Below are 162,888 nucleotides of genomic sequence, written 5' to 3' on the forward strand. Positions count from 1 at the left end.
TGGCGAGGTGCATCACGAAGTGGATAGCGCAATTCAGTGCTATCAAAAGATTCATGCACTTCTGTCATCCACTCTAGGCGCTCAGTAGAATCAAGCAGAGGGCAATTTGCTAATACATGCACCTCACCGTATTTGGTTTGCATTTTCATTTTGTCCTCAAATTTCAGGCATTAAAAAACCGCCTATTTGGCGGTGAAAATTAAATATTGAAAAATATCGCCAAGCTATTTAGCTTTTTGTCTCTAGCTCTCTAAGAAGTTCACAAACTCGTTCTTTTTCTTTCTTGATCATCGTTATTTGTCCTTCCGAGAATTCATCATCCAGATAATAGTCAGCATGAACTCTTATTCTGTGTAGCGTCTTAAGCTTTAAAGCTAACATGCCAAACTTCTTATCCGAGCAATCAATACAGAGCTGTTCCATGCAAAATTGTAACTTTTCATGGCTGCTGCCGCCCATATTTTTAATTACTTCAGGATGGTTTTTGGTCAGCCAGTCCTTAACAGTATGATAGATAAAATAGTAATGCCTGCCTGAGCTGGTTCTTCGGCGACATTCTATTTCTTCGTATCCAGACTTAGATATATGATCTGCAATCTCATCAAATAATTTACAATCCATTGATTAACTCTTTTTAATTCTTGAATCAGCTAAAAAATAGATAGAAATATTTCTGAAGCTTTTTAAAAGTGTTTCCGCATTTTCCTGCAATGAATAATGCATCATTAAATCGACAAATTTTTCCTGTAATGATTCATTCATTGCATAAATTACAGAATCTTTTTCCGCACTCATATTTCCAAATAATTCAGGTGAAATGTATACAACTTCATCAAACTTTACATCATCACAATCCACATTGTAGTTTGATACATATGAGGAATTTATAGAGAACTTTGAGAAAAACTCTTGATTAGCTAAGACCTTCATAGTTCTTAATACGCTTAGGTCGATATCTGTAGATTTAATGAAGTCCATAACATCAAGAGTATCTTCCAATTCTTCAGCAGCAACCCTACAAAGAGAAGAATTATTTCGACCTTCGCCTTTAAGACGATCTATTTCATCAAAATAAAAGAACATAGATAAAACCTTAAGCGTAGTGCTGACAACCATTGGTTCATTTGGAAAGTCATTTAACGCGTTTAATAAAGTGTCAACACACTTATCCAAGTCCCCCTCAAGTAGCATACAGGTAGCAATATTTATTCTTGGGGATCGGGATGTTGGGTCCAGCCTTTGAGCAGCGTAAAAATACTGTAGAGCAAGATTGTATTTATTCTCATAAGCACTAAGCACGCCTAAGCCTGTATAGGCCTCATATGGATCAGACGACATAAGTTCATTCATACTTTTTCTATACTTGCTTATAAGTCTAGATCCCTCACCAAACGGCTTGAGATCAAACTTGATTGATTCATTAGCAAAAATATTTGCTATCTCTTCAAGCTTTGATTTGGGTTGAATGGAACTCATAGAATAAACATCGGTAATTTTTTATACATTCTATGCTGCTTGAATGGTGAAAAACCAGATATTTCATTTATTGATCTACAAAACCAGCAATAATAGTTTATAAATCCAGATTTTGGCCCCTATAAAACTTCTTAAATGCTTCTTTACCTTCATCGCCAAAAATATACTCACCAAGAGAATCACGATCATCAACTATGATAAATTTGGGCTTTTTAGCCTGCTCCGCCTTTTTAAAGCAAAACCCAAGAGCGATACCCACACCAAAAGCAATTAATGTTTTCATTTTAAATTCCTGAAATTGATAAAAAGAAAACCCACCGAAGTGGGCTCATGCAAATCCTAATTCTCTGCGATTCTGCTTAAAGAACTTCACAAAGGCTTTCTTGCCATCTGGGCTATACAAGTAATCACCAAGTTTTTCACGCTCATCCACAATCACAAAGTTCGGGTTTAGGTTGACGTTTGGTTGTTGTACCGCTGTTGGCTGCCCTAAATATTTCGGTGTTGCTGCCATTCTAGGGCTTTCCAACTTGGGAGCATCAAGCACCAAACCACCATCTGCAAAGCCATTTTTAATAGACTGACGTAAAGCATAAAAGCCAGCTGGACCACCCAAAGCAGCAATCTCCTCTTGAGTTAAAACACCTTCACCACGGTGAACGATACCCGCTGGATCATACTTACCACCATGCCCTGTATAACCGCCAGATGCATATCCTACTGGGCTTAATGCAGATACTGCAGCCTGAAGTAACCCCGTCTCCATGGTAGCAATACCAACTGCAGGCAAATTATATGGAAATGGTGCAGATGCCCAAGCAGCTGAAATAGCGGCATAGCTATTCATCGCAGTTGAAAATAGCGCTGCACCTTTTTGAATACCGCCAAGAAGAGCATAAGCTGTGCTTGAAGAATCTACTAAGCCCATCATCATGCCCGCAAAATCAGCACCATACTGAGCACCATAAGCCATTTGCATTCCTAAGCGCTGCTGCTGATATTCTTCTTCAGTAATCAACATCTGTTTACGAGCTTCGGCAAGTAAATCTATGTCTTGCTGATACGGAGACTTTTCAAGCCCCATCATGGACTGATAATCACTCCAAACCTGTTCACGCTTGGAGTTTTCTTCTACCCCCTGCTGAATATTCGCCTGCTTTACTAGCGCATTTTTCATCTCAGGTGAGTATTCTGCTGTGTTGAGAATTTCTTCACGAACCAATGCATAATATTCACGGGCATAGTCTTCAGCAGACATATATGCCTTTTTGGTTTCAAGAAGCTGCTTTTGCTCTTTGAGCTGGGCTTCCTTCTTCTCCAAAGCATATTGTTGATTAAGCGAAGCTATTTTCAATTTTCTTTGATCATCACTAAGCTTCTTGTCTGCAATAATTTCTTGACGCTTGATTTTAAAAGTATTTTCAAGCTTCTGTTGATCCGTTAAATTATGCTGAACAAGGTCATAATCATTCTGCATGGAAATGAGCTTTTTCTCTTGCTCATAGCGGGTTTTAGCTGCAGTAAAATATTCCTGACTTACACCCGCCTTAGTTAGCCTCTGAACCTCTTTTTGATAATCGAGCAGACGCTGATCATCACTAGAAGCGTAGTCATATTTAATCCGCTCACGCTCTTCTAGAACCTTGTTATATTCACGTTCAGCTTTTGATAACGCTGATGTTGCTTTAGAACTTTTTTCTTTAGCTTTAGCATTATCTTCAGCCTGTTTAGTATTTACTTTCAAGCCTGCACTATTTTGCTGAGATGTTGCTGTGGTTTTCAAAATCGCTTGCGTCAGTTTATTTTGCGCACTTGCAGTTCCAGCAAAAGCATCTATCGCCTTTTTTCCGCTGTCTAAAGCAGTATCTGCAATAGCTGACCATGACTGCTTTACAACACCCGCACCATTTTTAAGAGCATCAACTGCCCCACTAAATGAACCTGCTGTCACTACACCATATAGTGTTGAACCAACATTAATCAGTTGGACCATAGACTCGCGAGAAATCACAAACAATGTTTTTAATACACCCGCAGCAGTAACTACAACTCCAGCAAATGCATTCATGCCAATGCTTACAATAGATACCCCACTATCCAAGCCAACCGCTGAATTTGTGGTATCAACAAACAATCCCATTAAGTTAGATACTGCTGGCATCACAGCACTTACAAGTTGATTTTTCATACCTTGGAATTGAATATCAAGAACTTGCGTTTGTGCTGCTAACAGTCGGGATTGCTCAATACTTTCTTTTGTTTTAAGTACGCCAGCCTCTTCAAGTGCTCTTCCGTACTCTTCTAATAATTGCCCATTTTCGGCAAACAAAGGAGCCAGGTTTCCCAAATCAGACGCCAAACTTTCAAAAACAAATCGACGTTCTTGGCTGGTTACACCTAATTCATCCATTTTATTATTTAAAAGCTGGATAGCTTCAACACCATCTTTGCCTTGTAATGTTTTTGCAAATGATCTGATTTGATCCTCAGTCATCTTGGTATTATTTTTCAATGCATCAAAAAAGTCCGCAGCACCACCACCCTCAGTTGCACTAAACTCACCCAATTTTTCTTGAACGTCCGCAAGAATAGAGCCAAGCTGATCTTGTGAAACACCAAAACCTAAAGATGCTTGTTCTAAAACTTGAAAGTTTTGCACACTGGTGTTAGCACGGTCTGCCAGCATTTGTAACTGTGCATCTGCTTTGGCTGTCTCTATCGACATCTGTATCAATGCACCAGCACCAATTAAAGCACCACCAACAGCCATGCCAGCCAATGCACCACTTGCAGCAACAACCCCACCACGCAAGCCATTTACTTTACCCAATACACCATCAAGAGCAGAACCAAATTGAGAACCACCTAATGATTGATTCATCTGGTCTTTAAAATTGGAGAAAGCCTTACCCATTTTATCTGTCGATTCTTTGGCTTTGCGTTCCGCTCTGTTCATCGGCTCGACAAACTGACCGATCTGCGCCACTAAATCTAAGGTTAAACGACCTAATGAAGCTGTTGCCATACTTTTCTCCAGACATAAAAAAACCCTGCATTTGCAGGGTCATGTACTTCTCATGTATTTTCGACTGAGATTAATTTGGTTTATTAAAGTTTCTCAAAACCTTAAAAGTAATACTTTGATTATTAGCATCAATAATATCTAATAAAGCACCCTTATATCCAATTTGACGCGATTCATTCAAATCATATTCAACATCATTATTAAACGCTGGACGCGCCATATTGCTTGAAAATTCACGATATCCAATATTTATCTTATTTCCAACTTTTCCACTATATATAAGTGTTTGTTGAAATGAGTTGTCCATTGCAACACCAATAGAAGTATGTGATGCAGAATGCTGATCAGTACAATTTTTCGCATTAAATACTGTAATCACACATAACTTACCATCCAAACCTAACATTACAGCCTTAAATGGATCAGCAATTGCCATCTTTTGAACATTGCCACCATTAGAAATATTATTGACCGGATTATAGTAACTACCTTTCTTATCCTGCCCAACTTTTTGGTAGTAACCAGCAGATAAGGAATATGCGAAATTTATTTTTGTATTAGCAGGAATACTCAAAACATCTCGGTCTACCAATACACCTTGTTCTAACATTTTATCGCCAACATAAGCAGTATTAACTGAACCAATAGGTGGTTTGCTTACATGTTTAGGTGTTGCTTGATAATTGTATACAGGAGTAGCACAACCAATTAATCCAAAGCTTAAGACCCCTGTAATGAATATTTTTACCATATGAATTCCCCTTTAAAATTATTCACATGAATCTAACAAACAGAACATAAAAAAGCCACCTTATGATGGCTTCTTCATTTTAAAATAGCTATTCACCACTATACTGCTGCATTGCCTCTTCAAAACTAATTTCAGGCGCATCATGGTGCGGTAAAAAGTCATATTCATCTTCAACCTGAAAGCCTTCTGCCTTGGCATACATAAATTTCAATCCTGCCAAGACTTCTTCAAACCTCAGTCCAAAGTTTAAGCTTCCTCTGCGCTTTCTGTATTGCCACCAGTAGATATATTCTCTGTGGCTAAGGTTTCGCTTGGCTTCGGCAATGGTTCTGCCTCCAATGCCGTTGAGGACAAGCTCTGCCCAGAATTCTTCTCCTTCAAACTCTGCTTCGCTGTAACCTTTCCCAAAAAGTTCTTCTTCAAAATTTCTGCCCAAACTGCATCAATCAACGGCTTGCTAAAGTGCTTACGAATTTCAGCTTCGGTAAATTCAGGTTCACCTTTTTCATCTACAATACAATCCGCTAGAATACTGGCCAATGCTTCCTTATTTTCCTGATTGGCTTGCATCTGTGCGATGGCAGTTGAATAGTCCATAATTTTAATATGGGTTTCAAATTCGCAAGGCTCACCGCTCACCATAATTTCTACGGTTATCTTTTCGGGTGTATCTATTAAAATGCCTGCTTTAATATCGGCTAAGCTCAATTTTTTTTTCATGGTTTAATCCAAAAAATTAGCCCCTTTCGGGGCTAGGGTTTAAGCAGTTTCACGAATCCATTCAACTTTGGTGCTACGCTGAATAGTGACTGTAGTTTTCACTACGGTATTGGCATCAATATCCATCGGGAAAGAATCGATATAACCCGTGAATTTATTCCAACTACGACCATCAGGTAAGGTCACTGCACCTGTTGCAGCTTCCACTGTTGGTACAATACTTTTTGCCTCACCTTTATTTTTACCGGCCCATCCCACAATAAAAGTACGCTCCTTGCCTGAAACTTCTAAATCGTATAAACGACCATGTGAAGCCTCTTTTGGATCTGCATTCAGTTCAAATGTTGCTTGACCAGTATCTTTTAAGCCACCACCCTCCATATATTTCTTACTTTCTTCTTCATCCAAAGGTGTAACTTCAATACGTTCCTTTGAATCAGTACCAGGCTTAAAATTCAAAGCCCCTACAACTTTTACCAGTTCAAATTCGCCTGGTGTCGTTATCGATTCATCTACCAACCAAATGTCGGTGCCTTGTGTACGTCGTGCCATACTTTTCTCCATGCAAAAAAAAACCACCTATTCAGGTGGCTGCTTTTATTAAATAATCTCACATAAGAACTTCTATACAAGCCAAATAATATTTGGCTGCAAACTCATTCCGCTGGTCAATTTTCATCTTTTCACTATAATAAGTCGGTTGCTTATAAGCATCCACAATCATACCGCGCACGATAGTTTCCATTGCTGCATTTTTTTGTTTTTTATTAGTCTGATCATTCATCTCCAAAGCTCTGGACAATGGAATTCCACTATTCTTGCCATCCATGATTATTTCAGCAATATTCAAATATATACGACAACTTTGATCTACATCTTTATCATTAGATGCAGACCACACAGGCATGCTAATTAAACATGCCATTATAAAAATCATATTTTTCATAATCCCCCCTAATCTCAGCTCGAATATATGTCTTAACAAATAGTAAAATCAAGGTTTTCAGATCGGTCTTTTTAAAAAGGTTCTTCTAACCATCGGCTTTCAATCCGAATACGGTACAAATTGACTTCTGGCTCCAACTCGCAGCCAGTAAAATCCTCAATAGAACAATTTTCTTCAATAACTTTGCGCACTAACTTGGCAATTTTCCGTGTAGTACCTTTATCTTTGGCATAAATATCAATTTGCACATATAGCGCATCCATATCTGACACTCCAGATAAATACTGCTCTGGATCTGCACTGATAATTTGCCAACATACATAAGGCGCATCATTCATGTTGATGGCATCAAACTCACCAACTTTTAAGCCAACACCATCAGAAAGCAATGTTGCCAATTCCGTATCGACTGCACATAAATCATATAGCGGGATAATAAGCATTATTTAATATCCCTCATCAAATCAGCTTGTAACTTTTCAGCAAAGGCATCTGTCGCATTTTGAATATTAGATTCCAATGCTGGGCGCATATAGGGCTGTGCTCTGGTTTTCGATGTCCCAACCTCCACTAGCCAAAAATGTTTGGTGTCATTTTCCACAGGGGTGTAATGCGGATTTGGCTGTCGTGGCTTGCCTTTACGTTGCACATTTTTATTACTTCGCCAAAACTGACCACCTCCTTTAACACCAATACGGACTTTTGACGAATTTTTATCACTGGTTTTACCTGCACGTATAACCAAATTTTTGGAAATATCAGCACTGGTTTTAGGATCATCAATTTTTTTAGCATTGTCCTTGGCAGATTGTAAAACGGGCTTTGCAGCTGCTCGAAGTGCTTTTTTTACATGTTTTTTGGCTACATTTTTGGTCATTTCATCCATTTTTTTAAGGGCATCTTCTAAACCCTCAATTACAAATCCTGCCATGTATATGCCCCTAATTCACATACCAAAGTAATATATTCACGCCCAGTTTTATTATCACGTAATAGTGCAATAATGCGGTAATACAATCCATCACAAAGCAAACGACACTTAGTCCAGTCTGTATTTGGCTCAATATCATCCTGACGTAACACAATGCGAGTTGCTATAACCTTTTGTTCTTTACGTGCAGAAATAAAATCGCGAACTGAAGCATCTGCAATACGGCCATAAATAGGAAAGATAGTGGTCCATAATGTTTCACGGTCACTACTACCATCGGTTTTTAAAACTGGTCGTTTACTTTGGACTTCAATGTATTGGTTTAAGCTTCCTGATTGCATAAATCACCTATGGCTTTTTTGGTGGACTGAATTCCGACTTAGGTCTTTCACGACATGGTGCATAACCCCACCCTGCACGAACTAAAGCGCAGGACCTACACTTGCATACAGGGGATGACTGAAACCATTCTTTTAACTTACCCAACATCACACACCCATTTTTCGGTATGGCAGCATGTACATCTCTACTGCTTGATTGACGTACAAATTGACTTCAGTTTGAGCTGCTCGGTTCTCGTACATATCAGTGATGATCAACAAAGCAGCAATGGTCAAATCTTCATGTAATTCACCATTAACCGTCACCTCTTCAAGTGGTCGATCTAAGAAATTTTGAATATGTTTTAAAGCTGCTTTGGTGAGTAATCCAATGTAATCATCGTCACGATTATGCAAGACACGTAGCTGCTTTTTGACAATGGTGGAGTTAATTAAATTACTCATAAAAATAGCCTTTTTGCGACATAAAAGTAGGTATAAAAAAAGCCCCTAAACAGGGGCTCTCTTTTAAAGTTTTATTATGCTGGACCGACCACATCTACAGCTTCAGAAACCGCTGCGCCTAGTACTGCAATGACCTTCGCTTCCTCAGCTGCGGCCAATGGATTTGGTTCGATACTCCAAGCACCAGTGGCATCAGCAACCGTTGATGCTTTTGCTATGCTGCCAACACGTACAATAATGACGCTATTTGGTTCAGCGGTACCGCTGAGTTCTGCAACAGTATTCACAACAATCACAGGCGCATCAATTTCTTCAATTGCTGGCAGATCTCCAGCAACGCAAGCATCAGGAATTGAAACACCTGAAGCTGCACGCATTTCTGCACGTACCGTACACAAGTTTTTACGGAAGTTATCACCATCTTCAGTGGATAGCTCAACTGCGACTTCTTCACGAATGTATGCTGAAACACCTAAGGTAATATTACCAGTCCAGTAACCACCCACTGGCATTGCAGCAGTCAAAATCACAGGCAAATTCCAAAGCACTGGCTGAACTGCTGCACCTGGTGCACCAAATACATAGTGACCGTCAGTGCCTTTAATACGTTCAATTGCACCCCATGATTCAGGATTCAATAAAATGTATTCCGGCAGAATCCCGGCTGCACCCGCTTTATATTTACTGCGGTTTAGTACATCAATTGCCGTGTCCGTATCCTTTACAGCAACAGTTAAATGCGTACCATCTTCGATCAGACCAATGAATGAACGAGCACCGGACACACGACCATCACCGCGAACAATTTTCGCTTCAAGTTTAAGGCGTACACCGTAAGCCATACGGCCTTCAATATATGCTGCAAGCGCTGGCATATCAGAAATAAGCTGAATCGATACTTTGATCCAGTGTGCAATCGTACCTGTTTTAAGGTCAACTACACCAAATTCCAAATTTGATTCTGGCTTTTCTGCGGCTTCATCAACCTCATCAGCCATGATGTCAAATGCCGATTCACGGAATAGCGGCACAAGCTCATTTTGAACTGGAGTAAACGCAATCAGATCCAATAAAGTCAGAGCACGCTCTGGTGTCGGAATGGAGCTCTGTGCAAATTGTGCTGTATCACCTAGCCCCGCCAAAGTTACAATATTTCGTGCATGCAGATCATCAAACTGGAATTTGCCTTTGGCGCGGGTAATTGCTTGAGCTTGGTCTACAATATTCTTATTGCGAATTAGAATACCCGCAACAGAATCTGGATTTGCACCACGCTGTTGCACACCATCTACCAATTTTTGTTGTAGATCTTCAATTTCACCAGATAACTTCTTAATGTCATTAGAGCGTGCTTCTAAGTCATTTTTAATATTGTCAGGTAAATCATCTAATTTTTTGATGCCATCCTGATAACGAGTAATCAAATCATCAAGCTGTTTTTTTCGCACAGCCAGATCAGCACAAGCTTGTTCAAAGTCATTGGCAGTTTTGGTATCACGTGGATTTAACCCCAAAAATGGCGATTGAGGTTGAGACTGTTGAGCAGCGATTGCAGCCATAGCCAATGCCACTGTTTGTTTTGAAAGTGCTTTCATACTATTTTTCCATGCATAGAAAATGAAAAACCCGCCTTTCAAAGCGGGTTATTGTTTAAACAATTTTTATTAAGAATCTAACCAAGCCAAAGGGTCTTTTTTAGATTCAGGTGGTGCCGGAGTTTCCTCTGGTTTCTGCATTCCAGAAATTCGAGCCATTAACTTTTTGGCATAATCACCAACAAGACCAACTGATCGAAGTAACTCTTCTGCATCTTCTTCAGATTCAATTGCTTCAATCGCTTCATCACTGATAATCCGTGCAGCATTGTCAGCCGGTTCATCAACGACACTGATTTCATAAATGTCAGCACGTTTGATTTCTACATGTGTGCCTTTATCTTCCATATCCAATGAATTTGGTGGATAAAACGCAATTGAGAAGCCATCAATCGTGCCATGTACAACCATAGCAGCGACATCCTGAGCAATCGAAAGCCCTGGCGTAAATTCAATTTCAACATAAAGGCCCGTTTCATCTTCTTTAAGAAGCGTAATTTTCCCCACTCGCATCGGAAGACGGGAATCAACGTACCACTGTCTCCACCCGTGGTTGTAATAACAGTGAACTTTTTTTGTCCCTGCAGCAAAAGCAGCACAAACCTCAGCAAAGGCACCACGAATGAATTTTTCACCGTAATAGTTGATCGAGTCCCACTTCACTGCATAACCGCTAATTTTTACAATCCCAGTCTTTTCATCTTTGTTGATAAATCGACAGTTATCCACGGCAATTGGCATACGCCGACATTGAACTTTCGGCAAATTTGGTAGTGCTTTATTACGCACTAGCAGGTTTTGATTCATCAGCTTTCGCTCCATAAGTGCCTTTTTTCATACGTTCGGCTGTTGTCATGTTCACTGGGGCCAGTAAGAAGTCTGCATTTTCGATAGGTGCATCACCTTCTTCAATACGAATCTCATTCATAGTCGCCTGACCACTTAAAATACGCTCCTTATTTGACTTCACTCGCTCAAGATAAGAAGCCCGCAACAAGTCTTTGGTCTTGAATTCAAACTCGTAATCATTCCATTCATGCGCTTGCAATAGATGAATACGTGCACTTTCTTCAATTCTTTCCAAATATGGACGTAAGCCAAATTTATGGAAGCCATCGACCAGTTGTTCAATACCACTACCCCATGTTGTGCTGGAGTCAGTACTAAAAATCAAAATTGGATTTACACCAAAATAACGACAGGCTTCTTCAACAGAAAGTTTACGAATTTCAATTAACTCAAGGTCTGCGGGTGTAAGGCTGATTTGCTCAAATTGCATATTGCCTTCAAGCACTGCCATATCACCATCATCACCGTTAATTAAAATATCTAACTCACCACGTAAGGCATCACGTTGTTCTTTTTTCAGATATTTGTCAGTTTTCAATGCACCTGTCGGTTTTGCACCGTTAGACATTAAACGTGATGTTTTATCTACACCCGCCAAACCAATGCCAATGGACTGCGCACCATAAGCAATTGGTGACATACCGACAAAGCCTGTGCCAAACAATTTAATGTGCCAGATTTCCTTATCTGTATATTCGACTGTCTTATTGCCCAGTCTGCATTTATATTTCGGAGTGCCATTGTCACCAATGCTCGGATCTACCGAACCTGAGTTGATCACTTGCAAACTAACCAGCTTTTTTCCGATGAAATCTTTTTTGACGTATGCATTACCTGCTACAAGATTCAGCATCAACTGCTCAAAAAACTCTACTCGGGTTTGGTAGCGGTTTGGCCTGTTATACAACAAACGAATCACATCATGATCTTTCACCTGCACCCGATAACCATCGGAATTTAACTTGAACATTTGCAGCGGAAGTGTTGCAACTGACTCTGTTAAAATTTTTACGCATGCAAATACAGCACTGAGGGTCATTGCACTGTCAAATGACACAGGTTTTGCAGTTTTAAAACCAGAACGGGGACGATCAATAATGGTCGCCCCCGTTTTTTCTTGCAGCGGCCCAGTTCCCCGTGCCTTCAGCTTATCGCGATTGGTTTTATCACGAATTTTTGCTTTATCGCGCTTTTTACTCATCGCTTCGCCACCTTAATCATGTCATTTAACCAGTCATCAATATTTCCATCATTTTCACCAGCCACCAATTCAAAAACATCTTCATTGTCATAATGCATGGCACGTGAAGCCGCAATAATTATCCCGACTGCAGCATCAATTTTTTTACCTGCAGAATTTTTTCTTGGTAAAATTTGATTGTTTACGTCTGGGCGTACCATCACATTACACATACACCACTTTAAAACTGGATCACCATCGTGGTGTAAGCGCTCCTCCATGAGCAGCTGCTCTATCCAACGCATCGGCTCAGATAAAAATTTCGAGATTTGAGGAACCTCAACCACTTCAATACCTTCATCTAGCAACCGAGCTGTCAATTGCCCTGCATGATATGGATCGTGTCCAAGCTCATAGAACGGGTTGTTTGTGTGAAAATCTTCAATATCGCGCTGAATACGATCAAAATCAGTCGTCTTGCCCTCAGTAACAATCAAATGCCCTTGATCACGCCAAACAGGATACTCATCTGGACGTTTTTCACCGTTAATTGATTCTTTGGTGTCAACCACGTGTTCACTGATGTAATTATTACTGAATGCATACCAGTGAACCTTCCCATTTTCCAATCTTGGTCGTAAACGCCCCCAAGATGCCAAGTCTAAGCGACTTGCAAGGTCATACCCGCCAAAGCAGACTTGTCCTTCAAACTCACTTTCATTGACTTCAGCCTCTGCACGCTCCCAAATCATCGGTGCAATCCAACCATCTGCGGCCCCGACCCACTCATTCAAGTGTTTTTGACGGGTAATGCTTTCTTGCTTTGGACTGACTTTGACTTTTTCAAATACAGAATGCAGATATTTTTCAGTCACAGACACCCCGTAATTCGGGTTTGCCTTTGGCCATACCTTTGGATCAAGCCAATCGTCACCACGATCTAAACAGAACACCATGCCAAAATACTGCTCATGGACCGCTTTGCTCTTGAGAATATCAACAACAACTTGCCTTTCCTGATAACACTTGGTTGTTGTGTCATCGCCAGCTGTCGTAATGGCCAAAATTAGAGGCTCTTCACGTGCAGCAATACCGTTAGCCACAATGTCATACATATCTGCAGTTTTATGCGCATGTAGTTCATCAATAATGGCCGCATGGACGTTCAGACCGTCTTTTGTCCCGCCCCGATCTTGTGATAACGCTTTAAGCACGCTGTTTGTTTCGGTCTGAAACACTGTATATTGTGAAAATTCAATTCCGAAGTGCGCACGCATTCGTGGTGAGTACTCAACCATTTTCTTTGCATCGTTAAATACAATTTTGGCTTGTTCTGCCGATGTTGCAGCGGTGTAAACTTCCGCACCCATCTCACCATCAATAAAACCCAAATACAGTGCGATTGCAGCAAGCCATGTCGACTTGCCGTTCTTTTTTGCGACTTCGACATAGACATATAAAAACCGCCTTTTTCCTTCGTGGTCTACCCAGCCAAAAATATTGAATGTCGCAAAAACCTGCCAAGGCTCCAAAATCAAAGGCTGACGTGTGCCGTCAGGTCTAATTTTTGCTAACTTGCCTTTTACGTGTGGACAGGTCTCAATAAAAAAGAGCGCATGATGCGCTCTTTCTGGATTCAACTCATACTCAAAATCTATATCAGGCTTTGGCTTGAATCGTAATTTTGAAAGTAATTCCTGTGTTTCCTCATCTAACGATTCAACATTGAAATTTGAACGGCTTAAATCTGTCAAAAATCTTTTTACAGCAAGCTTTTCGAGCTGCCCTGCCGTTCGCACTCCAGAACGGACATCAAGGCAGTACTGGAGCGTAATTTTCAAATAATCACGCATATAAACTCACTTAACTTTGGCGAATGTTATATTCCGCATACGGGTCATCTTCAGTAGAAGTTGCTGCCCCCAACAAGTTCAATTGCTCTGGTTTATTCACCCGAACATTTGACCGTGCAGCTGGAGTCAAACCAAACTCTCGCGCAGTTTTGATAATTTGTTCCTGCAATTTATTGCGGATCTGCAGCCATGCTGCCTGAACTTCAAAACCATTTGGGGTTTTGGCCACCCACTTTGACGCATCTTCTAGCCGACTCATCGCTTCAGCGTATGCCGCCATGTTGTCGCAGTGCAGACCGAACACATCGCCATCGACTACAGACAGCAATCCCGCCTGCACCAAGATTGGCCCTAATTTATCCCAATGCTTTTTTGCATTTTTATTCAGCCAAGCTGGACAAGCTGGCATTCCTAAATCCACCGCGGCATTTGCCACTTGTGCATCTTCATCTCGGTCAACACGAATTCGAGAACCAGATAGAATTTTTTCTTGCAATGATTTAGGAGGACGACCAGTTCTAGACATAGAGACCTCCAAAAAAAATATTTGTTAAATATCTGGAGGTATACCCCCCTATGGACTTTTGACCACGTGAAAATTTGACGGGGGGGCGGTCTTTTCTAGGAGGTCGCTTTTGACTTTTGACCCCATATCCCCCATTAAAAAAATTTTGATAATTGGAAACCAATCCCAATCCCTATACAAATTCCAAAGACCCAGGCGAACCAGTCACATGAGATCAAATCCTCATTTGAGTCTTCAATGATTTCTATTCTTGGTGGCTCAATATATGGCGGCACTGGACGGCTGACAGGTTGATAACCATTGCCATTCTGTCCATTAAATTTGTTTTGCGCCTTACAGATTTCGCATTGTCTTAAGTCAGTCATCAATCAAATCTCTAATTACTCGACTGTGCACATCAACTTCATCAAGCCTTGCAAGGCGTAAGCGATCATACTGTTCTGTCTTTGATTCGCTTTCATCATTCCAAAGTACTTGAAGTGATGAACCTGTAGACTTGGTAACAACACCAACCGAGTCAAACCCTTTGATGTCATCACGATAGACAACAGGATCACCAAGTAAGATAACTTCACTCATCATGGCACCACCTTGAAATGTGAGTGATGCAGCCTGCCACCGTTGCCTTCATCATCTTGAACAAAGACTGTCTTGCCATGTACTTCAATGACTGTGAACACTGTCTTGTCATCACACATCAGTGATTCCTGTGCATACTCGGTTGCAGCAAGCAGACAATCACCAACTTTAAAATTGTTTACGCTGTCCCGATTGGCCTTGACCTGTCTTGCCACTGGAGACCAACCGCCCCGATCTTCTGTTGCAGTCTTGATGTTGTGGTGGGTTTCACACAACGACTGCCAATTTGTTTTATCCCAGAACAGAACCTTGTCTCCCTTATGCGGAATGATATGGTCGACCACTGTTGCAGGGTTGATGTAATTTTTCTTGCGACACTCAACACAAAGCGGATGTTCAGCAAGGAACTGTTCACGTGCTTTGCTCCAGCGCGCATCATAACCACGTTGATGTGCTGTACCACGCTCACGATCTTTAGTTCTGATCTTGTCTTGATGCTTATCGCAGTACCCTTGATTTGTTGCAAAGTCTTTGCAGCTGCTCACAATACATGGGCGTTTAGCTTTCTGAGGCGCTCTTTTCATGTTTGACTTGAACCACTTTGACTGACCGTTTGATTAATAATTTCCGTAATTGATCTGTGATCTTTAGCTGCACAATTGAATCTACTGCGTGTAGTGCTGCGAGCAATACCATTCGACGTTTAGGCATCTGCACTGAGATGCGAGCGATCATCTGATTATTTGCCATGCGGTCATCCTTAAAAAAAAGACTGTATGCCCTGCCCCACGCATGACATACAGCTATAAAAAAAGAGCCGTTTTAAGGCTCTTTGAGGGGAAACTACAGCTCTGAATACAATTATTCATTGTGGTAAAAACTAACTTAAATTTGTTTCATTGTCAAATACTGATTTTAATTAGTCTTGCGAAGCTGAAAAATCAGCTTGTCAGAAGCTGTAGAAAATTCTTCCTGCAAATCATTCAGCACGTCATTAATCGAATCATTCAGATAACGATGCACCATCAAGTAATGCACGCCACCAAGTACAGCGCGGTTACGAACCGTCGGTTTGTAATCTGCTGGAGTTAAGCAGAACTCAGCCAAAGCAATCAGCGTGACTGCCTCAAAATGTTCAGCAGAAATATTTCTACACGCAAATAAATCACAATACCGATTCACCAGATATTTACTAAATAACTCTAAGTTACTGGCTGTATTTGCCCCAAAGCACTTTAGGCGAATCAAATTGTCTTGTAGGGGAGTCAATTTAGCATAACTCAATGCCACACAAACATCTTGTGCAGTAATTGCGCCATGACTACCGCCGCCGATTGAATCAAAATTTGTTGTCTTTGGATTTAATAAACGCAAATATTTTTCCATTTTTATAAAACCTGTTTATTTAATAACCATTGTTACGGGTACACCCCTATTTGTTACGGGGTTGTTACGGGTAGACACTAAAAAAAGTTATTTAAAATCAATTGTTGTTACGGATGTTACGGGTGTTACGGGGGATTCTCCTCGCGCGGGAAAATATTTAGGGGTTATAGAGTTTAATAAAATGATGCGAAGTGAGTTTTTTCCCGCGTGCGCGCGCGTGCAAAAGCCCGTAACAGCCGTAACAGGGGGTCTGAAAGTCTTGTGTGGTAAGGCGTAGACACTGTTACGGGGTTGAGAAAAAGCCCGTAACAGACCCGTAACACCCGTAACAATTGAAGTTATTTTTTTATAATACAGGTGGTACATCGTGATCTCCTTTTAACTTATCACGGAATTGCTTTACTTGTGAAGATAGCCAATCGGCTTGTTTTATATTTGGTGGCGGGGCACAGGTAAAAATCATGCGTCGTTGCACTTCTTTTCGCTTTTCCTGATAAGTTCCACCAGCAACAATATCTTCATAGATCCGACCATGCCCTTTGGCCACAACACGCTCCGATGCAATCAAGCTAAGAAACTTGTTGGCAGGAATGGTTTTCTCTCCATTTTTGTGACACCACTGGCGATATGCAACATACAAATCATCTGACAAACAGCACACAAACGGGTTATCTAAAACACCTGCACGCCAGTCATCTAAAAATAACTTCCAGCCAGGCAAACCAAATTGAATAATTTTGTGCTTGGCTTTAGTCATGGGTGGCTCTGTGTACGGAGTAAAGTCTTTCAAATCTATGGACAGCAAGTAAGTGTAAAATGCACTGATTGCGCTACTGTTTGGTTCTAAACAGGTTTCAATAAGCTTCTTTAAGTCATCTGCCAATTTTTGATTCGGTTCAAGCACCAAGAATCTTCGATCACGCTCTTCAATTGCCAGCGGCTGCACTTCATTGGATAGAAACACGCAGTTGATATGGTTATTTTGTGAATAACCAGACATAAACTTTTTTTCAATACGGATTTTTTCACCCGTGATCATGTGTTTGATCAAACCCATCATGCCGAACTTGGATTTATTGTTAAAAATTTCTTCAAAAAGGCAGTAAAGTTTACGTTCTGCCCAGTCTGTATAAATGGATTCAAGACCATTTTGGCCAAGCGTAACCGAGTATTTTTCACCGTAAATACGGGTCATGATCTTTTCAAAAAATAATGATTTACCCGAACCTTGCACAGCACTACACATGAGCACTGAAGTATTCATTTTTGCACCTGGGTGTTGTAGCGGATATGCCAGCCACTTTATGAGCCATTCATAGGCTTCGGTTTCTTTGCCACATAAAAATTTCAGCAAATTGATGATGGGGATACACATTTCAAAAGCATCGCCTTGAGCAACAATTTGGTTGTGCTCATCCAAAATCGGGGAAATCTCCATGCCGTCGTAAGTATTGATCTGACCTTCACGAATATGCATAGATGGCACAAATACCAAGTCTTCATGCCAAATCATGCGTTTATCTCGCGATTTGGCCCACATATCGTATGCACCTGCCCAGTTATCCTTCATCACATCTGTACTGACCATTTCACGACGAAATGTATCCCAACATGATTTTTTTCCTTCGAGCATAATAAAACGGTCAATCATTTCTTTTGCCTTAGCATGGTTTTCACCAGTAGCACGGCCATTTGCATCATCTGCAGAAATTGTTTTGCGTTTTGGGTGTGAATTCCATGCATCAAAACCTTTTTTGCCACCGAGCATGGTTTGAAATGCAGTTTTTTTCCAAATCTTTTTGCCGTAGTCATCCCAAACGTTTGTTTCACCTTCAATCAGGCAGAATCGTGCAAGCCATTTTTCCATTTGGTCATCAGGTGAAGGTGCAGGTGATGCAGTATTTTCCTGTGAAATACCCGCCCCCCCGCTTGGCTCAACAACAAGATTTTGATCAAAATACGGGTCTTTCCCCCAAAAATTGTTGATTGCGTTTTTAGGGGGTTCGGGGGAAAACTTCAAGGTAGATATGGCCAGGCTAATCTGCCTACTGACCTCCTTTAACCCACAAGCAACATGCAAATCGTTGAAGTCCGTATAGACCTTAGAATTCATGCAATAGACTCCTTCGTTTGCGTAAAATTGGGCAACACTACAATGCCGCCCGTAATGCCTTGTGCTTCAGTTGCATACTTTAGACCCGTGCTTTGTTTTGCAGAGTCATCATCTGCACAGTAAACAAAACTGGCATTTGGATATTTTTTTCTGAGTGCAGCACCCACTTTTGGTAAATTATTGGCCACAAATGAAAGTGCAACTGGATAGCCTGTTGCCATGTGAATAGACATGCCTGTGGCGTAACCTTCGGCAATACAAATGATGTGTGTATCGTATAGATCGGGCTGTACTTCACCAATCACGAAAAAACAGCCGCCTGTACGCCCGCCACCGCTCTCATATTCTCCAACTTCGTTTACATCGCCAGTGATAAAATACTTATGGCCATCTGGCTCAATGGTTTGTAAATTCCACATTTTTCCGTTTTCATCGTATGCTGGAATAAGTAAATTTCCATCGTGAGTGATTTTGATATTTGGGTCTTTATCTACCTGTTTATCTTTTAGATATTGACTAAATTCACCCAAATACGCCCCACGCCACAAGCCTTCAGCCTTGCGTGAAATTTGTTCTTGACGTTTTAATTCAAGCTCTCGACGCTCTTTGTCACGCAATTCTTTTTCTTTGCGCCAACGTGCGCGATCTGCATCGGTAATTTGTGATGTAGCATCTAGCCCAACAATTGAAGCGACTTCAGATAATGCTTCAGGGAATGTTAAGCCTGTGACTTTTTGAATCAGGCTAATTCCGTCTCCAGCTCCGCATTGCTGACAGAAATAATCACCATTGCCATTTTTATCGTCATAACGAAAACGGTCAGTGCCACCACATGCTGGACATGCTGTTTTCTTTTTGAAAATAACGTCAATACCAAAGCGCGGGAAAATTGTATCTGCCCAAATACCTTGAGCTTTGGCTTTGACATCATCGGTTTGAAATTTTGGCTTACTCATCAATCACCATCCATTAAACTTTTATGGTTTTCCACCATTGCAAGCAAAGTCAGCGCAACACGTATGAGATCCATTACATCTTTATGAATCACATCATATTCATCTTGGTTGACTCGGTTGTCTGAAATAGCCGTAGCAATAGACTGCGATAGCTCCCCTTGCTCTTTTGCTAATTTTCCGATTTTGTTGATGTAGTCGACTCCAACTAGCCTTTTGACATCTGGCAACTCAAACCATGCAGCATTGCCATGAATTGCACACAAGCTATCCATAATCCCTGCATCGCGGGTTTCTGCGAGTACCGCTTCCAAATGGTAAATATTCGCCTTATGTGTATGCGTACTTGGGTTTAATGAGCTTCTAAAAGTATTAATGTTAAATGCATTTTTCTCAGCAATTTGAGACATAAGCGAATCATCATTAGGGCGATATACAGCAGCTTTTAATGCCATTTCTAATGACATGACCGTTCTTGATCGACGTTCTGAAAGTGTTAAGCGCATGTTTAAAATCTCTCAATTCATTCATTTTTTTAATTATTCGCATGTACTACATTTTGCTTAGATTGCTGCAAGCCAGAAGGAGTGCGACCCGCTGCAAGCTCTCGTATCTGATACTCACGCAGAGGTGGTATCTGATCTTTGTTCCATTTTGCAACGGCCGCAGTAGTGATATTCAGACGTGATGCCATCTCAGACAAATTGCAATTCAACAATTGAAGGGCTTCATTTCGAGTCATATTAAATCCACAAAACTAACTAAACTTAGTAATATTTAATATGAGTTTAATCGAGCGGTCAACAGCTAACATAAATTAGTTTTCTAGAATATAGGTTTATCAATGAATACCGTCGGAAATCGAATCAAGAAATTGCGTAAAGAAAAAAAATTAACGCAAAAAGATCTTGGGAAGATTGCCCAAGTTTCTGATGCCGCAGTAGTTCTATGGGAAAAGGATGTAAACAAACCCAAATTAGAGAGCCTGCAATACTTGGCACCAGCACTAGAAACAACAATTGAATACATTATGTATGGCATTACAGATGAAGTTAAAAATGTCGAAGACTTCAGACCTGTGGCACGTATGCTACCAGTATTATCAGACGTTCAAGCTGGTAATTGGACAAATGTTCAATCCGTCAGTAAATCAGATATAGAACAGTGGCTTCCAGCCCCACCAAATGCAGGGAAAAACAGTTTTTATATGATAGTTCGTGGAATTAGCAACTTCCCCCACTTCAGAGATGGTGATTTCATTTGTATTGATCCTGATATTTCGATAGAGCATGTACAAACGGGTGAAATGATTGTTGCGCAATGCGATGGTGAAGCAACATTCAAGGCCTTGGTTAAGGATTATCAGCGCATGTATTTGCAGGCGCTAAATCCAAATTTCCAGCCAAATATCTTGGAGCTAAAGGAAAATTGCGAATACAAAGGTAAATATGTAGGGAAGTTTGAACCATCTAAAAAATTTATCTAAATTAAATAAAACTAAGTAAAGTTAATTTAATTATTGACACAATATGCTAAGTAAAGTTAGTTTATATACATCAACTTTACTTGGTATCTTTTTATGAAAAAAACCACACCCTCAAATGATCAGTTCGATCAAATCGTTCGTGGTCGTATCCACGCCGATGACTTTGGCCAACCACAAGTCGCAGACTTAGATTACTACAAGCGCATCGCATCTTCACAAATTAGCGGTGCAATCAAAGCGATCTTGAATGCAACAAATCAGTACGAATTCACTACTGCTATTGTTCAAGCGAACTCATTCATCACTGCCGCATCTGACTACGACTTCATCGACTCTGCAGAGAAAGCAAACTGGCTAAACCAAGTTGCGAACGCCATGCGTGCACAACGCATTGAGGAGTCAGCATGAGCAATCAAATTCCCGCACTAAAGCAAAAAATCAATGCTGCAGTTAAAGCATTGATGAAAGACGCATTTGATGCACATAGCAATGACTTTCATGTCTTTATTGATTTTTCAGGGCATGTAGATCTTTTTGAGATTCGCGTTTATCTAGATGGCTGTAGTGAGGATAGCAAATCTATATATATATGCTGCACTTATACGCAACCGCTACCATACGAGCGAAGAAAAATTGAAGCTTGGAAAAAATCTCTGTCTGAATTGATTGAGGCGCGAAAAAAACTAAAGCAGCTCAAAGAAGAGCAATCAAAAAAATTGTGGAGTGATCATGCCTAAACATCCGTGTGCAGAGCAATGTCCAAATTTCACTGATGAACAGTGCTGCCATTGCCTAATTGCTGAAGCTGAGCAGCCTGAACCTGAAGGCTGTGAACATCACCCATTAAAATGCTGCGAATGCATGCTTAAAGAAATTGATGAAGAGTATTTGAGCTATTTGTCTGATGAAGAGAAACACTTACTTGCAGCACTGGAAGCGGAGAAATATGTGACATGAACGAGTTTATGCCTTTTTACATTATTGCTTTTATGTTCGTTTTCTCTGTTTTTATTGTCTTAAAAGCGTATGAACATCAACTCAAGCTCAAGCGAAAACAAGCTGCATTAAAGCAGCAGCTGGAGAGCGACGATGCTGCAATTCACTGACTTAAACGACATTCTGCATGTGGTTCATATTCGCAATGTAACCCATGTGCAATTCCGTGAAACACAAAATAACTTCGTTGTTTCATTTCATTTTATTGGTGGCCAGTATGTTGTACCTGCAACTGTTAATGCAGAAACGGCCAGCTTTATTGCTGAAAAATTAGGGGAGCTATCATGATGAATACTCCAGTTGTAATGGACCATGCGATTTTTTCTAAAAAAATTGAATCTAAGGCGCTCGAAATGCAGGTGCGTGAATGGCTGCAAGCGCAAGGAAAACGCGAACCTGAGCAAGTGCCATTTGGTTACTCGGAATTAGCATCCAAAAGGCATGAATACAATCGCACAGCACAAACTACAATGCGCGAAATTATGTTTAATGCAGTAAGCGAAAGCAAAGCAACAAAGCAAAAACCGCGTGTCATTGATAAACCTGTCGAGCCGACATATTCACCCGATCTAAGCGATAACCGTATTTTATTTAATCGTAATGCACGTGAAGATGCCTGGATAAATGGAAAAAAAGAATTCATTGGTCGCTGTAAAAAACATGGCCAACAAACATTTGTGATTAGAAAGCAAGGTAAAGACCACCTGTGCTGTGTCTGCAAAAAAGCATTCACTAAAGCGCAAAATGACAAAATAGCGAAATTAAAAAAAGGAATTTCATTATGAAAAAATTAATGGTTGATTGTGAAACGCTGGGCATTGGCGAGCGCCCTGTTTTACTCAGTATTGGTGCTGTTGTATTTGACGATGCTGAAATTCATAAATTTTTTCATGTGCAGATTGATATTGAAAGCGCTAAAGCACATGGTTTTTCTGTTGATCAATCCACATTGGATTGGTGGGATCTGCAAGACCCGATTGCTAAGAAAGATGCGTTTAGTGGCGAGCGTGATATTCAAGATGCGCTTGCAGCTCTTGTGCGATTCTACAAAGTGAATGAATGTACACAAATCTGGTCCAAAGGCTCTATTGCAGATATTCGTTGGATTAATAATGCATTGAATTATTTTGACATGCGCCAGCCATGGAAGTTCTGGCAAGAAATGTGTTTTCGCACGTTTCTTGAGATGTCACCACGTGTGAGTGTTGCATTTGAGGGCGTGCCACACAATGCACTTGATGATGCAGCTCACCAGGCACGGCAGTTTATTGCGGTAAAACATAAACAAACTGAACGTGACTTGGCTATTTTCGAACTATCTAACGTTGTTGCTGAGCGCGATTTTAAAGAATTGCGGGAGGTTGTGTGATGTCCCATATTGATATGCTAAAAGACCCTGCTTTTAAACGTAGCCTGGAAAACAAGATTGTGGCACACATCAATACTGAATACATGAAAGCAGGTATGAGTCCCCCACTCCCAAAATTTAGAAATGATGTGGCCACTTATGATGAAGCAAATGTCACAAAGTTGGCCAAACGCATTCGAGTCGGGATTGTGTTACTTGCACAGACGTTGGATGAAGCTCGCAAAGACAAAGGAGGAGAAAATGCCTGAATTCGTTGTGACGATTGATGCAGATTCGGCTCCGCAGATTGTGCTTGGTCAAAAATTACTTGGTGGTACTGTGACAGCACTTAAGCTTGAAAAGCGTAAATTAGTATCTGTTGCTGAGTTGGTCGCTAAGTATGGCTTTTCTGATGAAACCATTCGCAACAAGCTTGCAGCAATCAACCAAGGAACTAATGGTAAACACATGTATGATCCAGACGCTGCTGATGAGCTACTACGAAAACAACCACGCAGACGTGGACCAAAACGCATCAACTGATCAATGCCCGCTTAATCAAGCGGGCTTATTTTTCTCTATAGACTTAAATGCCTCAACCAAATCTTTAGCATCTGGGTTGTAGTATGTATTTACCAAAACCTCAATTTTTTTGTGGCCAGTGATTTTAGCTAGGACTTCAACGGGCAACTTTCTAATGCGTACCATGCGAGTGATCGCTTCATGCCGTGTATCGTGAAAATGCAGATTATTTAATCCTGCCTCTGCCTTGCGTTTCTCCCACATCAAACGAAAAGCATTTTCTGACTGAGGAATAATGCGACGGCCGTCGTGTTGGATTAATTTAAGCAGCTCAAGTGCTTCAGCGGATAACGGGACATTCCGCGAATCACCGTTTTTGGTTTTCGGCAAGTGAACGTATTCATCATAAATATCTTTTTTTTCCATGCCTAAAATTTCCCCACGTCGCATTGCGGTCTCCAGGGCAAATAAAAACCCCCAAGCGACATAGTGCTGTGGCAGTACTGGGACCATCCCTATTTCATAATTGAGTGCGTTAAGCATGATCTCAATTTCTGATGGATGAATTCGACGTGCACGTGCTTTTGGTTTTTTAGGCTTGGTGATTTGCATCCAAGGATTTTCATCTAAAAGAAAAAGCTCTTTTTGCGCATAAGTGAACATGGCACTGTAATGTGATATTTCTTTTAGAACCGTATTTTCACCAACCTGATTGAGTCGATTGTTGCGCCAAATTGTTAAATCTTTGGGTTTGATGTCGTAAATTGATTTCTGAGCCAGCGAACCGAATCTTATCTCAAAGTTTTTATACTGACCTTTGATCCAAGCCAAGGATGATTTAGATTTATTCCATTGACCGACATCTTGAAAATATTTATCGTTTAAATCGCGAAACGTGTATTTTGGCTTAAGCTCGCCTGCCTCAATTTTTTCTTGTGTTTTTAGCTCAAGTAACTTAAGTGCAGCCCAGTGCTCACACTCAGCTGCAGTGTCACGGGTGCAATAATATCTTTTATTTTGATGCGAGATTGTAATTGTGTACGTCTCGCCCCTTTTTCTAGGTTTTGGTAATTTCATCTTGTCGCAGACTTGTCGCAGATTTGTCGTAAATACTGCCATTTTTTGCCAATTTTGCCAAGTTCGCCAAAATTAAACAGCGACAAAACCCCATAAAAAAAGACCTATAAGCAGTTGATTTGCTTATAAGTCTTTGTTTTGTATATGGTAGGCATATCCAGACTCGAACTGGAGACCTCTACGATGTCAACGTAGCGCTCTAACCAACTGAGCTATACGCCTAAAGTGCTTCGCATCATATTCAGTTTTGATTTTTAAGACAAGTCCTTTCTGTGTTTTTTCAACACATCCGAGCAAGTTTTAAGCAAATCAAAAAACACCTGCTCTGAAACACGGTCATGTTCAGGCGCATAAGAATATTGTTGATAGCACACGCCTAAACGCTTAAATGCCTCTTGTTCATTTGCATCTACCTGCGCTGCTAAACGCTGCATCCACACACTCACTGTTTCTGCATCCTGTTTTTGCAACTGAGCGGGCAATCTTTTAGAAAATTTGTCTAAGGCACGATTTATGCGAGAACCTTGCTGACGTTTTTTCCAAAAAATCCAGCCAAAATACCCTGCTAAGATCATGAGAATACTTGAAACCAACACCGCTGCCAAAGCATAGTTTGAGTGCAGCCCTAAGCGTCCAAACCAGTGACGCTGTGACTCGGCATCATAACCCACGACCTTGCTTTGCCATTGATAACTTGCATAATCACTCCACACCCGTAAAGAACGAATAAAATTAGAATGTTGGTATTGCCACATTTGTGTGTCAGCACCCAAAACGGCCCGATCATCTGCCATTAGGTTTTGCATACCATCATCTATACGTTGAGGTGCAATGATGGCTGTCGGGTCTATGCGTACCCATTGTTGATTGAGCAACACTTCTGTCCAAGCATGTGCATCTTGCTGTCGTACTTCCCAGCTTTGTCCATCGGGTGCAAGTTCCCCACCCTGATAGCCCACGACTACACGCGCTGGAATCCCGACATAACGCATCAATAAGGCAAAACTTGAGGCATAATGTTCACAAAAACCTTGCTTACTCTGAAACAAGAATTCATCGACTCGGTTTTGTCCGAGCATTCCAGGTTTTAAGGTATAACTAAAGCCATTATTGCGATACCACTGCAATACATTCTGCACGTAGCGTTCAGGTTGTTGCTGACTTTGAGCAAACATCTGCAGGGCAAATTGCTGAGCTTTTGGGTCAGATTGCGTCTGTACCTGAACATTTAAACGCTGGCTAAAGCGTCGATAACGCTCGTTCTGTGCATCATCCCCTTGAATACGTGCGGATTCCCCAACCCACTGCAAAGCAATCGGTTGAATCCGACCATTTTGACGCTGTGGCACCATACTCCAATCACGGCGTAATACATAACCGTGTTGATTCGGTACAGATTTTTCCAGCGCCATAATCCACTGTGCACGTGGGTCTGCTGCAATATATTGATACTGAAAATCGACTTGCTCTGGCTGTAATTGTGCTGCCTGAACGGGTTGTTGATTGCTAAAATTGCTTGTCCATGTGCGACCATCATATTGATCAAGTACCATCGCCCGCCAATATAGTTTTGAACGTGGCGGCAGTTGCTGCATATTCCCCACAATACGAAATGCCAAAGCAGAAGATTGTGATAATTCGGCAATATCGCCCGGTGACATCGTGTCACTAATACCTGTCACGCCTTTGGCATCAGGAATAGGTACATGCCACAATGGCGGTAAACGTGGAAAGAATAAAAACAATAATAAAAAGAATGGCAAAGCGTATGCGATAAACTTGGCGACATTTTTAAGGTCATGCTTTGCATCTTGCCTGCTCGAATGACGCGACGCATAATCTGAAAATGCACTTTTTTGAATCCGATATAACCCAATTAAACAACTGATTAAACATAGAATGACCAACACGGTCATCCACATGCTCTGGCTGTATAAAAATGAACTGGCGCTCACAAAAAGCGCAAAATTAAATAAAATAATCAGGTCGCGCTGAGTATGACTTTCTAAAGCTTTGGCAAACAAAAAGGTGCTTAATAAGGCAACCCCTGCCTCTACACCAATCAGGCTTTTATAACTCAAATAAATGCTGGCTAAGGCACAACAGGTCAATCCATAAGTCCAAACTTTAGAAATACGCGCTGTCTTGTTTTTATAGTGAAGATACAACAGCAACAACATGAGTCCGAAAATGACACTCAATGCCACAGGGCTAAACAGCATGTGAGCAGCCAAAATTACGATCAGGCTAAGCAGAATAGATTGCTGAATCGAATTGTGCATGATCATCAAGCCTGTGCCAAAAGAATTTTTGCCTGTTTCAACTGCCGCTCGCCTACGCCTTTTTCAAGGGTCGCATGCGGCAAAAACATCGCATAATTCAACTGTTGTTGTTCACATTGTTCAACTAAGCCCATCATCAAACTTAGTATTTCTTCGTGGGTCGGTGCAGGCATGTGTTCATAGTGAATGTCGATACTCTGTTGATCCTGATATTGTTCAAAAACTTTGACATATAAGCCTTGCCCTCGTGCCGCTTGCTTCCACGACACAGCTTGCAAAGAATCGCCCAATTGAAAATCACGCAGCTCACGAAACTCGTCTAAATCAGGTTGAAAGCTGTGTTGATGCTGTTTATTCTCTGCGCTATACATGGCGGCTTTGGGCGCAACCCACGCGGTACGTGTCAAATTCAAATAAGTCCACGCACGTACCAAGCCAAAAGGATAAACCGAATAAATGTGTAAATGAGGGAAATTAAACTGCCCACGTTGCTCCGCAAAAAATGTCAATACATACTGCTGCTGGGTGTCTTGAATAAGAACCTTTTCTAATTGATGATTGGCTTTAATCCATAAATAACGTGCCTGCGCGACCTCTTGTTTGAAATGCAATTGTAATTGCAATACTTCGCCCACTTGCCCAACTTCAGTAGTCACAATTTCTATCTCTAATTCATGCAACTGCTTAAAGGTCAAATAAAAGCTGATACATAAAATGGCGCTGATCAAAAAGCAAAAGCCTAAAATCAGGTTATTGCCATAATTCACACCTGCAATAAACGTGATTAAAATCAGCACTAAATACAGATAACCCTGTTGGTAAATAAAAACCAAAATATCTTTTTGTTTTAAGGTTTTGTGTCGATCAAACTTAAAACGTGTCTTGATCCAGTTTTGCCATGCCTGCTTAAACATGCGTGTACTAACTCACTTTAACCTGTTGCATCACATGCAAAGTTTCTGCCTCACTCAATCCAATACGATGTGCGGCAACTGCCACAAATACCGCTTGAATATCATCGGCAGTGACAAAACTGCGTTGCTCAATTAAGGCATGTGCTTGCGCTGCTTTTTTAAGTGCCAAAACACCACGGGTAGATAATCCGTGACGCGCTTTACGGGTTTCTGCGGCTAAGTCGAGTAAGTAGTCTAGCGCGGTATCTGACACATAAATTTCTGTGACCAATTGCTGTAAATTTAAAATTTCTGTTTCAGTAAAAATATGGGCCAAACTGGCAATCAGCGCATGTCTGGAGTTTTGTTGCAACAGCATTTTTTCAGCAAAACGCGATGGATAACCCAAAGACAGACGCATTAAAAAACGATCAAGCTGTGATTCTGGCAGCGCATAAGTACCACTTTGAAACAGTGGATTTTGTGTGGCAATCACCCAAAAAGGTTGCGGCAAGCTATAACGCACACCATCCACCGTAACCGCGCCTTCTTCCATCGCTTCCAACAAGGCACTTTGGGTTTTAGGCGAACAACGGTTAATTTCATCTGCCAATAAAATTTGGGTAAAAATAGGGCCTTGCTTAAACTCAAATTGATGTTCTTTTTGATTAAACATATTCACGCCAATCACATCACTGGCCAGCATGTCATTGGTAAACTGAATACGCTGAAATTGCAGACCCGCCAAGTGCGATAAGGCACTCGATAAAGTCGTTTTACCTAATCCGGGTAAATCTTCAAAAAGCACATGCCCGCCCGCCAACAAACAACTTAACGCCAATTTGGTCTGCTGTTCTTTATCTAAAATAATGGTATTAATTTCAGTCAAAAAAGCCTGAATTTTTCCAGCATAAGATTCAATCTGTGCATTGAGCTGTTGCTGCGCTTGCGTCAGTTGTTGTTTTTGAACTTTTTCTGTACCCCAAATCACAGTAAATCCCCTTATCCCGAAAAAAACGGCGCATGTTTAAACATACACCGTTTTTCTAAATTTCCAAAGAAATCCTAAAGATATTCTAAGCTGCCTAAACACTGAGGGTTAAGCAGCCCATATCTCTATACATTTCCATCCTGATGCGGGATTAACACGGACACTTTTTCAAACCACCTTTTGCCGATGGATAACGCGCATCGACACAGTAACGATAAAAAGTCTTCGCATCCATGGCTTCTAAATCTGGATGATGCTTACGCATGTGTTCCAAATAGTTCTGATAATCGGGTACACCAACCATTAAACGAAAACTTTGTTGCAAACGCTGCCATAAAGTAGCGATACGCGACCAGTTTTTCGGATTCAGAATCAAATCCTTTTGCGACATGATGGTCATTTTAATGATGTTGTAAATCACCGTTTTACCTTGTTGGGCAAATTTAAGCTTAATCATGTGCTCACTCCTAATGACCGCTATTCGGCTGAATCGTTTCAGGATCGCGATAAATCGCTTCGGCTTCATGTACGGTTGGCGTTGGATTTGCCAATGCACGACGAATCACCCCAATGGCAGCGAACAACATCACAAATGCCACAATCATAAAGAAACCACATAACACGGCATTAATTTGATTGGACATCACAATGGTTTGCATTTCAGTCACTGTTTTAGCAGGTGCTAAAATTTCATTACGTTGAATTGCTGCACTGAAACGATCCGCTTGCGCCAAGAAACCAATTTTTGGATTGTCATGGAAAATCTTTTGCCAGCCTGCGGTCATTGAAGTAATGAACAAGAAAACCGTTGGGATAATCGTCACCCAAACATATTTTTCTTTTTTCATTTTAAACAGAATCACTGTACCTAAAATGAGTGCCATCGCTGCCAAAATTTGGTTACCAATACCAAACAGTGGCCATAAGCTGTTAATACCGCCTAAAGGATCGACCACGCCTTGGTAGACGAAGAAGCCCCAACCAGCCACCGCAACTGCTGTGCCAAGCAAGTTACCAAAGAAGTTATGTGAATTTTTCACTGCAGGAATAACAATACCTACAGTATCTTGCACCATAAAACGGCAAGCACGTGTGCCTGCATCTACTGCAGTTAAAATAAATAAGGCTTCAAATAAAATGGCAAAGTGATACCAGAATGCCATCATCGAGCGGTTATTAAAAATCTCGGTGATGATATGTGCCATACCAATTGCAAACGTTGGCGCACCACCCGTACGTGACAGAATCGAGCTTTCACCGACTTCTTTTGCCAAAATGGTTAAAGCCTCAGGAGTCACTACAAAGCCTAAATTTCGTACCGCTTCTGCTGCACTTTCCACCGTTGTACCTAAAACTGCAGTGGGTGCATTAATGGCAAAGTACACGCCTGGGTCTAGCACCGTGGCACAAATCATTGCCATGATTGCCACGAAAGACTCCATCAACATGCCGCCATAACCAATCATCCGAATGTCTTTTTCGTTATTGACTAGTTTTGGCGTCGTACCTGAAGACACTAAGGCGTGGAAACCTGAAATCGCACCGCAGGCAATGGTAATAAATAAGAATGGGAACAATGAACCCGCAAATACTGGCCCTGTACCATCAATAAAATGGGTCACCGCAGGCATCTTCATTTCAGGCATTGCAAACACAATCCCGACAGCCAAACCCGCAATAACACCAATTTTTAAGAACGTCGATAAATAATCACGTGGCGCCAATAACAACCACACTGGCAAAACTGAAGCAATAAAACCGTAGGCAATTAAACACCACGTTAATTCTGTGCCACTTAAAGTAAATAAAGGCCCCCAGAATGGATGCTGTGCAACATTTTCACCATAAATAATACCCATCATCATCAGGACAAAACCAATAATGGAAACCTCAGCAATTTTCCCCGGGCGAATAAAACGCATATAAATGCCCATGAAAATCGCAATTGGGATGGTGGCTGCAATACTAAATACGCCCCACGGACTATTGGTTAAAGCTTTCACGACAACCAAAGCGAGTACGGCAAGAATAATCACCATCACGCCCAGCGCACCCAGCATGACAATCACACCAGCAAATGAACCCAACTCTTGTTTTGCCATTTCTCCCAAAGAACGCCCATCACGACGTGTAGAAATAAACAAAACCAAAAAGTCTTGGACTGCACCTGCCAACACCACCCCGACTAAAAGCCAGATCGTGCCAGGTAAATAACCCATTTGTGCTGCAAGAATAGGCCCAACTAAAGGGCCTGCACCTGCAATCGCGGCAAAGTGGTGACCAAATAACACACTTTTATTGGTGGGCACATAATCTAAACCGTCAGCCAAACGATGTGCGGGCGTTAAGCGTCGCTCATTTAACTCAAATACTTTGGTGGCAATAAATAAACTGTAGAAGCGGTATGCAATGCTATAGACACAGACCGCAGCTAAAACTAACCAGACTGCATTGACGTGTTCGCCTCTACTGACTGCCAATATCCCAAAAGATACTGCACCCAATATAGCGACCAAAAGCCATATAATTTTTGAAGTCAGACCTGACTTCGGTTGAACTGTTTCCATGTCAATCTCTCTTCTTGTTACATTTTTTAAGCGTTACTTTTATTGTCGAGATTTAGGGGCTGTAGACACTTCGTCTATGTTTGCGACTACGCATATTTTTTAACTGATATAAGGCATGAGGCAGGAAATTTAGTCATTCTAAATGACTGACTCATAACGAAATAGCAGCAAAAAAATATGCTTGTCCTTCGCTGCGCCTTGCACTGCAAACAAAGCAGTGCTTGTTTTTGCTAAGGCTGTGGCTAAAACTTTCTCAGATTGCGTTATGAAACTTGGCAATAGTCTCGCTATTCCCTGCGTTTCATGCCTGATCTGCTCAGTTTTAGCCTACAGCGCAAGCCATTTATGAAATGTCTACAGACCCTTGCTTTAATTCCTAAATCCTTGGTTGATCCTACTCCTTTTATTTTGATGTCTGCTGCCCTTACATCCATAGTGTGCGCTACCGTACACTTAAATGGAGCACCAACAGTTTCCTATACTTTTCACCTATTCTTTTACCACATAATCAAATCAACAAAAAAGGGGGATGACGCGAATCATCCCCCTCTTTTACTTATGATTTATCAATAAATCATTATGCGCGTTCTAGGTATTCACCTGTACGTGTATCTACACGAACGCTTTCTTCTTGCTGTACGAATAAAGGAACACGTACCACTGCACCTGTTTCTAATTTCGCTGGTTTACCGCCACCACCAGAAGTATCGCCACGTACACCCGGATCAGTTTCGACAATTTTTAATACCACGAAGTTTGGTGCGTTTACAGTTAAAGGCACACCGTTAAACAACATAATGGTACATTTTTCGTTTGAATCATCTTTTAACCATTTTGCAGCATCGCCCATTGCGGTTTTGTCAGCAGCAATTTGCTCAAAAGATACAGGATCCATGAAGTTCCACATTTCGCCATCGTTGTAGAGGTATTCCATTTCTACTTCTACAATGTCAGCTGCTTCTAGTGAATCACCAGACTTAAATGTTTTTTCTAAAACTTTACCAGAACGAAGGTTACGAAGTTTTACGCGGTTAAACGCTTGACCTTTACCTGGCTTTACATATTCATTTTCCATGATTGAACATGGGTTACCATCAAGCATAACCTTAAGGCCTGACTTGAAATCATTCGTAGAATAATAGGCCATGACTGGCACACTCCAAACTGACTAACTTAACTATTTATGTTACAAAGCAAATGACCAACGCAGCTTTGCGATGCTCGCCATCTTGCAACATCTTTTTTCATCGGACGTATTGTAAATGAGCAAGCCATAACGAAGCAATGAAAATCCACTACCGATCACCTCAAGATATCGGTAAAATCAGCTGTTTTGTAATGATTCTGATTCAAAGCGATTAATCATTCGCGGCATTCACGCTCAATGAACAAAGAATTCATCTACGCTAAATAGATGTGTACTTGGTTCCTTTCACCTCATATTTAAATCTTTTCTGGCATGATCAACTACCTGTACCAAGAACAAAACTGGCAATCTCAACTCAGTGACTTGATCACCGACCCACGCGAATTGTTAAATATTTTAGAGCTGTCTGAACAGCAGTTGCTGTCAGGTGCTTTACTGGCATCCAATCAGTTTAAATTGCGTATCCCGCGTGCATTTGTGGCCAAAATGCAAAAAGGCAATCCACTCGATCCTTTACTGTTACAGGTTCTGCCGCATCATTTAGAACTGGAAGATCATCCTGGATTTGTGACCGACCCTTTGGGTGAGGAACAAGCCAATCAACAATCTGGAGTCTTACACAAATATAAATCACGCTTTTTGCTGACCTTGACTGGTGCTTGCGCAGTACATTGTCGTTATTGTTTCCGCAGGCACTTTCCTTATCAGGAAAATCTGCCAAAAACTGAAGACTGGGACAATATCCGTAATTACATTGAAAGTCAGCCCGATATTAATGAAGTGATTTTAAGTGGTGGCGACCCGCTCACTTTGTCAAATCGTAAATTAAATATCTGGATTGAGCGATTGGCGTCTATTCCGCAAATAAAATTTTTGAGAATTCATTCACGAGTTCCGATTGTTATTCCCAACCGTGTCGATGAATCGCTGATTTCCTTACTAAAAAATAGTAGGCTGCGTATTATTCTAGTGGTACACTCGAACCACGCATCAGAATTAGATGACTTTACCTGTTCGCAACTTGCCAAGTTAGTCGAACAAAACATCACCGTTCTGAATCAAGCAGTCTTATTAAATGGGGTCAATAATTCTGCTCAGGTCTTGGTCGATTTAAGCTATCGTCTTTTTGATGCAGGGGTGATGCCTTACTATTTACACGTGTTAGATAAAGTAAAAGGAGCGCATCATTTTGATTTAATGCCGCAAGACATTGATCACATCTATAAAGAGCTTTTAGCGAACTTACCCGGCTATTTAGTTCCTAAACTCGTTAGGGAAATTGCGGGCGAAAAAAACAAGACACCGCTTTTTGGGGTTTCAACTTATTGAGTTAAATAACAATCATGAATATGAATACTTCAGATCTTTTTCTAGTTCCCAGCGAACTAAAGCTGGAGCAATTGAGTTTTTGTCAAAATACGGTTAAAAGCATTCAGGCATGGGCAGCGGATTTATCCATTTTACAATTGGGTGATTCTTCCCAAGCTCTATTTAATGCACTTTTAGAAATTTCAGAACTGAAATGTCAGGAAACATTACGTTTTGACTTAATTCAAGCTATTCATCCGACACTTGAAAATGTGCTTACCAGTCTGGAAAAGCATTTTTTCAACCAGGCTTTGATTAGTAATGACCGCAACGATCATATTATTGAACTCGCGCTGTTATTACGCAGTCATTTCGCCAAAGTCTATATTAATATTTCCCGACGTAGCCACCAACAACTCACCCAACAAAAATTTTCTTTATTTGCCTTTAATTTAAAAAAGAACTTACAAACTGCACGAGTTCTATCTAGCTATTATGCTTTACAACAATTAGCTCTACTGCGCTATCAACAACACATGCTTTATAGCCACGCCTTGCCAAATCAGTGGTTAATTGCACACCAACTTTTAGATACAGCCATTCAACAACATTATTATTTAAATAATATTAATCAGTTACAAGGCACACAACATCAACTGATTAATATTGCTCAAGCCTATGCACAGCTGATTTTATTGGAAATTTTCAATACCCATCAAATTCGACCTGCAGAAATTCAAGGCTTATATCTCTGTAGCTTTGATTGGGCAAAACTGATTCAAGTTTTACCCAAAGAAACGACGCTTTCACGTTATGTGGTCGATGCAAGCAAAGATCATCCACCTATTTACAATACGCACCAAAGCCAAGGTTTTCATGCCAATATTTTTATTGCAACTCAACCCCTACTCGATCATTTAAATGAAGTTCAAGGTCGTAAAGGTGAACATTTATCACGCAATGAAAAGCTATTCTTAACCCCTGCTTTGCATTTCCATTTGCACAATATTTTGACCAATACAGCAGAACGTGTGCATGAGCGTTATGAATATTCGGCACGGATTAAAATTTGCTTTGGTTTGACTGTGGCACATTTTTATCTGTCTAATGGTAAAAACTTCAATGAAACGCTGGCTTTGGGCGATAACTACCAATTCCAGAATGAAAGCCAGTTTATCAATGCCATGCATACCAACTCTACGGTAGATATTAGCGCTGTTAAAACCTTAGACCGTGAAGCCAAACAAATTTACAATGCCGATGTTTTAGATATTAGTGTCAACGGCTATCGTATTAAATGGACGGGTGAAACACCGAAAAACCTTAAAACAGGTGAATTTATTCTGGTTCAGGAAAATAGCCAAAGTCCGTGGCGTGGTGGTGTCATTCGCTGGATTAAACAATCTGCTGAAAAAAGCTTAGAACTTGGCTTGGAAATTTTAACCCAAGATATTTACCCTTGTGCTGTTTTTGTTAAAACAGATCGGCATACAGGACATTATCATCCAGCATTATTGGTACAAAGTACGCAGGTCAATGAAGTCAATACCTCATTGATTTTGCCAAGTCTGCAATTATTACGTGACAAACAAACCGTACAGCTACGTTTAGGTGAAGAAGAACTAAAAGTGTTCTTAATTAAGCCGTTATTGATTACCCAAAGCTTTATGCGCTTTGATTTTGAGTTGTTGAATGACCAACAACAGCCTTTACTTGATGGTTTTATTCAGAAACAAGTGAATGAAGTTAAAAATCACGATTTATGGGAAGCATTAAAGTGAGAAATCCATTATTGTCTAAAAAGCTCAAACGTACCGAAACACGTTTACTCATAATCGATGACAACCAAATACGTTTTAATCAAATTTGTGAACAACTCACTGCAAATGAGCACCGTGTTCAGGCTTATCTATTAGATGACATTAAAAACTTTGAAAAACAATTACATTTAACTTGGGATTTGGTGATCTTTGGTCGTGCTTATGACCTAAAAGTCGATCAGGCACTCACTTTAATTCGTGCATCACAGCAACCAAATTTACCGCTACTTTTGCTCAAACCAGACGATTACGATGCCACGCAATACACCAGTTATGTGCGCAAAGGCATCTATGACATTATCAATTTAGATTACCCCGAACGCTTCTATTTTGGCTTAATTCGCGCACTGTCTTTTAGTCGCTTACAGCAGTCACAAGAACAACTTATGACTGAACTGGAAAATGCGCAATCACAAGCTCAGGCGTTGGTCGAAGACAGTAGCAAAGCAGTAGCCATTATTCAGGAAGGAATTCATGCACAAGCCAATGCTGAATATTTACAGCTATTTGGTTTAAAAAGTGAAGATGACCTTATTGGCTTGCCATTATTGGATTTATTGCAACCGCAAGATATTACAGATTTTAAATTCCGCTTTAAGAAAGTCAGTCAAGGACAATTTGAACATGGCCGTTTTGATATTCATAGCCAAAACCCGCTATTAGCAAAACAAAACCCGCTCAAAATTGAATTTGTTGGAGCAGCTGACGACGCCATACAAATCACCATAGATATTGAAAATACGGCGCAAAATACATCCCCTGCTCAAACGACAGCAGACAAAGCAGCGGCAAAACCAAGCACATACCAATTGGTAAATCGCACTTTAGCCAAACAGCCTTCTAGTGCCAATGCTTTGGTGGTGTTTTCTTTGGCGAACTGTCCTGAATCAATTTTCCAAGCCGACTGGCAAACCACAAAAAATTACTTTACCAACATTCAAAATTTTTTAAAAGAACAGACCAATGTACCATTATTTAATGTGAGTAATGGTTTAGTGGTTGGTTTGTTCCAAGCAGAATCGCCTGCAATTTTAGAATCGAAACTGATTGGCTTAAATTCACTCACGAAACCGCAATTACTTACGGTAGATCAACATACTTACCCACTTAATTTGCGTATTGGTTATGTGCCATTCACTCCAGACATTCAAAATGAAAGCAGTTTTGAGCAACTGATTAGCCAAGGTTTTGCCAACGCATTACCACAACAGCAAGAACAACATAACTCAGGTTTAACCTTAGACTTGTCCTTTGGTGAATCTAACTTAAATGTAATTGAATCTGCTGCAGCTGTACCACAATCGTATAGTGAATCTGCGATTATTGCAGCGATACGTCAAAGTCTTGATCGTGGTGAAATTCATCTGAAGTATCAACAACTTTATGATAAGCAAGACACCAATTTATATACCTATGAAGTAACTAGTGGCTTTATTTTCAATAGTGAATGGAAATCACTGACAGGCTTAATAGATTTGGCTGAAGACCCAGAATTATCCATTAAACTGGATCGTTGGATTTTGGTCGAAGCTTGTAAACAATTGCACAACTTCATCACCCAATATCCTGAAGCGAAGCTGATTATCAATTTAAACAAATTTGTTTTATTACAAGACCGCAGCTTCCCTGAGTTTGTGTCTAAACTGATAACGATTATTGGTAGCCGCCTCAGCCATCCATTAATTTTGCAATTCTCTGAAGAAGACATCAGCCAAAACTTAGGTGATGCGCAGAAACAAATCAGTTTATTACGTCAGCACGGCGCTGAAATTTCTCTGCGTGATTTTGGTCATTCGATTTATAGTGAATCTATCTTGAAACAAGTCGATATTCACTACTTGACCTTGCACAGTGCACTGACTGAAAAACTGGCTGCTGATGACTCGACGCAAGAATTACAGGAAAAATTGAGCATTTATAGTGAAATTAAACCTGTAGAAGTGTTATTGCGTGACTTAAATGATATGAACCTGTTTGCGAATGCGTGGAATGTCGATGCGCGCTTTATTCAGGGTGATTATTTCCAGAAAAAACTCGATCATTTAATTGATGTGCAAGACCAATAAGGTCTTGTGCATTAGGGTCTATTTGTAGACCCTAAAATTTAAGGCACAAAAAAACGGGCAATTGCCCGTTTTTTTCGTACTGGATATTAACGTTTGATAGAACGTGACATACCAGCAAAACGTTGTTTGAACTTGTCGATACGACCGCCAGTGTCAACGTTCTTTTGCTTACCAGTGTAGAACGGGTGGCATGCAGAACATACGTCAAGATAAAGAGTTTCTTTACCAACTGCTGAACGAGTTTCGATTACGTTACCGCAAGAACAAGTTGCAACTAATTTTTCATATTTTGGGTGAATATCGGCGCGCATCGTCGATTACTCCTAAGATTTAAGAAGGCTTAAGCTGTCATCGCAATTGGTCACTCTCATTAAAAAAATGAGGACATGCTTTAAAAGCAGACCAACACCACAACAGACCATTCTTTTGGCCCACCGAGACGGATACCGTCAGAGCTAAGCACAACAAGTTGGGCAATATTATACGGAATAAAATATTTTAAAGCTAATTATTCTTAGGAATTTAATTCCTGAGGTTCAGTCGAATCGGGCTGCTTTTCGAGATAATTGGCTATCACACCGCACACCATCAACTGAATTTGATGGAAAATCATGATCGGTAAAACAATCATCCCCAACGGCTGCCCAATAAATAAAATTTGCGCCATCGGTACACCACTGGCTAAGGTTTTTTTGGAGCTACAAAAAAATGCGGCAATTTGGTCTTCACGTGCAAAACCCAACCATTGCGGCACAACCCACGCCAACCACATCACAAGGGTCAATAACACGGAACAAGCAATAATCAACAGCAATAAAGTCATACCACTAACTTGATGCCACAATCCTGCTACCACTGCCCCACTAAATGCACCATAAACCACCATCAAAATCGAACCCTGATCAAATACCTTGACCAGCTTTGGTAATTTCAACATCTGAGGAAAAACATAAGGACGTAATAACTGCCCCAAAATAAATGGCACCAATAACAATAAAGTAATTTGAATAATCGAATTTGTCGGGTCAAAACCGTGTTCAGACTGCCCTAAAATAAAGATGCCTACTAAAACTGGGGTAATAAACATCCCAATTAAATTAGAGAATGACGCACTGCAGACTGCGCTGGCAACATTGCCTTTTGCCACTGACGTAAAGGCAATTGAAGATTGCACGGTTGAAGGCAAAAAGCACATGAACAAAAAGCCCCAATACAGCTCCTGCCCGAGCATTGGCACTAGAATTGGCTTTGCCAGCAAACCTAAAATTGGGAATAACGCAAAGGTAAAAGTAAATACCAACGCATGCAATTTCCAATGCATCATGCCCTGAATGACAGCTTCACGTGATAATTTCGCCCCATGCAAAAAGAATAAGATTGCAATGGCAACTGTCGTAATCACACTAAAAACTTCGGCTGCTTGCCCTGACACAGGCACGACACTGGCGAGGATGACCATCACAAACAAAAGAATGGTAAAGCGATCCAATGCCAATAACTTCAACATAAACACATCCTGTATATTCTTTTACTGTTGCAAAAAAGCCCAGCAATTTTTACCTTTCGATAAAGGTATATTACTGAGCAATATTCAAAAAGCGAGCATTTTCAGGCGATGTTCAATATTTTCAAAATGAATACTGAACAACATTCAGTTTATTGCGCCATAAAGGTTTGGTTTTTACTGCTTCACTGATGAAGACTTAGTTATTACGTGCGTTCTGATCTTGCTGAATCAATTCAACTTTATAACCATCTGGGTCTTCAACAAAAGCAATGACAGTCACGCCACCTTTCATTGGCCCTGCTTCACGTACCACATTGCCACCACGCGCTTTAATTTCTTCACATGCTTTGTAGGCATCTTCTACCGCAATTGCGATATGACCATAGCCATTGCCCAAATCATAGCTGTCTGTATCCCAGTTATGCGTCAACTCTAAAACGGTGTGATTTTCTTCATCGCCATAGCCTACAAAAGCAAGGGTAAAACGACCTTCTTCATAATCACGCTTACGCAGCAAAGTCATGCCTAAAACTTCTGTATAAAATTTTAATGATTGCTCTAAATTACCTACACGTAACATGGTATGCAGCATGCGCATGTCATTCATCCTTTTGTTCAATCGGTTTTGCTTGTATGTGTTGATGGTCACGTAACAATTTCGCCACCCACACCACTAAAATTAAAATAGGGATTCCAATTAATGTGGTCATGAGGAAAAAGTTTGGATAACCAATATTGGTCACTATAGTACCTGAATAACCACCTAAAATCTTAGGAGTCAAGGTCATGAGTGAGCTAAAAATTGCATATTGCACAGCAGTAAATGACACACTGGTTAAACTGGATAAAAATGCGATAAAAGCCGCGCCCGCTAAACCTGAAGCCAAGTTATCGACAATAATCGCAAAATATAACCATGCTGTGCTATATGGCTTAATCACCTTGCCCTGAATTTCAACCATATTGTTTGAAGATGATTGAACGATCGGCAAAGGTTGTATATCTACATCCAAGGCATTGCCTTCATGTGTGTTTAAATCGACCTGATAGGTTTGGCTGTGTTGTTGTACAGTTTGCTGTCCATTTAATAATACAGCTTGCAGTTGTTTACTTGGTGAGTCTGCCAAAAGCTGCCCTGCAATCGCTGCCGTAAAAATTCCTTGTGCATCTAGTTTTGCATCAAAATTTTGACCATCTAGCTGCAGTACAATTTTTTGCTGTTCGGTTAAGGCAGGCCCTGCATATTGCCCACGTACGACAATACTGTTGCTGGCTTCATTTTCGCTAATACGATTATCCGAAGTCAGTGGTAAAAACTGGAGTTGTGCAGTTTCAATCTCAGTTTGGTGCAAATACGGCATCGACACTAAACGTGACGGCGTATCGCCCGTTTGGTATTGCGCACGTACCTGAATTTCATCCTGTGTTGCTAAAACCTGACTAGGCACAGCCACTTTCCAATATCCAACTTCATCGGCCTGGGTTTGATATTGTTGCTGCCCCACAGAAACTTGCACATCGCTCAGTTGCTGTCCTGACTTCACCAGACCAATAAAAATAAGATTGGTGGATGATGCCAACACCGCGCCAACAAACATTAATTTCATAATGTTCATACGCTGTGCCAGTAAACCGCCCAAGAAGCCACCCACTAAACTGAAAATGACCCCATAAACCTTAACCGCTTCGGCAATTTGTTCTTTGCTAAAGTTCAAATCCTGATAGAACACATTGGAAATTACACCTGCAATAATGTCTGAAACTCGATAAAAACCAATCAAGAGTAATAACACCAGTGCCAGTTTCATGCCGTAGCGTTTAAAGAAATCTGCAACAGGATGCACCCATGTTTCAAATGCCATCTGTTTATTGACTGCGCCCAATTTGACCAAAATTGTGCCCATGCCTACAGCAGCCGCACCCGATGCAATAAAACGTAAAGCTTCTATAGAAAATAATAAAAATGCATCTTTGAGTTGGAATTGTTGTTTTAAGGCTTCGGTAAAATTACCCGAAAAGACGTAGCACAATACAAAACTGAATACCGCAACAAAAAACACTGTCACCAGACGAAAATAGTCGCGTCGTTGATAATGCTTGCTGACCCGATTCACTTGCGGCTCACGAATCACCAAAGTCGTGATAATGCCAATCAGCATCACCGCAGCCATCGCCAAATAGGTAATTTTCCATGCACTATAAATATAGTTGCCTTTGGCTGTACCTAACGAGGCTGCCAAAAATAAAGCACCTGCCCCTGCGACAATCATCCCAATGCGATAGCCCGCGTTATAGGTCGATGCCAACACGGTTTGCATTTGAGTTTCAGCCAGTTCGATACGGTAAGCATCAATCACAATATCTTGCGTGGCTGCAGAAAAGCCCAGTAATACTGCACCCAATGCCATTTGATATAAATGCGCCTGTCCCAAAGCTGGGTCAGAAAATGCCATCACCGCAATTGCACAAACAATTAAACATTGGGCGATGAGCAGCCATGCCCGACGTCGCCCCAGTTTTTTGGTTAAATAGGGTACGGGTAATTCATCAATTAATGGTGCCCAGACAAATTTAAAGGAATAACCCAAGGCAGCCCAACTAAAGAAAGTGACCGCACTTTTGTCAATGCCTGCTTCGCCCAACCACAAAGATAGACTGGAAAAAATCAGTAAAATTGGAATACCTGCAGAGAAGCCCAAAAACAGCATAATCAGCGCACGACGGTCTAAAAATGCCGTAAATGCAGCTTTCCACCCTGTATTTTGTGCTGAAGTTTGCCCAGTCTGTTGTGTGGTCATTCGATTATTATTTTCTATCAAGTCAAATTGTTGTTATTCAATCGCGGAATAGCTTCTGTTTCAACAGTATTTATGAAATTATCCACAACAGCCTTGTCATTTTGTAGTAAAAATTACGGCTTAGCTTGAATTTTCCGCTTAAACCTGTATACCTTTAAACTTCTAACTGCAATATTTCGTTTTGGATTTCTACAGTGACCCAAAGACTTGATCAAATCACCCCATCAATGACAACCAACACAACAACAGCAGCGCAAGATGAACAACAACCGCTTCTCAGCTCTGCCTTTGAACAAAGCGAAATACAAACGACTTTAGAAAATACACGACTCAAAGCAACACAACTAACCCATATTCCAAATTACGATAACATTCCCGCTTCGACCCGACGCATTAAACCGCTGAATAATTTTTTAGGACAAGATCGGGCACGCGCTTCGGTGGAAGCAGGTATTTCCCTGCCATATTCTGGCTACAATATTTTTGCAGTGGGTACGGCGGGATTGGGCAAACGTACCATGGTCAAGCGTTTGCTGCAGCAACATGCCAAGAGCATGCCCACACCGAATGACTGGGTTTATGTCAATAATTTCAAACACCCGCGCCAACCGATTGCCTTGCAACTGCCTGCAGGTCAAGCGCCTAAATTTCAAAGTTTGTTACATCAAACTTGGCAAACTATTTTAAAGCAACTCGAACGTCGCTTTACCGCAGAAACCTATCACAACCGCATTGAAATGATTCGTCAGCAAGCGGGTGATGAACAGCAACAAGCCTTAATTGAGCTGACCAGTGAAGGTGAAGAACTCGATTTAAAACTGATTGCGCAGGAAGATGAACATTGCTTTGTACCCGTGCATCTGAAAAATGACAAAATGCAGGAAATGTCTAAGGAAGATATTAACGCCTTGGACAGCAAAACCCGTGCAGAAATTGCGTCCAATATTCGTTATATGAATAAAAAACTGGAGCGTTTGGGTTTGCATTTAGGCGATTTAGAAGATGACGCACGTGACAAAGTACAAGACCTGAACCGTGATATTGCCAAACAAGTGGTAATGCCACGCATTGATATTATTCAAAATAAATATCCTAGTGTCGAAGGTTTGACTGAATATTTACAATACTATGCCGAAGATATTATTAATAATGTCGAGTTTGTTTTAGAACAGGAAGAAGATGATTTCCGTCCTGGCACCTTTAGCCGTATTCCTGCGCGCTACCAAGCCAATATTATTGTGACGCACAAACCCAACAGCGGTGTACCTGTTATTTTTGAAGATTTTCCAACCCATTACAATTTATTGGGGCATGTAGAACAACTCACGCAAAACGGCACCATTACCACTGACTTTACCTTAATTCGTGCAGGCAGCTTACATAAAGCCAATGGCGGCTTTTTAATGCTCGAAGCAGAGCAATTACTGGAACAGCCTTATGCATGGCAAGGACTGAAACGTGCTCTAAAATCGGGGCAATTAAAACTTTCATCTTTGGAGCACATGCTGACGCTAACAGGCAGCATTTCCATTGAACCACAAGCCATTCCACTAAATATTAAAGTGATTTTACTGGCAGAGCCTGAAATTTATTATGAAATTTTAGAGCTAGAACCCGAACTTGGCAGCGTGTTTAAAATCCGTGCCGACTTTACCGATACATTACAACGTAATGACGAAAACGAGCAGGCATATATGCAGCTGATTGCCGACTATGTGCAATCTGACAAATTATTGCCGTTTGACCGTTCTGCTTTGGCGGCTTTACTGACTGACTCAAGCCGTCAAGCTGAAGATCAAAGCTCACTCTCCTTACATGCCCTCACCTTGGGGGATTTAATTCGTGAATCGCATCACCATGCGGCACAGGCGGGCGATAAAACGGTTTCCGAACAGCATATCAATACCGCACTGGATCATCGCAAATATCGCTTAGGCTATTTAAGAGAACTGTACTGGCAAGATTTATCACGCGGTACGCAGTTAATAGAAACTCGCGGACATCGTTTAGGGCAAATTAATGCCCTGTCGGTCATTCACTATGCCGATGTCGAGTTTGGCTTACCTTCGCGCTTAACCGCCTCAGTCTATCAAGGCGGCGGCGATATTTTAGATATTGAACGCAGTGTTGAACTTGGCGGTTCTTTACATGCCAAAGGCGTGTTGTTGATGGCCAGTTTCCTCAAAGCACATTTTGGCCGTGAGCAAATTTTACATTTTTCTGCTGCCCTTGCCTTTGAGCAAAGTTATGGTCAGGTTGATGGTGACAGTGCAACAGTGGCAGAGCTTTCTGCTTTGATTTCTGCAATCAGCCAACTACCTATTGACCAATCTTGGGCCATTACAGGCTCCATGAACCAACTTGGTCAAGTACAGCCAATTGGTGGCGTGAATGCAAAAATTGAAGGTTTCTTTGATGCCTGCAAACTGCAAGGTTTAACTGGCAAGCAAGGCGTGATTATTCCACGTCAAAATATGCAGCACCTTATGTTGCGTAAAGATGTGATTGAAGCGGTAGAACAAGGTCAGTTCCACATTCACGCCATTGATACCATTGACCAAGCCTTAGAAATTTTAATGGCGCGTCCTGTGGGTAAACTCACTAAAAAAGGACGTTACAGTAAAGGTTCAATTTACGCTGCAGTGATGGAACAACTTGAGTATTGGCAAGCCATTGAAGATGGTGCTGAAATTGAAGAAGAGCCAAAGAAAAAGAAAAAGTCCAAGAAAGAAAAGGACAAAAAAGACCCAGAGAAAAAGGACAAAGCGCAAAAAGCCAAGAAAAAACAGAAATCGGCTGAACCATCTGATGCGGCAACTTCTGATGAAGTCACTGCTGAGTCGGCTGAAACTGCTGAACTTGCAACTGAAAGTACTGCGGTAAACTAAGTGCAGTGATTCAAATCAGCTATTCAAGTGAATTCCAGATATAAAAAAAGCGCCAAGGCGCTTTTTTTATATCAACTTTTTTGTATGGATGACTTTGGTCTAGTGTGACCCAAGTCCAATACTTTAAGCTTCAGGTGCTGGGCTGTATTGCTCAACTAAAGGCTTTAACTCACCTTTCTGGAACATATCCAACATAATATCGCTACCACCAATCAACTCACCGTTAATCCACAATTGTGGGAAAGTTGGCCAGTTGGCAATTTTTGGCAAAGTGGTACGAATATCCTGATTTTCTAAAATATTCACATAAGCAAAAGGACGACCAATTTGACTGAGTGCTTCTACTGCGCGCGCAGAAAAACCGCATTGTGGAAATTGTGGTGTGCCTTTCATGTAAAGAAGAACAGCATGTTTAGCAATTTGTTCACGAATTAACGCTTCGGTATCGCGTACTTGTTCAGTCATTGGTAAATCCTCAACTCATCTGTGTGGCATTATACCCAAAACCGAGCAAAACAGTACGTCTAAAGCAATAAATCCAATTTTATTTACAATTAGGCTTTTCATCTGCAGTAGATTTTGCTTATATAAGTTTTTCCCTCCAACCTAACAGATAAGAGTTAGTCATGAATAACATTACCCTTGCTCCTGTGCAAACTGATCAACCATCACATTTGATGCCTGTATTTGGCCGTCAGCCGATCAGCTTTGTCCGCGGTCGAGGTTCTTATCTTTATACTGAAGATGGCACAGAATATTTAGATGCACTTACAGGCATTGCCGTATGTGGTTTAGGTCACGCACACCCTGCAATTACCGAAGCCATTGCAGATCAGGCGGCTACCTTAATTCACACCAGTAACTTGTTTGAAGTGCCGTGGCAGACTGCTGCTGCACAAAAATTGGCGCAAGTTGCTGGCATGGAAGAAGTGTTTTTTTCAAACAGTGGCGCAGAGTCTAACGAAGGTGCAATTAAAATTGCACGTAAATTCGGTCATATGCAAGGCGTAGCCAATCCTAAAATTATTGTTGCAGATCACTCTTTCCACGGTCGTACTTTGGCTACCCTGTCTGCAACTGGCAATAAAAAAGTTCAGGAAGGTTTTGCACCTTTGGTTGAAGGCTTTATTCGTGTGCCTTTTGGTGATGTCGAAGCCATTGAAGAAGCTGCGATTCAGCATCCTGATATTGTGGCTATTTTAGTCGAGCCGATTCAGGGTGAAGGCGGTGTGAATACTGCACCACAAGGCTTTAGCTACCTAGAAGACATCCGCCGTATTTGTAATCAACACAACTGGCTGATGATGCTGGATGAAGTACAAACAGGAAATGGTCGTACAGGTAAATTCTTTGCTTATCAGCACACCAATATTGTGCCTGATGTATTGACTACAGCGAAAGGTTTGGGCAATGGCTTCCCAATTGGTGCAGTCATGACTCAAGGTCGTGGTGTGGGCGTTCTTACTGCTGGTAATCATGGCTCAACCTACAGTGGTACTGCGTTAGGTTCACGCGTGGTTTACACTGTTATTGACACCATCCAGAAAGAAAACTTGGTAGAAAATGCAGCAAAAATGGGTGGCTACATTGTGGAACAATTGCGTCAACAACTCGCAGACCAAAATGTAAGCGTGCGTGGTTTTGGCTTGATGATTGGTATTGAATTACCAAAACCATGTGCAGAGTTGGTCGATATTGCCCGCGATGAATACAAAATGATTATTAACGTAACTGCAGGTTCTGTAGTGCGTTTATTGCCAACATTAAATATTACTCAAGCCCAGGCAGATCAATTGATTGAACGCCTTGTAGCAATGATTAAAAAATTCTTGGCTTAAATAAATCCCTAACAAAAAGCCGCAGTTTGAACTGCGGCTTTTTGCTAACTAAATGGTCGATCAGTATATTATCAACATTCAATTAAGATGCTTCTTGAAACACTCGCCCACCCGGCAATTGAGAAAAATATTGTTTTAAGGCTTCCAAACAACGATGTACTTTCATCGGTTGTTGCTCATGTTTGGAAATGATTGCATACAAGGTAAATGCGGGTAATTTCCACTCAGGCAAAATTTCAACCAAACTGCCATTAAGCAAATCTTTTTGAATATCCAAATGCAAAATTCGCGCAAGCCCATGCCCTTGCATACACAAAGATTTAGACACCAACACATTATTGGTCGATAGACGCGAGCCCAACTCTACATCCACATTTTCAGCAGTGCTGATATGCTTAAAATTGAGTTGCTGAAAATTCTTCATAATGGTTAATGGAATTAACTCGTGATGTTTTAAATCTTCAGGACGTGAAATGGGCGCGGTTTGATTTAAATAACTAGGTGATGCGACTAAAACTTGGTCAATAAGTGCAATAGGAATCACATGCTGGTTTTGATCTTCAATTATTGGACTCATACGCAGCGCAATATCAATACGACCATCAATCAGGTCAATGTATTGATTGTCGGTTTCTAGATGTACAGACAAGCCACGATGGGCAGACAGCCAATGAGAAAGTGCGGGAATCACATGGTTCGCGGCTAATTCTGGAGTGGTGGCAATTCTTAAATCACCGACCAAATCATCTCTTAACTCATTAATGCGTATTTTACCACGCTCAGCAGCGGCGAGCATTTCTTGACAACTGTGGAAAAAAGCTTGTCCTGCTTCAGTCAAACTCAGTTTTCTAGTAGAACGATGCAGAAGCGTGACTTCCATATCTTGTTCTAGTGAACGGATTTGCTGACTGACGGCGCTGGTGGTGATCCCTAAATCACGTGCTGCACCGCTAAACGAGCTTTTTTCAACAACACAAGCAAATACACCCATTGCTCGAAGTTGATCTAACATAAATTCCCTCTGAAATTATAATCGTTGCCCTCATCTATCGATAAAAGCAACTTATTGTATTATACGGTGAAATTTATGTTTTGTATTTGCAAAATTTAATTTATTGGTAAAACATTAGTTGGATTGATTGGCTTGCCATCTAGACGTACCTGAAACTCCAACATGGTACGTGTTGCACCAGAAGAACCCATTTCAGCAATCTTTTGACCCGCTGTGACATTTTGACCACTGCTCACATTCATCTTACTGTTATGTGCATAGGCGGTGATATAACCATCAATGTGCTTGATTAAAATCAAGTTCCCATATTCTTTTAATCCATCTGCAGCATAAACCACCTGCCCATCTGCTGCGGCATAAATTGGATCGCCCACATTGCCACCGTAACGAATTCCTTTGATATTACTTGCCAAATTAAACTGTGCAATCACAGCACCTTGTGATGGTTTCACCCAGCGCAATGTGCTGCTACGCACAGGTGTACTTGGTGTGGTTGAGCTAGTGGTCGTGGTTGTAGTCGATGTTACCGGTGCAGGTGTCACAGGTGTCGTTGGTAATGTGACTGTTTGACGTTGAATTGGTGCAGCCTGTGTTACAGGGCGAGTGCTTGTTGTACGTGGTGCATTGCCCGCTTTCAAACGAATCGACTGCCCGACATAAATACGATACGGCGGTGCAATATCATTCATTTCTGCAATGCTGAGATAGCTCAAACCATAACGTGCAGCGATACCACTTAAAGTATCACCCGAACGCACAGTATAAAAATTCGGCGCTGTTGCATAACGCGCAGAATTATTCACTTGAGGTTTAGAGGCACAACCACTCAACACGACGGTAGCCACAACAGCACTTGATAACACTAAGGTTTTCAACAATGCTGTTGGTGTGCTAAATAAACGATACTGAAACACCACAGGCATTCTTTCCTCTCTACAAATTCTAAATATTTTCTATTGCGCTAAGAGTAGCAAAAAAGTCCTTGTAATGAGGCTTACAAGCTACTTTTTCACAAAGTTATAACATTAGTTAGCCAATTTGGGAAAATTGACTGTGCAATGATTGCAAAACGTCATAATTGGTGGCATCCATCTGAATTGGTGTCACGCTGACATAGCCATTTGCTACCGCAAAAAAATCAGACTCAATTTCAGTTAAGCCTTTTTTCGGTGCAGCCACTGCCTCGCCCGACAAACCAATCCAATACACTTGACGCCCTCGTGGATCGACCTGACTAGTAATTGGCTTAGATTGGGTACGCTGTCCTTGATAGGTAATTTTTGTGCCCTGCAACACTGGCACATCTGGAATATTCACATTAAAAATATGTCGTGCAGGTAAACTTGGTAAACCTTGAGCAATAAAGTCATGTACCCACTGCGCTGCCTGCATATAATCTTGCGGATGCTGATAAGCACGTACATTATGCCCTGCAAGTGATACCGCAATCGCAGGCTGTTTCATCAAACGTCCTTCAAATGCCGCACCGACTGTGCCTGAGTACAGTACATCATCCCCTAGATTTGCACCGCTGTTAATGCCGCTGACCACCAAATCAAATTCGAAATCGAACAATCCATTCATCGACAAATAGACACAGTCTGCAGGTGTACCATTCACTGCCCAGAAATCTTCAGCAATTTGCACAGGACGTAATGGTCGGTCTAAAGTCAGCGCACTCGAAAAACCACTGCGTTCACTTTCGGGTGCAACAATCACCACGCGACCCAAAGGTTTTAAGGCTTTCGCCAAAGCTTGGATACCAGGTGCAAACACGCCATCATCATTGGCTATCAAAATATTCACAGAAAAATCTCAGATAAAACAAATATAAAGGTTATATACTAATATATAGCAACGTCGGTTCAATCTTAAACTTGTTTGTGCCTGATTCATGCCTAAGCACATTTAATAAGCACACGACAACAAAATGACTGATCAGCACATTTCATTGAAATATACAAAAGATTATATATATTTAGCGCTTAACATCCATCCAAAAATATATGTGATTCTCATGATTTTAGCTTTGTCATTTCGTCGTTTATTGGGTCTAGGTTTTGCTGCTGTATTAACGCAGTCTGTAATTGCAGAAGATTTGACTGCAGCAGAAGCCAATACGATTGTGAAAGAAGATGTTGCAGCGGCACAAGTCATGACTGAAATGTGCCCTGCACTGATTGGAAAAAATGCAAAATTAGATGCCAATATTCAAGCACTGATTCAAACTTATCTACAAGATTATTCAGAATCGAACATGACGCTTGCCAAACTACAAGCCGACGCAGAATATCAATCCGTTTTAGCTGAAGCGCGTGAAGCAGCAAAAGATACAGCCAAAGAAGAGCAAAAAGTAGTGTGTCAGGAAGCTTTAGAATTAGCACTTTAAATCACATGATTTAAATACTATTTTGAGCCTGTAAATAATTTTGCATACTCACCCTTTAAGGCAAACTTTCAAAGTTTGCCTTAAATTTTATGCTTAGTTTTTATATCTGGTATTTTTCCACTATTATTTTACGCTTTATATCAAGCCACTGATTTTCAAATTTCAGACTTTAATCTTCACTTTTTATACATGATTTGCGCTCAGATCACACAGCTTTAATACATTTTCACTCTTTCAATTCGCAAATAAATGATTCATCTTATAAGCACTTAAATGAATCGGTAGATTCAGTTCAAACAATATTTAAGGTACTTGATATGCAATTTTCTGGCTTAAAAAATTCACGTGCAGTTCATTTTTTTGGCGCAGTTGCGCTCAGTTTGGGTTTAAGTCAAGCCGCAATTGCGCAAGAAGAAAATATTGAAGTGACGCCATTACAACAAGTGACTCAGCAAGAATTAGCCGCTATTTATGTGTTATCTGAAGTTTGCCCTTCACTAGTCAAAGAACAAGATCAATTTCATCAGGGTTATACAAAACTTGCCCAAGAATATATGCCTAAAGAAAAAGACGCTGTTACTGCCTTAAGTAAACTCAGCAAACAAAAAAGCTTCCAGCCAATTTTAAAAGAAGCCCGTGCCGATGCCAAAGCTGCTGGAACAGCCAAAAACCAAGCAATTTGCCAAGAATTGACAGCATATAGCAGATAATACAATTTGGTTACAATACTTTTATCAATAAGCCGATTTCTCCCATAGAAGTCGGCTGAGCTTTGCCCTAAAATGCTAGCTCTTTTGTGCATACCTCAAGTATTGGAACCTCTTAGAATGACCCCAAAAAGCGCCCTTGCTGCATTATTACTATTACCAAGCTTTTCTTATGCAGCAACTGTCTTAGCTACACCACCAGAACTCAATAACAAATCATACGTTTTGATGGATTATGAGACGGGACAAATTTTAGCTTCAAAAAATGAAAACGAAAAACTCGCCCCTGCCTCAATGACCAAAATGATGACTAGTTTCATCATTGAACAAAAGTTATTAAAAGGCGAACTCACGGAAGATGAACAAGTCCGCATGAATGAGTCTGCATGGTGTCGTGGCAGCAGCACAGAATCATGTATGTATGTTCCTTTAAATGGCACAGCAACCGTACTTGAAATGCTACGCGGAATTATCGTGCAATCGGGCAACGATGCATCTAAAGCCATGGCAGAGCACATTGCAGGTAATGAAGGCACATTCGTTCACATGATGAATGAAGAAGCCAAACGTATTGGCATGAGCAATACCCAGTTTATGAACTCTACGGGTATGCCTGCTGAAGGTCACTTTTCTACCGCAAAAGATATGGCGACTTTAGCGCAGCACATCATCCATGACAGCTCAAAATACTACCCAATTTATTCTGAAAAAGAGTTTTCTTTTAATGGAATTAAACAAGGCAACCGTAATGCCCTGTTATATACCGACCCAAGCGTGGATGGTTTAAAAACAGGTCATACCAACGAAGCGGGTTACTGCTTAACCACTTCATCTAAACGTGGCCCAATGCGTTTAATTTCGGTGATTTTTGGTGCGCCAACCATGCAAGCTCGTGCAACTCAAACTCGTGAATTGTTAGCTTGGGGTTATGCAAACTACGAAACTGTACGTGTACAGCCTGCCAACCAAGTCTTAGCTAAAGCAAAAGTATGGTACGGTAAAAGCAAAGAAGCACAAATTGGTTTGCCAGAAAACTTTAACGTGACCATGCCAAAAGGCAAAGCCAACCAAATTAAAACTCAATTGGTGGTTCAACCTAAATTGACTGCTCCTTTGAAAAAAGGTCAAGTGATTGGTAAATATGTCGCAACCTTAGATGGTAAAGTGATTGCTGAAAAACCATTGGTGGCGTTGCAGGAAGTGGAAGAAGCGGGTTTCTTTGCACGTATGCTAGACCATATCAAACAATTCTTTAGCAACTTATTCTAAGATTCATAAGCTTAGACTAAAGCGCAAAGCACACATGCCCGCATGTGTGCTTTTTTATTTTATACTGTCCTCAATCCTAAATTTATAAGCTAAAGATTTGTCCATCATGAAAAAAAATGTGCGTGCTTATTTAGAGCAAACCCCAAAAATTGACGCAAGCTGTTATGTAGATGAATTGTCGGTGGTGATTGGTGATGTGCATTTGGCCGCAAATGTATCGGTTTGGCCATTTGCCGTGATTCGTGGTGATGTTAACCATATTCGGATTGGTCAAAATTCCAATGTGCAAGATCATGCCATGCTGCATGTTAGCCATAAAAAAGCCGACAAACCTGAAGGTTCACCGCTGATTATTGGCGAAGATGTCACAGTTGGACATGGTGTGACCTTACACGGCTGCACCATTGGCAATCGGGTGTTATTGGGCATCAACACAATTGTTTTGGATGATGTCATTATTGAAGATGATGTAATGATTGGCGCAGGGTCTTTAGTGCCACCGCGTAAGCGTTTGGAAAGTGGCTATTTGTACGTGGGTAGCCCTGTGCAAAAAGTTCGTCCTTTAACCGACAAGGAAAAAGAGTTTTTGCCTTATTCTGCACGGCACTATGTAAAAGTGGCGGGGAATTATCAATAATCCACCCCTCAAAGTTCTTTTTGATTGTTGTAATTTGAGGGATTACACGTTCTGCACCGTTAATTTTAAACTCAGTGTATGAATGACATGATTAATCTTATCAAATCGAGAGGCTGAATCTTGACTTAGAGTTTTATACAAAGCTTTACGGTCAATATCTGCCTCTTTTTCTATTTGTGCAATAGCTTTGACTTTGGCAACAACACCTAGCGCAAATGAGATCACATCCAGCATCACCAAATGAATCAAAGAACAAAGTACCCCTCACATCTTCCCACAACTACACAAACCTACATTTACAGTTTTAAAGAAATCCCCTTTCAACATAGCCACATCCCCCTAAATTTTGTAGAATATGCGTTTTACCCCATGGTGCTTTTCAATGACCGCTTGGACTGCTCACGTTACTGTCGCCACCGTTATCGAAAAAAACGGAAAATTCCTGTTTGTTGAAGAACATACAGAAGGTGTGACGCATAGCGTGTTTAATCAGCCTGCAGGGCATGTTGAAGCTAGCGAAAGCTTAATTGAAGCAGCAATACGTGAAACCATGGAAGAAACTGGGCATCGGGTGAAAATTAATGCCTTACTCGGTATTTATAGCTATACTCCGCCTATGTTTCCTGACCGCACCTATTATCGCTTCTGCTTTCTAGCCGAATCGCTGCAACATGATGCGCAAGCCCAGCTCGATCCCGATATTATTGGTACAGTATGGATGTCTGCAGACGAACTGGCTGAATCAGCACGTGCCCGAAGTCCGTTGGTACTGAAAGCGGTTCAAGATGCGCTCAGTGGTCAATCTTATCCTTTATCGCTCATTTACGAGCACCAAAATTCTCCCCTTATTTCTAGTTTGGATGCCTAATCCTATGCAACAACGTGTCATCGTCGGTATGTCAGGTGGTGTAGATTCATCTGTTTCTGCTGCACTTCTACTTCAACAAGGTTATCAGGTTGAAGGGCTTTTCATGAAAAACTGGGAAGAAGATGACGGCACTGAATATTGCACCGCGATGGAAGATCTTGCCGATGCGCAAGCGGTGTGCGACAAGCTAGGCATTAAGTTGCATACAGCCAACTTTGCGATGGAATATTGGGATCGGGTTTTTGAGCATTTTCTTGCCGAATATGCCGCAGGACGCACGCCAAACCCAGATATTTTATGCAATAAAGAAATTAAGTTCCGTGCCTTTTTAGATCACGCCATGAATTTAGGCGCAGATTTTATCGCCACAGGTCACTACGCTCGTCGTGGTGGAACGCAGTACAACTCCAAAGGTGAAGCATACGCTCCACTGTTACGTGGTTTAGATAAAAATAAAGATCAAACCTATTTCTTACATGCAGTGCATGGTCGTGAAATCAATAAAACCTTGTTCCCTGTGGGCGAAATTGAAAAGCCGCAAGTCCGAAAAATTGCCGAAGAACTAGATTTAGTCACTGCCAAGAAAAAAGACTCGACAGGGATTTGCTTTATTGGTGAACGTCGCTTTAATGATTTCTTAAAACAATATTTGCCTGCTCAAGCTGGAAAAATTGTTTTAGACGATGGCAAAGAGGTTGGTGAACATCACGGCTTAATGTACTATACGCTCGGTCAGCGTGGCGGGATTGGTATTGGCGGCTTAAAAGGTGTTGCTGAAGGTGCATGGTTTGTCCTGCATAAAGATATTGAAAACAATCGTTTAGTGATTGGTCAAGGTCATGAACATCCACTCATGCAAAGCACTATTTTATGGAGCGAAGCAATTGATTGGGTGGCAGGTGAACAAGAAATTCCAGCGTCAGGCTTCCGTTGTACTTGTCGCACTCGCTATCGCCAAGATGATCAGGACTGTGTAATTTTCAATGATGACAGCATGCCTGGCGGTGTACGTGTGGAATTTGATGAACCACAACGTGCAGTCACTCCTGGTCAAAGTGTCGTATTCTATTCAGGCGAAATGTGTTTAGGCGGTGGTGTGATTCACCATACCAATGCACCTAAACCCGATTTTATTTAAGGATTGTTTTGGATGACAGAGTTACCGTTTCAACAGTCACCAACTCTGAATGTTCGCCAAAATCGTGCCTTGGCGTTAGCGGGTGTGTTTCAAGCCACCCAGCTCACGCACATGACTGCACTCACAGGCAGACAAAGTATTGGTGAAAGCGGTAACTTTTATTTTGAGCAATTAATTAAAGCCAGTTTAAATATCCGTCCAAGTAGCAATCACAGTTCGCAAACTTTGGATTTTTTTAATCATTTGGCCGATATTTCTTTGGGTTTAAAAACGCTAGAAAGCAGCATCAACCAACCTTTTAATACTGCTCCTAAATCGCGTTTACCTAAACTATCCAATACCAAACTACCCATGTCGTATGCGATGGCACTCTTACAATTAGAAAAGAAAGTGTATAGCAATCCTAAATACGTCGAAATTATTGAGCAGTCACAGCAAAAAATCTTAAAACAACTTTCATTTTTTGATCATAACTATTTGCATCCCAGTATTATTGCCAATTTAGCCCAAACCTATGTCGATACTGCGGGACAAATTAACCCGCGCATTATGGTACGTGGCAATGCAGAAGCATTTAAGGATTCTGCACATACCAACCGAATTCGAGCTTCGCTTTTTACAGGCTTACAAATGGCACACCTTTGGCGTCAACTTGGTGGCAGTTCATGGGGCATGGTATTTAGCAAACGTAAATTATTACGTGATATTCAAGATCTGGCGCGTTTACAGTATCAGGTGGTTTAAACCATGCTGAACACGCTTTTGTTTTAGGTTTAATTCCAAAGTTTAAGGAATCGATATGAACGCTTTAACCGCACTTTCTCCATTAGATGGGCGCTATGCAAGCAAATGTGATGCTCTCCGCCCTTTCCTCTCTGAGTTTGGTTTAATCCATGCTCGTGTGACTGTTGAAGTGCGTTGGTTACAAGCGCTTGCCAATCGTCCTGAAATTACCGAAGTACCTGCTTTCAGTGCTGCAACGAATGCTGCATTAGATGCAATTGTTGCAGATTTCTCTGAAGATGATGCCAACCGCATTAAAGAAATTGAACGCACCACCAACCATGACGTAAAAGCAGTTGAATATTTCTTAAAAGAAAAAATTGCCAACATTGATGAGTTAAAAAATGCAGGTGAGTTCATTCACTTTGCTTGTACTTCAGAAGACATCAACAACTTGTCACATGCTTTAATGCTTAAAAATGGTCGTGAAGTATTGGTTGCAGCGATGCAGCAAATCATTGATTCGATTGTTGCATTGGCAGAAAAACACGCAGATCAACCAATGTTGTCACGTACTCACGGTCAAACTGCAAGCCCAACAACTTTGGGTAAAGAAATGGCAAACGTGGCATATCGTCTTGCACGTCAAATCAAACAGTTCAAGCAAGTTGAGCTTTTGGGCAAAATCAATGGTGCAGTAGGTAACTACAACGCTCACCTTTCTGCATACCCAGAAATCAACTGGCCTGCACATTCTCAAGCATTTGTAGAATCTTTAGGTTTAAGCTTTAACCCATACACGACTCAAATTGAGCCACACGACTATATGGCAGAATTGTTTGATGCGCTACGTCGTTTCAACACCATTCTAATCGACTTCAACCGTGACGTTTGGGGCTACATCTCACTTGGTTTCTTCAAGCAAAAACTGAAAGAAGGTGAAGTTGGTTCTTCAACCATGCCGCACAAAGTAAACCCAATTGACTTTGAAAACTCTGAAGGTAACTTGGGTATCGCCAATGCAGTCTTGGCTCACTTAGGCGAAAAATTACCAATCTCTCGCTGGCAACGTGACTTAACTGACTCGACTGTATTGCGTAATATGGGTGTTGGTTTTGCACAAAGCTTGATCGCATTTGAAGCTTGCTCTAAAGGTATTGGCAAACTTGAATTGAACGCACAACGTATTCTTGAAGATTTAGACAATGCTCAAGAAGTATTGGCTGAGCCAATTCAAACTGTGATGCGTCGTTATAACATCGAAAAACCATACGAAAAATTAAAAGCTCTTACACGTGGTCAAGCTATGACACGTGACATGATGGTAGATTTCGTGAATGGTAATGAGTTGGAAGGCGTTCCTGCAGCAGATCGCGCACGTTTAGCGACAATGACGCCTGCAACTTACACAGGTAATGCAGCTGAACAAGCAAAACAAATTCAAGATTTAATTGCTAAAATCTAATTTGTAAAAGCATTCATCACAATACAAAAATGCGAAGCTTCGGCTTCGCATTTTTATTAGAATAAAACAAATCTTCCAACTTAAACATCACATGCAAAATCAATTCCGCATTCAACATTACTGTGCTTTAGGCTTGGTTATACTCGCCATGCTTGCTGCCAGTATTCAACCACTGGAATTTGAATCGTATCTACTGCATCAGGCAGGCACAGTTTTTATGCTCGCGGCTTTATTGATTGCGTTTAAAAAAGTAGGACTGAGTTTTTCTAGCTTTGTGCTGTATTTAATATTTTTACTGATTCATATTGTCGGAGCACATTATCTGTATTCTTATGTGCCCTATAATGATTGGATTTTGCACAGCTTTGGCTTCAATTTAGATCAGAGCATGGGTTGGTCACGCAATATGTATGACCGTTTTGTGCATTTGGCTTATGGTATTTTGCTCTATCCTGTTTTATTGCGCTTGTTTGAAGTCTGGTTTCCAAAAAACAAACCTATCGTTTTATATCTTTTGGTCATTCAATTTATCATGGCAAGCAGTTTAATTTATGAATGGGTGGAATGGCTCATTGCGCTTGGCTTATCGCCAGAAGATGCTGAAAATTATAATGGTCAGCAAGGTGATATTTGGGATGCACACATGGATATGCTTTTAGCAACGATAGGAGCAATGCTGATGGGATGCTTCTACTTGATCAAGAAACCCTAACAGGATGCCTCTTTCGTACTAAATCCAAATTTATTGCCAATACCACCACCAGAAGCCAGCTAAACTTGCGACTGAAATCATCCAGATCAACACCGTTAATACTGCAGGTTTACCTGAACCCCAAAACATGGTTTTGGCAAGCCATTTTTTAAACAATACGCTGCTTAAAGTTAAGCTCGCTAAATGCACCAATACCGCAGCTAAGAATAAATTTGCTGCAAATTCATGTAGCTCTTTTAAAGTATGACTTTGGGTATAATCGGTGAAAAATCCAACCAACACAGTTAAAGGCAATGCCAACCAAATCAACAAAATACTGAATTGAAACGCACTGGAACTGCCTGACTTTAAAAACGGTAATGAAAAAAACTGCTGTGGCTGTTTCCAATCGCGTTTTACAAATTGTTGAATCATGCCTAAACGTTTAGAAATTCCTGTCGGCTGTGTGCTGTTCAACATACTCAACACCTGCCATACGATTCGTAAAGCTAAACTAATCCCCAACGTATAGCCAAAAGCCATATGTAACTGATGCCATTCTTCCGCATCACCTGTTAAGTAAGCCCCTGTAAAACTTAGCAGCATCACCACATGCAAAAAGCGAATCATTAAATCTGTAGATGTTGATTGCTTCGCGGGCACACTATTTGTTTGCATATTCAATCTATCAAGGTGGTTTTGTTCTTATCACAAAGATATAACATCAAGCTGAATTGAAAATTAAGATGCTTAAATCAAAGACCCTATATTTTTGAATAAAAGTGAATAAAAAAATTGCGCTCAATTGAGCGCAATTTTTAGATAAATTTTAGAAGTTAGATCATCACTATTACAGTTTAGGATCACGGATTTGCAACAAACTGCTGTTGGCTTTGCTTAGGCTATCAACCAGTTTATTCATCACTGCAGGAATCAAACTGTCTGCCATTTGTGCAGCTTGCAAACCCAGTTTTTCACCCAAAGTTGGCTTTTTACGGGTTTGAATCACATAAATATCATGCTGTGGCAACAAACTTAGTAAGTATTCATCTGAGGTTTGTAACTTATCTACCAAGTTTAAATCCAGTGCATCCTGACCATACCAATGCTCACCTGTTGCCACTTTTTCAACATTCAGTTGTGGACGGTATTTTTCGACAAAGTGTTTAAATAGTACATGAGTTTGTTGCAATTCTTCTTCAAACTTAGCCTTGCCTTCTTCGGTATTTTCACCAAACATGGTCACAGTGCGTTTGTATTGACCTGCTGTGTACATCTCAAAATCTATATTTTTTTCTTTGAGCAAGCGATTAAAGTTAGGCACTTGTGCCACTACGCCAATAGAACCCAAAATCGCAAATGGCGCTGACACAATTTCTGAACCAATACATGCCATCATATAGCCACCACTTGCTGCGACTTTATCGACGCAAATCGTGAGATGGAAACCTGCATCACGCAAACGTACCAATTGTGCAGCTGCAAGCCCATAACCATGCACCATACCGCCTGGACTTTCCAAACGTACCACAACACGGTCACGTCCAGCTTTGGCCGTTGCCAAAATTAGGGTGATTTCTTCACGCAATTGCTCTACAGCAGACGCAGCAGTATCACCTTTAAAATCCAACACATAAATTTTTTGATTGTTCTTTTTACGGGCGCGCGCTTCACGTGCCATTTGTTGTGAAAGTTGTAATAGCTCGAGTTTAGATGCCGTGGTTTGCGCAATTTTTTTTCGTTGTTCATTAATTCGCGCATTCAAATGACTAATCCGAATTTCGGCAGGTAGTTTAGGTAAATGAAATAACATAAAAATGAGTTCTCAATTTAATTCGGTTTATTAGGACTACATTAGGTCAATTTCGACTTTTTCAATACTTTTTCTATCTTAAAGCAGCTTCTTTTTGAATCAATCGTAAATATCGTTTAGAAATCTGCCGAACAGCCATTAAACGTACAGCAAACCAAATTTGCCCCTGATAGCAAATCCCAATAATAAGTGCGTTGATCGGCCACCAACCAAACAGTAGAAAACTACCTCTACGCTCATGATCTGAAGGTGTAAGCATTGAATAGAAACACACTAAACCTACGCAGAAACACATTACGCAAAGAAATTCACCTACTGCACTGTGCAAGAACGGTAACTTATTTTTTTGTTGTGCTTTTACATAGCGATAAAACTTAAATTTAGCATTGGCATCGATATAGTCTCGCCAAGCCTGCCGAAAATGGGGATCACTTGCTTGCTGCTGTACCCTAAAATAAACAACAAGCACTATCACACCTGAAACTATCACAAATTGATCATACAACCAACGATGATAATTGCTCATATTGAGGCTTTGAGAAGTTGGAAACCACCCATCATGGTTAAAAAACGTTGCCAATAAAATACTCAGCAAAACCAAAAGTGCTGCTATCGTCTCTGCACTATGTTGAAATCCAAACAAGGCATCGATTATTTTTTTCGTGGCTTGGCGTGCTGGTTTTGCCTGTTGTCGTTCTTCTTGTGAAGGAAACTGCATTTTTTATTTTCGCTGCGCGTACAAAACAATCAATACTATAACAAAAAAACAGAATCCTAAGATTCTGTTTTAATAGCTTTCAGGACTTAAGCAGATTAACCAAAACGCCCTGTAATATACGCTTCTGTTAATTGATGGTCTGGCTGAGTAAATACTTTTTCAGTCGCATTCACTTCAATCAAATCACCCAAATGGAAGTATGCGGTACGGTCAGATACACGCGCTGCCTGTTGCATTGAGTGCGTTACAATCGCAATCGTATATTGGGTAGAAAGTTCAGAAATTAATTCTTCTACTTTTGCCGTTGCGATTGGGTCAAGCGCCGAACATGGTTCATCCATCAAAATTACTTCTGGACTTACCGCAATGGTACGCGCGATACAAAGACGTTGTTGCTGACCACCAGAAAGACCTGTACCTGGTTGATTCAAACGATCTTTCACTTCATCCCACAAACCTGCCTTACGCAAGCTGTTTTCTACAATTTCTTCTAAATCGTACTTATCACGTGCTAAACCATGCAATTTAGGACCATAAGCCACGTTTTCAAAAATTGATTTCGGGAATGGGTTTGGCTTCTGGAACACCATGCCCACTTGCGCACGCAATAACACCACGTCAAGGTTCGGGTCATAAATGTCTTGGTTATCCAACATTACTTTACCCGTTACACGACAGCTATCAATCGTGTCGTTCATACGGTTTAAAGTACGCAAGAACGTAGATTTACCACAACCTGATGGACCAATGAAAGCAATAACTTCATTTTCATAGATATTTAAATCAATACCTTTGATGGCTTCAGATTCACCATAGTACACATGCACGTCATTGGTACTTAACTTTACATTTGAAGATTTCGCTTCTTTTTTGCTTGAAGTTTGCGTATCAAATTGTGAAACAAACGAAGTCGATGATTGCTTCTGTTCTACATCGGTAGATGTAAATTGGCTTTGTTGTGGATTCACTTGCTTATCCTGTTCTAAGGAATTCTGTTTTTCTGTGCTTGCTACAGCATTCATATTCTCTGCCCTCAATTACCAGCGTACTTCAAACTTCTTACGTAACCAAATTGCAAGGCTGTTTAAGCCAATCATTAGCGCAAGTAGTACGATAATGGCTGCAGCGGTACGTCCCTCGAAGAAGTTACGCATTTCATTACCCTGCCATAAGAAAATTTGCACAGGTAACGCAGTAGATTGATCAAGTGGAGTTGCTGGTACACTGGCAACGAAAGCACTCATACCAATTAATAACAATGGTGCGGTTTCACCTAAAGCTTGTGCGACACCAATAATTGCACCCGTTAAAATACCCGGCAATGCAAGTGGGAGTACGTGGTGGAACACTGTTTGTAAACGAGAAGCACCCAAACCTAAAGCAGCTTGACGAATAGACGGCGGCACTGCTTTTAATGATGCACGCGTGGTAATAATCACTGTTGGTAAAGTCATTAAACTCAGTACCAAACCACCGACCAATGGTGCAGACAATGGTAAATGCATCCAACCAATAAAGATCGCAGCACCCAACAAACCAAATACAATAGAAGGTACAGCGGCCAAGTTATTGATGTTCACTTCAATAATATCAGTAATCGCATTTTTTGGCGCAAATTCTTCTAAGTAAATTGCTGATGCAACACCAATTGGAATCGAAATAAAGATCACAATCAGCATCATGAATAATGAACCCATGAATGCACCTGCCAAACCAGAAGTCGCTGGAGAACTACGTGAGTCTGGGCTAACAAAAATATTGGTATTGAAAGTACTTTTAATAATACCTTGTGATTCGAGCTGATCTGCCAATTGACGTACTTCAGGGCTTAATTGTTGCTGCTCATCTGGTAAGCTGCGGTCAATCTTGCCTTCTAACCATACATCAACGTTCGCATCTGCAAGCACTTTCACTTCTTTGGTTTGACCAATTAAAGAAGGATCAGCCAAGACCATGTCACGAATACGGTATGCTTCAGAACTGGTATATAAGTAACCAAGATCATCACGCTTAGCTTCAAGCGCTTTGTCTTTCGCCACAATACCATTCACGATTAAAGCATCCCAATCGACCATACCCATTTCAGTTTGCCACGCAATCATACGGTCTTCGTATTGTGCTGGTGACTCGCCTGCAATCGCCTTAGGTTTTGGACCTGCATTGACAATCGCTGGATCGAAGTAAATTGGAAGGCTCATGCTGCTTTGCCAGAACGCAGGCAAACCTTTAGATAAGATACTGCCGAATAACAATACGACAAAGAATAAACCTGCAATAACTGCCGAGAACCCCATCAAACGGAAGGTTTTTTCCTTACGATGACGCTTACCCAATGAACTGGCGATGGTTTTTTTACGTTGTTCACGTAATTCGGCAGCAGCTTGTGGATCTAACTGATCCAAAGACGATGTATTTGAAGTACTCATTAGTCGTATTGCTCACGATATTTACGCACAATGTATAGTGCAACAATGTTCAAACCTAAGGTAATCACGAACAGGGTCAAACCAAGTGCGAAAGCAACCAATGCCTGCGGACTTGCGAAATCTGTATCACCTGTTAATTGGTTCACAATCGTAATCGTAACCGTAGATACCGCTTCTAATGGGTTTGCGTGTAGTAAAGGACTATTACCTGCAGCCAACACCACAATCATGGTTTCACCAATTGCACGTGATGCAGCAAGTAAGAATGCACCAATCACCCCTGGTAATGCAGCTGGCATCACCACGCGACGAATGGTTTCAGATTTGGTTGCACCTAAGCCTAAAGAACCATCACGTAGCGCACGCGGCACTTGCGTAATAATGTCATCAGACAATGAAGATACAAAAGGAATGATCATAATACCCATCACTAAACCAGCGGTTAATGCACTCGTGGCATTAATATCTAGTCCAATGATTGCACCCGCTGTTTTAAGGAACGGACCAATGATCATCATGGCAAATACACCGTACACAATGGTCGGAATACCTGCTAAAACTTCAATGGTCGGCTTTGCCCATGCACGGAATTTAGGCGATGCATATTCTGCAAGGTAAATGGCGATCATTAAACCAATAGGTACTGCAACTAATAAAGCAATACCACTCACCATCAATGTACCCCACAGTAATGGAAGTAAACCATAACTGCCATCTGCACTACCCGAGGTGCTAAAACCAGGGTTCCAGACTGTACCAAAGAAGAAATCCAGTGGGCTAACGAAACTAAAGAATCGCATCGCTTCACTGAACATGGACATCACAATACCAACCGTAGTTAGAATCGCAACACCAGAACATAATGCCAAAGAAATGTTGATGATTTTTTCAACTTGGTTACGTGCGCGGAATTGTTGTGAAACACGTTTCTTTGCCCACAGCAAACCAAATAAGGCCGCACAGATCACCACCGCAAGTTTGGCATAAGAACCAATGGTTTCAATTTTCGCTAATTGCTCTGCCGCTGCAACTTCGTATGCAGCAGGTGTATCACTTACACCAAAACCAGATGCAATGGCTTGTACGCGATCAACCAAAACACTTGTACTTGCAGGGTCTAGGCTTGCAGCAATGTGCGCTGGCACATTATTAATTACCACTTGCTCTAGAATACTTGGTTCAACCAAGTTCCAAACAATCAAAATTAAAAAAGCAGGAATACCACACCATAATGCTACCAACGCGCCATAATATCCTGGACGTGAATGTAACATTGCAGAGTTATTTCCCTTACCTGCTAGGTTACGGCTCTTGCTTAACCCGATTTGATAGGCTACGGCGATAATCGCCAATAACACACCTATGAGTAGCAGATTCATGTATTCTCCACTGTTTTTTCAATTTGTGTTTTTGAAAAAACATTTCTTAGCAAAAAGCTGATGGCAGGTTATTCCCTGCCATCAGCTGCTTTAACTCAAATTACTTAACCGCTTTACCAGCTTTGAAGTTAGCAAGAACTTGTGCACGCTCTTTGTCAGACATAGAGATCAAACCTGCTTTATCTAATTTAGAACCTTTACCAGATACTTTCTTGCTCAAGAAGTATTCAGTAAATTGCGGTAAACCTTTGATTGATTTAAGGTGCTCACCTTTCACGTAGAAGAACAATGGACGTGATACAGGGTAAGAACCATTTAAAATTGTGTTTTCAGATGGCGCTACGTTGTTTACAGTTGCAACACGTAAACGGTCACGGTTTTGGTCATAGAAACCTAAGCCGAATACACCTACTGCGCTTGGAGAAGTTTTCAAACGTGCCAGTGTTTCTGTGTAGTCACCCGCGATTTCGATTACACGACCATCCTTACGGAAAGTAGTACACGCTTTCTTTTGCGCATCTTTGTCTAATGCTTTGATTGCAGCATAAGCTTCACAGCCTGCATCAACCATTTTCTCTTGGAACACTTCACGTGTACCGTGGTTAGACGCTGGAATTACAAGTGTAATAGGCTCGTTTGGAAGTGTTTTGTCAATTTGGTTCCAACGTGTATATGGGTTAGCAACCATTTTACCTTTAGATGGTAATTGAGCTGCAATTGCTGCATATACATGGTAAGGCTTTAATTTGTAAGCCGCTTTGTTTGCGTTAGAAGCAAATACGATACCGTCGTAACCAATTTTAATTTCTAAAACTTGGTTTACGCCTGCTTTTTTACAAGCAGCTAATTCTGAATCTTTAATTTTACGAGATGAGTTCGCGATGTCGATTGTGTTATCACCCACACCTGTACAGAACTGCTTCAAACCACCTGAAGAACCGCCTGAACCAACAACTGGAGTTTTGAATTGTGGGAAAGTATTACCAAATTCTTCTGCTACAATACTTGCGTATGGTAGAACGGTTGAAGAACCCGCGATTTGGATGGTGTCACGAGCTGCGTTAGCAGTTGTTACAGCTGCTGCAGATACGGCTAAAGCAATGGCGATGTTAGTAAAGCGCATTCTGTTCTCTCTCATAGTATGCAAGTTCGGAGTACGTCACTTGTTATTAAGTTTTGTACTTATTTCGATAACTGCATTGTGGTTTTATAATATGACAACCATGTTACAGCTTTGTTACGCTTTGGTTATATTTGCTTTTCGTATCTGAAATAATTTTTAAATGATTTAAAATCAATAACTAATAAAACACTAGAGTGCTTATTTTTTTCAGTATTTAAATTTCAAATTGTAATAATTCATGCCAATGTCATCATTATTTATGGTTTTTTCTACCAAAATTGATGGTTTATTCGCCAATTGCGTAATTTTTATGACATCCGCAGTGCATTATTTGAGCCCAAAACACCCAATCCATCACAAAATTCAAGCAAGAACGGTACAACACTTCACTGCAATATTTTTAATCAGACACAAAAAAAGCCACCGTAGTGACTTCTTTTGTTGTATTTCATAACAATCTGAATAATGAAAGCATTAGTCGATTGGTGGCGTATAAGTACCCGCGACAATCGCATCTTTAATGCGATCTGCTTCTGCCAATACTAGGCCTAACAAGTTTTTCACGTTTTCAAGTGTTGCCACTGGACTTAAAGTCGTCATCTTCAATGATTGAACATTACCGACTTTAGTTACACCAATATTGGCCTCACCACGTGCAAATAATTCATCTGCCACGTTTTGGTTCAAGCTATCCAAGAACTCTGCAGGATAACCTTCAGGCACAACACGGAACAACACTGAAGCAAATTGTGGTTCAACCAACAATTCTAAACCTGCAGTCGCTTTAATATAATCAGCAACGTCACGGGTTAGCTTCACACCATGATCAATCATAGAACCGTAAAGCTCTTCACCTAATGCTTCAATCGTCATCCAAAGTTTCAACGCATCAAAACGACGCGTTGTTTGCAATGACTTAGACACCAAGTTTGGTACGCCATGCTCTTCATCATAAGCAGAGTTCAAATATTCTGCTTCATAGTGCATGAAACGATAGTTCGCTTCATCTTTCAGTAAGAACGCACCGCACGAAATAGTTTGGAAGTAATGCTTATGGAAATCCAGTGTCACAGAATCAGACAGCTCAATACCATCAAGCATGTCACGATGACTGTTAGAAAGAATTAATGCACCACCCCAAGCTGCGTCAATGTGCATCCACGCGCCATATTGATTAGTGATGTCACGAATCTTTTTAAGCGGATCAATCGCGCCTGCATCGGTTGTACCTGCAGTCGCAACCACACACGCAACGATCTTACCTTCAGATTTTAAATGCGCCATGGTTTGCTCAAGTGCAACCACGTCCATTTGTGCATTTTCATTAACAGGTACAGTAACAACCGATTGGAAGCCCATACCCATCATCGCCATGTTCTTTTGCACAGAGAAGTGTGCATTTTCAGAACAAATGACTTTCACATTACGCATTGCATCGCTTGGAATACCATCGCGCTGAACAGACCACGGATTACCGTTTTCATCTTTCCAGTTCTTTGCAATACACGCATCACGCGCCAATAACACACCCATCAAGTTAGACTGCGTACCACCTGAAGTGAACACGCCCGCTTGACCTGCACCATAGCCAACTTTTTGACGTAACCAGTCAATTAGTTGTACTTCCATCAATGAACCTGCAGGGCTTTGATCCCAAGAGTCCATAGATTGGTTGGTTGCGTTAATGAGAACTTCTGCAATTTGGCTTGCCACCATAGTTGGACAATGCAAATGTGCCAAAGAATGTGGATGATGAACTTTTAAACTTTTGTTTAAGAAAAGCTCAACCATGCGTTCCAATGACTTTTGTACACCCAAACCTTGTTTTGCAGGCTGGAAAGAAATCGCTTCACGCAATTCTTTAATGCTGCCGCCTGTGTACATTTTGTCATTTTGCAACCATGCCGCGACTGCTTGAGTCGCTTGTTCCATTGCTGCACTGTAGTCAGCAATGGATTGAGCATCATTGCAGAGTAACGCTTTACGATGTTCTGCAAAATCTACCATAAACTTATGCGCCTCGAACTGCGACTAACGCTTCAGCAACTGCTTTCTTGAAGCGAGCGATGACTTCTACACACTCTTCTTGAGTAATGATGAGTGGACAAAGTAAACGGATTACCGTACCACCACGACCACCTTTCTCAAGCAACAATTTGTTGTCAAAACATGCAGCTTGAACAGCAGCAGCCAATTGAGAGTCTGCTGGATAAGCACCTAAACGGTCTTTTTCTTGGCGTTCATCTACAATTTCGATACCAATCATTAAACCGCGACCACGCACGTTACCAATACATGGGAATTCAACAGCTAATTTTTTCAATTCAGCTTGTAAGAACTCACCACGCTCTTGCGCATTTTGTGCAAGGTTTTGTTCTTTAATGGTTTTAAGCACCACAAGACCAGTACCCATTGCCAATTGGTTACCACGGAAAGTACCCGTGTGACCTGCAGGCTGCCATGCGTCAAACTTACGTTTAATTGCAAGTACCGCCAATGGCAAGCCGCCACCAACAGCTTTAGACATTACAATCACGTCTGGCTCAATACCTGCATGTTCAAATGCAAACATTTTGCCTGAACGTGCAAAGCCCGCTTGAACTTCGTCTAAAATTAAAACGATGTTGTGCTTTTCAGTCACTTCGCGGATTTTTTTCAACCATTTAATTGGTGCAGTCACTACACCGCCTTCACCTTGAATTGCTTCAAGAATCACAGCTGCAGGCTTAGTTACACCGCTTTCTACATCTTCAATGAAGTTTTCAAAATAATACGTTAAAGCATCTACACCCGCTTCACCGCCAATACCAAGTGGGCAGCGGTATTCATGCGGATATGGCATAAATTGAACACCAGGCATTAAACCATTGACTGCGTTTTTTGCAGACAAGTTACCTGTCATCGCCAATGAACCATGAGTCATACCATGATAGCCACCTGAGAAGCTGATGACTGAGCTACGACCTGTATAGGTTTTTGCAAGTTTGATTGCCGCTTCTGTGCCATCTGCACCTGTAGGACCACAGAACTGCAAGCAGTATTCTTCTTGACCACCAGGCATATGTGAAAGTAACGCTTCAGTAAAAGCATCTTTCAAAGGTGTCGTTAAATCTAGGGTATGTAATGGCAAACCACTCGCTAAAGTGTCTTGGATGCTTTGAACCACCGCAGGATGGTTATGACCCAATGCCAAGGTTCCTGCCCCAGCCAAACAATCTAGGTACTCAGTACCTTCAACATCGGTAACCCAACAACCCAGTGCTTTCGCTATCGCTAACGGTAATTTACGAGGATAACTACGCACATTCGATTCCATCTGACTTTGGCGAGTCAAGTAGTATTCGTTTGTGGAATGGTTGGCAGGGTTTACAGAAGTAACGCTCATATCGAATTACCATCTCTGATATGGGTTGAAAGAAATAAGTCTGGTGACTTGCGGTCCTTTGACTCGGTGCTTTTTTGATCTAGCGAGATAGAGTTTTGTTCTTCAAGACTAGGAAGCGGGATAATACCTAATTTTTCTAGAAAATAAACAGGTTTAACCCAAATATTGCCTAATTTCATCGAAAAAACATATCTTGCAGATGATTCGATTGAATTATCATCTTACATTGTGACAAAGGAAAGAAAATTTAACTCTTTCCACTTCCTTTATACGTTTTTTTGCACAATCTCTCAAGTCATGCAGCATTTATTTTCAAAATAGTATAGATCATTATTTTTATTGAATTTTATAAATGCTTTTTTGCTGCAATTTTTAACGCATATTTTACAAAGCCACCACAAATTCAACTAAAAATCCTCACAAAGCAAAGTTACTATTTAAATCAATTCAAACGCTTTTCATAAATCCTGATCCCCTGAATAATAGGTCAAAATATGCGCTTACTTTCTCTCGCTGCTACCCTGTTGGCTGTTGGTGCTGCAAGCACTGCTTTTGCCCAACAAAATGAATCTTTAAATTACAATATCGTCAATGTTCAAGCCGAAGCTACACGCGAAGTTTCAAATGATCAAATGCACGCTGTGTTATATATTGAAAAAAGTCACAAACAACCTGCTGAACTTGCATCACAAATTAACCAGTTAATGAGCCAAGCCATTGCAACTGCACGTAAGTATCCACAAGTGAAAGTTGAAACGGGCTCACAAACCACCTATCCAATTTACGACAATGACAGTCGTAAGTTAAAAGAATGGCGCGGTCGTGCAGAGGTACGGGTACAAAGTACCGATTTTAAAGCAGCAAGCCAATTGGTGAGCGAGCTACAACAAAACTTTCAGACCCAATCTATTAATTTTAGCGTGTCTGATGCACAACGTAAAAAAGTTGAAAATGAGTTGATGGTCGAAGCATCTAAAAACTTTCAACAACGTGCGCAAATGTTAAGTCAGGCTTGGAATAAATCGGGCTATAACTTGGTAAACTTGAACCTAAACACCAATTCTTATTTCCCGCAGCCTGTTATGCGCGCAAGCATGGCAAAATTTGCAGTCGCAGAAACGGCTGTAGCTGATCAAGATATGGCAGCAGGTGAATCTAAAATTACAGTCAATGCAAATGGAACGATTCAGTTTAAATAAACCTGAAGCATGACATGAATTGCTTAAGTAATAAAAAACCGCTTGGATATTCCAAGCGGTTTTTTTTGATAACTTCAATTGAATGATAACTTACAGCATCATCAATAAATCGCTATGTGATTGCGATGGATCATCTCCAACGAACGTGCCTCGCCTAACACCTGATGCACTTTGTCAGAAGCCAAGCCTTTGACCAAATCTGCAGAACGTGAACTAAAATTAACACGTCCCACAGCGACACGATGACCTTGTGTATCTACACACTCCACCACATCGCCACGTTCAAAATGCCCTTCTACCGCTTTTACACCCACAGGCAATAAACTGCGATGATTTTCTTTAATGGCTTTGACTGCGCCATCATCAATCACCAAACGTCCTGCCGTTTGTAAATGTGCCGCCAACCACTGTTGATGCGCTGCAATACGGTCATTGTCAGTAATGAACAGTGTACCCAACATTTCGCCCGCCATTAAACGCGCAAGCACGTTGTCACTTTCACCACTGGCAATTAAAGTTGGACAACCCGATTTAGCCGCTAAACGCGCTGCACGGACTTTGGTCAGCATGCCGCCGCGCCCGAACTTGCCGCCACCACCCGCCATATCAAACAGACTTTCATCCAAAGCACGTACAGTATGGAACAGTTTTGCGTTTGGATTAGAACGTGGGTCGGAGTCAAACATGCCTTGCTGATCGGTCAAAATAATCAACAAATCTGCATGTACCTGCCCTGCCACCATCGCAGCCAAAGTGTCGTTATCACCAAAGCGAATTTCGTCAGTAGACACTGTGTCATTTTCATTAATGACTGGTATCACGCGCCATTCAATCAGGTTTTGCAATGCATCGCACGAGTTTAAATAACGACGACGATCTGCCAAATCATCATGGGTTAATAGGACTTGTGCAGTTTGAATCTGGTGTTTTTCCAGCACACTTGACCAAGTTTGAATCAAGCCCATTTGACCAATGGCAGCGCATGCCTGAAGACTGGGTAGATCGGTGGGTCGATGCTCAAGTTTCATTCGCACCATACCTTCAGCCACAGCTCCCGATGACACTAAAATAATTTCGTGTCCAGCATTGTGTAGATCTGCAATTTGTCCCGCCCAATGCGAGATTGCATCCAAATCTAAACCTTGCCCATTGGCTGTGAGTAAAGATGATCCGATTTTAACAACGATTCGTTTACAACCCTTGAGCTGACGTTGCCCATCTACCACTTCTATCATCTTGTCCTCAGTCACTTTTTGTAGCGCTTAGCGTACGTAGTACACTTCTACTTCGCCATCTTCACCATCATCGTCTTCGTCGTCATCGCCCAACATACCTGCAAGACGTTGCTGACGGCGCATCTCACGATACGCTTCTTTCGCGGCAATGGTTTGTTCACGTGTTTCAGCTTCCAGCTGATCACGGAATGCTTTCATTTCTGCTGCGTACTCAGGATCTTCAACTTCGCGTTCACGTTGTTGCTCAATTTGATCCATCAAGTAATACACCACTTGCTGTGTACCTTCAGACATTAAGCCTGAAGTTTTGAACACAGGACCATCCCACTGCAATTCTTCAAGAATGTGTTTACACCATTCTTCACGTGAATCTTCAGGAAGTTGATCAAGTTTATTCAACACCAACACGATTGGTAACTTTGCCAAAGTTGGAGAGAATTTTTCCAACTCTTGCAGAATTGCTTTGGCATTGTACGCAGGATCAGAACCATCAATAGGTTGAACATCCACAATGTGCAGTAAAATACGAGTACGCGCCAAGTGTTTCAGGAAGCGAATCCCCAAACCTGCGCCTTCTGCTGCACCTTCAATTAGTCCTGGAATATCTGCCATGACAAAAGAACGATGACGATCTGCATCCACCACGCCTAAATTTGGCACCATGGTGGTAAATGGATAGTCAGCAACTTTTGGTTTTGCCGCAGACACGGCACGAATAAAGGTCGATTTACCCGCATTTGGCATGCCCAGCAAGCCTACATCGGCAAGGACTTTCAACTCCAGACGGATTTCACGAAACTCACCTTTCGTACCATGCGTGAATTTACGTGGTGTACGGTTGGTAGATGATTTAAAGTGAGTATTCCCTAAACCACCATCACCGCCTTGAGCGACCAATACTTTCTGACCGCTTTCGACTAAATCTGCAATAATATCGCCAGAGTCTGTATCAACAATGGTTGTGCCCACTGGAACGGTCAAAACGACAGATTCACCACCACGACCTGCACAGTTTGCGCCCGAACCGTTTTTACCACGTTCAGCGCGAAATTTACGGGTATAACGATAATCTACAAGGGTGCTTGCGTTGTCGTCGGCTTGAATAAAAATACTGCCGCCACGACCACCATCACCGCCATCTGGCCCACCAAATGGTACAAATTTCTCTCGGCGAAAACTGGCTACGCCATTGCCACCGTCGCCAGCCTCTACGGTAATGACTGCTTCATCAACAAAGCGCATCTTGCCAATCCTCTAAAACTTTAAAAGCCGTATATTCTGCCATATTTTAGAGAATTTCTCGAATTATATTTATGCAATCGTATGCGTAGATGCTTTTTATCCTTGATTGTTCAAAACACTCATTTCTTTTAGCAATGATATGATCGTTTTTTCTTATTTCTCCTTCGCCATCTAAGTTCTTATAGTGCTTTAACCCTTGTTTGCTTTCTGCCGCCATGTCTAATGCTGTTGCCACCACAACCACGCCTGCTTTATCGCCTAAATTTATTTTACTCATGGCAACCGCCTGTGGCTTGTGTGCGGGATCGGCATATTTTAATCAGCCTTTAATTTATTCAATTGAAAAAAGTTTAGGAATTAGCACCAGTCAGGCAGGCTTTGCTGTGGTTTTGGCACAAATAGGCTATGGACTAGGTTTAATGTTACTCGTGCCTTTAGGTGACTTGCTAAATAAGCGTATATTGATTGTCAGTCTGATGGTTTTTGCTGCGTTTTCGCAAATTTTGCTGTCTTTTAGCAGCAATTTAGCCATGCTGTATTTCTTTACCGTATGTGCCACTTTTGGTGCGATTTCTGCACAAGTGCTTATTCCATTTGCATCTAGCATCAGTCCACCTGAATCGAGTGCTGCCATTGTCGGCAAATTGATGAGTGGCTTGGTAATGGGGATTATTTTATCGCGCACTTTCGCGGGTTTTGTATCGACCTATTGGTCTTGGGAAGCTGTCTATTTCAGCAGCGGCATCATCACCCTACTTTTTGCAGGCTTAATGTGGACAAAACTTCCCTCTACAGCTGCCAATAAAAATTTGACTGTGGCAGGCATTTATCGTTCTTTAATTCAGTTGGCTATAACCCAACCACATTTAATTCGTAGAGCGTGCGCGGGCGCTTTGGGCTTTGCCATTTTGTCCTTGGTTTTTACTTCCATGACTTTTGTTTTAGCCAATCCGCCTTATTATTTTAGTGATTTTCAAATTGGGCTTTTTGGTTTATTGGGTGTGATTGGAATTTTCTCGTCAAGTTGGTCGGGTAAAACGGTCGGCAAAGGTCGTGAGAATTTTGTCGCAATATTATGTATTGGCTTGATGTTGTTTTCTTGCATTCCACTCTTTTTTGCACAGCAGAATATTGTGGCTTATGCCGTTGGCGTATTGATGAGTTATTTTGGTCTAACTGCTTTTCACGTATTGAATCAAAACTTGGTGTACCGAATTGATGCCACCGCACGTTCCCGCATTAATGCGGTATATATGACTATTTATTTTTCAGGTGCAGCACTTGGTTCACTGACGGCGGTCTACGCATGGCAACACCGGGGCTGGATGGGTTGTGTTGTCAGTATTTTGGTATTTGCCATCGGGATTTTGCTGATTGATCGTTATGATTTTTCACATCGACGCACTATTTAATCATCCAGAATGTGCTTTGGAGTAGGAACATCTACAGCGACTTCCCTAAAAGATGAGTAATCCATTAGTGAGAAGATTGCTGTGAAGTTTCAGGCAAATGCTGTTCTAAATACTCAATCAGTTGATTCACTCTTGCTGCAATTTGTGAGCCTTCAAAAGTGAGTTGATATTCCACTTTAGGCGGCACCGTTGGGTAAACTGTACGTAAAATTAACCCATCTTGCTCAAGAGTTTTCAGGGTTTGCGCCAGCATTTTTTCACTCACCCCTTCAATGCGCTGTCTTAGCTCACTAAAGCGGTGCAAACCTTCGCTTAAACAATGCAACACCAACATTGACCATTTATTGGCTAAATGTTCTAAACGAATCCGTGATGGACAATCTTTAGCAAGGACTTGCCCGAGTAAGTGACTGGTTGCATATTGCATAACGGTATCCTTCTGTTATTTCTATTGTTCAGGCTTTGAAAGCTTGAAAGCAAAATCAAATCTACTTACTTTTTAGCATAGACTTTATTTTGGTAAGTTTAGGATAGCGTATTAGGTGGAAATTTCAACACTCATCCTTATATTTAAGAATGAAATAAATGCAAAAAAAAGAGCTTCATTTGAAGCTCTTTTTGATTTTAAATTCTGTATCTACAAATTATGCATTTGTTTCAGCAGGAACTTTAGGATAGCTTACGCCGCCCATTTGTTCAGCAATACGCAATACTTGGCAGCTATAACCCACTTCGTTGTCATACCAAACGTAAGCAGTTAAACGGTTGCCTGAAGTAATGGTTGCTTGCGCATCAAATACACCTGCAGTACGCGAACCAATGAAGTCACTTGAAACCACTTCAGTCGAGTTGGTATAACCAATTTGACCTTGAAGATTAGAGTGAATTGAAATTTGACGAATGTATTCGTTCACTTCTTCGCGATCTACTTCTTTCTCAAGCGTTAAGTTCAAGATTGCAAGTGATACGTTTGGCGTTGGAACACGTACAGAGTTACCTGTTAATTTACCTTGTAATGCAGGCAATGCTTTCGCCACTGCTTTTGCTGCACCTGTTTCGGTAATAACCATGTTTAATGTTGCTGCACGACCACGACGATCTGCCTTGTGATAGTTATCAATCAAGTTTTGGTCGTTAGTGAATGAGTGAACAGTTTCAACGTGACCATTCACAACGGTGTACTTGTCATGCAACACTTTTAAAGTTGGTGTAATCGCGTTTGTTGTACAGCTTGCCGCAGAAATGATGGTATCTTCATCAAGAATGTCAGCTTGGTTAACACCGTAAACCACGTTTTTCATGTCACCTTTACCAGGTGCAGTTAAAATTACGCGTGCAGCGCCTGGGCATTGAAGGTGTTGTGCAAGACCTTCTGCATCACGCCATTTACCCGTGTTGTCAATCACTAATGCATTGTTGATGCCATAAGCCGTATAGTCTACTTCAGATGGGTTAGATGCATAGATCACTTTAATGAAGTTACCATTTGCGATAATTGCTTCATTTTCTTCATCTACAGAAATAGTGCCTGCAAATGGACCATGAATAGAGTCGCGACGCAATAAAGACGCACGTTTTTCTAAATCACCATCAGATGATTTACGTACCACAATTGCTTTAAGGTTTAAGCCACGGCCAAGACCAGATTGACCAATGATTAAACGCGCAAGGATACGACCAATACGACCAAAACCGTAAAGTACAACATCTTTGCTTTCTACAGTTGTTGGATTGCCCGCTAAAGATTTCACAGCGTCTGCAACAAATGCATTTACATCGCCGCCTTTTTCTTTATATTCAACAGCAAGTTTACCTAAGTCGATTTCTGCTGAACCGATGTTGTCTACTTTTGCCAAAGCTTCAAGCAATGGGAAAGTGTGAACAACTGAAAGTTCTACGTCCATCATACGAGTACGACGGTGTGCTTTCAAAATTTGAATCACAGAACGGTTAACTAAAGAACGACCAAAAACTGAAACCATGATATTTTTTTCACGGTACAACTGACCGAGTAAAGCAATCATACGTTCCGCGATTTCTTCACGGTTTTTCCAGCGACCTTGGTGCTCTGCGTGTAGGGCGATGATAGTCTCTTTGCTCACAGATACGTCCTCTAATTAATTGTATATCTAGGCATGAATTTCAAAACCCGATAATTGTAATGGAATTGTCGTCAAGATTGAATCAAAAGCTGGTACTGACCCGAATATTTTCCTATATATTCACTATAAATTCATAAAATAGTTGTAATTATTTTTGTGATTTTAGTTTTTTCAACAAAAGTTCAATTTTTTAGACGAAAAGGAGGATGATGCCAAACCTCATTATCCTCTTGGAAATTTGAATATCTCACCATAACGACGGCTTTTATTATTCAGATGACTGTTGAATTTTCCGCTGTAAATCTTGCTGATTCATTTTTTGCTTTCTTAAATGCAAGCACCCTTCAACCACCAATAATGCAACTGCCAACCAAATTGGGATATAAGTCAGCCATTCCCCTGCTTCAACTCGTTCACCTAACAACATAGACACAAAAGCCAACAGCACAGGTTCTAAATAACTCAGTAAACCAAAAATCACAAAAGGCAAATGGCGGCTGGCCAAAATATAACTGCCAAGTCCCAATGCACTTAAAAAGCCCAATCCAAGTACCGACCAAATTAAATATGGAAAAGCTGCGATGACATTTACACTGTCACTATAATAAAAGCCTAAATATACCGCGACAGGAATAACTAGCAGTAAATCCCACCAAAACCCGCCCAAGTGATCGGTTTGAAAGACCCGACGTAAAAAGAAATATAAAGGATAGGCAAATGCCACATATAAGGTTTCCCACGCCACCGTGCCAATGCGCCAGATTTCATGACTGACACCTAGCACGGCTAAGGCAACTGCTGCCATCTGCCAAGTCGATAACTTTTCTTTATATAGCACACAGCCAAGCAAAACCATGATCAAAGGCAATAAGAAATAACCCAAAGAAACCTGCAAACCACGCCCGTTAATCGGCCCCCACAAAAATAACCACAATTGCGTAGTGCATAAAAAAGAACTAAAAATCAGCCAAAGTATGAATTGTGGTTGTTGTTTGAGCCGCTGAAAAATCGCGGAAATATGTTTTAAATCTCCCGACCACCACATAAACAAAGTTAGGAATGGCAAAGTTGCCAACATACGCCACGCAAAAGTTTCTTCGCTGTCTAAAGGTTTGAGTAATTGGGTATAAAAATACAGCACCCCAAAAGTGACCGATGCTAAAACCGATAGTGCAATGCCTTTATACATCCGACTCTCCCCTATATCAGTCGGCATTATACTCATATATACGTTGTTTTAGAGATTGATCGAATGTTCAAAATTTAAAATGACAGGATATAAAAAACCACGCAGCTTTTGCGTGGTCAATTGGTCTGCATACGTTTGTCTGCTTATATCTATAAGTAGCTCTGGAGCTGCTGCAACTTAGTCTGACTTTTTAGTTTGCGTATGTCTGGTATAAATCACATCACTTAAGTCATAACCGAGTGATTTGGCATAGTTCAGATATTCAGTCACGACAGCCTGATCAGGATGCGGCGTACGTGAAAGTACCCATAAATATTTACGGCGTGGTTCACCCACCAAGGCAGTTTGATAGTCATCATCTAGCTTTAACACCCAATAATCACCACGCCCTACAGGCAACCAACGAATGACTTCAGGTAAAAAGCTAACTTTGAGTTTGCTGTTAAAAGGCGCATTTTGTACAAAAGCTTCGCCCAAAGCACGCATTTGTTTGCCATCTTTTGCAATACAACGGTTATCCACCTGCACATTGCCATTTTCATTCAATGTATATGCTGCTGTTACATTTGAACCGCATTTGTTTTGGAAATATAAAGGCTTTCTTGCAACCTCATACCAAACGCCTAAATATTTATCTAATTCGACTTTTTCTACCGTTTTCATCGGTTCATTGGTTTTGGAATATGCCATAGTCGCAGCACCCAAACCAATCAGCACCACACCACCAAGGGCAATTTTGGCAAGTCGCGCACCTGCAAACGGAAGTTTTTTAGCCATTGTCCCAACCTCTAAACTCTAATGTTCAGTCAATTTTGTTTATCTTCTTCAAAAATAACCGCAAGCATTTCAATTTACTGTATGGATATGTAATTTTTGCAACTCAAATTTTACATAGCAAGTTTAGTATGCAAACTCGCACTTACACTGACAGTGCAATTCGCCCCAATTTAGCCAGATTGCAACATTTGCGCTTTTAAACGCAAAATTTCATCACGTAAACGAGCCGCTTGTTCAAATTGCAGTTCTTTAGATGCTTTCAACATCTCTTTTTCAAGTTTGGCAATATGTTTGGCATACAGTTTAGGATCAGCCAAAATGTGCTGTTCATCGTCACTTAAAGCACGGCTTTGTGCATTGATTTTTTCATCAATTTGCTCATCGTTCAGCACTTCACCTGTGTCGATTTCTTTAATCACCTGACGCACTGCACTACGTGGAGTAATGCCGTGCAATTCATTAAATTCAATTTGTTTGGCACGACGACGCTCTGTTTCATCTATCGCCTTTTGCATTGAATCGGTAATGCGATCTGCATATAAAATTGCTTTACCTTTCAAGTTACGTGCTGCACGTCCAATGGTTTGAATCAACGAACGTTCTGAACGTAAAAAGCCTTCTTTGTCGGCATCTAAAATTGCCACTAAAGACACTTCAGGCATGTCTAAACCTTCTCGTAACAGGTTAATGCCAACCAAGACATCATGCACGCCTGTACGTAATTCGTGAATAATTTTGACGCGTTCTACGGTATCAATATCAGAGTGTAAATAAGCCACTTGAATGCCGTATTCTTTTAAATACGAGGTCAAATCTTCAGCCATGCGTTTGGTTAAAGTGGTGACCAACACCCGCTCATTCAATTCTTTACGCAAATTGATTTCAGACAGCACATCATCCACCTGCGTTAACACAGGACGAATTTCAATTTCTGGGTCAATCAATCCTGTTGGACGCACCACTTGCTCTACAATTTGTTGCGATTTTTCCAACTCATATTGTGCAGGTGTAGCGCTCACATAAATTGTGGATGGGACGATGCGCTCCCATTCTTCAAATTTCATTGGACGGTTGTCTAACGCACTAGGTAAACGGAAACCATAATTCACCAAGTTTTCTTTACGTGATCGGTCACCTTTATACATCGCGCCAATTTGCGGAACGGTCACGTGCGACTCATCAATAATCAGCAAGGCATCATCAGGTACATAATCAAACAAAGTGGGCGGTGCTTCGCCTGCAGGTCGTCCAGACAAATGTCGTGAATAGTTTTCGATGCCGTTGGTATAGCCCAATTGCTGCATCATTTCTAAATCATAGCGGGTACGTTGTTCTATGCGCTGCGCTTCTAGCAATTTGTCATGTTCGCGAAAAAACACCAAACGCTCTTTTAGTTCTTCTTTAATGGTACCAATCGCACGTTCCAAATTATCCTTAGGCGTAACATAGTGACTTTTAGGATAAATAGTCACGCGCGGCACTTTACGCACCAATTTGCCTGTTAATGGATCAAACCAACGAATCGAATCGACTTCATCATCAAATAATTCTATGCGAATAGCATGCTGATCAGATTCAGCAGGGAAAATATCTAAAATTTCACCACGAATACGGTAAGTACCGCGCAAAAACTCTAGCTCATTACGGCTATATTGCATTTCCACCAAACGACGGATCAAATCATCACGATTCACCCGATCACCTTGCACCACATGCAGCAACATGCTCATATAAGCATTGGGGTCACCCAAACCGTAAATTGCAGATACCGATGCGACAATAATGGCATCACGACGCTCTAGCAAAGCACGTGTGGCCGAGAGTCGCATTTGGTCAATATGATCATTAATAGCCGCATCTTTTTCAATAAAAGTATCGGAAGATGGTACATAGGCTTCAGGCTGATAATAGTCATAATAACTGACAAAATATTCGACTGCGTTGTTCGGAAAGAACGCTTTAAACTCACCATACAACTGCGCTGCCAGCGTTTTGTTATGTGCCATGACAATGGTCGGACGCTGTGTTCTGGCAATCACATTGGCCATGGTATAAGTCTTACCTGAGCCTGTAACCCCAAGTAATAGCTGATCATGATAGCCCTGTTCTATCCCTTGAACCAATTTTTCAATGGCTTGTGGTTGGTCACCCGCAGGTTGATAGTTGGTGACTAAATCGAAAGGTTGCTTATCACTCACAAATGCAGCTCTCAGGTTTGATGCGACCTAATATTTTAGCAGATTTGCCTACACTCAGGACATCCGAATATGTTGTGGCGATGTTGCGTAGCTACAAAGCCATTGCTCGGTTTTAATTCTGTAGTGGACGCTGTTAGAACGAAGATGTGCTACGACTAAATTGAGCACGGGGAAACTGCTTTAAGACTTGACCCACTGGCTATTCAAAGGCAACATGAAATTTCAGGACGACAACCATAAAAGCACACATTCATGACTTACCAATATCACGACGAATCAATTATCAAAAGCCTCCCTGAAGATACTGTTTTCGTATTTGGCAGTAACATGGCAGGACAACATGCAGGTGGTGCAGCACGAACAGCCAAAGAATTTTTTGGTGCCGTTGAAGGCGTCGGGCGCGGTTGGGCAGGACAAAGTTTTGCCATTCCAACCATGAATGAACATTTACAACAAATGCCACTATCGCAAATTCAGCACTATGTGGATGACTTTAAAATCTATGCCAAAAACCATCCTAAAATGAAGTATTTTTTAACTTCAATTGGTTGTGGTATTGCAGGTTATACGGTTGAAGAAATTGCCCCTATGTTTAAAGGCATTGCCCATAATGTGATTTTTCCTGCGTCGTTTCGTCCTTTTGTCGAAAAAGCATTGCCTAAACTAACGCAAAAATTACTACACACCATTTACCGTGATTCTGTGATTTTTACCCCTGCCACCGATGAATTAATTGAAGTCTTGGCATTGAGCGATAATGAAAAAGCCTTGGCTAAAATCATATTGAATACACAAATGTACCCAACTGACAGCAATGGGCGTGATCGGGTCTTTGAAATTCAGGATATTTTGCACAACTTAAATGGTAAGGTATTCGAGTTCCAAAATAATTCAGAAGGCCCAATGCTATTTGGTGCAGCGATTTTGGCTTTATTGGAATTGTATAATATCAACGAGCAAGATTTTAGCTATGTATGGCATGGCGTACGTGAAATCTCGCCGCCAAAACCTGCCAACAAAGCGCGTAAGCATGTTCGTTAATTTCAATACTTTTAAATCCCCATCAATAAAAAATGCCACGTAATTGTGGCATTTTTTTTAGCGCTTACCCATCGAACGACGAGTACCACGTGGCGGTGGCCAAGTCTTATCGGCATATTGCTCAGGTTTAGGACGCACTGAATTATGTACCGCCTGATCATTATCCTGCGCTGTATTTGGCATTGGGAATGGGAGATTCACCAATGGTTTTTTTGAAGTAGGCTGCTGCTTACTCATGACCATCACTCTTATAAAATTTGGACTATTTTAAAGTTTTTTGCCGCCCGATGCGAGAAACTTCCACCTCACAGCAGTTTTAATCACGATTTCATAGGAAATTGGTCTAATTTGGTGATTTTTTATTAATTTGATGCAATTTTAAACGACGCAGACATCGAATTTAAGCTAAGATAATATGCTTTTTATTTTTTTATCCCTATAAGAAGGAATATGCCGTGGACGTACGTCTCTCTGATCGTGTCAATGCCATCAAACCGTCCCCAACACTTGCAGTAACCAATAAAGCCGCTGAACTTAAAGCTGCGGGTCATAACGTTATTGGTTTGGGTGCAGGTGAACCGGATTTCGATACACCACAACACATCAAAGATGCAGCTATTGCAGCAATTAATAACGGTTTTACAAAATATACTGCTGTTGACGGTACGCCTGGTCTTAAAAAAGCCATTATCGCAAAATTAAAACGTGACAATAATCTTGACTACCAAGCGAACCAAATTTTGGTGTCTTGTGGTGGTAAGCAATCATTCTTTAACTTGGCGTTGGCTTTGTTAAACAAGGGTGATGAAGTGATTATCCCTGCACCGTTCTGGGTAAGCTATCCAGATATGGTGATTATTGCTGAAGGCGTGCCAGTCATTGTGGAATGTGGTGAAGAACAACGTTTCAAAATCACGCCTGAACAATTAGAAGCTGCGATCACTGACAAAACACGTTTAGTGGTGTTAAACAGCCCATCTAACCCTACAGGTATGATCTACACCAAAGCTGAATTAGAAGCTTTGGCTGCTGTACTACGTAAATACCCTGAAGTATTCATTGCATCTGACGATATGTATGAACCAATCCGTTGGGATGATGAGTTCTATAACATCGCAACAGTTGCACCAGAACTTTATGACCGCACAATCGTATTAAACGGTGTGTCTAAAGCTTATGCAATGACTGGCTGGCGTATTGGCTATGCAGCGGGCCCTGCTAAACTGATTGGTGCGATGAAGAAAATTCAATCTCAATCGACTTCTAACCCAACTTCTATTTCACAAGTTGCTGCAGAAGCTGCATTGAACGGCCCACAAGACGTACTTGAGCCAATGGTTGAAGCATTCAAACGCCGTCATGACTTAGTTGTAAATGGCTTGAATGACATCAAAGGTATTTCTTGCTTACCTGCAGATGGCGCGTTCTATGCGTATGCAAACATCAAACCATTAATTCGTGCGAAAGGCTTAAAATCTTGCACAGAATTCTCTGCTTGGTTATTGGAAGAAACTGGTGTTGCCGTTGTTCCTGGTGATGCGTTCGGTTTAGGTGGTTTCATGCGTATTTCTTATGCAACTGCAGACGAAGTACTTGTAGATGCGCTTGCACGTATCAAAAAAGCTGCTGAATCAATTGAAGGTGTAGATGAAGCGATTGCTTCAATCGAAGCTGAAAAAGCTGCAAAATAATCTAAACCTGTTTAGATGAACAAAACCCACGATTGAATCGTGGGTTTTTGTTTTTAATTGCGTTTTTTCACTCATCATTTTTCCTCATTTCTGAGGAGAGAGATCACAAATAACGCTTTTAAAAAGCCTCAAGATCATTTCTTGATTGATATAAAAATTCCAATACAAAAAAATCAAAACAACAGCAATCTAAACAGTTTTATACACGAGGTTTGGTTAAAATCACCATCAAAATACCACACAACACGATCAAGGTTGCCACGACCATCAACAGGGTGAGTTGTTCACCTAAAAAAATCACACCGCCTAAAATCGCCAAACACGGTACAGAAAGTTGCACAGTACTTGCGGTAATGTGATCAATTTTTTTCACAATGCTGTACCACAACACATACGCGCCAGCCGAAGCCAATGCACCCGACAACACTGCCAAAACCACACCCTGCCAAGTGATAAAACTTTCAGGTAAATGCCAAAGAAAAAATACAGCAACAAGTGGTGTCGCCAGAATGAAATTAGATAGAGTATTGGTTAAAGCATGCTGCATCGTCTTTGCAGCAATACTGTAAAAACCCCATGCAATACCTGCCAGTAACATCATCAATGCATATTTGAACGTTGGCGTACTGGCTTCAGGCAATAGCAACAAACCCATCCCCAATATAGCACAACCTAACCCGACCCAGCGCGGCAAAGTCATACGCTCACCATGCAAAATCGCATAACTGATCATGGTGATTTGCACTGCGCCAAATAGAATCAATGCGCCTATGCCTGCGTCTATATGCAAATATGCTAACGAAAAACCGAGCAGATATACAGCAAGGCTGAGTGCAGATTTCCATTGGAATTGAATTGGTTGTTGAACCTGCAAAACAGCATAGAACAGTCCTAAGCACACTGCTCCACTGCCAACCCTGAGCAAACTAAAACTAATAGGGTCAATTTGCTGTTCAGCCAATGCCAAACGACACAGCAAGGAATTTGCAGCAAATGCGAGCATGGCAATGCATATTTTAATCCACACGGCTGAATATCCTTTTCAAGCTGTTCGCAAATCTTTATCGCAGTTTAGAACACTATTTTAGTGCAAGTCATTTCGCTCAATTCAATACAAATCTATTTGGCTGAAATGATAAATCATCTTAGATTAAATACTATTTAGATTAGATACTGTTTTTCAATGCTGCGATCAACTCTGATTTAGACACTACAGGTTGAGTTGTCGCTTTATATTCACATAAATAGCGAAAAGCAGAGTCTAATTCTACACGCAATTGTTTTTGTTCAGACACAGACCACACGCGTGAACGGTTGCTCCCCGAAAGCGCACTACCCGCCAGTTGGTACAAATATAAATCATGATCACGCTGTAATGGTTTTTTGGTGCCGTTGTCTGGATGGTCTGAAAGCAATTGGCAGGTCGATTGAATGAGCCATTTTTCACTAAACCACAACTTCAATAAATCGCCCAAATACAAATCTTGAGGTGCCAAAGGCCAGACATGAATAAACGCGCCTTCTACAGCAGTGTAGTATTGTTCAGGCGTAGACAAGATAGAAAGATAATGTTCTTGATAATAAGAAAATTGAGAAAAAATGTCAGAAATGCTGAGCGTATTCATTCGCTTACTCCGATTTAGCCATTTTAGTGCTGGCAAGTTGGGTTAAATCCACACTGTTTAAGATGCTACTTAAACGCTTTGTTCTGTCACTCAGACTAACAACCGATTTTGTGTAACGCAAGTCTTGTGGGTGATTTTTTAATAAAATTTTGTTTTTTGTTCAAATAAAAAGCATATAAAGTCAAAATGAAAGAAACATGACAATTTATGCTTGACCCTTGCTTAAATCTGCTTATAATCGCATTCAGATTCTCCCATAGCTCAGTCGGTAGAGCGACGGACTGTTAATCCGCAGGTCCCTGGTTCGAGCCCAGGTGGGAGAGCCAAATTCTAAAAAGCCCAAGCATAACGACTTGGGTTTTTTATTGCCTAAAATTTATGGATGATGTGGTCTGTAAATAACCAAGCAGCGATTCATGCCTTAATCGTTCAAAAAGATGAATGTAACTGTTTTGGGCAATTCAGCTTAATGTAATTCCTAATCTTAGCCTTGATCATTTCTAAGTGACTTAGGCAACAATCCACAATCAAAATACCTAAGCAATAACTTGATTGATAAAAAAACGGAACCGAAGTTCCGTTTTCTATCTTAGATCATCTACAAGTTTTAAGCGGCTTGCACAGGCACACCACTATGAAAACGGAACAGATCATCTGGACTTAAAATAAGATTCTTTTCCACTTCACGTATATGCTGAATTCGCCCCTGAATATCTTCTTCAGGGTTTTTCAGTTTTGCTGTTTTTGCTACATCCAAAGCCAGTGCCAAATAATCTTCATAATGCCGTGATTCTGATTTCAGTAAATAACGGTAATACTTACCTAATTCTTCATCTACCAATGGCGCAAGCGCATAAAACCGCTCGCATGAACGTGCTTCTACAAAGGCACCTATCACCAAAACATCAATTAGTGCTTCAGGTTCATAGGTACGGATTTCTTTACGTAAACCGCCTGCATAACGCCCTGCACTTAAACCCTGCCACATTTGCCCACGCTTTGCCATGAACTCTAGCACCTGCTCATAATGCAGCATTTCTTCGCGTACCAACTGTGCCAGTTTGACCTGCAAATCGGTAAAAAAGCTGTAACGAAACATCAGATTCATGGCTGTGCCTGCTGCTTTTTTCTCACAGTTAGCATGATCTTGCATCAAAATATCTAAATTATTTAATGCTTCGTTCAACCATTCTTTGGGTGTTTCGCAGCCTAAAAATGCTATCACAGGCTGCATCAATTCATCATAATTTATGCTGGACATAACGTTTCAAATTTTATCTTTCAATTTTAAATATGCAGATTAACGCGCTGCATCAATCGCAGCTTTCATGCGTTTAACAGCCTGTTCCAAGCCGACAAATACAGCATCACCAATTAAAGCATGACCAATATTTAACTCATGGATGTGTTGAATAGCGGCAATTGCACCTACATTGTCCAAGTTCAAGCCATGCCCTGCATTAATCACTAAGCCACGGCTAGCTGCATATTCTACGCCCTGAACAATACGGGTCAATTCGGCTTGCTGTGCAGCTTCATTTTCTGCATTGGCATACGCGCCTGTATGAATTTCAATGGTCGGTGCACCACATGCAACGGCCGCATCAATTTGTGCAAGATCTGCATCAATAAACAGTGACACATCACAGCCAATTGCTGTTAATTCCTGAGTAGCGGCCTTAACTGCTGCAAAATTGCCTACTACATCCAAACCACCTTCAGTGGTTACTTCTTCACGGCGCTCAGGTACCAAACATACATGCTGTGGACGAATTTCTTTGGCAAACTCGATCATTTCTTCAGTAACTGCCATTTCCAAATTCATACGAGTTTTTAGCAACGGACGCATACGACGCACATCATCATCCTGAATATGACGACGGTCTTCACGCAAATGCAAAGTAATCCCCTCTGCACCCGCCTGTTCACAAACTAATGCGGCCTTCACAGGGTCTGGATAGTTCGTGCCACGCGCTTGTCTTAAAGTTGCCACATGGTCAATATTGACACCGAGTAAAGCCATAATAGATTCCTAAATTACGCTTGGGTTTGAGAATTCTGAATCCACAATTGGCGACTTTTTAAGGGTCGATCACCCAACAGTGAACTAATCATTTGTCGATACAGCCGAGACAGTAATTGTAACTGCTCTGGATTAAAATCCCTACCTTTTTCATAGTCGCACATACTCAGGATCTGTGCGCCAAGCAAATTTGCTCGTGATACTTGCGCGGTGGGGATAAAACCATCATTCAGTTGAAAATGATAATGTAGATTGGGCTGAATCGGCTCTTGGTTCGCATCGACTGAAAAATCAATCCCATAGCCTAATTCTTCCAATAAAGTATGTTCAAACTGACGCAAAATTTGTCTTAAGAATAGATTGGGATTTTCTTGACTAGATAAGTGTTGTAAATGCGCCAAAGTCTGGTGATATTGCACAAAAGTTTCTGGCATTTCCACTTCGGCAGAACATAAGCGCAGCACGATTTCATTTAAATAAAAGCCTGAAAAAAATGCATCACCAAAGAAGAAAACCGGTTGATTGACAATTTCCAGCTTGGTGAAATTTTTAAGGTCTGATTTTCCCGAAGCTTGTATGCGAATCGGTTGATATTGTGGCGGTGGCATTTGTCTTAAAATACCATGAACCCGCCCATGTTCGCGGGTAAACAAGTGCACAATATGGCTACGTTCGCGGTATTTTCGATGATGGATTAAATAACCATGCAAGATTTCATTACGCATGATAGCGTCAATTAATCCTGTTCTTTAGAGGATTCTTGTTTGGATTTTTCTTCGTCATCACCATCTGGAATGACAGCACCAACTACAGCAGCAGTGCCTTTCACCACACCCTTTGTAGTTTTGTAGGCAACTTTTACGGGAACTGTCACAACTTTGTGAATACAACCTTGCAAGACAAACATACATGCCACAATGGCCAACACTTTCATCATCACAGTTCCCTTTTCGTCAAACTTAGATATCGCTATATCCTAAGCTTTTTAATGCACGTTCATCATCAGACCAACCACCTTTGACTTTCACCCAAAGCGTCAGCATGATTTTTTGCTCGAACATTTTTTCCATGTCGACCCGTGCATCCATACCAATTTTTTTCAGCTTCGCGCCTTTTTCACCAATCACAATGGCTTTTTGACCAGAGCGATCTACAAAAATAGTGGCATCAATATAGGTACATGGTGCTTTCATACGACCCGTTTTTTCATTTAAAACCGCATCTTCAGTTTTAAATGATTCGATTTGCACGGTTAAATCGTAAGGCAGTTCTTCGCCCAATTGGCGCATGATCTTTTCACGGATAATTTCAGATGCCAAGAAACGTTCTGAACGGTCTGTGATTTGATCTAGCGAATACAACGGTGGCTGGAATGGCAAATAGCGTTCAATCGTGTCACGCAAATGATCTAGGTTCGCGCCGCGCAATGCCGATACAGGTACAATTTCGGCAAAGTTCATTAACTTGGCACGTTCTTGAATAATCGGCAAAGCCTGATTTTTATTCTCAAAAGTGTCGAGTTTGTTAATCACCAGAATCACTGGCATTTCTGCATTTTTCAGCTTTTCTAGGACTAACTCATCATTTTGCGTCCATTTTTGTGCATCCACCACAAACAAAACCAAGTTCACATCACGCAAAGCAGATGATGCAGCACGGTTCATCATTTTGTTGATGGCACGGACTTCTTTTTTATGCATCCCTGGTGTGTCTACAAACACAGCCTGAGATTTTTCACGTGAATCAATTCCCACAATTTTGTGACGTGTGGTTTGCGGTTTACGTGAAGTAATGGATAGTTTTTGACCCAATAAGTGGTTCATGAGGGTCGATTTACCCACATTCGGGCGACCAACAATCGCAACAAAACCACTGCGGAAATCAGATGGAATTTCAGTTCCCTGACCGCTAAAGAATTGGTTAATTAGGTCATTGGCGTCGTTATTCGACTCGTGATCAGCATCTACGTGATCGGAATGGATGGTCATTCAGACTTTTGCTCCAAGAATTTTAAAATATCTGCCGCAACTGCCTGCTCGGCAAAGCGACGGCTCGAACCTTCACCCTTCATTACAGGTAAGCTATCGACTCGGCATTCCACAATGAAATGCTGATTCGGTGCATCGCCCTGAATATCTACAACCTCGTAAACCGGGAGAGGTTTTTTACGTGCTTGTAAATACTCTTGTAAGCGTGATTTAGGGTCTTTGAGTTGATCAGTTGGCTCAATATGATCTAAATAAGGGCTGTACCATTTTAGCACAATCGTTTGCAGCAAATTCAAATCACCGCTATCGACATAAATAGCGCCAATAATCGCTTCTACGGTATCTGCCAGTATAGACTCACGATGATGACCGCCAGATTTCAATTCTCCCGTACTGAGAATTAAATTTTGGCTGAGCTTTAAATCATTGGCAATTTTGCCTAAGGCTTCCTGACGTACCAGTGTTGCCCGCATGCGCGTTAAACGCCCTTCATTTTCATGTGGATAAGCCACATATAAATAATTGGCAACAATCATTCCCAATAACGAATCGCCTAGAAATTCCAGACGTTCGTAATTGTGTTTATGACTCACCGAGCGGTGAGTCAAAGCCAGTTTAAGCAATTCAGGTTGCTTAAACTGATAACCGATTCGGCTGGCTAGACGGGTCTCATTTAGCTTGGACTGAGCTTTGATCAAAACTTTTCTCGAACTTCATTACAATATCAATATTCAATAAGAAAGGTTTTCTTATTTCATATTCTTTTTTCACTTCTAAACCATCTACGTTGGTCACTTGAGCTACATCTGCAAATTTAATATCGCGAATGTTGTTCATGCTTAAACGCTTGTCCATTTCACCAATAAACTTTTGTGGTGATAGGTTTTTTGGCCCATTCAACAATTGCTCTTCAATTTGATTGTCCAACATTCGATCATCGAAATATGGTCCCCAAACCGCAATTGCCACTTTTGCCATAAATGCAAAACCAATAATTGCAATTAAAATTGCAATATAGGATGCCCCTTGTTGATGACGCATTTTTTATTTTCCTAATCTGCTGTATTAATCAATTTTGCCGTTACGACTAAATGACGGCAAATTAAACCCAGGCTCTTTATGCATCCACACATAGAATGCACGACCTGTTAGGTTTTCCTCTGGTACAAAACCCCAAAAACGACTGTCAGCACTTTGATCGCGGTTATCCCCCATCGCGAAGTAATGACCTTCAGGTACTTTGACTTCCCAATATAAACCATTTTCTGCTGAATATTTACCATTGTCTACATAGTTCAGGAATGGTGCCTGACGCGCCACGTTTACACCTTCAAGCTCGCGCATGGTAAATGTATGCGCCCCTAAAGTTTCCTGATGGTAAATTGAAGTAGGTGTATCTAGACTGTCTTTTTCACGGCTAAACTGGATTGGGGTTTTCGTTACTTTCTCGCCATTAATGCTCAGCTGACCATGATCATAAACAATATGATCGCCTGGTAAACCGACAATACGCTTAATATAACTAATGCTTGGTTGTGGTGGATAACGGAACACCGCAACTTCGCCACGCTCAGGCGAACCCACATCTATAATTTTGCTGTTAATAATTGGCAAACGCACGCCATATTCAAACTTGTTCACCAAAATAAAATCGCCCGTTTCTAAGGTTGGCACCATAGAATCTGACGGAATATTAAATGGTTCATACAGGAATGAACGCAGTACCATCACCACTGCCAAAACAGGCCAAAAATCATAAGCCCATGTGATAATGAAGTTTTCATTGCCTCGCCCTTTCGTTGCTCTTTGCTTAAATACAAATTTATCGAGCAGCCACACCGCAATAAAAAATAATGTGGCAGGAACGAGAATCAAATTAAAATCAAAATCCATGGGTTTATTATCCTTATAATTTTAGCGTTCGACTTTAAGTACAGCTAAGAAAGCTTCTTGCGGGATTTCAACACTTCCCACTTGCTTCATACGTTTCTTACCTTCTTTTTGCTTGGCAAGTAGTTTCTTCTTACGAGAAACGTCACCGCCATAACACTTCGCAAGTACGTTTTTACGCATCGCTTTCACGGTTGAGCGCGCAATAATTTGTGCACCAATGGCAGCCTGAATAGCCACATCAAACATTTGACGCGGAATCAAGTCTTTCATTTTTTCAACCAAGGCAATACCACGGTGACGTGCATCCTGACGGTGACAAATCATCGCTAAGGCATCAACTTTTTCACCGTTAATCAGTACATCTACTTTAACCAAAGATGAACTTTCAAAACGCACAAAGTTATAATCTAACGATGCAAAACCACGTGAACATGACTTCAATTTATCAAAGAAATCCATCACGACTTCTGCCATTGGAATTTCAAAAGTAATAGACACTTGGTTACCCAAGAATTTCATGTCTTTTTGCACACCACGACGCTCAATACATAGGGTCATGACGTTACCCAAGTATTCTTGCGGCACTAAAATATGACATTCCGCAATCGGTTCACGCAAATCTTCTACAGTTGAACCATCAGGCATTTTAGATGGACTGTCGATATAAACCGTTTCGCCATTTTTCATCACAGCTTCATAAATAACCGTTGGAGCTGATGAAATTAGGTCTAAATCGTACTCACGCTCTAAACGCTCTTGTACGATTTCCATGTGCAACATGCCCAAGAAACCACAACGGAAACCAAAGCCTAAAGCATCTGAACTTTCAGGTTCAAAGAACAAAGCTGAGTCGTTAATTTGTAGTTTGTGCAAGGCTTCACGGAACGGTTCAAAGTCGCTGGCATCAATTGGGAATAAACCTGCATAAACCTGCGGCTTAACTTTTTTAAAGCCTGGTAAGGTTTCTACTTCTGGTGTAGTTGCGAGTGTGATGGTATCACCCACTGGCGCACCAAAAATATCTTTAATACCAGCAATAACAAAGCCAACTTCACCTGCTTCCAAAATACCTGTTTCGGTATGTTTTGGATTAAAAATACCAACTGAGGTAATAATGTGCGTTTGACCTGTCGATTTCATCAACATTTTATCGCCTTTACGCACGCGACCTTGCTTGATACGTACCAGCGACACAACGCCCAAATAGTTATCAAACCATGAGTCAATAATTAAGGCTTGCAATGGCGCATCACGATCACCTTGTGGTGCAGGAATGACATTCACCAAGGTTTCTAATACATTGTCGATGCCTAAACCTGTTTTAGCCGAACAGGTGGGTGCATCTTGCGCTTCGATACCAATAATTTCTTCAATTTCATGAATCACGCGCTCAGGTTCTGCCTGCGGTAAATCAATTTTATTCAGTACAGGTAAAACTTCTAAGCCTTGCTCAATTGCGGTATAGCAGTTTGCAACTGATTGCGCTTCTACCCCTTGTGCCGCATCGACTACCAATAGCGCACCTTCACAAGCTGCCAAAGAACGTGATACTTCATAGGAAAAGTCAACGTGTCCTGGGGTGTCAATGAAGTTTAACTGGTATTCCTGACCATTTGGATGGTTGTAGTATAAAGTCACTGAGGTGGCTTTAATGGTAATCCCACGCTCACGCTCAAGCTCCATAGAATCCAACACCTGAGCTTGCATCTCACGATCTTGTAAACCACCACAGGTTTGAATGAAACGATCTGCTAGAGTCGATTTACCATGGTCAATATGGGCAATGATCGAAAAGTTACGGATGTTTTTAATATCAACAGTTTTTTTAGCTTGCGCCATGGGTTACCTTGAAAAATAACACGCTCTGCACCTCAAAATTCATGCAGAGCAAAAGCCGAATAGAAATTGCGAAGGATTATAGCAGATGGATTTTTCAATGTATCCATAATAATGACTTCCTTTTGCAGCCTCACGCGTTTTTCTTTTTATTCGAGAGTTTCAGGCTTTTTATGCAGAGATGTGTGTCGTAATTAAAGTGAGAATTGAAGAATACTTCATGCTATTTGAAACAGGTGAATACCCTCTTTAACAACATCGACAGCAATAACATGCAGCAACTTTCAATGACGCTACACTTGGTGCTTCAACTCATCTTAATGAATCATACTCACTAAAATCCAACGGATTCACATCAGCAGCAAGGGGTTGATAGGCTTGCGTAAATGTCGGTGACATGCGTTTTGGACGACCTGTAGCAATTTCCACACAAGCCCATTGTGTATTGCCCATAAACAGCAGACTTTTATCTTGAGGGCGATAAAACGCATATTGGCGGAATGAATACAACGCATTCAAATCACTTAACCATGTACGCAAAATCAGCTCCTCACCTTCGAGTGCCGCTTTACGATATTGCACATGATGTTCCACCGCCACCATCGCATGTTTTAGTTTTAAGTATTCCAGCACCCCTAAACCTAATGTTTCGATATGTGCCGATGCTACATCCTGCATCCACTGCACATACACCACATTATTTACATGCCCTAAAATATCAATATGTTCTGGCTGTACGGTGATTTTTAAATCAAATATGCTGCTCATGTCATCCTTTTAACTAAAACGGCGATGTCGGTCTAGTCTAACAAAAATACCGAGTTACATAAAAAAGTCGCCCTAATTCAAGAGCGACTTCCTTAAAATAAGTGGCTATTTAAAGTTTAGCAAGATTCTAAATTTTAGATAGATTTACGATTTTATGCCACATCAACTTATTGAATACGCATGCCAATAATCGCACGTTGCCCTTGACGGATAATCACCACACGCGCAATTGTACCTTGTTTCAAGGTAGATACTGTTTCAACAAATTGGTTGGCATTTTGGATGGTGGTGTTATTCAGTTGCACAATCACATCACCTGGCATAATACGTGCCTGAGCTGCCGAACCACCACGACGCACTTCCTGAATCAACACACCGCCTTTAATATCTAATTGGCGTTGTTCTGCAACGCTTAAATCACGAATCGACACCCCTAAAACAGGGCCTTTGGCTGCGGTATCAGGGTTGTTTTTGGCAGGCGTGTCGTCAGGTGCTGTGCTCACCGTAGCGGTAATATTACGGCGTTTATCATCGCGTAATACTTCAAGCTGAATACTTTGATTTGGCACTGAACGGTTTAAATAGTTCAACAATTCAGACGTTCTGGAAATAGGTGTGCCGTTGTATTTAAGAATCACATCGCCCGCGCGCAAACCTGCACGTGCCGCAGGTGAGTTTGGTGCAACTTGAGTAATTAATGAACCTTCAGGCTTACTGAGTTTATAAGATTCTGCCAAATTGCGGTCAATATCTTGCAAACTCACCCCTAAATAAGAACGAGTCACTTTACCGTTACGCTTTAACTGATCGGCAACATCCATGGCAACATCAATAGGAATGGAGAATGACAAGCCCATATAACCACCCGTACCACTAAAAATACGGGAGTTCACGCCGACCACTTCACCGCGCTGGTTAAATAGTGGCCCGCCTGAGTTACCTGGGTTAAGCGCCACATCGGTCTGAATAAATGGCACTGAAGTTTCACCCATCATATTACGCATTTTGGCACTCACGATTCCTGCCGATGCAGAATAGTCAAAGCCAAATGGTGAACCAATCGCAAGTACAGGCTCACCTACACGTAATTGATCGACATTGCCTGTACGCAGTTCTGGATAACTGCTGCCCTGCACTTTTAATAACGCGACATCGGTACGTTCATCACTACCCACGACAGTTGCATCAAGTTCACGGCGGTCATTCAGTACAATGGTAACTTTAGAAGCATCTTCAACAACGTGGTGATTGGTTAAAAGGTATCCATCTTTACTGATAAAAAAGGCACTGCCGTAACCTGTTTTTTCTTGTGGAATTTGCTGTTGAGGAATAATCACTTGATTGCCAAAAAAACGGCGTAAAATTTCTGGAACTTGTTGTTGTAAGAGTTCTTCCTGACTCATTTTTTTGACAACATTGACACTCACCACCGCAGGACTAACCTGCTCAACCAAATTAGAAAAGTCTACTGGTGGTGCTGCTTGAGTCTGCACAGTTGCCATAGTAAAAACAGCCGCATATAAACCTTTTTTTAAGTTGCGATTTTTCATAAATAGCATTCACTCAATAATAATTATGACTTTGAACTCACCTTATTTAGCACAAAATAATAGGCTTTTGCGTAATAAAATGTTGAATCTTTTTCAATTACGGTTTGGCAGGCACTGTGGAGGATAGCTGAGATAGCATCTTATATTTGACCCATCAAAAATGATGCGCCAAAGTGCTATAAATGAAAAGCGTGGAATCGAATCACAATAAAAGTGGGATATTCCATAAAAGTTGCCAGTTTATTCTTTTTTTTCATTATTCAAATCCACTTCGCACTTGCCTTTTTCTGTAAAAAGGGGTGTCATTATCCAACTTTTTTCAAATTAGCTGATGGACATGCCTAATTTAAACACAACACATCAATTTGATGTGATTATTGTGGGAAGTGGTGGTGCAGGTTTGAGTTTAGCGCTCTCATTACCCCAGCATTTCAATATTGCCGTTTTGGCGAAATCTACCCTCACTGAAGCCAGCACCTTCTATGCGCAAGGCGGTGTCGCGGCAGTGCTTGATGAAACAGATTCAATTGAACAACACATAGATGACACTATGATTGCAGGTGCGCATTTATGTGAAATGGATGCCGTCAAACAAACCGTAGAAGGCGGCAAACCTTCGGTAGATTTTCTGCTGAGACAAGGTGTTCAATTTACTTTAGATGAACAAGAACAGTTGCACTTAACCCGTGAAGGCGGTCACTCACAGCGACGTATTATTCATGCAGCCGATGCAACAGGACGCGCAATTTCGACCACTTTAGTACAACGTGTCCAAGAACAGCAAAACATCACCATTTTTGAAAATTTTATTGCGATTGACCTAATTACCTCGCAAAAATTAGGTTTAAATGAAAGCAATCGCACTTTAGGCTTATATGCACTAGATGAAAAAACACAAAAAGTGCATAGCTTCCTTGCTCCGTTTACCGCACTTGCCTGCGGTGGTGCAATGAAAGCCTATCTATATACATCTAACCCAGACATTGCCACAGGTGATGGTATGGCCATGGCATACCGTGCAGGTTGCCGTGTGGCAAATATGGAGTTTAATCAATTCCACCCGACCTGTTTGTATCATCCCCAAGCACGTTCGTTTTTAATTACTGAAGCCATGCGTGGTGAAGGTGCATATTTGCGTTTACCCGATGGTGAGCGTTTTATGCTGCGTTTTGATGAGCGTGCAGAGTTGGCACCACGTGACATTGTCGCACGTGCAATTGACTATGAAATCAAACGCTTAGGTATTCGCCATGTGTGGTTAGACATCACTCATAAACCTGCAGAATTTGTAAAGGAACACTTCCCAACGCTGTATGCACGTTTACTGGAATTGGGTATTGATATCACCACTGATATGATTCCTGTTGTACCTGCTGCCCACTACACTTGTGGTGGTGTGATGGTGGATGAACATAGCCAAACCGATATTGCAGGTTTATATGCGATTGGTGAAACTTCTTATACAGGTTTGCATGGCGCTAACCGTATGGCAAGTAACTCTCTTTTAGAATGTTTTGTCTATGGAATGGCGGCCGCAAAACATATTGAAGCTCATTACACCGCAGATTATAGCTCGCCTGACGTCCCTGCTTGGGATGATTCTCAAGTCACTAACCCTGACGAAGATGTGGTGATTTTACAAAACTGGGATGAGCTACGCGCAACCATGTGGAACTATGTCGGCATTGTACGCACCACCAAGCGTTTAGAGCGTGCCTTGCACCGCATTGAAATGCTGAAACGTGAAATCACCGAGTATTATCAGGACTATCAAGTCAGTAAAAACTTAATTGAACTGCGTAATTTGGTTTTAGTTTCGGAAATGATTGTGCGCTGTGCCATGCAACGCAAAGAATCGCGTGGTTTACACTTCACGCTAGATTATCCTGAACTCGCACCTGAATTGCGTAAGACTGTGCTTATTCCACCAAATTTCCAAGTGGAAACCCCATTGGTGAATGAGTGATCTGATTGCTTGTTACACAACAGCATTTGCATAAAAGTATCTGTGAATAAAGTGCATTTGAATTCTAATGCAAGAAAGCACCGAATCGTGTTCCATAACACGATTCGGTATTTTATCATTTTGAATATGATGACGTTAACTTACTAAACCTCCCCCCAAGAATTCATCAAGTTGATTTTTAGATTACGGCTGCAACTTGAGTACCATCTTGAATAAATGCTTCTAAGCGAACTTGACCAGCCAATAGTTGCTGTAATTGGTGGCTAATTATGTACTGCAATTGCTGCCGTGTTTGTTCGTCTATAGGCGCATTTTGCAATTGTTTTGACAAATGCTGTAATGCTGCTTGAGCCCCCAACTGCTGCATTTTAATTGCATACAGATAGCCCAACACCACTCCTTTCTGCACATAATTTGCAGCTAAATCATGCTGCAGATGATAAATCAAAGCACCCATCACCCGTTCATTGGCTGAGAGTTTACGCAAAGGGTCACGTGCCACACGCTGACACGGGTCTTTATAGGCATGTTCACATGAGTCCAGAAAGCTCTGTGCCAGATGCTTTAAGTTTTGCTGACGATGCGGCAACTGTGCAGCTAATCCCAACGCTACTTGTGCCGAAACAGCGCGGGTAAAATCTGCAACCAATGGGTCTGCCATTGCGACACCAATACTGTTATGCCCTATTAAACTGGATAACCAAGCCATCATGGCATGTACACCATTCCATAAACGATTTTTAATGAGTTGGATTTCGGCAATATCATCTACCAAAATCATTTGACGCATGTGTTGCAATAATGGACTGGCATTTTCCACATAAATAGGCATGTCACTTTCAGCATGAAATAAAATTAAATCCATACTTTGCAAAATGTGACTGGGCTGAAAATTGCGTCTTAAATCTTCTACATATAAGGTGGCTTGACGCTCTTGCTCAGGCTGCAATCGAGTATTGTCTTCAATTTCAATTGGCTCTGCTTCGTCATCCAACTGAAATTGCTTAAAAATATTATACTTGATGCGTAATTGGCGATATAAGTTTTGATCGCTTAATTTAGAGACCATTCTATTTACGACAGTATCGCAAAAATAATGCTGCGCCATAATTTTGGCTGCCGTATCGGGATCCAACAACGCCTCTAACGCCTGATGAATATGCGTCATCAAGAGCTGTTTTGCCCCAACTTTATTTAAAATTACCAAAATAGTTAAAGGCTGATGGAGTTCAAATTGCGCTATAAAACGGGCATATAAGCCCTGCGCAATTACTTTAGCCTCTTGCTGTAAAGCATGTTCAGGCAAACATAATGCAATTAGGCTCGACTCCACATACATTTGCTGCATCTGCTGCAAGTTCTCCGCATCAATGATGTGCATATTTTCAATTCGTTCATCATAAGAACATTGTCCATAACGAATTGAATACGTTCCAAAGGCGTTTACTGCAGAACGATATAAGGTATTCCGTGTAGAAGCATAAATACGTTTAGGACGGGTATAGCCATCCCAGTGCGATAAAATTTGGGCCAAATAGCCCCCACCTATTGCACCAAAACCATGAATCCCCACACTCAACTGATTTAAAGTTTGCGGGAAGGCCTCTTGTAAACTCGGCATTTCCAATACAGGAATAACTTGATTTAAGTCATCTAAATAAGCTTGCATACTTGCGTAATAATGCTGCGTGAGTGACAACATATTAGCATTAGGTTTTTTTATATCCCGAAATAGTATGGTTATGCCACCCGCTGCATGTGCAGATTTGATTCCATTTTCAGAATCTTCCAGCATGAAACATTCGCTGGGTTCTAGATTAATTTTTTGTGCGGCTGTTATAAAAATTTCAGGATGTGGCTTGCCCTGTTGCACCTCATCGCCACAAACTAATACATCAAAAAACTTATAGACATTGGCATTAATCAAATATTCTTCGGCAATGGCACGACGACTAGACGTAGCAACCGCCATTCTCAAGCCAGACTTTCGTAACCGCTCTAATACCTGCAACAAACCTTTTTTAATGGGCACACCAAAATTGCGCACACTTTCTAGTTCTAGTTCATCAGCACGCTGACGGATCTCACGGTAAGGAATGTCTGCACCATATTCTGCTTGCGCCAGTTGTTCAGCGCTCTTTGCACTCAAACCCAAACATTGCATGAGGTATACGTCTGAAAATTCAACGCCAATGAGCTCCTGAGATGCCTGCTTCAATGTTTGAAACCGTAATCGTTCAGTATCAAACATTGTTCCATCCATATCAAAGATTGCTCCATGAACAATATTGTTCTTAAATTTAAGCATTTAGCTCCCTTGTTTTATCACTTACGGGTTGCTAGCTTAGACAAAAGCAGATTTGATCTATATGAAAAACATAAAATGAAATATTTGTGATTATTTTTTAACCAATCAAACCCTGATTTTCATGTAGTATGTGTACATATGTAACCACATGGTAAATATAAGTAACTAAAATTAAGATAAAGCTGACTTTATTCTCAGCCAATCTGTGGAATCGAATACGTCCCTGTGACATGCGCCACGGCATCATCTACACCTTCGGAATATACCCAAACCTCACCGACCACGAGGTTTTTCCCTACTTTCATTAAGCGACATTCACCACGTAAATTACGCCCTGCTGCGGGCTTGCGTAAAAAGTTGATGTTTAAATTACTGGTCACCGCCAAAGCCACCAAACCCAACTCCCCTAAAATGGCGATATAAAGTGCATAGTCTGCAACAGTCATCATAGTCGGCCCTGATACCGTACCACCTGGGCGTAAATCACGTTCATCGATGTGATAATTCACCAATGCCCCACGTGGCGTGATGGACACAATTTCACATTTTTCCAAACTTTGCGGAAACTCAACTTTTAAAAATTCAATAATTTCGTCTTTGGTCATATTTACTATTCGCTATTATTTAAATAAAAAAATCTTCTAAAGCATTTCCACTATAGAAGATTTTTCCATTCAATCAAATGCATAACCATGACCCATTGGCTTGTTATACCTTTGTTTGTTATGCCTTAGCTTGCAAATAGTGCATCGCCTGTGCAAATACTTGATCGGGGCTTTGTGTTGCATCTAAGCGCTTCACTCGCTCAGGGTGTCGCTCCCACAAAGTTTGATAGCCACCTCTTACTTTCTCAAAGAAAGTTGCTTTCTCTTGTTCAAAACGATCAAGTTCACCACGTGCCCGTGCACGGGTCATACCCAGTTCAATCGGTGCATCCAGCCAGAAAGTTAAGTCAGGCATACGTGCCACAAAGTTATTATTTAAAGTCTGCAACTTGCTTTCACTCAAACCACGTCCTGCACACTGATAAGCAAAACTCGCATCACTAAAACGGTCACACAGTACAGTTTTTCCTGCAGCCAACGCAGGTAAAATCACCCGATCTAAATGCTGTGCACGCGCTGCATACATCAACAATAACTCAGTGTCTGAACACATTTTTTCTTCATGGTTGACCTCGAGCAACAAAGCACGAATTTGCTCTGCCATAGGGGTTCCACCCGGTTCACGGGTTAAAACCACCGACTGACCTTGTGCAGTAAAATAATCATGAATACGGCGAATAAGTGTAGTTTTGCCTACCCCTTCAGTACCTTCAAAACTGATAAACATGCTTATTCCCCTGATTTTTTCGTGCGTAGTACGTTTAAATATTCCTGTACGGCACGGTTATGATCTTGCAAATTGGTGCTAAATTTATGCCCACCGTTACCTGTCGCGACAAAATAAATATTGTCAGATTGGTCTGGATGCATAGCCGCTTCAATGGCTTTTTGACTTGGCAAAGCAATTGGTGTTGGCGTTAAGCCACTCATGGTATAGGTGTTGTATGGCGTTGGAGTGCGTAAATCCTGACGGGTGATATTGCCCTGATAACGGTCACCCATACCATAAATCACGGTTGGGTCAGTCTGTAAACGCATCCCCAGTTTTAAACGACGTACAAACACACCCGAAACCTGCTCTAATTCAGCATCAACATTGGTTTCTTTTTCAATAATAGATGCCATGATTAAAGCTTCATATTTATTTTTATAGGGCAAATCTGCTGCACGATTATTCCAAGCATCATCCAATGATTTCATTTGACGCTGATATAAATCGGTTAATATTTTACGGTCAGTTTCACCTTTGGCAAAGAAATAAGTATTCGGCGCAAATAAACCTTCGGGATGTGTAAAAGGAATATTTAAAGCTTTTAGCATTTGATCATACGGCAAATGCGACACTTCTTTGGTGACCAACTCATCTTTCTTTAACGCATCAATCAATTGTTTAAAAGTCGTGCCTTCGATCACCAAAATACGGTTCATTTGTGCATTTTCAGCATTGGCGATCATTTCCATAACCTGACGCACACTCATGCCCTGACGGACTTCATACACGCCTTTTTTCATGCTGTCGTGAATCATCACTCGTTGATAGAGCTTTAAAACAATTGGAAAATTCACATGATCTTGTTCTGCCAAACGATCAATAAAGCGTGAATAGGTATCACCATCATTAATCGCCAATAATTGTTTTTTGCCTTCAACAGGATAATCTTTAAATAAGCTTGACCATAAGATCATGCCAATGACCAAAAACAGTCCGAGTACAAAAATAAGCGCACCCTGAATAGCACGCTTAGACCATATAGGTTTGGTTTTCTTTTTAGATTTTGATGGACGCTTAGACATAAGAATGAATCTGATTCAGTTGAAGTTGCTTAAATAGTTCCACACACGGCTGCACATCTAAAACCTGCTGCCCTAAATGGCTGACAATTTTCATGGGCGTTAAGGCATTACAGAAAAACAGACTTTGAATCTGCGCAATTTCCGAAACATGAACATCACGCTGTTCACAATGCAAATTCTGTTGTTGCATGCGCGATAAAATTTCTGCCCGCATGACACCGTGCACGCCATTATAACCAAGTTGCGGGGTAATCCATGTATTGTTTATACGAATGAAACAATTACTACTCACACCTTCAACCACACTGCCCTGTACATCAGTAACCAAAGCTTCTGTCCAGCCTTTTTGATCGGCTTCTTGTTTGAGCAATACCTGTTCAAGTCGGTTTAGACTTTTCAGCCCAACTAAATTCGGCATGCTTAGTCCAATCGCTTGTGCCAAGATGCCACTTTGAATGATGTCATAATGATATGCCGTATCTAAAGCCGCTTGTACTTGTGGATAGAAAAACACCCAAACATCGGCAGGATGATCAGGCAAACTGTAACCTCGCTGCCCCACACCACGACTTAAAACAATCTTTAAAGTACCGTTTAATTCACCATGCGCCTGCTTTAAAAGTGTCAGCGTTTCAGTGATTAACTCAAGATTGGCATTTAAAGAAAGTTGGCGATTAGCATATTGCAAACGCGCCAAATGGCGGTCAAGTAATTCAATTTGATTTTGGCGAATACGTGCAGTGCTAAAGCATCCATCACCATAATGAAACGCGCGATCTAACACATAAATCTGCTCGGTAGGCTTGGCATTTTTATAACACTGCATGGAAGAAGTACTCGTTATTTATCTCTAAATATAGAAAACAATGAAGAAATTTATATTTATCATTTACTGATATTCACCGCATTTTAAATTATTTTTTCAGCAAATAGACTACCGATATGCTTGCCTCATTCAACAACAGATTTAATACCTGAGGTCAAACATGAACTTTACAAAACTGAAAATTGGACTACTGGCGGCAGTACTTTCGGCAACAACCTTGAGCGTTTCTGCAAAAGACTTTCTGAATGTTTCCTACGATCCAACCCGTGAATTATACGATAACTTTAACAAAGATTTTGGTGCGTACTGGAAAAAAGCCACCGGGCAAAACATTAACTTTAAACAATCACATGGCGGTTCGGGCAAACAGGCACGTGCGGTGATTGATGGTCTAGGTGCCGATGTCGTGACTTTGGCACTGGCTGCCGATATTGATGAAATTGCTAAACGCGGTCTATTACCTAAAGACTGGCAAAAGAAATTTCCGCACAACTCGACCCCTTATACATCCACAATTGTATTTTTAGTGCGTAAAGGCAACCCGAAAGGTATTCGAGATTGGGGCGATTTGGTCAAACCTGGTGTGGAAATCATTACTCCAAATCCAAAAACATCTGGCGGTGCACGCTGGAACTATTTGGCAGCGTGGGCATGGGCAAAACATCAACCTGCGGGCAATGATGCTAAAGCGCAAGAGTTTGTTCGCCAAATTTATAAACAAACCAAAGTATTGGATTCAGGCGCACGTGGCTCAACCACCACTTTTGCAGAACGTGGCATTGGTGATGTTTTGTTAGCTTGGGAAAATGAAGCCTATTTAGCCGTGCGTGAACAACCGGGTAAATTTGAGATCATCACGCCTTCTCTATCTATTTTGGCTGAACCGCCTGTGGCGATTGTAGAGAAAAATGTGCAAAAAGATGGCAATCAACACTTAGCCAAAGCCTATTTAAACTATCTCTATTCGCCTGCGGGTCAAAACATTGCTGCGAAGAATTATTACCGACCACGTAATGCTACGGTGTTGGCACAATATAAGTCGCAATTTAAACCATTGAAGTTGGTGACGATTGATCAAGAGTTTGGTGGATGGAGCAAAGTTCAGAAGCAACACTTTGAAAATGGTGGCATTTTCGACCAGCTTGTCAAAGCCAATCAAACCAAATAATACTGAAAGGCAAATCATACCAAAGCGCTAGCTGAAAACACCCAAATTGAAAAATGCGGGTGTTTTCACAAACGCATTTTTACCTGATTCACATATATCTCTTTTATTCATATAAAATTCATTTTTAATTATTTTTTTTGCATAGAAACTCTAGTTATCCTTGTTGCAGATTATTTAAAACATGAATTTTACAGCATTATCTTACTGAGTTTTGAATCCAAGTGATCACAGCCAAAGCTGAAAATGATGGGTTCAATTCATATTCAAGCGTTATTCAGATCATTATTTCAGGCTGAAATATGCGAAGGAGCATCGACATGATTCATACCGTAATTGTTCCAGGTGTAGGTGGCAGTGAACATGCTCACTGGCAATCTTGGTTACAACGACAACTCATGTCTTGCTCGCGTGTACAACAGTCAGACTGGAATAGCCCAATTTTACAGAACTGGGTTGCTGAATTTGTCAAAACAGTTGCCCCAATTCAGGACGACATTCAAATTGTGGCGCACAGCTTTGGTTGTCTGACCACAGTGGCAGCATTGGCGCAGCACCCTGAACTGCAGGCGAAAATAAAAAATGTGGTTTTGGTTGCACCTGCTAACCCTGCCCGTTTTGGTGAGTCTGGTTTTGCACAATATAGCCAAAGCAATTATTCGGCATATTTTCAGCAACTTAAATTGGCTGTACCGACACGCTTATTGATCAGTGAAAATGACCCGTGGCTAAGTTTTGCAGATGCACAGGCACTTGCCCAAGCATGGCAATTAACACCGATTAATTTAGGACAAGTGGGTCATATTAATGTTGCATCAGGCTTTGGGGCATTTCCTGAAATTTATGATTATTTGATTGCAGAAAATATGCAATCACATACCAGTATTTCTGATAACAACAAGTATTTATTCAAATTTGCAATTTAATCTTCGCAAATTATGCTTGTGCCGAATTTATCTTTTACTTTTATCTGTTTGTTTTCAAACACTCATTCTCTCTTTTGAGGAGTCATCATGTCGCAGCGATCCAAAGTGCTGCCAGGATTTGGTCTTTCTCTAGGCTTTACCCTAGCGTATTTATCCTTAATTGTTCTTATTCCCTTATCGGCTGTATTTATTAAATCGCTGGGTATCGGTTGGGATGGTTTATGGGAAATTTTAAGTTCAGAACGTATCCAAAAATCTTTGCAACTCAGTTTTAGCGCTGCGCTCATTGCAGCCTTTATTAATGTCGTCTTCGGCTTATTATTGGCATGGTGTTTGGTACGATACAGCTTTCCGGGCAAACGTATTATAGATTCTTTGGTCGATTTACCTTTTGCATTGCCTACTGCAGTTGCGGGTATTGCCCTGACTTCTTTATACGCACCGACTGGCTGGATTGGACAATATTTAGAACCATTAGGCATTAAAGTCGCGTATACCCCTATCGGGATTACCCTTGCCCTGATTTTTATTGGTATTCCATTTGTTGTGCGTACCGTGCAACCCGTACTCAGTGACTTAGAAACCGAGTTGGAAGAAGCAGCATCTGCGCTAGGGGCTAACCGCTTTCAAATTGTCACCAAAGTGATTTTCCCTATTTTATTGCCTGCACTGATTACAGGTTTTGCCCTCGCATTTGCGCGTGGCGTGGGTGAATATGGCTCGGTGATTTTCATTGCAGGTAACCAACCATTTAAAACTGAAATTGCACCCTTAATGATTATTTCTCGTTTAGAAGAATATGACTACGCAGGTGCAACCACAATTGCTGTGGTGATGTTGCTGATTTCTTTTGTCATGCTGTTCTTAATTAACTTATTACAAGCATGGGCAAGTCGTCGCACAGGGAGAACTGCACGATGAGTTTAAATACCAACAGCAATGCTTTGGCTGAAAAACTACAATCACGCGATGCAACACGTGAACCGACTTGGGTACGCTATACCCTGATTGCAATTGCCTTCATTTTCTTCTTAAGCTGTCTGATTTTGCCGCTGATTTTGGTTTTTGTCGAAGCGTTTAAACAAGGCATTGGTGTCTATGCCCAAGCATTGGTGCATCCTGACACTTTATCGGCAGTGAAATTAACCTTACTCACTGCAGCCATTGCCGTACCTTTAAACGTGGTATTTGGTATTGCCGCAGCGTGGTCAGTGGCGAAATTCAATTTCCGTGGTAAGTCGATTCTCACCACCTTAATTGATATGCCTTTTTCAGTTTCTCCGGTCATTGCAGGTTTAATGCTAGTCCTGATTTTTGGTACACAAGGTTGGATGGGCGGCTGGTTGATGGAACACGACATCAAAGTTTTATATGCCGTACCTGCAATTGTGATTGCCACCATCTTCATTACTGTACCTTTTGTGGCGCGTGAATTGATTCCTTTAATGGAAGCGCAAGGCACAGAGGAAGAAGAAGCTGCGATTGTATTAGGTGCATCGGGTTGGCAGACCTTCTGGAAAGTCACTTTGCCAAATATAAAATGGGGTTTAATTTACGGCGTGATTCTGTGTAATGCCCGCGCAATGGGTGAGTTTGGCGCGGTATCTGTGGTATCGGGGCATATTCGCGGAGAAACCAACACCCTACCGCTGCACGTCGAAATTCTCTATAACGAATATACCTTTAGTGCTGCGTTTGCGGTGTCCTCTCTCTTGGCACTTCTCGCGATTGTGACCCTGATTTTAAAAACTTGGGTTGAAATTCGCCAAGAAAAGCAAAACCAACGCAATGAAGATTCAACTGTTTCTTAAGGAATGACCGCATGAGTATTCAAGTTAAAAATATTGAAAAAAATTTTGGTGCATTCCATGCACTTAAAGACATCTCCCTCGATTTTCCAGATGGCCAACTGGTGGCGCTGCTTGGGCCTTCAGGCTGTGGTAAAACCACCTTGTTGCGTATTATTGCAGGATTAGAGTCGGCAGATCGTGGGCAAGTGATATTAGAGGGTCAGGATGCAACCGATGTGCATGTGCGCGAACGTCAAGTTGGATTCGTTTTCCAGCACTATGCCCTATTCCGCCACATGACCGTATTTGACAATATCGCATTTGGTTTACGGGTACGTCCACGTGCAACCCGACCTTCAGAAGCCGAGATTAAAAAGCGTGTTATGCGTTTACTCGACTTGGTACAGTTAAGCTTTTTAGCAGACCGTTATCCTGCACAATTATCGGGTGGACAACGTCAACGTATTGCTTTGGCACGTGCCTTAGCGGTAGAACCACGCGTATTGTTATTGGATGAACCTTTTGGTGCGCTTGATGCCAAAGTGCGTAAAGAATTACGTCGTTGGTTAAGAACTTTGCATGATGAATTACACATCACTTCAATTTTCGTGACCCACGATCAGGAAGAAGCACTCGAAGTTGCCGATCAAATTATTGTCATGAACAAAGGTAATGTCGAACAAATTGGTTCACCGCGTGAAGTGTATGAACAGCCTGCAACTCCGTTTGTATTTGACTTCTTAGGTCAAGCCAACCGTTTTGAAGGACAACATCATCAAGGGGTTGTGCAAATTGGTGAAGATTGCGTACAACTTCTCAATCAACCAAATGCACCACAAGGCAAAGTGATTGCATTTGCGCGTCCAGATGAGTTGCATATTCATGCCCAACCACAGGAAAATACCATTCAAGCGACCTTCTTACGTGAGGTTTGGATTGCTGGTAAAGTAGTTGCAGAATTGCAAGATCGCCAAGGGAATTTAATTGAAATTGCACTCACTGCAGATGAAGCGAAACTGCACCAATTCCGCCCAAATCAAACGGTTTGGTTAAGTGTAACCACTTTACATTTATTTGAAAATCAAGTCGCATAAGGACATCAAGATGGAGCCTAACCCGCTCCATCCTTTTTAGGGTTGCACCACTATGAACTTCCAACAACTTAGAATTATTAGAGAAACCGTTCGGCAAAACTTTAATTTAACCGAAGCGTCTGCGGCACTATACACTTCTCAATCGGGCGTGAGTAAGCACATTAAAGACCTTGAAGATGAACTTGGTGTGCAGCTTTTTGTGCGCAAAGGCAAACGTCTATTAGGTTTAACCGAGCCAGGACAAGCGTTGCTAAGTATTGTCGAACGCATGTTGGTTGATGCAGATAACATTAAACGCCTTGCTGATGACTTTAATAAAGTAGATGAAGGCACGCTCACCATTGCGACTACACATACCCAAGCGCGTTATGTGCTGCCGCCTATTGTGAATTTGTTTAAAAAAGAATTCCCTAAAGTACATTTGATTTTGCAACAAGCCAGCCCTGTTGAAATTGCCGAAATGCTGCTACAAGGTGAAGCCGATATTGGTATTGCAACCGAATCTCTAACCACTGAAGAGAACTTGGCAAGTGTGCCTTATTATGACTGGCGCCACAGCATTATTACCCCGCAAGATCATCCTTTAGCCAGTAAAACTGAGATTAGCCTGACCGATTTGGCAGAATATCCAATCATCACTTATCACGGCGGCTTTACGGGACGTTCTAAAATTGACAAAGCATTTACCGATGCAGGAATTGATGTCAATATCGTTATGTCTGCACTTGATGCCGATGTTATTAAGACCTATGTTGAATTGGGCATGGGCGTAGGCGTGGTAAACAATGTGGCATACGATGCAGAACGCGATTACCGTCTAAAACAAATCCAGACCGATATTTTTGGGGTAAACACCACATGGATTGCGGTTCGCAAAGGACACTTACTACGTGGTTACGGCTATGAGTTTATTTCTTTATGTGCACCGAATGCCGATATTAAAGCGTTAAAGCGCATTGCTTATCCTGACGAATAACCCCATTCACATAAGAGAGCGCATTCGCTCTCTTATGTTTCATTATTTCGCCACGATCTTCGTTTATCTTAAAACAGGAAAATAATGTTTTAAATTGATTCAAATTATGCATAAAATATAATCAACAATAAAAATGATTATTTGATTTTAAACACGATTCTATCACTCAAATGCGGGACGTCACATGAAATATCATCTTTGCACTGCATGCTTGTACGTCCTGCCCATAGTGTATAGTCATGCTGCAGCTCTAGAACAAAGCCATCAATCTGTAAGCGCCTTTTTACAAGAAAATAATTATGCAGAAATAACCTTGCTTTATTTAGAGCCGAATGTTTCTGGGCAAGTACAATATCAACAACAACTCCGTGAACTGGGAGTTACTGATTTTTCGACTGGAGATTTGGTCGAAAGCAAACATTTCATCAATGCGGGCTTAAAATTACAGCTTAGCCCACAACTTTCCTTTGGTTTATTATTCGACCAACCGTTTGGTGGGCGGGTTAATTATCAATATACCCCTGAAATATATGCTGAAAAAATAGAAATTGAGTCCAGTCATATTCAGTTTGACAGTCGCAATATGACTGCACTAATCGGCTATCAACCTACCCCTCGCTGGAATTTTTTTACAGGTATTAGCTGGCAAGACTTTAAAGGCTATTTAGAGGTTTTTGGACAAGATTATGCTGTGTTTAATGGTTATAGCGTAGCATTTGAACGTGATTCTGCCCTAGGTTGGTTAACAGGATTTAGTTATCAAATTCCAGAGTATGCATTTAAAACCGCAGTGACTTATCGCGCTAAAATTAAACATCGTCTAAATACTTACGAACATACGCAACACACGCTTTTAAATCTTGTGCCCGAAAATCAGAGCGTGGTAGAAACTCCACAATCTGTCAATGCACACTTACAAACAGCGATTTCGACACATAACCTCGTCTATGCAGATTTACGCTGGGTAAACTGGTCTGACTTTAGCATTCAACCGCCACAATTTAATGCGGTCATTGCTGCCTATGCACCGTATGTACCCGAAATTTCAGGTTATCAACTGATTTCCTACCCTAAAGACCAATGGTCGGCAAAAATAGGCTGGGCGCACCGTTGGACACCCACATGGGTCAGTTTTATTGAAAGCTCATGGGACTCTGGGACTGGCAATACTGTGTCTACACTCAACCCTTCAGATGGCTTTTCAAGTTTTGGAACAGGCGTGGTATATCGTGTAAATCAAAAAAATGAGATTACATTTGGCGCACATTATTTAAAGTTTAGAAAAGCCAAAATCAATACCAATACTGACAGTGCTGTGTCTTTTGCCTCGCTGGCAACGTCCAATAATAACAATGCCCTTGTTTATGGTTTACGTCTTGCCCATCGTTTCTAATATACACGTAAACCTACACAAATAAAAAACGAGCCGAAGCTCGTTTTTTTTGGTTTAGCTGAAACTAACGGATATTACCAGTGGTAACTGACACCTAGTTTAGCTACTGGCATCCATTCGTATTTGTCGTCGTTACGAACTTCATTAAGGTGATCAACAACTAATTGGTTATCTTCCCAATTGCCGCCTTCAACTTTTACATTAGTCACAGTTGGATTACCTGTATAGTAAGCACCAACCTCACCAAATACACCCCAATTTTTATTAATTTTTGGTGCAAAGCCTAGGCCTAAATATGGTGCAATGTCATTGCTATAATCTAGATCATAGCCAAGTTTACTTAAACCAGTATCTTCACCTTTAACTTTGATCGTTCCACCATCATTTCGAGCTTGTAGAGCGTATTGTTGATCAATGTAACCAACACCTGCAGCTACATAGACACCTTGTGCCCACTTACTTGGACTAGTACCCCACGGACGAATCTCAGCATTTAAGTAAGTCAAGTTGTTATCCATATCAACATCATAGTTAACATCATCAACTTCTACGTCATCCGACCAAGAAATATCGCCACCGTTATAACCCAGCGCTAAACCCACATACGGGTTTGCAGTCCAAAGCAATGCACCGCCATAACCTGTTGTTCCTACTTCAGCACGTACACCTGTTGGAATTAATTGGTTACGATCAAACGCATAACCATCTTTTACCACAGCTGTATCTGCCATTGCAGAACCTGCAACTGCTGCCAATACAGAAGCGGCTAAAATTGAGTGTAAAGTTTTCATTGTGTTTCTCCTCAAACTAAAGCTTTTTTGAATTTTCATTCGTTCGTTTTTCATGTGAAAACTATAAAGCTTATTGCGCTCAGTATTTATGCAAGATTTGCTAGGTTTATGTTATCTTTTGATACAAATTTATTTTTATTGTTTATTGCAAAAGCATTTATTTTCAAAACTTCAACAATTTAGCGCGCAACTTAACTTGTTTATCTTACTAAGGATAAATTCCAATCTGTTCCAATTTTTATCTATTCCTCACTCAATATAGTGTAAAATCTTTGGAAAATTTTTTTCTGGTAAGAACATCGATGTCTCAGCTTTCAACAATCATTGAACAAGCATTTGAAGACCGCGCTAATTTCAGCGCTGCAGATTGTCCCTCTGAAATTCGTCAGGCAGTTGAACAAGCAATTGCAGGTTTAGATAACGGCACATTACGCGTTGCTGAAAAAATTAATGGTGAGTGGATCGTACACCAATGGTTAAAAAAGGCAGTTTTGTTATCTTTTAAACTCAATGATAACAAGCCAATTGAATCTTGCGATTTGCGTTTCTACGACAAAGTAGACACGAAATTTACAGGTTGGACTGACGAGCAATTCAAACAAGCAGGTGTGCGTGTTGTACCGCCAGCAGTTGCACGTAAAGGTTCATTCCAAGCCAAAAATGTGGTGTTAATGCCATCTTATGTCAATATTGGCGCTTATGTAGATGAAGGCACCATGGTTGATACATGGGCAACGGTAGGTTCATGTGCACAAATTGGTAAAAACGTGCATTTATCGGGTGGTGTAGGTATTGGTGGAGTACTTGAGCCACTTCAAGCAAATCCAACAATTATTGAAGACAACTGCTTCATTGGCGCACGTTCTGAAATTGTTGAAGGTGTGATTGTAGAAGAAGGTTCGGTCATTTCTATGGGCGTTTATATTGGTCAATCGACCAAAATTTATGACCGTGAAACTGGCGAAATCCATTATGGTCGTGTACCTGCAGGTTCGGTGGTAGTTTCTGGTAACCTGCCTTCTAAATGTGGCACTTATAGCTTGTATGCTGCTATCATTGTGAAGAAAGTAGATGCAAAAACCCGTGCAAAAACCAGTTTGAACGATTTATTACGCGAAGACTAAACTTTTTTTAGTTTTCCCCATCTCTACGGCCAGCAATGACCGTAGGGATTTTTGTTTTTTTACATACTGTGATGAATTTTATGAATACCCTCCGATCTTCCGCTATTCCTGTTTCTGATCCGTCTGCGGGTTTACGCATCACGGAGATTTTCTATTCATTGCAGGGCGAAGCCAATACATCGGGCTTGCCAACCGTGTTTATTCGTTTAACGGGTTGTCCATTGCGTTGCCATTACTGTGATACCACTTATTCTTTTGAAGGTGGCGAACGTCAATCTTTAGATGACATCATCCAAACCACGCTAGAATTTAAAACACCGTATGTATGTGTGACGGGCGGTGAACCTCTGGCTCAACCGAATGCACTGCCACTCATGCAACGCTTGGCAGATTTAGGTTGTGAAGTGTCTTTGGAAACCAGTGGAGCTTTAGATATTTCTAAAGTGGATAACCGTGTGTCGAAGGTGCTGGATTTAAAAACCCCTGCATCGGGTGAAATGTCACGCAACTTATTATCAAATTTAGATTTTTTAAACCCACATGATCAAATCAAATTTGTGATTTGCAATCATGACGATTATCTTTGGGCGAAGCAGCAAGTTGAGCAATATCAGTTGCATAAAAAAGTCGATACAGTGTTGTTCTCCCCTGCATTTGCTGTCGAAAAAGGTGCAGTCGCCTTGCCACAACTTGCACGTGATTTGGCACAGTGGATTTTAGCCGACCATCTCCCTGTTCGTTTCCAATTGCAATTACATAAATTGCTTTGGAATGATGAAACAGGTCGTTAATCTCCTCACGAATCCCCATTCGTATTGACGTCAATCTTCACACTTTTGCTCAAGTTCTATCGCTATATTTTAAAATTTGGAGTTCAATTATGCGCCCTCGTGCCATTGTATTGTTATCTGGTGGATTAGACTCAACCACGTGTTTGGCATGGGCACAAGCGCGTTATGAATGTATTGCACTTAGTTTTATGTATGGTCAACGCTCGACTACAGAGCTAGATGCTGCACGTGCCTTGACTAAAAATGCAGGCATTGAGCATCGTGTGATTAATATTGATTTAGGCAACTTGGGCGGTTCTGCCCTGACCGATCACAGCATTGAAGTACCTGATCATGAGCAAGAAGGTATTCCTGTGACTTATGTGCCTGCGCGTAATACCATCTTCCTGTCTTATGCTTTGGCAGCTGCCGAAGTTTTTGATGCAGAAGCAATTGTGATTGGTATTAATGCGGTAGATTATTCGGGCTATCCTGACTGTCGTCCTGAATTTATTGATGCTTTTGCCAATATGGCACGCTTGGCAACCAAAGTTGGCGTAGAAGGCAAACCGTTAAAATTTGAGACACCTTTGTTACATTTATCCAAAGCAAATATTATTCGCTTAGGTATTGAACATGGCGTAGACTATAGTCAAACGGTTTCTTGCTACCAAGCAGATGACCAAGGACGTGCTTGTGGTAAATGTGACAGCTGTCGCTTACGCAAACAAGGTTTTGCCGATGCCAGTGTTGCAGACCCAACGCGTTATATACCGTCATAACAAGGTAAAGTGTATGAAAAATTTAAAATCAAACATTATAGTTTCTGCGATTATGTCTGTTGCTGCATTATTCGCAACAACGACACACGCAAATAATGACAAGTTGCAACAAGCATATAAAAGCACCAATGTAAAAGCAGCTTTAATTAATGTTTGTAAAGAAGAAACTGCAAAAGGCAAAAAACTGACTACAGCTGAAGTAAGCAAATATTGTACTTGTGCAGTAGAAGCAGATGGTAAATTAACCAACGCTCAAAAATGGGAAATTCAAAGCGCAATTAACCAGAAAAAGAGCCCTGCGACTTTAGCTTTTGTACAAAAGCAAAATAAAGATTTGCAAACTTGTTTTGGTCCTCAGCTTACAGGTAAATTAAAAACCTTAACTGAAGAAGCAATGAAAGCGGCTGAGAAAAAATAATTTTTCTTAACAATTTCAACTAGCCACTTTATGTGGCTAGTTTTTTATGTGCATGATTTTGGAGAAAAATATGAGCACGACAATTCAATTACCAAATCAAGCTTTTCCTGCAACCACAGGCGAAGTCAATTTAACCGAACTTGGTACAGATTGGTTAGTGGTGTATTTTTACCCGAAAGATTCTACCCCAGGCTGCACCACACAAGCTGTCGATTTTACTGCGCTAAAGCCACAATTTGATGCGCTTAATACCACCATCATTGGCATTTCGCGCGACTCAGTCAAAGCCCATCAAAACTTTACCGAAAAACAATCTTTAGGCATCAACTTGATTAGCGATAAAGAAGAAGTATTGTGTCAGTTGTTTGATGTGATTAAAGAAAAAAATATGTATGGCAAAAAAGTTATGGGCATTGAACGCTCTACTTTTATTTTCCATCAAGGTCAATTACTGAAAGAATATCGTAAAGTCAAAGCTGCAGGACATGCCGAGCAAGTGCTTGCAGATTTAACCGCTTTACAGGCTTAATTTTCAGCCTCTAAAAAAACACAATGTTCTGGATGATTGAAAGCTTTTTCAATCATCCTTTTTCATTTAAAAACTGGATTACTCCGTCAAATTACTGCTGTCCTGCTGCTGGTATTTGTCTTGTAATTGACGATAAATTTCCGTGTTTTGAAATGCGGTTAAGAAATCAATTGTGCCTTGCGGGAAAAAATTAGGCTGTATTTCCCCACGATAATAAGCCTCACGTGCAGGCGTAGCAGACATGGCATCTTGCAAGCTGTCTAATTCTACCATCTCCCATTCAGGGAAAAACTTTAAATAATAAGACGAGTCATCTTTAAAATGCCCAATTAAACCAACACGATCTTGCGGTTGAATCAATTCACCGACTAAAGATTTGACTAGTTTTTGCCATTTTTCATCATTGTAGACATCTACGACATGCACAAACTTAATCCGTTCTTGCATCTCAGGTGAAAAGTTAGACAAAATCATCTGCTCACGTTCTTTGGCTAAAAACGGATTTTTTAAATTGCGCTCATTTTGTGCAGAACCTAATGCCAAAATCACATAATGACTACGTGCTAACGCAATTTGAATGGTTTGCAAATGCGCCAAATGAAATGGCTGAAAGCGGCCAATGAAAACCAAATAATCAAACGTATATTGCATAATAAATACGCCAATCCTAATTTTGATAACAACATGATGCTATCTGATACGCGGAAATGTCATCCACAACCTGCGTGGTATCAACTCATTATTGTTTTTGCAAGATAATAAATCAAAAACAATAATTGGGCAGGTTTCGTGGATGACAAATGGTTTTGCCTACTTTTGCCAAAACAAAAGTAGGTCGAACCGAAGGTTAATCCTAAAATAGAATTAATAGACGTTAAGATTCCGCCTTGCTTATTCATTTTTTAAATGAACAACCCCAAATTCTAAATAAATTTCACATTGAATTAGGAACGCAAATCTCATCATTCACTAACTTTTTATGAACTCATGAGTTGTGCCAGCGCTGCGAATTTGCGACATAATGAGCCATAAATTCTAACCAATCAAAGCAAGGATAGTACGATGACACTGAGCTGTATTCAACAACCTCACCCACATTTGAATGCGAATTTAGACAATGGCGTACTGACTTTAGCCATCAACCGACCAGAAGCAAAAAACGCGCTGTATGGTGAATTATATTTGTGGATTGCACAAGCCTTAGATGAAGCAGATCAGTCCAACGCAGTACGTTGTGTAATTTTACGTGGCACAGATGCAGATTTTAGTGCTGGCAATGACATGCAAGACTTTATGAAGTCTGCTGCACTTAAAGGACAACTACCTGCTGCCGAAGGCCCTCCATTCATCTTATTAAAATCTGCAGCTAAGTTTTCTAAACCGCTGATTGCAGCTGTACGTGGGGTGGCAATTGGCATTGGTGTCACAATTCTATTACATGCAGATTTGGTATATAGCGACAATACTGCCCTATTCCAAATTCCATTTGTGAGCTTGGGCTTATCGCCTGAAGGTGCATCAAGCAAACTTCTAGTAGAACAAGCAGGCTATCACAAAGCGGCTGAACTGTTGCTAACTGCACAAAAATTCAATAGCGAAACGGCATTATCGGCAAATTTAGTTAATAGCATTGAAACCGATGTCTATGCAACAGCACAACAAAAAGCAGCGCAATTGGCGGCTTTGCCATTGGCTTCACTCAAACAATCTAAAGCCCTCATGAAACATAATGTCGATGAAATCGTGGCGTGGATTGACCATGAAGCAGAAATTTTTATGCAACGTGTCGGTTCAGCAGAAATGATGGAAGCAGTGCAAGCCTTTATGCAAAAACGTAAACCTGATTTCAGCCAATTTAATTAAGCGCTGTTTAGCTGAAATGTACTTACACCCATTTCAAGTGAACTAGATGTTTTAAAACCACATTCATTTTGGCTGAATGTGGTTTTTTCTTTATTCGCCCCCATATTCTGCAATGTGCTATCAATCATTAAAAAATTGAGGAAAATTGTAATGTCTAATCCAAATCCAGCTGATGTTAAAGCTGAAAAAAAAGAACGTTATTTTGAACCTGCACCACAAGATATTGATATAGAAAACTTTAAAAAAGTCATTCAAAGCCGTCGTTCGGTGCGTAAATTTACCGACAAAGCCATTCCTGTTGAAGTGTTGGATGATTGTTTAGATATGGCTTTATTGGCACCGAACTCATCTAATTTACAACCGTGGACTTTTGTCGTGGTGCAAAACCCTGCCAAGAAGAAACAACTGGTTAAAGCCTGCTTAGGACAGCTTGCTGCTCGCACTGCAGCAGAGCTAATTGTGTGTATTGCACGTACAGACCGTGTTGATGAAATGGCAAAAAAGAATATCAGCGAGTTCCCTTTTCCTGAAGCACCTGCTGCAGTCAAAAAATATTACAAGTTTATTCCTTATAACTACATGACTGGCTACTTAAACGCAGTAGGTAACTTTAAGAAAGTCGCTTTCAAAATTGCACGTAGTTTAGATAAACAATTACCTGTGACTGCATTTAACCCTGCAGATGCCAAACTTTGGGCAAGTAAAACTACAGCACTCGCCTGTGAAAATATGGTCTTGGCCCTTCGCGCACACGGTTTTGATAGCTGCATGATGGAAGGTTTTGATGAGCCGATGGTACGCAAACTCTTAAAACTGAATGATCAACAATTTCCAGTGATGGTGATTGCTGCAGGTGAACGTGCCGAAGATGGTGTCTTTTTCCCACAATACCGTTTTGACCGTGACCTGTTTATTCAGAAAGTCTAGGGGCTGTTAACATTTCATAAATGGCTTGCGCTGTAGGCTAAAACTGAGCAGATTAGGCATGAAACGCAAGGAATAGCGGGACTATTGCCAAGTTTCATAACGTAATCTGAGAAAGTTTTAGCCACATGAGCAAGAACAAAGCGCTGCTTTGTTTGCTGCGCAAGGGGACGAGCATATTTTTTGCTGCTATTGCGTTATGAGTCAGTCATTTAGAATAACTAAATTTCCTGCCCCATGCCTTATAGCAGCTAAAAAACCTTGCGAGATATATCTCTCACGTCGCAAACATAGATGAAGTGTCAACAGACCCTAATATTTCAACTGTATTTTTAAAACCTAGCCACATTTTGACTCGTGATAAGGCGACAAGGATGTCGCCCGTTAGACTGTGGTACAGGACGTACCATCAGTCTAACAGAGGGCTTTTGTTACTTTTCGCCCGTGAAAAGTAAAATCTATCTACGCAACTTATATTTGCCCCAATCCATATATGAGTGATCGTACAATTCTATTTTTCTTTAAAAATTGGTATTTAAGTCTTTAAAAATTAATATCTAAAAGTTGCATAAACTCAAAGGCAGGCTCTTCGTAAGGATGGCTTGCCTTAAGCGCTTTTGCGACTGCCTGAGCATTTTGCTCAGGCACAATAGTTTCCACTCGCCACTCAGCAACGTGTTCCAAAGCATCTAACTCACCAATAAAAGGATTTGCTCCTTTTACAGGTTTAAATTGCCCTGTGCCTAAAACCTGCCATGCACATTGTTCATAATTGCCAATTCCCCCTGCACCTGCTGCAAAAACAGCCTGTTTGGATTCTTCAAGATGAGATTGAGGCACATAGTAAATCAGTTTAAGCATATTTAAACTTCGCTATCCATTCACGATTGACTAGAAATTAGCATAAAAAATGATGATCGGTGCTGTTTTGGCAAGCCGTGCGAATCATCAAATCCTCGTTTTATACCGCTTGCCCCCAAAAATTTAAAGTACGCTTCGCCATAAATGTATCTCCCATTTTGTATGATTTTAGATTTAAAAAGACAAGCCATATCGCCCGCCCCTAGAGCTTTTGTCATTTTTTTGGCATGATGCAAAACAAGCACATAGTGAATAATGATAAATGACTCAAATGCGTTGGTTAGAACTGCTTTCCACAGTTCGAATTGGTAGTAAAAAACAAAGTACAGAACAGGCGCGCAGCCCTTTTCATAAAGATTATGACCGTATTATTTTTTCGCAAAGTTTTAGACAGTTAAACCGTAAAACCCAAGTCCATCCATTGACTCAACACGATGGTATTCACACTCGCCTAACCCATTCTTTAGAAGTGTCTTGTATTGGACGTTCATTAGGGATGTTGGCTGCAGAAAAAATTAAAGACCACTTGCCTATGTGGATTTCCCCTGCCGATGTCGGTGCGATTATTCAAGCCGCATGCTTGGCACATGATATTGGCAATCCACCTTTCGGACATGCAGGCGAATACGCCATTCGTGAATGGTTTGATGATGCTTCACACGGCAATTTCCTCGCCAAACTTAGTGATGAAGAAGAAGCCGATGTCCGTCAGTTTGAAGGCAATGCGCAAGGTTTACGGCTACTCACCAAAATTGACTACCATCCAAATGATGGCGGCATGCGTTTAACCTATGCCACTTTAGGCGCTTATTTAAAATATCCATGGCTCTCCAAAACCATTGCCGAACAAGGCAACCGCCCTGCCAATCAACGTGATAAGTTTGGTTGTTACCAAGCCGAAAAAGAAATTCTCAAACAAATTGCAGAACAGCTTGGTCTGATTCAATTGGGCGATTATCACTATTGCCGTCATCCACTGACATATTTATTGGAAGCAGCAGATGATATTTGCTATGCCTTAATTGATTTGGAAGATGGCATTATCTTAAACATGCTCAGCTATGAAGAAGTTGAACCGATCTTTTTAAACTTGATTGGTGACTACGGTATTCCAGCAGAACTGGCGATGGCACGTACCACATGGCAACAAAAAATTGCCGCTTTGCGTGGTCGGGTCATGAAGCGTTTAGTCGATGAAGTCACCACAGCGTTTGCCAAACACCATTTTGAAATCCTAATGGGACAACTTAAAGGCAGCCTTTTACAGTATTGCTCAGCAGATATTGAAATTGGTATTAATCGCGCCAAAGACTTAGCGCGTGAGAAAATTTTCGAGCATCCGCAAAAAGCTGGATTGGAAATTATTGCGCATCAAAGTTTACAAAATATTTTGGATGCGTTTATTCCGCTCACCACACCCCATAAAACCCTAAGTTTTAAAGAGCAGCGTTTAATGTCCATCTTGCAACGCTCAGGGGCAGATTTTGCGCATAATCATTATGACAATATCATGCAAGTCTTGGACATTATCTCTAAGTTTTCAGATCACCAAGCCTATAATTTATCGCAAGAATTACAAGGCAATAAGGTTGGTCTGCTATGACGAATCACCTGTATATCAATAACTTATATAAGATTGACGTAGAATTTAAGCACGAATTTTGCCTTTTGTGAAAATGCGCTCTACTATGCGAACAGCAACTTATTTTAAATCAATCAGTGAATCACAAATATGATCGGATGTCTTATTGGCGAAGTATTGGCTTTAGAAGCACCAACCGTGTTGCTGAATGTGAATGGTGTGGGCTATGAAATTGACACGCCGCTCACCACATTTTGCCAATTACAAAAAGGGCAGAAAATTACCCTATGGACGCATTTAGCCGTGCGTGAAGATGCTCAATTGTTATATGGTTTTTTAGAAGCCCAAGAAAAAACCATTTTCCGAACCTTACTTAAAGTCAATGGTGTCGGCCCAAAAATGGCGCTAGGTATTTTATCAACCTTAAGCGTCGAGCTACTGATTCACACCGTAGAACATGAAGATATTAATACCCTGATTAAAGTGCCAGGTGTGGGCAAAAAAACTGCTGAACGTTTAATGATTGAATTACGTGATCGCTTTAAAGCCATGTCCAACGAAGTGAACAGCAGCAATTCCACAATGACTCAAATCCAGTTTACAGGCAATTCTGCTGTTGCCGAAGCCGAAGCCGCTTTACAATCTTTAGGTTATAAACCTGCCGAAGCACAAAAACTGATTAATGCAGTCAAGGGCGATTTTACTGAAGCCAGTGATATTATCCGTGCAGCATTAAAGTCGATGAATAAATAAAAGATGCCAACAAACCTAGCGTAAGTTCATCTTTCCAATATTGGATACATGACTGGCGACATGGATGTCGCCCGTTGAGTTGGGGTATAGGGATATACCCTCAACTCAACATAAGATTTTTGTTACTTTTGATCTTTCAAAAGTAAAATCATGCCTTCGCAAAGGCATTTAAACGCAACTCATACTTTGAGGCTGTGCATGCAGCATCAAAATGCCCAGCTCAAGAGATTAGTTAACACGATATGCAAGACCGTCTAATCAGTGGTTCTGAAAAACCCGAAGATCAAATTGATCGCGCCATTCGCCCCACCTCACTCGATGACTATATTGGGCAACCTGTAGTGCGTGAACAAATGGAAATTTTCATTGGTGCAGCCCGTGGACGCGCAGAAGCACTGGACCACACCCTGATTTTTGGACCACCAGGTTTAGGTAAAACCACACTCGCCAATATTATTGCCCGTGAAATGGGCGGCAATCTTAAATCCACTTCAGGGCCTGTCTTGGAACGCGCAGGTGATTTAGCCGCCATGCTGACCAATCTTGAAGAAGGCGATGTGTTATTTATTGATGAAATTCATCGTCTTTCACCTGTGATTGAAGAAATCTTGTATCCAGCGATGGAAGATTATCAACTGGACATCATGATTGGTGAAGGGCCTGCAGCACGCTCCATTAAACTGGACTTGCCACCATTTACCCTTGTCGCCGCTACCACACGTGCAGGCTTACTCACCTCACCGTTACGTGACCGTTTTGGTATTGTGCAGCGTTTGGAATTTTATTCGGTTGAAGATTTGACCCATATTGTCAAACGCTCGGCGAGTTTAATGGATGTGCCAATGACCGATGCAGGAGCCAATGAAGTCGCTCGTCGTTCGCGCGGTACACCACGTATTGCCAACCGATTATTGCGTCGCGTTCGTGACTATGCGCAGGTCAAAGGCACAGGTGAAGTCACGCAAGAGATGGCACAACGTGCGCTAGATATGCTGAATGTCGATAAAGATGGTTTAGATACCTTAGACCGTCGTTATTTATCAATGTTATTAGAGCGTTTTGATGGTGGGCCTGCAGGTGTGGAAGCTTTGGCCGCTGCTATGGCTGAAGACTCTGGCACTTTGGAAGATGTAATTGAACCATACCTAATTCAACAAGGTTATGTAATGCGAACCGCTCGCGGGCGTATTGCGACCAATATGGCGTATTTACAATTTGGGATGACACCGCCAGAGCCAAAAGAAAAATAGCTCAAAGGAAAAAATAGCTTGAAGGGAGCTATCTCCCTTTAAGTTATTAAATATTTAGGTCAATTGGGTCTGTAGATAGACACTAATTTTCAATAATACGCACATCTTCAACAAGCATTAATTCACACGCGCCCGCCCCTGTGTCATTGCGGCTTAAAGAACTACGCCACTGCCAACCATCTGTGGCAGTGACCTCAACCAATTTACCTTTCAAATAAATCAAATCATCTTCATCAATCTGTTTTAACTGTGTCGCAATCGCGGGCGTTGCAGGAATTAAATGCGTATTGGCACTCATACTTGCAATCTCTTGCACAGGAATTGGTGGTGCTTGTTCATAACGCCAATGATACCAACGGTTGCTTTGACGAATAGACAACTGTTTATACACTTCAGGCTTGGCCATTTCGCCCCAGCCCAAGGCAAAATCTACAGGGCTAAGCTCGGCTTCACGTCCAAAATTGTAATTTTCACGTGACAATACCCGAAACTCACCTTCATAGCTTTCCAAAACTTTAATGGTATAGTCTTTAAACTGATGGACTTGCTGCGATGACTGATAGGTTGTGCTATCCGCAATTCCTCCATCTGGCTGGAACAGCGTCATCCACAACAAATACAATATGGCAATTACCACAAAAAATTTAACTAAACGGCTCATGTGCTGCTCATTGGGGTGGATCATCTGCATGTATCAGGCAGGCAGCTAATTTTAACTTAAAAGCATGTTTGAAATCTTGTGCCATTGGACGAAGCGTTGAGAATGATAAACTGCCACGCTATACACAGCTTGACTTATAGCCCCGATTCACGTCAATTTCACAGACACGGCGTAAGCTATAAGTATTGCTTATCAAACAACTTTGCAACATTGAAGCGGAACATCATCATGGCGAATAAATTTGAATTTAAAATTCGTATCTATATGGAAGATACTGATGCAGGCGGCATTGTTTACCACGCCAACCATATTCGCTTTATGGAACGTACCCGTACCGAATGGCTTCGTGCATCGGGTGTTGATCATTATTGGCATCAACAAGATTACAACTTTGTCGTGCATAAAATTAACGTGAAATATTCACGTCCAATCTTAATGGATGACCTAATTACTGTTACAGCAAGTGTAGTTTCGTGTAAAGCGTCATCATTTGTATTGCAACAAAATATTTATCGTGGTGAAATCATGCTTGCATCTGGCGAGGTTGAATTGGCCTGTCTTGGTTCAGATATGAAACCACGTCGTCTGCCAGATGAAATTCGTAGCCTTATTCTGAAAGAATTAGGACAAGATTAAAAAAATGAATTGGCACATGTAGTAACTATGGCAACACAACTCGAATCATCTCTTCAAGTATCAGATCTTATTTTACAAGCAAGTCCTGTTGTTCAGCTGGTAATGCTCTCGCTGCTTTTAGCATCATTATACAGTTGGTATCTGATTGCCAAGTTACACATGAGCTATAAAAAAGCACAGGCAGATGATCAGCATTTCCAAAAAATCTTCTGGTCTGGTGCAGAATTAAATACGCTTTACAACAACGCACAGCTCAATTCAAAACGTGTCGGTTTGGAAGATATTTTCTATCAAGGCTTAGGTGAGTTTTTAAAACTCAAAAAGCGCCAAGCGCCTGCAACACAAACCATTGAAGGCACAGAACGTATTTTACGTGTCGGTTTAAGCCGCGACCAAGCTCAACTTGAACAAGGCTTAGGTGCATTAGCCAGCATTGGTTCGGTTGCGCCATACGTTGGTTTATTTGGTACCGTCTGGGGCATTATGAATGCCTTTATTGGACTGGCAGATGTCGATCAAGTCACATTGGCAACAGTCGCACCAGGGATTGCCGAAGCCCTCATTGCCACAGCCATTGGTTTATTTGCCGCCATTCCTGCGGTACTTGCCTTTAACCATTACACCGCCAAAGGCGAAGCGATTTATTCTGATCGTGCTTTATTTGCCGAAGAAATGGTGGCTTTATTACAACGTCAATCTTTAGGCAATACTAAGGATCACGACTAATGGCCATTCAACGCTCAGGACGCTTCGAGCGCATTAAGAAACCACTCAAAAGTGACATGAATGTAGTGCCCTATATTGATGTCATGTTGGTGTTATTGGTGATTTTTATGGTTACTGCACCGATGATTACCAGTGGGATTCAAGTCGATTTACCTCAAGCCAATGGTAATCCAATTGAATCGAAAGATGCCCCTGCTTTGGTGACTTTAAATAAAGATGGGCAATATTTTTTAGAATTCAAAGAACACAAAGCCGAACCTTTGGAATTAGCCCAACTGAAACAAATTTTGACCGATGCTCAAATTCAAGCCAAAGCTGAAAACAAAGAGTTTCAGGTTGTTATTCGCGGTCATAATACACGCCCTTATGGTGATGTGATTGCGTTAATGTCTGACTTACAAGATGCGGGTTTAACCCAAGTTGGATTGCTGACCGAGCCTTTAAAGTAATTTATGAAAGATTTTAAAAAGCCACCTTTTCAACAAAAAGCCATCGCGATTGGGTTCACCGTAGGTGTCCACCTTATCGCAGTGGTTGGCTTGCTTTATTTGGGCATGAGTAAAGCACCTGAGCCGCCTAAACCCATTAAAACGGTATTAATAAAACCAGAAGATTTAAAACCCTTATTAGAAACTAAATCTGCTGAAACCACACATGAAAATGTAGCAGAGCAAATTACTCAAACAGCCGAGCCTGCTCTTGAACCTGCCCCTGTCATTCCAACACCTACAGCGGCTCCTACGCCACCCGCTCCTCAAGTTGATACACAAAAAACTGCACAAGCAGCAGAGGCTCAAGCACGTGCAGAACGACAAGCTGCTGAAGCCAAACAAATTGCAGAGCGACAAAAACTAGAAGCTGAACGCTTAAAAGCTCAACAAGCACGCGCCGAAGAACGTGCTCAACGAGAAGCTGACGCCAAAGCAAAAGCTCAAGCCGATGCCAAAGCACGTGCTGAAGCAGATGCTGTACGTCGTAAAGAAGCCGAAGCCCTGAAAAAAGCAGAAGCGGCAGAAAGACGTCAACTCGAAGCCAATGCAGCAGCAAAACGCAAAGCTGAAGCAGATGCAAAAGCCAAAGCTGATGCAAAACGTAAAGCTACAGCTGATGCTAAAGCCAAAGCTGATGCCGACGCAAAACGTAAAGCTGACGCAGATGCAAAAGCCAAGGCAGATGCCGATGCAAAACGTAAAGCTGCTGCAGATGCAAAAGCCAAAGCTGATGCCGACGCAAAACGTAAAGCTGCTGCAGATGCAAAAGCCAAAGCTGATGCCGAAGCAAAACGTAAGGCTGACGCAGATGCAAAAGCCAAAGCTGATGCCGAAGCGAAGGCACGTGCCGATACTGAAGCCAAAGCTTCAGCTGCCAAACAAGCTGCAGAAGAAGCTGCTCAGAAAAAGGCTGAAGTACAACGCATTGCATCCACTGCTAAACGCGATTTCGAAAATAAAATCAGACGAGCGTGGGATACCCCAGCTGGTTCTTCGGGTCAACGTGCAACTGCCCGCGTGACTTTAAGTGACAGTGGCGCAGTTCAGTCTGTCGTGGTTAATTCTAGCGACCCTGACATGAAAGCCAGTGTAGAAGCTGCTGTTCGTGCTGCCGCACCTTATCCGATGCCATCAGACCCAGATGCACGACGCGAAGCACGTAGCTTCACCTCTACCTTTACAGCGCAATAAGTTACCAGTTAGCCGAATAACATCTATTTGGCTAACTCCTTCTCAAAATATTTACGAGTATAAATAAATTTAAATTTTCACAGTGTTATAACAGTTTTATTATAAATTCATGCTTTCATTCCTACCAAAGCATGCCATTATGTACCACAATTACATCCAAAAAAGTTATGTTGATTTGAGAAAATAGCGAATGATGGAAACAACGCGTAAACACCTACTTTGTCTTGCTATTTTAACTGCGCTTAGCCCAGTTTTAAGCACACAATCTTTTGCACAACTGCATTTAGAAATTGCCAAAGCACCAGAAGAAGCACCTAAAATTGCGATTGTGCCGTTTGGCAATGATCAAAGTATTTATCCTATTGTAGAAAACGATTTAAACCGTTCAGGCAAATTCACCAGTTCATCTAAAAACCTTGCTGCAACTGCAAGCATGAACAATCCAAATGCAGCTGCATGGCAAGCCGCAGGTGTACCTTATGTGGTGACGGGAAATGTCAAAGCCACTGCAGAAGGCGGTTATGAAGTTCATTACCAACTTTATGATGTGCAAAAACAGCAATACTTATTGAATGAATTATTAAGCGTGCCTGCGTCACGCGTACGTTCTGCTGCACACATGATCAGTGATGCCATTTATGAAGCACTCACGGGCATTAAAGGTGACTTTAGCGGACGCATTGCTTATGTACTGCGCAACCCTGCAACACCTGAACAACGCTATACCCTGCAAATTGCCGATACTGATGGTGAACAGCCTAAAACCATTTTGACTTCGCGTGATCCTATTTTATCGCCTGCGTGGACACCAGATGCCAAAAAAATTGCCTATGTGTCGTTTGAAACCAAACGCCCTGCTATTTATGTGCAAGATTTGGCGACAGGTCAGCGTGAAAAATTAGCCAGTTTCCGTGGTTTAAATGGTGCTCCAAGCTTCTCACCAGATGGTCAAAGCATGTTGTTTACCGCATCCATGCATGGCAATCCAGAAATTTATCAAATGAATTTAAGCACCCGTGAACTGCGACGCATGACCAATGACAGTGCGATTGATACCGAAGCACGTTATGCACCAGATGGTAAATCATTTATTTACACTTCAGATCGTGGTGGTTCCGCACAAATTTATCGTTATGACTTTGCCACAGGCAGCAGCAAACGCCTAACCTTCCGCGGTGCATTTAACGCACGTGGTACGCTCAGTGCCGACGGTCGTAAACTGGCATTGGTACATCGTCCAAGTGGCAGTAACTACAAAGTCGCAATTCAAGACATCAACACCAATATCACCAATATTTTAACCCCAACCAGTTTGGATGAGTCGCCAAGCTTCTCACCAAATGGGCAAATGGTAGTGTACGCGACACGCGAAGGTGCTCGTGGCTTATTATCGATTATGTCTTTAGATGGTCGCTTCCGCATGAACTTACCTAGTGAACAAGGTGAAGTGCGTGAACCTGCGTGGGCACCAAAATAATGAGTACCCGCAAAGTAAATACGTTTTCAGTTCTGTTTTAAAACCAAAAATCAAGCTTCATGGAGATGAGGATGAACGCAGTTAAATTATTGGTACTCCCTGTTTTGGCATCGGCTTTAGTGATGACAGGTTGTGCAAACCGCAAACCAACGACTGACTTACAAGCAGGTCAAACACCAAGTGGCGCAACCACAGTCAACACCCAAGGTTTGAGTGAAGATGCAGCTTTAAATGCACAAAACCTTGCAGGTGCATCTGCCAAAGGTGTAACCGAAGCCAACAAAGCTTTCTTAGCAAAGCGCGTGGTGCATTTTGACTACGACAGCAGCGAATTATCTAATGATGATTACCAGACTCTACAAGCACATGCACAGTTTTTAATGGCCAATGCCAATTCTAAAGTGGCACTTACAGGTCATACCGATGAACGCGGTACACGCGAATACAACATGGCTTTAGGCGAGCGTCGTGCCAAAGCGGTTGAGAGCTTCTTAATCACCAGCGGCGTTAACGCAGGTCAGCTTGAAGCAGTGAGCTATGGTAAAGAAATGCCAGTCAACCCTGGACATGATGAAAATGCATGGAAAGAAAACCGTCGCGTAGAAATTAACTACGAAGCTGTTCCACCATTATTGAAATAATAATTTGCTGTTTGGGAAAAACTCGTTTAGAACGTGTTTCCCCAATACGAAAAAAGCGCTCTTTATTACAAGGGCGCTTTTTTATGACATAAAAAACTGGGCAAACGAATATTTTAAAAACTAACAGATAAGTGCAGAAATACAGCTTTGCTTCAGTTATTCCGACTCGGCATCAGCTTTTGCAGTTTGCATAGATTCAATCAAATCATGCTTGTTAAACTTTTTATATTCAGGTTTAGACTCGTAATCTTTCCAAGCGGCTTTCATCTTGTCCTCAGAAATATCGTCTAAACTAATCCCTTCGCTTGGCGTTGGAGTCGCATCAAACTTTAACGTTGTCATATCTGTGCTCCTATCTCAAATTAAATCCTTCACATCAACATAGCACTTTCTGCAGGACTTGCAAGGGTAAAATCACAGCAAATAGTCGAGTTTAATTTTTCTTTTAACGCGTTCTCATCTAAACTATTGCAGCATATTGTTATCCTCATTTTTGCAGTCATTCGGAGTTTTCCAGTCATGTCATACCGCACCCTTTCCCAATTTCTACAACAACAAACTGGAAATTTAACACCCGAACTTGCTCAAGTAATTGAAACTATAGCCAATACTTGCAAAACAATTGACCAAACATTACAAAAAGGTGCATTGGCGGGCGTATTAGGCAGTGCACAAAATGAAAACGTACAAGGCGAAGAACAAAAGAAATTAGATGTTATTTCAAATGATTATTTAATTGAAGCGTTACAAAAACATCCTAATGTGGGTGGTTTGGCGTCGGAAGAATTAGACGAATTCACTCCTGCTCAGGAAAATGGTCAATATTTAGTGTTATTTGACCCACTGGATGGTTCAAGCAACATCGACATCAATATGTGTGTGGGTACCATTTTCTCAATTTTACCTGCAAAAAATGCCGTGACCCAAGCTGCAGACTTTATGCAAGCAGGTACACAACAAGTTGCTGCAGGTTATGTCCTGTATGGCCCATCTACCATGATGGCGCTCACTGTTGGTGCAGGCGTGGTATTCTTTACCTTTGACCCAGAAAGCCAAGAGTTTTTGGTGACTGCCGACAACATTCAAGTTGCTGCCGATACAAAAGAATACGCGATCAATGCTTCAAACCAACGCCATTGGGAAGCACCTGTAAAACGCTATATTGATGAACTTTTGGCTGGTAAAACTGGGCCACGCGAAAAAGACTTTAACATGCGTTGGGTTGCATGTATGGTGGGCGATATTCACCGTATCCTTTGCCGTAGCGGGGTTTTCATGTATCCATACGACTTAAAAGACCCGAAAAAAGCAGGTCGTTTACGTTTAATGTATGAAGCCAATCCAATGAGTATGCTCATGGAACAAGCAGGCGGTGCGGCAACCACAGGTCGTGTGCGTATTTTAGACATCCAACCCACAGACCTACATCAACGTGTGCCTGTCATCATTGGCTCAAAAAATGAAGTCGATTTGGTCAGCAGCTACCATCAATAATTTTTAACAACAGCAGTCGGCCATTCGCTGACTGCTGTGGATTTTATCGCATGCCTACGATTTTTTTAGAATCAAAAGATAACCCGAAAATTAAACACTTACGTGGTTTAATTGAACAAAATAACTATCGCAAAAAACAGGGACAAACGGTACTTGAAGGTACACATTTGTGTCTGGCGTGGTTACATGAAAATAAAAAAATCAATTCGATTTTTACCACCGAACATGCACTAAGCCATCCTGACTATGAGCGTATTTTGGCTAAATACACAGGCGTGGTCTTTGTCATTGGCGAATCTTTATATAAAGATTTAAGCACTTTAGGCACTTCCCTTGCCTGTTTAGCCATTGTCGACGTGCCAAGTTCAAGCCAAGCTTTAGACTTTAAAGCAGACACACTGATTTTAGAAAATGTGCAAGATCCGGGTAATGTCGGCACCTTATTGCGCTCTGCAGCAGCAGCAGGTATTGAACAAATTATTTGTACCAAAGGTTCTGCCTCACTTTGGTCGCCACGGGTGTTACGTGCAGGCATGGGCGCACACTTTAGCTTGCATACCTTTGAAAATATTGAACTCGAAGATGTCTTAGCACAATTTCAGATTCCTGTATATGTGACCAGTTCACACCATGCAGAAAGTCTCTATTCCAAAAATCTGCGTAAGGCTTGCGTCTGGATTCTAGGCAATGAAGGTCAAGGTGTGTCCGATTATGCCTTACAGCATGCAGAAGCGGTAAGTATTCCACAACCAGGTGGACAGGAATCTTTGAATGTGGCAATTGCAGGCTCAATCTGTTTCTTTGAAATGGTACGCCAACGTCTGTAAATGGTTAATTTATTTTAAAAAGACTAGCCCTGCAAAAAAAATAGATTAGACTGAAAATAATAACTTGCAATGTCAACCAAACCATTGTTTTTAGCGTTATAAAAATATGATGTTAAAAATAATGGTGGGTATCCAATGACAGGATTTTCCATCTCTATGGATTTAAACCCGAAGTCGTCACACTCGGAAAATTTGAGTGCTCTTAAGAGTACGGCTGAGCAACGTCTGAAGAATTTCATGCAAGACGTAACGGGGCGTGCCTTAGTGATGATGGAAAGTGCAACGCAAGGACAGCACGGCATTGCTATGGATTTGGTGCAAGAAGCCTTTATTTCCTTGCATAAATCTTATGCTGACAAAGCCACAGAGGAATGGTATCCCCTGTTTTACACCATTTTAAATAACAAATTACAAGATTGGCGTCGTAAAGAAGCTCGCCGCGCTCAACCGTTTTCATGGTTCAAAAAAATCAGTTTAGATGATGACGATGTTGAACAACTTGATATTGTCGATGAGCAAGCACTCAATCCTGCAGAGTTTTTAGATCAAGCTGTGACTGTAGAAGAAATTCAGGCAGCAATTGCGGGGCTTCCTGTGCGGCAACAACAAGCTTTTATGTTACGTGCTTGGGAAGGTTTTGATACGCAAACCACCGCACAAATTATGAACTGCACTGAAGGCAGTGTAAAAACGCATTATCACCGTGCTATTCAAGCTTTACGCAACAGTTTGGCACATATGAATCCGTATCTGGGAGGATCATCAGAATGAAACAAGATGATTTCTTAAAACAAGTGACATCTAAACTTGATGGATTGGCTCGCCACCATCAAGACAAAGCCGCGGTCATGAATCATGTCTTGGACAATATTCAAGACAAGAAAACATCGCGCTATGGGCTTTGGAAAATGTCAGGTTTTGCATTGGCTGCGGCAATTGCAGGTTTTGTGGTCTTGCCAAATTCAATGGAAATGACCACACAGCCGCAGAATCAAGCTGTATCTGTTCCTAAACTTTCTCCACAAATGGTGGAAGATTTAGAAATGTTAATGGTGTTGGGTGAGGACAAAGTTCCACATGGCAGCTAAACGAATTGTGATTGCGTGTTGTGCGCTCAGTTTTTTACAAACCAGTTTTGCAGGGTTTGAGCGTTTTTGGATTTTTTCCAAAGATGCAGATACACAAATTTCAGAAACCTGGGAAACTCTTTCTGAAGAAGAACAATTGGCCTTAATTAAGCGCTATCAAAACTTAAAAGAAATTCCTGCAGAAAAAAGCGTAGCTTTACAGCAGCGGATGGATTGGTTTACTCAACTGCCTGATAGCGAAAAACAAAAAATGCGTGAAACTTGGCAAAAAATGAGCACGCAAGAACGTCGTGAATTAGGACAACGCTTGCAACAAGCAACACCTGAACAACGACCTTTAATTCGTCAGGAATACATTCTTAAATATCAGCAGCCTGCAATGAGTCACTAATTTTATCTGTTCATGGATAATAGAAAGTACTTGAAGTCACCAATAACAAAAGCCTCATCGTGTAAAACAGATGAGGCTTTTGCAATAAAGAGTCGGTAGATTACGATTTTCTTGGACGTTGACGATAGAACGCCAATCCGATTAAACCAAACATACCCCAGAAACCTAAGCTTCCCCCACCGCCACCACTGGCTTCATAATTGGTATTTTTCGCTGTATTTTCTAAAGTAATGGTCGCTTCAGGCGATAATTCCAGTTCATGATCGAAAATCGTGTATTTCAGCTCATAATCAAATGGGCTAAAGCTATTACGCACTTGTACCTGAATATTGCCTCCATAGCAGGTTTCACGTTTATAATCACCTGGACAAGGTGCTTTACGATCTGCCGTAAGTATCACACCTGAAGGCAGTTGCTTAAAACGAATTGCCAGTTCTTGTCCTGTACTATCTTTATAGAATGCAGGCTTATTGGTATTTTCTTTCAGAGTGCTGATAGAACCATCCCCACCATCGCTATCATTCGCCAATGGATTAAAACTAACTTTCAAGTCTGACCCATATTCCATACGTATGTGATCATCTTTTGCAATTGGGGCAATATTGCTAAATTTACCTTCAAGTAAGCCCGAAGAATGCAAATTACTGTCCAATTTTGAGGTAATGGTGTATTTACAATACGCTGAATCGGTTGCTTCTGTGACTTTATCATTCAGTCGATACATCACAATCCGTTGCAACTGTGCATCCCATTCACATTTGAATAGTGGATCTTGGGTCAATTTATCGGTACTAAATGTGGTACCTGAACCCGAAATTGCACCAATCCCCAATACTTCAGTGCTAATGCTAAAGTTGTCAGAATTAAGCTGTCTTAACTGAACAAATTTCCCATCTGCAGTTGGTTCATCTTGCTTTAATGCCATCGCAAATGGATCAACATAAATGGCACGATATTGCTGCTTAGCTTTGGTATTCGCCAACAAATCCTGCATCGTTTTCAAATCAGTACGCGATTGAGAAACGACCGAAGATGCAGCATCTTTACTTTGATCTATCGCAGACTGAATACGGTCAATTTGTTGCTGATAATTGGCAAATAAACTTTCATAAGAGACATTACGCAAGCTTTGAATATCGGCTGCATTTAAGCGCATCACTTCTACAGAGCCAATTTCACAGGTATTTTTTGCATCAGGATTTAAAGTTAAAGTTGCATTACTCACCCGCGCTAAACCACGTTGTTCATAATCACTACACCCCATGCTGTTTACATCAATCAAATCTTTCGCAGGGTCTGAACCAAGTTTTGGATAATACAACGGCAGGAATAAATTATAAGCAGATGGTTCTTGCAAGGGCTGCAATACTTGATCAAAGCTAAGCCCTGTCAAATCCAAATTTTTAGCACCATCATAAGAACTATTTGCTGTTTCAGGCAAATCACACTCGCCTTGCTCTGTCGCTGATCCCATTGCGAATAAGGCATTGCGAATTGTGTTGATGTTGCGCGCCTGCTCTAAGCTCGCAGGGAATGCATAACGACAAGATTTACCTTGGTTAAAGGCCAACATATTAAAAGAGAGGACAATACGTGGATAATTGTCATAAAACAAAGTACTCAATGCTTTATTTTCAACAATGGTATTACTTTGCAAATACACCTGTGACAAAGTGCTAAGCGGATGATTTTCTGCATTACTTAAGTTAAAGATATGACCTTTGCTGGTATCAGCTTGGTTTTGTGCAATCGTACTGGCAGTCAACGCAAGATCTGGTTGGCCGCAAAGATCAAAAGTACTAAGACTATTTGCAGCACCATTTTTCACAATACTGCTGCGGTCAATTTTCACCATAGAGCGTGTATTGACCAAGTTGGCACTACAATCCATTGCCAACACACTACCTACTTTGGCTTGGTTCGCATGGATATAAGCATTTTCTAAATTGACTTGACGCTCCGCTTGATGAGCAACAACGTAAATTGCACCACCTTGTTCTGCATGCGAATTTTGAATTTCGACATTGTTCGCAGCTAATGGGCCTGCCACAAATAATGCACCACCCTTGCCTGCATCTGCAGGGTTTGCATTACCACCACCATGGGCATTCCCATTTTTTAGAATGACATCGTATAGCGCCACGCTGGCTTGGGTATCTGAAGTATTGATAATGCGGCTATTGCCATGTGCATTAATAGTGGTTTTTAACGGTGCAATTGAAGGATAACGATGGGTAATCGGATCTACTTGGTTATAGTCGACCGCTGTCGCCCCATAAATACGCACCATAGATTGCGGGCGTAATTCTGAGTTTAAGATATATTCCCCAGCCTGCAACTGAATCATATCGGTTGCACCACGGTTGGCATTGCCTGCGCTACATCCACCGAACGCAATATTCTGCTTGGCCGCAACTAACGCTTCACGTAATGAACATTTGCTTAAGTCTTCACCATTTTGATCTTCAAAGGTCGTGACCTGAATCACACGATTATCTGCTGCCATAAGCGACATAGCAGACAGCACCATTATCCCTAATAGTGTTTTTTTATTATTTTTCATATTCATCCTTTATGCTTTTCTACGGCGTAAACCCAACAAACCCAATAAAGTCATTAATCCGTAAGCGCTCCATGCACCACCAGAAACTTTTATTTTATCGCTTTCCATACGATTTTCATGTTCTTGAATAACTTGGACTTTCACTTCCATATAAGGTGTTGTGCTGTTAAAGCGTGTGGTGCTGGTAACTAATTTAATTTTAAAGACATCTGCACCATGCCAAGCAGAATCTGGGGTATATACCAAATTCCCCAACTCATCTACGGTCAATTTTCCTTTAGAACGTGTATCGAGTTGCTCAATTTGCACACAACCTGCTTGCCATGCTTGGCCTGTCGGATTGTTTGGATAGACTTGATCACAAAATTCTTTAGGCACCAAATCACTATCACCCAACAAATCACTCACCGACATTTTAGCAATTTGACCCGCCAAAATATCTTGACCTATAAGCCCCATAGTTTCAGGAACCATCACTTCTATTGCACCACGGTCACATAAGGTAATATCTGACTGACGGTTTTTACCGCGCTGATCTGAAGCAGCACAACCGACTACCGTATTATCCCCCAGTTGTAATTGCCCCTGATTCAACACCACAGAATCTTTCAGGCTGTTATAACTGAGCAATACGCGTGGGCGCATAAAGCCCAAGAATGAGTTTTCAGGAACTTGATATGGACAAAAGAGTGCCGTTTTATCTTGACTGAGGGTTTGGCATGCACCTTCAAGCAGATTACCTGCAAGCACCGAATTTGCAGTCCATAGCGTATTTGGATAGCTGCTATCGCCTGCTCCACAGCCTGCGCCGACTAAATTATTTTGCAATCTTGTTGCATCTGAACCTGCTTGCACACAGTTTGCTGCAGTATTGACACTGACAGGATGTGGATTACCCAAAATCACACTATTGGCAATATAGGCTTTACCCAAAGGTGCGTTGAGATACACACCACGGCTGTTACCAATCAAGCTAATGTTATTGACACCAATATCATCCAGCACATTCATGACATAGCCTTCATTTGCAGTAAAAGTACTGCTCACGATCATATTCCCCATACTAGGAAAGGCTTTGATTTCTTCATCTGCCAAACTTGCTGCAGAATAGAGATTGGCTGAAGCAACTGATATGGTTTTGTTGCCTTTAAATACTGAAGTTGTAATCACAAAGCGTGGGAATTGCGTATAAATGACGCCACCTTCCTGCGCTTGGTTAGCTTCAAGCAAGCTATTTTTGATCTCAATAAAACCTGCAGGGATCTTCTCGTCAGTCATTTGTGCGAGGTTATAAATTGCCCCACCTTGATTGGCTACACCCTGACTCAGTTTCACATAGTCTAAAATTAAATGTTCATTATTATAAATCAGACCACCTTGTTGCTGACGACAGCGTTCCTCACCGCAGCCCTGTAAAGTTAATTCTTTTAAAGAAACTTTTAAGAAACGATCCTTGCTATCTTCAATGTGGAAAATTCGCTCATTGCCGCGCATCTGAATCGTGGCATTATTCAAACCTAGGGCAGTTTTATCATTCAGACTACTGTCATAGGTGGTTTTAATTTCAAGGTTTTCTGTAATTTTAAGTTGAGTATCAATTTGATAGACGGCTTTCTTTTCTAATAAAATCACACTTGAGGCATTTTTTCCGCCACAGCCCAAATAGCCTTCTTCGGGCATGCCTAAATTAATATACTCAATGGCTTCACGCAAAGAACATTGTTGATCATCTGCTTTGGTGTCAGCAGTGGTGGTGACAATGATATTACTACTATATGCATGACCTGCGATAAACAGCATACCAATGCCGATGCTCTGCTTGAGCATAAGCGTACTCCTTGTAATTTTCTTTGTTTTTTTTCTTCTTTAGTTGCAAATTCCCTGCAACTTCGAATTATTTTCCGAATAATTTGGCATAGCTTGCGCAAATTCTCAAGTAATTTTAATTTTTACCGATATTCGTCAATTAAAGCATAAATCTGACGAAGGTTTGCGCCACTTAATTTCGTTTTCTCTCCTTTAAGTAATTGCACCAACTGTTCAAGGCTTTGCAGCAAAATCGAGGTCTGCTGTGGGCCATGTAACAACAAATAATCAATAATTTGTGGGTCGATGATAATCCCGCGACGCTCTAACACAGAACTCACCAAAGCTTGTCGGTCTGCATATAAACTGCCTGAAGGCACTTTAACACTCACAGCCTGCGTCAAACGTGATTGCAAATCGGGCAATTCGAGCTTTAATTCAATGGGGGCAAAACGTGATGAAAACACCAACTGACCACCAACTTCATTGCTGTAATTGACTAAATGAAACACCGCACGTTGCCAATGCGGTACACCACTAATCGCTTCAATATCATCTAAAGCAACCAAATCATAACGGTCTAAAGAGGTAATTGCTTCAGTGGGGGCATCCAATAATTCAAGTAAAGATACTTTAATGGCTGATTTGCCAATTTCTAAATAGGAATCACAAATTGCAGACAATAAATGACTTTTGCCTGTACCCGCTCTACCATAGACATAAAAGCGATTGACCAATCCTGCATGAAGCTGTCGAACTGCATCAATCACATGCCCCCAACCTGGACCAGAAAAATCACTGATCCGTGCATCTAATTGAGGCTCGATATCTAACTGCAGTTGACGCATAGAATTGTAATCACCTAGGAGTTTTGCTGATCTGAGGGCTTTATCTTACTTGATTTTTCAGTCTGTTGCAGTGAATTTGCTGACTGAGGATCAAGCTCAATATCAATATGAACTTGTGCTGTATCAATGCTAATGTCACCCGATGCACCATCTTCAGACACCACCACAGGCTGCCCATACAAATAACTTTTTTCGTAAAAATCACGTAAATGACGCAGTAAAACCACAATCACCGCTGCTACAGGTAAAGCAATCAACATACCCATGAATCCAGCCAGTTGTGCACCTGCTAAAACAGCAAACACCACCGCGACTGGCGAAAGCCCGATTTTATCACCCAATAAAAACGGTTGTAGAATATAGCCTTCCACTGCCTGTCCAATCATAAAGACCACAAGGACTAAAACCAATTGCATCCAGTCAATGCCAAATTGCAGGAAAGTGGCAATAATGGCTGCAACAATGCCTACAGCGAAACCTAAATACGGAATAATACTGGCAAGTCCCGCTACCATCCCAATAATCAAGCCGACTTCTAAACCAATCAGTTGTAGCCCTGTAGCATACACCACGCCCAACAAGATCATCACCAAAAACTGACCTTTAACGAAAGCACCTAGAACACTGTGACATTCTTGTACCACAGCCAAAGTGCTTTGCTCATAAGGACGCGGAATTAAGCGACGCAGGCTGTCGAGCATACGCTGCCAGTCGAGTAGGAAATAGAAAGCAATAATTGGAATCAGCACCACGGTACCGCCAATTTGAATAAAATTCAGACCAGACTGTGCGACACGCAATAACATGGCTTGAATACTATCGGCGCTATAATTGGTTTGCACATAATCCATGACGATGCTGCTCATGTGCGAGGTATCAATTTCCATTTCTTCAATATTGAAAGTGGATGATACCCACGGCAAGAAGGTCGAATTGATCCAGTTAATACCGACAGGAATACTGTCACGCGCAATCACCAACTGCTTCCAAACCAAAGGAATGATGTACCAAACTGCCAAAGTCAGCGCGATGCCAATCCCAATAAAAACCAAACTGATAGATAGCCAACGTGGCAAACCGACTTTGCAAAATTGTTCAACCAATGGGCTAAATAAATAAGCCATGAAAAATGCAACAACAAAAGGAATGACAACCGGTTTTAATAAGTACAGCACCCAAAGGAGCAGCACTATCCCAGACAGGATAAAAATGCGACGCAAGGTACGATCGACCATAGAAATTCGCCTTTTTTCAGTTTATTCGTTATAGAAGTTAAAATATTTGAATAAAGATAGCATTTTAGCGCATAAATAACATAAGAGTTTCGTATATTCAGGTATAATCGCCCCGCGAATGCGGAGACTTCATTATGAGCAACTCAACTTCTAACCCAACCACTGGTTTAAGCTATAAAGATGCTGGTGTCGATATTGAAGCGGGCGACGCGTTAGTCGATCGTATCAAATCTGTCGCTAAGCGCACGACTCGTCCTGAAGTGATGGGTGGATTAGGCGGCTTTGGCGCACTTTGTAAAATTCCGAAAGGTTATGAAGAACCTGTGCTCGTATCTGGCACAGATGGTGTAGGAACTAAATTACGTTTAGCGTTGAACCTAAACCGCCATGACACAATTGGTCAAGATTTGGTGGCAATGTGTGTAAATGACTTGCTGGTGTGCGGTGCTGAACCTTTATTCTTCTTAGACTACTATGCAACAGGTCACTTAAATGTAGACGTTGCAGCCAATGTTGTTACAGGAATTGGTAAAGGCTGTGAGCTTGCAGGCTGTGCGCTTGTAGGTGGTGAAACTGCTGAAATGCCAGGCATGTATGAAGGTGAAGATTACGATCTTGCAGGCTTCTGTGTGGGCGTGGTTGAGCAAAGCAAAATTATTGATGGCTCTAAAGTAAAAGCTGGTGACGTTCTGATTGGTGTCGCTTCTTCAGGTGCACACTCAAACGGTTACTCTTTACTTCGTAAAATTTTAGACGTAAAAAATGTTGATTTAACTCAACTGGTTGATGGTCGTCCACTGGCTGACGTTGCCATGGAACCAACACGCATTTATGTCAAATCAATGCTTGAACTGTGCAAACAAGTTGATGTGCATGCTATGGCGCACATTACGGGTGGCGGTTTACCAGGTAACTTACCACGTGTATTGCCAAATGGTGCGCAAGCAGTGATTGACGAATCATCTTGGGAATGGCCAGAACTGTTCAAATTGTTACAACGTGAAGGCGGTGTAGAACAGTTTGAAATGTATCGCACCTTTAACTGTGGTGTAGGTATGGTTGTTGTTGTAGATGCCAACGATGCAGACAAAACAGTTGAACTTCTCAACAGCCTTGGCGAAAAAGCTTGGGTGATGGGTCATATTCAAGACAACGCCGAATCCGTTGAAGGCGCAGATGAAAAAATTCGCGTAATTTTTGCGTGATTTGACTCAGATGATCAAAATAGCTGTCCTCGTTTCAGGCAGCGGAAGTAACTTACAAGCCCTGATAGATGCCAATCTTTCAGGGCAAATTGTTGGGGTTATTTCCAATAAGCCTGATGCTTATGCTTTACAACGCGCTCAACAAGCAGGGATTCAAACTGCAGTGATTGAGCACAAACAATATCCGAGTCGTGAATTATTTGATGATGTCATGCATCAACAATTACTTGATTGGGATGTTGATTTGGTTGTTCTCGCAGGCTTTATGCGTATTTTAAGTGCCAAATTTGTGCATGCTTGGGAAGGTAAAATGCTCAACATTCATCCTTCACTCTTGCCGCATTATAAAGGCATGCACACCCATCAACGTGTACTCAATACAGGCGATACTTTACATGGTTGTACCGTGCATTATGTCACTGCTGAATTAGATGCAGGTCAAGCACTGGCACAAGGTGTGTTGCAAGTAAACATCCACGATGATGCCGAAAGCTTGGCGAACCGTGTGCATGTGTTGGAGCATTTGATTTATCCGCAAGTGGTTGAATGGATTTGTAACGGAACCATTCAGCACACTGCGCAAGGTGTGATGTATCGCCAACAACTGTTACAACAACCTGTGCAGTTTTGCAATTTTTAAATATTCTTTAAGTATGTAGCTTTTGATATATACGAAAAAACGCCTGTTGATCAGGCGTTTTTTATGGTTCGTATTTGGTTCAGACTGAATTAAACAGAAGCAGCTTTACTCTGCTGTGCTTGAATCAAATCTTTAATCAACTGCACCGTCGCTTCAGGTTTTTCTAAAGGGAACATATGTCCACCTTCAACCACCTGATAAGCAATGTTGAATTTCTTGGCGGTAATTTGTGGGAAACCTGCTTTTAAGAACGGCCCTTTTTTTGCAATCACCAATTCTGTCGGCACTTGCAGTTTTGCTTGCGGTAACCACCACAGTGATGGATTGGTTCTAAAAATATTGACCTCGTCCATTTTTGGAATGGTCAATTGTACCCCGCCTCGTACATGGTCATCAGTCAAAGCATGCTCGATATAAGCCTGAAAACAGTCGGCATCAAAATCTTGATAAAAACCTTTCGGACGCAATAAGTCTGCTGCTTGCTCACGACTTTCCCAATGATCACGACGGCGCAAAGACAAAGATGCAGGCGACAGTTGATCTACTGCTTTAAGCTTAAACATTTTGGCAAAATGTAAAAACACCGATGCTTTACCCATAATTAAAGGTGGATCAAGCATGATCACTTGTTCAAATAATTCAGGGCGTTGTAAAGAGGCTTGAAACGACAACACTGCACCTAAAGAATGCCCCAACGCAATCACTTTACGTCCCTGAGCTTGACGTACAACACTGTCAATCACTTGTTGGGTTAAGCTTTGCCAATGATTATCAATCGGATAACGCTTATCTGGCCCCAACAAAGGGACGTAAATCACATCGTAATCATCTTTAAGTAAATCAAACAGTTTTTGATAAACCTTCGATGGCACGCCATTGGCATGCGCAAAATGAATCAGTGGTTTCATTGTAATTTCGCGTTTTGCTCAGTCTGAATATGTTGAGATAAAGAAGTGGCAAAGCCCTCTCCCACTGCTGCCCCCATACGACCCAACACAGAGTCTAAAGGACTGTGTTCAATGGTATAGTTCACTGTTTTATCTAGGTTTAAATCACGCTTCAGGCTATTTAAACTGCCAATCTTATCGGCAATGCCTAAAGTCACGGCTTGCTCACCTGTCCAGAACAGACCTGAGAAAATCGCAGGATCTTGTGATTTCAGTTTCGCGCCGCGTCCATCTTTCACTGCTTGAATAAAGTGGCCATGCACATTATCTAATACGGCTTGCACATGTTTTTTCTGTTCAGGATCAACAGGTTGTGTCATCGACAATAAGGCTTTATTTTCACCTGAGGTCATAGTACGATCTTCCACACCCATCTTCTGCATTAAACCGCTCAGCCCATAATTTGGCATAATCACGCCAATTGAACCCACCAAACTTGATGGATTGACAATAATTTCATCTGCAGCGGAAGCAATGTAATACGCACCTGAAGCGCCAGTATCGCCAATCACGGCATAGAGTTTTTTCCCTTGATGCTGTTTTTTCAGATATTGAATTTCTTGCCAGATTTCATCTGACTGCACAGGTGAACCACCCGGAGAATTAATATTTAGCACCACCGCCTGACTGTTGCTGTTTTCATAGGCTTTTTTCAGTGACTTGATGGTGTCATTGCTGTTCACACTTTGCTTATCAGATGCAATTGTGCCAACAATATCCACCACCGCGATATGTGGACTCGCTGCCGATGGATTCGTGGTCGTGGTACTGCACCCTTTGCCCATTATCACCAACAGTAAAAATATATAAGCAAAAGTTAAAAACTTAAAGAAAATCCCCCAACGACGTGCACGACGTTGTTCTTCAACTGAAGCTAAAACAGCTTTTTCTAATAGTTTCCACTCATTACCTGTGGGCTGCTGTGCTTGTGGAGATATTTGTTGTGATTCATTTTGTGGTTTTGGTGGCCAATCGGACATGAAACAATCCAAAAAATAGTAAATTTGCTCCATTATATACACGGAATTGGCAAAAACTGTCTAAAGCCTGTATTTTCTCCTATAATATTTTACATCTTTATCCTTTCTATCAATTGATGCTGTCGTTATGACCGAACCTGCACCGACAACGGCTTTATCGCGCCTGCTTGATTTTGTCAGTCGACAACCTTTAACAGTTGCGCGTTTTTTTGCAAAATCTTTGGCTTTTTTGGTCAATACACTGCGTTTGAGTAAAACCTCTCAAACCATTCAACTCAATCTACAAATTGCGCTTCCTGAGCTGAACTCACAACAACGCGAACAGATTACCCAGCAAGCAATTCGTAACGAACTGACCTCTTATTTTGAGTTTTTTCATATTTGGGGATCAAGCAATCAAAAAAATATTCAAAGAATCCATCAGGTACATGGTTTAGAACTATTACAAGATGCACTGGCTGCACAAAAGGGTTTGGTCTTAATTGTGCCGCATTTTGGCACTTGGGAAATTATGAATGCGTGGATCGCTCAATATACGCAAATGACCATCATGTATAAACCTGTCAAAAACCCTGCGGCAGATGATTTTGTGCGCCAAGCACGTAGCCGTGAACAGGCACATTTAGTCCCAACAGATGAATCTGGGGTACGTCAAATTTTTAAAGCACTCAAACAAGGCGGAACCACTGTCATTTTGCCAGACCATACCCCAAATATAGGTGGTGAGATGATTCCTTTTTTTGGTATTCCGTTGGAATCGAGTAATTTAAGCGCCAAATTGATTCAGAAAACTAAAGCAAAAGCTTTGTTCTTATATGCGTTAAGAAATGCAGATCAAGGCTTTGATATGTATATCGAAGCGATAGATGAGCACATTTATCAGTGTGATGCCAATGCAGGGACAGCTATTATTCACCGTGCAATTGAAGATTTGATCCGTCGTTATCCTACACATTATCACTGGAGTTATAAACGCTATAAAGCCCATCCAGATTTACGCGGGGTCTATCATAAACCTGTGCAAGAAGCCTTGGCAGATGTGCAGGCTGTACGTGCCCAGACACAGAACCAAACTAACGCTGCAACCACAATTTCTGCTGCCGATACGGCTGTATAAGCATACGCTGTTGTGCATCTACAGAAAAACGTACGCTGCCCTGTTGTATGGTGTTCATGAACGGAATATTGAGCGCAGCTAAGCGTTGCTGAACTAAAGAACTAGGATGTCCATAACGATTATCAAAACCTGCAGATGCCACGGCCAATTTGGGTTTAAAATGTGCTAAAAAATCATAGGCAGAACTGTGCTTACTCCCATGATGACCCAAAATTAACACATCTACTTTTAAATCAGGATATTCCTGCAACAATTGATATTCAGTTGCCCAACCTGCATCGCCCATCACTAAAAAATGCTGATATGGCTGTGCGGATGGCACTGAAATATACAACACACATGACAACTCATTTTGTTGCTGTGCGGCATAGGGTAATTGACTCGGTTTAGGAGATAAAACTTGTATCTGTACCTGATGTGGTAAAGACCACTGTTGCCCTTGCTGACACAAATTAAACTTGCTATTTACTGCCACATCTACGGTCTGATTGGCAAAGACATGCTGAATATTGACTTCATTTTGCAAATGAGGAAATGCACCACTATGGTCTTGGTCTAAATGACTTAAAACCACCAAGTCCAGTTGTTTAATACCATGCACCGCTAAAAATGGACGTAAAATTTGCTGTCCAATACTAAACTTACTTTCATCATAAGAACCGCCCACATCAATCATCATGTTGTAATGACCTGAACGTAAAAATAAAGCTTGTCCCTGCCCAACATCGAGTACTGTTAATTCAAATGGTTGTCGTTGGCTATCGACTATAATCAGTGGAACAAAACATAAGATTGCCCAAGTTTTAGGCAATACCGATTGTGGTAAAAATAGCAGAAATAAGCCTAAACATAGACAGACATACACCGCTGCAGACATCGACAAAGTATGTAACCGTGGTACAAAAACGGTTTCCATCCCCCGAAAAATCAAGCGCAACAAAGCCATAGCTAGATCATTCAATTGAAACAGTATTGACGCCAAGGGTTCAAAAATAAAAAAGCAAATTCCTGCCAAAACATCTAAAGGCACGATCAGCATACCAATCAATGGAATTGCGATGATATTAATAAGCGGTGCAATCCACGCCACTTGTTTAAAAAACACAATCACCAAAGGAAATAAGGCAATAAAAATTTTCCATTGCGACTCGATTAGAATTTTGCTGGCATGTTTCAGTTGCTGCCAACGATTCAGCTCTATACGTGGTTGCGCACTCAAGCTCTGATAAATACGCAGTAGAATAAAACAGGCCCCGTAAGACAGCCAAAAAGCAGCAGACAGTACACTTAAAGGATCAAACCATAATAATAAGGCAGCACTATAAATCAGCAAGGCAAAGCCTTGAAGCTTCTGCTTCAGCACTAACATTACTGTCACTAGACTGCACATCAGCAAGGTTCTTAATGCAGGAATTTCAAAACCGACAAAGGCGGTGTACAGCAATACACAACTTAAAAATGGCAACATGAGCAAGTATTGTTTAGGCATCCACAAATACCAATGCGGACGGTAATACCTAATCAGCTGACGTAATGCCCAACATAGCATGCCTGCAAAAATCAGCACATGTGGCCCTGAAATAGCCAATAAGTGGCTAATTCCAAAACGCTGAAACTGTGCTTCAGTTTCTGCATCTAATAGGCTTTTATCTCCTGTGAGTAATGCAAGAATTAAACCTTGATGATGCAAAGGTTGCTGCTGAATAAACAGTCGAATTTGATAACGCTGCTGTTCAATCCATAATCGAAATTTTGCCCATAGCGTCTGTTGGGCACGCCAATGTTGTGTAAACCCCATGGCATAAATTTGTTCAGCCGAGATAGGCTGAATCTGCTCAACCCGAAAACCACTCATAATATTTTGCTGTAAATACCACCGCTCTACATCAAATGCACCTGCTGTGGCATAACTATGCGCAGGGCGAATTTTTCCACTTAATTTATAATAGTGTCCAAGTTCTAAATTTTGCCCATGATCAACTTGGGTCTGAGTTAAACTCGCTAACCATTTCACGGTTTGAGGATGTCGGTTTAACACTTCGACCACTTGTGAAATGCCGTTGTCATTTAGTTGATTTAACTCTCTGACATAAACTACAACTTCGATAAATTCAGGATTTAGCTCGCGCCATTGTAAACGCTGCTGCATCTGAGTATCGGCATAAATCAAGCCGAGAGCATAACTCAAAACCCCTGCTACACAAACATTCAAACATTTCCAATAAATTGAAGATAAGCGAGCTTGCAACAAATACTGCGCGATGACACAGCATAGCACTAGTAAAACCATTGCGCTGGGCATGGCAGTCAGAAGATGTATTGGAAAAGAAGAAGAATGTATTCCGACACAGGCGATCCCAATCACCCAAGCCAGACCAATCAATTGCAGCATGAATATTAAACTTATTATTTTTATTGGCATGCATCATAAAGCCCACCGAAGTGGGCTTCAACAAAACAATCTTATTCCAGCAATTGCTATTTTAAACGCAATCGCTTTTGAGCGGCTTTACGAGCTATGCCCCTAAGCATCTACCCAAACACCATCTTGCATGTGCAGAATGGTATCGGCAGATTTTGCCAGTTCTTCATCATGGGTCACAATCAGCATCGCCATGTTAAATTCACTGCGTAATTCACGCAGCAATTCAAAAATTTTAACTGCAGTTTTGCGGTCTAAGTTTCCAGTAGGCTCATCGGCAAGCATGAGTGCGGGTTTCGCCACCAACGCACGTGCCAATGCAACACGCTGACGTTCCCCTCCAGAAAGCTCACCAGGTTTGTGGGTTAAACGATGCGACAAACCGACACGCTCAAGCAGATACTCTGCCTGTGCCTTCACCTCTTTATAGTTCGTGCCTGCGCGTAACATTAACGGCATCGCCACATTTTCAAGCGCACTAAACTCAGGCAGCAAGTGATGAAATTGATAAACAAAACCGAGGTATTGATTACGCAAATAACCGCGCTCAGCTTCGCCTAAATTGTCAAAACGCTGACCATTTAAAAATACTTCGCCTGTACTTGGTCGGTCTAAGCCACCTAAAACATGCAATAAGGTACTTTTACCCGAACCACTCGCCCCAACAATAGACATAAATTGCCCCTGCTGAACTTGTAAATCTAGACCACGAATCACTTCAACAGTGGTTTTGCCATCGGTAAAGTGTTTAGAAACTTGCTTGGCTTCCAGAACAATCTTACTCATAACGCAATGCCTCTGCTGGTTGAATTTTCGCGGCACGTAATGCAGGGTAAATCGTCGCCAAGAAACTTAAAATTAATGACAAGCTCACAATCACCACCACATCTTGCCATCTTAAATATGAAGGTAAGTAGTTGATAAAGTAGGCATCAAATAAGTTTAGCCCTAATACATTATTCAACCATGCAATAAAGCCACTGATACTGGACGCGAAAATAATCCCCAAGATTGCACCTGAAACCGTACCAATAACCCCAATGACCGTACCTTGCACCATAAAAATTTTGGTAATCGTGCTTGGTGATGCACCCAAGGTTCTTAAAATCGCAATATCCGATTTTTTATCGGTCACAACCATCACCAAAGAAGACACGATATTAAATGCAGCCACCAAAACAATTAGGAATAACAATAGGCTCACCATCGCCTTTTCCATTTGAATGGCGCTAAACAAGTTGCCGTGCGTATAAGTCCAGTCCGAAGCATAAAAATTGGCAGGTAGCTCTTGCACAATATCTCGAGATACTTGTGGTGCAGCAAAAATATCATCCAGTTTTAAACGTACACCTTGCGCACCATCGGGTAAACGCAGCAAAGTCGAAGCATCATTCAGGGCGATATATCCCATCATCGAATCGACTTCTGCACCAATACTAAAAATACCAACCACTTTGAAGCGTTTAAAACGCGGTACAACCCCTGCAGGGGATGGCGTTGCTTCAGGTAAAACCAAGGTGATGCTGTCGTTTAAACCCAAACCCAAGGCATCAGTCATTTGTTTGCCCAAAACAATACCGAACTCACCCTTTTTCAGATTGTCGATACTGCCTGCAACCATGTGGTTTTGAATGATGGATACTTTCTTTTCGTATTCGGGTTCAATTCCCGTGACCATAATGCCCGACACTTGCCCTTGTGCGGTCAACATGCCTTGCAATTGCGTAAATGGTGCAGCACCAACAACATGCTTATGTTGCTCAACTTTCGTTGCAAGTTCTGGCCAATTTGTTAAAATTTGTGTTGATGAAACAGTGGCTTGAGGTATCATGCCCAAGACACGGTTTTTTAATTCACGATCAAAACCATTCATCACTGAAAGTACGGTAATGAGGACGGCAACACCCAAAGTTAGACCGATCATCGAAACTAAGGCAATAAAAGAAATAAAGTGGTTACTGCGCCGAGCGCGCGTATATCTCAACCCTATATATAGCGAGATTGGTTTAAACATACCATCAAGTCCGAGGTAATACATTATGGAAAATTTACAGCATCAAAGCGTCGCGTCTGAACGTCGTGTCATGTCACGAATTGATGCTGCCCTGAGAATCAATTACCAGATCATTTCTGACGATGTTGCGCTGAACGACCCTTACGATGCTAATTTTGTTTTACCGCGTTATTTTCTACTACTCGCAGAATTAGATCAATTTGATCATGCATTAAACTACGAATTAGAACAATTAACTGAAAAAGATCAACAAATTGCTCGAATCTTATCCTTATTCAACCAAAAATTAAACCTTATTACAGGGTCTTTATACGATGCAATTGTACAAAGCATGTTACCTATCCCTGAACAGGTCAATTTTTCAGAAAGTGGTTTCAGTTTTTATAGTGAACGTGAATTAAACACGGGCAGTTATATTCATGTCACGCTCAGCCATCCTGAAAACTTTTTCCATATAGCCGCAACCGCGCAAGTGGTTTACAGCCGTGAAGAAGAAAATGGACAATATCGTACTGGGGCGTATTTTATTACTCTACACCCTCAAGATCGCGTCAAACTTGCAGAAGCCGTTGCTTTAAAACAAGCATAATCTAAGAAATAAAATAAATCATTTCTGCATGTTCGCGTATATAAAATCACGAGGATAACGCCATCTTTGCATATCGTTAGGATGGTGTTTTGATTTTCTGAGCCAATGCCCGACTTGCTTTAAGATCACGATAAAAATACAGCACTAAGCCTGACAATAAAACCAAAGCGCCCACAAATACCATGACCGATAAAGCTTCTTGATTGAGTAAAGCACCAATCAACAAAGCAATCATTGGCGTCATGACGGTGGTTAAAGATAAGGTGGTCGCCTGAATATTCTGCACCAATTTAAAATAACAGAACATTGCAATCAAAGAAGCCATGATCACGGTATAAAGTAAAGCTGCGATAGATTTAAGACTCGGCAAACTAGTCGGTACATATTGCCAAATAAACGGCACAATACATAAAGCCGCAATGGTTGATACCAAAATCGAGCCAGTTGCCTGTGCTACAGGTTCAACTTGCGCATTAACTTTTTTCACCCAGAAAATAGACATGGTGTAGGTCAATACACTAAACAGCATTAAAACAATACCCAGAGGATGCACATGCTGTGTTTCGCCGCCAAAGCAGATGATGCCAAGCCCTAAAATGGACACTGTCATTCCGATCCATTGAATACGTGCCAAATGCAACTGAAACACAAAACGACCAATCAAACCTGCTATGATGGGGGTCAGACCAAACATCAGGGCGATAATGCCTGAGCTTAAATAAGCGGTGGCAATGTAGGTGAAAATTTGTGAACCGATCAGACTAAACGAACCTGCCAAATAACTATGCCACGCTTGTAGATGATGTGGAAATTTCACTTTTAACAGCAGCAATAAAATAATAGCTAAGGGCAAAGCAATGAAAAAACGTAGCACCAAAGCCCAAAGCATGTGTAAATCTGACACACTCCAGACAATTGCCAAAGGCGTTGTTGCCCAAATGAAAACCAATAAGGCATAGGTCATCATAATATTGGTTTTAGAAGGCATGCGTGACTCGTATTAAGCAGTTTTACGTTTTTGCTTTTGGATGGTTTGATCTAGACTACTTGAAAACTCACGTTTATCACGTTCTGAAATAGGTGCTGGCCCACCTGTTTGTACGCCTGCACCACGCAAAGTATCCATAAAATCACGCAAATGCAGACGCGCTTTCACATTGGCAACAGTATAAATTTCACCACGTGGATGAATCGCTATTCCGCCCTTTTCAATCACTTGTGCCGCTAGTGGAATATCCTGCGTGATCACAATGTCGTGTTCCTTCATGCGATCTACAATTTCCTGATCGGCGGCATCGGCACCATGCATCACTTGAATAGAGTTAATCCGTACCGAAGGCGTAATCCCGACCGATTGATTGGCAACAAAAGTGACTTCAAGTTGGTAACGATCTGAAGCACGTAAAATGACTTCTCTTAGAATTTTAGGTAATGCATCTGCATCAACCCAAAGTTTAAATGGCAGCACTGTGCAACCCTGATAATAATATGCGACTAGTGTATCAAACTCATTACATTGCAGTATGTTTAAAATGCTCAGAATTGCATGCTAAAGTGTAGATGGATGTGATTTTGTTTCTGCTGCATCGCTGTCCACAATCTGTACAAATGCAGTGGCATTACATGAAATTTCAGCCAAAGACTTGAAAAATCGAAATAACCCTCGATCTAAGAGTAAAGAAAAGAACCCAACATCTCAAAGTGCTTATGAACAATCAAAATAGACCAGAAATCATCCGCATTGAAGATCAGAACTTCGGCAGCCATGTTGAACATTGGAATTTACTCACGGATGAACCCTGCACCGAAGTTCCAAAATGGTTAGGACTGGCTCTAGATGCACCAATTATGCCAATGGGTTTATGCCGCCAAGAAGCAGAAATGGATCAAAGCACATGGCTGATTCAAGGCCCAAGCAAAGAGGCAATTCAATTGACACAAGTGATTGCGGTTGAAAATAACAAACCACAAGCTGTAAAAACGGCTTTCCCTTGCTTTGAAAGTCCTTACAAAGTTGAAGCTAAAATTGAACGTATCATTAGCTGCAAATCTAACACTCAAGCGGTGCTTCGACTCAATTTAGGCAACAACAGTATTGTCTATGCTTTTGACAGTTTATACAGCGTCAACCATCAACAATACCAAAAAGATCAAACCTACTGGGTGCATTTAAACGCATGGGCGTATGAACTTGAAGCTGTTGCTGAAGGCGAACAATTGGTGGTCGATGATCCTGCGTCAATTAAACACCATCGTGCGCTGAATGATATTTTAGCAGCCAATGATGGTGTTGCACCTGCCAATCTGCAAGAACAAATTGACGCATGGCAACCTAAGTCCGAAGATGACAAAGCACCTGTAACGGTGGATTTTTCTAAAATGGTCGCATATTTATATGGCGAAAATATCGGTCAGGAAGATGAAGCTTGGTTTCAGGGCAATGTTGTTGGTAAAACCAGTTTTGAATTCATGAATCAAGCCTATACTGTTTATGATGTCACTCTAATTCATGATGAAAATCAGCCTGCGATTTTAATTCGTCTTGCAACTAAAAATCCTGCGCACCAAAACTTTGAAATTGGACAATACATTCGTGGCAATATTTGGATTCAAGCCAATATTCACAATATAAAACAGTAGTTTATTAAAAATAAACCTCAAAGTAGCTGTCTAAATAATAAATTCATATTCATCATCCCCCCATCCTCGCCTTCTCCTCAGGGAGAAGGAACTTTCAATACTTATTTCACTGATGGCTTATAATCAATTTTTGATTGTTAAAAGCGTGCTATTGATAGTATGAATATATTGATGCTTATTTAAGCATTTTAAATTCAAAAAAACGCAGTTATCCATAGCTTTAAATTTATTATAAATTCAAAATCAGCCATATTTTAAATCGAATATGTGGATAAGTTATTTTAAAACCCAAACATCTGCACCAAGCACCGTAGATAATCTGAAAGCCTTGAGTGGTGCGGATTTTAAAAATCAACACAGAATTAATTCATTATTGGCAGATATTATATTTAAAATAAAATTAGTACTTTATTTAATCAATTTTTTATGCTAAAAATATAGCCGTATTTAAATATTTAACGATAAATAGATCATCGGAAAATAATATCTATGAAAATCGTGCAAGAAGAAAACTTACAGCATGTAGAACATCAACTTGAGCAACGCTATCAGCTCGACCCGATGTCTTGCCTATTTTTTGCATTAGGCATGCTGCTCTCCGCCTACGGCTTACACTATTTTGTGTTCTGAGTTTCACTCATCAACAAGCCTCTATGACTTTTCACCTATTTCTATAAAAAAAACCCAGCTAATTCAGCTGGGTTTTTGCTTTTTACTACTATCAATTAACCGTGACGTTTTGCAAAGTCATCCATAAAGTTAACCAAAGCTTGTACGCCATCTAATGGCACTGCATTATAAATACTTGCGCGCATACCACCTACAGAACGGTGACCTGCCAAGTTCAACAAACGGTTTTCTTCAGCTTCTTGCAAGAATTGTTTTTCCAGTGCGGCATCAGCCAAAGTAAACGGAACGTTCATAATTGAACGGTTTGCGCTATAAATTGGATTCGCGTAGAAATCGCTTGAATCGATATAACCGTATAATAATTTCGCTTTTTCTAGGTTAGCTTGATGAATCGCATCTACACCACCGTTTTGCAATAACCACTCAAACACTAAACCAGACAAATACCATGCATAAGTTGCAGGTGTATTCACCATGGAATCATTTTTTGCCTGTGCTGAATATTTCAAAATGCTTGGAATTTCAGGCTTGGCTTGATCAAGCAAATCTTCACGTACAATCACAATGGTTAAGCCTGCTGGGCCAATATTTTTTTGCGCACCTGCATAAATCAGACCAAATTTAGATACATCTAAAGGTGCAGATAAAATGCTTGATGAGAAATCACATACCAACGGTTTGTCTGTTTCTGGAATATTGGCAAACTGCAAACCACCAATTGTTTCGTTATCTGCATAATGCACATAGGCAGCATCGGCAGATAAGTTCCATTGGCTTTGTTCGCTAATGGCATGCTTACCTTCAATCTGAATACCCGCTTCAACGACATGAATATCGCCATAGCGCTGCGCTTCTTTTAAGGCTTTTTCAGACCAAATACCCGTGTGGATATAATCTGCCTTGTTGTTTTTACCCAACAAATTCAATGGAATCGCAGAGAATTGTAGCGATGCACCACCCTGCAAGAACAATACTTTGTAGTTCTCAGGAATATTCATGAGTTTGCGCAGGTCTGCTTCCGCTTTTTCAGCCATGGCAACATAGTCGGCACTACGGTGGCTCATTTCCATGATCGAAAGACCTTTGCCATGCCAGTCAAGCATTTCAGCTTGAGCTTTTTCAAGTACGGCAGTCGGTAATGCTGCAGGACCAGCACAGAAGTTGTACGCGCGCATGATTTTTCCTTTCAGAGTGAAACACAATAAAATGATGGCATTTAACCATATCTGGCAGGGTCTTGCACAAAATTATTTCAATCTATGAGCCAAGATAGAGTCAAAAAATCAATGTAGATTCGAGGGATAAATTTACTAAATCAAAAAAAGAGGTTGAAATGTGTGCGACAATATCTGTCGCAAATTGATCAAAAAAACCACCCACTACTCCTAATTAAATGATATTTTAAATAAATATTAAAGGAGAAATAAACAATGACAACATTCCTCAATCACTTTAAGGTAGATAAAAATTTACTTGAAGTTGACTTCTTTGACCCTAATCTGGAAACAGATACTCGCTTATACATTGATAGTTATTATTTAACTCGTTGTGAGAACATACATTCCAAGTCTGCTCTGACTACTCAGCAAAATTTTATGAAATGTTTAATGGAAGCTCTTAAAGAAAAAGATGAAATTAAAGCAAGAAAATTATGCTCCCATTTTCCTGAGCCCAAATATACTGGCATTGGTGCAACTAAAGAAGGAGTAAATGGCAAAGGATCACACGATATTAAAGTTGAATATATACTCACATGCTTAAAGTCTTCTCAGGCAGCTCAGACAGGCTTATTAGAAGATCTTGAAGAATTAATATTAGTTGCAGATGGTATAGGTCTGGACACTATTTCAGATATAACGACTAGGGTCTGTTGACATTTCATAAATGGCTTGCGCTGTAGGCTAAAACTGAGCAGATCAGGCATGAAACGCAAGGAATAGCGAGATTATTGCTAAGTTTCATAACGCAATCTGAGAAAGTTTTAGCCACAGCCTTTCAGGGCGAGCATATTTTTTGCTGCTATTGCGTTATGTGCCAGTCATTTAAAATGACTAAATTTCCTGTCCCATACCTTATAGCAGCTAAAAAATATGCGTTGCCGCAAACATAGACGAATTGTCAACAAACCCTAATATTTGCTTTAAACATTTTGCAGAATATACATTAGAACAATGTGAAAAATTAGGTATAGAAACGACTGAAACAAAAGAGGCTATTCATTTCTTTTGTGCAATCGATAACGAATGGAAAAAATCAAAATTTTCACTTCCTCACGCTCCTTGGGGGCCTAATAAAGTTGTTGGACCTGTAATTTTGTTACCTCAAAATATCTTGGAATCTATGATTAGCTATAAAACTAATTATTTTTTCACTAATATTAGACCTCTTGCGAAAGTAAAAAATTGTTTATACTCATCTCATGAAATATGAAAATTTAACAAGATTTAATGATGAAGAATTTAAACGACTTGTTGGAGTTCCTCGTCCATTATTCTTAAAAATGGTATCAGTGTTACAACATGCTGAACTTGCCAAGAAAAAATCTGGAAGACCTCATTCGTTGTGTTTAGAGGATCAATTGTTGTTAACTTTAAATTACTTACGCTGTTATAGAACTCAAATTGAGTTATCCGCCGACTATAACCTAGCTGAAAGTAATGTGAATCGTACGATTCAGAAAGTTGAAAATGCTCTGATTCAATCACGGATTTTCGCATTGCCGAAAAGGAATCAAAAGTTTAATGAGGGGGATTATGTAATCGTTGATGTTACTGAGTCACAGATTGAGCGTCCCAAAAAAACAAAGAAAATTCTATAGTGGTGAAAAGAAGAAACATACGCTAAAAACACAGGTCATTTTTAACCCCCAATTAAAGCAAATTATAAGTATACAGATTGAAGATGGCAGAAAACACGATCTGAACATTGCGCGTAAGCATTTGAAGGAGATGATTATTTATTCTTATATCATGGCAGATTTAGCCTATAAAGGATTTCATCAGATTAAGAGTAAGTTACTCATTCCAATCAAGAAACCTAACAATTTATCATTACCCCAAATAGCAAAACAGATCAACCAAGAAATCAGTCGGCGTAGGATCACAATTGAACATATCAACGGCAAACTTAAACATTTTCGGATATTAACAGAACGCCATAGAAATAGACGGAAACGATTTGGTCTAAGAATGAATTTAATTGCTGGAATGGTGAATTGGATGCTCTTAAATTAACTTTCGCAAGAGATCTATTGCCACCCCTTTATTTAAAGAAGAAGTTTTACGTAGAGATGCTTCAGCAAGCTTTATTTATTCTTTAAAATCTGGCGAGAAAAGAGTGAATGTAAAAAAATGCGAGAGCAACATCCTGAATTTCGAGGGGGGAAAAAGCAATATGGATGAATTAATCGCAAAAAATCCAAGACTTTTAAAAGAATATAGAGAAAAAGTAGCTAAAAAACGCTATTTAAAAAGAAAAGGTAAAAAAAGAAGATTAGAGGACGCATAAGCGTGCTTTTTATAGACAAATGTACAAGAAACAATACTATAACTTTACACTAGTTCTATCTGCGCACCTTTGATTTATACTAGCGGGATAACATTACCGGCTTTATATCAGTTTAGCGACTTTATGAACTTAAAGAAAAATAAAAGACAGCTTGTCTGGGGTTTAAATCTGCTTGCATCTATGATGTATGGCAGCTTTGCTCATGCACAGAGCATCAGCTTTCAGGATGCTGAACGTCAGTTGTTGCAAAATTCTTATAGCAGCCAAGCCTATCAAAGTCTGGAACAGGCTTCAAAACTTGAAGCTGAAGCAGTAAAAGGCGTAGGTCTGCCACGTGTCGACCTGAATGTTCGTGCCTATGCCTTTCACAGTGAAGTCGATATTCCATTAAAGCAATTTAAAAATAATCTGGAGAATTCACTCTCTCAAGGCGTGAATGGCCGGCTTAATGAGTGGGAGGCCAGTAATGGCGTGGATCTACCTGCAGGTATTACCGATCCACTGCGTGATGGACTTAACAATACTATTCATAGCGGAGTTGGTCTGATTCCGGATACGTCTAATGTCATCCTTGAGGATCAGGTGATTCGCCCCACTGTTTCCGTGATTATGCCAATATATACTGGAGGCCTCACCCGTAGTGCCAAAGAAATTGCCAATATTCAGGTCGGTCGTAGTCAGCTCAGCAACAAACAGCAGCAAGATACGCAGCGTTTTGAACTGATTCAAAGTTATTTTAATGTGCAGCTCCAAAAGCAATTGCATGCAGCTGCGCTGTTTAATCTGAATGCCATGCAGCAGCATTATCGCAATGCCTTAAAAATGGAACAGCAAGGTTTTATCAGTAAAGGCCAGCGTATGCAATTTGAAGTGGCACGTAATAATGCCGAGCGCAGCCAGCAAAATACGCAGGCCAATTTGAATGCTGCGCTCTTCCAGCTGAATAATCTGCTTCAGGAAAGTAGCATCACTGAGCTTTCGACGCCTTTATTTGTCAATAAAACCGAGCCACAGGCCTTAAATCATCTGCTAAAAACTTTTAGTCAGAACTCTGCGCTGATTCAAAAAATGCAGCTGGATACCCAATTGGCCCAAGCCAATGTGAAAGCCCAGCAAGCAGCGAAAAAACCAAATGTATTTGCTTTTGGCGAATATAGTCTGGATCAAAATGAAAACTGGATTGTCGGGGTTGCCGCACGCTATAACCTGTTTTCCGGGATCGATAAAAACAAGAATATTCAGGCTGCCGAACTCAAACGCTCTGCAACAGAACTGCTTACTGCACGCACCCAGCAGGAAATTGAAAATCTGATTTATAAATCTTATAGCGAAGCACTTAGTGCACAGCAAAGTGATGTACTTCTGGCACAAAACTTGAAAGCCGCACAGGAAAATTTACGCATCCAAGAATTGTCTTTTAAAGAAGATACGGGCACCGCCACACAGGTCATCGATGCACAAAATATGCTGAGCGGACTACGAGCTGAAACTGCCTTGAATGCTTACAAATATGTGATGTCACTGGCCACACTATTACAAAGCCATGGCTCGATTGCAGAATTTCCAACCTACATTCAACATGCCAACACCCACTATATTCGCTAATGGAGCCGAACATGAACGAAGATCAAAAACCCAATGATCCTGTGAATGAAGTGGCTTCATCCAGCGATACAGAAAAATCGCCTGCGCAACAGGTAGAAACAAAAACTGAAATAGAAAACAACGCGACGACTTCGACCGAGCAACAACAAGCTCCTGAAATCGCTAAAAAGAAAAAATATTTATTGCTCGCCCTGATTCCAGTTCTGCTGGCAGTCATCGCTTTTGGATTGTGGAAAAGCTACCAACCGGCTCCGCTTGAATTGCAGGGTCGTGTAGAAGCTGAAACAGTTCAGGTGGCGACCAAAGTGCCAAGCCGTATTGAAGAAATCTATGTAGAAGAAGGTCAGCGGGTCAAAAAAGGCGATGTACTGGTGCGCTTAAACAGCCCGGAAATTCAGGCCAAAAAACAGCAAGCCGCAGCGGCTTTACAATCTGCGCTGGCCTTACAATCGACTGCTGAACGTGGCTCGCAGGAAGAAAATATCGCCAGTCTGTATGCCAACTGGCAATCGCTGAAAGCACAGCAAAATTTAGCCAAAGTTTCTTATGAGCGTGGTGCAAATTTATTGAAGGAAGGTGTGATTTCACGCCAGCGCCGTGATGAATTGTATGCAGCCAGTCAATCAGCGGCGCAAATGACAGAAGCAGCGTATCAGCAATACGCACGTGCCAAACGTGGCAGCACCTCGCAGCAAAAGAGTTCTGCCGATGCACAAGTAGATATTGCCCAGGCTGCGCTGGATGAAGCCAATGCTTTAGAAGCAGAAACCCAATTAGTAGCACCTGTAAACGGAACGGTGTCTAAAACCTATGGCAAAGTCTCGGAGCTGGTAGCCACCGCAGTCCCTGTGGTCAGCCTGATTGAAGATCAAATGTGGGTGAGCCTGAATATTCGTGAAGACCAATATGCCCCATTTCAGAAAATGAGCAGTATTAAAGGTTATATTCCCGCCCTAGATAAAACCGCCACTTTTCAAATTAGACAGATCAGTGCTGAAGGTGAATTTGCCACCATTAAGACCACACGTCAAACCGGCGGTTATGATGTGCGCAGTTTTAAGCTGCATCTTGTACCCACACCAGCGATTTCTGAACTGAAAGTCGGGATGAGCGTGTTATTTAAACTGAAAGAGACCCGATAATGTGGACGGGTATATGGCGCGAACTGCGCTATCTGCTCAGCGAAAAATGGGATCTGTGTCTGGTCACGCTGGCACCTGCACTGGTGATTATTTTATTCAGCAGCATGTTTGCTCAAGGGAAATCGGATCATTTACCGATTGCGATTATTGATCAAGACCAGAGTGCGCTGAGTCAAAGCATTTATCAACATGTGGCGCTGAATCATACTCTTAAAATTGCTACGGTGTCGGAACAAACAGCTGAAATTGAGCGCCTGTTAAATCAAAATAAAATTTGGGGTTATATCCATATTCCAAGCGGTGCCGAGCAACGTCTGGTTCGTGCCCAGGATGCTGACATCAGTATTGCTTTTAACCAGAGTTATTTCAGTATTGGAAATACCATTTCCTCGGCCATGCTGGTCAGTACCCTACAAGCACTCGCTGAATTTAGCGGACAGCAATATCTGGGCAACCGACTCCCCTCTCTCGAAGCACCGTCACCGCATATTAAAATATCTCCGCTGTATAATCCGCAGCTGAATTATGAATTCTATCTGGAACCCTATGTCATTCCGGCAATTCTGCATTTACTGCTGTGTTGTTGTGTGGCATTTTCCGTCGGTCAGGAACTGAAGCGGCAGACCTTAACAAGCTGGATTAGCAACTCATCCATCTGGATGGCATTGCTGTCTAAGAACCTGATCTATGTGGCTATTTTTAGTCTATGGACCTGGATCTGGATGTTCTGGCTGATTGAAATTCGCGGCTGGTTTGTTGCCGGCTCGCTCGCTCTGATTCTATCGGCACAATTTCTGCTATATAGCGCTTATGCATTTTTAAGCAGTGCAGTGGTTCTGGCAACCAAAGATTTAAGTAAATCTTTTGGCATCATTGCGGTCTATGGTGGTTCATCTTTAAGTTTTGCCGGTGTGACTTTACCTTTAAATAATGCGCCCCTATTCACCCAGCTCTGGTCCAATATTATTCCGTTTACGCCCTATGCCAAATTACAAACTGAACAATGGGTGATTGGTAGTCCATTGCATATTTCACTGCAAGCTGGATTCATGCTGCTGATCTATGCCCTAGTTTACGCTCTGCTGGCTTATCTGTTTCTTAAAAAAATAGTTAAAGGAGCAGTCCAATGAAATCCCTCTGGTTTTACTATCTGCAAAGCTTTAAGGATATTGTCAGTCACGGCACGATCTTTACCACGCTTATTCTATCCGTCTTGTTTTACAGCTTTTTTTATCCAACCGCTTATCAGGCACAGCAGGCTGAAGCCTTACCGATTATTATTGTCGATGAAGAACAAAGTAACTTAAGCACCCGTATTATTGGTCAAGTGGCACAAAGCCCCAATGTGGAGATTGAGGCGATTACCGGCAATTTTTCCGAGGCCAAACAATGGGTGGAATCACAAAAAGCCGATGGTATTTTACTTCTGCCGGACAATTTATCGCAAAGCTTAAGGCATGGTGAAACAGGTGGCATTGGCCTGTATTTAAGTACAGCCAACTTTTTAGTAACCAAACAAATTGGTCTGGGCTTAGCCACATCAGTTGAGCAAACTTTGGCAGATTATACTGAACGCTTTGGCAAGGTCTCGGATTTTTCACCTGCCCTTTCTGTGCATCAAATTCCTTTATTTAATCCGCTGTCCGGCTATGGCAGCTATGTCTTTCCTGCGGTTGCACCTTTAATTATCCACCAAACCATTCTTTTGGGTTTGAGTATGCTGATTTTGGTATATCGGGAAAGAAAAATAGAATTAAACACAAATGCATTGATTGGGATGTGTTTAGCGGTCTTCACCATTGGTTGTCTGGGATGTTTCTATTTATTCGGCTTTAGCTTCTGGCTATTTGATTATCCGCGCGGTGGCAACCTGCTCGGGATGCTGCTGGCTGTTGCGGTTTTTATCTACACGATAATTGGCATGACCTGCTTATTTGCTAGTTTTCTGGATCTGCCGGAACGTGCGGGGCATGTCATTGTATTCACTTCTATTCCACTGTTCTTTTTATCTGGTGCGGCCTGGCCGCATGCTGCCATGCCCACCTGGATGCAAGTCGTTGGCGAAATCCTGCCCTCTACCCAAATTGTGCAGATGTTTATTCAACTCAATCAGATGGGTGTGCCTACAACACTGATCTTGCCTAAATTGCTCTATCTTGGAATGATCGGTAGCTTGTGCTTTTTTTTGGCTTATCGACGTTTAATTTCTGGTCATCAAAGCAGATAGAGCATTATAGCAATGCTCCTATTCCACTTATTTACCCGATTCGCCAAAGACTTGAATATTGAAATTACGAATCTTGTTGCTACCATTCGGCTTGTCAAAACTAACATCATACTGAACCAGATTTTCCGGATAGGCAATTTCATAGCTGACCTTATATTGCCCAAGCTGATTGGTTGCTTCTTCAATCTCTTTGGTCATTAAAGTCTTAGACTTGTATTCACCTTGAGGAATTGAACGTGAAAAGCGTTTCATCAGCTTTTCATTGTCCTTAAACTGGGTTTGCAACTGCGGCTCTAACTGATCCAAAAACTCGTCATACTTCCCATCACGCAAATCCTCATAGGCTAGCTGTGCCGCCTTTTCCTGTTCAGGACTCGGATCTGGAATATTGTCCATTGAATTACAGCCACTCAATGCAACCGCTGCTGCCAACAACATTAATTTGGTTTTCATCGCTTACCCTTATGCAGTCAACGTTTATAAAAAAGGACGCCGAAGCGCCCTTTTTATCAGTAAAAAACTTATTCTTCTACTGAATTTTCACCGTCTTTTTCCACTTGCTCAGTTTCAGCAACTGCATCCGTTTCAGCCACTAAAGATTCTGCACCTTCAATCGCTTCAACAAACTCGTCTTCTTCAACAGCTTCAATCGCTTCTACACCCACCAGTGTTTCGTTTTCACCCAAGCGGATTAAACGTACACCTTGTGCATTACGACCTGTTTGCGCCACTTCAGAAGCGCGAGTACGCACTAATGTACCGCCATCAGAAATCAGCATCAGTTCTTTGCTTTCATCAATAGCAACTGCACCGACCAATTCACCATTACGTTCAGAGGTCTTAATGGCAATCACACCTTTACCACCACGTTTTTTGGTTGGGAAGTCGTCTACAGGTGTACGCTTACCATAACCATTCGCCGAAGCACACAAAACTTCGCCTGTTTCTGGTACTACGACTAGCGATACGATACGGCTGATGAGTGCTGAATCTGAACTGTCTTCATCATCGCCATCGACTTCTACATCTTCGACATCTTCAACTTGTGCTGAACCGAAGCTAACACGCATACCACGTACGCCTTTGGCCGCACGACCCATTGAACGTACATCGGTTTCAGCAAAACGAATCGCTTTACCTTCATTGGAGAACAACATAATTTGCTGTTCGCCATCGGTAATTGCAACACCAATTAAAGTGTCTTCTTCATTCAATTCAATGGCACGTAAACCATTCGAACGTACGTTACTGAATTGTTCCAATTCAACACGTTTCACTGTACCTGATGCCGTTGCCATAAAGACATAAAAGTTTTTACGCAAGGCTTCTGCTTGTGATGCAAATTCTGCAATGATCTCATCGTCTAAATCGGTTGCAGAAAGCTCTACACCCAATTGTTTCAATTGCACACGCAATGCATCAGATAAATCATCACCATCTGCTAATTCAGCAAAGGCAGCTTCTAATTCTGCATAATGTGCAGCAATGATTGCGTTGGTTTGTATATGTGTAGCATTGGCTTTTACATAGCTACGGAAGTCTGCCAAACGCTCGGTAAATTTCTTCGGTGCATCAATGACAGGTAAAATCGCGGTGATGGTTTCATTGGCATCTAATGGCAATAAGTTCACCATTGGACGACCTTTCGCACCACGCGATGCCTGTGGCACTTCAAACACTTTCAGACGGTAAACTTTACCTACATCGGTAAAGCACAGCACCGTTGCATGGTTAGATGTCACGATTAAATGCTGCACATAATCATCTTCTTTCATCGACGTTGCAGATTTACCACGACCACCACGACGCTGCGCTGCGTAATCTGACAATGGTTGAGTTTTTGCATAACCTGTTTGTGAAACGGTCAGTACCACTTGTTCTTCTGGGATTAAATCTTCACGCGAGAAATCAATGCGAGATTCTACAATTTCAGTACGACGTGCATCGCCATATTGCTGTAAAACTTGCGCCAACTCTTCACGAATCACGCCCATCAACAAATTAAAGTCATTCAAAATTGCAGTTAATTCAGCAATTTGTGCCAAAATTTCAGAATATTCTGCATGTAACTTGTCTTGTTCTAGACCTGTTAAACGATGCAAACGTAATTCTAAAATTGCGGTCACTTGCGCAGGTGATAAACGATAGACCTGACCATCTAAACCAAACGGGCGGTTAGGGTCTTCGCCTTCAATTTCATCTGGACGTACAGAAACTGAACCTGCTTTTTCCAATAACGCAACTACACCACCTGCTGCCCACTCGCCTGCCTGTAAACGCTCACGCGCTTCGGCTGGGTTGGCAGAAGATTTAATCGTTTCGATGATGGCATCAATATTGGCCAACGCAACGGTTAAGCCTTCTAAGATGTGTCCACGTTCACGCGCTTTACGCAACTCGAACATGGTACGGCGGGTCACTACTTCTTGGCGGTGACGAATAAATGCCGCAATAATATCTTTCAGGTTCATCAATTTTGGCTGACCATTGTCTAGGCAGACCATGTTGATGCTGAATGAGTTTTCTAACTGCGTATTTAAGAACAGGTTATTCACAATCACTTCAGCGTTTTCACCACGCTTCAGATCAATTGCAATACGCATCCCTTCTTTATCAGACTCATCACGTAGTTCTGAAATACCTTCGAGTTTCTTCTCTTTTACCAGTTCAGCAATACGCTCAATGGTTTTGGCTTTATTGACCTGATAAGGGATTTCAGTAAAGACGATGGTGGTACGACCAGACTTTTGATCTTCTTCAAAATGATACTTACCACGAATATGCAAACGGCCTTTACCTGTACGATAAGCATCGACAATGCCTGATTTACCGTAGATGATGCCACCTGTAGGGAAGTCTGGACCTGTGATATGTTCCATCAACCCTTCAATTGAAATATTTGGGTTGTCTGCATAAGCCAAACATGCATGCACCACTTCAGTCATGTTGTGCGGTGCCATATTGGTCGCCATACCTACAGCAATACCTGCAGCACCATTGACCAATAGGTTTGGAATACGAGTAGGCATCACTTGAGGAATACGCTCAGAGCCGTCGTAGTTATCTTCCCAATCGACAGTGTCCTTTTCTAAATCGGCCAACAGTTCATGAGTAAGTTTGCGCATACGGACTTCGGTATAACGCATGGCTGCGGCACTATCGCCATCAATCGAACCGAAGTTACCCTGACCATCGACCAATTGATAACGCAAACTGAAATCTTGCGCCATACGAACAATTGTTTCGTAAACTGCAGAATCACCGTGAGGGTGATATTTACCGATGACGTCACCGACTACACGGGCAGACTTTTTGTAAGCTTTGTTGTAGTCATTGCCCAATTCGTGCATTGCGAATAGCACACGACGATGCACAGGTTTTAGACCATCTCGTACATCTGGCAGCGCACGTGACACAATCACGCTCATCGCATAGTCTAAATACGAGTGCTTGAGTTCATCCTCAATGGCAATCGGTCTAATTTCCGATACGCTCATGCATACTCCTTATTCTGCAAACAAATTTTGCTTGCATTTTATATGTCGTAAAACTTGCAAATGATTAGCCTGAAATGCAGGCTAAAAATAAAAACTAGCAAAAAATTATAGCATATACGCCTGTGTTTTTGTGCTTTAGAGATGATCTTAATCTTGTTAATTTAACCCCAGTTACGGATAAGCCAAAGATTTAATCACATGAATTTTAGGCTTATTCTTTTGGCAAAGTTGATACGCACATAGTGAAGAAAATACGCTTGCTAAAAAACCAGCAATCGAACGATGTTTACTCGTAACTAAGTGATATTTTTCTTTCAATAATCCTATCAATGTTTCAATTTTTTTACGTTGTCGTAGATGAAATTCATCAGAAAATGGCAATAAGGTCACTCTCATATTTTTTCTTGGATAAGTAATTAAATCAATGCCTTGCTCTTTAAGTGTTTC

Annotated in this window: 169 protein-coding genes and 2 tRNA genes; 72 read left to right on the forward strand and 99 right to left on the reverse strand. The window is 41.2% G+C overall.

Annotated elements, in window-relative coordinates; all coding sequences use genetic code 11:
- Window positions 1-228: 228 nt before the first annotated feature.
- From E0H79_RS05705 to E0H79_RS05820, 26 genes are all read right to left on the reverse strand, one after another.
- Window positions 229-621: a hypothetical protein gene (locus tag E0H79_RS05705; RefSeq protein ID WP_131261106.1), complete on the reverse strand. Its 393-nt coding sequence runs from the start codon at window positions 619-621 to the stop codon at window positions 229-231.
- A gap of 3 nt (window positions 622-624) precedes the next feature.
- On the reverse strand, window positions 625-1,476 hold the full coding sequence (locus E0H79_RS05710) for a tetratricopeptide repeat protein (RefSeq protein ID WP_131261107.1): 852 nt from the start codon (window positions 1,474-1,476) through the stop codon (window positions 625-627).
- A 97-nt stretch (window positions 1,477-1,573) separates the two neighbouring features.
- A complete protein-coding gene (locus tag E0H79_RS05715; RefSeq protein WP_131261108.1) occupies window positions 1,574-1,759 on the reverse strand; it encodes a hypothetical protein in 186 nt (61 codons plus the stop codon).
- A gap of 45 nt (window positions 1,760-1,804) precedes the next feature.
- Complete coding sequence (locus E0H79_RS05720) at window positions 1,805-4,246, reverse strand: phage tail tape measure protein (RefSeq protein ID WP_131261109.1); 2,442 nt, start codon at window positions 4,244-4,246, stop codon at window positions 1,805-1,807.
- A 325-nt stretch (window positions 4,247-4,571) separates the two neighbouring features.
- The gene (locus E0H79_RS05725; protein WP_131261110.1) at window positions 4,572-5,252 is read right to left on the reverse strand and encodes a hypothetical protein; all 681 of its coding nucleotides are present in this window, start codon (window positions 5,250-5,252) and stop codon (window positions 4,572-4,574) included.
- A gap of 246 nt (window positions 5,253-5,498) precedes the next feature.
- The gene (locus E0H79_RS05730; protein WP_131261111.1) at window positions 5,499-5,972 is read right to left on the reverse strand and encodes a phage tail assembly chaperone family protein, TAC; all 474 of its coding nucleotides are present in this window, start codon (window positions 5,970-5,972) and stop codon (window positions 5,499-5,501) included.
- A 39-nt stretch (window positions 5,973-6,011) separates the two neighbouring features.
- Complete coding sequence (locus tag E0H79_RS05735) at window positions 6,012-6,524, reverse strand: phage tail tube protein (RefSeq protein WP_131261112.1); 513 nt, start codon at window positions 6,522-6,524, stop codon at window positions 6,012-6,014.
- 58 nt (window positions 6,525-6,582) lie between these two features.
- Complete coding sequence (locus tag E0H79_RS05740) at window positions 6,583-6,918, reverse strand: hypothetical protein (RefSeq protein WP_131261113.1); 336 nt, start codon at window positions 6,916-6,918, stop codon at window positions 6,583-6,585.
- Window positions 6,919-6,989: 71 nt separating this feature from the next.
- Entirely contained in the window at window positions 6,990-7,361 is a 372-nt protein-coding gene (gene gp17 / locus E0H79_RS05745) for a tail completion protein gp17 (RefSeq protein WP_131261114.1), read from the reverse strand.
- A complete protein-coding gene (locus tag E0H79_RS05750) occupies window positions 7,361-7,849 on the reverse strand; it encodes an HK97-gp10 family putative phage morphogenesis protein (protein ID WP_131261115.1) in 489 nt (162 codons plus the stop codon). Before E0H79_RS05750 ends, gp17 begins: the two co-directional genes overlap by 1 nt.
- On the reverse strand, window positions 7,834-8,190 hold the full coding sequence (locus tag E0H79_RS05755; protein WP_131261116.1) for a head-tail adaptor protein: 357 nt from the start codon (window positions 8,188-8,190) through the stop codon (window positions 7,834-7,836). The genes E0H79_RS05750 and E0H79_RS05755 overlap by 16 nt, the downstream gene beginning before the upstream one ends.
- Before the next feature lie 147 nt (window positions 8,191-8,337).
- Window positions 8,338-8,634 carry a head-tail connector protein gene (locus tag E0H79_RS05760; RefSeq protein WP_131261117.1) on the reverse strand — a complete coding sequence of 99 codons (297 nt, stop codon included), beginning with the start codon at window positions 8,632-8,634 and terminating at the stop codon, window positions 8,338-8,340.
- Between the two features lie 74 nt (window positions 8,635-8,708).
- Window positions 8,709-10,229 (reverse strand): phage major capsid protein, encoded by a 1,521-nt coding sequence (locus E0H79_RS05765; protein ID WP_131261118.1) that lies wholly within the window; start codon window positions 10,227-10,229, stop codon window positions 8,709-8,711.
- A 69-nt stretch (window positions 10,230-10,298) separates the two neighbouring features.
- On the reverse strand, window positions 10,299-11,036 hold the full coding sequence (locus E0H79_RS05770; protein WP_131261119.1) for an HK97 family phage prohead protease: 738 nt from the start codon (window positions 11,034-11,036) through the stop codon (window positions 10,299-10,301).
- Window positions 11,011-12,279, reverse strand: a complete 1,269-nt coding sequence (locus E0H79_RS05775) for a phage portal protein (RefSeq protein ID WP_131261120.1) — start codon at window positions 12,277-12,279, stop codon at window positions 11,011-11,013. Before E0H79_RS05775 ends, E0H79_RS05770 begins: the two co-directional genes overlap by 26 nt.
- Window positions 12,276-14,111, reverse strand: a complete 1,836-nt coding sequence (locus E0H79_RS05780) for a terminase large subunit (RefSeq protein WP_131261121.1) — start codon at window positions 14,109-14,111, stop codon at window positions 12,276-12,278. The genes E0H79_RS05775 and E0H79_RS05780 overlap by 4 nt, the downstream gene beginning before the upstream one ends.
- 10 nt (window positions 14,112-14,121) lie before the next feature.
- The gene (locus tag E0H79_RS05785; RefSeq protein ID WP_131261122.1) at window positions 14,122-14,637 is read right to left on the reverse strand and encodes a phage terminase small subunit P27 family; all 516 of its coding nucleotides are present in this window, start codon (window positions 14,635-14,637) and stop codon (window positions 14,122-14,124) included.
- 134 nt (window positions 14,638-14,771) lie between these two features.
- The gene (locus tag E0H79_RS05790; RefSeq protein ID WP_131261123.1) at window positions 14,772-15,002 is read right to left on the reverse strand and encodes a hypothetical protein; all 231 of its coding nucleotides are present in this window, start codon (window positions 15,000-15,002) and stop codon (window positions 14,772-14,774) included.
- Entirely contained in the window at window positions 14,995-15,219 is a 225-nt protein-coding gene (locus tag E0H79_RS05795; RefSeq protein WP_416224536.1) for a phosphohistidine phosphatase, read from the reverse strand. The genes E0H79_RS05790 and E0H79_RS05795 overlap by 8 nt, the downstream gene beginning before the upstream one ends.
- Entirely contained in the window at window positions 15,216-15,800 is a 585-nt protein-coding gene (locus tag E0H79_RS05800) for an HNH endonuclease (RefSeq protein WP_131261124.1), read from the reverse strand. Before E0H79_RS05800 ends, E0H79_RS05795 begins: the two co-directional genes overlap by 4 nt.
- Entirely contained in the window at window positions 15,775-15,966 is a 192-nt protein-coding gene (locus E0H79_RS15230; RefSeq protein ID WP_165492519.1) for a hypothetical protein, read from the reverse strand. The genes E0H79_RS05800 and E0H79_RS15230 overlap by 26 nt, the downstream gene beginning before the upstream one ends.
- 165 nt (window positions 15,967-16,131) lie before the next feature.
- Window positions 16,132-16,602 (reverse strand): hypothetical protein, encoded by a 471-nt coding sequence (locus E0H79_RS05805; RefSeq protein ID WP_131261125.1) that lies wholly within the window; start codon window positions 16,600-16,602, stop codon window positions 16,132-16,134.
- A gap of 346 nt (window positions 16,603-16,948) precedes the next feature.
- The gene (locus E0H79_RS15415) at window positions 16,949-18,715 is read right to left on the reverse strand and encodes a DUF5906 domain-containing protein (protein WP_171458211.1); all 1,767 of its coding nucleotides are present in this window, start codon (window positions 18,713-18,715) and stop codon (window positions 16,949-16,951) included.
- Window positions 18,712-19,671 (reverse strand): primase-helicase zinc-binding domain-containing protein, encoded by a 960-nt coding sequence (locus E0H79_RS15420; RefSeq protein ID WP_171458212.1) that lies wholly within the window; start codon window positions 19,669-19,671, stop codon window positions 18,712-18,714. The genes E0H79_RS15415 and E0H79_RS15420 overlap by 4 nt, the downstream gene beginning before the upstream one ends.
- Window positions 19,671-20,174, reverse strand: a complete 504-nt coding sequence (locus tag E0H79_RS05815) for a phage regulatory CII family protein (protein ID WP_131261126.1) — start codon at window positions 20,172-20,174, stop codon at window positions 19,671-19,673. The genes E0H79_RS15420 and E0H79_RS05815 overlap by 1 nt, the downstream gene beginning before the upstream one ends.
- Before the next feature lie 29 nt (window positions 20,175-20,203).
- On the reverse strand, window positions 20,204-20,410 hold the full coding sequence (locus tag E0H79_RS05820) for a Cro/CI family transcriptional regulator (protein WP_131261127.1): 207 nt from the start codon (window positions 20,408-20,410) through the stop codon (window positions 20,204-20,206).
- A gap of 102 nt (window positions 20,411-20,512) precedes the next feature.
- On the opposite strand from E0H79_RS05820, the gene E0H79_RS05825 reads away from it, so the two are divergent.
- From E0H79_RS05825 to E0H79_RS05865, 10 genes are all read left to right on the forward strand, one after another.
- Window positions 20,513-21,154, forward strand: a complete 642-nt coding sequence (locus E0H79_RS05825) for a LexA family protein (RefSeq protein ID WP_131261128.1) — start codon at window positions 20,513-20,515, stop codon at window positions 21,152-21,154.
- A gap of 93 nt (window positions 21,155-21,247) precedes the next feature.
- Window positions 21,248-21,562 carry a hypothetical protein gene (locus E0H79_RS05830; RefSeq protein WP_131261129.1) on the forward strand — a complete coding sequence of 105 codons (315 nt, stop codon included), beginning with the start codon at window positions 21,248-21,250 and terminating at the stop codon, window positions 21,560-21,562.
- Complete coding sequence (locus E0H79_RS05835) at window positions 21,559-21,891, forward strand: hypothetical protein (RefSeq protein ID WP_131261130.1); 333 nt, start codon at window positions 21,559-21,561, stop codon at window positions 21,889-21,891. Before E0H79_RS05830 ends, E0H79_RS05835 begins: the two co-directional genes overlap by 4 nt.
- The gene (locus E0H79_RS05840; protein ID WP_131261131.1) at window positions 21,884-22,111 is read left to right on the forward strand and encodes a hypothetical protein; all 228 of its coding nucleotides are present in this window, start codon (window positions 21,884-21,886) and stop codon (window positions 22,109-22,111) included. The genes E0H79_RS05835 and E0H79_RS05840 overlap by 8 nt, the downstream gene beginning before the upstream one ends.
- Window positions 22,108-22,260: a hypothetical protein gene (locus E0H79_RS15235; protein WP_165492520.1), complete on the forward strand. Its 153-nt coding sequence runs from the start codon at window positions 22,108-22,110 to the stop codon at window positions 22,258-22,260. Before E0H79_RS05840 ends, E0H79_RS15235 begins: the two co-directional genes overlap by 4 nt.
- Window positions 22,244-22,438 carry a hypothetical protein gene (locus E0H79_RS05845; protein ID WP_131261132.1) on the forward strand — a complete coding sequence of 65 codons (195 nt, stop codon included), beginning with the start codon at window positions 22,244-22,246 and terminating at the stop codon, window positions 22,436-22,438. Before E0H79_RS15235 ends, E0H79_RS05845 begins: the two co-directional genes overlap by 17 nt.
- Window positions 22,435-22,935: a hypothetical protein gene (locus tag E0H79_RS05850; RefSeq protein ID WP_213072759.1), complete on the forward strand. Its 501-nt coding sequence runs from the start codon at window positions 22,435-22,437 to the stop codon at window positions 22,933-22,935. Before E0H79_RS05845 ends, E0H79_RS05850 begins: the two co-directional genes overlap by 4 nt.
- Window positions 22,932-23,519 (forward strand): 3'-5' exonuclease, encoded by a 588-nt coding sequence (locus E0H79_RS05855; protein WP_131261133.1) that lies wholly within the window; start codon window positions 22,932-22,934, stop codon window positions 23,517-23,519. Before E0H79_RS05850 ends, E0H79_RS05855 begins: the two co-directional genes overlap by 4 nt.
- The gene (locus E0H79_RS05860) at window positions 23,519-23,767 is read left to right on the forward strand and encodes a hypothetical protein (RefSeq protein ID WP_131261134.1); all 249 of its coding nucleotides are present in this window, start codon (window positions 23,519-23,521) and stop codon (window positions 23,765-23,767) included. Before E0H79_RS05855 ends, E0H79_RS05860 begins: the two co-directional genes overlap by 1 nt.
- The gene (locus E0H79_RS05865) at window positions 23,760-24,041 is read left to right on the forward strand and encodes a DNA-binding protein (RefSeq protein ID WP_131261135.1); all 282 of its coding nucleotides are present in this window, start codon (window positions 23,760-23,762) and stop codon (window positions 24,039-24,041) included. Before E0H79_RS05860 ends, E0H79_RS05865 begins: the two co-directional genes overlap by 8 nt.
- 15 nt (window positions 24,042-24,056) lie before the next feature.
- Here the strand turns inward: E0H79_RS05865 and E0H79_RS05870 are convergent, their stop codons facing one another.
- The 8 genes from E0H79_RS05870 to efp all read right to left on the reverse strand — a co-directional run bounded on the left by E0H79_RS05870 (window position 24,057) and on the right by efp (window position 32,977).
- Window positions 24,057-25,097: a tyrosine-type recombinase/integrase gene (locus E0H79_RS05870; protein ID WP_131261136.1), complete on the reverse strand. Its 1,041-nt coding sequence runs from the start codon at window positions 25,095-25,097 to the stop codon at window positions 24,057-24,059.
- A gap of 145 nt (window positions 25,098-25,242) precedes the next feature.
- Window positions 25,243-25,319: transfer RNA gene (locus E0H79_RS05875), tRNA-Val, on the reverse strand.
- A gap of 32 nt (window positions 25,320-25,351) precedes the next feature.
- On the reverse strand, window positions 25,352-27,379 hold the full coding sequence (locus E0H79_RS05880) for a transglutaminaseTgpA domain-containing protein (protein ID WP_131261137.1): 2,028 nt from the start codon (window positions 27,377-27,379) through the stop codon (window positions 25,352-25,354).
- A 5-nt stretch (window positions 27,380-27,384) separates the two neighbouring features.
- Window positions 27,385-28,293 carry a DUF58 domain-containing protein gene (locus E0H79_RS05885; protein ID WP_131261138.1) on the reverse strand — a complete coding sequence of 303 codons (909 nt, stop codon included), beginning with the start codon at window positions 28,291-28,293 and terminating at the stop codon, window positions 27,385-27,387.
- A gap of 7 nt (window positions 28,294-28,300) precedes the next feature.
- Window positions 28,301-29,227 (reverse strand): AAA family ATPase, encoded by a 927-nt coding sequence (locus E0H79_RS05890; protein ID WP_131261187.1) that lies wholly within the window; start codon window positions 29,225-29,227, stop codon window positions 28,301-28,303.
- Between the two features lie 187 nt (window positions 29,228-29,414).
- Complete coding sequence (locus E0H79_RS05895) at window positions 29,415-29,720, reverse strand: YbdD/YjiX family protein (RefSeq protein ID WP_019837636.1); 306 nt, start codon at window positions 29,718-29,720, stop codon at window positions 29,415-29,417.
- Between the two features lie 10 nt (window positions 29,721-29,730).
- On the reverse strand, window positions 29,731-31,830 hold the full coding sequence (locus tag E0H79_RS05900) for a carbon starvation CstA family protein (protein ID WP_131261139.1): 2,100 nt from the start codon (window positions 31,828-31,830) through the stop codon (window positions 29,731-29,733).
- Window positions 31,831-32,407: 577 nt separating this feature from the next.
- Window positions 32,408-32,977 carry an elongation factor P gene (efp, locus tag E0H79_RS05905; protein WP_004971615.1) on the reverse strand — a complete coding sequence of 190 codons (570 nt, stop codon included), beginning with the start codon at window positions 32,975-32,977 and terminating at the stop codon, window positions 32,408-32,410.
- A gap of 312 nt (window positions 32,978-33,289) precedes the next feature.
- Here efp and epmB point away from each other — a divergent pair, with 312 nt between their 5' ends.
- Genes epmB through E0H79_RS05920 form a run of 3 tightly spaced genes read left to right on the forward strand, consistent with a single transcriptional unit; the run spans window position 33,290 to window position 38,171 of the window.
- Entirely contained in the window at window positions 33,290-34,306 is a 1,017-nt protein-coding gene (gene epmB / locus E0H79_RS05910) for an EF-P beta-lysylation protein EpmB (protein ID WP_131261140.1), read from the forward strand.
- 14 nt (window positions 34,307-34,320) lie between these two features.
- The gene (locus E0H79_RS05915) at window positions 34,321-36,066 is read left to right on the forward strand and encodes a hypothetical protein (protein ID WP_004971620.1); all 1,746 of its coding nucleotides are present in this window, start codon (window positions 34,321-34,323) and stop codon (window positions 36,064-36,066) included.
- Window positions 36,048-38,171, forward strand: a complete 2,124-nt coding sequence (locus E0H79_RS05920) for an EAL domain-containing protein (protein ID WP_131261141.1) — start codon at window positions 36,048-36,050, stop codon at window positions 38,169-38,171. Before E0H79_RS05915 ends, E0H79_RS05920 begins: the two co-directional genes overlap by 19 nt.
- An 86-nt stretch (window positions 38,172-38,257) precedes the next feature.
- On the opposite strand, the gene rpmE is transcribed toward E0H79_RS05920, so the two are convergent.
- From rpmE to E0H79_RS05940, 4 genes are all read right to left on the reverse strand, one after another.
- Entirely contained in the window at window positions 38,258-38,482 is a 225-nt protein-coding gene (gene rpmE / locus E0H79_RS05925) for a 50S ribosomal protein L31 (RefSeq protein ID WP_004971624.1), read from the reverse strand.
- A gap of 203 nt (window positions 38,483-38,685) precedes the next feature.
- The gene (locus tag E0H79_RS05930; RefSeq protein ID WP_171062555.1) at window positions 38,686-39,684 is read right to left on the reverse strand and encodes a bile acid:sodium symporter family protein; all 999 of its coding nucleotides are present in this window, start codon (window positions 39,682-39,684) and stop codon (window positions 38,686-38,688) included.
- Between the two features lie 190 nt (window positions 39,685-39,874).
- Window positions 39,875-40,276: a lactoylglutathione lyase gene (gloA, locus tag E0H79_RS05935; RefSeq protein ID WP_213064880.1), complete on the reverse strand. Its 402-nt coding sequence runs from the start codon at window positions 40,274-40,276 to the stop codon at window positions 39,875-39,877.
- Between the two features lies 1 nt (window position 40,277).
- The gene (locus E0H79_RS05940; RefSeq protein ID WP_096901072.1) at window positions 40,278-42,476 is read right to left on the reverse strand and encodes an AmpG family muropeptide MFS transporter; all 2,199 of its coding nucleotides are present in this window, start codon (window positions 42,474-42,476) and stop codon (window positions 40,278-40,280) included.
- Window positions 42,477-42,670: 194 nt separating this feature from the next.
- Here E0H79_RS05940 and E0H79_RS05945 point away from each other — a divergent pair, with 194 nt between their 5' ends.
- Window positions 42,671-45,364 (forward strand): Lon protease family protein, encoded by a 2,694-nt coding sequence (locus tag E0H79_RS05945; protein WP_131261142.1) that lies wholly within the window; start codon window positions 42,671-42,673, stop codon window positions 45,362-45,364.
- Window positions 45,365-45,487: 123 nt separating this feature from the next.
- Here the strand turns inward: E0H79_RS05945 and grxD are convergent, their stop codons facing one another.
- On the reverse strand, window positions 45,488-45,829 hold the full coding sequence (gene grxD, locus E0H79_RS05950; RefSeq protein ID WP_019837647.1) for a Grx4 family monothiol glutaredoxin: 342 nt from the start codon (window positions 45,827-45,829) through the stop codon (window positions 45,488-45,490).
- 161 nt (window positions 45,830-45,990) lie between these two features.
- Between grxD and E0H79_RS05955 the strand changes: the two genes are divergently transcribed.
- A complete protein-coding gene (locus E0H79_RS05955; protein WP_131261143.1) occupies window positions 45,991-47,202 on the forward strand; it encodes an aspartate aminotransferase family protein in 1,212 nt (403 codons plus the stop codon).
- Between the two features lie 82 nt (window positions 47,203-47,284).
- Here E0H79_RS05955 and E0H79_RS05960 read toward each other — a convergent pair whose 3' ends face one another.
- The 3 genes from E0H79_RS05960 to surE form a co-directional block, all read right to left on the reverse strand.
- Window positions 47,285-48,214: a LysR family transcriptional regulator gene (locus E0H79_RS05960; protein ID WP_131261144.1), complete on the reverse strand. Its 930-nt coding sequence runs from the start codon at window positions 48,212-48,214 to the stop codon at window positions 47,285-47,287.
- Window positions 48,215-48,309: 95 nt separating this feature from the next.
- Entirely contained in the window at window positions 48,310-49,137 is an 828-nt protein-coding gene (locus E0H79_RS05965) for a peptidoglycan DD-metalloendopeptidase family protein (protein ID WP_096901076.1), read from the reverse strand.
- 106 nt (window positions 49,138-49,243) lie between these two features.
- Complete coding sequence (gene surE, locus E0H79_RS05970) at window positions 49,244-50,020, reverse strand: 5'/3'-nucleotidase SurE (RefSeq protein ID WP_131261145.1); 777 nt, start codon at window positions 50,018-50,020, stop codon at window positions 49,244-49,246.
- A 211-nt stretch (window positions 50,021-50,231) separates the two neighbouring features.
- Here surE and E0H79_RS05975 point away from each other — a divergent pair, with 211 nt between their 5' ends.
- The 4 genes from E0H79_RS05975 (at window position 50,232) to E0H79_RS05990 (ending at window position 53,216) form a co-directional block, all read left to right on the forward strand.
- Window positions 50,232-50,603, forward strand: a complete 372-nt coding sequence (locus tag E0H79_RS05975; protein ID WP_026438310.1) for an MCR_0457 family protein — start codon at window positions 50,232-50,234, stop codon at window positions 50,601-50,603.
- A gap of 317 nt (window positions 50,604-50,920) precedes the next feature.
- Window positions 50,921-51,313, forward strand: a complete 393-nt coding sequence (locus E0H79_RS05980; protein WP_004971644.1) for an MCR_0457 family protein — start codon at window positions 50,921-50,923, stop codon at window positions 51,311-51,313.
- 117 nt (window positions 51,314-51,430) lie between these two features.
- Window positions 51,431-52,579: a D-alanyl-D-alanine carboxypeptidase PBP5/6 gene (gene dacC / locus E0H79_RS05985; protein ID WP_004971646.1), complete on the forward strand. Its 1,149-nt coding sequence runs from the start codon at window positions 51,431-51,433 to the stop codon at window positions 52,577-52,579.
- A 106-nt stretch (window positions 52,580-52,685) separates the two neighbouring features.
- Window positions 52,686-53,216, forward strand: a complete 531-nt coding sequence (locus E0H79_RS05990; protein ID WP_004971648.1) for a gamma carbonic anhydrase family protein — start codon at window positions 52,686-52,688, stop codon at window positions 53,214-53,216.
- 42 nt (window positions 53,217-53,258) lie between these two features.
- On the opposite strand, the gene E0H79_RS05995 is transcribed toward E0H79_RS05990, so the two are convergent.
- Window positions 53,259-53,465, reverse strand: coding sequence for a DNA-binding protein (locus E0H79_RS05995; RefSeq protein WP_104851773.1), 207 nt, complete (start codon window positions 53,463-53,465; stop codon window positions 53,259-53,261).
- Between the two features lie 133 nt (window positions 53,466-53,598).
- Between E0H79_RS05995 and E0H79_RS06000 the strand changes: the two genes are divergently transcribed.
- The 5 genes from E0H79_RS06000 to E0H79_RS06020 all read left to right on the forward strand — a co-directional run bounded on the left by E0H79_RS06000 (window position 53,599) and on the right by E0H79_RS06020 (window position 58,122).
- A complete protein-coding gene (locus E0H79_RS06000) occupies window positions 53,599-54,084 on the forward strand; it encodes an NUDIX hydrolase (protein WP_131261146.1) in 486 nt (161 codons plus the stop codon).
- Between the two features lie 4 nt (window positions 54,085-54,088).
- Window positions 54,089-55,222 carry a tRNA 2-thiouridine(34) synthase MnmA gene (gene mnmA / locus E0H79_RS06005; protein WP_096901081.1) on the forward strand — a complete coding sequence of 378 codons (1,134 nt, stop codon included), beginning with the start codon at window positions 54,089-54,091 and terminating at the stop codon, window positions 55,220-55,222.
- A gap of 12 nt (window positions 55,223-55,234) precedes the next feature.
- Window positions 55,235-55,966: a high frequency lysogenization protein HflD gene (gene hflD, locus E0H79_RS06010; protein WP_004971659.1), complete on the forward strand. Its 732-nt coding sequence runs from the start codon at window positions 55,235-55,237 to the stop codon at window positions 55,964-55,966.
- A gap of 55 nt (window positions 55,967-56,021) precedes the next feature.
- A complete protein-coding gene (purB, locus tag E0H79_RS06015; protein ID WP_019837658.1) occupies window positions 56,022-57,410 on the forward strand; it encodes an adenylosuccinate lyase in 1,389 nt (462 codons plus the stop codon).
- 91 nt (window positions 57,411-57,501) lie between these two features.
- On the forward strand, window positions 57,502-58,122 hold the full coding sequence (locus E0H79_RS06020; RefSeq protein WP_004971662.1) for a DUF2238 domain-containing protein: 621 nt from the start codon (window positions 57,502-57,504) through the stop codon (window positions 58,120-58,122).
- A 30-nt stretch (window positions 58,123-58,152) separates the two neighbouring features.
- Here the strand turns inward: E0H79_RS06020 and E0H79_RS06025 are convergent, their stop codons facing one another.
- The 9 genes from E0H79_RS06025 to E0H79_RS06065 form a co-directional block, all read right to left on the reverse strand.
- Window positions 58,153-58,779, reverse strand: coding sequence for a cytochrome b/b6 domain-containing protein (locus E0H79_RS06025; RefSeq protein ID WP_004971665.1), 627 nt, complete (start codon window positions 58,777-58,779; stop codon window positions 58,153-58,155).
- Between the two features lie 172 nt (window positions 58,780-58,951).
- Entirely contained in the window at window positions 58,952-59,914 is a 963-nt protein-coding gene (gene sohB / locus E0H79_RS06030) for a protease SohB (protein ID WP_004971667.1), read from the reverse strand.
- Between the two features lie 73 nt (window positions 59,915-59,987).
- A complete protein-coding gene (locus tag E0H79_RS06035) occupies window positions 59,988-60,632 on the reverse strand; it encodes a hypothetical protein (RefSeq protein ID WP_131261147.1) in 645 nt (214 codons plus the stop codon).
- 95 nt (window positions 60,633-60,727) lie between these two features.
- Window positions 60,728-61,654 carry a phosphate ABC transporter ATP-binding protein PstB gene (gene pstB / locus E0H79_RS06040; protein ID WP_004971671.1) on the reverse strand — a complete coding sequence of 309 codons (927 nt, stop codon included), beginning with the start codon at window positions 61,652-61,654 and terminating at the stop codon, window positions 60,728-60,730.
- Window positions 61,655-61,669: 15 nt separating this feature from the next.
- Window positions 61,670-63,058 carry a phosphate ABC transporter permease PstA gene (gene pstA, locus E0H79_RS06045; protein WP_131261148.1) on the reverse strand — a complete coding sequence of 463 codons (1,389 nt, stop codon included), beginning with the start codon at window positions 63,056-63,058 and terminating at the stop codon, window positions 61,670-61,672.
- A complete protein-coding gene (gene pstC, locus E0H79_RS06050) occupies window positions 63,058-64,437 on the reverse strand; it encodes a phosphate ABC transporter permease subunit PstC (protein ID WP_004971674.1) in 1,380 nt (459 codons plus the stop codon). The genes pstA and pstC overlap by 1 nt, the downstream gene beginning before the upstream one ends.
- A gap of 100 nt (window positions 64,438-64,537) precedes the next feature.
- Complete coding sequence (locus E0H79_RS06055; RefSeq protein WP_096901088.1) at window positions 64,538-65,560, reverse strand: substrate-binding domain-containing protein; 1,023 nt, start codon at window positions 65,558-65,560, stop codon at window positions 64,538-64,540.
- A 474-nt stretch (window positions 65,561-66,034) separates the two neighbouring features.
- Window positions 66,035-67,567 (reverse strand): pyridoxal phosphate-dependent decarboxylase family protein, encoded by a 1,533-nt coding sequence (locus tag E0H79_RS06060; protein ID WP_004971679.1) that lies wholly within the window; start codon window positions 67,565-67,567, stop codon window positions 66,035-66,037.
- A gap of 4 nt (window positions 67,568-67,571) precedes the next feature.
- Window positions 67,572-68,945: a diaminobutyrate--2-oxoglutarate transaminase gene (locus tag E0H79_RS06065; protein ID WP_004971681.1), complete on the reverse strand. Its 1,374-nt coding sequence runs from the start codon at window positions 68,943-68,945 to the stop codon at window positions 67,572-67,574.
- A 494-nt stretch (window positions 68,946-69,439) separates the two neighbouring features.
- Here E0H79_RS06065 and E0H79_RS06070 point away from each other — a divergent pair, with 494 nt between their 5' ends.
- Window positions 69,440-70,144 (forward strand): SIMPL domain-containing protein, encoded by a 705-nt coding sequence (locus E0H79_RS06070; protein ID WP_096901090.1) that lies wholly within the window; start codon window positions 69,440-69,442, stop codon window positions 70,142-70,144.
- 101 nt (window positions 70,145-70,245) lie between these two features.
- Here the strand turns inward: E0H79_RS06070 and proB are convergent, their stop codons facing one another.
- From proB to E0H79_RS06085, 3 genes are read right to left on the reverse strand one after another with little or no spacing between them, the layout of a single operon-like run.
- Entirely contained in the window at window positions 70,246-71,379 is a 1,134-nt protein-coding gene (proB, locus tag E0H79_RS06075) for a glutamate 5-kinase (RefSeq protein ID WP_004971685.1), read from the reverse strand.
- Window positions 71,380-71,406: 27 nt separating this feature from the next.
- Window positions 71,407-72,621, reverse strand: a complete 1,215-nt coding sequence (cgtA, locus tag E0H79_RS06080) for an Obg family GTPase CgtA (protein ID WP_004971687.1) — start codon at window positions 72,619-72,621, stop codon at window positions 71,407-71,409.
- 46 nt (window positions 72,622-72,667) lie between these two features.
- Window positions 72,668-72,856: a hypothetical protein gene (locus E0H79_RS06085; protein WP_131261149.1), complete on the reverse strand. Its 189-nt coding sequence runs from the start codon at window positions 72,854-72,856 to the stop codon at window positions 72,668-72,670.
- Between E0H79_RS06085 and E0H79_RS06090 the strand changes: the two genes are divergently transcribed.
- Window positions 72,837-74,033, forward strand: a complete 1,197-nt coding sequence (locus tag E0H79_RS06090; RefSeq protein WP_131261150.1) for an MFS transporter — start codon at window positions 72,837-72,839, stop codon at window positions 74,031-74,033. The two genes, E0H79_RS06085 and E0H79_RS06090, sit on opposite strands and share 20 nt — an antisense overlap.
- Window positions 74,034-74,097: 64 nt before the next feature.
- Here the strand turns inward: E0H79_RS06090 and E0H79_RS06095 are convergent, their stop codons facing one another.
- The 5 genes from E0H79_RS06095 to uvrB all read right to left on the reverse strand — a co-directional run bounded on the left by E0H79_RS06095 (window position 74,098) and on the right by uvrB (window position 80,299).
- Entirely contained in the window at window positions 74,098-74,460 is a 363-nt protein-coding gene (locus E0H79_RS06095; protein ID WP_004971692.1) for a winged helix-turn-helix transcriptional regulator, read from the reverse strand.
- A 217-nt stretch (window positions 74,461-74,677) separates the two neighbouring features.
- Window positions 74,678-76,135 (reverse strand): glyceraldehyde-3-phosphate dehydrogenase, encoded by a 1,458-nt coding sequence (locus E0H79_RS06100; protein WP_004971695.1) that lies wholly within the window; start codon window positions 76,133-76,135, stop codon window positions 74,678-74,680.
- A 268-nt stretch (window positions 76,136-76,403) separates the two neighbouring features.
- A complete protein-coding gene (gene rarD / locus E0H79_RS06105) occupies window positions 76,404-77,324 on the reverse strand; it encodes an EamA family transporter RarD (RefSeq protein WP_004971698.1) in 921 nt (306 codons plus the stop codon).
- A 177-nt stretch (window positions 77,325-77,501) separates the two neighbouring features.
- Complete coding sequence (locus tag E0H79_RS06110; RefSeq protein WP_004971700.1) at window positions 77,502-78,101, reverse strand: lipocalin family protein; 600 nt, start codon at window positions 78,099-78,101, stop codon at window positions 77,502-77,504.
- A 170-nt stretch (window positions 78,102-78,271) separates the two neighbouring features.
- A complete protein-coding gene (uvrB, locus tag E0H79_RS06115) occupies window positions 78,272-80,299 on the reverse strand; it encodes an excinuclease ABC subunit UvrB (RefSeq protein WP_104851763.1) in 2,028 nt (675 codons plus the stop codon).
- Window positions 80,300-80,551: 252 nt separating this feature from the next.
- Here uvrB and E0H79_RS06120 point away from each other — a divergent pair, with 252 nt between their 5' ends.
- Window positions 80,552-81,340 carry a hypothetical protein gene (locus E0H79_RS06120; protein WP_131261151.1) on the forward strand — a complete coding sequence of 263 codons (789 nt, stop codon included), beginning with the start codon at window positions 80,552-80,554 and terminating at the stop codon, window positions 81,338-81,340.
- Window positions 81,341-81,397: 57 nt separating this feature from the next.
- Here the strand turns inward: E0H79_RS06120 and E0H79_RS06125 are convergent, their stop codons facing one another.
- Window positions 81,398-81,577 carry a hypothetical protein gene (locus tag E0H79_RS06125; protein ID WP_004971707.1) on the reverse strand — a complete coding sequence of 60 codons (180 nt, stop codon included), beginning with the start codon at window positions 81,575-81,577 and terminating at the stop codon, window positions 81,398-81,400.
- A 218-nt stretch (window positions 81,578-81,795) separates the two neighbouring features.
- Here E0H79_RS06125 and E0H79_RS06130 point away from each other — a divergent pair, with 218 nt between their 5' ends.
- On the forward strand, window positions 81,796-83,031 hold the full coding sequence (locus E0H79_RS06130; protein WP_131261152.1) for a pyridoxal phosphate-dependent aminotransferase: 1,236 nt from the start codon (window positions 81,796-81,798) through the stop codon (window positions 83,029-83,031).
- Between the two features lie 199 nt (window positions 83,032-83,230).
- On the opposite strand, the gene E0H79_RS06135 is transcribed toward E0H79_RS06130, so the two are convergent.
- Both E0H79_RS06135 and E0H79_RS06140 read right to left on the reverse strand, forming a co-directional pair.
- On the reverse strand, window positions 83,231-84,058 hold the full coding sequence (locus E0H79_RS06135; protein ID WP_096901096.1) for a DMT family transporter: 828 nt from the start codon (window positions 84,056-84,058) through the stop codon (window positions 83,231-83,233).
- A 139-nt stretch (window positions 84,059-84,197) separates the two neighbouring features.
- Complete coding sequence (locus tag E0H79_RS06140) at window positions 84,198-84,656, reverse strand: hypothetical protein (RefSeq protein WP_131261153.1); 459 nt, start codon at window positions 84,654-84,656, stop codon at window positions 84,198-84,200.
- A gap of 250 nt (window positions 84,657-84,906) precedes the next feature.
- Here E0H79_RS06140 and E0H79_RS06145 point away from each other — a divergent pair.
- A tRNA-Asn gene (locus E0H79_RS06145) sits at window positions 84,907-84,982 on the forward strand.
- A 281-nt stretch (window positions 84,983-85,263) separates the two neighbouring features.
- Here the strand turns inward: E0H79_RS06145 and E0H79_RS06150 are convergent.
- From E0H79_RS06150 to E0H79_RS06200, 11 genes are all read right to left on the reverse strand, one after another.
- A complete protein-coding gene (locus E0H79_RS06150; RefSeq protein ID WP_004971715.1) occupies window positions 85,264-85,917 on the reverse strand; it encodes a tRNA-(ms[2]io[6]A)-hydroxylase in 654 nt (217 codons plus the stop codon).
- Window positions 85,918-85,956: 39 nt separating this feature from the next.
- Complete coding sequence (gene pdxJ / locus E0H79_RS06155) at window positions 85,957-86,682, reverse strand: pyridoxine 5'-phosphate synthase (RefSeq protein WP_026438307.1); 726 nt, start codon at window positions 86,680-86,682, stop codon at window positions 85,957-85,959.
- Between the two features lie 11 nt (window positions 86,683-86,693).
- A complete protein-coding gene (recO, locus tag E0H79_RS06160) occupies window positions 86,694-87,407 on the reverse strand; it encodes a DNA repair protein RecO (RefSeq protein WP_171458215.1) in 714 nt (237 codons plus the stop codon).
- A gap of 8 nt (window positions 87,408-87,415) precedes the next feature.
- Window positions 87,416-87,616 carry an NF038104 family lipoprotein gene (locus E0H79_RS06165; protein WP_019837686.1) on the reverse strand — a complete coding sequence of 67 codons (201 nt, stop codon included), beginning with the start codon at window positions 87,614-87,616 and terminating at the stop codon, window positions 87,416-87,418.
- Window positions 87,617-87,638: 22 nt separating this feature from the next.
- Window positions 87,639-88,667, reverse strand: a complete 1,029-nt coding sequence (gene era / locus E0H79_RS06170; protein ID WP_004971721.1) for a GTPase Era — start codon at window positions 88,665-88,667, stop codon at window positions 87,639-87,641.
- Window positions 88,664-89,365 carry a ribonuclease III gene (gene rnc, locus E0H79_RS06175; RefSeq protein WP_004971722.1) on the reverse strand — a complete coding sequence of 234 codons (702 nt, stop codon included), beginning with the start codon at window positions 89,363-89,365 and terminating at the stop codon, window positions 88,664-88,666. The genes era and rnc overlap by 4 nt, the downstream gene beginning before the upstream one ends.
- Window positions 89,337-89,708: a DUF4845 domain-containing protein gene (locus E0H79_RS06180; RefSeq protein WP_004971723.1), complete on the reverse strand. Its 372-nt coding sequence runs from the start codon at window positions 89,706-89,708 to the stop codon at window positions 89,337-89,339. The genes rnc and E0H79_RS06180 overlap by 29 nt, the downstream gene beginning before the upstream one ends.
- Window positions 89,709-89,732: 24 nt before the next feature.
- Window positions 89,733-90,560, reverse strand: a complete 828-nt coding sequence (gene lepB / locus E0H79_RS06185; RefSeq protein ID WP_004971724.1) for a signal peptidase I — start codon at window positions 90,558-90,560, stop codon at window positions 89,733-89,735.
- A gap of 21 nt (window positions 90,561-90,581) precedes the next feature.
- Window positions 90,582-92,399: a translation elongation factor 4 gene (gene lepA / locus E0H79_RS06190; RefSeq protein ID WP_004971725.1), complete on the reverse strand. Its 1,818-nt coding sequence runs from the start codon at window positions 92,397-92,399 to the stop codon at window positions 90,582-90,584.
- 309 nt (window positions 92,400-92,708) lie between these two features.
- Entirely contained in the window at window positions 92,709-93,164 is a 456-nt protein-coding gene (locus E0H79_RS06195) for an acyl-CoA thioesterase (RefSeq protein WP_004971726.1), read from the reverse strand.
- Window positions 93,165-93,331: 167 nt separating this feature from the next.
- Entirely contained in the window at window positions 93,332-94,714 is a 1,383-nt protein-coding gene (locus E0H79_RS06200; RefSeq protein ID WP_131261155.1) for a Do family serine endopeptidase, read from the reverse strand.
- 331 nt (window positions 94,715-95,045) lie between these two features.
- Here E0H79_RS06200 and nadB point away from each other — a divergent pair, with 331 nt between their 5' ends.
- Entirely contained in the window at window positions 95,046-96,680 is a 1,635-nt protein-coding gene (gene nadB, locus E0H79_RS06205) for an L-aspartate oxidase (RefSeq protein WP_096901101.1), read from the forward strand.
- A 178-nt stretch (window positions 96,681-96,858) separates the two neighbouring features.
- On the opposite strand, the gene mtlD is transcribed toward nadB, so the two are convergent.
- From mtlD to pabC, 5 genes are all read right to left on the reverse strand, one after another.
- A complete protein-coding gene (gene mtlD, locus E0H79_RS06210; RefSeq protein ID WP_131261156.1) occupies window positions 96,859-98,988 on the reverse strand; it encodes a bifunctional mannitol-1-phosphate dehydrogenase/phosphatase in 2,130 nt (709 codons plus the stop codon).
- A gap of 194 nt (window positions 98,989-99,182) precedes the next feature.
- Window positions 99,183-99,593 carry a PaaI family thioesterase gene (locus E0H79_RS06215; protein WP_096901103.1) on the reverse strand — a complete coding sequence of 137 codons (411 nt, stop codon included), beginning with the start codon at window positions 99,591-99,593 and terminating at the stop codon, window positions 99,183-99,185.
- 118 nt (window positions 99,594-99,711) lie between these two features.
- Entirely contained in the window at window positions 99,712-100,320 is a 609-nt protein-coding gene (gene tmk / locus E0H79_RS06220; RefSeq protein WP_131261157.1) for a dTMP kinase, read from the reverse strand.
- Between the two features lie 2 nt (window positions 100,321-100,322).
- Window positions 100,323-101,387, reverse strand: a complete 1,065-nt coding sequence (mltG, locus tag E0H79_RS06225) for an endolytic transglycosylase MltG (RefSeq protein ID WP_131261158.1) — start codon at window positions 101,385-101,387, stop codon at window positions 100,323-100,325.
- Window positions 101,380-102,213 carry an aminodeoxychorismate lyase gene (gene pabC, locus E0H79_RS06230; protein ID WP_131261159.1) on the reverse strand — a complete coding sequence of 278 codons (834 nt, stop codon included), beginning with the start codon at window positions 102,211-102,213 and terminating at the stop codon, window positions 101,380-101,382. Before pabC ends, mltG begins: the two co-directional genes overlap by 8 nt.
- A gap of 160 nt (window positions 102,214-102,373) precedes the next feature.
- On the opposite strand from pabC, the gene E0H79_RS06235 reads away from it, so the two are divergent.
- The 7 genes from E0H79_RS06235 (at window position 102,374) to E0H79_RS06265 (ending at window position 109,557) form a co-directional block, all read left to right on the forward strand.
- Window positions 102,374-103,381: a sulfate ABC transporter substrate-binding protein gene (locus E0H79_RS06235; protein WP_131261160.1), complete on the forward strand. Its 1,008-nt coding sequence runs from the start codon at window positions 102,374-102,376 to the stop codon at window positions 103,379-103,381.
- A 317-nt stretch (window positions 103,382-103,698) separates the two neighbouring features.
- Window positions 103,699-104,304 (forward strand): RBBP9/YdeN family alpha/beta hydrolase, encoded by a 606-nt coding sequence (locus tag E0H79_RS06240; RefSeq protein WP_131261161.1) that lies wholly within the window; start codon window positions 103,699-103,701, stop codon window positions 104,302-104,304.
- Window positions 104,305-104,391: 87 nt separating this feature from the next.
- Window positions 104,392-105,225 carry a sulfate ABC transporter permease subunit CysT gene (cysT, locus tag E0H79_RS06245; protein WP_004971748.1) on the forward strand — a complete coding sequence of 278 codons (834 nt, stop codon included), beginning with the start codon at window positions 104,392-104,394 and terminating at the stop codon, window positions 105,223-105,225.
- Complete coding sequence (gene cysW / locus E0H79_RS06250; RefSeq protein WP_096901108.1) at window positions 105,222-106,115, forward strand: sulfate ABC transporter permease subunit CysW; 894 nt, start codon at window positions 105,222-105,224, stop codon at window positions 106,113-106,115. The genes cysT and cysW overlap by 4 nt, the downstream gene beginning before the upstream one ends.
- Window positions 106,116-106,126: 11 nt before the next feature.
- Window positions 106,127-107,188, forward strand: a complete 1,062-nt coding sequence (locus tag E0H79_RS06255) for a sulfate/molybdate ABC transporter ATP-binding protein (RefSeq protein ID WP_131261162.1) — start codon at window positions 106,127-106,129, stop codon at window positions 107,186-107,188.
- Between the two features lie 52 nt (window positions 107,189-107,240).
- Window positions 107,241-108,164, forward strand: a complete 924-nt coding sequence (locus E0H79_RS06260; protein WP_131261163.1) for a CysB family HTH-type transcriptional regulator — start codon at window positions 107,241-107,243, stop codon at window positions 108,162-108,164.
- A 184-nt stretch (window positions 108,165-108,348) separates the two neighbouring features.
- Window positions 108,349-109,557, forward strand: a complete 1,209-nt coding sequence (locus tag E0H79_RS06265) for an OmpP1/FadL family transporter (RefSeq protein ID WP_131261164.1) — start codon at window positions 108,349-108,351, stop codon at window positions 109,555-109,557.
- A gap of 74 nt (window positions 109,558-109,631) precedes the next feature.
- Here the strand turns inward: E0H79_RS06265 and carO are convergent, their stop codons facing one another.
- Window positions 109,632-110,348, reverse strand: a complete 717-nt coding sequence (gene carO, locus E0H79_RS06270) for an ornithine uptake porin CarO (protein ID WP_131261165.1) — start codon at window positions 110,346-110,348, stop codon at window positions 109,632-109,634.
- A gap of 302 nt (window positions 110,349-110,650) precedes the next feature.
- Here carO and dapD point away from each other — a divergent pair, with 302 nt between their 5' ends.
- The 5 genes from dapD to E0H79_RS06295 all read left to right on the forward strand — a co-directional run bounded on the left by dapD (window position 110,651) and on the right by E0H79_RS06295 (window position 113,971).
- Window positions 110,651-111,472, forward strand: coding sequence for a 2,3,4,5-tetrahydropyridine-2,6-dicarboxylate N-succinyltransferase (gene dapD, locus E0H79_RS06275; protein ID WP_131261166.1), 822 nt, complete (start codon window positions 110,651-110,653; stop codon window positions 111,470-111,472).
- Window positions 111,473-111,552: 80 nt separating this feature from the next.
- Complete coding sequence (gene queE, locus E0H79_RS06280) at window positions 111,553-112,263, forward strand: 7-carboxy-7-deazaguanine synthase QueE (protein WP_131261167.1); 711 nt, start codon at window positions 111,553-111,555, stop codon at window positions 112,261-112,263.
- A gap of 89 nt (window positions 112,264-112,352) precedes the next feature.
- Complete coding sequence (queC, locus tag E0H79_RS06285; protein ID WP_096901113.1) at window positions 112,353-113,024, forward strand: 7-cyano-7-deazaguanine synthase QueC; 672 nt, start codon at window positions 112,353-112,355, stop codon at window positions 113,022-113,024.
- Between the two features lie 13 nt (window positions 113,025-113,037).
- Window positions 113,038-113,442 carry a hypothetical protein gene (locus tag E0H79_RS06290; protein ID WP_004971768.1) on the forward strand — a complete coding sequence of 135 codons (405 nt, stop codon included), beginning with the start codon at window positions 113,038-113,040 and terminating at the stop codon, window positions 113,440-113,442.
- A gap of 70 nt (window positions 113,443-113,512) precedes the next feature.
- Window positions 113,513-113,971, forward strand: coding sequence for a peroxiredoxin (locus tag E0H79_RS06295; RefSeq protein ID WP_096901114.1), 459 nt, complete (start codon window positions 113,513-113,515; stop codon window positions 113,969-113,971).
- Window positions 113,972-114,049: 78 nt separating this feature from the next.
- On the opposite strand, the gene E0H79_RS06300 is transcribed toward E0H79_RS06295, so the two are convergent.
- Window positions 114,050-114,622 carry a nicotinate-nicotinamide nucleotide adenylyltransferase gene (locus E0H79_RS06300; protein ID WP_096901115.1) on the reverse strand — a complete coding sequence of 191 codons (573 nt, stop codon included), beginning with the start codon at window positions 114,620-114,622 and terminating at the stop codon, window positions 114,050-114,052.
- Between the two features lie 411 nt (window positions 114,623-115,033).
- Here E0H79_RS06300 and E0H79_RS06305 point away from each other — a divergent pair, with 411 nt between their 5' ends.
- On the forward strand, window positions 115,034-115,834 hold the full coding sequence (locus E0H79_RS06305; RefSeq protein WP_131261168.1) for an enoyl-CoA hydratase-related protein: 801 nt from the start codon (window positions 115,034-115,036) through the stop codon (window positions 115,832-115,834).
- Between the two features lie 150 nt (window positions 115,835-115,984).
- Window positions 115,985-116,761 (forward strand): nitroreductase family protein, encoded by a 777-nt coding sequence (locus tag E0H79_RS06310; RefSeq protein WP_131261169.1) that lies wholly within the window; start codon window positions 115,985-115,987, stop codon window positions 116,759-116,761.
- A 540-nt stretch (window positions 116,762-117,301) separates the two neighbouring features.
- Here E0H79_RS06310 and E0H79_RS06315 read toward each other — a convergent pair.
- On the reverse strand, window positions 117,302-117,619 hold the full coding sequence (locus E0H79_RS06315; RefSeq protein WP_131261170.1) for an NGG1p interacting factor NIF3: 318 nt from the start codon (window positions 117,617-117,619) through the stop codon (window positions 117,302-117,304).
- A 262-nt stretch (window positions 117,620-117,881) separates the two neighbouring features.
- On the opposite strand from E0H79_RS06315, the gene E0H79_RS06320 reads away from it, so the two are divergent.
- The 3 genes from E0H79_RS06320 (at window position 117,882) to ruvB (ending at window position 121,204) form a co-directional block, all read left to right on the forward strand.
- Complete coding sequence (locus tag E0H79_RS06320; protein WP_019837718.1) at window positions 117,882-119,222, forward strand: deoxyguanosinetriphosphate triphosphohydrolase; 1,341 nt, start codon at window positions 117,882-117,884, stop codon at window positions 119,220-119,222.
- Between the two features lie 129 nt (window positions 119,223-119,351).
- On the forward strand, window positions 119,352-119,954 hold the full coding sequence (gene ruvA / locus E0H79_RS06325; RefSeq protein ID WP_131261171.1) for a Holliday junction branch migration protein RuvA: 603 nt from the start codon (window positions 119,352-119,354) through the stop codon (window positions 119,952-119,954).
- Window positions 119,955-120,196: 242 nt separating this feature from the next.
- Window positions 120,197-121,204 carry a Holliday junction branch migration DNA helicase RuvB gene (gene ruvB / locus E0H79_RS06330; protein ID WP_004971787.1) on the forward strand — a complete coding sequence of 336 codons (1,008 nt, stop codon included), beginning with the start codon at window positions 120,197-120,199 and terminating at the stop codon, window positions 121,202-121,204.
- 82 nt (window positions 121,205-121,286) lie between these two features.
- On the opposite strand, the gene E0H79_RS06335 is transcribed toward ruvB, so the two are convergent.
- A complete protein-coding gene (locus tag E0H79_RS06335; protein WP_131261172.1) occupies window positions 121,287-121,865 on the reverse strand; it encodes a hypothetical protein in 579 nt (192 codons plus the stop codon).
- A 228-nt stretch (window positions 121,866-122,093) separates the two neighbouring features.
- Here E0H79_RS06335 and ybgC point away from each other — a divergent pair, with 228 nt between their 5' ends.
- From ybgC to pal, 6 genes are all read left to right on the forward strand, one after another.
- The gene (gene ybgC / locus E0H79_RS06340) at window positions 122,094-122,501 is read left to right on the forward strand and encodes a tol-pal system-associated acyl-CoA thioesterase (RefSeq protein ID WP_004971791.1); all 408 of its coding nucleotides are present in this window, start codon (window positions 122,094-122,096) and stop codon (window positions 122,499-122,501) included.
- A gap of 27 nt (window positions 122,502-122,528) precedes the next feature.
- Window positions 122,529-123,227 carry a protein TolQ gene (tolQ, locus tag E0H79_RS06345; RefSeq protein WP_104851739.1) on the forward strand — a complete coding sequence of 233 codons (699 nt, stop codon included), beginning with the start codon at window positions 122,529-122,531 and terminating at the stop codon, window positions 123,225-123,227.
- Complete coding sequence (gene tolR / locus E0H79_RS06350; protein WP_004971796.1) at window positions 123,227-123,676, forward strand: protein TolR; 450 nt, start codon at window positions 123,227-123,229, stop codon at window positions 123,674-123,676. The genes tolQ and tolR overlap by 1 nt, the downstream gene beginning before the upstream one ends.
- Window positions 123,677-123,679: 3 nt before the next feature.
- Window positions 123,680-124,909, forward strand: coding sequence for a cell envelope integrity protein TolA (tolA, locus tag E0H79_RS06355; RefSeq protein WP_131261173.1), 1,230 nt, complete (start codon window positions 123,680-123,682; stop codon window positions 124,907-124,909).
- Between the two features lie 193 nt (window positions 124,910-125,102).
- Window positions 125,103-126,386 (forward strand): Tol-Pal system beta propeller repeat protein TolB, encoded by a 1,284-nt coding sequence (tolB, locus tag E0H79_RS06360; RefSeq protein WP_026438303.1) that lies wholly within the window; start codon window positions 125,103-125,105, stop codon window positions 126,384-126,386.
- A gap of 71 nt (window positions 126,387-126,457) precedes the next feature.
- On the forward strand, window positions 126,458-127,027 hold the full coding sequence (gene pal, locus E0H79_RS06365; RefSeq protein ID WP_131261174.1) for a peptidoglycan-associated lipoprotein Pal: 570 nt from the start codon (window positions 126,458-126,460) through the stop codon (window positions 127,025-127,027).
- 156 nt (window positions 127,028-127,183) lie between these two features.
- Here the strand turns inward: pal and E0H79_RS06370 are convergent, their stop codons facing one another.
- Entirely contained in the window at window positions 127,184-127,369 is a 186-nt protein-coding gene (locus E0H79_RS06370) for an NF038105 family protein (protein WP_004971800.1), read from the reverse strand.
- Between the two features lie 177 nt (window positions 127,370-127,546).
- On the opposite strand from E0H79_RS06370, the gene E0H79_RS06375 reads away from it, so the two are divergent.
- The 5 genes from E0H79_RS06375 to E0H79_RS06395 all read left to right on the forward strand — a co-directional run bounded on the left by E0H79_RS06375 (window position 127,547) and on the right by E0H79_RS06395 (window position 130,827).
- Window positions 127,547-128,521, forward strand: a complete 975-nt coding sequence (locus tag E0H79_RS06375) for a class 1 fructose-bisphosphatase (protein ID WP_004971801.1) — start codon at window positions 127,547-127,549, stop codon at window positions 128,519-128,521.
- Between the two features lie 50 nt (window positions 128,522-128,571).
- Window positions 128,572-129,348, forward strand: coding sequence for a TrmH family RNA methyltransferase (locus E0H79_RS06380; RefSeq protein WP_004971802.1), 777 nt, complete (start codon window positions 128,572-128,574; stop codon window positions 129,346-129,348).
- Between the two features lie 156 nt (window positions 129,349-129,504).
- Window positions 129,505-130,119 carry an RNA polymerase sigma factor gene (locus tag E0H79_RS06385; protein WP_004971803.1) on the forward strand — a complete coding sequence of 205 codons (615 nt, stop codon included), beginning with the start codon at window positions 129,505-129,507 and terminating at the stop codon, window positions 130,117-130,119.
- Window positions 130,116-130,436 (forward strand): hypothetical protein, encoded by a 321-nt coding sequence (locus E0H79_RS06390; protein WP_004971804.1) that lies wholly within the window; start codon window positions 130,116-130,118, stop codon window positions 130,434-130,436. The genes E0H79_RS06385 and E0H79_RS06390 overlap by 4 nt, the downstream gene beginning before the upstream one ends.
- On the forward strand, window positions 130,426-130,827 hold the full coding sequence (locus tag E0H79_RS06395) for a DUF3106 domain-containing protein (protein ID WP_004971806.1): 402 nt from the start codon (window positions 130,426-130,428) through the stop codon (window positions 130,825-130,827). Before E0H79_RS06390 ends, E0H79_RS06395 begins: the two co-directional genes overlap by 11 nt.
- A 100-nt stretch (window positions 130,828-130,927) precedes the next feature.
- On the opposite strand, the gene E0H79_RS06400 is transcribed toward E0H79_RS06395, so the two are convergent.
- The 4 genes from E0H79_RS06400 to cxpE form a co-directional block, all read right to left on the reverse strand.
- Window positions 130,928-133,342 carry a CSLREA domain-containing protein gene (locus tag E0H79_RS06400; protein ID WP_228258773.1) on the reverse strand — a complete coding sequence of 805 codons (2,415 nt, stop codon included), beginning with the start codon at window positions 133,340-133,342 and terminating at the stop codon, window positions 130,928-130,930.
- Window positions 133,343-133,399: 57 nt separating this feature from the next.
- Complete coding sequence (gene rbtA / locus E0H79_RS06405) at window positions 133,400-135,217, reverse strand: rhombotarget A (protein WP_131261176.1); 1,818 nt, start codon at window positions 135,215-135,217, stop codon at window positions 133,400-133,402.
- Between the two features lie 122 nt (window positions 135,218-135,339).
- Window positions 135,340-136,044, reverse strand: a complete 705-nt coding sequence (gene hda, locus E0H79_RS06410) for a DnaA regulatory inactivator Hda (protein ID WP_131261177.1) — start codon at window positions 136,042-136,044, stop codon at window positions 135,340-135,342.
- Window positions 136,045-136,058: 14 nt separating this feature from the next.
- The gene (cxpE, locus tag E0H79_RS06415; protein ID WP_131261178.1) at window positions 136,059-137,279 is read right to left on the reverse strand and encodes a chloramphenicol efflux transporter CxpE; all 1,221 of its coding nucleotides are present in this window, start codon (window positions 137,277-137,279) and stop codon (window positions 136,059-136,061) included.
- Window positions 137,280-137,413: 134 nt separating this feature from the next.
- Between cxpE and purM the strand changes: the two genes are divergently transcribed.
- A complete protein-coding gene (gene purM, locus E0H79_RS06420) occupies window positions 137,414-138,484 on the forward strand; it encodes a phosphoribosylformylglycinamidine cyclo-ligase (protein ID WP_104853216.1) in 1,071 nt (356 codons plus the stop codon).
- A 10-nt stretch (window positions 138,485-138,494) separates the two neighbouring features.
- On the forward strand, window positions 138,495-139,124 hold the full coding sequence (purN, locus tag E0H79_RS06425) for a phosphoribosylglycinamide formyltransferase (protein WP_131261179.1): 630 nt from the start codon (window positions 138,495-138,497) through the stop codon (window positions 139,122-139,124).
- Window positions 139,125-139,213: 89 nt separating this feature from the next.
- Here the strand turns inward: purN and E0H79_RS06430 are convergent, their stop codons facing one another.
- Both E0H79_RS06430 and sppA read right to left on the reverse strand, forming a co-directional pair.
- Entirely contained in the window at window positions 139,214-140,032 is an 819-nt protein-coding gene (locus tag E0H79_RS06430) for an alpha/beta fold hydrolase (protein WP_004971819.1), read from the reverse strand.
- A complete protein-coding gene (gene sppA / locus E0H79_RS06435) occupies window positions 140,029-141,051 on the reverse strand; it encodes a signal peptide peptidase SppA (protein WP_004971820.1) in 1,023 nt (340 codons plus the stop codon). Before sppA ends, E0H79_RS06430 begins: the two co-directional genes overlap by 4 nt.
- 127 nt (window positions 141,052-141,178) lie before the next feature.
- On the opposite strand from sppA, the gene E0H79_RS06440 reads away from it, so the two are divergent.
- Window positions 141,179-142,168 (forward strand): lysophospholipid acyltransferase family protein, encoded by a 990-nt coding sequence (locus E0H79_RS06440; protein ID WP_004971822.1) that lies wholly within the window; start codon window positions 141,179-141,181, stop codon window positions 142,166-142,168.
- On the opposite strand, the gene E0H79_RS06445 is transcribed toward E0H79_RS06440, so the two are convergent.
- Complete coding sequence (locus tag E0H79_RS06445; protein ID WP_228258774.1) at window positions 142,125-144,533, reverse strand: DNA internalization-related competence protein ComEC/Rec2; 2,409 nt, start codon at window positions 144,531-144,533, stop codon at window positions 142,125-142,127. The genes E0H79_RS06440 and E0H79_RS06445 overlap by 44 nt on opposite strands.
- Here E0H79_RS06445 and E0H79_RS15510 point away from each other — a divergent pair.
- Window positions 144,430-144,696 carry a hypothetical protein gene (locus E0H79_RS15510; RefSeq protein WP_228258775.1) on the forward strand — a complete coding sequence of 89 codons (267 nt, stop codon included), beginning with the start codon at window positions 144,430-144,432 and terminating at the stop codon, window positions 144,694-144,696. The genes E0H79_RS06445 and E0H79_RS15510 overlap by 104 nt on opposite strands.
- On the opposite strand, the gene lolD is transcribed toward E0H79_RS15510, so the two are convergent.
- The gene (gene lolD / locus E0H79_RS06450; protein ID WP_104853214.1) at window positions 144,693-145,376 is read right to left on the reverse strand and encodes a lipoprotein-releasing ABC transporter ATP-binding protein LolD; all 684 of its coding nucleotides are present in this window, start codon (window positions 145,374-145,376) and stop codon (window positions 144,693-144,695) included. The genes E0H79_RS15510 and lolD overlap by 4 nt on opposite strands.
- Window positions 145,369-146,604, reverse strand: a complete 1,236-nt coding sequence (locus E0H79_RS06455) for a lipoprotein-releasing ABC transporter permease subunit (protein WP_104853304.1) — start codon at window positions 146,602-146,604, stop codon at window positions 145,369-145,371. Before E0H79_RS06455 ends, lolD begins: the two co-directional genes overlap by 8 nt.
- Before the next feature lie 25 nt (window positions 146,605-146,629).
- On the opposite strand from E0H79_RS06455, the gene E0H79_RS06460 reads away from it, so the two are divergent.
- On the forward strand, window positions 146,630-147,193 hold the full coding sequence (locus E0H79_RS06460; RefSeq protein ID WP_004971830.1) for a PilZ domain-containing protein: 564 nt from the start codon (window positions 146,630-146,632) through the stop codon (window positions 147,191-147,193).
- A 76-nt stretch (window positions 147,194-147,269) separates the two neighbouring features.
- Here E0H79_RS06460 and E0H79_RS06465 read toward each other — a convergent pair whose 3' ends face one another.
- Entirely contained in the window at window positions 147,270-148,181 is a 912-nt protein-coding gene (locus E0H79_RS06465; RefSeq protein ID WP_104853213.1) for a DMT family transporter, read from the reverse strand.
- Window positions 148,182-148,193: 12 nt separating this feature from the next.
- A complete protein-coding gene (locus E0H79_RS06470; RefSeq protein ID WP_004971836.1) occupies window positions 148,194-148,661 on the reverse strand; it encodes a YaiI/YqxD family protein in 468 nt (155 codons plus the stop codon).
- Between the two features lie 239 nt (window positions 148,662-148,900).
- On the opposite strand from E0H79_RS06470, the gene E0H79_RS06475 reads away from it, so the two are divergent.
- Both E0H79_RS06475 and E0H79_RS15240 read left to right on the forward strand, forming a co-directional pair.
- Entirely contained in the window at window positions 148,901-149,833 is a 933-nt protein-coding gene (locus E0H79_RS06475; protein WP_019837949.1) for a hypothetical protein, read from the forward strand.
- 489 nt (window positions 149,834-150,322) lie between these two features.
- Complete coding sequence (locus E0H79_RS15240) at window positions 150,323-150,463, forward strand: hypothetical protein (RefSeq protein ID WP_004971840.1); 141 nt, start codon at window positions 150,323-150,325, stop codon at window positions 150,461-150,463.
- Between the two features lie 95 nt (window positions 150,464-150,558).
- Here the strand turns inward: E0H79_RS15240 and serC are convergent, their stop codons facing one another.
- Window positions 150,559-151,638: a 3-phosphoserine/phosphohydroxythreonine transaminase gene (gene serC / locus E0H79_RS06480; protein ID WP_004971842.1), complete on the reverse strand. Its 1,080-nt coding sequence runs from the start codon at window positions 151,636-151,638 to the stop codon at window positions 150,559-150,561.
- A gap of 255 nt (window positions 151,639-151,893) precedes the next feature.
- On the opposite strand from serC, the gene E0H79_RS06485 reads away from it, so the two are divergent.
- The 7 genes from E0H79_RS06485 (at window position 151,894) to E0H79_RS06515 (ending at window position 158,944) form a co-directional block, all read left to right on the forward strand.
- Window positions 151,894-152,337, forward strand: coding sequence for a hypothetical protein (locus tag E0H79_RS06485; protein ID WP_131261181.1), 444 nt, complete (start codon window positions 151,894-151,896; stop codon window positions 152,335-152,337).
- 241 nt (window positions 152,338-152,578) lie between these two features.
- Window positions 152,579-152,893, forward strand: a complete 315-nt coding sequence (locus E0H79_RS06490; RefSeq protein ID WP_035310653.1) for a hypothetical protein — start codon at window positions 152,579-152,581, stop codon at window positions 152,891-152,893.
- Window positions 152,883-153,696 (forward strand): IS5 family transposase gene (locus E0H79_RS06495; RefSeq protein ID WP_131261182.1). Its coding sequence is split into 2 segments (ribosomal slippage): window positions 152,883-153,269 and window positions 153,271-153,696, totalling 813 coding nucleotides; the frame shifts between segments, so codons are not numbered across the junction. The genes E0H79_RS06490 and E0H79_RS06495 overlap by 11 nt, the downstream gene beginning before the upstream one ends.
- Window positions 153,697-154,093: 397 nt before the next feature.
- Complete coding sequence (locus E0H79_RS06500; protein ID WP_004971852.1) at window positions 154,094-155,575, forward strand: TolC family protein; 1,482 nt, start codon at window positions 154,094-154,096, stop codon at window positions 155,573-155,575.
- Between the two features lie 11 nt (window positions 155,576-155,586).
- Window positions 155,587-156,717 carry an HlyD family secretion protein gene (locus tag E0H79_RS06505; protein ID WP_131261183.1) on the forward strand — a complete coding sequence of 377 codons (1,131 nt, stop codon included), beginning with the start codon at window positions 155,587-155,589 and terminating at the stop codon, window positions 156,715-156,717.
- Complete coding sequence (locus tag E0H79_RS06510; RefSeq protein ID WP_131261184.1) at window positions 156,717-157,847, forward strand: ABC transporter permease; 1,131 nt, start codon at window positions 156,717-156,719, stop codon at window positions 157,845-157,847. Before E0H79_RS06505 ends, E0H79_RS06510 begins: the two co-directional genes overlap by 1 nt.
- Window positions 157,844-158,944, forward strand: a complete 1,101-nt coding sequence (locus tag E0H79_RS06515) for an ABC transporter permease (RefSeq protein WP_096901141.1) — start codon at window positions 157,844-157,846, stop codon at window positions 158,942-158,944. The genes E0H79_RS06510 and E0H79_RS06515 overlap by 4 nt, the downstream gene beginning before the upstream one ends.
- 27 nt (window positions 158,945-158,971) lie before the next feature.
- On the opposite strand, the gene E0H79_RS06520 is transcribed toward E0H79_RS06515, so the two are convergent.
- The 3 genes from E0H79_RS06520 to E0H79_RS06530 all read right to left on the reverse strand — a co-directional run.
- Entirely contained in the window at window positions 158,972-159,397 is a 426-nt protein-coding gene (locus tag E0H79_RS06520) for a DUF3887 domain-containing protein (protein ID WP_096901142.1), read from the reverse strand.
- Between the two features lie 68 nt (window positions 159,398-159,465).
- Complete coding sequence (gene gyrA, locus E0H79_RS06525) at window positions 159,466-162,441, reverse strand: DNA gyrase subunit A (protein ID WP_131261185.1); 2,976 nt, start codon at window positions 162,439-162,441, stop codon at window positions 159,466-159,468.
- Between the two features lie 171 nt (window positions 162,442-162,612).
- On the reverse strand, window positions 162,613-162,888 hold a 276-nt coding region (locus E0H79_RS06530; protein ID WP_323052921.1), incomplete at its 5' end, for a transposase.

Origin of the sequence: Acinetobacter sp. ANC 5045, assembly GCF_004331005.1 — a bacterium.
GTDB classification, from domain to species: domain Bacteria; phylum Pseudomonadota; class Gammaproteobacteria; order Pseudomonadales; family Moraxellaceae; genus Acinetobacter; species Acinetobacter towneri.

What these genes read in the sequence shown, in the direction of transcription:
- E0H79_RS05775 (WP_131261120.1), bottom strand. Translation starts at nt 12,279, where the DNA reads ATGAGTAAAAAGCGCGATAAAGCAAAAATTCGTGATAAAACCAATCGC.
- pal (WP_131261174.1), top strand. Translation starts at nt 126,458, where the DNA reads ATGAACGCAGTTAAATTATTGGTACTCCCTGTTTTGGCATCGGCTTTA.
- E0H79_RS05915 (WP_004971620.1), top strand. Translation starts at nt 34,321, where the DNA reads ATGAATATGAATACTTCAGATCTTTTTCTAGTTCCCAGCGAACTAAAG.
- E0H79_RS06195 (WP_004971726.1), bottom strand. Translation starts at nt 93,164, where the DNA reads ATGAGCAGCATATTTGATTTAAAAATCACCGTACAGCCAGAACATATT.
- serC (WP_004971842.1), bottom strand. Translation starts at nt 151,638, where the DNA reads ATGCGCGCGTACAACTTCTGTGCTGGTCCTGCAGCATTACCGACTGCC.
- E0H79_RS06060 (WP_004971679.1), bottom strand. Translation starts at nt 67,567, where the DNA reads ATGGTAGATTTTGCAGAACATCGTAAAGCGTTACTCTGCAATGATGCT.
- lepA (WP_004971725.1), bottom strand. Translation starts at nt 92,399, where the DNA reads ATGGCGCAAGCTAAAAAAACTGTTGATATTAAAAACATCCGTAACTTT.
- E0H79_RS05740 (WP_131261113.1), bottom strand. Translation starts at nt 6,918, where the DNA reads ATGAAAAATATGATTTTTATAATGGCATGTTTAATTAGCATGCCTGTG.
- E0H79_RS05820 (WP_131261127.1), bottom strand. Translation starts at nt 20,410, where the DNA reads ATGACTCGAAATGAAGCCCTTCAATTGTTGAATTGCAATTTGTCTGAG.
- E0H79_RS06295 (WP_096901114.1), top strand. Translation starts at nt 113,513, where the DNA reads ATGAGCACGACAATTCAATTACCAAATCAAGCTTTTCCTGCAACCACA.
- E0H79_RS15235 (WP_165492520.1), top strand. Translation starts at nt 22,108, where the DNA reads ATGAACGAGTTTATGCCTTTTTACATTATTGCTTTTATGTTCGTTTTC.
- E0H79_RS05900 (WP_131261139.1), bottom strand. Translation starts at nt 31,830, where the DNA reads ATGGAAACAGTTCAACCGAAGTCAGGTCTGACTTCAAAAATTATATGG.
- rbtA (WP_131261176.1), bottom strand. Translation starts at nt 135,217, where the DNA reads ATGCTCAAGCAGAGCATCGGCATTGGTATGCTGTTTATCGCAGGTCAT.
- E0H79_RS06385 (WP_004971803.1), top strand. Translation starts at nt 129,505, where the DNA reads ATGGATTTAAACCCGAAGTCGTCACACTCGGAAAATTTGAGTGCTCTT.
- hda (WP_131261177.1), bottom strand. Translation starts at nt 136,044, where the DNA reads ATGCGTCAACTGCAGTTAGATATCGAGCCTCAATTAGATGCACGGATC.
- E0H79_RS06455 (WP_104853304.1), bottom strand. Translation starts at nt 146,604, where the DNA reads ATGTTTAAACCAATCTCGCTATATATAGGGTTGAGATATACGCGCGCT.
- E0H79_RS06310 (WP_131261169.1), top strand. Translation starts at nt 115,985, where the DNA reads ATGTCTAATCCAAATCCAGCTGATGTTAAAGCTGAAAAAAAAGAACGT.
- E0H79_RS06515 (WP_096901141.1), top strand. Translation starts at nt 157,844, where the DNA reads ATGAAATCCCTCTGGTTTTACTATCTGCAAAGCTTTAAGGATATTGTC.
- E0H79_RS05955 (WP_131261143.1), top strand. Translation starts at nt 45,991, where the DNA reads ATGAATAACATTACCCTTGCTCCTGTGCAAACTGATCAACCATCACAT.
- cysT (WP_004971748.1), top strand. Translation starts at nt 104,392, where the DNA reads ATGTCGCAGCGATCCAAAGTGCTGCCAGGATTTGGTCTTTCTCTAGGC.
- E0H79_RS06200 (WP_131261155.1), bottom strand. Translation starts at nt 94,714, where the DNA reads ATGAAAAATCGCAACTTAAAAAAAGGTTTATATGCGGCTGTTTTTACT.
- tolA (WP_131261173.1), top strand. Translation starts at nt 123,680, where the DNA reads ATGAAAGATTTTAAAAAGCCACCTTTTCAACAAAAAGCCATCGCGATT.
- E0H79_RS06520 (WP_096901142.1), bottom strand. Translation starts at nt 159,397, where the DNA reads ATGAAAACCAAATTAATGTTGTTGGCAGCAGCGGTTGCATTGAGTGGC.
- E0H79_RS05965 (WP_096901076.1), bottom strand. Translation starts at nt 49,137, where the DNA reads ATGCCTGTGGTGTTTCAGTATCGTTTATTTAGCACACCAACAGCATTG.
- E0H79_RS15510 (WP_228258775.1), top strand. Translation starts at nt 144,430, where the DNA reads ATGACACAGCATAGCACTAGTAAAACCATTGCGCTGGGCATGGCAGTC.
- E0H79_RS06485 (WP_131261181.1), top strand. Translation starts at nt 151,894, where the DNA reads ATGACAACATTCCTCAATCACTTTAAGGTAGATAAAAATTTACTTGAA.
- E0H79_RS06375 (WP_004971801.1), top strand. Translation starts at nt 127,547, where the DNA reads ATGTCATACCGCACCCTTTCCCAATTTCTACAACAACAAACTGGAAAT.
- E0H79_RS06465 (WP_104853213.1), bottom strand. Translation starts at nt 148,181, where the DNA reads ATGCCTTCTAAAACCAATATTATGATGACCTATGCCTTATTGGTTTTC.
- E0H79_RS05885 (WP_131261138.1), bottom strand. Translation starts at nt 28,293, where the DNA reads ATGTTTAAGCAGGCATGGCAAAACTGGATCAAGACACGTTTTAAGTTT.
- proB (WP_004971685.1), bottom strand. Translation starts at nt 71,379, where the DNA reads ATGATAGAAGTGGTAGATGGGCAACGTCAGCTCAAGGGTTGTAAACGA.
- ruvB (WP_004971787.1), top strand. Translation starts at nt 120,197, where the DNA reads ATGCAAGACCGTCTAATCAGTGGTTCTGAAAAACCCGAAGATCAAATT.
- E0H79_RS06110 (WP_004971700.1), bottom strand. Translation starts at nt 78,101, where the DNA reads ATGGCTAAAAAACTTCCGTTTGCAGGTGCGCGACTTGCCAAAATTGCC.
- E0H79_RS15415 (WP_171458211.1), bottom strand. Translation starts at nt 18,715, where the DNA reads ATGAATTCTAAGGTCTATACGGACTTCAACGATTTGCATGTTGCTTGT.
- E0H79_RS06390 (WP_004971804.1), top strand. Translation starts at nt 130,116, where the DNA reads ATGAAACAAGATGATTTCTTAAAACAAGTGACATCTAAACTTGATGGA.
- gyrA (WP_131261185.1), bottom strand. Translation starts at nt 162,441, where the DNA reads ATGAGCGTATCGGAAATTAGACCGATTGCCATTGAGGATGAACTCAAG.
- E0H79_RS06055 (WP_096901088.1), bottom strand. Translation starts at nt 65,560, where the DNA reads ATGCGCTTTACTAACATCGCCATTGCTTTAGCCGTATCTGCAGCAGCT.
- E0H79_RS05805 (WP_131261125.1), bottom strand. Translation starts at nt 16,602, where the DNA reads ATGGAAAAATATTTGCGTTTATTAAATCCAAAGACAACAAATTTTGAT.
- grxD (WP_019837647.1), bottom strand. Translation starts at nt 45,829, where the DNA reads ATGACTGAACAAGTACGCGATACCGAAGCGTTAATTCGTGAACAAATT.
- E0H79_RS06265 (WP_131261164.1), top strand. Translation starts at nt 108,349, where the DNA reads ATGAAATATCATCTTTGCACTGCATGCTTGTACGTCCTGCCCATAGTG.
- E0H79_RS06430 (WP_004971819.1), bottom strand. Translation starts at nt 140,032, where the DNA reads ATGAAACCACTGATTCATTTTGCGCATGCCAATGGCGTGCCATCGAAG.
- E0H79_RS06400 (WP_228258773.1), bottom strand. Translation starts at nt 133,342, where the DNA reads ATGTCGCTTATGGCAGCAGATAATCGTGTGATTCAGGTCACGACCTTT.
- E0H79_RS06395 (WP_004971806.1), top strand. Translation starts at nt 130,426, where the DNA reads ATGGCAGCTAAACGAATTGTGATTGCGTGTTGTGCGCTCAGTTTTTTA.
- ruvA (WP_131261171.1), top strand. Translation starts at nt 119,352, where the DNA reads ATGATCGGATGTCTTATTGGCGAAGTATTGGCTTTAGAAGCACCAACC.
- E0H79_RS05750 (WP_131261115.1), bottom strand. Translation starts at nt 7,849, where the DNA reads ATGGCAGGATTTGTAATTGAGGGTTTAGAAGATGCCCTTAAAAAAATG.
- E0H79_RS06510 (WP_131261184.1), top strand. Translation starts at nt 156,717, where the DNA reads ATGTGGACGGGTATATGGCGCGAACTGCGCTATCTGCTCAGCGAAAAA.
- E0H79_RS06240 (WP_131261161.1), top strand. Translation starts at nt 103,699, where the DNA reads ATGATTCATACCGTAATTGTTCCAGGTGTAGGTGGCAGTGAACATGCT.
- E0H79_RS06320 (WP_019837718.1), top strand. Translation starts at nt 117,882, where the DNA reads ATGACTCAAATGCGTTGGTTAGAACTGCTTTCCACAGTTCGAATTGGT.
- efp (WP_004971615.1), bottom strand. Translation starts at nt 32,977, where the DNA reads ATGGCCTATTATTCTACGAATGATTTCAAGTCAGGCCTTAAGGTTATG.
- E0H79_RS06460 (WP_004971830.1), top strand. Translation starts at nt 146,630, where the DNA reads ATGGAAAATTTACAGCATCAAAGCGTCGCGTCTGAACGTCGTGTCATG.
- E0H79_RS05730 (WP_131261111.1), bottom strand. Translation starts at nt 5,972, where the DNA reads ATGAAAAAAAAATTGAGCTTAGCCGATATTAAAGCAGGCATTTTAATA.
- era (WP_004971721.1), bottom strand. Translation starts at nt 88,667, where the DNA reads ATGACCATCCATTCCGATCACGTAGATGCTGATCACGAGTCGAATAAC.
- E0H79_RS06165 (WP_019837686.1), bottom strand. Translation starts at nt 87,616, where the DNA reads ATGATGAAAGTGTTGGCCATTGTGGCATGTATGTTTGTCTTGCAAGGT.
- E0H79_RS05795 (WP_416224536.1), bottom strand. Translation starts at nt 15,219, where the DNA reads ATGATGAGTGAAGTTATCTTACTTGGTGATCCTGTTGTCTATCGTGAT.
- E0H79_RS06125 (WP_004971707.1), bottom strand. Translation starts at nt 81,577, where the DNA reads ATGAGTAAGCAGCAGCCTACTTCAAAAAAACCATTGGTGAATCTCCCA.
- E0H79_RS06500 (WP_004971852.1), top strand. Translation starts at nt 154,094, where the DNA reads ATGAACTTAAAGAAAAATAAAAGACAGCTTGTCTGGGGTTTAAATCTG.
- E0H79_RS06255 (WP_131261162.1), top strand. Translation starts at nt 106,127, where the DNA reads ATGAGTATTCAAGTTAAAAATATTGAAAAAAATTTTGGTGCATTCCAT.
- E0H79_RS15240 (WP_004971840.1), top strand. Translation starts at nt 150,323, where the DNA reads ATGAAAATCGTGCAAGAAGAAAACTTACAGCATGTAGAACATCAACTT.
- E0H79_RS05990 (WP_004971648.1), top strand. Translation starts at nt 52,686, where the DNA reads ATGAAAAAAAATGTGCGTGCTTATTTAGAGCAAACCCCAAAAATTGAC.
- E0H79_RS06335 (WP_131261172.1), bottom strand. Translation starts at nt 121,865, where the DNA reads ATGAGCCGTTTAGTTAAATTTTTTGTGGTAATTGCCATATTGTATTTG.
- E0H79_RS05895 (WP_019837636.1), bottom strand. Translation starts at nt 29,720, where the DNA reads ATGATTAAGCTTAAATTTGCCCAACAAGGTAAAACGGTGATTTACAAC.
- E0H79_RS06070 (WP_096901090.1), top strand. Translation starts at nt 69,440, where the DNA reads ATGCGCTTACTTTCTCTCGCTGCTACCCTGTTGGCTGTTGGTGCTGCA.
- hflD (WP_004971659.1), top strand. Translation starts at nt 55,235, where the DNA reads ATGACAGAGTTACCGTTTCAACAGTCACCAACTCTGAATGTTCGCCAA.
- E0H79_RS05760 (WP_131261117.1), bottom strand. Translation starts at nt 8,634, where the DNA reads ATGAGTAATTTAATTAACTCCACCATTGTCAAAAAGCAGCTACGTGTC.
- cgtA (WP_004971687.1), bottom strand. Translation starts at nt 72,621, where the DNA reads ATGCGCTTTGTTGATGAAGCAGTCATTACCGTAGAGGCTGGCGACGGT.
- ybgC (WP_004971791.1), top strand. Translation starts at nt 122,094, where the DNA reads ATGGCGAATAAATTTGAATTTAAAATTCGTATCTATATGGAAGATACT.
- E0H79_RS06020 (WP_004971662.1), top strand. Translation starts at nt 57,502, where the DNA reads ATGCAAAATCAATTCCGCATTCAACATTACTGTGCTTTAGGCTTGGTT.
- tolQ (WP_104851739.1), top strand. Translation starts at nt 122,529, where the DNA reads ATGGCAACACAACTCGAATCATCTCTTCAAGTATCAGATCTTATTTTA.
- tolR (WP_004971796.1), top strand. Translation starts at nt 123,227, where the DNA reads ATGGCCATTCAACGCTCAGGACGCTTCGAGCGCATTAAGAAACCACTC.
- pstB (WP_004971671.1), bottom strand. Translation starts at nt 61,654, where the DNA reads ATGAATGCTGTAGCAAGCACAGAAAAACAGAATTCCTTAGAACAGGAT.
- E0H79_RS05785 (WP_131261122.1), bottom strand. Translation starts at nt 14,637, where the DNA reads ATGTCTAGAACTGGTCGTCCTCCTAAATCATTGCAAGAAAAAATTCTA.
- E0H79_RS05880 (WP_131261137.1), bottom strand. Translation starts at nt 27,379, where the DNA reads ATGCACAATTCGATTCAGCAATCTATTCTGCTTAGCCTGATCGTAATT.
- mnmA (WP_096901081.1), top strand. Translation starts at nt 54,089, where the DNA reads ATGCAACAACGTGTCATCGTCGGTATGTCAGGTGGTGTAGATTCATCT.
- E0H79_RS06090 (WP_131261150.1), top strand. Translation starts at nt 72,837, where the DNA reads ATGTCTAATGCTGTTGCCACCACAACCACGCCTGCTTTATCGCCTAAA.
- mltG (WP_131261158.1), bottom strand. Translation starts at nt 101,387, where the DNA reads ATGTCTAAGCGTCCATCAAAATCTAAAAAGAAAACCAAACCTATATGG.
- E0H79_RS06315 (WP_131261170.1), bottom strand. Translation starts at nt 117,619, where the DNA reads ATGCTTAAACTGATTTACTATGTGCCTCAATCTCATCTTGAAGAATCC.
- E0H79_RS05825 (WP_131261128.1), top strand. Translation starts at nt 20,513, where the DNA reads ATGAATACCGTCGGAAATCGAATCAAGAAATTGCGTAAAGAAAAAAAA.
- gloA (WP_213064880.1), bottom strand. Translation starts at nt 40,276, where the DNA reads ATGCGCATGCTGCATACCATGTTACGTGTAGGTAATTTAGAGCAATCA.
- lepB (WP_004971724.1), bottom strand. Translation starts at nt 90,560, where the DNA reads ATGGATTTTGATTTTAATTTGATTCTCGTTCCTGCCACATTATTTTTT.
- E0H79_RS05830 (WP_131261129.1), top strand. Translation starts at nt 21,248, where the DNA reads ATGAAAAAAACCACACCCTCAAATGATCAGTTCGATCAAATCGTTCGT.
- queC (WP_096901113.1), top strand. Translation starts at nt 112,353, where the DNA reads ATGCGCCCTCGTGCCATTGTATTGTTATCTGGTGGATTAGACTCAACC.
- E0H79_RS05865 (WP_131261135.1), top strand. Translation starts at nt 23,760, where the DNA reads ATGCCTGAATTCGTTGTGACGATTGATGCAGATTCGGCTCCGCAGATT.
- rpmE (WP_004971624.1), bottom strand. Translation starts at nt 38,482, where the DNA reads ATGCGCGCCGATATTCACCCAAAATATGAAAAATTAGTTGCAACTTGT.
- E0H79_RS05715 (WP_131261108.1), bottom strand. Translation starts at nt 1,759, where the DNA reads ATGAAAACATTAATTGCTTTTGGTGTGGGTATCGCTCTTGGGTTTTGC.
- lolD (WP_104853214.1), bottom strand. Translation starts at nt 145,376, where the DNA reads ATGAGTAAGATTGTTCTGGAAGCCAAGCAAGTTTCTAAACACTTTACC.
- tolB (WP_026438303.1), top strand. Translation starts at nt 125,103, where the DNA reads ATGGAAACAACGCGTAAACACCTACTTTGTCTTGCTATTTTAACTGCG.
- E0H79_RS05770 (WP_131261119.1), bottom strand. Translation starts at nt 11,036, where the DNA reads ATGAATCAAAACCTGCTAGTGCGTAATAAAGCACTACCAAATTTGCCG.
- gp17 (WP_131261114.1), bottom strand. Translation starts at nt 7,361, where the DNA reads ATGCTTATTATCCCGCTATATGATTTATGTGCAGTCGATACGGAATTG.
- E0H79_RS15230 (WP_165492519.1), bottom strand. Translation starts at nt 15,966, where the DNA reads ATGGCAAATAATCAGATGATCGCTCGCATCTCAGTGCAGATGCCTAAA.
- E0H79_RS06180 (WP_004971723.1), bottom strand. Translation starts at nt 89,708, where the DNA reads ATGCGTCATCAACAAGGGGCATCCTATATTGCAATTTTAATTGCAATT.
- E0H79_RS05720 (WP_131261109.1), bottom strand. Translation starts at nt 4,246, where the DNA reads ATGGCTGTTGGTGGTGCTTTAATTGGTGCTGGTGCATTGATACAGATG.
- E0H79_RS05800 (WP_131261124.1), bottom strand. Translation starts at nt 15,800, where the DNA reads ATGAAAAGAGCGCCTCAGAAAGCTAAACGCCCATGTATTGTGAGCAGC.
- E0H79_RS06305 (WP_131261168.1), top strand. Translation starts at nt 115,034, where the DNA reads ATGACACTGAGCTGTATTCAACAACCTCACCCACATTTGAATGCGAAT.
- E0H79_RS06000 (WP_131261146.1), top strand. Translation starts at nt 53,599, where the DNA reads ATGACCGCTTGGACTGCTCACGTTACTGTCGCCACCGTTATCGAAAAA.
- E0H79_RS05860 (WP_131261134.1), top strand. Translation starts at nt 23,519, where the DNA reads ATGTCCCATATTGATATGCTAAAAGACCCTGCTTTTAAACGTAGCCTG.
- nadB (WP_096901101.1), top strand. Translation starts at nt 95,046, where the DNA reads ATGGACATGCCTAATTTAAACACAACACATCAATTTGATGTGATTATT.
- E0H79_RS06505 (WP_131261183.1), top strand. Translation starts at nt 155,587, where the DNA reads ATGAACGAAGATCAAAAACCCAATGATCCTGTGAATGAAGTGGCTTCA.
- carO (WP_131261165.1), bottom strand. Translation starts at nt 110,348, where the DNA reads ATGAAAACTTTACACTCAATTTTAGCCGCTTCTGTATTGGCAGCAGTT.
- sohB (WP_004971667.1), bottom strand. Translation starts at nt 59,914, where the DNA reads ATGTTATTTCATTTACCTAAACTACCTGCCGAAATTCGGATTAGTCAT.
- purB (WP_019837658.1), top strand. Translation starts at nt 56,022, where the DNA reads ATGAACGCTTTAACCGCACTTTCTCCATTAGATGGGCGCTATGCAAGC.
- E0H79_RS06380 (WP_004971802.1), top strand. Translation starts at nt 128,572, where the DNA reads ATGCCTACGATTTTTTTAGAATCAAAAGATAACCCGAAAATTAAACAC.
- pstC (WP_004971674.1), bottom strand. Translation starts at nt 64,437, where the DNA reads ATGAATCTGCTACTCATAGGTGTGTTATTGGCGATTATCGCCGTAGCC.
- dacC (WP_004971646.1), top strand. Translation starts at nt 51,431, where the DNA reads ATGACCCCAAAAAGCGCCCTTGCTGCATTATTACTATTACCAAGCTTT.
- E0H79_RS06025 (WP_004971665.1), bottom strand. Translation starts at nt 58,779, where the DNA reads ATGCAAACAAATAGTGTGCCCGCGAAGCAATCAACATCTACAGATTTA.
- rarD (WP_004971698.1), bottom strand. Translation starts at nt 77,324, where the DNA reads ATGTATAAAGGCATTGCACTATCGGTTTTAGCATCGGTCACTTTTGGG.
- epmB (WP_131261140.1), top strand. Translation starts at nt 33,290, where the DNA reads ATGATCAACTACCTGTACCAAGAACAAAACTGGCAATCTCAACTCAGT.
- E0H79_RS06290 (WP_004971768.1), top strand. Translation starts at nt 113,038, where the DNA reads ATGAAAAATTTAAAATCAAACATTATAGTTTCTGCGATTATGTCTGTT.
- E0H79_RS05725 (WP_131261110.1), bottom strand. Translation starts at nt 5,252, where the DNA reads ATGGTAAAAATATTCATTACAGGGGTCTTAAGCTTTGGATTAATTGGT.
- E0H79_RS06140 (WP_131261153.1), bottom strand. Translation starts at nt 84,656, where the DNA reads ATGAATACGCTCAGCATTTCTGACATTTTTTCTCAATTTTCTTATTAT.
- E0H79_RS06260 (WP_131261163.1), top strand. Translation starts at nt 107,241, where the DNA reads ATGAACTTCCAACAACTTAGAATTATTAGAGAAACCGTTCGGCAAAAC.
- E0H79_RS05780 (WP_131261121.1), bottom strand. Translation starts at nt 14,111, where the DNA reads ATGCGTGATTATTTGAAAATTACGCTCCAGTACTGCCTTGATGTCCGT.
- E0H79_RS05705 (WP_131261106.1), bottom strand. Translation starts at nt 621, where the DNA reads ATGGATTGTAAATTATTTGATGAGATTGCAGATCATATATCTAAGTCT.
- pabC (WP_131261159.1), bottom strand. Translation starts at nt 102,213, where the DNA reads ATGCAGTGTTATAAAAATGCCAAGCCTACCGAGCAGATTTATGTGTTA.
- E0H79_RS06035 (WP_131261147.1), bottom strand. Translation starts at nt 60,632, where the DNA reads ATGCAGTTTCCTTCACAAGAAGAACGACAACAGGCAAAACCAGCACGC.
- mtlD (WP_131261156.1), bottom strand. Translation starts at nt 98,988, where the DNA reads ATGCTTAAATTTAAGAACAATATTGTTCATGGAGCAATCTTTGATATG.
- E0H79_RS05840 (WP_131261131.1), top strand. Translation starts at nt 21,884, where the DNA reads ATGCCTAAACATCCGTGTGCAGAGCAATGTCCAAATTTCACTGATGAA.
- E0H79_RS15420 (WP_171458212.1), bottom strand. Translation starts at nt 19,671, where the DNA reads ATGAGTAAGCCAAAATTTCAAACCGATGATGTCAAAGCCAAAGCTCAA.
- cxpE (WP_131261178.1), bottom strand. Translation starts at nt 137,279, where the DNA reads ATGGTCGATCGTACCTTGCGTCGCATTTTTATCCTGTCTGGGATAGTG.
- sppA (WP_004971820.1), bottom strand. Translation starts at nt 141,051, where the DNA reads ATGTCCGATTGGCCACCAAAACCACAAAATGAATCACAACAAATATCT.
- purN (WP_131261179.1), top strand. Translation starts at nt 138,495, where the DNA reads ATGATCAAAATAGCTGTCCTCGTTTCAGGCAGCGGAAGTAACTTACAA.
- E0H79_RS05980 (WP_004971644.1), top strand. Translation starts at nt 50,921, where the DNA reads ATGCAATTTTCTGGCTTAAAAAATTCACGTGCAGTTCATTTTTTTGGC.
- E0H79_RS05845 (WP_131261132.1), top strand. Translation starts at nt 22,244, where the DNA reads ATGCTGCAATTCACTGACTTAAACGACATTCTGCATGTGGTTCATATT.
- E0H79_RS05940 (WP_096901072.1), bottom strand. Translation starts at nt 42,476, where the DNA reads ATGACCACACAACAGACTGGGCAAACTTCAGCACAAAATACAGGGTGG.
- E0H79_RS06150 (WP_004971715.1), bottom strand. Translation starts at nt 85,917, where the DNA reads ATGTCCAGCATAAATTATGATGAATTGATGCAGCCTGTGATAGCATTT.
- E0H79_RS06120 (WP_131261151.1), top strand. Translation starts at nt 80,552, where the DNA reads ATGACTTACCAATATCACGACGAATCAATTATCAAAAGCCTCCCTGAA.
- E0H79_RS06370 (WP_004971800.1), bottom strand. Translation starts at nt 127,369, where the DNA reads ATGACAACGTTAAAGTTTGATGCGACTCCAACGCCAAGCGAAGGGATT.
- E0H79_RS06300 (WP_096901115.1), bottom strand. Translation starts at nt 114,622, where the DNA reads ATGCAATATACGTTTGATTATTTGGTTTTCATTGGCCGCTTTCAGCCA.
- cysW (WP_096901108.1), top strand. Translation starts at nt 105,222, where the DNA reads ATGAGTTTAAATACCAACAGCAATGCTTTGGCTGAAAAACTACAATCA.
- E0H79_RS05790 (WP_131261123.1), bottom strand. Translation starts at nt 15,002, where the DNA reads ATGACTGACTTAAGACAATGCGAAATCTGTAAGGCGCAAAACAAATTT.
- E0H79_RS05835 (WP_131261130.1), top strand. Translation starts at nt 21,559, where the DNA reads ATGAGCAATCAAATTCCCGCACTAAAGCAAAAAATCAATGCTGCAGTT.
- E0H79_RS06215 (WP_096901103.1), bottom strand. Translation starts at nt 99,593, where the DNA reads ATGACCAAAGACGAAATTATTGAATTTTTAAAAGTTGAGTTTCCGCAA.
- purM (WP_104853216.1), top strand. Translation starts at nt 137,414, where the DNA reads ATGAGCAACTCAACTTCTAACCCAACCACTGGTTTAAGCTATAAAGAT.
- E0H79_RS05870 (WP_131261136.1), bottom strand. Translation starts at nt 25,097, where the DNA reads ATGAAATTACCAAAACCTAGAAAAAGGGGCGAGACGTACACAATTACA.
- E0H79_RS06095 (WP_004971692.1), bottom strand. Translation starts at nt 74,460, where the DNA reads ATGCAATATGCAACCAGTCACTTACTCGGGCAAGTCCTTGCTAAAGAT.
- E0H79_RS05735 (WP_131261112.1), bottom strand. Translation starts at nt 6,524, where the DNA reads ATGGCACGACGTACACAAGGCACCGACATTTGGTTGGTAGATGAATCG.
- E0H79_RS05765 (WP_131261118.1), bottom strand. Translation starts at nt 10,229, where the DNA reads ATGAAAGCACTTTCAAAACAAACAGTGGCATTGGCTATGGCTGCAATC.
- E0H79_RS06440 (WP_004971822.1), top strand. Translation starts at nt 141,179, where the DNA reads ATGACCGAACCTGCACCGACAACGGCTTTATCGCGCCTGCTTGATTTT.
- E0H79_RS06475 (WP_019837949.1), top strand. Translation starts at nt 148,901, where the DNA reads ATGAACAATCAAAATAGACCAGAAATCATCCGCATTGAAGATCAGAAC.
- E0H79_RS05920 (WP_131261141.1), top strand. Translation starts at nt 36,048, where the DNA reads ATGGGAAGCATTAAAGTGAGAAATCCATTATTGTCTAAAAAGCTCAAA.
- E0H79_RS05855 (WP_131261133.1), top strand. Translation starts at nt 22,932, where the DNA reads ATGAAAAAATTAATGGTTGATTGTGAAACGCTGGGCATTGGCGAGCGC.
- E0H79_RS06065 (WP_004971681.1), bottom strand. Translation starts at nt 68,945, where the DNA reads ATGAGCGTTACTTCTGTAAACCCTGCCAACCATTCCACAAACGAATAC.
- E0H79_RS05755 (WP_131261116.1), bottom strand. Translation starts at nt 8,190, where the DNA reads ATGCAATCAGGAAGCTTAAACCAATACATTGAAGTCCAAAGTAAACGA.
- E0H79_RS06235 (WP_131261160.1), top strand. Translation starts at nt 102,374, where the DNA reads ATGAACTTTACAAAACTGAAAATTGGACTACTGGCGGCAGTACTTTCG.
- pstA (WP_131261148.1), bottom strand. Translation starts at nt 63,058, where the DNA reads ATGAGTACTTCAAATACATCGTCTTTGGATCAGTTAGATCCACAAGCT.
- E0H79_RS05960 (WP_131261144.1), bottom strand. Translation starts at nt 48,214, where the DNA reads ATGTTAGATCAACTTCGAGCAATGGGTGTATTTGCTTGTGTTGTTGAA.
- E0H79_RS05850 (WP_213072759.1), top strand. Translation starts at nt 22,435, where the DNA reads ATGATGAATACTCCAGTTGTAATGGACCATGCGATTTTTTCTAAAAAA.
- queE (WP_131261167.1), top strand. Translation starts at nt 111,553, where the DNA reads ATGAATACCCTCCGATCTTCCGCTATTCCTGTTTCTGATCCGTCTGCG.
- tmk (WP_131261157.1), bottom strand. Translation starts at nt 100,320, where the DNA reads ATGTTTATCAGTTTTGAAGGTACTGAAGGGGTAGGCAAAACTACACTT.
- dapD (WP_131261166.1), top strand. Translation starts at nt 110,651, where the DNA reads ATGTCTCAGCTTTCAACAATCATTGAACAAGCATTTGAAGACCGCGCT.
- E0H79_RS05975 (WP_026438310.1), top strand. Translation starts at nt 50,232, where the DNA reads ATGATTTTAGCTTTGTCATTTCGTCGTTTATTGGGTCTAGGTTTTGCT.
- E0H79_RS05815 (WP_131261126.1), bottom strand. Translation starts at nt 20,174, where the DNA reads ATGCGCTTAACACTTTCAGAACGTCGATCAAGAACGGTCATGTCATTA.
- E0H79_RS05710 (WP_131261107.1), bottom strand. Translation starts at nt 1,476, where the DNA reads ATGAGTTCCATTCAACCCAAATCAAAGCTTGAAGAGATAGCAAATATT.